Genomic DNA, 229,839 nt, shown 5'->3' with positions numbered 1-229,839 from the left:
CCGCACTACGACGATGTGGTGGCCGAAGTGGCGCAGTTTCTCGCCGAGCGCGTCGCCGTGCTGCGCGCGGCGGGGATCGACGAGGCCCGGATCTGCCTCGATCCGGGATTTGGCTTCGGCAAGACACCGGATCATAATTTGCGCCTGCTCGGGCAATTGCCGAAGCTGGCGCTGGACGGCCTGCCGGTGCTGGCGGGCATCTCGCGCAAATCCACGCTGGGCGCCATCCTGGGCGGCCGGCCACCGCAGCAGCGCATTGCCGCCAGCATTGCCGCGGCCGTATGTGCGGTGGAGCGCGGTGCGTTGATCGTGCGCGTGCATGATGTGCAGCAGACCGTCGACGCTGTAAAGACCTGGTGGGCCGTGCGCAACGAATCCGTTAGCGCCGGCTGAGCCGGGCGCTGGCGCCGGCCAGCGCCACCAAGACAGAACACAGAAGAGAAAGGGAAACAGCGAATGACACGCAAGTATTTCGGGACAGATGGCGTGCGGGGCAAGGTCGGCGATGCGCCGATCACGCCGGACTTCGTGATGCGGCTGGGCCATGCCGCGGGCAAGGTGCTGGCGCATGGCGCCAGGACCGGGCAGGGCAAGCCCACCGTGCTGATCGGCAAGGACACGCGCATTTCCGGCTACATGCTGGAAGCCGCGCTGGAAGCCGGTTTTACCTCGGCTGGCGTGCACGTGCTGCTGACCGGCCCGCTGCCGACCCCCGGCATCGCTTACCTGACGCGGGCGTTGCGGCTGTCGGCCGGCGTGGTGATTTCGGCCAGCCATAATCCGTACTACGACAACGGCATCAAGTTCTTCTCGGCCAGCGGCGACAAGCTGCCGGATGCGGTCGAGGCGGCGATCGAAGCGGCCCTCGACGAGCCCATGGTGTGCGCCCCGTCCGACGACCTGGGACGCGCCCGCCGCATCGACGATGCGGCCGGCCGCTATATCGAATTCTGCAAGAGCACCTTCCCGTACGAGCAGGACCTGCATGGCCTGAAGCTGGTGGTCGACTGCGCCCATGGCGCGGCCTATCACATTGCGCCGCCGGTGTTCCATGAACTGGGCGCCGACGTGGTCGCCATCGGCAACCAGCCAAATGGCCGCAATATCAACGCCGGCTACGGCGCCACCGCGCCGGAAAAGCTGATCGAGGCGGTCAAGGCCAACGGCGCGGACCTGGGCCTGGCCTTCGACGGCGACGCGGACCGGCTGCAGGTGGTGGACGCGGATGGCCGCCTCTACAACGGCGACGAACTGCTGTATCTGATCGTGCGCGACCGCCAGGCCGCAGGCCAGGCGGTGCCCGGTGCCGTCGGCACGCTGATGACCAATATGGCGGTGGAACTGGCGCTCAAGCGCGAGGGCGTCGACTTCGTGCGCGCCAAGGTGGGCGACCGCTATGTGCTTGAGGAGCTGAACAAGCGCAAATGGACCCTGGGCGGCGAGGGCTCGGGCCATCTGTTGTGCCTGGATCGCCACAGCACCGGCGACGGCATCGTCTCCGCATTGCAGGTGCTGGGCGCACTGCGCCGCAGTGGCAAGACGCTGGCGCAGCTGCTCGACGGCGTGAAGCTGTTCCCGCAGACGCTGATCAATGTGCGCGTGCAGAAGGGTTTCGACTGGCAGACCCATGCCGGCCTGCAGGCGGCACGCGCGGCGGTGGAACCCGAACTCGAAGGCCGCGGTCGGGTGCTGATCCGTGCCTCCGGCACCGAGCCCGTGGTGCGCGTGATGGTCGAGGCGGAGCAGGCCGAGATGGCAGAGCGCGCGGCCAGGAAGCTGGCGGACGCGCTGGGTGCGTGATAGCGCTCATGCCAGAAAGAAAACGCCGGGTTCACCCGGCGTTTTTTTATCTCATAACGCAATTAACCGCCGTCATATTTCCCACACCGCAGGGCGGGACTATCCCGTCATTACCTTGCTGCAGGCCAGTTTCAAGAAGATTTGAAGATGTCACGGAATTGTCATACAGGCAGCATACAGTTCGTCTTGTCAAAAATTTGTCATTCCCAACCATGTTCTCTGGAGGACATATGAAGCTGGTCAAGACTGCCGTGGCAGGCATCGTTTCGATGGTGGTAGCGGGTACTGCGTTCGCGGCGGAAATTACCGGTGCAGGCGCTTCCTTCCCGGCGCCCGTGTATTCCAAGTGGGCCGACGCATATAACAAGGCAACGGGCAACAAGGTCAACTATCAATCCATCGGCTCGTCGGGCGGCATCAAGCAGATTGGCGCCAAGACGGTCGATTTCGGCGCCTCGGACGCGCCGCTGAAGGACGAGGACCTGAACAAGCAGGGCCTGGTCCAGTTCCCGACGGTGATCGGCGGCGTGGTGCCGGTGATCAACCTGCAGGGCGTGAAGCCGGGCGAGCTGACCATCACCGGCGAAGTGCTGGCCAACATCTACCTGGGCAAGATCAAGAAGTGGGATGATCCCGCGATCAAGGCGCTGAACCCGCAAGCCAAGCTGCCGAACCAGGACATCTTGCCGGTGCGCCGCGCCGACGGTTCGGGCACCACGTTCATCTTCACCAACTACCTGTCCAAGGTCAGCCCGGACTGGAAGAGCTCGGTGGGCGAGGGCACCACGGTCAACTGGCCGGGCGGCGGCACCGGCGGCAAGGGCAACGAGGGCGTGGCCGCCTTCGTGCAGCGCCTGAACGGCGCCATCGGCTATGTCGAGTATGCCTACGCCAAGCAGAACAAGATGACCCACGTGAACATGAAGAACGCGTCGGGTGCGGTGGTCAAGCCGGGTGACGACGCCTTCAAGGCCGCCGCCGCCGGCGCGGACTGGAGCAAGAGCTACTACCAGATCCTGACCAACCAGCCGGGCAAGGACGCCTGGCCGATCGCCGGCGCCACCTTCATCCTGGTCCACAAGAACCAGGAAAAGCCGGCGCAGGGCGCGGAAGTGCTGAAGTTCTTCGACTGGGCCTACAAGAGCGGCGCCAGCATGGCCGCAGATCTGGACTACGTGCCGCTGCCGGAAAACGTGGTCAACCAGATCCGTTCGACCTGGAAGACCAGCGTCAAGGACGCTTCGGGCAAGGCGCTGTACTGATCTGACGGCATCGCCGGCCGCGCATGAGCGCGGCGGCGGTGGCCGGGCAGCCCGAAACCGGCCCGGCCACCGCGCTCCTGCCCAGGCGCGAGCGGCGATCCACCCTGAATTCCCGACATGGCGACTACCCCCTCCGAGTTCCGCAACGTCCAGCCCCCGAGCCGCATGGGCGACATCCTGTTCGGCGGCCTGACGCGCGGCGCCGCCATCGTGACGCTGCTGCTGCTGGGCGGCATCATCGTCTCGCTGGCGATCAGCGCCTGGCCCTCGATCGAGGCCTTCGGCGCGCGCTTCCTGTGGTCCGCGGAGTGGGATCCTCCCGCCGATGTCTACGGCGCGCTGGTGCCCATCTACGGCACCATCGTGACCTCGCTGATCGCGCTGATCATCGCGGTGCCGGTGAGCTTCGGCATCGCCCTGTTCCTGACCGAGCTGTCGCCGGCCTGGCTGCGCCGACCGCTCGGCACCGCCATCGAGCTGCTCGCCGCGGTGCCGTCGATCGTCTACGGCATGTGGGGCCTGCTCGTGTTCGCGCCGATCTTCGGCGAGTATTTCCAGAAGCCCCTGGCCGCCACGGTCGGCCAGCTGCCGGTGATCGGCAAGCTGTTCCAGGGCGCGCCGCTGGGCATTGGCCTGCTGTGCGCGGGCGTGATCCTGGCGATCATGATCATTCCGTACATCGCCTCGGTGATGCGCGATGTGTTCGAAGTCACCCCGGTGCTGCTCAAGGAATCCGCCTACGGCGTGGGTTGCACCACCTGGGAAGTGATGTGGAACGTGGTACTGCCCTATACCCGCGCCGGCGTGATCGGCGGCGTGATGCTGGGCCTGGGTCGCGCGCTGGGCGAGACCATGGCCGTCACCTTCGTGATCGGCAACACCAACCTGCTGGACAGCGCCTCGCTGTTCTCGCCGGGCAACAGCATCACCTCGGCGCTCGCCAACGAGTTCGCCGAAGCCGGCGCCGGCCTGCATACGGCCGCGCTGATGGAGCTGGGCCTGATCCTGTTCTTCATCACCTTCGTGGTACTGGCGCTGTCCAAGCTGTTGTTGCTGCGCCTGGCCAAGAATGAGGGCGCAAAGTGAGCCAAATGACCCAAGCGAGCCAGGCCATGTCTTCCGTCTCGATTCCCGCTGTCCGTCCCGATGCCGATGCCGTGCGCGCGCGCCTGCAGGGCCGCCGCCGCCGCGTCAACCTGTACGCGCTGACCGCCTCGCTGGTCGCCATGGGCTTCGGCCTGTTCTGGCTGGCGTGGATCCTGTGGACCACCGTCACGCTGGGCGTGGGCGGGCTGTCGCTGGACCTGTTCACGCAGATGACGCCGGCCCCCAACACCGCTGGCGGCGGCCTCGCCAACGCCATCTTCGGCAGCTTCGTGATGGTCGGCATGGCCACGCTGTTCGGCACGCCGCTGGGCATCCTGGCGGGCATCTACCTGGCCGAGTACGGCAAGAGCTCGCCGCTGGCCAGCCTGATCCGCTTTATCAACGACATCCTGCTGTCGGCGCCGTCGATCGTGATCGGCCTGTTCGTCTACGCGCTGGTGGTGACCCGCATGGGCCACTTCTCGGGCTGGGCCGGCATTTGCGCGCTGGCGCTGCTGCAGGTGCCGATCGTCGTGCGCACCACCGAAAACATGCTGAACCTGGTGCCCAACGCACTGCGCGAGGCCGCCTTCGCGCTGGGCACGCCCAAGTGGAAGATGGTGCTGTCGATCACGGTGAAGTCATCGTACGCCGGCATTGTGACGGGCGTATTGCTGGCCGTGGCCCGTATCGCCGGCGAAACCGCGCCGCTGCTGTTCACCGCGCTGTCCAACCAGTTCTGGACCACCGACCTGAACAAGCCGATGGCCAACCTGCCGGTGACGATCTTCCGCTTCGCCATGAGCCCGTTCACCGAGTGGCAGCAACTGGCCTGGGCGGGTGTGTTCCTGATTACGATCGGCGTGCTGGCCCTGAATATCCTGGCGCGCATCCTGTTCAAGAAATAAGCGGCGCGCCCGTAAGGCGGACCGCCCCAAGACTGCAAGCGAGAAAACGCAATGACCTCCACCGTCATCGACATTCCCGATTCGGTTCGCGCCAAGATCGACGTGCGCAACCTGAACTTCTACTACGGCCAGTTTCATGCCCTGAAGAACATCAACATGTCGATCCCCGACCGCAAGGTCACGGCCTTCATCGGCCCCTCGGGCTGCGGCAAGTCGACGCTGCTGCGCACCTTCAACAAGATGTACGCGCTCTATCCCGAGCAGCGCGCCGAGGGCGAGATCAACATGGACGGCGACAACCTGCTGACCGCCAAGCAGGACATCGCGCTCTTGCGCGCCAAGGTCGGCATGGTGTTCCAGAAGCCGACGCCGTTCCCGATGTCGATCTATGACAACATCGCCTTCGGCGTGCGCCTGTTCGAGAAGCTGTCGCGCTCCGAGATGGACGACCGCGTGGAATGGGCGCTGACCAAGGCGGCGCTGTGGAACGAGGCCAAGGACAAGCTGCACCAGTCGGGCTACGGCCTGTCCGGCGGCCAGCAGCAGCGTCTGTGCATCGCGCGCGGCATCGCCATCCGTCCCGAAGTGCTGCTGCTGGACGAGCCGTGCTCCGCGCTCGACCCGATTTCCACCGGCCGCATCGAAGAGCTGATCGCCGAGCTGAAGGACGAGTACACCGTGGTGATCGTCACGCACAACATGCAGCAGGCGGCGCGCTGCTCGGACTACACCGCCTACATGTACCTGGGCGAACTGATCGAGTTCGGCGAGACCGAGAAGATCTTCATCAAGCCGCACCGGAAGGAAACGGAAGACTACATTACCGGCCGCTTCGGCTGACGGGCAGGGCAGGGACTAGCATATCCATAAGCGGCCAGGAGAATCCCATGACTGACAAGCACCTGTCGACCCAGTTCGACGCAGACCTTAACGCCATCAACACCAAGCTGCTGCAGATGGGCGGCCTGGTGGAGTCCCAGATCGAGCTGGCCATGCGCGCGCTGACCGACTTCGACGCCGAGATCGCCGACCAGGTGATCGCCCGGGAGATCCAGCTCAATGCGCTGGAAGTCGAGATCGATGCCGATTGCGGCAACATCATCGCCCGGCGCCAGCCGACCGCGCGCGACCTGCGCCTGGTGATGGCCATCTCCAAGACCATCACCAACCTGGAGCGCGCCGGCGACGAAGCCGAGAAGATCGCCAAGCGCACCAAGCACATCATGGAAGACGCGTCGGCGCACAGCATCAACTACGCCGAGGTCAAGCTGTCGGGCGAGATGGCGATCTCGCTGCTGCGCCAGGCGCTCGACGCCTTTGCCCGGCTGGACACCGTCGCGGCGGCGCGCATCGTCAAGGACGACAAGGCCATCGACGAGGAATTCCGCGGCTTCGTGCGCAAGCTGATCACGTACATGATGGAAGACCCGCGCACGATCTCGGTCGCGCTGGATTTCCTGTTCATCGCCAAGGCCGTCGAGCGCATCGGCGATCACGCCAAGAACATTGCGGAATTTATCATTTACATTGTCAAGGGGACGGACGTCCGCCATGCCTCGCGCGAGGACATGGAGCGCGAAGCGCTGAGCTGAGGTCAGCCGCCCACGGAGAACCATACACATGCCAAGCAGTATTCTGGTTGTCGAAGACGAACCGGCGATCGCCGAACTGATCGCCGTGAACCTGCAGCACGCGGGGCATTATCCGATCCGGGCCTATAACGCCGAGCAGGCGCTGTCGCTGATGAGCGATGTGCTGCCCGACCTGGTGCTGCTCGACTGGATGCTTCCGGGCAAGTCGGGCGCGAACTTCGCCAAGGAGTTGCGCGCCAATGACCGTACCCGCCAGATTCCCATCATCATGCTGACCGCCCGCGGCGAGGAGCAGGACAAGGTGATGGGGCTGGAGGCCGGTGCCGACGACTATGTCACCAAGCCGTTCTCGCCCAAGGAACTGCTGGCGCGAATCAAGGCTGTGCTGCGCCGCCGCGCGCCGCAACTGACCGACGACGTGGTGGCGATCAACGGCCTGCGCCTCGACCCGGCCACGCACCGCGTGACCGGCCAGGACGAGAGCGGCCCGATTAAGCTGGACCTGGGCCCCACCGAGTTCCGCCTGCTGCACTTCCTGATGACGCACCCGGAGCGCGTGCACAGCCGTTCGCAATTGCTCGACCAGGTCTGGGGCGACCATGTCTTCGTCGAGGAACGCACCGTCGACGTCCATATCAAGCGCCTGCGTGCCGCACTGACGCCGGGCGGCTACAGCAACATGATCGAAACCGTGCGTGGCAGCGGCTACCGGCTGGCGCGCACCCCTGGCGCCTGAACCGCCGCACGGGTCTCAAGCCGCTGGCAGGGCGCGGCGAAATCGTGGCACACTCCGTCGCAACCCTGCAGGCAGCCGTTTTCGCGGCTGCCTGCGAGCCTGAACCCTGCGCATGAATGTCATCTGGGCCCGTTCCGCGGCCATCCTGATCAGCCTGCTGGTGCTGTCCGCCGGCGTTTACCTGGTGACCGGCCCGGTGCCGGCGCTGGCGCTGGCATGCGTGTCGCTGCTTGGCCTGCTGTTCTATTACCTGTACCAGATCAACCGGCTGTGGAAGGTGCTGGACGCGCCGGTCTACGGCGAGATCCCCAGCGCGCTCGGCCTGTGGGGCGAGGTGTATTACCGCCTGCACCGGCTGGTCAAGCGCTGGCGCACTCAGGTGCTGCAGGTGGAGCAGCAGCACACCCGCTTTATCCAGGCCATCCAGGCCTCGCCCAACGGCGTGCTGATGCTCGATGACGCCGACCAGATCGAGTGGTGCAACGACGTCGCCGAGCAGCATTTCGGCTTGAACGCGCGGCGCGACGTGCGCCAGCGCATTACCCACCTGATCCGCCGTCCGGAGTTTGTCCACTACCTGACACGGCAGCAGTTCGACGACCCGCTGGTGATGCGCGACATGGGCGAGCACAAGCACAGCGTGATCGCGGTGCAGATCCTGCCGTATGGCGACAACCGCAAGCTGGTCATCACGCAGGACATCACCAAGCTGGAAAACACCGAGGCGATGCGGCGCGACTTCGTCGCCAATGTCTCGCACGAACTGAAGACCCCGCTGACCGTCATGACCGGCTTTCTCGAGACCGTGCGCGACCTGCCGGTGTCCGAGGAAGACCGGCGCCGCTATATCGACATGATGCTGGCGCAGTCGGTGCGCATGCAGAGCATCGTCGAAGACCTGCTGGCGCTCGCCAAGCTGGAAAGCGACGCCCAGCCGCCGGGCCATGACGTGGTGCCGATCCGCGCCATGGTGGCGCACCTGATGCACGATGCCGAGGCGCTGTCGCAAGGGCGGCATCATGTCAGTGCCGAGATCGATCCCACCGTGGCCATGCGCGGCGCCGAGACCGAGCTGATGTCGGCACTGGGCAACCTGGTATCGAACGCGGTGCGCTACACGCCGGAGGGCGGGCGCATTACCATGCGGCTGGCCTGGGAAGACGGCCATGCGGTGTTTTCGGTGGCCGATACGGGCCTGGGCATCGCGGCCGAGCATATTCCCCGGCTGACCGAGCGCTTTTACCGCGTCGACCGCAGCCGCTCGCGCGACACCGGGGGTACCGGCCTGGGCCTGGCCATCGTCAAGCACGTGCTGTCGCGCCACCATGCGGAGCTGCGCGTCACCAGCGAAGAGGGCCGGGGCAGCGTATTCCGCGTGGTGTTTCCGCTGGAGCGCAGCGTGCGTACCGCCGCCGACAGCGCGGAACCCACGGTGCCGGGTGCCGGCCCGACGCTCACGCCGCAGTCGCCGGACAATTCCCGGCGCGCAGCCTGATCGCAAAGAAAAACCCGCCGCGGCGGGTTTTTCTTTGCCTGTGCGCCGCTCAGGGGGTGCCGCCGAACATCACCAGCAGATCGTTCTGGCTGATATGCGGATGCTTGGAACGCGTCTGGCTGCGCACGTAATTGCCGTCAGACTGCATGATCCACGCCGAGGCATTGTCGCGCAGGTGGACCTGCAGGCTCTCCTTGATGACGCGCGCCTTGAGCGCCTTGTCCAGGACCGGGAATGCGACTTCCACGCGGCGGAACAGGTTGCGGTCCATCCAGTCTGCGCTGGAAAGATAGAGCACCTCTGCGCCGGCCGCCTGGAAGTAATAGACGCGGTGGTGTTCGAGGAAACGCCCGATGATCGAGCGCACCGTGATGTTCTCGGACATGCCCGGCACGCCCGGCATCAGCGCGCACACGCCCCGCACGATCAGGTCGATCTTCACGCCGGCGCGCGAGGCCTTGTACAGCTCGTCGATGATCGACGGTTCCAGCAGCGCGTTCATCTTGGCGATGATGCGCGCCGGCTTGCCCGCGCGCGCGTTGCGGGCCTCGGCGCGGATATGGTCGACCAGGTTGCTCTGCATGGTGAACGGCGACTGCCACAGGTGGTTCAGCCGGATCGTGCCGGCCGTGCCGGTCAGCAGCTGGAACACATGGTGCACGTCTTCGCAGATCGCCTCGTCGGCGGTCAGCAGCCCGAAGTCGGTATAAAGCCTGGCCGTGCGCGGATGGTAATTGCCTGTGCCCAGGTGGGCATAGCGGCGCAGCTTGACCTGCTTGGCCTTCGGTCCGGCGGGCTCGCGCCGGACGATCAGCAGCATCTTGGCGTGGCACTTGTGCCCGACCACGCCGTAGATCACGTGCGCGCCGGCGGACTCGAGCCGCTCGGCCCAGTTGATATTGGTTTCCTCGTCGAAGCGCGCCAGCAGTTCCACCACCACCGTCACTTCCTTGCCGTTGCGCGCGGCGGTCATCAGCGCTTCCATCACCAGCGATTCATTGCCGGTGCGATAGACCGTCTGCTTGATCGCCACCACGTTGGGATCGGCGGCGGCCAGTTGCAGCAGATCCAGCACGGAGCTGAAGCTTTCGTACGGATGGTGCAGCAGCACGTCTTGCTGGCGCATTACGTCGAACATCGACGCACCGCCCGCAAAGGCCTTGACCGGCGCCGGCACGTAAGGCGGGAACTTGAGCGCCGGCCGGTCGACCATGTCGGGGATCTGCATCAGCCGCACCAGGTTCACCGGGCCGGATACGCGGTACAGGTCCTGTTCGGCCAGCCCCGATTCCAGCAGCAGCCGGCGCGCCAGCGGGGCAGGTGTATCGGACGAGATTTCCAGCCGCACCGTGTCGCCGAAATGGCGCGCGGGGAGTTCGCCCTGCAGCGCTTCGCGCAGGTCGGTGATGTCGTCTTCCGAGACGAACAGGTCCGAGTTGCGCGTGACGCGGAACTGGTAGCAGCCATGCACGGTGATGGCAGGGAACAGCTCGTGCACGAAGCCCTGCATGAACGACGACAGCATGACAAAGCCGTACGGATAGCCCGACAGCTTCTCCGGCATCTTCACCACGCGCGGCAGCGCGCGCGGCGCCTGCACGATGGCGAGATCGGCGTCGCGCCCGAAGGCATCCTTGCCGGACAGCTCCACCACGAAATTCAGGCTCTTGTTGAGCACGCGGGGAAAGGGGTGGGCCGGGTCCAGCGCGATCGGGGTCAGCACCGGCGCCAGCTCGCGCTGGAAGAACTCCCGCGCCCACTCACGCTGGGCGTCGGTCCAGGTGGTGGTCAGGTGGAAAAAGACCCCTTCTTTTTCAAGTAGTGGAAAAATGGTGTTCTGCAGCATGTCATACTGCGAGGCCACAAGCCGTTGCGTGCGCTCGGTGACAAGCTGGTAGGTCTGCTGGAAGGAAAGGCCATCCGGCGTCAGGCCCGAGGCATTGTCGCGCATCTGTTCCTTCAGGCCCGCCATGCGGATTTCAAAGAACTCGTCCAGGTTGCTGGACACGATGCAGATGAACTTGAGCCGTTCGAGCAGCGGGACTTTCGGGTCCGCGGCTTGCGCCAGCACGCGGGCATTGAATTCCAGGATGCCCAGTTCGCGATTGAGCAGCGTACTGGACGGAGTCGTCGACATGGTCATGACCTTCTTTTGGTAATGTGGCGACTTTTTCATAGAATCGTGTCACTTTCATGACAGTTTGATTTTGTCATGATGCGGACATGACCACGACATATTTTTCCCGGGCGCGAATCGCGGCAGGTCCAGGCGCCAGCGTGTCCCTGCCGTGCTTCGCAACGCCAATGCGAACTTGCCCTCCGAGCACACGATGAACAACACTCCACGCCTGCTGGCCGCCGTCGACATGGGCTCGAACAGCTTCCGCCTGATGATCGGGCGAGTGGACGAGACTCCAACGGCCAACGGCCCCGCCAGCCAGATCTTCCAGGTGGACGCGCTGCGCGAACCGGTGCGGCTGGCGGCCGGGCTGACGCCCGACAAATACCTGGACCAGCCCGCGCGGCGGCGCGGCATCGATGCGCTGCGGCGTTTCGGCGATCGCCTGCGCGAGTTCGCGCCGGGCCAGGTGCGCGCCGTTGCCACCAATACGCTGCGGGTGGCAAAGAACGCGTCCGAGTTCCTGATCGAGGCCGAAGGGGCCCTGGGCTTTCCGATCGAAGTGATCGCCGGGCGCGAGGAGGCGCGGCTGATCTATCTGGGCGCCTCGCACGATGCGCCGGCCTGCCAGGGCAACCGCCTGGTGGTCGATATCGGCGGCGGCTCGACCGAATTCATCATCGGCAACGGCTACCAGTCCAAGCTGATGGAAAGCCTGTATATCGGCTGCGTGTCGCACAGCCGCCAGTTCTTTCCCAGCGGCAATGTCGACGAATACGCGATGAAGCAGGCCGAGCTGGCCGCGCGCCGCGAAATCCAGGTGCTGGTGCGCCAGTACCGTGCCGCGGGCTGGGAACAGGCGGTGGGCTCTTCGGGCACCGCGCGCGCGCTGGCCGAGCTGATCGAGCTCAATGGCATGAACGACAGCAATGCCGAGCACGGCATCACGCGCGAGGGGCTGGAGCGCCTGAAGCGGGCGCTGATCAAGGCCGAGAACACCAACCGCGTCAAGCTGACCGGGCTCAAGCCGGATCGCATCCCGGTGCTGCCGGGCGGCTTGTCGATCATGCTGGGCGTGTTCGCCGAGCTCGATATCGAGCGCATGGACGTGACCGACGGCGCGCTGCGGCTGGGCGTGCTGTACGACCTGCTCGGACGCAGCCACCACGAGGACATGCGCACGGTCACGGTGGACCAGTTCATGCGCCGCTACGGCGTCGACCGCGCCCAGGCCAGCCGCGTGCGGCGCACCGCGCAGACGCTGCTGTCACAGTTCCCGGAACCGGCCAATGAACGGCGCGAGGACAACCTGGCGCTGCTGGGCTGGGCGGCCAGCCTGCATGAGATCGGCATGTCGATCTCGCACAGCGGCTACCACAAGCATTCTGCCTATATCGCCACGCATGCAGACATGCCGGGCTTTTCCAAGACCGACCAGGCGCGGCTGGCGACGCTGCTGCTGGGCCATGCGGGCAAGCTCGGCAAGTTGTCGGGCAGCGGCAAGTTCGTCGACTGGCGCATGCTGTTCAGCCTGCGCCTGGCCTTCGTGCTGTGCCGGCGCCGCTCGGACGTGGCGCTGCCGGACATCCGCGTCAAGCAGCTGGCCGAAGCGCTGGACGAAGGCTTTACCGTGCGGCTGCCGAAGGCGTGGATCGACGCCAATCCGCTGATCGAATACAGCCTGGCGCAGGAAGCCGACGAATGGCAGCGCATCGGCAAGCGCTACAAGGTGGTCTACGACTGAATGTGAAGCGGTCGACCGGCCGCCGATGGGGCGGCCGGGACCGGTGGGCCCGGTGGGCCCGGTGGCGGGGCGCCGCTCAGGCGGCGTTGTTCAGGCCGAGGAAGTGGCGGGCGTAGCGCGGGTTCATGTCGTTCACGCGCAGCAGCGTGAGGAAGTCCGCCACGTTGAAGTCCGGGTCCCACGCGGGCTGGCCGCAGATCTTCGCGCCCAGGCGCAGGTAGCCCTTGATCAGCGCGGGCGGCTCGACCTCGAGCTGCTGGTTCAGGTCTTCCACCGGCAGCGGCAGGCGCGGGAAGGCGTGATACTCGATCGGCGCCAGCGAGCGCTCGGTGAACAGACGGTGCAGGCTGGCCGCGTAATGCCCGCCGTCGCTCATCGGCACGCTCGCGCAGCCCAGCATCGACTCGATGCCCCAGCGCTGCAGGTACTCGCCCAGTCCGCCCCACAGGGCCATGATGACGCTGCCCGAGCGGTAGTCGCGGTGCACGCACGAGCGGCCCAGTTCCAGCATCTTGGGCCGCAGGTGCGACAGCCGCACCAGGTCGAATTCCGACTCGGCGTACAGGCAGCCCAGGCGCTTGGCCTGATGCGGCGGCAGCACGCGGTAGGTGCCGACCACGCGCAGCGTGGCCATGTCGCGCACGATCAGGTGGTCGCAGTAGGCATCGAACATGTCGATGTCCAGTTCGGGCGCCGAAGACGTCAGGCGCGCGCCCATTTCCTCGGCAAAGACCTTGTAGCGCAGGCGCTGGGCCTCGACTACTTCATCCTGGTGGCGCGCCCACGCCACGCTGAGAACAGGCGACTCATGTGCCGGTGTATCCGATGGGCGATGAAGACGCCTCCGCGCCGTCTGGCCGAGGCCATTGGGCAGAGAGTCGAAGAGCGGCTGGGTAGGCGTCGGCAGATCTCGCATCAGTATGTCCCTTTGGTGACGAAACTGTTGCGATGCAATGTAGTGAGGGCCGGTGACAGTGCCGTGACCCGGCGATGACGGTTGCGTGACGGCGATGACAGGCTCGGTCATGGAATCTCCGGTGACAGTTGCAAGTGGCGGGATAGGGCGCCAATGCACTTTAGGGACGGGAGATTCCGCCTGCCATGAGGCAATTCTGATTTTTTGCCGGAGTTGGTGCCGGCAGCGCGCAGCCTGTCCCTGAACAGGCTCAGAGGAATTCGGGATTGATGACCGCGCGCAGCACCGTCTGGGCCTCGCTCTCCCGGGTACGGCCGGTCAGCCACCAGACACCGGCCTTGCGCACGCTCCAGTCCATTTCGGTGCCCGCCAGCAGCAGGCTGGCAACGCGGCCGATCCAGGGCTGGTGGCCGACCACTACCACGTGCTCGGCGCGTTCCGGCCATTTGACCGCGGCCAGCACGGCGCTGACGTCGGCGCCCGGCGCCAGCGCATCAAGGATCTCCGGCTCGCCGCTGAGCGCTGCGGCGGTTTCACGCGCGCGCACCGCGGGACTGCACAGGACGCGGGTATCGGCGGGCAGATGGGCGCGCAGCCACCTGGCCGAGGCCTCGGCCTGCTTGCGGCCGCGGCGCGTCAGCGGGCGCTGCAGGTCTGCCGTACGGCTAAGACTGAGAGCGTCGGGCAGGTCTTCGGCTTCGGCATGGCGCCACAGGATCAGGTTCATGTCGGACGGGGCAATGAGCTTGCTTCGAGTATGGTGAAGCGGCCCGACCGGCGCAAGCGCGGCGCAAACAAAAGCGGGCTGCCGGTCAGGGCAGCCCGCAAGTGTCTCCGGGCGCGGTGTCAGCGGCGTGACAGCGCGTCGGCGCGAAACATGCGGCGGCGCCGATGGCAGTGCGTTGCCATCGGCGCCGTGGGGAAACTCAGGACTTGTGGCGGAAGTTGATGCGACCCTTGGTCAGGTCGTAGGGCGACATTTCCAGGGTCACGCGGTCACCGGCCAGGATGCGGATGCGGTGCTTCTGCATCTTGCCCGAAGCGTATGCCCAGATTTCAACGCCGTTTTCCAGCGTGACACGATAGCGGTTGTCAGGCAGGGCTTCCGACACCACGCCGCCAAATTCAATGAGTTCTTCCTTAGCCAATCTGTCTTCCTTTTCCGCAGCCCGCGAAGGCTGCATGGTTACGTTTCAAAAATCCTGTTCGGTTCGCCCGAAGCGGCGCGTACCGCGGCACATGACGTCCGTGCGGCCAACCGCACCTGCTGGGATGGTTCGGGGCAGGGTGCGTATGCCGCGGCGGCTGGCGTCCGCATGACCGGTTCAGTCGGCGGCGTCAGCGGTGTTGCCCTGCGGGCGCGGATGGCTTGGGCGAAAACCTGGTCGCTGACAGCCGGAGGGGCCATGTGCTTCGCGGAGCAGGCGGGCAGGTGTACCCGGTGGTTCGCCAGTTCGGTGTCGTCGCGGAAAGTCCGCGCCGGCGGCTGCTGTCGCTCGCAAGAGCGCGCTGGTGAGAACGCCCGGTTACAGGGATGCTCGGACACCCCGGGGGCTACTGCGACATTGTATCACGTACGCAGATGCAGCATGACTGTCCCATCGCCGGGATCCGCCCGGAGCGCATCGCGATAAAATGGCGATAAAGGCGCATATCGCATCGCGAACGGCTTGGTATTTGAGCCATATGAGCTAGAACTAACGCGTACGGCCGCGCCGGGCCGGATCTCGCGAGGAGACTGCCATGGAACTCCATCTGGAATCGCATCGCTACGTCCGTTGCCGTCCCGACTGGCGCGCCGCGGTGCTGGCGGGGCTGATTGCCGGCGCGGTCTACATGGTGCTGGAGCTGCTGACCGCACGTTTCCTGCTGTACCAGGGCGCCTGGGGCACCGTGAAGATGGTCGCCGCCATCCTGCTCGGCCGCGAGGCGCTGTCGGCCGATGCCTTTAACTGGACCATCGTGCTGGCCGCGGGGACGGTGCATTTCGCCTTGTCGATCATCCTGGCGGCGGCACTGGCGCTGATCCTGTCGTCGTTCCGGCTCGACACCAGCCTGGGCCTGGCCTCGGTCGTCGGCATCGTGTTCGGCGTGGTGGTGTACCTGGTCAACTTCTATGTGTTTGCGCGCTATATGAACTGGTTCGACGAAGCGCGCGGCTGGGAGTCTCTGTTCGCGCATGCGCTGTTCGGGCTGGTCGCCGCCGATGTGTACTGCAACCTCGAGCGGCGGCGCGCCGCGCCGGACGCCCCGCCCCCCGCCTGAACCGTGTAGCCCATCTGGCTGATATGACCAGTAACGCGCTCGCACTACGCTAGAGGAAGAACAACCATAGCGGCTGGCGCTTACCACGCCCGCGTACAGCCACCCCGGAGTGCCCATGCGGGTCGCAATCGTCAGTACCGAAACCACCGGGCTCACGCCAGCGGATGAGCCCGTCAGCATCGGCTTGCTGCTGGTCGAGGTGTCGCCGCGCGCCGGAGGCCTGTTGCGCGAAGTCGCGGAGTATTACGGCTCACAGGAGCCCACCGTGCCAATCAGCGCGGCGGCCACCGATACCCACGGCCTGACCGCCGACATGCTGCGCGGACGTCGCTTCGACCTCGGCGCCATCCGCGCCATCATCGACGATGCCGACGTGCTGGTGGCCCATGGGGCCGCGTTCAACGCCAGGATGCTGGAGAAGGTGTTGCCCGGCATCCGGGACAAGCGCTGGCGCTGCTCGGTGCGGCAGGTGCGCTGGTCCCAGTATTTCCACGCCGCCAACCACAAGCTCGATACCCTGTGCGAGCAACTGCATATCTTCCGTCCGCGGCCGCAAGTGGCTTTGGATGATTGCCTGGCGCTGTCCAAGCTGCTGTTCCGGCCCATCAGCGCCACCCAGCAGGCCACACCGATGGGCTTCCTGCTGGCCGAAGCCGATTTCGCGATGAGTGCCGCCCCGCCTGCCGGCAGCTCGCCGGCTCCGCCACCCGCAGCGCCGCCCCCGGAGGCCGCGACTTCATGGCTGCCGCAAGTCGAAGCCAGCCAGCATGGCCCCGGAAGGGGGTTGGTGATGGCGGCGGTGATACTGATGCTTTTTGCTGGCGCGGTGATCTGGCCGGACTTGTTCCCGTGGTGACAGGGTGTTGCATGCGCCGCATGCCGCACGGCATGGCTGCCTGGTGCAGACGCGACGGAAAACGCGGAGAACCCAAAGAAAAACGGCCTGGATCTTGCGATCCAGGCCGTTGTTTGGGTATTTCTGGTCGGAGCGATAGGATTCGAACCTACGACCCTCTGATCCCAAATCAGATGCGCTACCAGGCTGCGCTACGCTCCGAAGCCGGCCATTGTAGCCGCGTGGGCGCGTTACGGTCAATGCGCGTCGACGCAGGCGGCCACCGGGCCGGGCGGGCCCGCCGCGCTGCTCCCCCTTCTGGCGGGGGCGCTTTGTCTTGACTTGGGTTTGCGCGCTGCGATAATCCGCACACCGCTCCAGTCCGACCGGCGTGCTGTTGGAACGCCCGGTTTTGCGTATTTCCTTCCGGACTGACCTGATCACCAGAACAAGAACGGCGCTCCCGCCCTGGGCGAGCGGCTCGGTTTGCCCGCGTTTGCCGCATGGCTGCACGGGCGGCCTGACACAGGAAGTGCGGCATTCGATAACAACGATCCGGCACAGGATCGGCAAAGAAGCAGGCAAGAGCGGCGGCATGCGGAGCACCGCTCGTTGCCTTGGACGGGAATAAAGATGTTTCAGTCGCACGTGGTTGTGCTCATCGCGGGGCTCTTTGCCTTGCAGATGGCGGTGGTATGCGTGGTGTTGCGCCGGTCGTCGGGCATGGACCGCAGCGGCCTGACATCCTGGGCCCTGGGCAGCGTGCTGGCGGCGTTTGCCGCGGCGCTCGCGGCGGTGCAGGTATTACGGCCGATGTGGCTGGTGCCGGAGTCGACCGACCTGGCGCTGCTCGCCGCGCTTTCCGTGATGGCGGTAGGCGCGCGGCACTTTGCGCAACGGCCCGGCCGTGCCACAGGCTTGCTGGCGCTGAACCTCGCCGCCGCGGCGGCGGTGGCCTGGGGCGACCTGGCGCCGCGATTTCTGGCCAACGCCGTGGCGCTGCCCGAGCTGGCGCCGGTCCTGAGCGCTTGCCATATTGTGCTGCTGCTGGACCTGGCCCGCAGCGTGGTGCCATCGGTGCCGGCCACGCGTGGCACCGGGCGGCTGGCGGCGTGGTCGCTGGCGGTGATCGTGATTGCCGCCGCCGCCATCAATGCCTGGACCATGCTTGGGCCGCTGGCGGCGATGTCGCAGGGCGCCGCCTGGCCGCGGCCGCTGCCGTGGGATGGCGAGCTGGCGATATTCAATGTCTTTGCCCTGGTCGGGGTCTCGGTGAGCTTTGCGCTGATGGCGCACGACCGGCTGCGGCGCATGCTGGAGCGGCGCGCGCGGCATGACGACCTGACCGATGTACTGCTGCGCGGCGCCTTCTGGGAGGAGCTGGAGGGCGCTTGCCTGCAGGCCGAGCGGCAGCGCAAGCCGATGACGGTCGCGTTTGTCGACCTCGACCACTTCAAGGCCATCAACGATGTCTACGGCCATCTGGCGGGAGACAGCGTGTTGCGGCACTTTGCCGGCCTGCTGCGCAAGACGCTCGGCCAGGGGCACCTGGCAGGGCGGCTGGGCGGCGAAGAATTTGCCATCGTGATGCCGGATACCGCGCTGGAGACCGGACGGCTGGCCTGCCTGCGTCTGGCGACGGCGGTGCGCGCGACGCCGTGCCCGTCCGAACCCGATCCGATCGCCTATACCGTCAGCATCGGCGTGGCGGCGCGGCAGCCCGGCGAGGGCGCCGATGCGCTGATGCGCCGCGCTGATCGTGCCCTCTATGACGCCAAGCTGAAAGGGCGCAATTGCGTGTCGCTGCACCCCGCCGGCGGCGATGCCGCGGACATGGCCGACGTCGCAGGCGCCGGACGCTTCGTCACGCGCAGCCAGCCGCGCGTCGCGTCGTGACGTGCAGGGCTTGTCACCGCGGCCGGGCGCTGCGGTAGAATGCACGCCTTCGCGTCCTTAGCTCAGTTGGATAGAGCACTCGCCTTCTAAGCGAGCGGTCAGAGGTTCGAATCCTCTAGGACGCGCCAGCAGGCCGCATGGATTCGCACCGCCGAATCGCCCGGGCCGCTCCTGCCGCTGCGCCGGCATCTTCCGGCGCCATTTCGCGGTGTCCCCATGGCGGTCCAATGGCCACCCGGTCGCAGAGCCATGCGCCAGGCACTGATGCCCATGTAGCGATAAGCACACCTTTTGAGGTTGTGCCGGCTCCACCCCTCATCTAGACTGGATTTCATCCGTCCAAGCGGTCAGTACATAACCTGGCCTGCCGAATGCGCGACGGCGGGGTTGCCGGTCCTGGGTCTTGGTAGTGATCTGCAGGGAGACAAGCGATGATGCCTACGCCAATTTCGGAGCGCGTGCTGTCGCGCGGCCTACTCGATGTGCTGATCCGCGCGGGGCTGATCGCGGTGCTGGCGATCTTCTGCTTCCAGATATTCCGGCCCTTTCTCGATCTCATTGTCTGGTCGGTGATACTCGCCGTGACCATCTATCCCTTGCAGGTCCGCCTCAGGCGCAAGCTCGGCAACAAGGACGGACGCGCCGCCACGCTCATCGTCCTGGCCGCCATTGCCATCATCGCGCTGCCGGCATACCTGCTGGGCGCGGCCATGGTCGACTCCGTGGCCAATGCGATGGCCGTGATCCGAAAAGAGGGCTTGCATATTCCGCCGCCGGCCGAGTCAGTCGCCAGCTGGCCGCTGGTGGGCCAACGCCTGTACGACGTCTGGCTGCAGGCCGCCTCCGACCTGACCGGCGTCATCCAGGCCCATGCGCCCCAGGTGCGGGAAATCAGCCTGGCTGTGCTGGGCACCGCCGCGGGCATCGGCAAGGGGCTGCTGATCTTTGTCTTCGCGTTGATTATCGGCGGCATCTTCATGGCGTACGGCGAGGCCGGCAACCGCAGCGCCGTGCAGATTGCCGCGCGCGTGTTTGGCCCGGAACGCGGCCAGCGCATCGCCTCGCTGTGCACGGCGACCATTCGCGCGGTGGCCCAGGGCGTGGTCGGCATCGCCTTTATCCAGATGCTGCTGATCGGCGTTGCCTTTGTGATCAAGGGGGTCCCGGCCGCTGGCGTGCTGGCCATGGCGGTGCTGCTGCTGGGCATCGCGCAGCTGCCGGCCACGCTGATCACCGTGCCGGTGATCATCTATGTATTTGCCAGCGAAGGGGCCAGCGTGGCTACCATCGTCTTCTCCATCTATGTCTTCGTGGCCGGGCTGGCCGATAACGTGCTCAAGCCGCTGTTGCTCGGCCGCGGCGTCGACGTGCCGATGCCGGTGGTGTTGATCGGCGCGCTCGGTGGAATGGTGACCGGCGGCGTGATCGGCCTGTTCATCGGCCCGGTGGTGCTGGCGGTCGGCTATCAGCTGTTCTGGCAATGGGTCGAGGATCCGCCGTCGCAGACCGAGCCCGGCAACCAGCAGCAGACCTGAAGCCATCCGGGCCGCCCATGCCGCGCGGGAACCGTCCTCTGCGCGCATTGCTGGCCGCCGCCTGCTGCGTGGGGGGATGCGCGCGCCTGGGGCCGGATTTCCAGCCACAGCAGGAACCGTGGACGCAGCAGTGGCACACCCCGGCGCTCGGGCAGGCGACCGTGCAGCGGGCGCAGCCTGACCTCCGCGAGTGGTGGCAGGTCTTCGGCGACCCGGCGCTCGAACGGCTGATTGCCGAAGCCGATGCGCACAACGCCGGCCTGAAGATCGCCGGCCTGCGCGTGATGGAAGCGCGCGCCCAACTGGGCATTGCGCGCAGCGGACGCTTCCCGCAATTGCAGCAGGCGAGCGCCGATGTCCTGTACACGGAGCGCCGGCAGTCCGGTGGCCGCAACCCGCAGAACAGTCGCTTCTGGCAATACAGCGCCGGGTTCGACATCGGCTGGGAGCTGGATTTCTGGGGGCGCTTCAGCCGCGCCATAGAATCCGCCGATGCCGCCTACTTTGCGGCCAGCGCCAACCGCGACGATGTGCTGGTGCTGCTGCGCGCCCAGGTGGCGGAGACCTACTTTGCCTTGCGCACGGCCGAGGCGCGCCTGGGCATCGCCCGCGGCAACGCGGCGCTGCAGCGGCGCAGCCTGGAAATCACCGAGCGCCTGTTCAAGAGCGGCGAGACCGACGAGCTGGACCTGCAACAAGCGAAGACCCAGTACCTGGGCACCCTCAGCACCATCCCGGAATTTGAAAGCCAGATCACGCGCACCCGCAATGCCCTGGCGGTGCTGATCGGCCGTCCGCCCGGAGCCTTGCCGGATTTGCCGGAGCTGGCTGGCAAGGAAGGCGTGATTCCGCTGATCGATCGCGCCGTGCTGCAGGACGTGCCGGCCAGCCTGTTGCAGCGCCGTCCGGATATCCGCGCCGCCGAGCTGCAGATCGCCGCGCAGTCGGCGCTGATCGGCGTGGCAGAGGCCGATCTGTATCCGTCGGTGACGCTGCTGGGTAGCATCGTCTGGTCCGCCAGCACGCTGGCGGGCACGCCCAACAGCCTGGCGCTGGCCGGCGGGCCGGCCTTGCGCTGGAACGTATTCGACTATGGCCGCATCAAGAACACCGTGCGCGTGCAGGATGCCCGCCTGCAGCAACTGATCGTTGCCTACCAGGATGCCGTGCGGCAGGCGGCGCGTGAAGCCGACGATGCTGCGAGCGCGCTGATCAAGGCGCTGGAGCGCGAGGAGATCCTGCGCGACAGCGCGCTGGCCGCGCAGCGTTCGCTGACCCTGGCCAACGCGCTTTACCGCGAGGGCTACTCGGACTTCCAGCGCGTGCTGGATTCACAGCGCGCGCTGGCGGCCCAGCAGGACGCCTACGTGGTCAACCGCAGCAACGCGGTCAGCGACCTGATCGCCGTGTACAAGGCGCTCGGGGGTGGATGGTCCAGCGAGCAGCCGCTGCTCGACACCGCCACGCGCGAGCAGATGCGGCAACGTACTGACTGGGGCACCTTGCTGGACGAGCCAGGGCCCGCGCCGGTTTCCCCGTCAGCCCACCGTAACCCCTGAGCGAGTGCCGATGAACGACACCCCGCAGCCCTCCGCGGCACCGACAGTGACGCCGCCCCCCGCGCCGCCGCCGCCCACGGCCGATACGTCAAAGAAGGGCGTGCGCTGGGTGCTGCTGCTGATCGTGGTCAGCCTCGCCTGGTATCTGCTGGCCGACCGCCTGACGCCATACACGCAACAGGCGCGGATCCAGGCCTTCGTGGTGCCGGTGGCCGCGGAAGTGTCCGGCCGCGTGATCAAGGTGCATGTGCGCAACAACCAGGACGTTGCGGCGGGCACGGTGCTGTTCGAGGTGGATCCCCAGCAGTACCGCATCGCCGTGGACCGCGCCCGTGCCGAACTGGAGTCGACGCGCCGGCAGATCGGGGCCAGCACGGCAGGCATCGAGTCGGCGCAGGCATCGTTGCGCGCGGCCCGTGCCAACGAAGTCAAGGCGCGGCAGGATAGCGAGCGTCTCGAGCGGCTGTACAGCGAGGACCCCGGCACCATTTCGCTGCGGCGCCTGGAAGTGGCGCGGGCCAGTTTGGAGCAGGCCGTCAGCCAGGTCGCCGCCGCCAGGGCCGAGGTCCAGCGTGCGCGCGAGCAGGAGGGCGGCAGCGACGAAGACAACGCCAAGCTGCGCAGCGCCGCCTCGGCGCTGGAAAAAGCCGAACTGGACCTGGCCAACACGCAGGTGCGGGCGCGCGCCGCCGGGCTGGTCACCGACCTGCGCACCGATGTCGGCCAGTTTGCCGCGGCCGGCAACCCGGTCATGACGCTGATCCCCATCCACGACGTGTGGATCAACGCCGAAATGACCGAAAACAACCTCGGCCGCGTCGAGCCCGGCACGCCGGTTGCGATCGTGCTGGATGCCTTGCCGGGCAGGGTCTTCGAAGGCCGGGTGCGCAGCGTCGGCTACGGCGTCAACGTCGGGCCGGGCACGCCGCCGGGCAGCCTGCCGACGGTACAGAACAGTCGTGACTGGCTGCGCCCGGCGCAACGCTTCCCGGTCATTGTCGAGTTCGACCGCGGCGAGCTTGCGCCGCTGCGCGGCATTCGCGTGGGCGGGCAGGCCGAGGTCATGGCATTTCCCACCGAAGGCAACCCGCTCAATCCGCTTGGCCGGTTGTTCCTGTACCTGATGAGCTGGCTTTCCTATGTCTACTGACGGCCAGGCGCCGCCATGGCCCCCGCGCGACCCACGCAGCCGGCGTTGCCTGCGCCTGGCCAGCGGCACCGCGCTGTGCCTGGCGACCAGCTTCGGACTGGCGCTGCCGGTCCCCATGGTCGCGCCGGTGCTGGGCGTGTTCCTGCTGGCGACGCTCAACCGGCCGATGTCGCCCCGGACGGGACTGGGCCTGGCGCTGGTGGTGATGCTGACCACGGGCACCGGCCTGCTGCTGATCCCCCTGCTGCGCTATTACCCCGCCAGTGGTGTGCTGCTGGTCGGCCTGTGCCTGTTCCTGGCCTTTCGCTACGGCTTGCGCGGCGGCAACGGGCTGGTGTCGACGTTCCTGGTGGTCGGCCTGACCATGATTTCGGCGGCAGGCACCTTTGATTTCGGACTGGCGGTCACGGTGATCGAGGCGCTGGTCAAGGGCTTGCTCGTCGCCCTGGTGGCGCTGGGGATTGGCCACTGGCTGTTTCCCGAGCCCGTTGGCGCAGGTACCCCGTCCGCACCCGCGGAGCTGCCGGAAGACCAGGCCGCCCGGGTCGCGCTGCGCGCCGCGCTGGTGGTCATGCCGGCATTCCTGCTCGCGCTGAACGATCCGGCGGCGTACCTGCCGGTCATCATGAAGGCGGCCACTCTGGGCCGGCAAACCTGCACCACCTCGGCACGCGGCGCGGGGCGCGAACTGCTGGGCTCGACCCTGCTTGGCGGTGTGCTGGCGATCCTGTTCTGGGGCGCGCTCAGCCTGTTCGTGCATTTGTGGATGTACTTCCTTTGGATGCTGCTGTTCGGCCTGCTGGTGGGGCGCAAGCTGTATGGCCTGAGCCCGTCGCGGTACCCGCCAGGCTTCTGGGTCAATACCCTCGTGACGCTGATTATCCTGCTGGGCCAGTCGGTGCAGGACAGCGCCGCCGGGAAGGACGTCTATACCGCCTTTGCCGTGCGCATGGGCTTGTTTGTCGGCGTCACGCTGTATGCCTGGCTGATGGTCGCATGGCTCGATCAGCCCCGCGGCGCGCGGCAACTGTCTGGATGAGGGGGCGACCATGCTGCGCAACCTGGCGATCGGCCTTCCCGTGATGCTGGTCTGCCTGCTGTTGCAGGCGGTGTTTGTGGCCGTATGCCTGCGCTACTACGCTCGCTTCAAGCATGCGCGGCACGGTGGCATGTCGCTGGGCCAGGAGATCCTGCTGCTGTCGGTGGTGATGGTGCTGACGCTGATCGGCAATTTCGTCCAGATGGCGATCTGGGCCATCCTCTTCATGCTGCTGGGCGAGTTCGCCGATTTAGCGACCGCGCTGTATCACTCGGGCGTCAACTTTGCCACGCTGGGCTATGGCGATATCGTCATGTCGCCTGCGTGGCGCCTGCTGGGTCCGCTGGAGGCGGCCAACGGCATCCTGATGTTCGGCGTCTCCAGTTCCGTGATGACGGCGGCGGTGCTGGAGGTGATCAAGCACAACCTGGCCCGCCTGGGCGAAGACGTCGAGCCATAGCGCGGGAGTGCCGAGGGAAGGGTGGCGCCGGCAGGATTCGCGTTTTTGCCGCACAATACGGCCTGCGCGCCGCACAGGAGCACGCTGGATCGATCAGAGGCGAGGGCAAGACCTCGCCCGGCAGCGGGCGGCATATCGTCGAACCCCCTGCAAATCCTGTACATGCCCGCCCCACATGCCCCATCCGCCGCGGATTCCGACCGCGGTCCCCACGACGTTTCCCTGTCTTCCCGCGACCGCCAGTCGTCCGGCCGGCTGCCGCTGCTGGCGCTCGGCGTCGGCAGCTTCGGCATCGGCACCGGCGAGTTCGTCATCATGGGCCTGCTGCCCGATGCCGCCACCGACCTCGGCATCTCGATCCCGCAAGCCGGCCACCTGATCAGCGCCTATGCGCTCGGCGTGGTCGTCGGCGCGCCGTTGCTGGCGGTGCTCGGCGCGCGCTGGCCGCGGCGCAACCTGCTGATTGCACTGATGGCGGTGTTTGCCGCCGGCAATATCGCCAGCGCGCTGGCGCCGACATACCTGTCGATGATGGTGGCGCGCCTGCTCACGGGTTTTCCGCACGGTACCTACTTCGGCGTCGCGGCGCTGGTCGCGGCCAGCCTGGTTGCGCGCGAGCGGCGCGCGCAGGCGGTGGGATTGGTGATGCTGGGCCTGACCACTGCCACGCTGGTCGGCGTGCCGATCGCCGCCGCGGTGGGCACCTGGCTGGGCTGGCGCTCGGCCTTCGTCATCGTTGGCGCGCTCGGCGCGCTGACCGCGCTGCTGGTATGGCGCTGGGTGCCGTTCGTGCCGGCTGACCGGCATGCCAGTCCGCTGCGCGAGTTGTCAGCGCTCGGGCGCAAGCAGGTCTGGCTGACGCTGGGCATCGGCGCGATCGGGTTTGGCGGCATGTTCTCGGTGTTCAGCTATGTCAAGCCAACCATGCTGGAACTGGCGCATATGCCCGCGGCAGGCATCCCGGTGGTGCTGGCGCTGTTCGGCGTCGGCATGGTGGTGGGCAACCTGGCCGGGGCCAGGCTGGCCGACAAGGCGCTGATGCCGACGGTGGGCGGCGTTCTGGTCTGGACCGCGCTGGTGCTGGGCGCCTTTACCTTTACCGCGCCGCACGCGTGGCTGGCAGCCTTCAATGTGCTGCTGGTCGGCACCGCCGTGGCGCTGGGACCGGCGCTGCAGATCCGGCTGATGGACGTCGCCGGCGATGCCCAGACGCTGGCGGCGGCGCTCAACCACTCGGCCTTCAACCTGGCCAATGCGCTCGGCGCGTGGCTGGGTGGGCTGACCATTGCCGCCGGCTTTGGCTGGGAATCGACCGGCTGGGTCGGCCTGCTGCTGGCGCTTGGCGGGCTGGTGATCTATGCGTGGTCGATGCTGAGCATGGAGCGGCGCGTCCCCGCCGCGGCGTAGCACGCTGGCGTGCGCGCAGCGCCAGCGCCGGAATCCCGAAGCAAAAAGGGGTGCCATAACGGCACCCCCTTTTTTATCACGCGCGTTGCTGGCGCCGGATTTACTCCGCGTCGGCGACGCTTGCGCCGACCACGTTGAAGCCGCCGTCGACATAGGTGATTTCACCCGTCACGCCGCTGGCGAGGTCCGACAGCAGGAAGGCGGCGACGTTGCCGACTTCCTCGATGGTGACGTTGCGGCGCAGCGGCGCGGCTTCCTCGAAGTGGCCGAGCAGCTTGCCGAAGCCCTTGATGCCCGACGCGGCCAGGGTCTTGATCGGGCCAGCCGAGATGCCGTTGGCGCGGATGCCGCGCGGGCCGACCGAGGCGGCCAGGTAGCGCACGCTGGCTTCCAGCGACGCCTTGGCCAGGCCCATGGTGTTGTAGTTGGGGACGACGCGCTCGGCGCCCAGGTAAGTCAGCGTCAGCAGCGAGGCCTTGTCCGACAGCAGCGGCAGGGCGGCCTTGGCCAGCGCCGGGAAGCTGTACGCGGAAATGTCGTGGGCGATGCGGAAGCCTTCGCGCGACAGGCCGTCGAGGAAATCGCCGGCAATCGCTTCACGCGGCGCGAAGCCGATCGAATGCACCAGGCCGTCGAACTTTTCCCAGCGCTGGCCCAGCGCGGTGAAGGTGGCGGCGATCTGCTCGTCGCTGCCGACGTCGCATTCGAATACCAGGTCGCTGCCGAATTCCTTGGCAAAGTCGCTGATCCGGTCCTTGAACCGTTCGCCGACGTAGGTGAAGGCCAGTTCGGCGCCTTCGCGCTTGCACGCCGAGGCAATGCCATAGGCGATCGAGCGGTTCGAAAGCAAGCCGGTGATCAGGATCCGCTTACCTGCCAGAAATCCCATAAATTCTCCAAGGTGGTGTATCAGGCACGCTTCGTGCGTCCGCCGTGCGGCGGTGCGGGTGCCGGGCTGTCCTGCGGCCCTTTTATTGCGCCGCGCAGAGGGAATGTCCGGATGGCTGGGGCCACCCCGGACGCATGTAAAATTGTCTCATACTTGGCCCGGCCGCAGAACGCCGGGCCCCACAGGTGACAGTGGAGGAATCCAACAGGATGCCTATTCAAGCACGTTGGCCGCTTCAGGCGGCATGGCAGTGCTTCCGGCGGGATGCAGTACTGCGTGGTTGGGCGGCAATGAAGCTGGCGCTGACGCTGGTGGCGGGGGTCTCGCTCTTTTCTGATCCGGCATGGGCGGCGCATGGCTTTGCGCTGCATGGGGACCTCAAGTACCCGGCAAATTTCGCGCACTTCAACTACGTCAATCCCGACGCCCCGGTCGGCGGCACGCTGACGCTCGCCAATCCTGACCGGCGCACCAGTTTCGACAAGTTCAATCCGTTCACGCTGAAGGGCACCTCGGCCCCGGGCCTGAACGCGCTGATGTTCGAGTCGCTGCTGATCAGCAGCGCCGACGAAAGCGCCAGCGCCTACGGCCTGCTGGCCGAGGACGTCACGGTGGCGCCTGACGAGTTGTCGGTCACCTTCACGATCCGCCCGCAGGCGCGTTTTTCCAATGGCGACCCGGTGCTGGCCTCGGACGTCAAGTACTCCTACGACATGCTGATGAGCAAGGCGTCGAGCCCCGGCTATCGCAGCATGTGCACCGACGTGAAGGCGGTGGTCGTGACCGGCGAGCGCACCGTGCGCTTCGATTTCAAGCAGCGCAACCGCGAACTGCCGCTGATCGTCGGCTCGCTGCCGGTGTTCTCGCGCAAATGGACCGCCAAGGTTCCGTTCGAGAAACTGACCTTCGAGCCGCCGGTGACCAGCGGCCCTTACCTGATCGAGCGCTTCGACGCCGGCCGCGGCATCATCTTCCAGCGCGACCCGAAATACTGGGGCAAGGACCTCGCGGTGCGGCGCGGCACCTTCAATTTCGCGCGCGTGGTCTACCGCCTGTACAAGGACGAGACCGCGCGGCTCGAGGCCTTCAAGGCCGGCGAGTTCGACGCCATTGTCGAATACAAGGCCAAGAACTGGGCCAAGAGCTACCAGGGCACGCGCTTTCGCAACGGCGAGCTGCTCAAGACCGAGTTTCCGCATCGCAACGGCGCCGGCATGCAGGGCTATGTCATGAACCTGCGCAAGCCGGTGTTCCAGGACGTGCGCGTACGCCAGGCGCTGATCCTTGCGCTGGATTTCGAATGGCTCAACCGGCAGCTGTTCTACGGCGCCTACAAGCGCCTGGACAGCTGGTTCTCCAACAGCGAACTGTCGGCCAGCTCCACCTTCGACGGGCGTCCCGGTCCTGGTGAACTGCAACTACTCGAACCGCTGCGCGCGCAACTGCCGCCGGAAGTGTTCGGCCCCGACGTGGTCCAGCCCAGCACCGCACCGCCGCGCTCGCTGCGCGACAACCTGCGCCTGGCGCGGCGCCTGCTGGCCCAGGCCGGCTGGACCTATACCGACGGCGCGCTGCGCAACGCCAAGGGCGAGCCGCTGGTGTTCGAGTTTCTCGACGACGGCGGCGCCATGAGCCGGGTGATCACCACCTACGTGCGCAACCTCGAGAAGCTCGGCATCCAGGTGCACCAGCGCACCACGGATTTCGCGCTGTACCAGAAGCGGCTCGAAGACTTCGACTTCGACATGGTGTCGATCCGCTTCCCCGATTCGCAAAGCCCGGGCAATGAATTACGCGACCGCTTCTCCAGCGAGGCCGCGACCACGCCGGGCTCGGACAACCTGTTCGGGCTGAAGTCGCCGGCGGTCGACAAGCTGGTGGACAACGTGCTGCGCGCCGATACCCGGCAGGAACTGGTCACGGCCGGTCGGGCGCTGGACCGGGTGCTGATGCACGGCTATTACATCGTGCCGAACTGGTACAGCGCGTCGCACCGGGTCGCCTACCGCAAGACGCTGGCATATCCGGAGCGGCTTCCGTATTTCTACACGGCGGAAGGCTGGATCCTCAGCCACTGGTGGCGCACCGACATGCAGGCGCAAGCCCGCTGAGGCGCTCGGGCGCTGACCGGTTCAGCGCGGACAAAGAAAGAGACGGCCCCAATGCTCGCCTATCTGCTCAAACGCATCCTGCTGATGATTCCGACGCTGGTCGGGGTCATCACGCTGACCTTTGTCGTGATCCAGTTCGTGCCGGGCGGCCCGGTCGAACAGATGATGATGGAGCTGAAAGGGCGGGGCGGCGCCGGCGAAGCCAGCGGCGGCGGCGCCGAATACCGCGGGCGGCGCGGCGTCGATCCCGACAAGATCAAGGAGATCCAGGCCCTCTACGGCTTCGACAAGCCGCCGCTGGAGCGCTACTTCCTGATGCTCAAGCGCTTTGCCCAGTTCGACCTGGGACAGAGCTATTTCCAGCACCGCAGCGTGTGGGAGTTGGTCAAGTCCAAGCTGCCGGTATCGGTCAGCCTGGGCTTGTGGACCTTTTTCCTGACCTACCTGATATCGGTGCCGCTCGGCATCTCCAAGGCGATCCGCGCGGGCAGCCGCTTCGACGTGGTGACCAGCATCATCGTGCTGGTCGGCTATGCCATTCCCGGCTTCGTGCTGGGCGTGCTGCTGCTGGTGGTATTCGGCGGCGGCACCTTCGTGCAGTGGTTTCCGCTGCGCGGGCTGACGTCCGACAACTGGGAGCAGCTGTCGCTGATGGGCAAGGTGATGGACTACCTGTGGCATCTGGTGCTGCCGATCACGGCGTCGGTGGTGGGCAGTTTCGCGGTCGTGACCATGCTGACCAAGAACGCCTTCCTCGAGGAAATCCGCAAGCAGTACGTGCTGACCGCGCGCGCCAAGGGCCTGGGCGAGCGCCGCGTGCTATGGAAGCACGTGTTCCGCAATGCCCTGATCCCGCTGGTGACCGGCTTCCCGGCGGCGTTCATCGGCGCTTTCTTCACCGGCTCGCTGCTGATCGAGACGCTGTTCTCGCTCGACGGGCTGGGCCTGCTGTCGTATGAGGCGGTGCTGCGGCGCGACTACCCGGTGGTGCTCGGCACGCTCTACCTGTTTACGCTGATCGGGCTGGTCACGCGCCTGATCTCCGACGTCTGCTACGTGCTGGTGGATCCGCGCATCCATTTCGAGGGCCTGCACCGATGAAACCATTCTCGCACGCGGCGCCCAACGGCCTGCCGCATTCGCCTTCGCCGCGCCAGCGCGCCTGGCAGCGTTTTCGCCGCAACCGGCGCGGCTACTGGAGCCTGGTGATCTTCGTCTTCATCTTCGTGCTCAGCCTGGGCGCCGAACTGCTGTCGAGCAACCGGCCGCTGGTGGTGCACTACAAGGGCGAATGGTATTTCCCCATCGTCAAGGTCTATCCGGAAACCACCTTCGACGGCGATTTCCCCACGCCGGCCGACTACCTGGACCCGTATATCCGCGACCGCATCACGACCAACGGCAATTTCGCGGTGTTTCCGCTGAACCGGTATTCGTACGATTCGCTCAACTACTTCGCCAAGGAACCGAACCCGGCGCCGCCCTCGGCCGAGAACTGGCTTGGCACTGACGACCGCGGCCGCGACGTGCTGGCGCGGCTGCTGTACGGCTTCCGGGTGTCGGTGCTGTTCGCGCTGGCGCTGACCGTGATCGGGGTGCTGGTCGGCACGCTGACGGGGGCGCTGATGGGCTTCTTCGGGGGGCGCTTCGACCTGTTCTCGCAACGCGCCATCGAGATCTGGAGCTCAATGCCGGAGCTGTACCTGCTGATCATCTTCGCCTCCATCTTCGAGCCCAGCCTGGCGCTGCTGATCATCCTGCTGTCTTTGTTCGGCTGGATGGGTCTGTCCGACTACGTGCGCGCCGAGTTCTACCGCAACCGCTCGCTCGACTACGTCAAGGCCGCGCGCGCCCTGGGACTGTCCAACGTGCAGATCATGTGGCGCCATATCCTGCCCAACAGCCTGACACCGGTGATCACCTTCCTGCCATTCCGCATGAGCGCGGCCATCCTGGCGCTGACCAGCCTGGACTTCCTCGGCCTTGGCGTGCCGCCCACCACCCCCAGCCTGGGCGAACTGCTGGCCCAGGGCAAGGCCAACCTCGACGCGTGGTGGATCTCGCTGTCGACCTTCGCCGTGCTGGTGGTGACGCTGCTGCTGCTGACCTTCATGGGCGACGCGCTGCGCGATGCCTTCGATACCCGGCTGGGCCTGGCCGCGCTGCGCGGCCGCGTCGAGCCCAAGGTTCCCGCCGGCGCGCCCACCGGCGCGGCTCCGGAGGCCACGCCATGACCGCGGTGTCCCAGATCACCGTGCCGGAGGTGGAGCCGGCGCCGATGCCCACGCCCGGATCCATGCTGATGTGCGTGGACAAGCTGTCGGTCACTTTCGGCCATGGCGAGCATGCCACCCGCGCCGTGCGCGATGTCAGCTTCGACCTGCGCGCCGGCGAGCGCTATGCGCTGGTGGGCGAGTCGGGTTCGGGCAAGACCGTGACCGCGCTGGCCATGCTGCGGCTGGTGGAGGACGCCTACTACGATGGCGCGATCCGTTTCGAGGGCAAGAACCTGCTGGAGGTCTCCGACCGCGAGATGCGCGCGATCCGCGGCGCCGAGATCGCGATGATCTTCCAGGAGCCGATGACCGCGCTGAACCCGCTGTACACCATTGGCAATCAGATCGTCGAGACCCTGGCGCTGCACGAAGGCCTGGACCGCCGCGCCGCGCGCGAGCGCGCCATCGCGCTGCTGGAACGCACCGGCATCAGCGACGCCGCGCATCGCTTCGACAGCTTCCCGCACCAGCTTTCGGGCGGCCAGCGCCAGCGCGCCATGATCGCCATGGCGCTGGCGTGCCGGCCCAAGCTGCTGCTGGCCGATGAGCCGACCACGGCGCTGGATGTCACCATCCGCGCGCAGATCATGGATCTGCTGCGCGACCTGCAGGCCGAGTTCGGCATGGCGGTGATGCTCATCACGCATGACCTCAACCTGGTGCGCTCCTTTGCGCAGCGCGTGGGCGTGATGGAGAAGGGCGTGCTGGTCGAGACCGGCGACACCGCCAGCGTATTCGCATCGCCCCAGCACCCCTACACCCGCAAGCTGATCGACAGCCGCCCGCGACGCGAGGTGCTGCCGCTGGTGCCGCTGGCGCCGGTGCTGCTCGAGGCGAACAAGCTCGGCGTCAGCTATGCGCGCAAGCGCCGCGGCCTGGCCGGGTGGTTCGGCAAGGACCAGTTCGCGGCGGTCAAGGATGTCGATTTCCAGCTGCGCGAGGGCGAGACCCTGGGCATCGTCGGCGAATCGGGCTCGGGCAAGACCACGCTGGCGCATACCGTGCTGGCGCTGCAGCGCAAGAGCGCGGGCACCATCCATTTCCTGGGCCGCAGCTTCGATACCGCCACCCGCGACGACCGCCGCAAGCTGCGCGCGCGCATGCAGGTGGTGTTCCAGGACCCGTTCGGCTCGCTGGCGCCGCGCATGACCATCGAGCAGATCGTCGGCGAAGGGCTGGCACTGCACCAGCCCGGGCTGTCGCGCGAGGCCTTGCGCCAGCGCGTGATCGAGGCGCTGCGCGAGGTCGGCCTGGACCGTACCGCGCTGGGTCGCTACCCGCACGAGTTCTCGGGCGGGCAGCGCCAGCGCATTGCCATCGCCCGCGTGCTGATCCTCAAGCCGCAGGTGCTGGTGCTGGACGAGCCGACCTCGGCGCTGGACGTGTCGATCCAGCAGCAGGTGCTGGCGCTGCTGTCCCAGTTGCAGCACAAGTACAACCTCAGCTACCTGTTTATCAGCCACGACCTGGCGGTGATCCGCGCCATGGCGCACCGGGTCATCGTGATGAAGGCGGGCGAGGTGGTCGAGTCCGGCGACACCGAAGTGGTGCTGGGGGCGCCGCAGCATCCCTATACGCGCAAGCTGATGGCGGCCGCGCAGGTTGGCGCAGCGTAGCCGGCGGCGCGGTTTGTTGCGCTGCGGCGCCGCTGCCGCCCGGCGCCGGCTAGCATCGAACCTTCTGATTAATCCGATAAAGAAGATGCGAAAACCGGTCTATATCGTTGATTCGGAAGCCAAATTCGTCGAATTTGTAACGAACTTTGACATGTGGATGACAACCCTTTACCATCCCGCCAGAACTAGTTTTGGGGGTGGTCCGTTCGGCGCATTCGCATATGCCATGCACTGGCGCGGTGCGGCTGCCGGCACGACGGCCTGGCGTGAAGCTTGCGTAGGGTCATGCCCCATAGTTCACCCGAGGATCGCCCGACGTCATTGAAACGTTCGCGCGACCTCCGCTCAATACCCAGCTGCCCCGGACTTTGTGCCGGGGCTTGCTTTGGAACGATCAACAGGAGAACCAATGCAGCGATCGGTGCTTCATTCCCTGGCGCGCGCCGCCGTCGGATTTGCCCTTGCCTGCGGTGCGACTGTGTCGAATGGAGTGCTGGCGGATACGGTGTTCAAGGATGCCGACACCCGTATCGAGTCCGCGGCCCCGGCCATGGATTCGCATGCGGAAGGCAAGCGCGGCTTGCTGTCGTCGGTGGTGAATTCCACCAGCAACGTTGCCAGCAAGGCTGGCGATCTGGTCATGAACGCGCTGGGCCTGATCGGCGTGCGTTACCGCTTCGGCGGCAACACGCCCGAATCCGGCCTCGATTGCAGCGGCTTCGTCCGCTACGTGTTCCACGACACCTTCGGCTTCATGCTGCCGCGCCGCTCCGTCGAAATCAGCCGCGTCGGCACCACCGTGGCCACCAGCGACCTGCGTCCGGGCGACCTCGTGTTCTTCAACACCATGCGCCAGACCTTCTCGCACGTCGGCATCTATATCGGCGACAACAAGTTCGTGCATGCGCCGTCCACCGGCAGCAAGATCCGGGTCGACGACATGCGCGCGGCGTACTGGGTGACCCGCTACAACGGTGCCCGCCGCATCGACGAAGGCAACGAGCGCAGCACCGAGAGCCTCGGCGACATGGTCGAGACGCTCAAGCGCTACGATCCCAAGGCTGCCCGCGCGTCGATGTACGGCGGCTGAGGCTTCGCGACGCTTCCAGCAAAAAAGGACTGCCACGGCAGTCCTTTTTTGCTTGGGCGCTACTGCGCCGCGACCTTGCCGGCCGGCGCCAGCCGGGCCTGTTCCAGCCGCTGCCGCAATGTTGCCATGACAGCGGCGGTTGCCTGTTCGCCCGCCAGCACGGCGCGGTTGCGCGCATTGAAGTCGCTGCCCCCCATGTCGGGCAGCTCGGGCCGGATCACCACGTCGGCACGCGCCAGCGCCATCTTGTTGATCGACTGGCCCATGATCGCGGTGGTCTGCAGCAGCACGCCGCTCTGGCCGGCGTGCTGCTGCGCCGACGGGTCGGCCGAAATATTGACCGCGATGACGAAGTCCGCGCCCATGCTGCGCGCGGAATCCACCGGCACCGGCTCGACCAGGCCGCCGTCGACATAGTCGTGGCCCTGGATCGATACCGGCTGGAACACGCCGGGCACGCTGCTGGAAGCGCGCACGGCCTGGCCCGTGTTGCCGCGCCGGAACAGGATCTTCTCGCCGCTCTTGAGGTCGGTGGCGACGATGCCCAGCGGCAGCTTCATGGCTTCGATGGTGCGGTTCTGCACCAGCCGGTTGACGTAGTTCTGCAGGGCCTCGCCCTTGAGCCAGCCGCCGAAGCGCGTGCCGAACGGCAGGGCCCAGTCGGCGATGGCGGCCTCGTCCATGGTCAGGGCAAGCTTGTTCAGCTGGAAGCCATTGAGCCCGCTGGCGTACAGCGCCGCCACGACCGCGCCGGCGCTGGTGCCGGTCACCAGGTCGGCGTGGATGCCCTGGGCCTCGAGCGCCTTGATCACGCCGATATGGGCAAAGCCGCGCGCCGCGCCGCCGCCCAGCGCCAGGCCGATCTTGACGGGCCGCGGGGCGGGTGGCGTGGCTGCGACCGGTGGCGCGGGGCGCGGGCCAAAGGCGCAGCCCGCCAGCAGGGCGGCGGCGGAAATGCCGAGGAAATGACGTCGTTGCATGCAGCGGGGAATGGGTAACGAGATGAGGCCGGCGGCGGCGGCGAGGCGGTGCGGGTGCTGCTTCGGGCATGTTCGCATCGCACGGCCTGGCTGCCAGCCACAGCTCAGACCGGCGCAAGCATAAATGATTCCGCCCGGCGCCGGTGCGTGCCGCGGGTCAGGCGAGGGTTGCGAAGCCGGGCAATACGCGTTGGTATAATGCAGGGCCCGCACATACACCAGCCTGCGCGCCGCCGCGCGCGGGCTTTCTTGTTTTTCCCCTGATCATGACCCAACGCGTCCGCACCCGTTTTGCGCCGAGCCCGACCGGCTTCATCCATCTCGGCAACATCCGCTCCGCGCTCTATCCCTGGGCCTTCGCCCGCCGCATGCAAGGCGACTTCATCCTGCGCATCGAGGACACCGACGTCGAGCGTTCGTCGCAGGAAGCGGTCGACGTGATCCTCGAGAGCATGGCCTGGCTGGAGCTGGATATCGACGAAGGGCCGTTCTACCAGATGCAGCGCATGGACCGCTATCGCGAGGTGGTGGCCCAGATGGTCGAGGCCGGGCTGGCCTACCGTTGCTACATGAGCACGGCAGAGCTGGACGCGTTGCGTGAAGCGCAGCGCGAGCGCGGCGAGAAGCCGCGCTATAACGGCTTCTGGCGCCCGGAGCCGGGCAAGGTCCTGCCCGAACCGCCGGCCGGCGTGGACCCGGTGATTCGCTTCAAGAACCCGATCGGCGGCAGCGTGGTGTGGGACGACGCGGTCAAGGGCCGCATCGAGATTTCCAACGACGAGCTTGACGACCTTGTGATCGCGCGCCCCGACGGCACGCCCACCTACAACTTCTGCGTGGTGGTGGACGACCTGGACATGCGCATCACGCACGTGATCCGCGGCGACGACCATGTCAACAACACGCCGCGCCAGATCAACATCATCCGCGCGCTGGGCGGCACGCCGCCGGTCTATGCGCACCTGCCGACCGTGCTCAACGAGCAGGGCGAGAAGATGAGCAAGCGCCATGGCGCGATGAGCGTGACCGGGTACCGTGACGAGGGCTACCTGCCGGAGGCGGTGCTGAACTACCTGGCGCGGCTGGGCTGGGCCCACGGCGATGCCGAGATCTTCTCGCGCGAACAGTTCGTCGAGTGGTTCGACCTCGAGCACCTGGGCAAGTCGCCTGCCCAGTACAACCCGGAGAAGCTGGCCTGGCTCAACAACCACTACATCAAGGTGGGCGACAACCAGCGCCTGGCCACGCTGACGCAGCCGTTCATCGAGGCGCTGGGCGGCAAGGTGGAGGGCGCGGACCTGGTCGGCGTGATCGCGCTGGTGAAGGACCGTGCCAACACGCTGAAGGAAGTCGCGCAGGCAGCGTTGCTGTTCTATCGCGGCGAGCCGCAGGCCGATGCCGCGCTCAAGGCCGAACACCTGACACCGGAAATCCAGCCTGCGCTGGCCGCGCTGTCGGCCCGGCTGGGCGCGTTGCCGTCGTGGACGCGAGAGGAGATCAGCGCCACCTTCAAGGCCGTGCTGGCCGAGTTCGGACTGAAGATGCCCAAGCTGGCCATGCCGGTGCGCCTGCTGGTGGCGGGGCAGCTGCAGACGCCGAGCATCGACGCGGTACTGGAACTGTTCGGACGCGACACGGTGTTGCGCCGCCTGGCTGCCGCTGCCTGATCGAACAACCAAGCGAGCAACCAGCGAGCAACCGAGGCGCCACCGGGCGCCTCCCAAAAAGACGCAAAAAAGTCCGCGCCGGGGCTTGCGCTTCGGCGGGGACTTGCGCATAATCTCGTTCTCCCTGCAGCGCGGTCAACGACCAAGCGGGCCGGCGGATCCGGAAGGATCCTCGTCAGTTCTGTACGGATTATCAAAGTGCAGGCAGGCGAAAAAAGCTGAAACGGGAGCTTGCAAAGATTAATGATTCATATATAATCTTGGCTTCGCTTGAAACGGTAGTTAATTCAAGCGAAAATGCAGCAAGTGGCAGTAAATAGAAGTACCATGGGGCTATAGCTCAGCTGGGAGAGCGCTTGCATGGCATGCAAGAGGTCAGCGGTTCGATCCCGCTTAGCTCCACCAAGATTCAGGCGCCAGCCATGCAGTATCGGTTGGTGCCAGACGGAACGTGTTGAAAGACAAGTTTCTGTCCCCTTCGTCTAGAGGCCTAGGACATCACCCTTTCACGGTGAGTACAGGGGTTCGAATCCCCTAGGGGACGCCAAAACAGCCGGGCGTAATCAGACGTCCAGCATGTCGTCTCGAGCGATAGCTTGAGGTGGCAGCCGACTAAGGAGTGGTAGTTCAGTCGGTTAGAATACCGGCCTGTCACGCCGGGGGTCGCGGGTTCGAGTCCCGTCCACTCCGCCAAAACTAAACCCGCATGGTGTTTGCACCATGCGGGTTTTTCTTTTGGGTGAGGGATTATGTTGTGAATCGCGGTAAATGCAATAAAATATGTTGCATTCGTTGTCAAAATCGCTATATAATCCTGTCTTCGCTGCAAACGCTGCGCAAGCTGCGGCGGCAGAAGAATCCAGCAGTAACCGTCCAGAGTACCGGATACGGGGCTATAGCTCAGCTGGGAGAGCGCTTGCATGGCATGCAAGAGGTCAGCGGTTCGATCCCGCTTAGCTCCACCAGAATCTGGGAAGCGTCTGAAAAGAGGCTTCCCAAGCGCGAAAAAGACTGCTATGATGGCGGACTTTCCAGCGCAAGGCAGAAAACGCGTTGAACAACAAGTTTCTGTCCCCTTCGTCTAGAGGCCTAGGACATCACCCTTTCACGGTGAGTACAGGGGTTCGAATCCCCTAGGGGACGCCAAAACAGCCGGGCGTAATCAGACGTCCAGCATGTCGTCTCAAGCAATAGCTTGAGGCGGCAGCCGACTAAGGAGTGGTAGTTCAGTCGGTTAGAATACCGGCCTGTCACGCCGGGGGTCGCGGGTTCGAGTCCCGTCCACTCCGCCAATTTTGAAAAGCCCGCGCAAGCGGGCTTTTTCTTTTGTACGCATCGAAACTGCTGGCCGCCTGCTTGGGGCGACCTTGTGAGCGATTCAGTTTTCCGGATCCTTGCTGACCCGGCTGAAATACCGCACCAGCAGCACGCCCGCCAGGGCCAGGCTCAGGCTGTTGGCCAGCCAGAAGCCGCTCGCGCCGCGCGTGAAGGCGGGCAGGCCGTCGATCAGGCCAAAGCCCAGCACGTAGCCGCCACCCAGTCCAATGCCCCAGAGCGAGCCGGCGTAGATCACCGTCGGGATCAGCGCGATCTTGTATGCGCGCAGGATAAAGGCCGTCATCACCTGCACCGCGTCGAAGGCCTGGTAGAACGCCACGAACAGCACCAGCGGCAGCGCCGCAGCGACCACCGCGGGATCGCTGGCATAGGCGTCCAGCACCGGCTTGCGCAGCAGCCACAGCAGGGCGCCGGTCAGCACCGCGAGCAGCACCGCCATGCGGATGCCGCGCCAGGCGAGGCGGCTGGCGCCGGCCCGGTCACGCGCGCCGAGATGCTGCGCCACCAGCGTCGAGGTGGCGATCCCCAGCGACAGCGGCAGCATGTAGGCTACCGCCCCCAGGTTGGCGATGATCTGGTGGCCGGCGAGCGTGACCGTGCCCAGGCGCGTGATGAAGATAGACATCAGCGTGAACGACGTGATCTCGATCAGGTAGGTCAGCCCCATCGGCACGCCCAGCCGCAACAGTGCGCGCAGCGGCGCGGCGGCGGGCCAGCTCCAGGTATCGAAGATGCGCAGCGCATGATAGGCGCTGCCATACCGCAGGATCAGCACCCCCGCAATGCACCAGGTCCAGCTGATCAGCGTCGAGGCCAGGCCGCAACCGGGGCCGCCCATCTCGGGCACGCCCAGGCCGCCATGGATGAACCAGGCATTGAGCGGCACCTTCAGCGCCAGCCCGCCGACCTGCAGCACCGTCACCATGATCGGCCGGGACAGCGCGTTGTTCAGCGCCGAGTAGATGCGGAAGGCCAGGGCCGCCGGCAAGCCGAAGGCGCCGAAATGCAGGTAAGCGGTAGCCTTTTCCACCAGCTCGGGCGGGGCCTTGGCGAAGGCGAGCAAGGGGCCGGGAAAAGCCAGCAGCAGCACGCCGGGCACCGCCAGCGCCAGCCCAAGCCATGCCGCCTGCCGGACTTCCGCGCCGATGGCTTCGAGGCGGCCGGCGCCATAGAGCTGGCCGGCGATGGGCGACAGCGCCTGCAACACGCCCATCAGGCTGATATAGATGGTCACGTAGATCGATCCGCCCAGCCCTACGGCAGCGAGGTCGGTGGCGGACGCGCGTCCGGCCATCACGGTATCGATCACGCCGAAGGCGATCACGGCGAGTTGCCCGGCCAGCACGGGGGCGGCCAGGGCGGCAATGCGGCGAAGGTCTTGGAACAATGTCATTCAAGGCTCGGCAGGGGGCGGGCTGGCAGTCCAGCCCCGCAGCCGCCTGCGGCCGGAATGGTTCGGGGGCGCGTCAGGCGCTGCGGTGTATCGGGGGTGGCGACCTTGACGGCCACCTGCGGCTACCGGCGGACCTGGCCCGCCTCAAGGCTGGCGCGGCAGGCGGCGTCGCGGCAGGTCCGGACGCGGGTGGACTGCGCGTGCGGTATCGACCAGGCGATACATGCGGAAGCGCTCGTCGCGGTCGGCCGGGCGCCGGCCTTCCCAGATCAGCCGCCACTCGAAGTGCGAGATATTGCCCGGCTCGCCGTAGTCGACCGAATCGTGGCGCAGCAGCACGTCGCAGCCGTCGTTGGGCCCGCCGAAGCGGATATGGCCGAAGTACGCGAACGACGCCAGCTGCGCATCGCCCATGCGGATCGGCTGCACGCACTGGTAGGCCGCGGGCAGCGCCATCGACGCCGCCTGGGCCACGTCGCGATAGGTCTTGCCGTAGTTGATCGACGGCAGCCACAGCGTCATCGCCATCACCCACATCAGCGTGGTGCCGGCCGCGGAAATCACCACCGGGCGCCAGATCTGCTTTGGCGCGCGCGACAGGCGCCAGCGCACGATCAGAACCCAGGCGACCGTCGCCGCCAGCGCAAACATCACCGCGGCGACGGTGAATTCATGCTGGTAGCCCGGCAGCTGGCGAAACACATTGCGCGCGATGCGCGGCGGCCAGCCGGTAGTCTTGGCGATCCACATGAACCACACGGTGCCGCCGAAGATAGTGAAAAACAGCAGCGCGAACCAGTCGATGGCGTTGATCACGCCGCGCGCCAGCGTCGGCAGGGCAAAGGCGGCCAGCACAGCCATCGGCGGCAGCAGCAGGATGAACTGCACGTCGCCGGCACTGCGTTGCAGGAACAGCAGGATCAGCACCGGCAGCAGCAGCGCCAGCGGCGCCGCGACATGGGGCGCGCGGCGCATCCCGGTCCAGGCGATCCAGGCCCAGCCAGCGATCGGCCACACCGGCCACGTGTACAGGAACAGGTTGCGCATGTTGAAGCCGAACGTCGCCATATTGGGCGAGCCGTAGCTGCGGCGGTCATAGCGCGACCATTCGCGGATAAACGTGACGGCCTCGTTGCGGTCGGCCGCGCCGAAATACGCGGCCGCCAGCCATGCGGCCACGACCAGCAGGCCCAGCGGAATCGCGACGGCGGCAAGCCGCCGCCATGGCAGCGGCCTGCACACCAGCGCGCAGACTGCCGTGCCCAGCAGCAGCGCCAGCGCCAGCAGCGGCCCGCTGGCAAGGGTCAGGCCGCCCAGCGCGGCGCCATAGATCAGGCTGCCCTGGGTCGGCTTGTCGAGACTGCGCACCATGCCGTACAGCGCCAGCGCGATGAACGCGACCTGGCCAACCTGCGGCGTGGTCTCGTGCCCGCGCATGGCCAGGCCCACGCAGGCGAGGAAGATCAGCAGCGCGCCGTCGGCGAGCGTGCGGCCGTAGTCGCGCGCATTGGGCTGGCCGCCGAAAGCGTAGGCAAAGGGCTGGACCTCATCGCGCCGGCCCAGCAGGTAGGTGGTGTACCAGATGCAGGCGCAGGTCGCGAAGAAGAACAGCGCGGTTGCCAGCCGCGCCGCGTCGGTCGCGCCCAGCCAGCCGCCAAAGCCGCGGATCATCAGCGCGCCGATCCAGAACACCAGCGGGCCGTCCTCGCTGTACGGGCGGCCGACGATGTTCGGCATCAGCCAGTCGTGCGTGCTGCCGGTGGCCAGCTGCCACATCACGCCGAAGCCCGCGGCGTCCTCGTTCTTCCAAGGGTCGCGCCCGAACAGGCCGACCAGGCCGTAGATGATGCAGATGGCCAGCAGCAGCGCGCGCGGCAGGGCGCCGGTGGCGGCTGCGGTCAACTGGACGGGTGAGGTGTTGGCTTGACGCATCGATGCTCAGGTCGGGCCGTGGCGCCATGGCGCGAAGGCCACAGTATCGCGCATGCGGCGGCCGCGTGGCCGTGGCATGGCGTGGAAGCCTCACGGAATGTGGGGGTAAGCCCTGATGGCGGGCCGTGCCGGCCAACCGCTCCGGCACAAAAGCAAAGAGGCAGCCGATGCTGCCTCTGTGCTGGTTCGCGCGTGCCCGGAGCCTGTCCGCGGCATGCGCGATGCGGGGTCGCTGAACGCGATTACTTCGCAGCCTTGCCCAGCTTGTTGCCGAACTTCTGGCGGAACTTTTCCACGCGGCCGGCGGTGTCCATGATCTTCTGGGTGCCGGTGTAGAAGGGGTGCGATTCCGACGAGACTTCGATCTTGGCCAGCGGGTATTCCTTGCCGTCCTTCACGATCGTGTCCTTGGTCTGGATGGTCGAGCGGGTAATGAAGCTGAAGTCGCTGGACATGTCCTGGAACACGACTTCGCGGTAATTCGGGTGAATGCCTTCTTTCATGATGAGTCCTTTCTGGTTGGGTAGCCAGTCCGTTGCAATCCGCAGTTCTCCGCCAGGGGAGAAGGCATGGCGCGGCGACGAACGAACCACTTGCCGATTACGGGCAAACCGGGATTATGGCAGAAAAACAAATACTTGGGGAAGGGTGTACGGGGCATCGGACCAACAAAGTGTTGCGCAGAAAAAGCGCCTCATATTTCACATCGTGGCCGGATCCTGCCGATAGAACGCCGCCAGCGACTGGTAAACCACGGGCCAGTGCCGCGCCAGTCCGACCGGCTCGACAAAAAATGCCTCCGAGGTCACTGCAAAGAATTCGCTGGGCGCCTCGCTGCCGTAGGGGTCGATGATGCGCAGTGCCGCCGGCAGGCGCTCCGGGTGCTCCCAGTCGGCCTCGTCGCGCGCGTCCCAGGCTTCGGCAAAGCGATCGTACTCGGTCAGGAAGGCCTCGGCCCAGGCCTCGGCGTCGACGTCCGGATGCAGCACGCGCGAGAACGCCGGCACGCCGTCGGGCTCGCCGTCGAGCATGTCGAGCTTGTGGGCGAATTCGTGGATGACCACGTTGTAGGTATCCGCCGGCAATTCATGATCGGTGTCGAGGCCCGCGCCGGGGCTGTGCACGTCGGGCCAGGACAGGATCACCGGCCCATGCTCCCAGGCTTCGCCGCTGGCTTCCTCGACCACGCCATGGACCAGGCCGATCTCGTCCTGCACGGTTCGCCGGATGATGAACTCGCCCGGATAGAGCACGATGCCATGCCAGCCGCGATACCACGGCAGCCCCAGTTTCAGGATCGGCACGCAGGCCTGCACGGCGACGCTTACCACCATGTCGTCGGCGAGCGGCAAGTCATGCGCGGTGGAGTATTCCTTCTCGGCGATAAACAGCGTTGCCAGCTCGCGCAGCGCCGCCAGGTCCGCGCTGCCATAGCGCTGCACGAACGGCAGCGTGGCCACGGTGCGCGACCATAGCGCGTCGGGAATGGCGTAGTGCTCCAGCTTGCGGGCGCGCGAGCGCGAGCGCAGGAATGCGGTCAGTTTGCCAAGCATGACATCGTCGAAAAACAAAAAAGGCGTGCCGCGGCACGCCCTTGTGTCTGCGTTGCGGCACGGCCGCAGCGAGGCTTAGCCGCCTCGGCGCATCATATCGAAAAACTCGGCGTTGTTCTTGGTGGCCTTCATCTTGTCCATGATGAATTCCATCGCCTGCACTTCGTCCATGTCGGAGATGAACTTGCGCAGCACCCAGATCTTCTGCAGGATGTCCGGCTTGATCAGCAGTTCTTCGCGGCGCGTGCCGGACTTGTTCAGGTTGATCGAAGGGTAGACGCGCTTTTCGGCCAGGCGGCGTTCCAGGTGCACTTCCATGTTGCCGGTGCCCTTGAACTCTTCGTAGATCACGTCGTCCATGCGGCTGCCGGTCTCGATCAGCGCGGTGGCGATGATGGTCAGCGAGCCGCCTTCCTCCAGGTTGCGCGCGGCGCCGAAGAAGCGCTTGGGGCGCTGCAGCGCGTTGGCGTCGACACCGCCGGTCAGCACCTTGCCCGAGGCCGGCACCACCGTGTTGTAGGCGCGCGCCAGGCGGGTGATCGAGTCCAGCAGGATCACCACATCGCGCTTCAGCTCGACCAGGCGCTTGGCTTTCTCGATCACCATCTCGGCGACCTGGACGTGGCGGATGGCCGGTTCGTCGAAGGTGGAGGCGACCACCTCGCCGCGCACCGAGCGCTGCATCTCGGTCACTTCTTCCGGACGCTCGTCGATCAGCAGCACGAACAGGTCGGCTTCCGGATGATTGTTGGCGATCGCGTGCGCAATATGCTGCAGCATCACGGTCTTGCCGGACTTGGGCGACGCCACCAGCAGCGCGCGCTGGCCGCGGCCGATCGGCGCGATCATGTCGATGATGCGGCCGGTGATGTTCTCTTCGGCCTTGATGTCACGTTCGAGCGTGAGCGGCCGGTTCGGATGCAGCGGCGTCAGGTTCTCGAACATGATGCGGTTCTTGACCGCTTCGGGCGCCTGGCCGTTGACCTTGTCCACCTTCACCAGCGCGAAATAGCGTTCGCCGTCCTTGGGCGTGCGCACCTCGCCCTCGATCGAATCGCCGGTGTGCAGGTTGAAGCGGCGGATCTGCGACGGGCTGATGTAGATGTCGTCCGTGCTGGCCAGGTAGGAGGTCTCGGGCGAGCGCAGGAAACCGAAGCCGTCAGGCAGAACTTCCAGGGTGCCGTCTCCGTAGATGGTTTCGCCCATCTTGGCGCGCTTCTTCAGGATCGCAAACATCAGTTCTTGTTTGCGCATCCGCTGTGCGTTGTCGATCTCGAGCGTAGCCGCCATTTCGAGAAGCGCAGACACGTGAAGCGATTTGAGTTCTGTCAGGTGCATAGACGAGGGGTACAGATGGGCCCGGACGGGCGAGACCTAAAGGAAGGGGGAGAAATGAGCGAACGCTCGGGGAGTTGTTGGTGGCATCTTAGCACAATCCGACCGGCGCGCCAGGGTGTGGCGCACGCACGTCGGATCGTGACGAAACCGGGACCGTGGGTCGGGTCCCGGCGCGCAGCTTACAGGTTGCCGTCGAGGAAGGCAGTCAGTTGCGACTTCGACAGCGCGCCGACCTTCTGGGCCGCGACCGCGCCGTTCTTGAACAGGATCAGCGTCGGGATGCCGCGGATGCCGAACTTGGCCGGCACTTGCTGGTTTTCATCGACATTGATCTTGGCGATCTGCAGCTTGTCGCCGTAGTCCTTGGCGACTTCGTCCAGAATCGGCGCGATCATCTTGCAGGGGCCGCACCATTCCGCCCAGAAATCGAGCAGGACGGGCTTGTCGGACTGGAGGACGTCAGCGTCGAACGAGGCGTCGCTCACATACTTGATTTGTTCGCTCATGGCGGAAAACCTCTGGTTTCGCTCTGTTTATGTTGAAGGCTGGACGGCCGAACCGTTACCTTACACGAGATTGCGCGGACCCGTCGGGCCGCCTCTTTGCGCCTGAAGCAGGCGGTGGAGGCCGCTACCGCGCCCGGTGCTGACGATATGTTACCAGTTTGCCGATTTTCAAGACCGGCCGCCGGCACATCCGGCAAGCCCGGGCAAAACATGGGAGTTCGGGCCCGCAAACAATGCCGTCATTCTGGTGCAAAGGTTTAATTCATTGAAATGCTTATTTTCAATGGCGGCGAGAGTTTTACCCAATCGCCGAGGTCAGGAGGCGGGGGGTGTCATAGAATGCACTTATGCGCGCCGCGGTGCCGGACGCGTACCGCGTGCGCGTAGAATAGAAGCGGTTCGCACGGCGCCCGGTGGGCGACTCGCGGCGCACCATCCATGCACCCTGCGCCCCTGACTAGGTCATCGACATGAACACCGATCCCCGCAAGCCTTCGCAGCCCGAGCCCGGCCAGGCGCCGGACGTCGACCACCTGAGCGATGCGCTGGACCATCTCAGCAGCGCCGTGGAGACCAACAGCATTGCCAGCGGCGCCGCCCGCGGCCTGGTCTACAGCATCATCGAAACGCTCGGCACGCTGGTGGGCGATCCCGACCTGCCCGAACATGCGCGCTCCGGCTACGAAGGGCTGCTCGAAACCGCGCGCGAAATCCGCGCCCGCCTGGAAGGCGGTTCTGACTGAAGCGGCGGGGCTGTTCCCGTACCGCGGTGCCCCCGCCGCCGGACGCGCCGGCTGGCGGCGCCGCGCCATTGTTGCCTTGCTTCCTGATGCGTTTCCGATCGACGCCGTTCCGCAGCCTTGCGGCCAACGCCTCAATGACGGCCCATGACGTCGCTTAGTTTTCGCCCCGGCCCTGATTTTCTCGAGCAGGCGGCCACGGCTGCCTGGTATTTCCTCGACCGCTGCGGCGCGCCCGAGGCGGGCGCGCACGTGGTCGTGCCGACTGCCGCGCAGATTCCTGGCGGGCGCCAGGCGCTGGACGCCGCGGCCCGGGCGGCCGGGCGCCCGCGGCTGTTGCCGCGTGTGCTGACGCTGGGCCACTGGCTGCTCGACCTGCCGCCCGAAGGCGCCCCGGTGCGCAGCCCGGCTGCGCGCCTGCTCGCCGTGCAGCAGGCGGTGCGCGGCCAGGACTGGCTGCGCCGCGCCTTCGGCGCGCAGAACGAAACCGCGGCATGGGGCCTGTCGCAGACACTGCTGGCGATCTGCGACGAGCTCAGCGCGCGCTGGCTCGAAGACGCCGCCATCCGCGACGACGACGAGATCGACGGCGACGATCGCGCGGGACTGCTGCAAGGCGCGCTGGCGCGGACCTATTCGCATCTGTCGGAGCGTTTCCTCGGCGAAGAGGCGCGCATCGTGCTGGCGTTCTGGCAGGCGCTGTCCGGGCCCGACGATCCGCTGCCGGCCAGGCGCCGCGCGCTGCGCGAACTGTCGCAGCAATTGCGCGGTCCGGTGATCTGGATCGCGCCGACGCCGCCCACGCCGCTCGAAGCCGCGTTCCTGCGCGATGCCGCCGAACTGGTGCCGGTGCTTCGCGTCGGCTATGACTGGAGTGGTCAGGACGACGGCGATGCCGGTTGGTACCACGCGCTGCTGGCGCTGTGGCCGGAAGCCAGGATTGCCGGCGACGACGAATCGGCGGTCCAGGCGGCGCCGCCAGCGATGCCCGCGCTGCCGCCGCGGCGTCCGTCGGTCCGCGTGATTGGCTGTGCCCGCTTCGAGGATGAAGCTGCCGCCGCGGCGGCGCAGCTGGTGCAGTGGCTCAATGCGGGCCGCCGCCAGGTGGCGCTGGTCGCGCACGATCGCGTGGTGGCGCGCCGCGCGCGCGCGCTGCTGGCCCGCGCCGGCGCGCCGGTGCGCGACGAGACCGGCTGGAAGCTCTCCACGACGCGCGCCGCCGCGGCGCTGATGCGCTGGTTCGACCTGCTGCTGCGCGATGGCGATACCGCGGCGTTGCTCGACCTGCTCAAGAGCCCGTTCTGCCTGCCCGATGTCGCCGCGCGCGGCGCGGCCATCGCGCTGCTCGAGCACCAGGTGCGGCGCGAGGGCATTACCGGGGGCTGGGCCAGGCTGCGCCAGCTGTTCGCGCACGCGCCGGCAAGCACGCTGCAGGACGCCGGCGACGGCGAGGATGCCGACCAGGCGCCGCGCCGCGCGGCCCATGGCCTGATCACCGTGCTCGCCGACGAGGCCGCGCGCTGGCCGCGCGGTTTCGCCCAGCATCCGCTGGCGACGTGGCTGGAGCGGCTCGACGGCATGCTGGATGGCCTCGGCATGCGCGCCGCGCTGGCCGCCGACGACGCCGGCAGCCAGCTGCTCGATGCACTGGCGCGGCTGCAGGAGCTGCCGCGCGACGAGACCGGCGGCCACGCCACGCTGTCGCAGGGCGAGTTCCGCGCGATGCTGTCGGCGCTGCTGGAGTCGGTCGCCTACAAGGAGCCCTCGGCCAGCGGGCCCGCGCGCATCACCATCCTGCCGCTGAACGGCGCGCGCATGCGACGCTTCGAGGGCGTGGTGATTGTCGGCTGCGACGACGCCCAGTTGCCGTCCAGTGCCGCCGAGCTGATGTTCTTCTCCAACCAGATGCGGCGCGAGCTCGACCTGGAAGACCGCGAGGCACGCTTCGCGCAACAGGCGCGCGACCTGGCCGAGGTGCTGCTGAACAACGACGACGTGGTGCTGACCTGGCAGCGCTACGGCAGCCGCGGCGAGCCGCACCACGTGTCGGGCTGGATCGAGCGGCTGGCGGCGTGCTGCGCGCGCGCCGGGGTCAGCATCGAAGGCGCCGCCACGCCGCAGGCGCACGAGACCTTCGCCGATGTGCGCGGCATGCCGGCCCCGGCGGCCGAACCCGCACTGGTGCCCGTGCGCTGGAGCGCGCAGGCGTACAACATGCTGCGCCGCTGCCCCTACCAGTTCTTCGCCGGCCGCATGCTGGGGCTGGCCGGGCTGGAGACGGTCAGCGACGAGCTGGAGAAGCGCGATATCGGCGAGACCCTTCATCGCGTGCTGCTGACCTACCACAAGGAACTGCACGCGCGGCGCGAGCGCGGCGAGACGCTGTCCGACGACCAGCGCTTGGCGCGCCTGGGCGAGATCTCCGACGAGGTCTTCGGCGCGCTGATGGCCGAGGACGGCAACGCCATTGCCTACTACCGGCGCTGGCGCGAGGTGCTGCCGTCGTATGTCGCGTGGCAGTCCGCGCGCGAGGCCGAGGGCTGGTTCTGGCGTGGCGGCGAAATCGACGCCGGCATCGACCTGCCGATGCCGGACGGCCAGCCGCTGCGCCTGACCGGGCGCATCGACCGGCTCGACCAGGGTCCCGGCGGCGCGCATGCCGTGCTGGACTACAAGACCCAGAGCGCCACTCGCCTGAAGCGCAAGCTGGCCGAGGTCGAGGAAGACTGCCAGCTGCCGTTCTACGGCCTGCTGCGCGCCGATGCCGCGGCCGGCAGCTGGGTCTCGCTGGAAGGCGCGCGCGAGGGCGCGCCGGCGGCGCAGCGCGAGGTCGGGCTGCCCGACTTCGAGGCCGCGGTCACCTGGCTGGAACGCCAGATGCGCGACGACGTCATGCGGCTGCGCCAGGGCGCCAGGCTGCCGGCCTTCGGCGATGCCTCGGCCTGCGTGTATTGCACCGCCCGCGGCCTGTGCCGCAAGGGCTTCTGGGACTCCACCGCCGTGCCGGCGCTGACATCATGACGCCTCACGATCTGCACGACGTCCAGCCTTACCAGCGCGATGGCGCGCCGGTTTCCGAAGCGGAATTCACGCGCGCGGCCTGCGATCCGGCGCGTTCGGTGGTCGTTGAAGCCTGCGCCGGCAGCGGCAAGACCTGGCTGCTGGTGGCGCGCCTGGTGCGCCTGCTGCTGGCCGGCGCGGCACCGCACGAAATCCTGGCGATCACCTTTACGCGCAAGGCCGCCGAAGAAATGCGCGACCGCCTGCTCGAAGTGCTGGCGCAGTTGGCGCGCGACAGCGACGACGACGTGATCGCAGCGCTGGTGCAGCGCGGCCTCTGCGCTGATGCCGCGCGCGAGGCGCTGCCGCGCGCGCGGCGGCTGCATGCGCAGGTGCTGGCCGCGCCGGGGCGCATGGCGATCGACACCTTCCACGGCTGGTTCGGCACGCTGCTGCGCGGCGCGCCGCTGGCGTCTGGCATCGTGCCGGGCGCGGCGCTGCGCGAAGACGCGCTGCGCATGAAGCGCGAGGCCTGGGCGCCGGTGTGGCGCGCGCTGGCCACGCCGCCTTACGCCGAGCTGCGCGCCGCATGGGAAACGCTGGTCGATACCGTGGGCGATTTCCAGGCGCGCGCGCTGCTCGACGCGATGTTCCACGCCCGCAGCGAATGGTGGGCGATGCGCGAGGGCGGCGACCCGCTGCAGGCGCTGTCCGATTGCCTGGGCGAGGACGCGCAGGGCGACGTGCTGCTGCAGGCGCTGGCCGATGAAGGCTGGCGCGATGCGTGCGAAGCGCTGGCGGCGCGGCTGGGCGCGGCGGGCAGGAGCGAGCAGGCCCATGCCGGCCGCATCACCGAGGCGCTGATGGCGATCGCCGCCTGGCGCGAAGCCGGCGCCGTGCCGGGCAAGCCAGCTGAACGCGTGTTCGCGCAGTTGCGCGCCGCGTTCTTCACTACCACCGGCGGGCCGCGCTCGCTGCGGCGCACCGCGGCACTGGCCAGGGCCGCGGGCGGCGAGGGCATGGTCGATGCGCTGCTGGACGAGCATGCCGCGATCTGCGCGATGCTCGACGAGATCAGCGCGCGCTGCTGCGAAGCCGCGGTGCTGGCGATCAACCAGGCCCTGTTCCGCATCGGCGATGCGCTGCTGACGCGCTACCAGCAGCACAAGGACGAGCAGCGCGCGATGGATTTCGCCGACCTCGAATGGCAGGCCGCGCGGCTGATGTCGGACGAGGAAACCGCCACCTACCTGCAGGTGCGGCTCGACGCGCGCTACCGCCACCTGCTGCTCGACGAGTTCCAGGACACCAACCCGCTGCAATGGCGCATCCTGCAGGGCTGGCTGGCCGGCTATGCGGGGCTCGGCGAGCGCCCGACGGTGTTCCTGGTGGGCGATCCCAAGCAATCGATCTACCGCTTCCGCCGCGCCGACGCCAGGCTCTTTGGCGCCGCCGGCGAGATGCTGCGCGATGCCTTCGGCGCCACCGTGCTGCGCACCAACCGGACCCGGCGCAATCGCGCCGAGGTGCTGGACTGGGTCAACGCCGTGTTCGACAGCGCGCGCGCCGAGGGCCGCTATCCGCTGTACTCGACCCAGACCACGGCACTGGGCGGCTGCGGCGGGCCGGTGTGGTTGCTGCCGCTGGTGGAGCCCGATGAAGCCGATGACGCCGATGACGCCGATCACGCTGATCATGCCGATGAGAGCGTGGCGGCGGATGCCAATGGCGAACCGGCCAACGCCGACTCCGCGCATCGCGACACGCTGCTGCAGCCGCGCCGGCAGGCTGGCGATTCGCTGCGGCTCGAAGAAGGGCGGCGCGTGGCGGCGTGGCTGCGGCTGGTGCGCGATACCGTGCCGGTACACGAAGGCAGCACGCAGCGGCCCGCGCGCTGGAGCGACATGCACTTGCTGGTGCGCCGCAAGACCCATCTGGCCGACTACGAGCGCGCCCTGCGCGAGGCCGGCATCCCGTGCCTGAGCCCGCGCCGCGGCGGCCTGCTGGCCACGCTCGAGGCGCTGGACCTGTCGGCGTTGCTGGCGTTCCTGATGACGCCCGAGTCGGACCTGGACCTGGCGCACGTACTGAAAAGCCCGCTGGTGGGCGCCACTGACGATGACCTGCTGGCCCTCGCGCAAATGGAGGGCGAGGGCGGCTGGTGGGCGCGCATCGAGGCCGCCGGGCTGCCGGCGCAGGTTTCCGACGCGCTGCGCGAAGGCGTGCCGCGGCTGCGGCAGTGGCTGCGGGTCGCGCCGCACCAGCCGGTGCATGACCTGATCGACCAGATCTTCCACGGCGGCGAGGTGCGGCGCCGCTACGCCGAGGCCGCGCCGCCGGATATCCGCGAACAGGTGCTGGCCAACCTCGATGCCTTCCTCAAGCTGTCGCTGGACCTCGACGGCGGGCGTTATCCGAGCCTGCCCAAGTTTATCGACGAGCTGCAGGAAATCCGTCGCGGCGACGAAGGCGAGAGTCCCGACGAAGGCGGCATGGGCGATCACGCCGAAGACCTCGAGCCGGCCGGGGACGATCCGGCCTACGCCGGCCTCGATGCGGTCCATATCCTGACCGTGCATGCCGCCAAGGGACTGGAAGCGCCGTTCGTGGTGCTGCTCGATGCCAACCACAGCGAGCCGGCCGCGGACCGCGGCGGCATCCTGGTCGACTGGCCGCCGTCGTCGCCGGTGCCGCGCCATTTCTCCGCGTACGGCAAGCGCAGCGAGCGCGGGCTGGCGCGCGCGCCGCTGTTCGAAGCCGAGGCGGCGCTGGGCGAGCGCGAGAACTGGAACCTGCTGTACGTGGCCATGACGCGCGCGCAGCAGGGCCTGCTGGTCAGCGGCGTCAAGGGGCGTGCCAGCCGCGGCAGCGCCGGCGAAGGCAATGCCGAGATCGCCGGCAGCTGGTATGTGCGGCTGCAGGCCGCGGGCGTCGGCGAAATGGTGCCGGCCTATCCCGATGCCCGGGGCGATGCGGCCGATGCGCAAGCATTGCTTCCCGCGCGACTCAGCGAGCCGGTGCGCTTCACCGACTTCCGGCTGCGCTACCGCGACGCCATCGACGATGCGCGGCAGGCCGGCATTGCCGACGACGACGCGCAAGCTCCGGACGACTCCGACGGCATCGTCTTCAACGCCGCCGCGGCCCGCCATGGCGAACTGGTGCACGCGCTGCTGGAGCGGCTGACGCGCTATCCCGGGGCCTTTGCCGGCGTGCCTGCGATCGATACCGTATTGCGGTGGTTCCCCCTGACTGGCGCGCACACCACGGCGGCCCGTTCGGCCTGGCGGCAGCAAGTGGAAGAGGCGCTGGCGGCAGTGGCCACGATGCTGCGCGCGCCGGTGCTGGCGCCGCTATTGGCCGCGGGGGATGCGTGCAGCGCGCGCAACGAGGTCGAACTGTATGACGCGCGTGGCCGGCTGTTGCGTATCGACCGGCTGGTCGAATTCGACGAGCGCGTCGTCATCATCGACTACAAGCTGCGCTTGCTGCCGCAGGAGCACGCGGCCTATCGCGCGCAGCTGGGACGCTACGCGGCGGCGATCGCGCCGATGTTCCCGGGCAAGCGCGTCGAGGCGGGCGTGGCCACCGCAGAGGGCGAATGGATTCCCGCCGAGCGCCTGGCTCCGCCGGTTCCGCAACAGGGTTCGCTGTTCTGAAGGCTGGCGCGACGCGCCGGCAAGGGCAGCGGAATCGGCGCAAAATGGGGCGCATGGCGCGCGCGGTGGCGGCCTGGCTGTACTAAAGTGACAGGGACTGCGCTGCGGGCCGCTGGCGCGAGTGACAGACAGGCTGCAGGGAAGCGGAAGGGGTACAGCGGAAAGGGATACTGCGGAAGGGAAGTGTAAGGTGGACGAGCCTGACCCTCGGCACTGGCGGAAAACGGCTGTGGCTGCTTCGTTCCCGACCTGACCAGGTTGACCGCGCCACCATGCGAGGAGGCCCGTCCGAGCGGCATTGTACCCCAGAGCGCGGGCGCGCGCAGAATTTGCATCGAATGCCCTTGGCGGGCGCGGGTCATTGCCCGCGCCATGGCGCCGGGTTGATCTGGCGCAGGCAATGCGTGCCGCGCTGGCCCGACCATTCACCAACCCGCACACGTGGTGAGCCAATACATGAACGCAAACGACCAGATCATTCGCGGCGCGCTGGCGCCGCAGGAAATCTCCACCGAAGTCCTGCTCGAGAAATACGCCAAGGGCGAAGAGCGCAGCATTGCCGATGTCAGGCAGCGCGTGGCGCGCGCGCTGGCGCAGGCCGAGCCCGAGGACCAGCGCGAGGCCTGGAGCGCGCGCTTCCTGTGGGCCCAGGAAAACGGCTTCGTGCCGGCCGGGCGCATCAATTCGGCAGCGGGCACCGGCATCCAGGCGACGCTGATCAACTGCTTCGTGCAGCCGGTGGGCGATTCGGTGTCGGAGCCGCGCGATGGGCGCCCCAGCATCTACACCGCCGTGGCGCAAGCCGCCGAAACCATGCGCCGCGGCGGCGGCGTGGGCTATGACTTCTCGGCGATCCGCCCGGCCGGGGCGCTGGTGCGGGCCACGCATTCGCGCGCGTCGGGGCCGGTGTCGTTCATGAAGGTGTTCGACGCCTCGTGCGCCACGGTGGAATCAGCGGGCGCGCGCCGCGGTGCGCAGATGGGCGTACTGCGCTGCGACCATCCCGATATCGAGAGCTTCATCCACGCCAAGGACAAGGGCGAGCTCAGCAACTTCAACATCTCCATCGGCGTCACTGACGACTTCATGCAGGCGGTGCAGGCCGACGCCGAGGTCGAGCTGGTGCACGAGGCCGAGCCGGGCGCGGACATGATCGCCGCCGGCGCGTACCGCCGCGACGACGGGCAGTGGGTGTACCGGCGCGTGCCGGCGCGCAACCTGTGGGACCAGGTCATGCAGGCCACCTATGATCATGCGGAGCCGGGCATCCTGTTCCTGTCGCAGATCAACGCGGACAACAACCTCTATTACTGCGAGCGCATCGAGGCCACCAACCCGTGCGCCGAGCAGCCGCTGCCATCCTATGGCTGCTGCTGCCTGGGTTCGATCAACCTGACCCGCTTCGTGCGCCAGCCGTTCACGCCGCAGGCGGCGTTCGACTTCGACGCCTTCGCCGAGGTGGTGCGCGTGGCGACGCGCATGCTCGACAACGTGCTCGACGTGACCTTCTGGCCGTTGCCCGAACAGCAGGCCGAGGCCCACGCCAAGCGCCGCGTCGGGCTGGGCTTCCTGGGGCTGGGCAGCGCGCTGGTGATGCTGGGGCTGCGCTACGACACCGAGCCGGCGCGGCAGCTGGCGGCGCGGATCTCGGAACGCATGCGCGACGAGGCCTACCTGGCATCGACCGAACTGGCGACGCAGAAGGGCGCCTTCCCCTTGTTCGATGCCGAGGCCTACCTGCGCAGCGGCTTCGCCAGCCGGCTGCCGCAGACCGTGCGCGAGGCCATCGGCCGCCATGGGCTGCGCAACTCCCACCTGCTGTCGATCGCGCCCACCGGCACCATCACGCTGGCCTTTGCCGACAATGCGTCGAACGGCATCGAACCCGCCTTCTCGTGGACCTACAACCGCAGGAAGCGCATGCCGGACAACAGCTATCGCAGCTTCGAGGTGGCGGACCATGCCTGGCGGCTCTACCGTCACATGGGGGCCGACATGGCGCAGTTGCCGGAGGCGTTCGTCACCGCGCTGCAGATGTCGGCGCTGGACCATATGCGGATGCTCGAAGCGGTGCAGCCGTATATCGACACCAGCATCAGCAAGACTGTCAACGTGCCGGAGGACTATCCGTACGAAGCCTTCCGCAACCTGTACCTGGAAGCCTGGAAGGCCGGGCTGAAGGGGCTGGCGACCTACCGGCCGAACTCGGTCCTGGGGGCCGTGCTGTCGGTGGAGGCACCCGCCGCGCCGGCGGCGCCTGCGGCCGACGACAACCCGCTGGTGCGCCCGTTCGGCAGCCGGCCGGTGGGCGACCTGGAGGGAGTGACGTCCAAGGTCGAATACCTGACCTACGAGGGCCACAAGACCGTCTACCTGACCGTGAACTTCATGCGCGTCGCCGGCGTGGTCGAAGGCAAGCCGGTGGAGATCGAGCGCCCGGTGGAGTTCTTCATGCCGGCGGGGCAGCGCAGCGAGGGCCAGCAATGGATCACCTCGACCATGCGGCTGTTGTCGATGGTGGCGCGCTCGGGCGGTTCGGTGGCCAAGGCGCTGGCCGACATGCGCAATGTGGTGTGGGACAAGGGCACGGTGCGCTACGGCACGCTGGTGCGCCAGGACGGCACCGAGGTGCCGCGCTTCCATGACTCCGAGGTGGCGGCGCTGGGCTATGCGCTGCAGCGGATCCTGATCAAGCGCGGCTTCCTGGACGCCGACGGCGGCCAGGTGCCGGTGGCGGCGCTGGCCGCGCGGCTGGCGCAGCGCGACGGCGGCGGAGCGGCGCTGGTGGCCGGCGAGGAGCTTGCCGGCATCGCCAGCGCGCCACCCGGCGCGCCCGGCGTGGGCACCGGCAAGCCCTGCCCGGAGTGTGGCGCGCACGCCCTGCACAAGGTCGACGGCTGCGCCAAATGCGCCAATTGCGGTTACGTCGGCGAGTGCGGCTGAACCGTGCCGCGGGCGGCCGGCGGCCACCGGCGCGGGCCGCCGGCGCCGGGCCCGGATCAGGACGTCGGGGCCGGCAACGGGCCGGCCGGAGCGGGGCCGCCTTTTGCTACAATCGCCGCCATGAGTTATCAAGTTCTAGCGCGCAAATGGCGCCCCAGGGATTTCACCACGCTGGTCGGCCAGGAGCACGTGGTCCGCGCGCTCACGCACGCGCTGGAACAACAGCGGCTGCACCACGCCTACCTGTTCACCGGCACGCGCGGCGTCGGCAAGACCACGCTGTCGCGGATCCTGGCCAAGGCCCTGAACTGCACCGGCCCTGACGGCAGCGGCGGCATCACCGCCGAGCCGTGCGGGCAGTGCAAGGCCTGCCAGGAAATCGACAGCGGACGCTTCGTCGACTACATCGAGATGGATGCCGCGTCCAACCGCGGTGTCGACGAGATGGCGCAGCTGCTCGACAAGGCCGTCTACGCTCCCACCGCCGGGCGCTTCAAGGTCTACATGATCGACGAAGTGCACATGCTGACCAACCACGCCTTCAACGCCATGCTGAAGACGCTGGAAGAGCCGCCGGGGCACGTCAAGTTCATCCTCGCCACCACCGACCCGCAGAAGATCCCGGTCACGGTGCTGTCGCGCTGCCTGCAGTTCAACCTGAAGCAGATGCCGCCGGGACATATCGTCTCGCACCTGGACCATATCCTGGCGCAGGAAGGCATCGCCCACGACGGCAACGCGCTGCGGCTGCTGGCGCAGGCCGCGCATGGCTCGATGCGCGATGCACTGTCGCTGACCGACCAGGCCATCGCCTACAGCGCGGGGCAGGTGTCGGAGGAAGCCGTGCGCGGCATGCTGGGCGCGATCGACCAGGGTTACCTGGTGCAGTTGCTCGATGCGCTGGCCGCCGAGGACGGCGCCGCCATGCTGGCGATCGCCGATGCCATGGCCGATCGCAGCTTGTCGTTCGCCGGCGCGCTGCAGGACCTGGGTTCGCTGCTGCACAAGGTGGCGCTGGCGCAGGCCGTGCCGGCGTCGGTGCAGGACGAATGGCCCGAAGCCGACGAGGTGCGGCGCCTGGCCGGCGTGTTCGACGCGCAGGAAGTGCAGCTGTTCTACCAGATCGCCAACCTTGGCCGCAGCGAGCTGGCGCTGGCCCCTGATGAGTACGCCGGCTTCACCATGACGCTGCTGCGCATGCTGGCGTTCCGGCCGTCGTCCGAGCCGGCTGCCACGACGGGGCAGGGCGGCGGTGCGGCGCCCGCGCGTCCGCGCCATGCCGGCATGCCGACGGCGGCGCGACCGGCCGAGGCACGCCAGGCGGCGACTGCTGCCGCCGTGCCGGCTGCCCCCGCTGCCTCCATTACCGATTCCACTCGGGTGCCAGCCGCGGTGCCGCCCACGGCTGCGCCAGCCGCGCCCGTGGCCGAGCCTGCCGCCGCGCCGGCGCAGCCAGCCGCGGCCGAGCCCGCGCGCGCGGCAGGCGGCGCCATGTCACCCGCGGCCGCGGCGCTGGCCGCCGCGCGCCAGGCTTCGGCGGCCCGCGGCGGCGCCCGCAAGGCGCCGGCACCGGCCATGCCCGCCGCGCCGGCCGCGGCACAGCGGCCGCCGGCGCAACCGTTGCGGGCGCCCGCGGCCGTGGCCGCGAGCCGGCCCGCTGCCAATCCGGCCCCGGCGGCAAGGCCGGCGGCGCAGCGGCCGCCCCAGCCTCCGGCGCTGGCGGCAGCGCCCGCGGCAGCGAGGCCCCAGCCCGAATCCGTGCCGCCCTGGGAAGTCGCCGGGGGCAGCGACGTGCCGCCGTGGGAAGAACTGCCGCCCGACTTGCCGGTGATCGGCCCCTATGACACCGATCCGGGCTACAACGACTACGGCTTCAGCGAACCCGCACCGCGCGCCGCGGCACCGCGCCACGGTGCCGCGCGCCAGGCATCGGCCCCGGCGCGCGAGGCCGAGCCGGCCCGCGCTGCCGTGCCGACCGCGCCGGCGTCTGCGGAATCCGCCAGGCTCGTCGCACCGCGCCCGCCCGCCGCCGGCGAGGATGGCACGCCGCCGGTCTTCACCGGCGAGTGGCCGGTGCTGGCCGCTGGCCTGCCGCTGAAAGGCCTGGCGCAGCAGCTGGCCTACCAGAGCGAACTGACGCAGGTGGTCGGGCGAACCTTCCACCTGCGCATCCCGGTCGCGGCGCTGGGCGAGAACGGCGTCGCCGAGCGGTTGCAGCAGGCGCTGTGCGACCACTTCGGCGAGCCGGTGCGCGTGGTCTGCGAAGTCGGCGGGGTCACGGTCACCGCCGCCGCCGCCGACGCCGAGGCCCGTGCCGAACGCCAGCGCCAGGCCGAGGCCGCGATCGAGGCCGATCCCTTCGTGCAGGGGCTGCTGCGCGACTTCGGCGGCCAGATCGTGCCAGGCTCGATCCAGCCGCGCGCCGCCTGAGCGGCGCCTGGTGTTACCGAATTTCCGTCCCCGAACTCTTACCGAATCCAGGAGCATTCCATCATGATGAAAGGTCAACTCGCCGGGCTGATGAAGCAGGCCCAGCAGATGCAGGAAAACATGAAGAAGATGCAGGAGCAGCTGGCCCAGATCGAGGTCGAGGGCCAGTCCGGCGCCGGTCTCGTCAAGGTGGTCATGACCTGCAAGAACGACGTCAAGCGCGTCACCATCGATCCCAGCCTGCTGGCCGAGGGCGAGGACAAGGACCTGCTCGAGGACCTGGTCGCCGCGGCCTTCAACGACGCCGTGCGCAAGGCCGAGGCCACCACGCAGGAAAAGATGGGCTCGATGACCTCCGGCCTGCCGCTGCCGCCGGGCTTCAAGCTGCCGTTCTAAGGCCATTGTGAAAGCGTCGTCGCCGACTTCGCTGCAGGCGCTGGTCGAGGCGCTGCGGGTGCTGCCCGGCGTCGGGCCCAAGTCCGCCCAGCGCATGGCCTACCACCTGCTGCAGCACGACCGCGAGGGCGCGCGCAAGCTGGGCGACGCGCTGCGCGGCGCGGCGGACCATATCCGCCACTGCCAGCGCTGCAATACCTTCACCGAGCAGGAGATCTGCGAGACCTGCCTGGACGACCGACGCGACGCGTCGGTGCTGTGCGTGGTCGAAACGCCGGCCGACCAGGTCATGATCGAGCAGACGCTGACCTACCGCGGCAAGTATTTCGTGCTGATGGGCCGGCTTTCGCCGCTGGACGGCATCGGCCCGCGCGAGATCCACCTGGACCGGCTTTTGGCGCGCGCCACCGAGCCTGAGCTGGGCGGCCCGGTCGGCGAAGTCATCGTCGCCACCAATTTCACCAGCGAAGGCGAGGCCACCGCGCACTACATCGGCGAGATGCTCAAGGCGCGCGGGCTCAAGGTGTCGCGCCTGGCGCGCGGCGTGCCGGTGGGCGGCGAGCTGGAGTATGTCGACGCCGGCACCATCGCGCGCGCGGTGATGGACCGCCGCAACCTCTGAACGCCGTCGCGACGGCCGGCGTGGCTGCCCCGGCCACCGCCACCGGCGCGCTTCCATTTCCTGTCCGCCCCATGAACCTGGCCCGCTTCGATCTCGTCACGCTTGGCTTGTTCGTTGCCGTGGCCCGGCAGGGCAGCATCTCGGCCGGCGCGCGCCAGTCGCACCTGGCCGTGGCGGCGGCGAGCAAGCGCATTTCGGACCTGGAAACCGCGGTCGGCGCGCCGCTGTTCTTTCGCCATGCCGCCGGCGTGCAGCTGACCGAGGCCGGCCAGGCCTGCTTCCACCATGCGCTGACCATCCTGCAGGATGTCGAGCGCATGGCCGGCGTGATGTCGGACTATGCCTCGGGCGTGCGCGGGCAGGTGCGGGTGTGCGCCAACACCTCGGCGATCACGCAGTTCCTGCCGGATGACCTGGCCTCGTTCATGCAGCGCCACCCGACCATCCGCATCGAGCTGGAAGAGCAGAACTCGCGCGACATCGTTGCCGCGCTGGTCGAGAACCGTGCCGACGTCGGCATCTTTGCCGACCGCACGCCCGCCGCCGGCCTGATGACGGTCGAATACCGCCAGGACGAGCTGGTCATCATCACCCCGCCCAATCATCCGCTGGCCGCGCGCGGCCCGGTGCACTACGCCGACACGCTCGAATTCGACTTTGTCAGCCTGCCGCAGGAAACCTCGCTGGCGGCGCGCCTGCTGGAGGAGAGCAGCCGGCTGGACCGGCCGTTCCGGCTGCGCATCCAGGTGCGCAGCTTCGACGCCATGTGCCGCATGGTGATGGCCGGGCTGGGCGTAGGCGTGCTGCCGCGCATCGCGGCCGAGCCGCACGTCAAGTCGATGGGGCTGTCGCTGGTGACGCTGCAGGATGCCTGGGCGCGGCGCTCGCTGCTGATCGGGCTGCGCGATCCGGCCGGCCTGACGGTGTCGGCGCGGCTGCTGATCACCCATCTGTGCGGAGACCGGGCGCCGTTCTAGGGCGTCCATGCGGAAGCTCGACGCGGCCTTTCGCGTTCCGAGAAAGCCCGCTTCTCCGATTGCCGATTCCTGGCAGGCCCCGCGCTGGGGCAAACTCCGTCCGAACGCAATGTATGGCAAGCCAGTCAATGGCGCTGCCGCACTGCAACAAGACTGCCGCACCGCACGGAGACAACCATGGCGCAACAGATCCTTGAGGGCATTCGCGTCCTCGAACTCGGACAACTCATCGCCGGCCCCTTTGCCGCCAAGACCCTGGCCGACTTTGGCGCCCACATCATCAAGGTCGAGCCGCCCGGGCAGGGCGACCCGCTGCGCAAATGGCGCATGCTGCATGAGGGCACCTCGGTGTGGTGGGAGGCGCAGTCGCGCAACAAGGAATCGGTCTGCATCGACCTGCGCCAGCCGGAAGGCCAGGCGCTGGTGCGCAAGTTGGCCGCCGAGGCCGATGTGTTGATCGAGAATTTCCGCCCCGGCACCATGGAGAAGTGGGGCCTGGGCTGGGACGTGCTGCATGCCGACAACCCGCGCCTGATCATGCTGCGCGTGTCGGGCTACGGCCAGACCGGCCCGAAGAAGGACGAGCCCGGCTTTGCCGCCGTGGCCGAGGCCATGGCCGGCCTGCGCCACCTGACCGGCGAGCCCGGCCGCGCGCCGGTGCGCGCTGGCCTGTCGCTGGGCGACACCATCGCCGGCCTGCACGGCGCCATGGGCGTGCTGCTGGCGCTGTACCAGCGCGATGCGCGCGGCGGCGAAGGGCAGGTGATCGACGTGGCGCTGTACGAGTCGCTGTTCAACCTGAGCGAGAGCCTGCTGCCGGAATACTCGGCGTTCGGCGCGGTGCGCCAGCCCGCCGGCGGCGCGCTGCCCGGGATCGCGCCGTCCAACGCCTATCCCTGTGCCAGCGGCGAATACGTGCTGGTGGCGGCCAACGGCGACGCCATCTTCAAGCGCATGATGCTTGCCATCGGCCGCGCCGACCTGGCCGACGATCCCGCGCTGGAGCGCAACGACGGCCGCGTCGCGCGGGTCGACGAGATCGATGCCGCGATCGCCGACTGGACCCGCACGCAGACGGTGGAGTCGGCGCTGGCGGTGCTGCGCGACGCGCAGGTGCCGTCGGGCCGCATCTATACCGTCAAGGACATCGCCGAAGACCCGCACTACCGCGCCCGCGGCGTGATCGAGTCGGTGACCTCGGCCGGCGGCCTGACCGTGGAAGTGCCGGGCGTGGTGCCCAAGCTGTCGGCCAGCCCCGGCGCCATCCATGACCGCGCGCCGGCGCTGGGCGAGCATACCGATGCGGTGCTGAAGCAGGCCGGCTTCGACGACGCCGCCATCGCCGACCTGCGCGCGCGCAAGGTGATCGCATGAGCGCCGCCGCCAGCCCGCTGCGCGGCCCGGCCCGCGTCGAAATCAATGAAGTTGCGCCGCGCGACGGCCTGCAGATCGAACCGGTGGTGGTGCCGACCGATGCCAAGGTGGCCTTTGTCGATGCGCTGTCGGCCTGCGGCTTCGCGCGCATCGAGGCCACCTCGTTCACCTCGGCCCGCGCCATTCCCGCGCTGGCCGACGCCGAGGCGCTGATGCACCGCATGCGGCGCCAGCCGGGCGTGCGCTACACCGCGCTGGTGCCCAACCTGCGCGGGCTTGAGCGCGCGCTGTCGTGCCGGCCCGACGAGGTCAACCTGGTGATGTCGGCCAGCGAGACCCACAATCGCGCCAACCTGCGCATGACGCGCGCGCAGTCGCGGCAGCAGCTGCTGGCGATGATTGCCGAGGCACGCCCGGCCGGCGTACCGGTCAACGTGTCGCTGTCGACGGTATTCGGCTGCCCGTTCGAGGGCGAGGTCGATGCCGCCGAGGTGATGGCGCTGGCCAGCGCCTTCGCCGACGCCGGCGCGGCCGGCATCACGCTGTGCGACACCACCGGCATGGCCTATCCGAACCAGGTCGCGGCGCTGTGCGAAGCCTTCCAGGCCGCGCTGCCCGACACCGGCCTGACCATCCACCTGCACAACACCCGCGGCATGGGCCTGGCCAATGCCGTGGCCGCCTGGCAAACCGGCGTGACGCGCTTCGACGCGGCCGCCGGCGGTCTGGGCGGATGCCCCTACGCGCCCGGTGCCAGCGGCAACGTCAGCACCGAAGACCTGGTCCACATGTTCGACTGCATGGGCGTGCAGACCGGCGTCGACCTCGGCGCGCTGCTCGATGTGGTGGCCGGCATGCCGGAGCTGGTCGGCCGCGACCTGCGTAGCCAGCTGCTGAGCGCCGGTCCGCGCCTGCGCACGCACCAGGCGCCGGCCTGGCTGGCCGAACATTTTGCCGGGCAGGCGTAGCCCTGCGCGCGCATAACAACAACGTATCCACAAGACCAAACGGAGACCCTCATGAAGGAAGCCCCTCAGCACCAGCCCGCCATGCGCGCACGACGCAAGGCAATTGTCTCGACGCTTGCGGCGATCGGCGCGGCGTGGTTCGCGCCCGCTGCACTGGCACAGGACGGCAGCTATCCCACCCGGCCGGTCACGCTGGTGGTATCGGCCGCGGCCGGCGGCACCACCGACCTCGCCGCCCGGATGATTGCCGAGCCGCTGTCCAAGGCGCTCGGCCAGCCGGTGGTGGTCGACAACCGTCCCGGAGGCAACGGCGGCATCGCCGCGAGCCTGGTGGCGCGCGCCAAGCCCGATGGCTACACGCTGATGCTGCAATACTCGGGCTTCCACGTGATCACGCCGCTGCTGGTGAAGAACCTGTCGTGGGACCCGGTCAAGGACTTTGCCCCGGTGGCCAATATCCTGTCGGCGCCGCAGGTGCTGGTGGTGCGCCCGAGCCTGCCGGTGAAGTCGCTGAAGGAACTGGTGGCCTACGCCAAGGCCAACCCGGACAAGCTCAACTACGCCTCGTCGGGCAACGGCTCGCTGCAGCACGTGTCGACCGAGTTGCTGAACCAGATGGCCGGCACCAGGATCACCCACGTGCCGTACAAGGGCACCGGCCCGGCCATGACCGACCTGCTGGGCGGCTCGGTCGACCTGACCATCACCACGCCGCCGCCGCTGATGGGCCATATCGCCGCCGGCAAGCTGCGTCCGCTGGTGGTGACCAGCAAGACCCGCCTGCCCAGCCTGAAGGACGTGCCGTCGGCGCCCGAGGCCGGCTACCCCGACCTCGACGTGTCGTCGTGGTTTGCGATGTACGCGCCGGCGGGCACGCCCAAGCCGGTGGTCGACAAGCTGACCGGCGAGATCGACAAGATCATGCGCACCGAGGCCTTCCGCAAGAAGGCCGAGGAACTGGGCGCCGAGGCCAAGTACATGAATCCGCAGCAGCTGGCGCAATACCAGAAGGCCGAGCTGGCGCGCTGGGCCAAGGTGATCAAGTCCGCCGACATCCACGCCGAATGACGCCAGCGCTGCGGCAAGGTGATCGAAAGGTAAGGGCGCTAAGCTGGCTGGTTTGCTAGGTATAGATACCGATGCGGTGCACCGCGCCGCCCGGTAGCATGGCAATTTGCCGCACCGCGGCGCCCCCCTTCAAGCGCTCGTTGCCGCGGCGCCAGTCCACACGGGTAGGAGATCTCGCATGTATAACAAGAAATTCTGGAAGCAATTCCTGATTGCGCTGGCGCTGTTCCTGGCCGGCTGGTTCACGTTCGGGCAGGCTCAGGCGCAGGGCAAGCCCGAAAAGACCAAGGTCACCATCGCGGTGGGCGGCAAGAACCTGTTCTATTACCTGCCGCTGACCATCGCCGAGCGCCTCGGCTACTTCAAGGAAGAAGGGCTGGACGTCGAGATCGTCGACTTCGCCGGCGGCGCCAAGGCGCTGCAGGCGGTGGTTGGCGGCAGCGCCGACGTGGTCTCGGGCGCCTACGAGCACACCATCAACCTGCAGGCCAAGGGCCAGCGCTACCAGGAGTTCGTGCTGCAGGGCCGCGCCCCGCAGATCGTGCTGGTGGTATCGAACAAGACCATGCCCAACTTCAAGTCGATCGCCGACCTGAAGGGCAAGAAGATCGGCGTGACCGCGCCGGGCTCGTCGACCAACATGATGGCCAACTTCGTGCTGGCCAAGGCCGGCCTGAAGCCCTCGGACGTGTCGTTCATCGGCGTGGGCGCCAGCGCCGGCGCGGTGGCGGCGATGCGTTCGGGCCAGATCGACGCCATGGCCAACCTCGACCCGGTGGTGTCGATGCTGACGCAGAAGAACGAGGTGCGTATTGCCTCGGACACCCGCACGCTCAAGGACACCCAGGCGGTGTTCGGCGGCAACATGCCGTCGGGCTGCCTGTATGCGTCGCAGGCCTTCATCCAGCAGAACCCGAACACCACGCAGGCGCTCACCAACGCCATGGTGCGCGCGCTCAAGTGGCTGCAGAAGGCGGGCCCGTCCGACATCGTCAAGACCGTGCCGGAAAGCTACCTGCTGGGCGACCGCGCGCTGTATCTGGCCGCGTGGGAAAAGGTCAAGGAAGCGATCTCGCCGGACGGCACCATGCCGGCCGACGGCCCGCGCACCGCGCTCAACGCGCTGGGCCAGTTCGATGCCGAACTGAAGGGCAAGTCGATCAGGCTGGAAGAGACCTACACCAACGCCTTCGTGCAGAAGGCCAACGCCAAGTACAAGTAATTTTCCTGCCGTCGACGCCATCGGCCCGCTGCCCGCAGCGGGCCTTTGCTTTGCGGCAGCGACGGCCCCTCCATCATCACTCGCCCGCGCCGCGTCCCGCGCCGCCAGGGCGGGTCCGAGACGGTTCATCATGAGCATTCCCGCACTTTCACTCGACCAGGTCACCTGCACCTTCGTCTCGCGCGATGACCGCAGCCAGCGCTATACCGCGGTCAGGGACGTCACGCTGTCGATCCAGCCCGGCGAATTCGTATCGGTGGTGGGTCCCACCGGCTGCGGCAAGTCCACGCTGCTGAATGTCGGCGCCGGCCTGCTGGAGCCTTCCAGCGGCGAGGTGCGCGTGTTCGGCGAGCCGCTGCGCGGCATCAACCGGCGCGCCGGCTACATGTTCCAGACCGAGGCGCTGATGCCGTGGCGCAGCGCGCTCGACAACGTCGTTGCCGGCCTGGAATTCCGCGGCACCGCGCGCGCCGAGGCGGTGCGGCAGGGCGAGGAATGGCTGCGCCGCGTCGGCCTGGGCGGGTTTGGCGACCGCTACCCGCACCAGCTCTCGGGCGGCATGCGCAAGCGCGTGGCGCTGGCGCAGACGCTGGTGCTGGACCCGGACATCATCCTGATGGACGAGCCGTTCTCCGCGCTCGACATCCAGACCCGCCAGCTGATGGAGAACGAAGTGCTGGAGCTGTGGGCCGCCAAGCGCAAGGCCGTGCTCTTCATCACCCACGACCTGGACGAGGCCATTGCCATGAGCGACCGCGTGGTGGTGCTGTCGGCCGGCCCCGGCACGCACCCGATCGGCGAATTCGCGATCGACCTGCCGCGCCCGCGCGACGTCGCCGAGATCCGCAACCACCCGCGCTTTGTCGAGCTGCACGCCGCGATCTGGGACGTGCTGCGCGAGGAAGTGCTCAAGGGCTACGCCCAGCAGCGCAAGGTGGCCTGACCGGCCCTGCGTCCAACTCATAACAAGAACTGAATCCCGATGGCATTCCGTACTGATTCCAAGGGCATGCTGCGCGTGTGGCAGCTGCTCGTCCTGGTAGTGATCCTCGGCGTGTGGCACGCCGCCACGCGCTCGCAGCAGGTCGCGTTTTTCTTTGGCGAGCCGCTGATGGTGGCGCAACGCATCTGGAACTGGTTTATCGTCGAGCGCGATATCTACCTGCACCTGGGCGTGACGCTGATCGAGACCGTGCTGGCCTTCGGCATCGGTACGGTGGCGGGGCTGGGCGTGGGCCTGTGGCTGGCGCTGAGCCCGATGACCTCCGCCATCCTCGATCCTTACGTCAAGGCCATGAACTCGATGCCGCGCGTGATCCTGGCGCCGATCTTCGCGGTCTGGTTCGGCCTGGGCATCTGGTCGAAGGTGGCGCTGGCGGTGACGCTGGTGTTCTTCATCGTCTTCTTCAACGTCTACCAGGGCGTCAAGGAAGTGAGCCCGGTGGTGCTGGCCAATGCGCGCATGCTGGGCGCCAATCAGAAGCAGCTGCTGCGCCACGTCTACCTGCCGAGCGCGACCAGCTGGGTGTTCTCGTCGCTGCATACCTCGGTGGGCCTGGCCTTCGTCGGCGCGGTGGTGGGCGAATACCTGGGCTCGGCGCGCGGCGTGGGCTACCTGATCCTGCAGGCCGAGGGCACCTTCGACATCAATACCGTGTTCGCCGGCATCGTGGTGCTGACCGCGTTTGCGCTGGTGCTGGACTGGATGGTCGGCATCGGCGAGAAGCGGCTGATGAAGTGGCAGCCGAAGAGCGGGGAGACGGAGAAGCTCTGACTGTTGCTTCGGCGACGGTTTGCGCCCTCTCCCGCAAGCGGGAGAGGGCGTGCCCAAGCGGTTATGGACATGCCTCGATGCTGTCGTCGACAGCGCCGAATTGCACTGACACCGTCAATCCGCCTCCCGGCGTTTCGCCAAGCACTACCGTCGCGCCATGCAGCCGCGCGATCTCCCGCACGATCGACAAGCCCAGGCCGCTGCCTTCCACCGCCTGCCCGCTGGCGCCGCGATAGAAGCGCCGGAACACCGCCTCGCGTTCATCCGGCGCAATACCGGGGCCGTTGTCGATCACCTGCAACCGCGGCACGCCGCCATCCGCCGCCACGCGCACCGTCACCACCGCGCCACGGCCCGCATAGCGGATCGCGTTGTCGATCAGGTTGCCTGTCAGTTCCTGCAGCAGCTCAGCCTGGCCAGTGACTTCCACCGGGCCTTCGTGCTCATATCCCAGATCGACCCCACTGCCACGCGCCACCGGCGCCCAGTCCAGCGCCACGCCTTGCGCCAGCGTGTCGAGCCGCAGCGGCCTCAGCGCGGGCATGTAGCCCGCATCGGGCTCCAGCCGCGACAGCGACAACAACTGCTGCACGCCCCTGGAGGCGTGGCGCACGGTGCCGTGCAGCTGCCGCATATGCTCGCGCACGCGTTCGCCGTCGCGTTCGCGCAGCGCCAGTTCGGACTGCGCCTGGATGATCGCCAGCGGTGTCTTGAGCTGGTGCGCGGCATCGGCGAAGAAGCGCTTGCGCGCCAGCACCATGCCGTGGAGCCGCGCCATGTACTGGTTCAGCGCTTGCACCAGCGGCTTCATCTCGGCGGGCAGGTCTTTCTGCTCGATCGGGGCCAGCTGCGTGCCGCGCCGCGCTACCGTGTCGGACAGCCGGTGCAGCGGCCGCAGCCCGCGCCGCACGCCGAGCCAGACGATGCCAAGCGCCAGCGTCACCAGCATCAGCTCCTGCAGCAGCGAGCCGATCAGGATGTCGCGCGCCAGCAGCTGGCGCGGCTCGATGGTCTCGCCCACCAGCACCCACACCAGCCGCGTGCGCGCCGAGCCGACGTCGCGCACCGGCAGCGGCTGCGCCGCCATGCGCAAGGGCTGGTCGCGGAACCGGGTGTCGTAGAACACGGTGCGGTACAGCTGCAGGGGCGCGTCGGGCGGCATCGGCAGGTCGTCGTAGCCGGTGACGGTGGCGCCGTCTTCGGCGCGGATGCGGTAGAAGATGCGCGGGCCGGCCTGGCCGTCGAACAGCTCGAGCGCGAGGTTGGGCAGTTCGACCGCGAGCCGTCCCTCGTGCAGGCGGATGCCTTCGCGCATGGCGCGCAGCGACGCCTCCAGCGTGCGGTCGAAGGCGGTATGCGCGGCCGACATCGCGCGCTGGTAGGTCAGCCAGGCGTCGAAGGCAAGCAGGCCCATCAGCGGCAGCAGCAGCCACAGCGACAGCTGCAGCCGCAGGCTGGGAGCCTGGCGCGGCCGCTTCATGCCGCCGGCCGCGCTTCAAGCAGGTAGCCCAGGCCGCGCAGCGTGACGATGGCCACGCCGCTGCCGTCAAGCTTCTTGCGCAGCCTGTGCACGTAGATCTCGATCGCGTCCGGATTGACCGATTCGTCGATGCCGAAGATCTTCTCCGACAGTGCCCCCTTGTTGACGGCGCGGCCATCGCGCAGCAGCAGTACCTCGAGCACGGCGCGCTCGCGCCCGGTCAGCGGCAGCAACTGTCCATGCAGCAGGAAGGCGCGGCTGACGCTGTCGTAATGCAGCGGTCCGAAGGCGATCTGCGTGCTGTCATGGCCATGGGCCCGGCGGATCAGCGCGCGGGCCCGCGCTTCCAGCTCGGACAGGTCGAACGGCTTGGCGAGGTAGTCGTCGGCGCCCAGGTCCAGGCCGCGCACGCGGTCCTCGACCGAGCCGTGCGCGGTCAGGATCAGCACCGGCAGCGGATTGCGCCGCTGGCGCAGGCGGCGCAGCACCTCCAGCCCGTCCATGCCTGGCAGGCCGAGATCGAGGATCAGCAGGGCGTAGTCCTGCGTGCTCAGCAGCGTGTCCGCGCTGTGGCCGTCGTGCATGCAGTCCACCGTGAAGCCGGCCTGGTCCAGGGCCTGGCTCAGTGAACTGGCCAGCATCACATTGTCTTCGGCAAGCAGGATACGCATGGGGCAGGGCGGTCAGGCGGCAATGCCGGAACCCGGCCACAGCGATCGGGACGGCCGGAACGGCGAAGGCCAGACAGATACAGCGAACCGCGTCGGCTTTGAAGCTAGGGAAACCACTAACCCCCGCCGTGGCGCCCGGGCCGTGAAAAGCCTGCGATCCGAAAGCGAACTGAAAGTGCGCGTCACCTACCATCCGGCCGCTGACGAATACCACAACAAGCACAAGGAAGGAGATGGCAATGAAGCGTACGGCAATGGCATGCGCCGTGATGGGCCTGGCTGCCGCGGGATCGGCGTCCGCGCAATCGAACGTGACCCTGTACGGGCTGGTGGATGCGGGCATCGAATATGTCAGCCACGCGGGACCGGACGGCTCGGCGGTCAAGCTGACCTCGGGCGGCAAGAACACCTCGCGCTGGGGCATCCGCGGCAGCGAAGACCTGGGCGGCGGCCTGAAGGCGATCTTCAACCTGGAAAGCGGCATCGCCATCGACACCGGCCGGCTCGATACCGACAACACGCTGTTCGACCGGCGCGCCACCGTAGGCCTGTCCAGCCGCTACGGCCAGGTGGTGCTGGGCCGCACCTTCACCACCACCTACGACTTCATGCTGCCATTCGACCCGATGGGCTATGCGCCGGCCTATTCGTGGGCAACGTCGTCGACGGCCACGGGCGGGCGCAAGGACGGCCTGTTCTCGCGCGCCTCGAATGCGATCCGCTACGACGGCAGCTTCGGCGGCCTGAAGCTCGGCGCGACGGTGGCGCTGGGCGAAGTGGCGGGGGACTTCAAGAGCGCGTCCAAGTACGCGCTGGGCGCAGGCTACAACGCCGGCAAGTTCGCCGCGGCCGCCACCTGGGACCGGCAGAACGGCGCCGGCACCAGCACCACGCCTGCCGACAGCACCGACTACATCCAGGGTATCCATGCCGGCGCCAGCTATGACTTCGGCGACCTGAAGCTGTTTGCCGGCTACCGCAACTACAAGCGCGCCTTCACCACCGGCGCGGCCAGCCAACGCAGCGACATGTACTGGGGCGGCGCCAGCTACGCCTTCACGCCGGCGTTCACGCTGTACGGCGCGGTCTACAAGCAGAACATCAAGGGCGGCAACGATGCCGATCCCATCCTGTTCTCGCTGCGCGGGCAGTACGCGCTGTCCAAGCGCACGCTGGCCTATCTGTCAGTCGGCTATGCCAAGGCGCGCAATGGCCAGGACGTCAGCGTGTCGCGCGACCTGGTCGGCTTTGCCAACAACCAGACCGGCGTCATGGCCGGCCTGCAGCATCGCTTCTGACCAGCAGGATTTCCGGAAAACGGCCCGGCCGGGGGCTGGCTGTTTTGGGAACCGCCTGTTGGCCCGCGCAGGGGTGTGCGCATCGGGGGCAACAGGCGGCTTGAGGCGGGTTGCCTCGCACGGCGCAGGGTGTAGCCGCACTGCCTGCGCCGTACTTTTTTTGGGCCGGTCCCAGCGCGTCGGCCGACGCGCCGGGGCCCGGCCATCAAGGCACGATCACGATCTTGCCGGTGACCTTGCGCGCTTCCATGTCCTTGAGCGCCTGCGCGGCCTGTTCCAGCGGGTAGCGCGCCGAGATATGCGGGCGGATCTTGCCTTCCTTCATCCAGCCCAGCATCTGCGCCATGTTGGCCTGGTTGGCCTTCGGCTCGCGCCGCACGAAATCGCCCCAGAACACGCCCACCAGCGAGGCGCCCTTGAGCAGCGCCAGGTTCAGCGGCAGCCTGGGGATCTCGCCGTTGGCGAAGCCCACCACCAGGTAGCGGCCGCGCCAGCCGATCGAGCGGAACGCCGGTTCGGCATAGATGCCGCCGACCGGGTCGTAGATCACGTCCGGACCCTTGCTGTCGGTCAGCGCCTTGATGCGCTCGCGCAGGTCTTCGGTGCTGTAGTTGATGAAGGCGTCGGCGCCGTGCTGCTTGCACACTTCCAGCTTTTCGTCGGTCGACGCGGCCGCGATCACGCGCGCGCCGATGGCCTTGCCGATCTCGATCGCCGCCAGGCCCACGCCGCCGGCCGCGCCCAGCACCAGCATGGTCTGGCCCGCCTTCAGTTCGCCGCGGTCGATCACCGCGTGGTGCGAGGTGCCGTAGGTCAGCGTGAAGGCCGCCGCGGTCTCGAAGTCGATGCCGGGCGGCATCGGCACCACCGACGCCGCCGGCGCCCTGGCCTGGCTGGCGAAGGCGCCATTGCCCAGGTAGGCGATGACGTTGTCGCCGGGCTTGACGTGAGTGACGCCTTCGCCCACCGCGTTGACCACGCCGGCCAGTTCCGAACCCGGCGTGAACGGCAGTTCGGGCTTGGCCTGGTATTTGTTCTGGATGATCAGCACATCCGGGAAGTTGACCGCCGCCGCCTTGACGTCGATGACCACTTCGCCCTTGCCGGGCACCAGGTCGGGCAGGGTTTCCAGGGTCAGCGAATCGGGCGGACCCCAGGCTTTGCACAGTACGGCTTTCATCTTGTCTCCGGTGGTGTGGTTGGCATGCCGCGCCAGTCAAGCTTACGCGGGCCGGCGGGGCAAGTGTAGCGCACGAATAGCACGGTCGTTCTGTTTCATGCGGAAGCCGTTGAGGCGGTCATTTGCGGCCTGCATACTGTGCTGGCGCCGCCGCCGCGGCGGGCCGCATCGGGCGGCGCGCGGGCCGCTTGCGCGCCTGTGCTCAGGTACAATCGCGGCATGCATATCCTTCTCGCCAACGACGACGGTTATCTCGCGCCGGGACTGGCCGTTTTGCATGCTGCGCTCGCGCCGCTGGGCCGGATCACGGTCATCGCGCCGGAGCAGAACCATAGCGGCGCTTCCAATTCCCTGACCCTGCAGCGTCCGCTGTCGGTCTACGAGGCGCGCGAAGGCGTGCAAAAAGGTTTTCGCTTCGTCAATGGCACGCCCACGGACTGCGTGCATATCGCGCTGACCGGCCTGCTCGAGGACAAGCCCGACCTGGTGGTGTCCGGCATCAACCAGGGCCAGAACATGGGCGAGGACGTGCTGTACTCCGGCACCGTCGCCGCCGCCATCGAAGGTTACCTGCTAGGGATTCCCTCGGTGGCCTTCTCGCAGGTGGACAAGGGCTGGGAGCACCTCGATGCCGCCGCGCGCGTGGCGCGTACCGTGGTGGAGCGCATCATCGGCACGCCGCCGGCCGAGCCGTTCCTGCTCAACGTCAATATCCCGAACCTGCCGTTCGAACATATCCGGGGCTATCGCGCCACGCGCCTGGGCAAGCGCCATCCGTCGCAGCCGGTGATCACGCAGGTCAACCCGCGCGGCGATACCAATTACTGGATCGGCCCCGCGGGCGACGCGCGCGATGCCAGCGAGGGCACCGACTTCCACGCGACCGCGCAGGGCTATGTCTCGCTCACGCCGTTGCAGCTGGACCTGACCCACCGCGGGCAGCTCGACGCGCTCGACCAGTGGCTGAAGTAGGGCCGCCGGTCCCGAGCCGCAGAATCGCCGCGCCGCGCCCCCGATGAGTTCCACGCCCCCTCGCAACAAATTCCCGCTGCCGCTGGATGCGGTGGTCGAGCGCAAGCCCGCGCCTGCCCGTACCGCCGGCATGCCGGCGGTAGGCGCGCCGCGCCCGGCCGCGCCCGCGTCCAAGACTGCCACGCCGGCCAAGCCGCGCCTGCCGCGCACGGCGGCGCCCGCGCCCGTGCCGGTGCCTGCCAGCGCGGTCGAACAGCGCGCCTCGGCGGCCACCGCGGGCGGCGGCGGCATGGCCTCGGCGCGTGCCCGCGCGGCACTGGCGGCGCGGCTGCGCGCCGCCGGCATCCGCGACGAGCGCGTGCTGTCGGCCATCGCCACGGTGCCGCGCCACCTGTTCGTCGAGCCGGGGCTGGCGTCGCAGGCGTATGAAGACGCGGCGCTGCCGATCGGCCACCAGCAGACCATTTCCAAGCCGTCGGTGGTGGCGCGCATGATCGAGTTGTTGCGCGCGGGCCTCGGCGCCGATGCGCCGCTGGAGCGCGTGCTCGAGATCGGCACCGGCTGCGGCTACCAGGCCGCGGTGCTGGCCCAGGTGGCGCGCGATGTCTTCTCGATCGAGCGCATCCGGTCGCTGCACGAGCAGGCCAAGGCGAACCTGCGCCCCTTGCGCGTGCCCAATCTGCGCCTGCACTACGGCGACGGCATGCTGGGCCTGCCGCAGGCCGCGCCGTTCTCGGCCATCATCCTCGCCGCGGCCGGCATGGAGGTCCCCGAAGCGCTGCTGGAGCAGCTGGCCATCGGCGGGCGCCTGATCGCCCCGGTGGCGGTGGTGCCGCCGGCGGGCGTGCCCGGCCAGACCGTGACGCAGCAACTGCTGCTGATCGAGCGGCGCAACCGCCATCGCTTTCACCGAACCGCGCTTGAAGCCGTTTTCTTTGTGCCCTTAAAATCGGGCACCATCTGAGTCGAACTATGCACAACACCGTGAAATCGCAAAATTTCGCACGCGCCGGACAACTTCTTGCGGCGACGTCGCTGGCGGCGCTGCTGGCCGCCTGCGCCAATTCGCCGATGCCGGCGCCGGTCGTCGACCGTACCTCCACGTCCGGTACCACGGCGGCGACGCTGGAACCGGCGCCGCCCGGGCACTATCGGGTCAAGCGAGGCGATACCCTTTACCGTATCGCGCTGGAGAACGGCCAGTCGTATCGCGATGTGGCGGCGTGGAACAACCTGACCAACGTGAACCAGATCGAGGTTGGCCAGCTGCTGCGCATCGTGCCGCCGGGTGCCGACGTCAACACTGCGCCGGGCGTGGCGACCATGCCGGTGGCGCCGGGCACCGTGCAGGCCCAGCCGATCGACCAGGCGCGTCCGAACGGCACGCCCGTGTCGCCGCCGGCCACGCCTGCCGCCGCGGCTTCGGCGCCGGCCGCAACCCCCGCCGCGACCGCGCCGGCGTCGGCGCCGGCAGCCGACGGCTCGGTGAAGCTGGCATGGCCCGCGACCGGCCAGATGGTCGGTAAATTCGACGACAAGGGCAATAAAGGCATCGATATTGCGGGCAAGAAGGGCGATTCGGTGCTGGCCGCGGATGACGGTCGGGTGATTCACGTAGGCCCCTTGCGCGGCTACGGGAATCTTGTCATCATCAAACACAACGAGACATTTCTTACCGCTTACGGGCACAACGACAAGGTGCTCGTCGCCGAGCAATCCTCGGTCCGCAAAGGCCAGAAGATTGCAGAGATGGGCAACAGTGATACCGACCGGGTGAAGCTTCACTTCGAAGTTCGCAAGAACGGAAAACCGGTTGATCCGATGCGGTACCTGCCGCCACAGTGAGGGTTCATGCCACGCCAGAAAACTGTCTCCTCCGGAACCGTCAGCAGGGCTCGCCGTCCCAAGCAGCCGGAAGTGAAGGCTGGTGTGGCGCATCCCGACGAACACGCCGATGCCGAGGGCTTCGAGCCGGATCTTGCCGCCGAGATGCTTCCGGTGACCGACGAGCCCATCGCCACGTCCACTGCGGTGGGCCTGCGCGAGGCCGACCTGCTCGGCGACGACAATGAGCGCAACGAGCGCCATCTGCGCGACGACGACGAGGACGATTCGGAAGACGAGGAAGACGACGGCGCGGAAAACGGCACTGAAAGCGCGGCTGCCGAGCATGACGATTTCCGCACGGTGCTGCATACCGAGCTGGCCGCCGACACCGTCCAGCATTACCTGAACCGCATCAGCATCAAGCCGCTGCTGTCGGCGCCGGAAGAACTGCATTTCTCCACGCTGGCCAAGGACGGCGACTTTGCCGCGCGCCAGGTCATGATCGAGCGCAATCTGCGGCTGGTGGTCAGCATCGCCAAGGGCTATCTCAATCGCGGCGTGCCGCTGCTCGATCTGATCGAGGAAGGCAACCTCGGCCTGATGCACGCGATCGAGAAGTTCGATCCCTCGCGCGGCTTCCGCTTCTCGACCTATGCAACGTGGTGGATCCGCCAGAGCATCGAGCGCGCCATCATGAACCAGGCCCGCACCGTCCGCCTGCCGGTGCACGTGATCCGCGAACTCAACCAGGTGCTGCGCGCCAAGCGCCATCTGGAGAAGGGCGGCACCGACGGGCGCGACGCCAGCCTGGAAGACATCGCCCACCTGCTGGGCAAGACGCCGGACGAAGTGCAGGACGTCCTGGCCCTCAACGAACATACCACCTCGCTCGATACGCCGTTCGATCTCGATCCCGGCTCGAGCCTCCTGGATTTCCTCTCCGACGAGCACAACGCCGCCCCCGACCAGGAGGTGGCGCACCGCGAGCTGGAAGGGCTGATGAAGCTCTGGCTGGCGCGCCTGTCGGAAAAGCATCGCTATGTGGTGGAGCGCCGCTTCGGCCTCAACCATATCGAGCCCGCCACGCTGGAAGAGCTTGCCGAGGAGATGGGGCTGACGCGCGAGCGCGTACGCCAGATCCAGCAGGAGGCGCTGGTCAAGCTCAAGCGGCATTTCGCTTCGCAAGGTGTCAGGAAGGACGCCGTTCTATGACCCCTGTGCTGGTATTCGACATCGAGACCATTCCCGATGTCGCCGGCCTGCGCCGTTTGCATGACCATCCCGATGCGATGAGCGACGCCGAAGTCGCCGAGCATGCGTTCTCCGCCCGCCGGGAAAAGACCGGCAGCGATTTCCTGCCGCACTACCTGCAGCGCGTCGCCGCGATTTCCTGCGTGCTGCGGCGCACGCACCGCGACGGCTCGGCCGTGTTCCATGTCGGCTCGCTCGGCACGCCGCAGGACGGCGAAGCCACGCTGATCCAGAAATTCTATGAACTGATCGCGCGCTACAGCCCGCAGCTGGTGTCATGGAACGGCGGCGGATTCGACCTGCCGGTGCTGCATTACCGCGGCCTGGTCAACGGCGTCACCGCACCGCGCTACTGGGAGATGGGCGAGGGCCGCGACGAAGACAGCCGCGACTTCAAGTGGAACAACTACATCAGCCGCTACCACATGCGGCACCTGGATCTGATGGACCTGCTGGCGATGTACCAGCCGCGTGCCAGCGCGCCGTTGGATGACCTCGCCAAGCTATGCGGTTTCCCGGGCAAGATGGGGATGGATGGCAGCAAGGTGTGGCAGGCCTTCCAGGCCGGCCAGCTCGACGAGATCCGCGCCTATTGCGAAACCGATGTCGTCAACACCTACCTGATGTACTGCCGTTTCCAGCTGATGCGCGGCGGCATGTCGCCGCGAGAGTTCGACATGGAGATGGAGCTGGTCCAGGAATCGCTGGCGGAACTGCCCGGCGAACAGTGGATGGAATACCTGCAGGCGTTCCGCCTGCAGCGCCTCACGCCCGAAGCCGAAGACTTCGAGGACTGATGAGCGCGCCAGCGCCCGCCGGCTTGCGACGCGGCCTTACAGGTCCAGCGACAGCAGGATCGGCTGATGGTCCGAGTCGGCGGTATCCGCGTTGACTTCGCAGCGCCGGATACGCGCGGCCAGATTCTCCGTGACGAACATGAAGTCGCAGGCGAACGGCGGCTCGGGCCATTGCTCCTTGTCATGGATGGCGCAGGTCGGCGCGTGCGGCAGGCCCGGATGCGCGTGCAGCCAGGCGTCGCGCCATGGCGTGGTGGTGTCGTCAAACGGCTCGAGCATGCGGCGATAGGCGATGTCGTCGGGTTTGCTGTTGAAGTCGCCGCACAGGATGGCTTCGGCGGGGCGCGGTTCCGGCGTGAACGGGCCGGGCCATTTCTCGCTGCGGCCCGGACGGCTGGCGTGGTCGCACGCCTGGACATGCCAGTCGCGCAGCGCCTCGGCCTGGGCGGCGCGCTGGAGCGCCGAGTAGTACTCCAGGTGCGTGCAGATCACGCGCAGCCGCCGCGGGCCGGCCTCGACGGTCACTTCCAGCGCCACGCGGGGCATCGATGCCACGTGCGGATCCGCGGGCCACGGCAAGGCGTGCCGGAATACCTCGCGTACCGGCAGCCTTGTCGCAACCAGGTTGCCGAACTGCTTGTGCGCGCCATTGCGGTCGCGACGGTCGACGCCTGACGCGAACAGCACGTGATAGCCCGGCAGCAGTGCTGTCAGCTCGGCCACCTGGTCGATCCCCGGCTCGCCGCGCAGTTCCGTGAAGCCACGCGTGACTTCCTGCAGGCAGATGACGTCGGCATCTGCCATCGCGCGCAGCGTGTCCACCTGCCGCGCCAGGTCCACGCGCCCGTCCGCACCGCGGCCCCACTGGATATTCCAGGAAATCAGTTCCATACAAGGCCTCCGTCATCGATCGGACCGGTCTGGCATACAATCGCGCTTTCGTAAAACAATACGTCAGGTTTTCTCTGGTGTCCCAAGCCGTGTCCTCCCCACAAGAAACGCCCGCCGTCGCGCCCGCAGCCGCCGCACCGGGTGCCGCACCCGCCGCAAAAGAGGCCCGTGGCCGCGGCCATGCCAACGGCAATGCGCCCGGCGCCGACCCCGTGGTGTCGATCGACAGCCTCGACATGGAGGCGCGCGGCGTCGGCCGCCTGGTGAACGAGGACGGCACGCCCGGCAAGGTCATCTTCGTCGAAGGCGCGTTGCCCGGCGAGACCGTCAGCTACCGCAGCTACCGGCGCAAGCCCAGCTTCGAGCAGGCGCACCTGGGCGAGGTCCTGCAGGAATCGGTCATGCGCGTGAAGCCGGGATGCCAGCACTTCGGCGTCTGTGGCGGGTGCTCGATGCAGCATCTGGATTCGCGCGCACAGCTTGCCATCAAGCAGCGCGTGCTGGAAGACAACCTGTGGCACCTGTCCAAGGTGAAGCCCGACGTGGTGTTCCGGCCGATCGCCGGCCCGGACTGGGGCTACCGTTACCGTGCCCGCCTGACGGTGCGCCACGTGGTGAAGAAGGGCGGCGTGCTGGTGGGCTTCCATGAGCGCAAGAGCAGCTATGTCGCCGACATGACGCGTTGTGAAATCCTGCCGCCGCACGTTTCGGCCATGCTGGTGCCGCTGCGCGAACTGGTGGCGGGACTGTCGATCCGCGACCGCATGCCGCAGATCGAACTGGCCGTCGGGCATGAAGTGACGGCGCTGGTGCTGCGCATCCTCGAGCCGCTGACCGATGCCGACAAGGACCTGCTGCGCGCCTTTGCCGACCAGTACAAGGTGCAGTTCTGGCTGCAGCCCAAGGGGCCGGACACGGTCTACCCGTTCTATCCGACCGACGTCGAGCTGGCCTATACGCTGCCGGAATTCGGCATCCGCATGCCGTTCAAGCCGACTGACTTCACGCAGGTGAACCACCAGATCAACCGCGTGCTGATCGGCCGCGCGCTGCGCCTGCTCGATGCGCAGCCGGGCGACCGCCTGCTCGACCTGTTCTGCGGCATCGGCAATTTCACGCTGCCGCTGGCCACGCAGGGCAAGTCGGTGATGGGCATCGAAGGCAGCGAGGCGCTGACCACGCGTGCGCTGGCCAATGCCGAATACAACGGGCTGGCCGCCAAGACGGAATTCGCGTGCCGCAACCTGTTCGAAGTCACGGCAGACGACATCGCCGCGCTGGGCCGCTTCGACCGCTGGCTGGTCGATCCGCCGCGCGAAGGCGCGCTGGCGGTGAGCAAGGCGCTCGGCGAGCTGGCGCAGCAGGGCAGCGACGTGCTGCCGCGGCGCATCGTCTATGTGTCGTGCAGCCCCGCCACGCTGGCGCGCGATGCCGGTCTGCTGGTGCACGAGGCCGGCTACCGCCTGAGCGGCGCCGGCGTGGTCAACATGTTCCCGCACACCTCGCACGTCGAGTCGATCGCGGTGTTCGACCGCGACTGATCGCGGCGGAGTGCCCAAAAGAAAAGCCGGCCATTGGCCGGCTTTCGTCATGCTGCGGCGTCCGCCGTCATTCGCGGTTGCCGCCGAAGATGCCCAGCAGCGCCAGCAGGTTGGCGAAGACGTTGTACACGTCGAGGTAGATCGCCAGCGTGGCGGTGATGTAGTTGGTCTCGCCGCCGTTCACCACGCGCTGCACGTCGAACAGGATGTACGCCGAGAAAATACCGATCGCGATCACCGATACCGTGATCATCAGCGCCGGCAGCTGCAGCCAGATATTGGCCACGCTGGCCAGGATCAGCAGGATCACGCCGACGAACAGGAACTTGCCGAGGCCGGAGAAATCACGCTTGCTGACGGTGGCGATCGATGCCATCGCGCCGAACACGGCCGCGGTGCCGCCGAAGGCGTACATGATCAGCGCCGGGCCGTTCGAGAACGACAAGGTGACGCTGATCAGCCGCGACAGCATCAGGCCCATAAAGAAGGTAAAGGCCAGCAGCAGGACCACGCCCATGCTGCTGTTCTTGGTCTTCTCGATGGCGAAGAAGAAGCCGAACGCGATCGCCAGGAACAGGATCAGCGACAGGCCGGGGCTGCCCGCCATGAAGCTGAAGCCGGTGGCCACGCCGATCCACGCACCGAGCACGGTGGGGATCATCGAGAGGGCCAGCAGCCAGTATGTGTTGCGCAAGACCCGGTTGCGAACGACGACGTCAGTGACGGTCGACGCACTGTTGCCGAAACCGTAGGTGTTCAGCTTGTTATCCATGGTGACTCCTGTCTCAAAACGGTGAGGCGCCGGCGTTGCGAGACTTCAAATGCGAAGGCTCGTATGGAAGCCGGACGGAACCATCGTCAATGTGGCATCGGGCAGGCCGGATTGCAAGGGCGCGGTAGACCAATCGTCACCTGGCGCTGGCTCGCGTCCGTTCGACGCCGCTCACATTGGATGTTAGCGGCGGCGCTGCGTTCCGGGGATGACAAGGTTGTAATGTGCTGCTTTTGCAACTTGTGGACGGCGTGTGCATAAGGGGGTGGCGGGCACGCCGGAAGGTCCGCAAGACCCTCGAAACCGTCATAGTCTTCGTGCTAGAATTGCACGTTTAATCCATTTGTAACCCCTTCATTTTTCGGAGTTTTTCATGGCGATCGAACGCACCCTGTCGATTATCAAGCCGGATGCCGTGGCCAAGAACGTCATTGGCCAGATCTACGCCCGTTTCGAGGCCGCCGGCCTGAAGATCGTTGCTGCCAAGATGGTGCACCTGTCGCGCGGCGAAGCCGAGCAGTTCTACGCGGTTCACAAGGAGCGTCCGTTCTTCAAGGACCTGGTCGACTTCATGGTTTCCGGCCCGGTCATGATCCAGGCGCTGGAAGGCGAGAACGCCATTGCCAAGAACCGCGACCTGATGGGCGCCACCGACCCGAAGAAGGCCGAGAAGGGCACCATCCGCGCCGATTTCGCCGACAGCATCGACGCCAACGCCGTGCACGGCTCGGACGCTGCCGAAACCGCCGCCGTGGAAGTGGCCTTCTTCTTCCCGGGCATGAACGTCTACAGCCGCTGATCGGCTGCTGACTGATTACCAAGCCGAGTTTGCCGTCATGAACGATCTCGTCAACCTGCTCGACCTCGACGCGGACGCGCTCACCGCCTATTGCGGCGAGCTCGGCGAGAAGCCGTTCCGTGCGCGGCAACTGCAGCGCTGGATCCACCACTACGGGGCCAGCCGCTTCGACGCCATGTCGGATCTCGCCAAGTCGCTGCGCGAAAAGCTCGCGACCCGGGCCGAGATCCGCGCGCCTGCCGTCATCACCGACAACCTGTCGGCCGACGGCACGCGCAAGTGGCTGCTCGACGTGGGCGAGGGCAACGCAGTGGAGACGGTGTACATCCCCGAGGAAACGCGTGGCACGCTGTGCGTTTCCTCGCAGGCCGGATGCGCCGTCAACTGCCGGTTCTGTTCCACCGGCAAGCAGGGCTTTTCGCGCAACCTCAGCACCGGTGAGATCATCGGCCAGCTGTGGATGGCGGAGTTCGCCATGCGTGAGCAGCTGGGCCGCGGCCCCAAGGATGACCGCGTCATCTCCAACGTGGTGATGATGGGCATGGGCGAGCCGCTGCTGAACTACGACGCCGTCGTGCCGGCCATGCGCCTGATGCTTGACGACAACGCCTACGGCCTGTCGCGCCGCCGCGTGACGCTGTCCACCTCCGGCGTGGTGCCGATGATGGACCGGCTGTCGAAGGACCTGCCGGTGGCCCTCGCCGTGTCGCTGCATGCGTCCAACGACGCCCTGCGCGACGTGCTGGTGCCGCTGAACAAGAAATACCCGCTGGCCGAACTGATGGCGGCATGCCGTCGCTACCTGGAATTCGCGCCGCGCGATTTCATTACTTTCGAATACTGCATGCTGGATGGCGTCAACGACGGCGTCGAGCATGCGCGGGAACTGCTGAAGCTTGTCGCCGACGTGCCGTGCAAGTTCAACCTGATCCCGTTCAATCCCTTCCCCGAATCGGGCCTGAAGCGTTCCAACAACGAGCAGATCCGGCGCTTCGCGCAGGTACTGATGGACGCCGGCGTCGTCACCACCATCCGCAAGACCCGCGGCGACGATATCGATGCCGCCTGCGGCCAGCTGGCCGGGGAAGTGAAGGACCGCACCCGCCTGGCCGAACGCGGCAAGTTCGGCAAGATCACGCCGCTGGTGCCGGTCACTGCGAGCGGCCAGCCACGGGAGGCGCGCCCTGCATGATCCGTCTGATCGCTGCGGCCCTGCTGGGGCTGCTGATGTTGTCCGGGTGCCAGCTGCCGCATGCGCCGGCGCAGGATCTCCAGACCGCTTCCGACCAGACCGAGGCCAGGCGCCGGGCCGGCATCCGGCTGCAACTGGCCACCAATTATCTCGAGGCCGGCCAGACCGCGGTCGCGCTTGACGAGATCAAGCAGGCCATTGCCATCGATCCGTCGCTGGCCGATGCCTACCATGTGCGGGCGCTGATCTACATGAGCATGAACGAGCGGACGCTGGCCGAGGACAGCTTCCGTACCGCGGCATCGATGCGGGCCAATGACGGCGACCTGCTCAACAACTACGGCTGGTTCCTGTGCCAGCAAGGGCGTTACGGCGAGGCCGTGCCCATGCTGCAGCGCGCCGTGTCGGCCCCGTCCGCCGGCGGCCCGGTCAAGCCGCTGATCAGCCTGGGTGCGTGCGAGCTGCGCCAGGGCCATAGCGCCGAGGCGGAGAAGAACCTGAAGGCCGCGCTCGGCTACGACCGCAACAACCCGGTGGCGAACACCAACCTGGCGCTGGTGTTCTACCGGCGCGGCGATTACGTACAGGCGCGGCAGTACGTCCTGCGCGTCAACAACAGCCAATTTGTCACTGCGCAATCCCTCTGGCTGGGAGCGCGCATTGCCCACCGTCAGGGCGACGGCCGCACGCAGGATGCGCTGGGAGCGCAGCTGCGCAGCCGCTTCCCTGACTCGCGCGAGGTGGCCGCCTACGAACAAGGAGCATGGGATGAGTGAGCACGACCGCGCCGCAGGCCAGGCCGTACCGACGCAAGCAGTCGGCGGGGGCGCGCATGAGGGAGAACGTGAAGCCGCGGCGCGGGAGATCGGCGCGGCGCTGGCGCGCGAGCGCGAGGCGCAGCGGATGTCGGTCGAGGACGTCAGCGCACGGCTGAAGGTGGCGGCCAGCAAGCTGCGTGCGATCGAGGCGGCCAACCTGCAGGCGCTGCCCGACGTAACCTTCGCCAAGGGCGTGATGCGCGCCTATGCCCGCATGCTCCACGTCGATATCGACCCGCTGCTGGCGCGCTTCCAGCCGCGCCCGGTGGCGCAGGTGGCGGAAATCGCCCGCCAGCGCGAGGGTGGCATCAATGCGGCCTTCGACGACCGCAACCGCTTCCGCTCCGGCGGCAATGGCGGCCGCTGGATCTGGCTGGCGCTGGTCGCGGTTGGCGTGGCCGCCGGCATCTGGTTCGGGCTGGACCATATCCGCGCGTGGCTGGACGCGCGCAGCAGCGCCGCCGAGACGGTGGCGGCCGAGGCCCCGGCCGCGGATAACGCGGGCACTGAGGCCGGTATCGTGACCGCGGCGCTGCCGCCGGTCATGGCTGCCAGCGACTCGCCGGCACCGTCCGCCGAAACCATTCCCGCCAGCGCGGCGGCGGCGCCGGCAACGCCGGCAGCCACCACGGCTGCTGCTGCATCGGCTCCGGCGGCCCCGACGGCATCTGCCGCGGCAGCGCCGACGGCGCCCGCGGAGGGCGAGCTGCAGATCCGCTTTGCCGCCGATACCTGGTTTGAAATCCGCGACAATAGCGGCAAGGTCGTCATGGGTGGCACCGCCAAGGCCGGGCAGACCATGGCTGGCGGCGGTACGGGTCCGTACCGGGTGGTGATCGGCAACGTCAAGGGCGTCGAATCGTTCACGCGCGGCGGCACGCCGGTCGACCTGAAGGCCGCCAACCGCAACAACGTGGCGCGCCTGACGCTGCCCTGAGCTGGCGCGAGGTGCGGCAAGGTGCGTCTTTGCAAGGTGGTAACGCTATGAACCAACAGCTCTGTCTACCGGTCCTGCCGGGCCCGCTGCCGCGTCGCCAGACCCGCCAGGCGCGGGTCGCGTGGGGCGACAATGTGGTGACCATCGGTGGCGGCGCGCCGGTGCGGGTGCAGTCGATGACCAACACCGACACGGTCGATGCCATCGGCACCGCGATCCAGATCAAGGAACTGGCGCGCGCGGGTTCGGAGATCGTGCGCATCACGGTGAACACGCCCGAGGCCGCGGCGGCGGTGCCGTCGATTCGCGAGCAGCTCGACCGCATGGGTGTCGACGTGCCGCTGGTGGGGGACTTCCACTACAACGGCCACAAGCTGCTGCAGGACTATCCGGCCTGCGCCGAGGCGCTGTCCAAGTACCGCATCAACCCGGGCAACGTCGGCCAGGGCGCCAAGCGCGATACGCAGTTCGCGCAGATGATCGAGATGGCGTGCCGCTACAACAAGCCGGTGCGCATTGGCGTGAACTGGGGCAGCCTGGACCAGGACCTGCTGGCGCGGATCATGGACGAGAACGCCGGGCGCGCCGAGCCGTGGCCGGCGCAGAGCGTGATGATCGAGGCGCTGATCACGTCGGCCATCGATTCGGCCAGGAAGGCCGAGGAAATCGGCCTGCCGGGCAGCCAGATCATCCTGTCGTGCAAGGTCTCGCAGGTGCAGGAGCTGATTGCGGTGTACCGCGAGCTCGCGCGTCGCTGCGACTACGCGCTGCACCTGGGCCTGACCGAGGCCGGCATGGGCAGCAAGGGCATCGTGGCTTCCACGGCGGCGCTGTCGGTGCTGCTGCAGGAAGGCATCGGCGACACCATCCGCATCTCGCTGACGCCGGAGCCCGGCGCGCCGCGCGAGAAAGAGGTGTACGTCGGGCAGGAGATCCTGCAGACCATGGGCCTGCGCAATTTCACCCCGATGGTGATTGCCTGCCCGGGCTGCGGACGCACCACCAGCACGGTGTTCCAGGAACTGGCGGCCAGCATCCAGGCCTACCTGCGCGAGCAGATGCCGCAATGGAAGACCGCCTATCCGGGTGTCGAGGAAATGGACGTGGCCGTGATGGGCTGCATCGTCAACGGCCCCGGCGAAAGCAAGCACGCCAATATCGGCATTTCGCTGCCGGGCTCGGGCGAATCGCCGGCCGCGCCGGTGTTCGTCGACGGCGTCAAGGTGAAGACGCTGCGCGGCGAACGCATTGCAGAAGAATTCCAGGCGATCGTAGACGAATACGTTCGCACGCATTACGGCCCGGGCGCTGCACGGGACGGCAAAGAAGTGGCAGCCTGAGCCGGACCGGCCGGGGCCAGCAGCCTGACTAGAACAGAATGACGCAAACCGAGACCATGGCCGCCGCCGGCGCCGCCAAGACCGAACCCAAGGTACGCCCCGCCAAGGCCCTGCAGGGCGTGAAGGGCATGAACGACATGCTGCCGGCCGACGCGCCGCTGTGGGAGCATTTCGAGAATGCCGCGCGCGCGATGCTGCGCGCCTACGGCTACCAGCAGATTCGCACGCCCATCGTCGAGCATACCCAGCTGTTCGTGCGCGGCATTGGCGAGGTCACCGACATCGTCGAGAAGGAGATGTACTCCTTCACCGATTCGCTCAACGGCGAGCAGCTGACGCTGCGCCCCGAGGGCACCGCCGCGGCCGTGCGCGCCACCATCGAACACAACCTGCTGTACGACGGCCCCAAGCGCCTGTGGTACACCGGCCCGATGTTCCGCCACGAACGTCCGCAGCGCGGCCGCTACCGCCAGTTCCACCAGCTCGGTGCCGAGGCGCTGGGCTTCGCCGGTCCGGACGTGGACGCCGAGATCATCCTGATGTGCCAGCGCCTGTGGGATGACCTGGGGCTGACCGGCGTGCGCCTCGAGATCAATTCGCTGGGGCAGGCCGACGAGCGCGCGGCGCACCGCGAACAGCTGATCAAGTACCTGGAAGGCTTCCAGGACATCCTGGACGACGACAGCAAGCGCCGCCTGTACACCAACCCGCTGCGCGTGCTCGACACCAAGAACCCGGCGCTGCAGGACATGGCGGCCAACGCGCCCAAGCTGATCGACTTCCTGGGCGAAGAGTCGCTGGCGCACTTCGAGGGGGTGCAGCGCCTGCTGAAGGCGAACAACATCCCGTTCAAGATCAACCCGCGCCTGGTGCGCGGCCTCGATTACTACAACCTGACGGTGTTCGAGTGGATCACCGACAAGCTGGGCGCGCAGGGCACCATTGCCGGCGGCGGACGCTATGACCCGCTGATCGCGCAGATGGGCGGCAAGCCCGCGCCGGCTTGCGGCTGGGCCATGGGCATCGAGCGCATCATCGAACTGATCCGCGAAGAGGGCGTGGTGCCCGACGCCGTGGGGTGCGATGTCTACCTCGTGCACCAGGGCGAAGCCGCCGCGCAGCAGGCGATGGTCGCGGCCGAGCGGCTGCGCGACGCCGGCCTCGACGTGGTGCTGCATGCCAGCCCGGACGGCAAGGGCGGCAGCTTCAAGTCGCAGATGAAGCGCGCCGACGCAAGCGGCGCCGCCTATGCCGTTATCATTGGCGACGACGAAGTGGCCGCCGGCGTGGTTCAGGTCAAGGAACTTCGCCAGCGCGAGCAGGCCGAAGGCGGTGGGCAACAGGCCACCGTCCCGGCCGACGGCCTGGTCGATTACCTGATCGACGCCATGGTCGGCGCCAGCGAATAAACGCGCGCCGCTGCCTGACATCACGAGTATCCAACCAACGCAGGTGATTGCCTCGACATGGCTTACGATCTAGAAGAACAGGAACAGCTTGAAAATCTGAAGGCCTGGTGGCGCCAGTACGGCAATGCGCTGACCTGGGCGCTGATCGTCGCGCTGCTGGCGTTTGCCGGCTGGAATGGCTGGAAGTACTGGGAGCGCAAGCAGGCCGGCGAAGCCGCGGTGCTGTACGAGCAGGTGATGAAGGCCGCCGAGGCGCGCGATGCCGAGCGCATCAAGCGCGCCGCGACCGACCTGGAAGGCAAGTACGGCCGTACCGCCTACGGCCAGATGAGCGCACTGGTCGCCAGCCGCGTGCTGTACGATGCGGGCGACCTGAGCGCGGCCAAGAGCCAGCTGCAATGGGCCATCGACCACGGCGACGAAGCGTATTCCCACCTGGCGCGCGTGCGCCTGGCCGGCGTGCTGCTCGACGAGAAGGCCTATGACCAGGGCCTGGCGCTGCTCAAGGATGAGCCGCCGGCCGCGTTCGTGGCGCTGTACGCCGATCGCCGCGGCGACCTGCTTGCCGCGCAGGACAAGCGCGACGATGCCCGCACGGCCTATCGCAAGGCGCTCGACACGCTGGGCCAGGCCGAGGCCGGGATGCGCCAGATCATCCAGTTCAAGCTCGATGCGCTGGGCGCGGCCTGATCCGGCTGCCCGGCGACCCTTGCCATACCGTTGATCCCGCGGATCGAACAACAGGACCGTAAAGTTATGACGTCAGTGCTTTCCCGTGCCGTACATCGCCAGCCCGCCCGCACCCTTTCCCGTGCGCTGGTGGCGGCTGCCTGCCTGGCCACGCTGGGTGGCTGCGCGCTGTTCAGCAAGGAAAACAAGCACCCGCCCGCCGAACTCAAGCCGGTATCGGCCACGCTGGCCGTGCGCCAGGCCTGGAAGGCCGATGTCGGCAAGAGCGGCCCGTATTCGATGCAGCCGGCCGCGGCGGGCAACAATGTCTATGTGTCGTCCAACAACGGCAACGTGATGGCGCTCGAAGGCGCCAGCGGCCGGGTGCTGTGGAAGGCCAAGACCGACGTGGACCTGACCTCGGGGCCGGGCAGCGACGGCTCGGTGACCGCGGTCGCGGGCGAGAAGGGCGCGGTCTATGCCTTCGACGCCAGCGGCAAGCAGATCTGGAAGAAGCAGGTCAACGGCGAGGTCCTGTCGGCGCCGCTGGTCGGCAACGGCCTGGTGGTGGTGCGCACCACCGATACCCGGGTGTTCGGCCTGGATGCCGAGACCGGCGAGCGCCGCTGGATCTACCAGCGTTCGCAGACCCCGCTGAACCTGCGCGCGGCGATGGGCATGGTGTTCGCCGGCGACGGCATCGTGATGGGCTTCCCCGGCGGCAAGCTGGGCGTGCTGACGCCGGGCAATGGCGTGCTGCGCTGGGAAAGCGCGGTTTCCTATCCGAAGGGTGTCTCGGAAATCGAGCGCCTGAACGACGTCACCGGCCTGCCCATGGTCAGCGGCCGCCAGGTCTGCGCCACCACCTTCCAGGGCCGCGTCGCCTGCCTGGAGCTGGCCAGCGGCCAGCCGCAGTGGGGCAAGGATTTCTCGTCGCCGGCGGGTCCGGCGCAGGATGACAATGCGCTTTACGCCAGCGACGAGCAATCGGTGGTGCATGCCTTCGACCGCCAGAACGGCAGCGAGCGCTGGAAGAACGCCGAGCTGCGCAACCGCCGCCTGGGCGCGCCGCTGGCGCTGGGCCGCTCGGTGGTGATGGGCGACTTCGAAGGCTATGTCCACTTCCTGTCGCGTGAAGACGGCCAGGTGGTGGCACGCATGAAGACCGATGGCAGCGCCATCACCGCCGCGCCCGTGGTGGCGGGGCAGACCCTGGTGATCCAGACGCGCGACGGCGACGTCTACGGTTTCCAGCCTGGCTGACAGGACCCAATGCGCGCTGCCGTACACCTGTCGGTACGGCCGGCGCCGAATCCGGTAGCATGATCCTTGGCGCGGCATTGCAGCGGGTCGGTGACCCGCACCGCGCCCGACAGGACAAGCGGCAGCCCGCGCCCAGGTGGCGCGGGCTGCCGTTGGAACCCTTGACTCCGGAGTTACCGGGGGGCGGCAGTTGCCGGCCCCCGTTTCCGTTTATGGCATGAAACCAGTTATCGCACTTGTCGGCCGCCCCAATGTGGGCAAGTCGACGCTATTCAACCGCATGACCCGCTCGCGCGACGCGCTCGTCGCCGACCTGCCGGGCCTGACGCGCGACCGCCACTATGGCGAAGGGCGCATCGGCGAACGTCCGTTCATCGCCATCGATACCGGCGGCTTCGAACCCGTGGTCAAGGAAGGCATCGTCGCCGAGATGGCCAAGCAGACCAAGCAGGCGGTGGTCGAGGCCGACGTGGTGATCTTTATCGTCGACGGCCGCCTGGGCCTGGCGCCGCAGGACCGCGCCATCGCCGATTACCTGCGCAAGACCGGCCGGCGCATCATGCTGGCGGTCAACAAGGCCGAGGGCATGAAGTACACCTCGGTGGCGGCGGATTTCTACGAACTCGGCATGGGCGATCCGTACGCGATCTCCGCCGCCCATGGCGACGGCGTGCGCGAGCTGGTCGATGAAGCCATCGAGCTGGCGGTACAGGAGCGCCCCGAGCTGGCCGAGGAAGCCTCGGACGAGGGCAAGGGCGTCAAGATCGCCATCGTCGGGCGTCCCAATGTGGGCAAGTCCACGCTCGTCAATACGCTGATCGGTGAAGAGCGCGTGATCGCCTTCGACATGCCTGGCACCACCCGCGACGCCATCTATGTCGAGTTCGAGCGCGGCGGCAAGCCCTATACGCTGATCGACACCGCCGGCCTGCGCCGGCGTGGCAAGGTGTTCGAGGCGATCGAGAAATTCTCGGTGGTCAAGACGCTGCAGTCGATCGCGGACGCCAACGTGGTGATCCTGCTGCTCGACGCGCAACAGGATATTTCCGATCAGGATGCGCATATTGCCGGCTTTATCGTCGAGTCCGGCCGCGCGCTGGTGGTGGGCGTCAACAAATGGGACGGCCTGGACGGCCATACGCGCGACCGCATCAAGCACGACCTCGAGCGCAAGCTGCAATTCCTCAGCTTTGCCAACTTTCACTTTGTGTCGGCGCGCGAGCGCACCGGCATCGGCGCACTGATGCGATCGGTCGACGATGCGTATGCCGCGGCGATGGTCAAGCTGCCGACGCCGCAACTGACGCGCGTGCTGCAGGAAGCCGTGGAATTCCAGCAGCCCAAGCGCGTCGGCGCGTCGCGGCCCAAGCTGCGCTATGCGCACCAGGGCGGCTCCAATCCGCCCATCATCGTGATCCACGGCAATGCGCTGTCGGGCGTGGCCGAGACCTACCGGCGCTACCTGGAAAATCGTTTCCGTGCGGCATTCAAGCTCAAGGGCACGCCCCTGCGCATCGAATTTCGCACGAACAAAAATCCGTACGCGGACTCGAAGGATTGAGTCCGGAACCGGATCCGTGGCGGGGCCAGTTTTCGTTTGCGTTCGTTTGGAACTGCGGCTAAATTCACGGTAGCAGGGGGTTCCCTGCGCATTGACGCCAACTTGGTACCGTTTTGATCTTTTTTCTGGCGCGTTTTTGCGCCGCCTGACTTGAACCGGGGATTTCCATCCCCATCATTCACCACTAAACCTATAAATTTGGAGTGTGCCATGAGCAACAAAGGGCAACTGCTACAAGACCCGTTCCTGAACGCGCTGCGCAAAGAGCACGTGCCGGTTTCCATCTATCTCGTCAATGGCATCAAGCTGCAAGGCAATATCGAATCGTTCGACCAGTATGTCGTCCTGCTGCGCAACACCGTGACCCAGATGGTCTACAAGCATGCGATCTCCACCGTCGTGCCGGCACGCGCGGTCAATTTCCGCGTGGATGATTCCGCCGAGGCGTGATCTGACCGATCTGCCCCAGGGCATCGCCAGGGCGCCACGCGGCGCTGCCTCGATGCCCGGCACCGGCGTGCCAGCGCGCCCGGTGCCGAGCGGCCCGGCGGTTGCCGACGCATCCGCCGCCGCAATGTACCGCACCATGCAGCGGCCTGTCCCGGCAGGGGCCAGGACAGAGTCCGAGCGCTGCCATCCCTTCCCCTGAACCCGAATTTCCCTGCGCCTCCGCGCCCGCCCTTGGACCCCAGAGCCACCTCCAACACCGCCCCTTCGCGCGCCATCCTCGTCGGCGTCGATTTCGGCAAGCATGATTTCCAGGAAAGCCTCAGCGAACTCGCGCTGCTCACTTCGACCGCCGGTTCGCTGCCCGTGCATACGCTGACGGGCCGCCGCTCGCGGCCGGACCCGGCCTTGTTCATCGGCTCGGGCAAGGCCGAGGAGTTGAAGGAGGCCGCCGATGCGCTGGATGCCGACGTGGTGGTGTTCAACCACGCGCTGAGCCCGGCGCAGCAACGCAACCTGGAGCGCTTCCTGCACCGCCACGTGATCGACCGCACCGGCCTGATCCTGGACATCTTCGGGCAGCGTGCGCAGAGCCACGTCGGCAAGGTGCAGGTGGAGCTGGCGCAGGTCCAGTACCGCGCGTCGCGGCTGGTCCGCGCGTGGAGCCACCTGGAGCGGCAGAAGGGCGGTATCGGCATGCGCGGTGGTCCTGGCGAGCGCCAGCTCGAACTGGACCGCCGCATGCTGGACGAGCGCGCCAAGCGGCTCAAGTCGGACCTGTCGCGGCTGCAGCGCCAGCACAGCACGCAGCGGCGCGCGCGCGCAACGACACCCTCAGCATCTCGCTGGTGGGCTATACCAACGCCGGCAAGTCGACGCTGTTCAACGCGCTGACCAAGGCCGGCGCGTATGCGGCCAACCAGCTCTTCGCCACGCTCGACACCACCTCGCGCCGGCTGTTTCTGGATGGCCTGGGCAACGTGGTGCTGTCGGACACGGTCGGCTTTATCCGCGACCTGCCGACGCAACTGGTGGCGGCCTTCCGTGCCACGCTGGACGAGACCGTGCATGCGGACCTGCTGCTGCATGTGGTGGATGCATCGAGCCCGGTGCGCCACGAGCAGATCGAGCAGGTCAACCGGGTGCTGGCGGAAATCAATGCCCTCGACATCCCGCAGATCGTGGTGATGAACAAGATCGACGCGGCGCCGGAACTGATGAGCGAGGGCCCCCGCATCGAGCGCGATGCGGACGGCATCCCGACCCGCGTGTTCCTGAGCGCGCGCGAGGGGCTGGGCCTGGATGCGCTGCGCGAGGCCGTGGTCGAGGTGGCGCAATGGCTGGCCAGCCGTCCACCCGAGCCGCAGCCCTACGATCCGCGCCTGGGCGAGGTGGCGCAGTCCGATGGCGCCGGCGATGGCGGAGTCGCGGAGGATGGCGACGATGCCGATGCGGCGGACCCTCAGCGGTTGTAAGGCTGGTGGCTAGCCAGGGCTGGCCGCCATGTCGACGCCGTATCGACGCCGTCCCGGTGCCGGCCCGGCGCCGGTTCCGCCCAATTCCGGTGCGGTTGGCGCCGGGATTGCTCGAATTGGCCAAAAGTGGCGCCGATGACTGCTAGAATCCCCCTGTTACAAACTTCCCCGGACCCGTGCACTTCATGCCCCAGTTTCCCCGGAATGCTGATTCGAGCCTGACACCAGGCGGCCGCCTTGCGCTGCGCGCGGGCTGGCAGCGCCTGCGCGCCATCTTCTCGCTGAACGATCCGCGCTGGGGTCGGGATGGGCAGGACGATGACAAGAAGGACGGCCGCGACGACAACCGCCAGCAGAACCAGCGTCCGCAGCAGGATGGCGGCCCGCCGGATCTGGACGAACTGTGGCGCGACTTCAACCGCCGCCTGAACGGCCTGCTCGGCCGCAAGGACAACGGCGGCAACGGCAACCAGGGCTTCGGCGGGCCGCGTACGTCAGGCAAGGGCCCGGGTGTCGGCGCCGGCGTGATCGTGGCCGCGGTGGTCGGCATCTGGCTGGCCAGCGGCTTCTTCATGGTGCAGGAAGGGCAGACCGCGGTGATCCTGCAGTTCGGCAAGTTCAAGTACTCCGCCGGCCCCGGCATCAACTGGCGCATGCCCTGGCCGATCCAGTCGGCCGAGGTGGTCAACCTGTCGGCGGTGCGCTCGGTCGAGGTGGGCCGCTCCACCTCGATCAAGGACAGCAATCTGAAAGACTCGTCGATGCTGACGCAGGACGAGAACATCATCGACGTGCGCTTCACCGTGCAGTACGTGATCCAGGACGCCAGCGAATTCCTGTTCTTCAACAAGACCGACCGGGGTGGCGATGAAGAACTGGTGACACAGGCCGCAGAGACCTCGGTGCGCGAGATCGTCGGCCGCAACAAGATGGATGCGGTGCTGTACGAAAACCGCGAGCAGATCGCGCAGCAGCTGGCCAAGTCGATCCAGGCCATCCTGTCGGCATACAAGACCGGCATCCGCGTGCTGTCGGTGAACGTGCAGAGCGTGCAGCCGCCCGAGCAGGTGCAGGCCGCGTTCGACGACGTCAACAAGGCCAGCCAGGACCGCGAACGCGCCATCAGCGAAGGCCAGGCCTACGCCAACGACATCATCCCGCGCGCCAAGGGTACCGCGGCGCGCCTGAAGGAAGAGTCCGAAGCCTATCGCGCCCGTGTGGTGGCGCAGGCCGAGGGCGACGCGGCGCGCTTCCGCTCGGTCCAGGCGGAATACGCCAAGGCGCCGCAGGTGACGCGCGACCGTATCTATCTGGAGACCATGCAGCAGATCTACACCAATTCGACCAAGGTGCTGGTCGACGCGCGCCAGGGCAACAACCTGCTCTACCTGCCGCTGGACAAGCTGATGGCGCAGGCCGAGGGCCGCGCCGCGCCGACGCAGCCGGGGCAGCCCGGCGCGGCCGGCGGCACACCGGCGCCCGCGCCGGATGCCTCGACGGACAACCGGTCGCGCGAATCGCTGCGCAACCGCGACCGCGACTCGCGCTGAGGAGACCGTCATGAACCGACTGATTTCCTTTGCGATCGGCTTTTTCATCCTGCTCGCCGTGGTCTCGTCCATGCTGTTCGTGGTCGACCAGCGCCAGTACGCCGTGGTGTTCGCCTTCGGCCAGATCAAGGAGGTGGTGCGCGAGCCGGGCCTGCACTTCAAGCTGCCGCCGCCGTTCCAGAACGTGGTGTTCATGGACCGCCGCCTGCAGACCATCGACGTGGCCGCCAACGAGCGTTTCCTGACCGCCGAGAAGAAGAGCATGGTGGTGGACTGGTTCGTCAAATGGCGCATCACCGATCCGCGCAAGTTCTTCGTCGCCTTCGGCGGCAACCTGCGCGGCGCGCAGGACCGCATGACGCAGCGCATCGACTCGGTAGCGCGCGAAGAGTTCGGCAAGCGCACCGTGGCCGACGTGGTCGCGGGCGAGCGCGAGCAGGTGATGCAGGCCATCCGCAATGGCATGAGCGAGTACGCCAAGTCGGTCGGCGTCGAGATCCTCGACGTGCGCCTCAAGCGCGTCGACCTGTTGCCTGCGATCAGCGAATCGGTGTATCGCCGCATGGAGGCCGAGCGCAAGCGCGTGGCCAACGAGCTGCGCTCCACCGGCGCGGCCGAGGGCGAGAAGATCCGCGCCGACGCCGACCGCCAGCGCGAAGTGGTGCTGGCCGAAGCCTATCGCGATGCGCAGGTGATCAAGGGCGAGGGCGACGCCAAGGCCTCGCAGATCTATGGCGATGCGTTTGGCCGCGATCCGCAGTTTGCGCAGTTCTGGCGCAGCATGGAGGCCTACCGCAACACCTTCCGCGACAAGCGCGACGTGCTGGTACTGGAGCCCAATTCCGAGTTCTTCCGCTACATGCGTTCCAGCGGCGGTGCCGCGGGGGCGTCCGCGGGCAATGGCGGAGGCAAGCGCTAGCACCGTCGCTTGTCCGTGTGGCGAATTGACGAAACCCCGGCTTGCCGGGGTTTTGTCCGGCTGGAGCCGTCGCGGCGGAGTGATGGCGCGGGCGCGCGGCGCCCGCACCCTGGTTTTGCCGGGCCCGGCCCGGTCCCTGCAGGCGCTGCGCCCGCAGGCAACTGAATGACTGAGAAGAGATTCACCATGTCCAACCATTGGCTGCTGCCAGAAAACATTGCCGACGTGCTGCCGTCGGAAGCGCGCAAGATCGAAGAGCTGCGCCGCCGCATGCTGGACCTGTTCCGCACCTACGGCTACGAGCTGGTGATGCCGCCGATGCTGGAATACCTCGAGTCGCTGCTGACCGGTACCGGCCATGACCTCGACCTGCGCACGCTCAAGCTGGTCGACCAGCTGTCGGGCCGCACCATGGGGCTGCGCGCCGATATCACGCCGCAGGTGGCGCGCATCGATGCCCACCTGCTGAACCGGCCGGGCGTGACCCGGCTGTGCTATGCGGGCAACGTGTTGCACGCGCGCCCGGCGGGGTTCCACGCCACCCGGGAGCCGATCCAGATCGGCGCCGAGATCTACGGCCATGCCGGCCTCGAAGCCGACGTCGAGATCCAGGAACTGATGCTGGCCGCGCTGACCGCGGCGGGCCTGTCGGACATCCGTATCGACCTGTGCCATGCCGGCATCCTCGAGGCGCTGCTTGCCGGCCTGCCGTCGATCCGCAAGATCGAGGACGCGTTGTTCGCCGCGCTCGAAACCAAGGACGTGCCGGCCCTGCGCGAACTGACCGCGGGCATGCCGCAGACCGAGCGCGACGCGCTGCTGGCGCTGCCGACGCTCTACGGCGGCGTCGAGGTGATCGAGCGCGCCCGCGCCACGCTGCCGGCCAGCCCGGCCATCGGCCGGGCGCTGGACGAGCTGGCCGCGCTGGCGGTGCAGGTGCGCGGCGCCAGCGTCAATATCGACCTGTCGGACCTGCGCGGCTACCACTACCACAGCGGCGTGATGTTCGCGGCCTATGTGGCGGGCCTGCCCAATTACGTGGCGCGGGGCGGCCGCTACGACAAGGTGGGCGAGGCGTTTGGCCGGGCCCGCCCGGCAACGGGTTTTTCGCTGGACCTCCGTGAAGTGGCTGCACTGTCACCTGTCGAGGTGCGTGCGCTGGCCATTTTTGCCCCCTGGGATGCGGACCCGGCACTTCGCGCCGCGATTGCCGGGCTGCGCGCGGGCGGCGAAATCGTGATCCAGTCATTGCCCGGCCACACCCATGAGCTCGACGAATTCAATTGCGACCGGCAACTGGTGCGCAAGGACGCCGGCTGGGTCGTGGTGCCGCGCTGACGCATCGACGCCGCGGCGGTCCAAAAACCCGGAATCGCCCGGCAACAAGAGTAGAATACGTTTTTAACCTATTGACCAAAGCAATATGTCCGCATCCGCAGTAGGCCAGGGACGCAATGTCGTCGTGATCGGCACCCAGTGGGGTGACGAAGGCAAAGGAAAAATCGTCGATTGGCTTACCGACCATGCAAAGGGCGTGGTGCGGTTCCAGGGTGGCCACAACGCTGGCCACACGCTGATCATCGGCGGCAAGAAGACCATTCTCCGGCTGATCCCCTCGGGCATCATGCGCGCCGGCACGGTCTGCTACATCGGCAACGGTGTTGTGCTGTCGCCCGAAGCTTTGTTCCGTGAAATCGAAGAACTCGAAAGTGCCGGCCTGCAGGTGCAGAGCCGCCTGCGCATTTCCGAGGCGGCCACGCTGATCCTGCCGTACCACGTCGCCATCGACAAGGCGCGCGAAGCGCGCCGCGGCGCCGCCAAGATCGGCACCACCGGCCGCGGCATCGGCCCGGCCTATGAAGACAAGGTGGCACGCCGCGCGCTGCGCGTGCAGGACCTGTTCGATCCGCAGCAGTTCGCCGAACGCCTGCGCGAGAACCTGGACTTCCACAACTTCATGCTGACCCAGTACCTGGGCGCCGAAGCCGTCGATTTCCAGCAGACCCTGGATGAAGCGCTGTCCTACGCTGCGCGCCTGGCGCCGATGGTCGCCGACGTGTCGGCCGAGCTCTACGCGGTCAATGCCGCTGGCGGCAACCTGATGTTCGAAGGTGCGCAGGGCACGCTGCTCGACGTGGACCACGGCACCTATCCGTTCGTCACCTCGAGCAACTGCGTGGCCGGTGCCGCCGCAGCCGGCGCGGGCGTAGGCCCGGGCCGCCTGAACTACATCCTCGGCATCACCAAGGCCTATTGCACCCGCGTGGGCGCCGGCCCGTTCCCGAGCGAACTCTACGACAACGACAATCCGTCGCGCCAGGACCCGGTCGGCGTGCGACTGGCCAACGTCGGCAAGGAATTCGGCTCGGTCACCGGCCGTCCGCGCCGCACCGGCTGGCTCGATGCCGCCGCGCTCAAGCGCTCGGTGCAGATCAACGGCGTGTCGGGCCTGTGCATGACCAAGCTGGACGTGCTCGACGGCCTGGACAGCATCAAGCTGTGCGTCGGCTACACGCTGGACGGCAAGACCGTCGACATGCTGCCGCGCGGTTCGGATGCCGTGGCGCGCTGCGAGCCGGTCTACGAGGAATTCCCGGGCTGGAACGAGTCCACCTTCGGCGTGAAGACGTGGGAGGCGCTGCCGGAGCCGGCCCGCGTCTACCTGAAGCGCGTGGAAGAGGTGGTCGGCATTCCGATCGACATGATCTCGACCGGCCCGGACCGCGACGAGACCATTCTGCTGCGCCATCCGTACAAGGCCTGAGCGCCTGCACAGCACCCGCAGGGCCGCCGCGCCACGAGCGCCGCGGCCTGCCAGATAGTCCATCGGCCCGCGCAAGCGGGCCGAGCCATATCGGTCAACCGACCGGACGATACAACGAGTAGAACGATGAACCTGCCTACCAACGATGACGAGAACCTGTGGGTTTCCTGGGACGAATACCATCGCCTGATCGCACGCCTGTCGCTGAACGTGCATGAGTCGGGCTGGAAGTTCGACAAGATCCTGTGCCTCGCACGCGGCGGGCTGCGCGTGGGCGACCAGATGTCGCGCATCTTCGACGTGCCGCTGGCCATCCTGGCCACCAGCAGCTACCGCGAGGCCGCCGGCACGCAGCAGGGCGAGCTGGACATCGCGCAGTACATCACCATGACCCGCGGCGAGCTGAGCGGCAAGATCCTGCTTGTCGACGACCTGGTGGACTCGGGCATCACGCTGGAGCGCGTGGGCCGCCATCTCAAGGAGCGCTATCCGGCGGTGACCGAAGTGCGCTCGGCAGTGCTGTGGTACAAGGCATGCTCCAAGGTGGAGCCGGACTACCACGTCACCTTCCTGGAGTCGAACCCCTGGATCCACCAGCCGTTCGAAGAATACGACACGCTGCGCCCCCACAACCTCGCCGCATGGCTCAAGCGCGGCAAGCGCGCCAGCCTGCTGGACGACGGCACGCGCGACTGAGCGCCGCCGCCGGCCTCAGTAGCCCACCGTGAAGCGCTGGCGCGAATGCGCCGGCTTCTCGATTTCATCGAGCATCGCGATGGCGAAATCTTCCATCGAGATCCAGCTCTTGCCTGCCGCATCGCTGAGCAGGTTTTCCTCGCCAATGCGGAACTGGCCGGTCCGCTCGCCCGGCTCGAACAGCGCGGCGGGCGACAGGAAAGTCCAGTCGATCTGCTGCTCGTGACGCAGCGCGTTCAGGAAGTCCCGGCCGGCCAGTGCTTCGGCCTTGTAGGCGTCGGGAAAATTCGAGGTGTCGACCAGCTGCACGCCCGGCGCGACATACAGGCTGCCGGCACCGCCCACCACCAGCAGCCGCGGCACGCCGGCCTGGCGCACCGCCGTGGTTACCTGCTGCGCATTGAGCTGCGCGAAGCGCGCGGTACTGATGACGACATCATGGCCGGCGAGGGCGGCGCTCAGTGCCGCGGTGTCGGTCGCATCCACATCCTTGCTGGTCACGCCTGCGCGCGCGGGCAAACGGCTGGCCTGCCGCGCGATGGCGGTCACCTGGTGGCCGCGGCGCACGGCTTCGTCGGTCAGGCGCGTGCCAACGCGGCCGGTGGCTCCAATGATGGCGATCTTCATGGTCACTCCTTGGTTGAGTCAGTGGATATGAAACTGATGTGGTTACATATCGGGATAAAAAAATCAGCGCTTGCGGCGCTGGCTGCCCCGCTCGACATCGGCAAGCATGCTGGCGATGGTGATGCCGGCCAGGGTCTCGTCCATGGCCGCCTGCGCGCGGTCGGCGACCTTGCGCAGCGCACCGGTGATCTCGCGCCCGACCAGGCAGGCCGGATTGGGGGCACTCTGGTGCAACGCGATCAGCGCGGTGGTCTCGACCACGCGGAAGACTTCCAGCAGCGTGATCGAAGCGGCCGGGCGCGCCAGCGTGGCGCCGCCGGTGCTGCCCATGGTGGTCGCCACCAGTCCTGCTTCAGCCAGCTGGCCGACCAGGCGCCGGATCAGCGCCGGGTTGGTGCCGACGCTGCCGGCAATCAGCGACGACGGCAGCGGCTCGGCGGAACTGGCCAGCAGGGTGAGGATATGGACGGCTACGGCAAACCGGCTGCTTGTGCTCATGGTGTCGGGTGCGATGTGAAACCATGATAGTTACATATCGTCGGCGCCGTCAAGCGTTGGGGGAAAGCGGTTGCGGCGAAATGGTTTGCAGTGGCCGCCGGAATGCCGGAATCGCCACTGAAGCTGTTACACTCCCCGACATTGCCGTAACCTTGTGGTGCGGCTGCCGCGCGGGGTACGGTGCGCGGTTTCACGGACGGGGAAAAACCCGTACGCTCGCAGTTATGACATCGCGGCAGTGCCGCCAAGCAAGGAGTGCAAGTTGCCGGATCTGATGCGCGAAACAGGCGTCAAAAACAAAAAACCCGCAGGGCTCGAAAGCGCTGCGGGTTTTCCGGTGATCTGGTGCCCAGGAGAGGACTCGAACCTCCACAGTGTTGCCACCGCTAGGACCTGAACCTAGTGCGTCTACCAATTCCGCCACCTGGGCAGGTGTCGAAACAACCGAAGCGCTCATTATAGAGAGCGCGAGAATTTTGTCAAATAGTTTCCAGAAAAAATTGAATCAGAATAACTATCCGATCCCCAGCCGGGAAGAAATCCTGGGCGTGCTGAGAACGTCGGGATCCCCCCAGTCGGCAGGCGATATCGCCAAGGCGCTGGCGGTCACGCGCAAGGAGCACGATGGCTTCCAGAAGCGCCTGGCCGCCATGGAGCGCGACGGCCAGATCGAACTCAACCGCAAGGGCCGCTATGAGCTGGCGCACCAGCCCAACTTCGTCACCGGCCGGGTGCAGGGCCACCGCGACGGTTTCGGCTTCCTGATCCGCGACGACGGCGAAGACGATATCTTCCTGCCCGAGCGCGAGCTGCAAAAGGCCATGCACAACGACCGCGCGCAGGTGCGCGTGGTGGGCTATGACCGGCGCGGGCGCCCCGAGGGCCAGATCGTCGAGATCATCGAGCGCGCCAACCGCTTTGTCATCGGCCGGTTGCTCAGCGAGGGCGGCGTGCTGGTGGTGGCGCCGGAAGACAAGCGCATCAGCCAGGACATCCTGATCCCGCCCAAGGCGCAGGGCAAGGCCCGCGTGGGGCAGGTGGTCAGCGTCGAGCTGACCGAATTCCCCGACCGGTATGTGCAGCCCGTGGGCCGCGTGGTGGAGGTGCTCGGAGAAATCGACGATCCCGGCATGGAGATCGAGATCGCCGTGCGCAAGTATGGCGTGCCGCACCAGTTTTCGCCGGCCGCTGCCCAGGAAGCCGCGGGGCTGCCCGACGAGGTGCGCCAGGCCGACCTGGACCACCGCATCGACCTGCGTGACATCCCGCTGGTGACCATCGACGGCGAAGACGCGCGCGATTTCGACGACGCGGTCTACTGCGAGCCGGTCAGGATCGGCCGCGCCAAGGGCTGGCGCCTGATCGTGGCGATTGCCGATGTGTCGCACTACGTGCGTCCCGGCACGCCGCTCGATGCTGATGCGCTCGACCGCGCCACCTCGGTGTATTTCCCGCGGCGCGTGATTCCGATGCTGCCGGAGAAGCTGTCCAACGGGCTGTGCTCGCTCAATCCGCACGTGGACCGGCTGTGCATGGTGTGCGATGCCGTGATCACCGCCAAGGGCGAACTCAAGGGCTACCAGTTCTATCCGGCGGTGATGCACTCGACCGCGCGGCTGACCTACAACGAGGTCTGGTCGGTGCTGTCCAACACCAAGGGTCCCGAGGCCCACAAGCGCAGCGAGCTGGTGCCGCACCTGCAGAACCTGTACGAGCTGTTCCAGGTCCTGCTCAAGGCGCGGCGCGCGCGTGGCGCGATCGACTTCGACACCACCGAGACCTATATCGTGTGCAACGCGCAGGGCAAGATCGAGCAGATCCTGCCGCGCACGCGCAACGATGCGCACCGGCTGATCGAGGAATGCATGCTGACCGCCAACGTGTGCGCGGCCGATTTCCTCGAGCGCTTCAAGCACCCGGCGCTGTACCGCATCCACGCCGGCCCCAGCGACGAGAAGCTGAAGAACCTGCGCGATTTCCTGCGCACCGCCGGGCTGTCGCTGGGCGGCGGCGACAAGCCGCAGGCGTCGGACTACGCCGAGGTGATGGACAAGATCAAGTCCCGCCCCGACGCGCCGATGCTGCAGACCATGCTGCTGCGCTCGATGCAGCAGGCGGTGTACAGCCCCGACAATATCGGCCACTTCGGCCTGGCCTACGAGGCCTACGCGCACTTCACCAGCCCGATCCGCCGCTATCCCGACCTGCTGGTGCACCGCGCGATCAAGGCGGTGCTGGCGCACACCAAGTACCAGCCCGCATTTGCCCACGGCACCGAGCTGAACACCGCGATCTCGCCGAAGGCGCGCCGGCTGCAGGCGAAGGACGCCGAGCAGAAGGCCGAGCTGACCGCGGCGCGCGCCCGGCGCAACGAGGCCATCTGGGACGAGCTGGGCCTGCACTGCTCGGCCAATGAGCGCCGCGCCGACGAGGCCTCGCGCGATGTCGAGGCCTGGCTCAAGTGCTACTTCATGCGCGACAAGCTGGGCAGCGACTATGCCGGCACCGTCAGCGCCGTGACCTCGTTCGGCATCTTCGTACAGCTCGACGAGCTCTACGTCGAAGGCCTGGTCCACGTGACCGAGCTGGGCAGCGACTACTTCCAGTACGACGAGGCCCGCAACGAGCTGCGCGGCGAGCGCACCGGCATCCGCTACCGGCTGACCGACCGGGTGCGCGTGCAGGTGTCGCGTGTCGACCTCGATGCGCGCAAGATCGATTTCCGCCTGGTGCAGGAGCCTTCGGCGAAAACCCTGCGCGCGCGCGTGACGGGGGCCGAAACCCAGCCGCGCGTGCCGGCCGCCCATGCGGTGCCGGCGCGCAAGAAGGGCCGCCAGCTGGCGGCGCTGCTGGGTGGCTCGTCCAAGCCGGAGGAATCGTTCGACGAGACGCTGGACCGGGTGATCGAAGAGCAACCGGTGTTCGAGGCGGTGATCACGCCGCTCAAGCCGCACCTGAAGACCGGCGGCAAGCCGGGCAAGCGCGCCGCCAAGCCCAAGCCCGCGCACCTGGAAAAGCCGCGCAAGCCGGCTTCCAAGGCGCGAGCGGCCAAGCCGGCGGGCAAGACCGCCACCAAGCGCACGCCGCGCAAGCGCTAGCGGATCGGCGTCGAGTTGCCGTCAGGTTGCCGTCCCGGCCACGCGGGGACGGCGGCCGGGCGGGTACAATCGCGCCCATGGCTAAACAAAAACTCCTGATCGGCTTTCACGCCGTGACCGCGCGCCTGCGGCAAGATCCCAAGGGCGTGTCCGACATCTACATCGAATCCGCCCGCCGCGACCGGCGCATGCAGGACTTCGTGCGCCTGGCCGAAAGCCTGGGCGTGCGCCTGCATCCGGTCGATGCCGAGCGCCTGCGCGGCATGGCCGGCACCGACCGCCACCAGGGCGTGGTGGCGCGTGCCGAGGACGTGGCGCTGGCCCTGAACCTCGACGAACTGCTGGACGGCATCGAAGGCACGCCGCTGCTGCTGGTGCTGGATGGCGTTACCGATCCCCACAACCTGGGCGCCTGCCTGCGCGTGGCCGACGGTGCCGGCGCGCACGCCGTGATCGCGCCCAAGGACCGCAGCGTCGGCCTGAACGCCACCGTGGCCAAGGTCGCCAGCGGCGCGGCAGAAACCGTTCCCTATATCACCGTGACCAACCTGGCGCGCACCCTGCGCGAACTGCAGGAGCGCGGCATCTGGGTGATCGGTACCGCCGACGGCACCGAGAAGTCGCTGTACGACATCGATTTCAAGGGACCGACCGCGATCGTGATGGGCGCGGAAGGCGAGGGCATGCGCCGCCTGACGCGCGAGACCTGCGACGAGCTGGTTGGCATTCCGATGGCGGGCGGCGTGGAAAGCCTGAACGTGTCGGTGGCCAGCGGCGTGTGCCTGTACGAGGCCGTGCGCCAGCGGCGCCTGCCGCGCTGAGACCATGGCCGACGAGTCGCGTCTGCCGGCACTCCCGGGGCTCGAAGAAGCGCGCCGGCTGATCGGCGGCGCCAGCAATATCTTCGTGCTGACCGGCGCCGGTATTTCCGCCGAATCCGGCGTGCCGACCTTCCGCGACGCCATGACCGGACTGTGGGAGCAGTTCGATCCGGAGGAGCTGGCCAGCGAGGCCGCCTACCGCCGCCAGCCCGCGCTGGTGTGGCAGTGGTACCAGCACCGGCGCGAACTGGTGGCGGCGGTCAACCCGAACCCGGCGCATCACGCGCTGGTGGCGCTGGCCGCGCAGAAGCCGGTCACGCTGGTGACGCAGAACGTCGACGGCCTGCACCAGCGCGCGGGCAGCGCCGGCGTGATCGAGTTGCACGGCAACCTGTTCGCCAACAAGTGGCTGGATGGCTGCGGCCGCTGCAGCGAGGCCACCGCGCTGCCCGGCATGCCGCCGCGCTGCAATCTGTGCGGCGCGCTGATGCGCCCGGGGGTGGTGTGGTTCGGCGAAGACCTGCCGCGTGTCGCGCGCTACCGCGCCGAGCATGTGGCGCAGACCTGCGACCTGTGCCTGGTGGTCGGCACCTCGGGGCTGGTGTACCCGGCGGCGGGGCTGCCGGGCGTGGCGCGCGACCATGGCGCGCCGGTGATCGTGGTCAACCCGCAGCCGTCGGCGCTGGACCAGACCGCGGACATCGTGCTGTCGGCCGCGGCCGGCGCGTGCCTGCCCCAGCTGTGGCCGCAGCCGGCGCCATCGGCCGGCTGAGCCGGGTCAAGGCGTCAATTTCCACTGTCATTCCCGCCTTCGCGGGAACGACGGCGGCTTCGTTGTCCGGCGAGCCTTATTTTGCAATCTCGCCGATCAGCTTCTCCAGCTTGACCGCATCCGCGGCGAACAGGCGGATGCCTTCGGCCAGCTTTTCTGTCGCCATGGCGTCTTCGTTGAGCTGCCAGCGGAACGACGGCTCGTCGGCGGTGATGCGGGCGATGTTGGCCGCCTGGGCCTGGTCCACCGACAGCTTGTGCACCACCGGACCCTGGCCGCCGGCGAGCTGCTCGAGCAGTTCGGGGCTGATGGTCAGCAGGTCGCAGCCGGCCAGCGACAGGATCTGCGCGGTGCTGCGGAAGCTCGCGCCCATGACCTCGGTGGGATAACCGAATTTCTTGTAGTAGTCGTAGATCTGGCGCACCGAGCGCACGCCCGGATCGTTGTCGCCGCCGTTGGCGGCCGCGTCCCATTGCTCGCCCGCCTGCTTCTTGTACCAGTCGAAGATGCGGCCGACGAACGGCGAGATCAGCTGCGCACCAGCCTCGGCGCAGGCCACCGCCTGTACCAGCGAGAACAGCAGCGTCATGTTGCAGCGGATGCCGTCGCGCTGCAGGATTTCGGCGGCGCGAATGCCCTCCCAGGTGGAGGCGATCTTGATCAGCACACGCTCGCGCGCGATGCCGCGCTGCTCGTACAGCTGGATCAGGTGGCGCGCCTTGTTCACCGTGGCGGTGGTGTCGAAGGACAGGCGCGCATCGACCTCGGTCGACACGCGGCCCGGCACGATCGCCAGGATTTCGCAGCCGAAGGCGATCAGCACTTCGTCCATCACCGCGTCGACGCCGCCATTGCCGTGGTGGTCCTGCACCGCGCGCTCCAGCAGGTGGCGGTATTCGGGTTTCTGTACCGCTTTCAGGATCAGCGACGGATTGGTGGTCGCGTCCTGGGGGGTGTATTGCTTCATCAGCTGGAAGTCGCCGGTATCGGCCACCACCGTGGTGAACTGCCTGAGTTGTTCGAGCTGGTTCATGGTCGCTAGGTCGTCTGCTTGAGCGTCTGCAAAAAGCGTTCGCGGGCTGTGAGGGGCGCGTGCTGCACCGGTGCGGTCCATTGTACCTGCGCGGTCGCCGGGGCCCGCGCGGGCGGCCCCCGCAATCCGCTACACTACGCCTTTTCCCCCAACGCAATCTGGCTGTTGTCATGACTCAGGATGAACTCAAGGCGCTGGTCGCGCAAGCCGCCGCCGACTACGTGAAGCAGGAAGTGCCCGAAGGGGCCGTGCTCGGCGTGGGCACCGGCTCCACCGCCAACCTTTTCATTGACGCCGTGGCGGCGTTCAAGGACCGCTTCGCGGGTGCGGTGTCGAGCTCCGAGGCTTCCACGCGGCGCCTGCAGCAGCACGGATTCAAGGTGCTGGACCTGAACGAGGTCGACGAGATCCCGGTGTATGTCGACGGCGCCGACGAGATCGACGCCAGCGGCGCTATGGTCAAGGGCGGCGGCGGCGCGCTCACGCGCGAGAAGATCGTCGCCTCGGTGGCCAGGCGCTTTGTCTGCATCGCCGACGGCAGCAAGCTGGTCCAGACCATGGGCGCCTTTCCGCTGCCGGTCGAGGTGGTGCCGATGGCACGCGCCGCGGTGGCGCGCAAGCTGCAGGCGCTGGGCGGCCAGCCGCGCCTGCGCATGACCAAGGAAGGCGGCATCTACAAGACCGACAACGGCAATGTGATCCTCGACGTGGCAGGCCTGAAGATCGACGATCCGCGCGGCCTGGAGCAGACCATCAACCAGGTGCCGGGCGTGGTCACGGTGGGCCTGTTCGCGCTGCGCGGCGCCGACGTGCTGCTGCTGGGCACCGGCGACGGCGTGCAACGCACGGACTACTGAGTCCTGGCTTTCGGCGCCCGGGTGCGCCACCAAGCAAAATGGGGTGCCTCAGGCACCCCATTTTTGTTGCCCGGCAGTCCGGATCAGGACTGCGGCGGCACGTAGCCCTGCGCCTGGTCGGCACCCTCGCCGAAGAAATACTTCTCGGTCTGCTTGAGCAGGTACTGGCGCGCGCGCGCATCGGCCATGTTCAGGCGGTTTTCGTTGATCAGCATGGTCTGGTGCTTGAGCCAGCCGGCCCAGGCTTCCTTGGACACGCTCTGCCAGATCTTCTTGCCCAGTTCGCCGGGCAGCGGCGGGAAGTCGAGACCTTCGGCTTCCTTGTTCAGCTTGATGCAATGGACCGTGCGGGCCATGGGGACTCCTTGGAATGTTCGTGAGAGCTTCGGCGCTGGCGCTATTGTAGCCAAGCAGGGCGGCCGGCCGCGGCGCGCCGGCGATTGTCCCTACGGCGTCACAGCTTTTTCATCAGCACCATCGACTTGCGCTGCCAGTTGTAGAGCTTGCGCTTGTCCTCGGGCAGGTCGTCGACCGTGGCGTGGACGAAACCGCGCTTGAGGAACCAGTGCTCGGTCCGCGTGGTGAGCACGAACAGCCGCTCCAGCCCCAACGCACGGGCGCGGCGCTCGATGCGCTTGAGCAGGCGCTCGCCGTCCCCGGTGCCCTGGGCTTCCGGCGATACCGTCAGGCACGCCATCTCACCCATGTTCTCGCGCGGATAGTCGTACAGCGCGGCACAGCCGAACAGCACGCCGTCGTGCTCGATCACCGAGAAGTTGCCGATATCGCGCTCGATCAGGTGGCGCCCGCGCGGCACCAGCGTGCCGTCCTGCTCCAGCGGCGCGATCAGCTGCACGATGCCGCCGACGTCGTCCAGCGTGGCCTCGCGCAGGCTCTCCAGGTCGGTGTCGGACAGCATGGTGCCGACGCCGTCGTGCAGGAACAGCTCCAGCAGCACCGCGCCGTCGAGCGAGTAGGGAATCAGGTGCGCGCGCGGCACGCCGCCCTTGAGCGCCTTGACCAGGTGCTGCAGGTAGTTGGCCACGTCGGGGGGCAGGTGGTTGTTCTGCAGCCGCTCCACCGCGGTGCGCAGGGACATTTCCTGCATCATCTTGCCGACCGGGTCGGGCACGCCCGGCACCTCGGTGATGAAGATCAGCTTGTCGGCCTTGAGCGCCGTGGCGGTGGCGCTGGCCACGTCTTCCATCGACAGGTTGAAGGCCTGGCCGGTGGGCGAGAAGCCCAGCGGCGACAGCAGCACCACCTTGCCGTGCGACAGCGACATGCGCACGGATTCGGCGTCGATCTTGCGCACAAGGCCGGTGTGCTGGTAGTCGGTGCCGTTGACGATGCCGACCGGGCGCGCGGTGACGAAGTTCCCGGAGATCACCGACAGCTGGGCGCCGGCCATCGGCGTGTTGGGCAGGCCCTGGCTGAACGCGGCCTCGATGTCCAGGCGCAGTTCGCCGGCGGCTTCCTTGGCGCATTCGAGCGCGGCGTTGTCGGTGACGCGCACGCCGTCGACGAATTGCGACTCGACATGGCGCAGCGCCAGCTGCTCTTCCACCTGCGGGCGCGAGCCGTGCACCAGCACGATCTGCATGCCCATGGCGTGCAGCAGCGCGACGTCATTGACCAGCGCGTTCAGCACGCCCGACTTGACCAGTTCGCCGGCGAAGGCGATCACGAAGGTCTTGCCGCGGAAGGCATGGATATACGGCGCGACCATGCGCAGCCAGTCGACGAACTGCTGGTGGTCCGGGCCGCTGCGATCCAGATCGGCGGTGACGGGCACGGGAGAGGTCGGCGCGGGGGCAGGCAGTTCGGCCGTGGCGCGGGACTCCGCCTGCGCCTCGGCGGCGGAGGAGGCCGGGGCGGCAGAAGAAGCGGGAGCGGAGGCAGGCGCCGTCTGCGGCGCGTCGGTTCTGGCGTTCATCCCGCGGATTATAATCCCGGCCAATGTCAGAACAACGCCCCGTCAAGCCCAAACCACCGGCCGCGCCGCGCCAGCGCGCGGGTGCCGGTCAGCCCGTTTCCCCAGCCCAGTCCCGCCCGGCGCCCGGTCCGGCCCGGCAGCCGCAGGCGGGCCCGGCCCGGCCCGCCGGTGCGCGGCCGGCCACCGAGGGCGGCCAGCGCCCGCCGCGTGAAGCCCGCCCGCCGCGGCCGCCGCGTGCGCCGCGCCCGGTCAACCCGCTGCCGCCGATCACCTTCCCCGAATCGCTGCCGGTATCGGCCCGCCGCGATGAGATTGCCGCGGCGCTGCTGGCCAACCAGGTGGTGATCGTTTCCGGCGAGACCGGTTCCGGCAAGACCACGCAGCTGCCCAAGATCTGCCTGTCGATCGGGCGCGGCCCCGGCCGCGAGGGCGGGGGGCTGATCGGCCACACCCAGCCGCGCCGCATCGCCGCCACCTCGACCGCCAAGCGCATCGCGCAGGAGCTCGGCACGCCGCTGGGCGAGCACGTGGGCTACCAGGTGCGCTTCAACGACACCATGTCGTCGGGGGCGTCGGTCAAGCTGATGACCGACGGCATCCTGCTTGCCGAAACGCAGAACGACCCGTTGCTGCGCGCCTACGACACGCTGATCATCGACGAGGCGCACGAACGCAGCCTCAACATCGACTTCCTGATCGGCTACCTGCGCCAAATCCTGCCCAGGCGGCCGGACCTGAAGGTCGTCATCACCTCGGCCACCATTGACGCGCAGCGCTTTGCCCGGCATTTCGCCACGGGCGACAAGCCGGCGCCGGTGATCGAGGTCAGCGGCCGGCTGTATCCGGTGGAGGTGCGCTACCGCCCGATCGCCGACGACGCGCCCGCCGCCGGCGCGCCGCGCAGCCCGCAGGCGCGCGAGCGCGACCTGTACGACGGCATCGTCGATGCCGTCGACGAGCTGTGCCGCGCCGGCCCCGGCGACGTGCTGGTATTCCTGCCCGGCGAGCGCGAGATCCGCGAGGCCGCCGAGGCGCTGCGCAAGCACCACCCGCCGCATACCGAGATCCTGCCGCTGTTCGCGCGGCTGTCGGTGCAGGAGCAGGAGCGGGTGTTCAAGCCGTCGAATGCGCGGCGCATCGTGCTGGCGACCAACGTCGCCGAAACCTCGCTGACGGTGCCGGGCATCCGCTACGTGGTCGATACCGGCCTGGCCCGTGTCAAGCGCTACTCGTATCGCAACAAGGTCGAGCAGCTGCAGGTCGAGGCGATCTCGCAGGCCGCCGCCAACCAGCGCGCCGGCCGCTGCGGCCGGGTGGCCAACGGCATCTGCATCCGGCTGTACGAGGAATCCGATTTCGCCGGGCGGCCGCGCTTTACCGACCCCGAAATCCTGCGCTCGTCGCTGGCCGCGGTGATCCTGCGCATGAAGGCGCTGCGGCTGACCGATATCGAGTCGTTCCCGTTTATCGAGCCGCCCCTGGGCCGCGCGGTGGCCGATGGCTACCAGCTGCTGCAGGAACTGGGCGCGGTCGACGACGCCAACCAGCTGACCGGCACCGGCCGCCAGCTGGCCAAGCTGCCGCTCGACCCGCGCGTGGCGCGCATGATCCTGGCCGCACGCGAACACCACTGCCTGCGCGAGGTGCTGATCATTGCCAGCGCGCTGTCGGTGCAGGACCCGCGCGACCGCCCGCAGGAAGCGCAGGAGGCCGCCGACCAGGCCCATCGCAAGTTCATGGACGAGAAGTCCGAGTTCCTGGGCTGGGTCCGGCTGTGGAAGTGGTTCGAGGACGCGGTCGCGCACAAGAAGTCCAACCGCCAGCTGCAGGACCAGTGCCGCGCGCATTTCCTGTCGCACCTGCGGTTGCGCGAGTGGCGCGACGTGCATTCCCAGCTGCTGACCACCGTGACCGAGCAGGGCTGGCGCCTGAACGACAGCGAGCCGACCTACGAGCAGGTGCACAAGGCGCTGCTCACGGGTTTGCTCGGCAACGTCGGCTGCCGCATCGAGGATGGCGACGGCAAGGGCCGCGAATACCTGGGCGCGCGCGGCATCAAGTTCCACCTGTGGCCGGGCACGCTGATCGCGCGCAAGGTCGGGCGCTGGGTGGTCGCCGCCGAGCTGGTCGAAACCAGCCGGCTGTTCGCGCGCACGCTGGCGCGCATCGAGCCCGAATGGCTGGAGCAGGTGGGCCGCCACCTGCTCAAGGTCAGCTGGAGCGATCCGCACTGGGAAAAGAAGGCCGGCCAGGTGCTGGCGCTGGAGCGCGCCACGCTGTACGGGCTGGTGGTCTACCAGCACCGCCGCGTGCACTATGGCCCGATGAACCCGCGCGAGGCGCGCGAGCTGTTTATCCGCCGCGCGCTGGTTGAGGGCGAGTTCGACACGCGCCTGCCGTTCTACGCGCACAACCAGCGCCTGGTGCGCGAGATCGAGAACCTGGAACACAAGTCGCGGCGCCAGGACGTGCTGGTCGACGATGAGCTGATCTACGCCTTCTACGACCGCGCGATCCCGGCCGACATCTGCCAGCAGGCCACTTTCGAGCAGTGGTACCAGGCCGAAAGCGCCAACGACCGCAAGCTGCTGTACCTGAACCGCGACGAGCTGATGCGGCACGAAGCGGCCGGCATCACCACCGACCTGTTTCCCAAGACCATGACGGTGGCCGGCGTGGACATGGGCCTGACCTACCACTTCGAGCCCGGCAGCCACCGCGACGGCGTGACCCTGACCGTGCCGCTGTACGCGCTCAACCAGGTGCGTCCCGAGCGCGCCGACTGGCTGGTGCCCGGCATGATCAAGGAGAAGGTGCACCTGCTGCTCAAGTCGCTGCCGCAGAAGCTGCGCCGCCACTGCGTGCCGCTGCCGGACTATGCCGCGGGCTTTGTCGCGCGCCAGCCGTTCGGCGAAGGCGAGCTGCTGGACGTGCTGATCGCCGATATCCGCGAGCAGACCGGCACCATGGTCCGGCGCGCGGACTTCAAGCTGGAAACGCTGCCCGCGCACCACGCCATGAACTTCAAGGTGATCGACGAGCACGGGCGCCAGCTCGACATGGGCCGCAACCTGGCCCAGCTGCGCGCCGAACTGGGCGGGCAGGCGCAGCAGTCGTTCCAGCGCGTGGCCGCGCAGGCCGCGGCCGACGCCGCAGCCCAGGCCCCTGGGCAGGCCCCGGAGACGCCGGCGCTGGCCGCGGCCGAACCCGGCAAGTACGAAGGCCTGACCGGCTGGAGCTTCGGCGAGCTGCCGGAGCTGCTCGAGATCCGCAAGGGCAGCCAGACGCTGTTCGGCTATCCGGCCCTGGTCGACCGCGGCACGCACTGCGACGTCGAAGTCTTCGACGACCCGCAGGAAGCGGCCCGCATCCACCACCTGGGGCTGCGGCGGCTGTTCGCGCTGCAGCTGCGCGAGCAGGTCAAGTTCATCGAGAAGAACATTCCCGGCCTGCAGCAGATGGCGATGCAGTACATGACCCTGGGCACGCAGGAAATGCTGCGCGAGCAGATCGTGATGCTGGCGCTTGAGCGCGCCTGCATGCAGGCACCGCTGCCGCGCAACGACGCTGAATTCAACGCCCGCAAGGACGAAGGCCGTACCCGGCTGTCGCTGCTGGCGCAAGAGATCGCGCGGCTGGTGGGCGCCATCCTGGCCGAATACGCCGGGCTGCCGCGCAAGCTGCTGCAGGCCAAGCCGTTCCCCGGGGCCTACGCGGACATGGAGGCGCAGCTCGGCCGGCTGATGGGCAAGCGCTTTATCGACGACACCCCGTACACGCAGCTAGTCCATTTCCCGCGCTACCTGAAGGGCATCGCCATGCGCGTGGACAAGCTCAAGGGCGATCCGGCCCGCGACAGCCAGCGCATGCAGGAGATGGCGCCGCTGGTGCAGCAGTGGCAGCGGGCCGAGAAGCAGCTGCGCACCCAGGGCCGCGGCGGCGAGGACGCGCGGCTGGAGGAATTCCGCTGGATGCTGGAAGAACTGCGCATCGCGCTGTTCGCCCAGGAGTTGCGCACGCCGGTGCCGATGTCGGTCAAGCGGCTGCAAAAGGTATGGGAATCGATGCAGCGCTGAGGGCGGCGCGCCGGTACGGCAGGGAATGGTCGTGCCGGCGCAACAATCTGCCAAATTCTTGTCTTCGGTCAGCCGCGACGTCAGCGGAATTAGCCGCCCAAACGTTAGAATCGCCGATTCAGTTCTTCTTGTAGCGGGTCTTATGTTCGCATTGCGGCGATGGTTGGGTGGTGGGATCACGGTAGGCGCGCTGGCGCTGGGCCTGATGGCGGCACCGGCTTCGGCGGAAGTGGTGGTGATCCTCAATTCGGGTGATGCCACCGTCACGCTGATCGACAAGGACACCCAGAAGGTGCTCGACACCTTCCCGATCGGCAAAGAGCCTCACCACCTGATCGCCACGCCGGACGACAAATCGCTGATCGTCGCCAATGCGGTCGGCAACGACCTCGTCTTCCTGGATCCGGTCACCGGCAAGGTCCAGCAGCGCGTGCCCAATATCGACGACCCTTACCAGATCGGCTTCTCGCCGGACCAGAAGTGGTTTGTCGCCACCGGCAACCGGCTCGACCGCGTCGACGTGTACCGCTGGGATGGCAAGGCGCTCAAGCTGGCCAAGCAGTATCCGCTGGCCAAGACCCCCAGCCATATCGCGTTTACCGCCGACAGCCGCATTGCCTTCATCACGCTGCAGGACTCCAACGAAATCGCTGCCATCGACCTGGTCACGCAGAACGTGATGTGGCGCATGGAAACCGGTTCCGCGCCGGCGGGGATCTGGGTCACGCCGGACCAGAAATACCTGCTGGTCGGCATGACCGGTGCCGACTACGTCGCCGTGATCGACTGGCGCACCCGCACCGTGGTCAAGCAGATCCAGACTGGCAAGGGCGCGCACAACTTCCGCGCCGTCGGCGACCGGCGCCACCTGTTCCTCAGCAACCGCGTCACCGGCAGCATCAGCATCATCGACCAGCAGACGCTGAGCAAGGTCGGCGACATCACCGGCCTGCCGCCGGGCCCGGATGACATGGAGCTGACCGCCGACGGCAAGACCCTGTGGGTGACCTTCCGCTGGGCGCGCTCGGTCGGGCTGGTCGACGTGGCCAGCCGCAAGCTGGTCAAGACCGTGCGGGTCGGGCGCTCGCCGCACGGCATCTATTTCCGCACGCGCGCGCCGCTGTACTGACGCGCACGCAGGGCAGGGCAGGGACCATGGCACCGATCCAGGCATTGCGCCCCGCGGCGCTGGTCAAGGGGCTGGTCAAGGGGCTGGCCGCGCTGGCGCTGGCCTGCGGCATGCCGCTGGCGCAGCACGCCGCCGCCGCGCAGGACGCCAGGGCGTGCCCGGCCGGTACGCTCTACCTGACCTTCGACACCGGCAGCATGAGCCAGGCGCAGCTGATCGCCGACACCCTGCGGCGCCACCATATCCGCGCCACGTTCTTCCTGGCCAACGAGCCGACGGTGCGCAACGACAGTTCGCTCGACCCGTCATGGGCCCCGTACTGGAAGTCGCTGGTGGCCGACGGCCACGTCTTCGGCACGCATACCTTCGATCATGTCTACCTGCGCAGCGTGCGCGCCGGCAAGGTCACCATGCGGCCGCAGTTCGGCCCGCACGCGGGCAAGGACGTGGCCATGGACCAGGCCGGCTTCTGCAAGGAATTGCGGCGCAGCGCCGAGGCCCTGCGCGGCATGACCGGTGCCGGCATGGTGCCGCTGTGGCGCGCCCCGGGCGGCCGCACCGCGCCGCAGACGCTGCAATGGGCCGAGCAATGCGGCTTCCGCCATGTCGGCTGGGCGCCCGCGGGCTTCCTGGGCGATGAGCTGTCGTCGGAACGCTATCCGAATGCCGTGCTGCTGCAGCGTGCGCTGGCCGGCCTGCGCGACGGCGATATCGCCATGGCGCACCTGGGCATCTGGTCGCGCCAGGATCCCTGGGCGCCGGCGGTGCTCGAGCCGCTGCTCACCGGCCTGGAACGCAAGGGCTTCTGCTTCGCCACGCTGCGCGAACACCCGGCCTATCGCGACTGGATCGCGCGGCCCATCGGAACACAGGAGGGCGCACGCTGATGTGGGAGACGCTGAACGGCTGGATCGGCCAGATCGAAGGCACGCTGTTCCAGGACGTGGTGCTGCCCGTGGTCTATGACCTGGGCTTTGGCCGCTACGCCGAGGAAGCCTTCACCGGCACCGAATGGCTGCTGGTGGGGCTGGTGCAGATTGCGGTGATGGCGCTGATCCTTGGGCCGCTGGAGAAGTGGCGCCCGGTCGAAGCCGTGGCCGACCGGGCCGCCATCCGCACCGACATCCTGTACACCGTGATCCATCGCCTGGGCCTGTTCCGGCTGGCGATGTTCTTCCTGCTGGCGCCGCTGACCGACGCGCTGGAAGGACACCTGCGGCTGATGGGCTGGCACCGCATCAACGTGGAAGACTGGTGGCCGGGCGTGACGTCGGTGCCGCTGGTCAGTTTCTTCGTCTACCTGCTGCTGTTCGACTTGCTGGATTACTGGTATCACCGGCTGTCGCACTCGTTCCGCTGGTGGTGGCACCTGCATGCGGTGCACCACAGCCAGCGCCAGATGACCCTGTGGAGCGACAACCGCAATCACCTGCTGGACGACATGCTGCGCGACCTCGTGTTTGCGCTGGTGGCGCTGGGCGTGGGCGTGGAGCCGTCGCAGTATGTGATGCTGGTGGCGCTGTCGCAGCTGCTGCAGAGCCTGCAGCATGCCAACGTCCGGATGCATTTCGGCACGATCGGCGAACGGCTGCTGATCTCGCCGCGCTTTCACCGTACCCACCACGCCGTCGGCATCGGCCACGAAGCCGACGGCGCGCCGTCAAAGCTCGGCGGCTGCAACTACGGCGTGATCTTTCCCTGGTGGGACATGCTGTTCGGCACCGCGGTCTTTACCGAGACCTATCATCCCACCGGCATCCGCGACCAGCTGCCGCCGCCGGTGGGCAAGGGCCACGATTACGGCGCGGGCTTCCTGGCCCACCAGTGGTACGGCATCAAGCGGCTCCTGCGGCTGCGTTGAACGCCGCAAGCGCTGCGCACAGCGGCGCTGGCGGCGCATTCGAGGCCATCCTCCAGCGGCGGCGGACGCCGCCGCGCCATGGCGGCAAGTGTCGTATGCTAGTGTTCCGGGTTGCCGCCGGCCCGTCACCCCGCTGACCAGGCCGGCTCCCCGCGATTTCCTGTCTTGCCTTCGACTGCATGAACGATATCTTCCGCTCGTTTGGCCGCGCGCTGGTCAGCCAGCTGCATCCCCGCATGCTGATGCTGACCGTGCTGCCTTTCGTCCTGGCCACGCTGCTGTGGGGCGGCCTGCTCTGGTGGGGCTGGGATCCCATCATGGGCGCCACGCGCAGCTTCCTCGAAACCTCGGTCCTGACCAGCTGGATCTACAGCGCGCTCGACTGGTTCGGGCTGCAATCGTTGCGCTCGGTCGTGGCGCCGCTGTTCGTCGCCGCGCTGGCGATCCCGCTGGTGATCGCCTCGATGCTGATGTTCATCGGCGTGTTCTCCGTGCCGGCGGTGGTGCGCCACCTGGAGCGCAGCTACCCGGACCTGGCCAAGTCCCATGGCGGCAGCGTGCTGGGCAGCGTGTTCCATTCGCTCGGCAGTACCGCGGTGTTCCTGGCGCTGGTGCTGGTAACGCTGCCGCTGTGGCTGATCCCGCCGTTCTTTGCGCTGATTCCGCCGGTGCTGTGGGGCTGGCTGACCTACCGCGTCATGACGTATGACGCGCTGGCCGACCACGCCAGCGCCGAAGAGCGCAAGGCCCTGGTGCGGCGCCATCGCACGCCGCTGCTGGTCATCGGGGTGGCCGTGGGGCTGCTGGGCTCGGCGCCGACGCTGCTGTGGGTGTCGTCGGCGGCGGTGATCTTCCTGTTTCCGTTCGTGCTCGCCGGCACGCTCTGGCTCTATGTGCTGATCTTTATTTTCTCGGCGCTGTGGTTCGGCCATTTCTGCCTGCGCGCGCTGGCGCAGCTGCGGGCCGAACGCGCCGCCGTGCCGGCCCGGCCGCCTGCCGCCCCGCCGTCGGGCGGCGACGTGATTGACCTGGCGCCGCACGACGTGCGCCGCATCGAAAATTCCTGAAGCGAGGGCAATATGGGTTTCGGCCTGATCGTCATTGGCGACGAGATTCTGTCCGGGCGGCGTGAAGACAAGCACCTGCGCCGCACCATCGAACTGCTGGGCGCACGCGGCCTGGCGCTGGACTGGGCCGAGTACGTCGGCGACGACCGCGCGCGCATCACCGCCACGCTGCGCCGCACGCTGGCCGGTCCTGACGTGGTGTTCTGTACCGGCGGCATCGGCGCCACGCCGGACGACCACACGCGCCAGTGCGCGGCGGCGGCGCTGGGCGTGCCGCTGGTGCTGCATCCCGAGGCGCGCGAGCTGATCGCGCTGCGTATTGCCGAGACTGCCGGCGGCGACCCGGTCAAGGGCGACCTGACCCTGCCGGAGAACCAGCACCGCTTCAAGATGGGCGAGTTTCCCGAAGGCGCGCGCATCATCCCCAACAGCTATAACCGCATCCCCGGCTTCTCGGTCGGCCACCATCATTTCATGCCCGGCTTCCCGGTGATGGCGTGGCCGATGATGGAGTGGGTGCTGGACCACGACTATGCGCACCTGTTCCACCAGGCGTCGCAGCAGGAGCGGGCCTTCTACGTGTTCGAGGCGCCGGAGTCGACGCTGACCCCGCTGATGGAGAAGGTCGAGGCGGCGCATCCTGGCATCCGCGTGTTCAGCCTGCCGTCGGTCGGCGACGTGCAGCGCGGCGACCGCTTCGCACGCCGCCATATCGACCTGGGCGTCAAGGGCCCGGCGGAACTGGTGGGCCCGGCCTATGCCATGCTGCTGGCGGGCGTGCAGTCGATGGGCTTCGAGACCGTGGAACAGCCGGCGCGCCAGGCGGCACAGGCGTAGGCGTTGCCGCCGGGCAAAAGAGAAGGGGCAGCCTTGGCTGCCCCTTTGCATTCAGCTACCGGCGGAATCAGGCGCCATGCCAGGGCAGGCCGCGCACGCACCAGCCCTCGACGGTCTTGCGGTGGTGATGATCGTCGCGGTTGCCTTCAAAGCCCTCGAGCACGTCCATGGCGAAGCGGTAGCCGGCCTCGGTGGCCACCCGCGCCGCGTGCTTGGAGCGCGCCGCGCTGCGGCACAGGAACAGCACCGGCACGTCGGACGGCACGCGCGCGCGCAGTTCCTCGATAAAGCGCGCGTTCTGCGCGCCGCCCGGGTAGGACATCCATTCGACATGGGCGAACTGGGCATCCGGCACGTCGACGCCGCCAACCCAGTCCAGTTCGGCCTGCGTGCGCACGTCCACCAGCACGGCGGCAGGGTCGTTCTGCAGCAGGGCGTAGGCTTCCTGCGGCGTCAGCGCGCCGAAGTACGGCAACTGGTTTTGTTCCTGGCGCTGGTGGGCGGCCTGGAGGAGATCGTCTCGGGTGGTCATCGGCGTGACAAATTGAATGGGTGGAATTCGTGGCGCGGGGGCCGCAACCCGTTATTCTATAGCGCCGCGGTTGCGGGGCGGTGGATGCGCGAGCCTGGCAGGTCAGGCAGGCGCCGTCAAAGGGCGGAATCGGACCGATTTTGGTGCGAGCGCACTAATGCGGTGCGGCCTCTTGATGTTTGCACCATGATGGTGTTTCCTGAGACAGGCCAGAAGGCTGGCTGGTGTCGCGGAGGCGCCACATGGCAGTTCGGCGACGGGCAACGCGTTTTCGTTGCCGGCCGGCATGGTGCGCGATTCGCCGGAGTTGCACAATTTTCGGGCCCGTCGTCGCAAGGGGCGTTTGATTGGCACGCTTTCTGCTAACATCCGTCGTCCTTTCGCGGCGAGGCCAGTCAGGCGCGGCAACGATGCAGCGGCGCCGCTGGCGACAGTCCCAAGAATTGGCTTTCACAGACATTTGCCGAATACCCAGGAGATTGGCATGGCCCACAGCGTTGCAGACGTGATGAAGCTGGTGAAGGAAAACGACGTCAAGTTCGTCGATTTCCGCTTCACCGATACCAAAGGCAAGGAGCAACACGTGTCCGTGCCCGTGTCGCACTTCGATGAAGACAAGTTCGAGAGCGGCCACGCTTTCGACGGCTCGTCGATCGCCGGCTGGAAGGGTATCGAAGCTTCCGACATGCTGCTGATGCCGGATTCGAACACGGCCCACATCGACCCGTTCTATGAAGAGCCGACGCTGGTGCTGTCGTGCGACGTGATCGAGCCGTCGGACGGCAAGGGCTATGACCGCGACCCGCGTTCGATCGCCAAGCGCGCCGAAGCCTACCTGAAGAGCACCGGCCTGGGCGACACCGCCTTCTTCGGTCCGGAGCCCGAGTTCTTCATCTTCGACGGCGTGACCTGGAACGTCGACATGCAAGGCTGCTTCGTGAAGATCCATTCCGAAGAAGCCCCGTGGTCGTCGGGCAAGGAATTCGAGCACGGCAACGCCGGCCACCGTCCGGGCAAGAAGGGCGGCTATTTCCCGGTTGCCCCGATCGACACCTTCCAGGACATGCGTTCGGAAATGTGCCTGATCCTGGAATCGCTGGGCATCCCCGTTGAAGTCCACCACCACGAAGTGGCTGGCCAGGGCCAGAACGAAATCGGCACCAAGTTCAGCACGCTGGTGCAGCGCGCCGACTGGACCCAGCTGCAGAAGTACGTGATCCAGAACGTCGCGCACACCTACGGCAAGACCGCCACCTTCATGCCGAAGCCGGTCGTCGGCGACAACGGCTCGGGCATGCACGTGCACCAGTCGGTGTGGAAGGACGGCCAGAACCTGTTCGCGGGCAACGGCTACGCCGGCCTGTCGGAATTCGCGCTGTACTACATCGGCGGCATCATCAAGCACGCCCGTGCGCTGAACGCCATCACCAACCCGGGCACGAACTCGTACAAGCGCCTGGTGCCGGGCTTCGAGGCTCCGGTCAAGCTGGCCTACTCGGCCCGCAACCGTTCGGCTTCGATCCGCATCCCGTATGTGGCCAACCCGAAGGGCCGCCGCATCGAGACCCGCTTCCCGGATCCGCTGATGAACCCGTACCTGGGCTTCTCGGCACTGCTGATGGCCGGCCTGGACGGCGTGATGAACAAGATCCACCCGGGCGAAGCCGCCGACAAGAACCTGTACGACCTGCCGCCGGAAGAAGACGCAAAGATCCCGACCGTGTGCTCGAGCCTGGACCAGGCACTCGAGTACCTGGACAACGACCGCGAGTTCCTGACCCGTGGCGGCGTGTTCTCGAACTCGATGATCGATGCCTACATCGAACTGAAGATGGAAGAAGTCACGCGTTTCCGCATGACCACGCACCCGGTCGAGTTCGAGATGTACTACTCGCTGTAAGCAGCCCGCGCCCGGCCATGACGCAGGTTGTGACCGGGCAACAGTTGCACCACAAGGGGGCGGCTTCGGCTGTCCCTTTTTGCTTTGCTCGCTAGAATGGGGAATCCGATCCTGTCTCGATCCCTCCCTGTTCTAACCTGACGCCATGCCCATGGATGCTTCTTCCCGCACGGCCTGCCGGACACCCGCCATGCCCCGTTTCGTGCACCAAAGCCAACGCCGATTCCCCGTTCTGGTGAGCGCTGCGGCGCTGGCACTGACACTGGGCGCGTGGGCGGGGCCGTCCCTGGCGCAGTCTTCGGATGTCTATGTCTGCACCGGGCCCAATGGCGTGCCGGAATACCGCAACGGCAACGCCGGCAAGGGCTGCAAGAAGCTGAACCTGCCTGAAGTCGTGACGGTGCCGGGCGGGCGCGTCGCCGCTCCGTCCAGGAGTGCCGGCAGCAGCGCCGCCACCACCGGCAGCACCAGTTTCCCGCGCGTGGACAGCGCCACGCAGAGAAGCCGCGACAGCGAGCGCCGGACCGTGCTGACGCAGGAACTGCAGGCCGAGGAGGCCAAGCTTCAGGCGCTGCGTGCCGAATACAACAACGGCCAGCCGGAGCGCCAGGGCAACGAGCGCAATTACCAGAAATACCTCGACCGCACCGCGGCGCTGCGCGACGACATCGCCCGCAGCGAGGCCAACGCGGCATCATTGCGGCGCGAGCTCGGCAACCTGAAGGACTAGTCTTATGCGTCGCCTGATTCGCGGAGTGTCACGCAAGGCCGGCAGTGCCGATGGGGCGCGGGCCGAGCCGTCCGCGGCGGAGCCGGCGCCGCCCGAAGCCGGCGCGCGCGTGCTGAGCATCGGCGCGGCGGCGTTCCATGCCGGCCTCGACGTGGTCGCCAATCCGGTGCTGCTGGTACGCCAGCCGGGGCTGCGCGTGGTGTACGCGAATCCGGCCGCCGAGGCCACCTTCGGCGTGTCGCGCAAGGGCATGGTCGAACTGACGCTGCCCGACCTGTTCGGCAAATCCGATGAGCTGCACAACATGCTCGACACGGTGGTGACGCGGCAGTTCGACGTGCGCCGGCAGGACCTGATCCTGCATCCGCCGCTGCAGGATCCCATCCACGTGCACGTGGTGATCGCCGCGCTCGAGGCGGTCAGCGACACCGTGGTGGTCGAGATCCTGCCCAACGAGCAGAAGGTGCGCAGCGACCGCGAAGAGCGCATCCTCGACCTGACCTCGGCCAACAAGGAGCTGATCCGCAACCTTGCCCACGAGATCAAGAACCCGCTGGGCGGCATCCGCGGCGCGGCGCAGCTGCTGGAGTTCGAGCTGCCCGAGCGCTCGCTGCGCGAGTACACGCAGGTCATCATCAAGGAGTCGGACCGGCTGCAGACGCTGGTCGACCGGCTGCTGGAGCCGCACCGGCATCCGCATATCGTATCGAGCCTGAATATCCACGAGGTGCTCGAGCGCGTGCGCTCGGTGGTGCTGGCCGAGTTTCCCAACGGGCTGGAGATCGTGCGCGACTACGACGCCAGCCTGCCCGAGCTGCGTGGCGACATGGAGCAGCTGATCCAGGCGGTGCTCAACATCGTCCACAACGCGGCGCAGGCGCTGGCCGACCGCATCGCACGCGGCGATGCGCAGATCGTGCTGCGCACGCGCATCGCGCGGCAGGTCACGATCGCCAAGCGCCTGTTCAAGCTGGCATTGGACTTGCATGTGATCGACAACGGCCCGGGCATCCCCGAAGACATCCGCGAACGCATCTTCTATCCGCTGGTATCGGGCAGGGATGGCGGCAGCGGACTGGGTCTCACACTCGCTCAAACCTTCGTGCAGCAGCACGAGGGCTTGATCGAATGCGAGAGCAGGCCGGGCTGTACCGACTTCCGTATCCTGCTGCCGCTGCACTAGCCTTTGCCGGCGTCCGCAAGCGCGTGCACCGACGTGGCCAGGGCATGCGGAAGACCAACTGACACCGAGCAGACAAGCGACGCACATGAAGCCGATCTGGATAGTCGACGACGATCAATCAATCCGCTGGGTCCTGGAAAAGGCCCTCGCCCGTGAAAGCCTGCTCTCGCGCAGCTTCACCAATGTGCGGGACGCGCTGGCCGCGCTCGAGGAAGACCAGCCGCAGGTGCTGATATCGGATATCCGCATGCCCGGCGGTTCCGGCCTGGACCTGCTGCAGGCCATCAAGGCGCGGCATCCGGGCCTGCCGGTCATCGTGATGACGGCGTACTCCGACCTGGACAGCGCGGTGGCGGCGTTCCAGGGTGGCGCCTTTGAATACCTGGCCAAGCCGTTCGATGTCGACAAGGCGGTCGAGCTGATTCGCCGCGCGCTCGAAGAAAGCCTGCGCGAAGAAGAAATGGACGACCGCCTGGTCGACGCGCCCGAGATCCTCGGCCAGGCGCCGGCGATGCAGGACGTGTTCCGCGCCATCGGCCGGCTGTCGCAATCCAACGTGACGGTGATGATCACCGGCGAGTCGGGCACCGGCAAGGAACTGGTCGCGCGCGCGCTGCACAAGCACAGCCCGCGCGCCAACGGCCCGTTCATCGCGCTCAATACCGCGGCCATTCCCAAGGACCTGCTCGAGTCCGAACTGTTCGGCCACGAGCGCGGCGCCTTCACCGGCGCGCAGACCATGCGCCGCGGCCGCTTCGAGCAGGCCGAGGGCGGCACGCTGTTCCTCGACGAAATCGGCGACATGCCGTTCGACTTGCAAACGCGGCTGTTGCGCGTGCTGTCCGATGGCAACTTCTATCGCGTCGGCGGGCACAACCCGTTGCGCGCCAATGTGCGGGTCATCGCCGCCACGCACCAGAACCTGGAGCTTCGCGTCAAGGAAGGCCTGTTCCGCGAGGACTTGTTCCACCGCCTGAACGTGATCCGGCTGCGCCTGCCGCCGCTGCGCGAGCGCCCGGAGGACATCACGCTGCTGGCGCGCCATTTCCTGCAGAAGAGCGCCAAGGAGCTTGGCGTCGAACCCAAGCGCATGTCGGACGAGGCGCTGGCCTACGTCAGCACGCTGCCTTTCCCCGGCAACGTGCGCCAGCTGGAAAACCTGTGCAACTGGCTCACGGTGATGGCGCCGGCGCAGACCATCGAGGTCAAGGACCTGCCGCGCGAAATGCTGGAGGCTGGCACCAGCGAGCCGGTCAATGCGCCGCGGCCGGAGCGAGCGCCCGACCTGCGCGCGGCCGAGTATGACGGCGCCCAGGATCTGGCCGACTATGGCGGGTTTGCGGTGCCGGTGGCCGAGGCCGACACGGCCACGGCGGTGCGGGCCGCACCGGCCGCATCCGTGGTCCAGGTTCCGGCACCGGCACCGGCGGCCGCCGGATGGGAAAGCCTGCTTGCCGGCGAGGCGCGCGCCATGCTGGAGGCCGGCCAGCCCGAAGTGATGGACCTGCTGACGCGCCGGTTCGAAAAGGCGGTGCTGGAGGCCGCGCTGGGCGTCACCCGCGGGCGCCGCGTCGAAGCCGCGACCCGGCTCGGGATCGGACGCAATACCATCACGCGCAAGCTGCAGGAGCTCGGCTTCGACTGAGCCGGCACTGGTTGCGCGCAAGAAAAAAACCGGCCGGGGATACCTCGGCCGGTTTTTTCTTTCGGGCGGGCTCAGCCGCGCGCTGCAATCAGCCGTTGCGCCATCTCCGCAAAACCCTCGCCGCCAGCGGCAGCCGTGATGTAAGCCGGCGGCACGGGCAACTGCGGCAGGATCTCCCGCACATTGGCCACGCCGACAGACAGCGGGAAATGCGCAAACATGCTGGCATCGTTGGCCGAATCCCCGATAAACAGCCACTGGTCGCGCCGCGCATCCAGGTCCTCGCCCAGCAGCTCGGCCACGCACAGCTTGCTCATCGACAGCTTGTCATGCTGGCCGAACCAGCCGTTGACATGAATCGAACTGACGGTGGCGGTCATGCCGGCCTCGCGCATCAGTGCGGCAATACGCGCGACGGCCTCCTCGGGCAGCGGCACCACGTCTTCGGCATGGTCGATGGCCAGGTCGGCGGCATGCCAGGCCTGGTCCGAGGCCAGCGCGCAGCCGGGCACCTCGTGCAGAATGCGCTCGCCCAGTGCGTGGATGCGCTCGAGGTTGCGCGCGCGCGTGGCGGCGTCGTCGAGGAAGCGGGTCTGCAGCCGGCCGTGGTGCAGGTGCGAGTAGAACGCGCCGTTTTCGCCGATGATGGCATCGACCGGCCACAGCCGCGTCAGGATCTCGGCCCAGGCGATGCAGCGTCCGGTCACCGGGATCACATGCAGGCCGGCCCTGCGCAGGCCATCCAGAGCCAGGTAGGTCGAGGCCGGCAACCGCCCGTCGGTGGTCAGGGTGCCGTCGATGTCGGTCAGCACGCCGCGCACGGGACGCAGCGCCGTATTAGAGAGCTTGTTCAGGGATTGCATGGCGGGCCATTGTAACCGTGGATCTGCGGCCAAGTTCGTTTATTGCACTGCAAAAAGCAGTGCGCCGGCCATACTGGTGAATCTGCTGATTTGCTTGCGCAGGTGCGACCGGCGTAACATGCCGCTGTCACAAAAAAATCACATGCTGTCGGATTTCGACTGACTGCAACAGACAGGCCAAGGAGGGCTCTCGATGTCCGTATCCCGTACCGTGCTCAAACTCGCCGCGCTGGCTGCCCTGACCGGGGCCGGCAGCGCGCACGCCGCCGTTGAAATCCAATGGTGGCACGCCATGCAGGGCGCGCTGAACGACAAGGTGAACGAAATCGCCAACAAGTTCAACGCCAGCCAGTCCGAATACAAGGTGGTGCCGGTCAACAAGGGCAATTACGACGAGACCCTGGCGGCGGGCATCGCCGCCTTCCGTGCCGGCGGCGCGCCGGCGATCCTGCAGGTATTCGAGGTCGGCACCGCCACCATGATGAGCGCCAAGGGCGCGATCAAGCCGGTGTCGACCGTGATGAAGGACGCCGGCGAGAAGTTCGACCAGAAGGCCTACATCCCGGCGGTGGCCGGCTACTACACCTCGTCCAAGGGCGAGATGCTGTCGTTCCCGTTCAACAGCTCGACCACGGTGTTCTACTACAACAAGGACGCCTTCAAGAAGGCGGGCCTGGATCCGGAAAAGCCGCCCAAGACCTGGCCGGAGGTGATGCAGTACTCGGCCAAGCTGAAGGCCTCGGGCACCAACTGCGCCTATACCACCGACTGGCAGGGCTGGGTCCACCTGGAAAGCTTCTCGGCCTGGCACAACACGCTGTACGCCACCAAGAACAACGGCTTCGGCGGCACCGATACGCGCCTGGTCTTCAACAGCCCGCTGCACGTCAAGCACATCGCCAACCTGCAGGACATGGTGAAGAAGGGCTACTTCAGCTATGGCGGGCGCAAGGCCGAATCCCAGGCCAAGTTCTACAACGGCGAGTGCGCCATGTTCACCGGCTCGTCGGCGACGCTGGCCAATGTCCGCAAGAACGCCAAGTTCGCGTTCGCGGTGGCGCAACTGCCGTATTACCCGGACGTGCAGGGTGCCCCGCAGAACACCATCATCGGCGGCGCCTCGCTGTGGGTGATGGGCGGCAAGAAGCCGGAAGAGTACAAGGGCGTGGCCAGGTTCTTCAGTTTCCTGTCGCGCCCGGAGATCCAGTCTGACTGGCACCAGGCCACCGGCTACCTGCCGGTGACGATGGCCGCTTACGAGATGACCAGGAAGTCGGGCTTCTACGACAAGAACCCGGGTGCCGACGTCTCGGTGCAGCAGATGGTGGTGAAGACCACCGACAAGTCGCGCGGCGTGCGCCTGGGCAACATGGTGCAGATCCGCACCGTGGTGGACGAGGAACTGGAAGCCGTCTGGGCCGGCAAGAAGGAGCCCAAGGCAGCGCTGGACTCGGCCGTGGCCCGTGGCAACGATCTGCTGGAGCGCTTCCAGAAGACCGCGCGCGAATAAGCGCGGGCTGACAGCAAGCTGATGGGAAAGGGCGGGCGGCGGCGAAACCTCCGCCCGCTTGCATTGTGGCCGGCCGCATCGGGCCAGCCGCAACGCCGTACCTAGAACGATGCCGCGACCCGCGGCGTCCGCCGGAATCCGTTTATGGAAAAACGCGTCGTTTTCCGCTCGCCGTGGCTGCCGTATCTGCTAGTTTTGCCGCAGATCGCGATCACGCTGATCTTTTTCTTCCTGCCCGCGGGGCAGGCGTTGTACCAGTCGATGCTGCAGCAGGATGCCTTCGGCATCAACCTGGATTTTGTCGGCCTCGATAACTTCCGCATGCTGTGGAATGACCCGCTGTATGTGGAGTCGTTCCAGACCACGGCGGTCTTTGCCATCGGCGTCACCGTGGTGGGCCTGACCACCGCGCTGGCGCTGGCGTATTTTGCGGATCGCGTGATCCGTGGCGCGGTGGGCTACAAGACCCTGCTGATCTGGCCGTATGCGGTGGCGCCGGCGGTGGCGGGGGTGCTGTGGATGTTCATGTTCAACCCGACGCTGGGCGTGGTCTCGTACGCGCTGCGCAAGATGGGCGTGGAATGGAACTTCCTGCTCAACGGCAACCAGGCGCTGCTGCTGGTGGTGCTGGCCGCGGCCTGGAAGCAGATCAGCTACAACTTCCTGTTTTTCCTGGCCGGGCTGCAGAGCATCCCGCGCTCGCTGATCGAGGCCGCCGCCATCGACGGCGCCGGTCCATGGCGGCGTTTCTGGTCGATCATCTTCCCGCTGCTGTCGCCTACCACTTTCTTCCTGATGGTGATCAACGTCGTCTACGCGTTCTTCGACACCTTCGCCATCATCGACGCGGTCACGCACGGCGGCCCCTTCAATTCGACCAACACGCTGGTCTACAAGGTCTTCCATGACGGCTTCCGCGGCATGGATATCGGTGGCTCGGCCGCGCAATCGGTGGTGCTGATGGTGATCGTGATCGCGCTGACCGTGGTGCAGTTCCGCTACGTCGAACGCAAGGTCCAGTACTGACGGAGGCAGCCATGGTAGAACGACGTCCCTTCCTTGATTTCCTGACCCACGCGGTGCTGATCCTCGGCATCGTCATCGTGGTGTTTCCCGTGTACCTGACCTTCGTCGCGTCGACGCTGACCGCCGAAGAAGTGCTGGACGCGCCGATGACGCTGATCCCCGGCAGCCACCTGATCGAGAACTATCGCACCGTGCTGTTCCAGGGCGTGGGCGAGGCCGCATCGCCGGTCTCGACCATGATGAAGAACAGCCTGATCATGGCGCTCGGCATCGCGCTGGGCAAGATCGCGATCTCGATCATCTCGGCCTTTGCCATCGTCTATTTCAAGTTCCCGCTGCGCAAGACTTTCTTCTGGCTGATCTTCATCACGCTGATGCTCCCGGTCGAGGTGCGGATCCTGCCGACCTACAAGGTGGTGTCGGATCTCGGGCTGCTCGACAGCTATTTCGGGCTGACCATTCCGATCATTGCGTCGGCAACGGCGACCTTCCTGTTCCGGCAGTTCTTCCTGACCATTCCCGATGAGCTGGCCGAGGCCGCGCGCATCGACGGCGCCGGGCCGCTGCGCTTTTTCTGGGACGTGGTGCTGCCGCTGTCGCGCACCAGCATCGCCGCGCTGTTCGTGATCCAGTTTATCTACGGCTGGAACCAGTACCTGTGGCCGCTGCTGATCACCACGCAGAAGTCGATGACGCCGGTGGTGGTGGGCGTGACCCAGATGATCTCGCGCTCGGGCGATGCCGCCACCGACTGGAACCTGGTGATGGCCACGGTGATGCTGGCGATGATCCCGCCGGCGGTGGTGGTGGTGCTGATGCAGAAGTGGTTCGTCAAGGGCCTGGTCGAAACCGAAAAATAAGCGGAACAACAAGGCGTGGCGCGCCACCCGCGCGCACGCAGGACAACAGCAATGGCAAAACTGTCGCTTCGCAACGTTCAGAAAACCTACGCCGGCGGTACCCAGGTGGTGCACGGCATCGACATGGAGATCGCTGACGGCGAATTCATCGTCATCGTCGGCCCGTCGGGCTGCGGCAAGTCGACGCTGCTGCGCATGGTGGCGGGACTGGAGACCATCACCGGCGGCGAGATTCATATCGGCGACAAGGTCGTCAACCAGCTGGAACCGGCCGAGCGCGACATCGCCATGGTGTTCCAGAACTACGCGCTCTATCCGCACATGAGCGTGTACGACAACATGGCCTACGGCCTCAAGATCCGCGGCATGGGCAAGGCCGAGATCGCGCAGCGCGTGAACCACGCGGCCGGCATTCTCGAGCTCGCGCCGCTGCTCGAGCGCAAGCCGCGCCAGCTCTCCGGCGGGCAGCGCCAGCGCGTTGCCATGGGTCGTGCCATCGTGCGCGAGCCGGCGGTGTTCCTGTTCGACGAGCCGCTGTCCAACCTCGACGCCAAGTTGCGTGTGCAGATGCGGCTCGAGCTCAAGGAACTGCACCGGCGCCTGGGCACCACCAGCCTCTACGTGACGCATGACCAGGTCGAGGCCATGACGCTGGCCGACCGCATGATGGTGCTCAATGCCGGGCGGGTCGAGCAGATCGGTACACCGCTGGAAGTCTATGCGCGTCCGGCCAGCACGTTCGTGGCCGGCTTTATCGGCTCGCCGCCGATGAACCTGATCCCGGTGGCGCGCAACGGCGGCGGCGCGAGCGAAGCGGGCGGCGCGCAGATGCGCGTGGTGGCGAAGGAGGGCGAGGCCGCCAGCGCCACGCTGGGTCACCTGCCGATGGGGCTGCACCTGCCCGAACGCGCGCTGCTGGGGCTGCGGCCCGAGCATATCGAGCCATGCGCCGCGCACGAGGCGATCGCCGAAGTCGATGTGCGCGTGGTCGAGGCGCTGGGCGCGGATTCTTTCGCCTACGGCTCGCTCGGCGGTCAGGCCGTGGTAGTGCGGCTGGACAGCCATGCGCGGGTGCGCGCCGGCGACCGCCTGCCGGTGACGTCATCGGCCGAGCACCTGCATTTCTTCTCGCCGGATACCGGCAAGCGCATCGAGGCCTGACATGAGCACGGCACCTGACAGCGCCTGGGGCTACCCCAGCCATATCGCGCACCGCGGCGCCGGCAAGCTGGCGCCGGAGAACACGCTGGCCGCGTTCCGCCACGGCGCCGGCTTTGGCTACCGCATGTTCGAGTTCGACGTGAAGCTGTCAGCTGACGGCAAGCCGGTGCTGATGCACGACGCCACCCTGGACCGCACCACCAGCGGCCAGGGCAGGGTGGATGCCCTGACGCTGGGCGAGCTGGCGCTGCTCGACGCCGGCAGCTGGCACAGCCCGGCCTTTGCCGGCGAGCCGGTGCCGACGCTGGCGGCGATCGCGCGCTACACCCGGGCCAACGGCTTCCACGTCAATATCGAGATCAAGCCCGTGCCCGGCACCGAGGCGCGCACCGGCGCCGCGGTGGCCCTCGACGCCCAGTCCCTGTGGGCCGGCGCCGGGGTGCCGCCGCTGCTGTCCTCGTTTTCAGAAGAGGCGCTGGCCGCCGCCGCGCGCGTCGCCCCTGGCCTGCCGCGCGCGCTGCTGCTCGACAAGCTGCCCGCGGACTGGCTGGAAAGGGTGCGCCAGCTCGGTTGCGTCGCGCTCGATGCCAACCATTGCGAGCTGGATGCCGGCGTGATTGCCAGCGCACATGCGGCTGGCCTGCGCGTGCTGGCCTACACCGTCAACGATCCGGCGCGGGCGGCGCAGTTGCTGGCCTGGGGCCTGGACGGGGTGATTACGGACGCGGTCGACCAGATTGCTCCGTGATGCCGATTGTTGTGCGAATGTTGCGGATTCGCCGAATGCGCCGGGAATTGTCGCGCCGGTGTGTTTCGTATCGCGAAAAGTCCACATTGATCAAGCGCAATCCGTGCTATCCTTACCGCCGTGAAGACTTAAGGTCCTTCCCCGCACAACTTGCCCTTTCGGGTCTGGTGAGGCGGCCATTACACGCGGCACCCTGGTGGTGCCGTTTGCGTAAGCGCCAGCGCTGGGCTCCCAAGAGTTGTTTGCGATCCGCTAACCGGTCAAGCCGTGTCGCGGAAGGTTGAATAACCCGCTGAACTCCGGCAGACCCGGAGAAAAGTGAGCGTCCCATGATGCAGCAGTACCAGAGCAATTCGTACCTCTTCGGCGGCAACGCCCCCTATGTCGAAGAACTGTACGAAGCCTACCTCCAGAACCCCGCCTCGGTTCCCGATAATTGGCGCGCGTACTTCGACGCCATGCAGAACGTTCCCGCCGTCGACGGCTCGAACGGCCGGGATATCCCCCACGCTCCCATCGTTGCCTCGTTCGCCGAGCGCGCCAAGCAAGGTCCCATCCGCACCATCGTTGCATCGGCCGATTCCGACATGGGCCGCAAGCGCGTCGCTGCCACGCAGCTGATCGCCGCCTACCGCAACATCGGTTCGCACTGGGCCGACCTGGACCCGCTCAAGCGCCAGGAGCGTCCGCCCCTGCCGGATCTGGACCCCGCCTTCTACGGTTTTTCCGAAGCCGATCTCGATATCGTCTTCAACGCCAGCAATACCTACTTCGGCAAGGAGTCGATGAGCCTGCGCGAGCTGCTCAACAACCTGCGCGAAACGTACTGCGGCACCATCGGCTTCGAATTCATGTACGTGAGCGACCAGGCGCAGAAGCGCTGGTGGCAGGAGCGCCTGGAAACCACGCGTTCCAAGCCGGTGTTCACGCTGGAAAAGAAGAAGCACATCCTTGACCGCCTGACCGCGGCCGAAGGCCTCGAGCGCTTCCTGCACACCAAGTATGTCGGCCAGAAGCGCTTCTCGCTGGAAGGCGGCGAGAGCTTTATCGCAGCCATGGACGAGCTGATCCAGCACGCCGGCAGCAAGGGCGTGCAGGAAATCGTCATCGGCATGGCCCACCGCGGCCGCCTGAACGTGCTGGTCAACACCCTGGGCAAGATGCCCGCCGACCTGTTCGCCGAGTTCGAAGGCAAGCACGTCGACGACCTGCCGGCCGGTGACGTCAAGTACCACAAGGGCTTCTCGAGCGACGTCTCGACCGAGGGCGGCCCGATCCACCTGTCGCTGGCATTCAACCCGTCGCACCTGGAAATCGTCAACCCGGTGGTCGAGGGCTCGGCCAAGGCCCGCCAGGAACGCCGCGGCGCCGTCGGCAACATGGAAGTGCTGCCGGTGCAAGTGCACGGCGATGCCGCCTTTGCCGGCCAGGGCGTGGTCATGGAGACGCTGAACCTCGCGCAGACCCGCGGCTACGGCACGGGCGGCACGATGCACATCGTCATCAACAACCAGATCGGCTTCACCACCTCCGACCCGCGCGACGCCCGTTCGACGCTGTACTGCACGGACGTGGTCAAGATGATCGAGGCCCCGGTGCTGCACGTGAACGGCGACGATCCCGAAGCCGTGGTGTACGCCATGCAGCTGGCGGTGGACTTCCGCATGGAGTTCAAGAAGGATGTCGTGGTCGACATCATCTGCTTCCGCAAGCTGGGTCACAACGAGCAGGACACGCCCGCGGTCACGCAGCCGCTGATGTACAAGAAGATCGCCCAGCACCCCGGCACGCGCAAGCTGTACGCCGACAAGCTGGCCGCGCAGAACCTGGTCCCGGCCGATTTCGGCGACGAGAAGGTCAAGGAATACCGCGCCGCGATGGACGCCGGCAAGCACACCGCCGATCCCGTCCTGTCGAACTTCAAGAACAAGTTCGCCGTGGACTGGATGCCGTTCCTGAACCGCAAGTGGACCGACGCCGCCGACACCGCCGTGCCGGTGACCGAGCTCAAGCGCCTGGCCGAACGCATCACCGCCATCCCGGAACACCTGAAGCTGCACCCGCTGGTCGAGAAGGTGGTCAAGGACCGCGCCAACATGGGCCGCGGCGACCAGCCGCTGGACTGGGGCATGGGTGAGCACCTGGCCTTCGCCTCGCTGGTGGCATCGGGCTATCCGGTGCGCATCACCGGCCAGGACGCCGGCCGCGGCACCTTCACCCACCGCCACGCCGTGCTGCACGACCAGAACCGCGAGCGCTGGGATGCCGGCAGCTATGTGCCGCTGCAGAACGTCTCGGAAAACCAGGCACCGTTCACGGTGATCGACTCGGTGCTGTCCGAAGAAGCCGTGCTCGGCTTCGAATACGGCTACTCGACCGCCGAACCGAATGCGCTGGTGATCTGGGAAGCCCAGTTCGGCGACTTCGTCAACGGCGCCCAGGTGGTGATCGACCAGTTCATCTCGTCGGGCGAAGTGAAGTGGGGCCGTGCCTCGGGCCTGACGCTGATGCTGCCGCACGGCTACGAAGGCCAGGGCCCGGAACACAGCTCGGCCCGTATCGAGCGCTTCCTGCAGCTGTGCGCGGACCACAATATGCAGGTCTGCCAGCCGACCACGCCGGCCCAGATCTTCCACCTGCTGCGCCGCCAGATGATCCGCCTGTTCCGCAAGCCGCTGGTGATCATGACGCCGAAGTCGCTGCTGCGTAACAAGGATGCGGTGTCGCCGCTGTCCGACCTGGCCAAGGGCCACTTCGAGACCGTCATCGGCGACCACGAAGAACTGAACGCCGGCAAGGTCAAGCGCGTCATCATGTGCTCGGGCAAGGTCTACTACGACCTGGTCAACACGCGCAAGGAACGCGAAGCCAACGACACCGCCATCATCCGCCTGGAACAGCTGTACCCGTTCCCGCACAAGGCGCTGGCCGCGGAACTGAAGAAGTACCCGAACGCCAACGAAATCCTGTGGTGCCAGGACGAGCCGCAGAACCAGGGCGCCTGGTTCTTCGTCCAGCACTACATCATGGAAAACATGACGGACGGCCAGAAGCTCGGTTATGCCGGTCGCCCCGCTTCGGCTTCGCCGGCGGTGGGCTACTACGCAAAGCACAACGAGCAACAGAAGGCGCTGCTGGACGCGGCCTTCGCCAAGCTCAAGGGCTTTGTTCTGACCAAGTAATCAGTCGGCAGCCACGGCGGCGCGCGCAGGCGCGCCGTGGCATCGCCTGCATCAAGACAACACGCATAACACGAGGAATTCACCACCATGGCTATCGTTGACGTCAAGGTTCCGCAACTCTCCGAATCGGTCGCCGAAGCGACCATGCTCAACTGGAAGAAGAAGCCCGGCGAAGCCGTTGCCCAGGACGAGATCCTGATCGAAATCGAGACCGATAAGGTCGTGCTGGAAGTGCCGGCCCCGTCGGCCGGTGTGCTGTCGCAGATCGTCAAGAACGACGGCGACACCGTCGTGGCCGATGAAGTCATCGCCAAGATCGACACCGAAGCCACCGCTGGCGCCGCCGCCCCCGCCGCCGCTGCTCCGGCTCCGGCCGCAGCTGCACCGGCCCCGGCCGCTGCTGCCGCGCCGGCCGCCGCCGGCGCCGTGGCGATGCCGTCGGCCGCCAAGCTGATGGCCGAAGCCGGCCTGTCGGCTGGCCAGGTTGCCGGTACCGGCAAGGACGGCCGCATCACCAAGGGCGACGTGCTGGGCGCGGCCGCCGCGCCGGCCCCCGCCGCCAAGGCCGCTCCGGCCCCGGCCGCCAAGCCGGCCCTGCAGCAGGTTTCGGCCCCGGTCGACTTCGCCGCCCTGGGCGACCGCCCGGAAGAGCGCGTGCCGATGAGCCGCCTGCGTGCCCGTATCGCCGAGCGCCTGCTGCAGTCGCAAGCCACCAACGCCATCCTCACCACCTTCAATGAAGTGAACATGAAGCCGGTGATGGACCTGCGCAACAAGTACAAGGACCGCTTCGAGAAGGAACACGGCGTGAAGCTGGGCTTCATGTCGTTCTTCGTCAAGGCCGCGGTGCATGCGCTGAAGAAGTTCCCGCTGATCAACGCCTCGATCGACGGCAACGACATCGTCTACCACGGCTACTTCGACATCGGTATCGCTGTCGGTTCGCCGCGCGGCCTGGTGGTGCCGATCCTGCGCAACGCCGACCAGATGAGCCTGGCCGACATCGAGAAGAAGATCGCCGAGTTCGGCGTCAAGGCCCGTGACGGCAAGCTGTCGCTGGAAGAGCTGAGCGGCGGTACCTTCTCGATCTCCAACGGCGGCGTGTTCGGCTCGATGCTGTCGACCCCGATCATCAACCCGCCGCAATCGGCCATCCTGGGCGTGCACGCCACCAAGGACCGCCCGGTGGTGGAAGACGGCCAGATCGTGATCCGTCCGATGAACTACCTGGCCATGTCCTACGACCACCGCATCATCGACGGCCGCGAAGCCGTGCTGGGCCTGGTCGCCATGAAGGACGCACTGGAAGATCCGGCGCGCCTGCTGCTGGACCTGTAACAGCCGGTCCCTCCGCGCACGCACAGGCGTGCGCGGGGAGCGCGCTCCCGTGATCACGGTGCGCCGGCACAAGTTGCAGCCGGCGCCCAACAAGGAATTTCCATGAGCAAACAATTCGACGTGCTGGTGATCGGCGCCGGCCCCGGCGGCTACATCGCCGCCATCCGTGCCGGCCAGCTGGGCCTGAACGTGGCCTGCTGCGAAGGCAATCCGTATGACGATCCCAAGGGCGAGGCCCGCCTGGGCGGCACCTGCCTGAACGTGGGCTGCATTCCCTCCAAGGCGCTGCTGGCTTCCTCGGAAGAGTTCGAGAACGCCCAGCACCACCTGGGCGACCACGGCATCACCGTGGGCGACGTCAAGGTCGACGTGGCCAAGATGCTCAAGCGCAAGGACGATATCGTCGGCAAGATGACCAAGGGCATCGAGTTCCTGTTCCGCAAGAACAAGGTGACGCTGCTCAAGGGCTACGGCAAGTTTGTCGGCAAGACCGCCGAGGGCTTCCAGGTCGAGATCGCCGGTGAAGTGGTAACCGCCAAGCAGGTCATCATCGCCACCGGCTCCAAGGCCCGCCATCTGCCCGGCATCAAGGTCGACAACGACCTGGTCAGCGATAACGAGGGCGCGCTCAAGTTCCCCGCAGTGCCGAAGAAGCTGGGCGTGATCGGCGCCGGCGTGATCGGCCTGGAGCTGGGCTCGGTGTGGCGCCGCCTGGGTGCCGACGTGACCGTGCTGGAAGCGCTGCCCGCCTTCCTGGGTGCCGCCGACGAAGGCGTGGCCAAGGAAGCGCAGAAGCAGCTGACCAAGCAGGGCCTCAAGTTTAGCCTCGGCGTGAAGGTCGACGAAGTGACGACCGCCAAGAACGGCGTGACCGTCAAGTACACCGACAAGGATGGCAAGGCCCAGACCCTGGAAGTCGATCGCCTGATCGTGTCGGTCGGCCGCGTGCCGAATACCGACAACCTGGGCCTGGACGCCGTCGGCCTGGCGGTCGACCAGCGCGGCTTTATCGAGGTCGACGACCATTGCGCCACTAAAGTGCCGGGCCTGTGGGCCATCGGCGACGTGGTGCGCGGCCCGATGCTGGCGCACAAGGCCGAGGACGAGGGCGTGGCCGTGGCCGAGCGCATCGCCGGCCAGAAGCCGCATATCGACTACAACTGCATTCCGTGGGTGATCTACACCTTCCCGGAAATCGCATGGGTCGGCAAGACCGAAGCCCAGCTCAAGGCCGAAGGCCGCGAGTACAAGGCCGGCCAGTTCCCGTTCATGGCCAACGGCCGTGCGCTGGGCATGGGCCACGCCGACGGCTTCGTCAAGATGCTGGCGGACGCCAAGACCGACGAGATCCTCGGCGTGCACATCGTTGCCGCCAACGCCTCGGACCTGATCGCCGAAGCCGTGGTGGCGATGGAATTCAAGGCCGCCAGCGAGGATATCGGCCGCGTTTGCCATCCGCACCCGTCGATGTCGGAAGTCATGCGCGAAGCCGCGCTGGCCGTCGACAAGCGCCAACTCAACATGTAAGGCGCGTGTCCGCCGTTGCCTGAGTACCGGCGCGCCGTCCTGCGGCGCGCCGTTTTCACTTGCGGCGCGTGCCGCGCGAGCCCCCGAGCATGAACGTCACCGAGTACTACGAGAAGGAACTGAAGGAGCGCGGCTACCAGTCCGACGAGGCCCAGCTGCGCGCCGTGGCCCGGCTGCAGCAGTGCTACGACGAGTGGGTCGCCTACAAGGGGCGCCGCAACAACGCGCTGAAAAAGCTGCTGGTGCGCCCGGATGTGCCGCAGGGCGTCTATATGTGGGGCGGGGTGGGGCGCGGCAAGTCGTTCCTGATGGACAGCTTCTATACCTGCGTGCCGGTGGTGCGCAAGACGCGGCTGCATTTCCATGAATTCATGCGCGAGGTGCACCGCCAGCTGGAAGAACTGCGCGGCCGTCCCGATCCCCTCGACGAACTGGCGAAGCGCATCGCGCGCCGTTTCCGCCTGATCTGCTTCGATGAATTCCACGTCAGCGACGTCGCCGACGCCATGATCCTGCACCGCCTGCTGCAGCAACTGTTCGACAACGGCGTGCAGTTCGTGATGACCTCCAACTACCGGCCCGACCTGCTGTACACCGATGGCTTGCACCGTGACCGCGTGCTGCCGGCCATCGCGCTGATCCAGCAGAAGATGGACGTGCTCAATGTCGATGCCGGAATCGACTACCGCAAGCGCGCGCTGGAACAGGTGCAGGCCTACCACACTCCGCTGGACGCCAAGGCCAACTCGGCGCTGCGGGATGCCTTCACTTCCATTGCCGGCGTCGCCGACGAGTCGCCGCTGCTGCATATCGAGCACCGCGAGCTGCGCGCGCTGCGCAAGGCCAACGGGGTGGTCTGGTTCGACTTTGCCACGCTGTGCGGCGGCCCGCGCTCGCAGAACGACTACCTGGAACTGGCCTCGCAGTTCCATACGGTGATCCTGTCGGACGTGCCGCGCATGACGCCGCGCATGTCGTCGGAGGCACGCCGCTTCACCTGGCTGATCGACGTCTTCTACGACCACAAGGTCAAGCTGCTGATGTCGGCGGAAGTCCCCGCCGACGAGCTTTACACCGAAGGCCAGATGGCCAACGAATTCCATCGCACCGTGTCCCGCATCATCGAGATGCAGTCGCGCGAGTACCTGGAATCCGAGCGCCGCACCATGGATACCACGCTCACCTGAGCGGATTTCAGGCCCGGTGCGACGATAACGGGCCGCCTTGATTTAAATCAAGTTCGAACTGGGGGGCTGCCTATACCCTCGACTGGGTAGAAAAAGGTACCCATGTCGCCGCCCCCAGCCACCAGTCCCTCCGCCAGCTTGCTGGCGCCATTCCCGCCGCCCATCGGGCGCGATGGCGCCGACACCGCCGCGCCAGGCGCCGGCGCGGCGCTGGCCTGCTTCCACTGCGGCCTCCCGGTCACCGATCCCCAACCGCTCGCAGCCGATCTGGACGGCAGCCGCCGCGTGTTCTGCTGCGGCGGCTGCCAGGCGCTGGCGCAGACGCTCCATGCGGCCGGTTTCGCCCACCTGTACGGCGACGAAGCCCGTTTTGCCCGACCCATCGACGACGACGCCCGGCGCGAAGCCGAGCCGGTCTGGGCCGCCTACGATGCCCCGGAACTGCGCGCGCAGTTTGTTCGCCCGCTCGACGGCGGGCGCGCCGAGATCACGCTGGCCCCCGAGAACATCCGCTGCGCCGCCTGCGCCTGGCTGATCGAACAGCACCTGTCGCGCCAGCCGGGCGTGGAGTCCGCGGTGGCCAACGTCGCCACGCGGCGCGTGGTGGTGCGCTGGCGCGATGGCGCCCAGACCGTATCGGGGCTGCTGGCCGCGCTGGCCGGCATCGGCTACATGGCCTGGCCTTTCGAGGTCTCGCGCACTGACCAGCAAGACCGCCGCGCGCGCCGCGGCCTGCTGATGCGCATGGCGGTGGCCATGCTGGGCATGATGCAGGTGATGATGTACGCGTGGCCGATCTACACCCACGAGGCCACCATCGATCCCGGCCAGCTGCAGCTGATGCGCTGGGCCAGCTTCGCGCTGACCTTGCCGGTGGTGTGCTATGCCGCCTCGCCGATCTTCGCCGGGGCCTGGCGCAGCCTGCGCCAGCGCCATATGGGCATGGACGTGCCAGTGGCGATCGGCGTCGCCGCGGGCTTTGCCGCCAGCGCGCTGGCCACCGTGCGCGGCGTGGGCGAGGTTTATTTCGATTCGGTGACGATGTTCGTCGCTTTCCTGCTGCTGGCGCGCTACCTGGAACTGCGCGTGCGCCAGGCCTCGCGCAGCGGTGCCGAAATGCTGGCGCGCCAGTTGCCCGCCACGTGCGAGCGGCTGGCCACGGCCGGCGCGGCGGGCGAGCGTATCCCGGTCGCGCGACTGCGTGCCGGCGACCTGATCCGGGTCAAGGCGGGTGAGATCGTGCCGGCGGACGGCGCAGTGACTTCCGGCGCCAGCGCGCTCGATGAATCCATGCTGACCGGCGAAAGCCGGCCGGTGCGGCGCTGCGCCGGCGACACCGTGCTGGCCGGCAGCTTCAATACGGCCAGTCCGCTGGAGCTGCGCGTGACCCGCGTCGGCGCCGGCACGCGCCTGGCCGAGATCGTCGCGGTGCTGGACCGCGCGCTGGCCGAGAAGCCGCGCCTGGCCACGCTGGCCGACCGGGTGGCGGGGTGGTTCGTGGCGACGCTGCTGGTGCTGGCGGCGCTGACTGGCCTGGTCTGGGGCCTGTGGATCGATCCGTCGCGGGCCTTGCTGGTGACGATCGCGGTGCTGGTGGTCAGCTGTCCGTGCGCCTTGTCGCTGGCCACGCCGGCGGCATTGGCGGCGGCCGGCGCGGCGCTGTCGCGGCGTGGCGTGCTGCTGGCGCGCGGCCATGCACTGGAAACGCTCGCCCGCGTCACCGACGTGGTGCTCGACAAGACCGGCACGCTGACCGAGGGCCGCTTTGCCGTGGCGGCGGTCGAGCCGCTGGGCGAAGCCGATGCCGCCCGCTGCCTGGCCCTGGCCGCGGCGATGGAGCGCGGCGGCGAGCACCCGATTGCGCGCGCGCTGGTAGCCGCGGCGCCTGAATCCGCCGGCCAGCCGCTGCAGGTCAGCGACATGCGCAACGTCCCGGGCCACGGCCTCGAGGCTGTGGTCGCGGGCCGCCGCTTGCGCTTGGGCCGTGCCGATTTTGTCCGCGCCCTGGGCGGTGAAGGCCGACCCGGGCCGGACGCGCCGGACAACCCGATGCATCCAGGCGCCACGGTGGTCTGGCTCGGGGCCGAGACCGGACCGCTGGCGCGCTTCGTGCTGGCCGACGTCGAGCGCCCGGAAACGCCTGCGCTGCTGGCTCGGCTGCGTGAACTGGGCGTGCGCTGCCACCTGGTGTCGGGCGACAACCTGGCGGCGGTGCACTGGTGGGCCGCGCACTTCGGCATCGAGCGCATGGCCGGCGAGGTCACGCCCGAAGGCAAGCGCGACTACGTGGCACGGCTGCAGCAGCAGGGGGCCGTGGTGCTGGCTGTCGGCGACGGCATCAACGACGCGCCGGTGCTGGCGCAGGCCCAGGTCTCGATTGCCATCGGCAGCGGCGCGCCGCTGGCCCAGGCCGGCGCGGACGCGGTGCTGACGCACGGCGGCGTGGCCGAGATCGCGACGGCGCTGGCGGTGTCGCGGCAGACGCGCCGTGTGGTGCGCCAGAACCTGGGCTGGGCATTCTTTTACAACGTGGTCGCCATCCCGCTGGCGGCGACGGGGCTGGTGACGGCCTGGATGGCGGGCATCGGCATGTCGCTGTCGTCGCTGCTGGTGGTCGCCAATGCCTGGCGCCTGCTGCGCGCCGGCAAGCCGCGGCGCACGCCGCTGCATAACGGAGCCTGACGATGGAAACGCTTTACCTGCTGGTGCCGATGAGCCTGGTGCTCGTGGTGGTCATCGCGGGCGCGCTGTGGTGGGCGCTTCATGCCGGGCAATACGACGACCTGGACCGGCCTGCCGAATCGATCCTGCTGGACAACGACAAGCCATGATCCGGCGGTCGGGGCCTCGGACCGGCGTCGCGCGCACAGGTTCAGGACGCGCCCGGAGCGGCTTGATAAAGATCAACGCACCCATGGCATGGTTTTTCTAAAGTCACACTGTCAGTAGGTTTTTTATTTTCTCTAAGCATTGGGGGTCTGAATGGATGTCACTGCCGCGTCTTCACGCGTCGACACCTTCAATTACGGCGTCGTAAGACAGTTCGCTGTCATGACGGTAGTCTGGGGGATCGTCGGCATGGCCGTCGGCGTGCTGCTGGCAGCACAGTTGATCTGGCCCGAACTCAACTTCAATACGCCGTGGCTGTCGTTCGGCCGGCTGCGTCCGCTGCATACCAATGCGGTGATCTTTGCCTTCGGCGGCAGCGCGCTGTTTGCCACTTCCTACTACGTAGTCCAGCGCACCTGCCAGGCGCGGCTGTTCTGCGGCCCGCTGGCCGCGTTCACGTTCTGGGGCTGGCAACTGGTCATCGTCGCGGCCGCGATCACACTGCCGCTGGGCATCACCAGCTCCAAGGAATACGCCGAACTCGAATGGCCCATCGACCTGCTGATCACCGCGGTCTGGGTGGCGTACGCCATCGTCTTCTTCGGCACCATCGTCAAGCGCAAGACCCGGCATATCTACGTCGCCAACTGGTTCTTCGGCGCCTATATCCTGACCATTGCCATCCTGCATATCGTCAACAACATCGAGATGCCGGTGTCGCTGTGGAAGTCCTACTCGGCCTACGCCGGCGTGCAGGACGCGATGATCCAGTGGTGGTATGGCCATAACGCGGTCGGCTTCTTCCTGACCACCAGCTTCCTGGGGATGATGTACTACTTCATTCCGAAGCAGGCCGAGCGCCCGATCTTTTCCTACCGCCTGTCCATCGTCCACTTCTGGGCGCTGAACTTCACCTACATGTGGGCCGGCCCGCACCACCTGCAGTACACCGCGCTGCCGGACTGGGCCCAGTCTCTCGGCATGGTGTTCTCGCTGATCCTGCTGGCGCCTTCCTGGGGCGGCATGATCAACGGCATCATGACGCTGTCGGGCGCCTGGCACAAGCTGCGCACCGACCCGATCCTGAAGTTCCTGGTGGTGGCGCTGTCGTTCTACGGCATGTCGACCTTCGAAGGCTCGATGATGTCGATCAAGACCGTCAACGCGCTGTCGCACTACACGGACTGGACCATCGGCCACGTACACTCCGGCGCGCTGGGCTGGGTCGCGATGATCTCCATCGGTTCGCTGTACTACCTGATCCCCCGCCTGTTCGGCGAGAAGCAGATGTACAGCGTGCGCCTGATCGAATGGCACTTCTGGATCGCGACTATCGGCGTGGTGCTGTATATCGCCTCGATGTGGATCGCCGGCGTGATGGAAGGCCTGATGTGGCGCGCCACGCAGCCGGACGGCACGCTGACCTACGCCTTCGTCGAAGCGGTCAAGGCCAAGTATCCCTTCTATCTGATTCGCCTGCTGGGTGGCATGTGCTTCCTGTCCGGCATGCTGCTGATGGCCTACAACATCGCCAAGACCATTGCCGGCAAGCCCGCCGTGGATGCGCCGATTCCGGCCAGCATCGCCGCCTCTGCCCACTGATCAATCCAGGATAGAAAGATGTCCGACAAACAACGCTTCTTTTCCCACGAAACGCTGGAGAAGAACATCGGCTGGCTGATCATCTGCACGATCCTCGTGGTCAGCATCGCAGGTCTGGTCCAGATCGTGCCGCTGTTCTTCCAGCACTCCACCACCGAGCCGGATCCTGGCATCACGCCGTATTCGCCGCTGCGGCTGATGGGGCGCGATATCTATATCCGCGAAGGCTGCGTCGGCTGCCACTCGCAGCAGGTGCGCACGCTGCAGGCCGAGACCGAGCGCTACGGCCATTACTCCACCGCTGGCGAATCGGTCTACGACCATCCGTTCCTGTGGGGCTCCAAGCGCACCGGTCCCGATCTGGCGCGCGTGGGCGGACGCTACTCCGACGACTGGCAGCGCATCCACCTGCGCAACCCGCGCGACGTGGTGCCGGAATCCGTGATGCCGTCTTACCCCTGGCTGGAGAAGGCAGAACTGCCCACCAGCGATATCCAGGCGCGCATGCGCGCGCTGGTCAGGCTGGGGGTGCCGTACACCGAGGCCGAGATTGCCAAGGCCCCGGAAGCGCTGAAAGGCAAGACCGAAGAAGACGCGCTGGTTGCCTACCTGCAGGGCCTCGGCACCAACCGCCGCAATGTCCGCGTCGATGCCGCCGCGGCGGCACCGAAGGAGTAAGCCATGGCCATGATCACCGCCATTGCAACCGTCGTGTCGATGGTTGTCTTCCTCGGCATCTGCTGGTGGGCCTGGTCCGCCGGCCGCCAGGCTGCCAACCGCGAATCCGCCATGCTGCCGTTCGCGCTGCCTGACGAAACTACGACAACATCGAGCCGGAACACCTAGCCATGAGCGATTTCATTTCCGAATTCTGGAGTTATTACATTGCCGCCATCGCGCTCATCGGCATCGTCTGGTGCGTATGGCTGCTGTTCTCGCAACGCAAGATCACCAAGGCACCCGGTGGCACCGAGGATACCGGCCATGTCTGGGACGGCGACCTGCGCGAGCTGAACAATCCGCTGCCGCGCTGGTGGATGTGGATGTTCCTGCTGGCCTGTATTTTCGGGCTGGCTTATCTCGTGCTGTATCCCGGCCTGGGCTCGTACGCCGGCGTGCTGAAATTCTCCACGCAGGGCGAACTGGCCGCGCACCGCGCGGCGCAGGAGCGCATGCAGAACGAGATCTATGCCAAGTACCTGAAGATGGACGTCAAGCAGGTGGCCGCGGACCCGCAGGCGCGCGAGATCGGCCAGCGGCTGTTCCTGAACTACTGTGCGCAGTGCCATGGCTCGGATGCGCGCGGCAGCCGCGGCTTCCCCAACCTGACCGATAATGACTGGTTGTACGGCGGCGACCCCGAGACCATCAGCCAGACCATCACCAAGGGCCGCAATGGCGTGATGCCGCCGTTTGGCGCATCCATCGATGCCAAGCAGGCGGGCGACGTGGCCCAGTATGTGCGTTCGCTGTCCGGGCTGTCGTCGGACCCGATCCGTGCATCGCGCGGTGAAGGCGCGTTCAAGACGACCTGCGTGGCATGCCATGGCGCCGGCGGCAAGGGCAACCAGGCACTCGGTGCGCCGAACCTCTCGGACAACGTCTGGCTCTACGGCAGCTCGGAAGCCAGCATCGTCGAAGCGATCCTGAAGGGCCACAACAACCATATGCCGGCACACGAGGAAATCCTGACGCCCGAACGCATCCGCATGCTGACGGCCTATGTGTGGGGGTTGTCCAATACGGGAGGCGGAGCCGGGCAATGATCGACGACTCATGTGAGCGAGCGCTGGCGGCTCGCGGGAGAACTCGCCCATGAACGCGCCCGGGACCGATGAAGTGGCCCGGGCGGCCGACCTGCAACGGTCGGCCGCTGCGCCAGGCGAGACTTCGGAAGAGACGCTTTACGAGGTCCGCCGGAAAATCTATCCCCGCTCGGTGAAGGGCGCGTTCTCCAGCTGGCGGGTCTGGCTTGTGATCCTGACCCAGCTGGTCTACTACGGCACGCCCTGGCTCCAATGGAACGGACGCCAGGCCGTGCTGTTTGACCTTGGCGAGCGCAAGTTCTACATCTTCGGACTCGTGCTGTGGCCGCAGGACGTGATCTACCTGGCCGTGCTGCTGGTCATTTCCGCACTCGCGCTGTTCCTGTTCACGGCGATCGCGGGGCGGCTGTTCTGTGGCTACGCGTGCCCGCAAACGGTCTATACCGAGATCTTCATGTGGATCGAGCGGCGGGTCGAAGGCGACCGCATCGCCCGCATCCGCCTCGACGGGGATCCATGGAGCCTGCGCAAGTTCCGCATCAAGGCCACCAAGCATTTCCTGTGGGTGCTGATCGCACTGTGGACCGGCTTCACGTTCATCGGCTACTTTGCGCCGATCCGTGAACTGGGCGGCGAGGTGCTGGCGCTGTCGCTGGGGCCCTGGCAAGCGTTCTGGATGCTGTTCTATGCGTTCGCCACGTGGGGCAATGCAGGCTTCATGCGCGAGCAGGTGTGCAAGTACATGTGCCCCTACGCGCGCTTCCAGAGCGTGATGGTGGACCGCGATACTTATGTCGTGACCTATGACGTCGGTCGTGGCGAGCCGCGCGGCAGCCGCTCGCGCAAGACCGACCATCACCAGGCCGGCTTGGGCGATTGCGTCAACTGCAGCATCTGCGTGCAGGTATGCCCGACCGGCATCGACATCCGCGATGGCCTGCAGTACGAGTGCATTGGCTGCGGCGCCTGCATCGACGCCTGCAACCAGGTCATGGACAAGATGGACTATCCGCGCGGGCTGATCCGGTACACCTCGGAGAACGCGATGCGCAAGGGCCTGTCCGCGGCGGCGTCGCGCAAGCGCCTGCTGCGTCCGCGCATCATCATCTACTCGGTGATCTGGGCGGCGCTGCTGGCGGGCTTCATGGCATCGATCATGCTCCGCACGCCGCTGAAGGTCGACATCATCCGCGACCGCGGCGCGCTGGGTCGGGAAGTGGAAGGACGCTGGATCGAGAACGTCTATCGACTGCAGCTGATCAACACCACCGAAGCGCCGATGCAGATCCGCGTGCGCGCCGACAGCGATGAACTGAAGGGCCTGACGGTTGAATACGACAAGCAGGCCGAATCGCTGGCGCCGACCTCCAACCGGCTGCTGCCGATCCGCATCCGAGTGCCGATCGAGGCCGCCACGCAGGGCACGCACAAGATCAACGTAACGGTAACGAGCGAAGGCACGGAGCAGGGGCATGCCGAAATCCGGCAATCCACCAGTTTTATCGTGCCGCGCGATTTGTGAAGCTAGGTGATTCGTACGTAGTCGCCAAGATGAAGGGGGCAAGATGAGTCAGCAAGGCAATCCGTGGTGGAAGGAGCCGTGGCCGTGGCTGCTGATGAGCGGTCCGCTGCTGGCCATGGTGGCGTGCGGCGTGACGATCTGGCTGGCGTCGACGCATCCGGACATGCCGGTGCAGGGCGCGACCAGGCATGGCCTGGTGGTGGAGAAGGCGGAAGCTGTGCCGCCCAGGGCCGCGGCAGCGAGGCAGCCATGAGGTTGCGCTGGCTGATGTGGGTGCTGTGGCCCGGTTTCCTGATGGCGGGCCTGGCGACGGCGACGGTGTTTTCCGTCGTCGATCCGGGCGACCTGAAATTCTTCGGCCATCCGATCGAGTCGTCGCGCGAGTCGGTCTATACCGTCGGCTTTCTGCTGGCGTGGGTGTTCTGTGCGTTGTCCAGCGGGCTGACGCTGTACACCATGCCGACGCGGCTGGCCGATACGGACGAACTGGAATAGGGAAGGACCACCGCGCTGCCGGCGCCGCAGGCGGCGCGGCAACGCCGCGGTGGATCAGCAGCTTCGGCTGTAGAGTTGCTTGATGCCGTCGATGTCGATCAGCTTGACATGCCGCTGGCGGATCTGGATCAACCCGGCTTCGGCAAAGCGCGAGAACAGCCGGCTGACCGTCTCGAGCTTCAGCCCGAGGTAGCTGCCGATTTCTTCGCGGCTCATGCGCATCACGAACTCGGAGGCCGAATAGCCGCGCGCCGAGAGCCGCTCCGACAGATTGATCAGGAAGGCGGCAAGGCGTTCCTCGGCGCGCATCGAGCCGAGCGTGACCAGCATCAGTTGGTCGTGCGTGATTTCCTTGCCCATCAGCCGCAGGAACTGCTGCTGCAGCGACGGCAGGTCGGCCGACAGCGACTGCAAGTCATTCATGCGGACCACGCATACCTCGGTATCTTCCAGCGCGGTTGCATCGGACGCATGCTGCATCTCGCCCAGGCCGTCGAGGCCGACGATTTCACCGGGCAGGTGGAAACCGGTAATCTGCGAGCGTCCGTCTTCGGTGGTGACATGCGTCTTGAGCGTACCGAAGCGGATGGCGTAGACCGCAGTAAGCGGGTCGCCCATGCGGTAGAGGGTTTCCCCCTTGTGCACGCGGATGCGTTCCTGCACCAGCGTGTCGATCTTGGCAAGGTCTTGCTGCGACATGCCAACCGGAAGGCACAGCTGTCCCATCGCACAGGTGGAGCAGCGGGGTGACATCTCGGTAACGGGGATGGAGGTGAGCAATTGGAACCTGCTAGAAATGGCAGCGGGGCACGATACGAACATTTTACCGTGCGATGTGATGCGGCAGGGAGACAGATTTGACATTTGGCGTATTGATCAGTGTTTTCCTGCTCGCCCTGCTGGGCGGGGTGCACTGCGCCGCCATGTGTGGCGGAGTTGCGCTGGCTGTCGAGCAGCGGGGCGCCACGGCGGCGCCAGTGCGCCTGGTGCGCAGCCGGGGCGCCTGGCTTGGCGAGTTGTTGGTCATGCACATTGGCCGGATTTCCACCTATATGCTGCTGGGTGCAGCGCTGGGTGCTGCCGGCGCCACAGCATGGAAGCAGGACTACCTGCCGGTGCAGCGCTGGCTGTTCGGCGCCGGCAGCCTGATGCTGCTGTGGTCCGGCTGGCGCTTGCTGCGCGGCAGTACCTTTACCGTGCACTGGCTGGAACGGCTGGCGGCGCGCGCCGGCGCAGCGGTGGCTGGCGGGATTGGCGGGATTGGCGGGATAAGCGGCCTCGCCGGCGCGATGCCTGCCTTCGTGCGGGCGCGCGGCGGGCTGGCGCGGCGTTACGGCGTGGGCCTGGCCTGGGGACTGGTACCGTGCGGCATGGTCTACGGCGCGCTGACGCTGGCGCTGCTGGCGGGCAATGCCGGCTCCGGGGCGCTGGTCATGGGCGTGTTCGGGCTTGGCACGCTGCCGAACCTGCTGGTGCTGTCGGGGCTGTCGGGCTATCTCCGGCTGTGGTCGAGACGGCCGGCCGTGCGCCTGGGCGCGGGCCTTGCCGTGATGGCGTTCGGCGGGCTTGGCATTGCGCGAGCGGTGCTGCTGCCACATTCGCTCGCGGAACAGGGCTTTTGCCTGGTGTTTTGATGTCGCGCGGGCCCTGCTGGGGCGCCGGCGCCCCACGCAAGCAGGATGATGGTTGCAGGCGGACGTGGGAATACCATACAATCGCCAGCATTGTGGTATCGCGCGGAGTCAGACAGGCTGCGGTAAGCAGCGGCGTACAGCGCCTGGCGGCCTTGATTTCCGAAGGCGCGCGCGGAACGCGGGAAGCGGAAGGCTTTTGCTGATCGCCAGCCCCCGCGGTCCATCCGGTTCAAAAGATCTGGTTCAAAAGTCCGGTTGGCGCTGCGGCGTGGTAAATGCCGGCCTTGCTCCCGATACCCGTATTTTCTTGCGTCCGAGGCGTTCAGTTCGCCGACCGCGATGTCCGCCTGGGCGGACGAGCGACGCAAGAGGTTCGCTGGCCGGTCCATTGCGGCATGCGGACGATCTCCTGCCGGAAGCCCGGCAACTCGATGCAAAGAAAGGGAAGTGCACGGCTTGGGTACAGCAGGTATCCGGCTCGCTGCGCAATGAGATGGCGGTGGCTTTGGCACCGCTGTATCCAAAATCTCCGGTGCCCCGGATCCGTCCGGGAGCAGGTGCAAAGACAGGCTGCACACCATCAACATGAATACCCAAGAGGCGAAGATCGTCCTCGAGACGGCGCTGATCTGCGCGCAGGAACCGTTGCGCGTCAACGATCTGCGCCGCCTGTTCGACGATGACGTCGGCGCAGACACCATCCGAGTGCTGCTGGACGAACTGCGCCAGGACTGGCGCCCGCGCGGCGTGGAACTGGTGGCGCTGGCCAGTGGCTGGCGGTTCCAGAGCCGGCCCGAGATGCGGGAATACCTCGACCGCCTGAATCCGGAAAAGCCGCCAAAATACTCGCGGGCGGTGATGGAAACCCTGGCGATCATTGCCTACCGCCAGCCCGTGACCCGTGGCGATATCGAGGAAATCCGCGGCGTGACGGTCAGCACGGAAGTGATCAAGAAGCTCGAGGACCGCAGCTGGATTGAGGTGATCGGCCATCGCGACGTGCCGGGCCGCCCGGCGCTGTATGCCACCACCAAGGCGTTCCTGGACGACCTCGGGCTGCTCACGCTGGACGAGCTGCCCCCGCTGGAAGACGCCCAGGCGCAGGCGCAGGCCGCCTTGCTGGAGCAGCAGGCAATCAATTTCGAAGACCTGGCGGCGAGCAAGCCGGCCAGTGCCGACGAGGAAGCCTTTGCCGAGCCGGCCACCCCGGCCGACACACTGGCGAGCGGCGAGGTGGCATCCGGGCGTGACGGCGAAACCCCCGTGCCCGAAGATGGCGCCAATGGCTTTGATGCGCAGCCGCTGCCGGCGGCTGCCGAGGCGGGTCCGGACGATGCCACCGAACCTGCCGCCCCCCCTCCGGACGGGGCGCGGGACCCACTGCCATCCGATGGCACCCCGCCGCACCCGAGCGAGCACGACGAGCGCGTGCCGAACTGAACAACATGCAACATCGATAGTGAATATCTTGTCTGATTCCGTTGAGCAAGACGCCCGCCATGCGGGCGCATCCGCCGACACCGGCGCCGCAGAACCCGGATCGGGCAGCGACGCCGCGCCCCGCCGCAAGGGGCTGCGCCGCGGTCTGAGGAACCTGGTGGCATCGCGCCGCCAGGCCGCGCAGGACCGCACGGAGGGCGCCGAAGGCGCCGGCCAGGGCGATGCCGGGGACGCCGGCGCCGCCGCAAGCGCGGGCGCCGCGGGTCTCGGGCGTGGCGGCCAGCGCGGCCGCGGCAAGCGCAAGACGGGCCAGACTGAAGGCGGACAGAGTGGCCAGGGTGGCCAGGGCGGCAGCAAGGCAGACAAGATCGACCGCGCGGCTCGTGCCGAAGGCGCCGACAAGCCGGAGCAGCCGGCGCGCAAGCGCAAGCAGGGCCAGCGCGGCGGGAAGGCGGCGACGTCCGGCGACAACCAGGGCACAGGCGCTCGCCAGCAGGGCCGACGCAAGGATGGCGGCAAGCCGCAGGCCGCGCGCAAGGGCCAGGGCGGTGCCGACAAGGCCGCCGCCAGCAGCGAAGACCTGTTCCGCTTCGTCATCTCCGAGCAGTACGACAGTGAAGACACCGTCATCCCGCGCACCAAGGCCAAGCCCGTGCGCGAACTGTCCGCCGAAGACGACGCCCCCAAGCTGCACAAGGTGCTGGCCGAGGGCGGCCTCGGCTCGCGCCGCGAGATGGAAGAACTGATCCTGCAGGGCCGCGTCTCGGTCAACGGGCTGCCGGCGCATATCGGCCAGCGCATCCTGCCGGCCGACCAGGTCCGCGTGAACGGCAAGCTGATCCACCGCAAGGTGTCGACCAAGCCGCCGCGCGTGCTGCTGTATCACAAGCCCGCCGGCGAGATCGTCAGCCAGTCCGATCCGGAAGGCCGTCCGACCGTGTTCGACAACCTGCCGCGCATCAAGACCGGGAAATGGGTCGCGGTGGGCCGCCTGGACTTCAACACCGAAGGCCTGCTGATCTTCACCACCTCGGGCGACATTGCCAACCGCTTCATGCATCCGCGCTACGGCGTCGAGCGCGAATACGCGGTGCGCACGCTGGGCGAACTGGCCGAGGCCGACCGCCAGCGCCTGCTGCACGGCATCAAGCTGGATGACGGCGAGGCCAACTTCCTGCGTATCGCGGATGGTGGCGGCGAAGGCGTCAACCATTGGTACCACGTCGCGCTGACCGAAGGCCGCAATCGCGAAGTGCGCCGCATGTTCGAGGCGGTTGGCCTGACTGTGTCGCGCCTGATCCGCACCCGCTACGGCCAGTTCCTGCTGCCGCGCGGTCTCAAGCGCGGCCGCTGGCAGGAAGTGGAGCCGAATGACGTCAAGGCGCTGATGACCAGCGTCGGCCTGAAGGTGCCGGGCAAGGGCGAGCAGGCGCCGAAGGGCGCCACCAAGGTGGGCGGGCGCAAGCAGCGCACCGAAGCGGCGATTGCGGGCATGCCGATGCATACCGGCATGGACGGCCTGCCACGCTTCGAACAGGGCGGTGCCCGCGGCGGCGGCGGCCGCAGCAGCCAGCCGGATCCGATGAAGACGTCGATGGGCTATATCAGCCACGGCCCGACGCTGCTGACCTCGCACGCCGCCAACCTCGGCGGTGGCCGCGGCACCGGTGCGCGCCAGGGACGTGGCGGCGGCGCCGGCATGGGCGGCATGGGCGCAGCGAGAGGCCAGGCCGGCCAGGGGCAGGGCAAGGCCCGCCGCGGTGGCGGCGAGGCCAATGGCAACGTGATGCCGAAGGCGGCCAAGTCGGGCGGCAACCGTGCGCCGCGTGGCGGCGGCAATCGCGGTGGCAACCGCGGCGGCAATCGTTAAGCGCTGTATGCGGCGCATGGCGGGCAGAACGCCCGCCCGCGCCGCGTGCGGCCCGTGGTAATGTCTGGCTTTTGCCTTTTCGACATAATCCGCGTATAATTCAAGTCTATTCAAAAAGCCATCCTCGTCCGAGGATGGGCGAATGATGGGCATTGCGCCCATTTTTTTTTGGTTCGCCCGTTTTTCGGTGCTTCCGCCCCTGGCGGAGGGGTGGCGGACAGGCAGCGCTGCAGCAGGGTCGTCCCGGACGGCACCGGCGGGTTTGCCTGCCACGGTGTTGATGGCCATTACTCGGGATAACAGTGCATCTGGCAGATTTGATCGAAACCACCCTAAGCGGCATGGGATATGAGCTGGTCGAGCTCGAGCGTGCCCCGGCCGGATTGCTGCGTGTCTATATCGATCAGCCTGAAACCGGCATTGCCATCGAGGATTGCGAAAAGGTGAGCCGCCAGCTCACCCACGTGTTTACGGTCGAGAACGTCGACTATGAACGCCTCGAGGTCTCGTCGCCGGGACTGGACCGGCCGCTGAAGAAGCTGGCCGACTTCGTCCGCTTTGCCGGCGCGGAGGCGCGCGTGACGCTGCGCCTGCCCGTCAATGGACAGAAGAACTTCACAGGCATCCTGCGCGAGCCCACCGGCGCCGCGGGCGAAGAGAAGATCGGCCTGGAGTTCGAGGGCAAGGATGGCCCGGCGCTGCTGGAATTTGCCGTATCCGATGTCGACAAGGCACGCCTGGTGCCGGTGATCGACTTCAAAGGAAATCAAAGAAAAGGGAACAAGCAATGAGCCGCGAAGTTCTGTTGCTCGTCGATGCGCTTGCGCGTGAGAAGAACGTCGACAAGGATGTGGTATTCGGTGCCCTGGAGGCGGCGCTCGCCTCGGCCACCAAGAAGCGTTTCGAGGAAGACGTGGATATCCGTGTCGCGATCGATCGCGAGTCGGGCGAGCATGAAACCTTCCGCCGCTGGCTGGTCGTTCCCGACGAACTGGGCCTGCAGGAGCCGGACAAGCAGATCCTGCTGTTCGAGGCCCGCGAGGAAAACCCCAGCATCGAGCTGGGCGACTATATCGAGCAGCAGATCGAGTCGGTCGAGTTCGGCCGCATCGGCGCGCAGGCCGCCAAGCAGGTGATCCTGCAGCGCATCCGCGACGCCGAGCGCGAGCAGATCCTGAACGACTACCTCGATCGTGGCGAAAAGATCATGACCGGCACGGTCAAGCGCGCCGACAAGAAGGGCCTGATCGTCGAGTCCGGCCGCGTCGAGGCGCTGCTGGCCCGGGACCAGATCATTCCCAAGGAAAACCTGCGCACCGGCGACCGTGTGCGTGCCTACATCCTGAATGTCGACCGCGCCGCGCGCGGCCCGCAGATCGAGCTGTCGCGTACCGCGCCCGATTTCCTGATCAAGCTCTTCGAGAACGAAGTGCCGGAAATGGAACAGGGCCTGCTGGAGATCAAGGCGGCTGCCCGCGACCCGGGCGTGCGCGCCAAGATCGCGGTGGTGGCGCATGACAAGCGCATCGACCCGATCGGCACCTGCGTGGGCGTGCGCGGCACGCGCGTCACCGCGGTGCGCAACGAGATCGGCGGCGAGGCGGTGGACATCGTGCTGTGGTCGGAAGACCCGGCGCAGTTTGTCATCGGCGCGCTGGCGCCGGCGCAGGTGCAGTCGATCGTGGTCGATGAAGAGAAGCACAGCATGGACGTGGTGGTCGACGAGGAAAACCTCGCCGTCGCCATCGGCCGCAGTGGTCAGAACGTGCGCCTGGCGTCCGAGCTGACCGGCTGGCAGATCAACATCATGACGCAGGAAGAGTCGGCGCAGAAGCAGGCCGAGGAAAGCGATGTCGTGCGCAAGCTGTTCATGTCCAAGCTGGACGTGGACGAGGAAGTCGCCGATATCCTGATCGAGGAAGGCTTCTCCACGCTGGAAGAAGTGGCTTATGTCCCCATCAGTGAAATGATGGAGATCGAGGCCTTTGACGAAGACACCGTCAACGAGCTGCGCAATCGCGCGCGTGATGCGCTCCTGACGATGGAACTGGCCCGGGAAGAAAAGGTGGAAGAGGTGTCGCAGGACCTGCGCTCGCTCGACGGCCTCAACCCGGAATTGATCGGCAAGCTGGCCGAAGGCGATATCCATACGCGTGACGACCTGGCCGAACTGGCCGTGGACGAGCTGGTCGAGATGACCGGTGTCAGCGAGGAAGAAGCCAAGTCGCTGATCATGAAAGCACGGGAACATTGGTTCAACTGAGGGACACGGCCGGGCCGGCCCACGCCAGCCCGGACGCGCTTTCCGCAACAATTTGTCCCGACGTAGAAACCAAGCATTGAAAGGGTTTGAATGGCAAGCACAACAGTTGCCCAACTGGCCGCAGAACTGAGTCGCAGCGCAGCTGCCCTGCTGGAACAATTGCAGGCGGCTGGGGTGGGCAAAGCGACGCCAGAAGACATCATCACGGAATCGGATAAGACCAGGCTGCTGGACTATCTGAAGCGCTCGCACGGCCAGGCCGACGACAGCGCCCGCAAGAAGATCACACTGACCAAGCGCGAAACCTCCGAGATCCGCCAGTCGGACGCCACCGGCAAGACCCGCACGGTCCAGGTGGAAGTGCGCAAGAAGCGCGTGCTGATCAAGCGCGACGACGCTGCGCCGGAACATCAGGCCGATGGCGCCGAGGCCCAGGCCCACGTTGTCGATGCTGCCGAGGAGGCGCGCCGCGAAGAGGAAGAACGCCGCCAGGCCGAGCAGCTGGCGCGCCAGGAAGCCGAAGCCAAGGCCGCCCGCGAGGCCGCCGAGCGCGAGGAAGCCGAGCGCCGCGCCCGCCAGGAGGCGCTCGAGGCCGAGCAGCGCCGCCAGGCCGAACTCGCTGCCCGCAAGGCCGAGGAAGAGGCCGCCGCATCGCGCGCCGTGACCGAAGCCAACGAGGACACCTCGCGCAAGAAGGCCGAGGACGAGAAGGCTCGCGTTGCCGCCGAACGCGCCGAGGCGCAGAAGGCCGCCGACGAAGCCAAGGCCGCCGCCGACAAGGCCCGCGCCGAGCAGGAAATCGCCGCGCGCAAGCGCCGCGAGGCGGCCGAAGCCGAAGCCCGTGCGATCCAGCAGATGCTGAATGCGCCGGCACGCGTGCTGAAGGCGCCGTCCGAGCGCAAGGCCGAGGAAAAGAAGGCCGAGCAGACCGGTACGCTGCACAAGCCGGTCAAGCCGGCCGGCACCGAAGCCAAGCCGGGCGAGAAGAAGCCGGTGACCGCGACCGCCACCACCACCACCGACAAGAAGGGCAAGGTCGTCAAGGCCGGCACCTCGTCGACGTGGCAGGACGAAGGCAGCCGCAAGAAGGGCAGCGGCCTGAAGACGCGCGGCGATTCGTCGGGCGGCGTGGGCGGCTGGCGCGGTGGCCCGCGCGGCCGTGGCGGCCGTCAGCAGCAGCATGACGACAGCCGCAGCAACTTCCAGGCACCGACCGAACCGGTGGTGCGCGAAGTGCACGTGCCGGAAACCATCTCGGTGGCCGACCTGGCCCACAAGATGGCGGTGAAGGCATCCGAGGTCATCAAGCAGATGATGAAGCTCGGCCAGATGGTGACGATCAACCAGGTGCTGGACCAGGAAACCGCCATGATCGTGGTGGAAGAAATGGGCCACAAGGCGTACGCCGCCAAGCTGGACGATCCGGAAGCGCTGCTGGTGGTCGACGGCGAAGAGCACGAAGACGCCGAACTGCTGCCGCGTCCGCCGGTGGTGACCGTGATGGGTCACGTCGACCACGGCAAGACCTCGCTGCTGGACTACATCCGCCGCACCAAGGTTGCCGCGGGCGAAGCCGGCGGCATTACGCAGCATATCGGCGCCTACCATGTGGAAACCGATCGCGGCGTGATCACCTTCCTGGACACCCCGGGTCACGAGGCCTTTACGGCCATGCGTGCCCGCGGCGCCAAGGCCACCGACATCGTGATCCTGGTGGTCGCGGCCGACGACGGCGTGATGCCGCAGACCAAGGAAGCGATTGCGCACGCCAAGGCTGCCGGCGTGCCGATCGTGGTGGCGATCAACAAGGTCGACAAGCCCGAAGCCAACCCGGACCGCGTCAAGCAGGAACTGGTGGCCGAGCAGGTGGTGCCGGAAGAGTACGGCGGCGATTCGCCGTTCGTGCCGGTGTCCGCCAAGACCGGCGCCGGCATCGAAGACCTGCTGGAACAGGTGTCGCTGCAGGCCGAAGTGCTGGAACTGAAGGCACCGGTGGACGCCCCGGCCAAGGGCCTGGTGGTGGAAGCCCAGCTCGACAAGGGCAAGGGCCCGATCGCAACCATCCTGGTCAGCAGCGGCACGCTCAAGCGTGGCGATGTGGTACTGGCTGGCAGCGCCTACGGCCGCGTGCGCGCCATGCTGGACGAGAACGGCAAGGCCACCAAGGAAGCCGGCCCGTCGATCCCGGTGGAAATCCAGGGCCTGTCCGAAGTGCCGGCCGCCGGCGAGGAAGTGCTGGTGCTGCCGGACGAGCGCAAGGCGCGCGAAATCGCGCTGTTCCGCCAGGGCAAGTTCCGCGACGTGAAGCTGGCCAAGCAACAGGCCGCCAAGCTGGAGAACATGCTCGAGCAGATGACGGAAGGCGAAGTGCAGACGCTGCCGCTGATCGTCAAGGCCGACGTGCAGGGTTCGCAGGAAGCGCTGGTGCAGTCGCTGCAGAAGCTGTCGACCGCCGAGGTGCGCGTGCAGATCGTGCACGGCGGCGTGGGTGGCATCTCCGAATCCGACGTCAACCTGGCGACGGCCTCGAAGGCGGTCATCATCGGCTTCAACGTGCGTGCCGATGCGGGTGCGCGCAAGCTGGCCGAGCACAACGGCATCGATATTCGCTACTACAACATCATTTACGATGCGGTAGACGAGATCAAGGCGGCGATGTCGGGCATGCTGGCTCCGGAGAAGCGCGAAACCACCACCGGTACGGTCGAGGTGCGCCAGGTGTTCCGCGTGCCGAAGGTCGGCGCGGTGGCCGGCTGTATGGTCACCGACGGCGTGGTCAAGCGCAATTCGCTGGTGCGCGTGCTGCGCAACAACGTGGTCATCCACGACGGCGAGCTGGATTCGCTCAAGCGCTTCAAGGACGACGTCAAGGAAGTCAAGCAGGGCTTCGAGTGCGGTCTGTCGATCAAGAACTTCAACGATGTTCAGGAAGGCGACCAGCTCGAGGTGTACGAAATCACAGAGGTGGCGCGCACGCTGTAAGGCGTCGCAAGCAACGGCAGGCTTCGGCCTGCCGTTGTCATCTCGACCAGACTGTATTGCATGGCCAAGAAAGGCAATATCTCCTCCCGCAATCTCCGCATTTCCGACCAGATCCAGAAGGACCTGGCCGAGATGATCCAGCGCGAACTGCGCGACCCGCGCCTCGGCCTGGTCACGCTGCAGTCCGTCACGCTGACGCCCGATTACGCGCACGCCAAGGTGTACTTCACCGTGCTGGGCGCCGACGCGGCCGAGACCGAAGCCATCCTGAACGAGAAGGCCGGCTACCTGCATTCGCTGCTGTTCAAGCGCCTGCACATCCATACCGTGCCGACGCTGCATTTCCATCACGATACCTCGGTCGAACACGCGATCGAGATGTCCAGGCTGATCAACGAAGCGAACGCCACGCGTTCGAAAGACGAAGACTGATGCCGCCGCCCATGCCGGCCGGCATGGGCGTTCCCGGCGCGGTCGACGCGCGTTGCGCAGCGCCTTTTCGCGCCCCTCCCGTTTTTTCCCGATGACCGATTCCAACGCCAACCGTCCGCCGCGCCTGCCGCGCCGCGAGGTCCATGGTGTGCTGCTGCTCGACAAGCCGCTGGGGCTGTCGTCCAACGACGCGCTGGTGCGGGCCAAGCGCCTGTTGCGCGCGGCCAAGGCCGGCCATACCGGCACGCTGGATCCGCTGGCCACCGGACTACTGCCGCTGTGCTTCGGCGAAGCCACCAAGTTTTCGCAGGACCTGCTGGAAGCGGACAAGACCTATGACGCCGAAGTGCGGCTGGGCGCGCGCTCCAGCACCGGCGATGCCGAAGGTGAACTGCTCGACGTGCGCGCGGTTACCTGTGACCGCGCGGCGGTGGAGCAGGCGCTGGAAGGATTTATCGGCGAGATCGAGCAGGTGCCGCCGATGCACTCGGCGTTGAAGAAGGACGGCCGTCCGCTGTACGAATACGCACGCGCCGGCCAGACCGTGGAGCGTGCGGCGCGCCGTGTCACGATCCGTTCGATTGCATTGCTGGAGTGCGCCTTGCCGGGGGCCCCGTCGTTCACGATGCGGGTGACGTGCAGCAAGGGCACCTATATCCGCACGCTGGCCGAGGACATCGGCGAAGCACTGGGTTGCGGCGCCCACCTGACCGGGCTGCGCCGCATTGCCGTGGGCGACCTGACGCTCGACGGCGCGGTGACGCTGGCACAGATCGAAGCACAGGACGATGCGCAGCGCCCGGCCATGCTGGCGCCGGTCGACGCCCTGCTGCAGAAATGCGTGCCGGTGCAGCTGGATGCGGCGGCGGCGGGGCGCTTCCTGCAAGGGCAGCGCATTGCCCAGCGCGATCTGCCGGTCGGCACCGCGCTGGCCGAGAACAGCCTGGCGCGGGTCTATGCCGGCGAGCCTTCGCGCTTGCTCGGCGTGGCACGCATGCGCGAGGGCGCGTTGCGGCCGGAGCGGCTGGTCAAGCTGTGAGCCGGCGGGCGGCGACGTAGCCGCCGCCCACCGAAACGACAGCCCTTACTCCAATGTGACCTTGGCGGTCTTGATCACGTCGGCCCACATCTTGCGATCCTGGACAAGGAAGCCGGCAAAGTGCTCGGGCGTATCGCCCACCGGCTCGGAGCCGAACTCGGCCATCTTCTTTTTGACTTCCGGATTCGCCAGCGCCTTGACCAGGGCCTGGTTGTAGCGGGCCACGATCGCCTTCGGCAGGTCCTTCGGCCCGAAGATGCCTTGCCAGGTCGGCATGTTGAAGTCCTTCAGGCCGCTCTCGGCCAGCGTCGGCACCTCCGGCAGCAACGGCGAACGCTTGCTGCCCGTGACTGCCAGCGCCTTGACCTTGCCGCTTTTGGCGAGCGCCGCCGCGGTGGTGATGTTATCGACCGTCATGGCGATATGGCCGCCCATCAGGTCGGTGATCACCGGCGTTGCCCCCTTGTAGGGCGCATGGACCATGTCGATGCCGAGGCGGTGCAGCATGGTCTCGGCGATCAGGTGGTTCGAGGTGCCGACGCCCGCGGTGCCATAGGTGACTTGCGGCGTCTTTTTGACGTACGCGGTGAAGTCGGCCATGGTCTTGACCGGCAGGGCCGGGTTGACGATAACGACATTGGGCTGCGTCGCCAGCATGGCGATGGGGGTGAAATCATCCGCCTTGTATGGGGTGCCCTTGGGATTGAGCACGTGTGTCACCGCCATTGCACCCGCGGCGCCCATGCCGATGGTGTAGCCGTCGGCCGGTGCCTTGGCCAGCTTGTCCGCGGCGATATTGCCGCCCGCGCCGGGCACGTTTTCCACCACCACCGGCACGCCCAGGCTTTCCGACAGCGGCGCCTGCACCAGCCGCGCCAGCAGGTCGGCCGAGCCGCCGGGCGCAAAGCCCACCAGCAGGCGCACCGGCTTGACCGGCTTCCATTCCTGCGCCTGCGCGGCCGGGACCACCGCCGCGCCCAGGCCGAGCCACATCATGCCGCTTGCTAGCGGCTTTCTCCACTTTCCTACCTTTTCCATGCCTTCCAACTCCAGCAGTGTCATGGGCAATCTGTCAGCGGGCTTGCCCTTACCCAAAATGTGTTTCTGGCGTGGGCGGCCTCAAGCCGCCGCGCCAGCCAGTACCTGTCCCAGCAGCCGTGCCACCATGCGGTTCGACAGCAGCACCGGGGCGCCCGCATGGCGCGCCACCATGGCCCGCATGGCTTCGGTGTAGCCCATGCAGTGCATCACCACCAGGTCGCAGCCGCGCAGCGCCGCGCCCGCCTGCGCAAAGCGGCCGGTATCGCTCTCGGCGGTATCGGTATAGGGGGACGCATGCGTGACGCGCAGTTCGCAGGGCACCGGCCGGATCAGGTGAAAGCCGCTCATTTGCGCCGCCAGCGGCAGCACGATGCCGAGCCGCTTGCAGCCCTGCGCCAGCGCCACGGTCAGGTGGTCGACCACCTGCTGCGGTTCCAGCACCAGCGTCTGCATCGGTGGCAGCGCGGTGCCGGTGCACAGCGGCACCAGCGCGTCGAAGCGGCCGTCGTCCAGCGACGCCATCAGCCGGGCCAGCATGGCCTCGGCCACCGGCTTGCCCATCACCGCCTGCGTGCCATCGCGCAGCCGGCTGGCGAACCGGTATTCGCCGGCAGCGGGTGCCAGCGCGGCGATCTCTGCCGGACTCAGCGCATCCAGGATGCCGAATTCTTCGACATCGGCCGGCAGGCCCAGGTCGGCCATCATCTGCGGCACCACGTCGGTCCGCGGCGACTGTCCGATGGTGACGAAGGCCACGCGCGGCGGGCGCGGAGCAGCCGTTGTCATGCTTCGGCCCCGACGGTCTGCAGATGTGCGAGCGAGCCGTAGCGCCGCTGCAGCTCGGCCCATTCCTCGGCATCGTAGAAGGCGCACTGGCCCTGGCCGAACTGCTTGGCGACCTCGATGCAGAAGCGCGTCGCCACATCGATATCGAAGGCGTTGGTGACCCCGGTGGCGCATCCTGGCACGGTGGTTTGCGCGGTCAGCGCCACGCCTACGACCGGGGCCGCGGTGACGATGGCCGGCTGCATGATCGAATTGACATGCCACAGGCCGTTCTCATACGGCGTGATGTCCTGCGTGGTCAGCGGCAACACGGTCGGCAGTTCGCCGCTGACCCAGCCCATCAGGTCCAGCATCCGCTCCGGCAGGCGCAGCAGCCAGCCTTCCTTGGCCACCGGTGTCAGCGCCACGCCGCGGCGGTTGACGAAGCGGTTGCCGCGTGTGGTGTCGACCGACAGGATCGCCGCCATGCCGGGATGCACTTCATGCGCCATCATCTTGCGCATCGCAAAGGGCGATTTCATCATCGGCACCGGCTGGTGCGGCCGCGTCGCGGCGTGCGGGCAGATGTGGGTATGGATGCGCACCGGGCCGGCCAGCACATCGCCGGTGGCGGCCATGTCGGCCAGCTTCAGCGCGGTGGCCACGGCCACGATGGCGCCGTCGGCATCGGACACCAGGCCGGTCACGGCCGGGCGCGCACCCACGCCGCCCAGTCGGCCGACCACGCCCAGCGCGGGCGCGTCGGGATGGCGGCCGGGCAGGGTGCAGGCGAGGAAGTCGGTGTAAAGGCCGTTCTCTTCCACGCGTGTCACCGTGACGTCGCGGATGCCGCGTGCGCGCAGCAGCGCGGCAACGGTCTCGCCGTCGACGTTGGCTGCGGAAAGCAGCTCGATCGATTCAATCACCTGCTTGATGGACATCTTGCTTGAAGTTCCTTGATTGCTTGACGGATGGCGAGGGTCAGAGGGCGCCAGGGGCCGGCACGGACAAGGCGCCGGGCGCGATGTCCAGGATCTGCGGGCCCAGGAACCAGCGTGCGGAGTGCATGCCGCCCATCTCCATGCGATCGCCCGAGACGCGCACCCAGTTGCCTTCGGGCAAGCCCAGCACCGGCGTGTTCGGCGCCAGCACCGTGAACTCGGCGAGCCGCTGGTCGCGCGTTTCGCCGCGGAAGCCCGGCACCACCAGGTTGAAGTAGTGCGGGTTGATCTGGAACGGCACCAGCCCGAGCGCGTCGAGGCCGCCGGGATCGGCGACCGGCATGTCGTTGGTGGTGCGGATAGTGGGGCAGGCGACATTGGTGCCGGCGCTCCAGCCGATATAGCGCGCCGCGCCCGCGGCCACCTGGCGTGCAATCACCGGCAGCAGCCCGCGTTCGCGCAGGCATTGCAGCAGCCGGAAGGTGTTGCCGCCGCCGATGACGACCAGTTCAGCCGCTGCCACCGCGCGCAGGCAGTCGGTATCGGAGAGCCGGTGCGGCGAGTGCGCTGCGATGCCGGCCGGAGCCAGCGCGTCGCGCACCAGCGCTTCATAGGTGTCCCAGTCGCGCGTGACGCCGGCGAAAGGCAGGAAGCAGGCACGGGTGCGCCCGCCGGCCAGTTCGCGAATCGCGTCGTGGGCGTGGACGAGGTAGCCCGCGTCGCTGGAGGAGTTGCTGAGTAACAGGAGTTCCATGGGTTTGAGCAGCCGGGATGACTATTTGGCGGCGGTGTCGCCGGAAGGGAGCCAGAGCGGATCGCCCAGGCGCTGCCCGACCGGCGCCACCGCCTGCACCAGCGCTTCGCGCAGCGCGCGTGCCTGGGCCTGGCTGACCTGCATCGCGGTGAAGGACAGGCACAGTCCGCGCACGTCGCCCGAGAGCGGGTCCGCCAGCGTGGTGGCAACAGCGCCGATGCCAGGCATGCCTTCGTTGACGGCGATGGCGCTGCGCTCGGCGCGAGCCATGGCGACGCGCTCGCGCAGCTCGGCAACGGTGGCGGGACATCCGGCGGGCGCGTCGGGCAGCTTGCGGGCGCCGCTGGCGCCGTAGCGCGCGTTGAAGTCGGGGTCAGGCAGGCGCGACAGCAGCACGCGGCCCATCGCGGTGGTAAAGGCAGGGCGGCGGGCGCCGGGCGGCGACAGCACCTGCACCGGGTTGCTGCCGTTCAGGCGCTGCAGCACCACGGTGTCGGTGCCGTCGAGCATCGACAGGTAGGCCGTGAAGCCGGTGGAGTCCGACAACGCGGCAAGGATCTCGCGGCACTGGTCGTCAAAGGGGTGCGCCTGCGTGGCCGCCTGCGCCGCGCGGATCACCAGGGCGCCGGGGCGATAGCGTCGCGTGGTGGGCTGCAGCTCCAGCAGCCGGTAGCGCACCATCTGGGCGAGCAGGCGCGACGCCGAGCTCTTGGCCAGGCCCAGCTCATCCAGCACATCGTTGAACGTGATCTCGTGGCGGGCGTGCCCGAACAGGTCCAGCACGCTCTCCACGCCTTCAAGAATGCTCACTTCGCCTCTCCACCTACGTTCATTGCTTTGTTCCGTTTTTCGGAACCGAAGTTCCATAATTCGGTTTTGGCAAATCATAGGTCGATGGGCGCCGGAGCACAAGGGGAAATTTCCCTTGCCGGATACGGGCAAAAAAAATGGCCCCGAACCGGGGCCATTCCATGCATCGCTGAACCGGGCGCTCAATGCGCCGCCATTGCGTCCGCCGAGCCGCCACCGCCGCCCTTTGCCGGCCGCGTCAGCCAGACAAAGCCGATCAGCACGAAGAACAGCACGCCAGAGATCCAGAAGATATCGTTGGCGCCGAGCATGGCGGCCTGCTGGGTGATATTGCGCTCGATCACGCCGACCGCTTGCGCCTGGCTCATGCCCATCTGCATCAGGTGGTTGAGCTGGTCGTGGTAGACCGGGTTGTACGGGTTGACCTGCTCGACCAGTTGCGCGTGGTGCAGCGCCGAGCGGTTTTCCCAGACGGTGGTCGAGACCGACGCGCCGATGCCGCCGAAGGTGATCCGCACGAAATTCGACAGGCCCGATGCGGCAGGGATCTTCTCCGGCGGCTGCCCCGACAGGATGATCGAAGTCAGCGGGATGAAGAACATCGCCATGGCCGCGCCCTGGATCAGCGTGGGCACCATCAGCGTCCGGGTATCGACCTGCGTGGTAAAGCCCGAACGCATCAGGCTGACGATGCCGAAGGTGATGAAGGCGGCGGTTGCCACCCAGCGCGCATCCATCTTCGGCAGGTTGCGGCCGATCACCGGCGACAGCAGGATCGCAAAGATGCCGACCGGCGCCATCACGATGCCCGCGTCGGTCGCGGTATAGCCGACGATGGTCTGCAGCCACAGCGGCAGGATCACCAGGTTGCCGAAGAACAGCCCGTAGGCCACCGAGATCGCCACCACGCCGGAACTGAAGTTGCGGCCCTTGAACAGGCTGATATCGACAATAGGATGCTTCTCATAGGTTTCCCATGCCAGGAAGAACAGGAAGCCGACGATCGCGACCAGCGTCAGCACCACGATCTCGGTCGAGTGGAACCAGTCCAGTTCCTTGCCCTTGTCCAGCATCAGCTGCATCGAGCCCACCCAGATCACCAGCAACGCCAGGCCGATGCGGTCGATCGGCAGCATCTTGGTGGGCGTCTCGCGGTCCTTGTAGATGGCCCAGGTGGCGTAGGCGGTGACGATGCCCACCGGCACGTTGATGTAGAAGATCCACGGCCAGGTCATGTTGTCGGAGATCCAGCCGCCCAGCAGCGGGCCCATGATCGGTGCGACCAGCGTGGTCATGCCCCATAGCGCCAGCGCCATGGTGCTCTTCGCGGGCGGATAGCTCGACAGCAGCAGTGACTGCGACAGCGGGATCATGGGCCCGGCCACGGCCCCCTGCAGCACGCGCGCGGCCAGCAGCGTTTCCAGGTTGGGCGCGACGCCGCACAGCCACGATGCCAGCACGAACAGCAGGATCGAGGTGATGAACAGCCGCACCGCGCCGAAGCGCGTGGTCAGCCAGCCGGTCAGCGGCACCGAGATGGCGTTGGCCACCGCGAACGAGGTGATGACCCAGGTGCCCTGGTTGGGGGCCACGCCCAGGTCGCCGGAGATCGCCGGGATCGACACGTTGGCGATCGACGAGTCCAGCACGTTCATGAAGGTGGCCAGCGACAGCGCGATGGTGCCGAGCACCAGCTTGCCGCCGGTCAGCGGCTGCGGCTGCCGCGGCATCGCCCGCGGCGTTGCCGGGCCGGCGCCCGGCTGCGCGCCGGGCGCGGCCGGTGCGGCGGAAGGGGAGGTGGCCATGATCAGGTATTGGCGGGCTTGGCGTTGGCGGCGCTGGCCGAGGCCAGTCCGGCACCGCGGCCGCCGTTGTTGGCGGCAATGATGCGCGCGATCAGCTGGTCGGCATCCTTGGCCACCTTGTCATAGACGTCCGTCTGCATCGGCTTGGCCGGCGCGGCGGCCGCCATGGCGGCGCCTTCCTCGCGGCGCACGTCGACCTTGACCGTCATCGACAGGCCCACGCGCAGCGGATGGTCCTTCAGTTGCTGCGGGTCCAGCGCGATGCGCACCGGCAGGCGCTGCACCACCTTGATCCAGTTGCCGGTGGCGTTCTGCGCCGGCAGCAGCGAAAACGCCGAGCCGGTGCCGGCCGAGAAGCCGGCAACCTTGCCGTGGTATTCGACCCGGGAGCCGTAGACGTCGGCTTCCAGCGTCACGGGCTGGCCGATGCGCATATGCGTGATCTGCACTTCCTTGAAGTTGGCGTCGACCCAGACCTGGTCCAGCGGCACCACCGCCATCAGCGGCGCGCCGGCGGCCACGCGCTGGCCCACCTGCACCGAGCGCTTGGCGACGTAGCCGGTCACCGGCGCGGGCAGGGACGAGCGCGCGAACGACAGGTAGGCCGAGCGCAGGTTGGCGGCGGCGCGCTGCACGTTGGGGTGGTGCTCGACCGTGGTCTGGTCGGTCAGCACCTTGTTCGATGCCAGCTGTTCGCGCGCCGCCAGCAGCGCCGACTCGGCGCCCTTGAGCGCGGCTTGCGCGTGCGAGATTTCTTCATTGGACACCGCGCCCGAGCCGGCGATGGCCTGGCGCCGGCGCAGGTCGTCGCGCGCCTTGGCCACGTCGGCTTCGCGCAGCGCCACGTTGGCGGCGAGCGAGCCGTTGTTGACGTACAGCGTGCGCACTTCGCGCACGGCCTGGGCCAGCTGGGCCTCGGCCTGTTCGAGCGCCACCTGCGTGTCGGCGCGGTCGAGCTGGATCAGCGGCTGGCCGGCAGTGACCAGTTGCGTGTCGTCGGCTGCGATCGACACCACCGTGCCGGCCACCAGCGGCGTGACCTGGACCACATTGCCGGCGACGTAGGCATCGTCGGTGCTTTCGAAATGGCGGGCATAGAGGCCCCAGTACACGCCGTAGCCGATGCCGGCAACGACGATCGCCGCGGTCAGCGACAGCAGCATGCGCTTGCGCTTGCCGTTGGGAGGGGTGGCCGTGGCTTGCTGGGGGGTGTTGGTGCCGGCCGCTTGCTGGTTGTTGCTCATGATGTCTTCTGGATACTCTCGTCTGCGATCACCGGGTGCGCGGATCAGCCGCGGGCGCCCGCCTTGGTGTTGTCCGGTTGCTGCGCCTGGCCGTGGGCGACGCTCTCGTGGCCTTCGGCAGGCTCCTGGTAGCCGCCGCCGAGCGCCTTCATCAGGCCCATCTGCAGATCCAGCCGGCGCGCCTGCAGGTCGGTCGCCAGGCGGCGCTGCTGCAGCACGTTGCTTTCGGCGTTGAGCACGGTCAGCTGCGTGCCCAGGCCGGCCTTGTAGCGCGTGGTGGCTAGCGCGTAGGCATGCTCGGCCAGGTCCAGCGCCTCGCGCTGGGTCTGGATCTGCTTGTCGACGCTGCGGATGCTGGTCATGGTGTCGGCGGTCTCGCGCAGGGCATCGACCAGCGCCTGGTTGTAGTTGGCCACGGCAATGTCGTAGCCGGCGTACTTGCCCTTCAGGTTGGCGCGCAGCCTGCCGCCTTCGAAGATCGGCAGACGCAGGGTCGGGCCGATGCCGAAAGTGCGGCTGATGCCCATCAGCAGCCTGGACGGGTCCAGCGCGGCGAGGCCGGCGAACGCGCTCAGGCTGACGTCGGGCAGGAACTCCTTCCTGGCGACGTTGATGTCCTTCGACGCAGCCTCGACACGCCAGCGCGCCGCGACCAGGTCCGGGCGGCGGCCCAGCAGGCCGATGGTCAGGTTGTCGGGCAGCGTCGGCGTGGCCTGCGCCAGCAGCACCGGGCGCTCGATCTGCAGGCCGCGGTCCGGGCCCTTGCCCAGCAGCGCCGCCAGCTGGTTGCGGGCCAGCGCGATTTCCTCGTCCACGCGCTGCAGGTCGGTCTGCGACGCCGCCACGGTGCCGCGCGCCTGCGTGGTTTCCACCTGGGTGTCCAGGCCGGCCGCCAGGCGCTGGCGCGACAGCTCGGTCAGGTCGCGGCGCTGGGCAATGGCGCGCTCGGCCACGTCGCGCTGGGCATAGAGCGCCGCCAGGCGCGCGTAGTTGCGCGCGATCGACGTCGCCAGGATCAGGCGCGAGGCCTGGCTTTCGGCTTCGGCGGCACGATCGTCGGACAGCGCGGCCTCGAGCGCGTCGCGGTTCTTGCCCCAGAAGTCGAAGTCATAGGACAGGCCCACCTGCAGGCGCGACTGGTTCTGCCACGAGCCCGCCAGCGGCGTGCCTTCGAACAGGTCGGTTTCGGACAAGCGCTGCCGGATCAGGCTGCCTTCGAACTCCACATGCGGATAGAGCGCGCTGCGCGTGGCCTCGGCCATGGCGCGCGACGCTTCCACGCGGGCGAAGGCCGCCTGCAGGCTGGGATTGTCCTTGACCGCTTCGTCGACCAGCGCGCTTAGCTGCGGGTCCTTGAACTGGTCGACCCAGTCCTGCGAGGGCCACTGGCCGTGTTCGCCGGGCAGGGTTTGCGAAGTTGCCATCGCGGCCGGATCGGCCATGGTCTGGGTGCTGTGCGAATCGCCAAGCGCCGCACAGCCGGCCAGCGCCGCGGCCGCGATCGCGGTCAGCGCCAGCGTGCCGGCACGGCGCGCCAGCTTGCGGGAGCTGGCAGGCTGGGTAAATCGGAAGGAAAGAACTGGTTTCATGGTGTTGCTCCGTGGCGGAGCCATACGTTTCTACAGGCTGCTGACGGGGTCCGGCCGGGCTGGCCGAAGCGGACGATCTGGCGTGCCGGAAGTCCGGCGCGCAGCCTGCTATCCGCTGTTGTCGATGACCCGCCGCAGCATGCTGCGCAGCAACTGGATCTCGTCCTCGGAAAAACCTCGAAAGTGGTGCGCCAGCACCTTGCAGAAGATTGCCGGTAGTTGCTGCACCAGTTCCTGACCCTGCGGCGTCACCGACAGGTCGACCACGCGGCGGTCGGCGTCGCGGCGGCGGCGCTCGATCAGGCCGCGTTTTTCCATGCGGCTGAGCAGCCGCGTGACCGAGCCCATGTCGGTGTTCAGTTCGCGGCCCAGGTCGGTGACGGTCGAGGCACGGCCGGTGGCCAGCATCATCAGGCAGCTGGCCTGGGCCTGGGTGATGTCGAGGCTGCCGACCTCCTGCTCGACGCCGTGGGCCAGCATGTTCTTGGCCCGCTGCATCAGGTAGCCGACGCTGTCGCACATCTGGTACTTGGCGGGATCGAACGCAGTAGCCGGGGCGGCGGGCAGAGCGGAAGAGGGGTCTTGTGACATCTTTGCCTTTGCAATCTTTGCTGAGGCAAATATATGTTCACGTTTAACGATCCGCAAGAAAGGAAATTCGTCATTGCGAAATCCGCAAATATTTCCCTATGTCAGGGGCGGTTCCGGTCAACGCTTCTTGCGCCGCAACATGCTAGAATGTTGGGTTACCTCAGATTCTCCGGCCCTCCTTGCGAGGGCCCCGTTCTTAGCGAGACGCAGCAATGACCCGCGCCATCCGAAATATCGCCATCATCGCCCACGTCGATCATGGCAAGACCACCCTGGTCGACCAGCTCCTGCGCCAGGCAGGCACCTTCCGCGACAACCAGCAAGTCGCCGAGCGGGTGATGGACTCGAACGACCTGGAAAAGGAACGCGGGATCACGATTCTCGCGAAGAACTGTGCCGTCGAGTACAACGGCACCCATATCAATATCGTCGACACCCCGGGCCACGCCGACTTCGGCGGGGAAGTGGAGCGCGTGCTGTCGATGGTCGACGGCGTGCTGCTGCTGGTCGACGCGGTCGAGGGTCCGATGCCGCAGACCCGCTTCGTCACGCGCAAGGCGCTGGCGCTGGGCCTGAAGCCGATCGTGGTGATCAACAAGATCGACCGCCCGGGCGCGCGCCCGGACTGGGTCATCAACCAGACCTTCGACCTGTTCGACAAGCTGGGCGCGACCGACGAGCAGCTCGACTTCCCGGTGATCTACGCTTCGGGCCTGAACGGCTACGCCGGCCTGACCGAAGACGTGCGCGATGGCGACATGAAGCCGCTGTTCGAGACCGTGCTGGACAAGGTGCCGGTGCGTGACGACGACCGCGACGGCCCGCTGCAGCTGCAGATCATCTCGCTGGACTACTCCAGCTACGTCGGCAAGATCGGCGTGGGCCGCATCTCGCGTGGCCGCGCCCGCCCGCTGCAGGACGTGGTGGTCAAGTTCGGCCCGGAAGGCAACCCGATCAAGGGCCGCATCAACCAGGTGCTGAAGTTCCAGGGCCTGGAGCGCGAAATCGTGCAGGAAGCCGAAGCCGGCGACATCGTGCTGATCAACGGCATCGAAGAACTGGGCATCGGCTGCACCGTGTGCGCGCCGGAAGCCCAGGACGCGCTGCCGATGCTGAAGGTGGACGAGCCGACGCTGACCATGAACTTCTGCGTCAACACCTCGCCGCTGGCTGGCCGTGAAGGCAAGTTCGTCACCAGCCGCCAGCTGCGCGAGCGCCTGGACCGCGAGCTGAAGTCGAACGTGGCGCTGCGCGTGGCCGATACCGGCGACGACACCATCTTCGAAGTGTCGGGCCGCGGCGAACTGCACCTGACCATCCTGCTGGAAAACATGCGTCGCGAAGGCTACGAGCTGGCCGTGTCGCGTCCGCGCGTGGTGTTCAAGGAAATCGACGGCGTCAAGTGCGAGCCGTATGAGCTGCTGACCGTGGACGTCGAAGACAGCCACCAGGGCGGCATCATGGAAGAGCTGGGCCGCCGCAAGGGCGAGCTGCTCGACATGGCGTCGGACGGCAAGGGCCGCACCCGCCTGGAATACCGCATCCCGGCCCGCGGCCTGATCGGCTTCCAGGGCGAATTCCTGACGCTGACGCGCGGCACCGGCCTGATCAGCCATATCTTCGACGACTACGCGCCAGTGCGCGAAGGCGGCCTGGGCGAGCGCCACAATGGCGTGCTGATCTCGCAGGACGACGGCGATGCGGTGGCCTACGCGCTGTGGAAGCTGCAGGACCGCGGCCGCATGTTCGTCAAGCCGGGCGATGCGCTGTATGAAGGCATGATCATCGGCATCCACAGCCGCGACAACGACCTGGTCGTGAACCCGATCAAGGGCAAGCAGCTGACCAACGTGCGCGCCTCGGGTACCGACGAAGCGGTGCGCCTGGTGCCGCCGATCCAGATGTCGCTGGAATACGCGGTGGAATTCATCGCCGACGACGAGCTGGTCGAGCTCACCCCCAAGAGCATCCGCCTGCGCAAGCGCCACCTGAAGGAGCACGAGCGCAAGCGTGCCGCACGCGAAGGCGCATAAGCGCCGAGCCGCTGCAGCTGCCCACGAAAAACCGCGCCTGCCCGGCGCGGTTTTTTATTGCATGCCCGGCAGCGTCGCCGGCGCGGCGGCGCGCGGGCTGCGCCATTCCGGCGGCTTCCACAGGTAGCGCGGGTCGCGGTCGCGCCAGGCATCGGCAAACATGTCGCGCCATTCGTGGAAGGTCAGCGTCAGCGGATCATGGCTGCGCACCTGGCGTGTAATGCCGTAGACCGGTGCCTCGCGTTCGGCGACGAAGGTGCCGAACAGGCGGTCCCAGACCGTCAGCACACCGGCATAGTTGCGGTCGATGTATTGCGGGTTCTTGGCATGGTGGACGCGGTGGACCGAAGGCGTGTTCAGCAGCCGCTCGGCCAGCGGCCAGCGCTTGCCGAGCCGCGTATGGACGAAGAACTGGAAGGCCAGGTTCAGACCCACCGCAAGAATCACCCAGTCCGGCGTGAAGCCGATATATGCCAGCGGAATCCAGAACAGCCACATGCCGGACAGCGGGTACGTCAGGCTTTGCCGGAACGCGGTCGAGAAATTCATGCCCTCCGACGAATGATGCGTCACGTGCGAGGCCCACAGCCAGCGCACGCGATGGCTGGCGCGATGGAACCAGTAGTAGAGGAAGTCCTGCAGCAACAGCAGCAGCGCGAACGACCACGCCGTCTGTGGCATCGCCTGCAGGCCGTGCTGGTAGCACCACGCATAGACCGTTCGGATCATCAGCCACAGAAAGAACGCGTCCGAGGCCTGGTGCATCAGCGCCAGCGCGGCGTTGGAGAGCGTGTCGCGCAGGCTGTAGACGGCCGGGTCGCGGCGCGCCCAGTACCACGCTTCGGCGCCGATGGTCAGCACGAAGACCGGCGCGAAGGCCAGCAGCACGAGTCCGGGGTCGAGCGATGCGGTGTTCATCCCGGCAGTGTGCCCGTTCGCCGGGAAATTGCCACGAGGGCTTCCTCCAAACGGCGCCGGGCGCGCAGCATGCGCCACTTGATGGAATGATGTACTGCGGCGCAATTCTGTCGCGCGTGGAAAGGCCACCGATTCGGGTAAAGGATGCGGCGCCGGCGCCGTAGTTGGACAGGGCAGCGGCGCGGCGCGCCGCCTTCATTCCAGTTTCCTTATTCCCCGGAGCCTCATCCATGTTCAGGAACACGACTATCGGCGCCAGATTGTGGTTTCTTACTATCGTCACCAATTTGTTGTTGCTGATTGTCGGCGCAGTCGGCTGGCTTGGCATGTCGCGCAGCAACGAGGCGACGCACCAGATCTATGAGCAGCAGCTGTCGGCCGCGGTCAACCTGGCCGAAGCACGTTCAAACCAGTTGCTGGTGCGCGTGCTGCTGGACCAGGCCACCTTCGCCGCCGACCCCGCGGACGCCAAGGCTCGCGCCGCGACCGCGGAAGGCTTTGCGCGCGATTCGGAGAAGGCCTGGAAGGCCTATCTCGCGCTGCCGCGTTCGGCTGATGAAGCCAGGGTGGTCGAAGACGTCACCGCCAAGCGCGATGCATTGTTCAGGCAGGGCGTGGCGCCCATGATCGCCGCACTGCATGCCGGCGATCGCGACGCCGTGATGAAGGCGGTGCTGGAAACCATTCCGCAGCTCGATATCGCCTTCACCGCCGTCAACACCGAGCTCAACAAGCTGCAGGTGGCCAGCGCGAAGCAGGTCTATGAGGCCTCGCAGCAGCGCTACCGCAATCTGTTCACGTTGTCCGTGTGCGTGCTGGCAGCGGGGCTGCTGTTCAGCACGGTGGTGGCATGGCGCCTGCGCCGTTCCATCGTGCAGCCGCTGGATACGGCGATCGGGCGCTTCGAAAAGATTGCCGGCGGTGACCTGCGCATTGCCGCGTCCGGCAGCGAAGTGCTGGCCGACGAAGCCGCGCGCAGCGAAACCGCGCGCATGCTCGGCATGCTCGGGCGGATGCAGGCCAGCCTGGTCGCCATGGTAGGCGATGTGCGCGGCGGTGCCGACTCGATCGCCGCGGCCAGCAAGCAGATTGCCAGCGGCAACGCCGACCTGTCGCAACGCACCGAGCAGCAGGCGGCGTCGCTGGAGGAGACCGCGTCCAGCATGGAGGAACTGACCAGCACCGTGCGCCAGAATGCCGACAGTGCCCGCGAAGCGCGCGCGCTCGCCAGCGACGCTGCCACCCTGGCCGGGCGCGGCAGCGATGCCGTGCTGCGCGTGGTCAATACCATGCAGTCGATCGACGCCAGCTCGGGCAAGATCGTCGACATCATCGACGTCATCGAGAAGATCGCGTTCCAGACCAATATCCTGGCGCTGAATGCCGCGGTGGAAGCCGCGCGCGCCGGCGAGCATGGCCGCGGCTTTGCCGTGGTGGCGGGCGACGTGCGCGATCTGGCGCAGCGCTGCGCCAGCGCGTCCAAGGAAATCCGCGCACTGATCGGCGCCTCGGTGGCCAATGTGCGCGAAGGCTCGGGGCTGGTCGACGAGGCGGGGCGCGCGATGCAGGACATCGTCGATGCGGTGCAACGCGTCAGCGCCATCATCGGCGATATCAGCTCGGCATCGGACGAGCAGTCCAATGGCATCGAGCAGGTCAACGTAGCCGTGTCGCAGATGGACAGCATGACGCAGCAGAACGCGGCGCTGGTGGAGCAGGCCGCGGCAGCGGCGGCATCGCTGGAAGAGCAGGCGCAGCGGCTGACCTCCCTGGTCGCGACGTTCCGGCTGGCCTGACAAAGCAGGGCGCATGCGTCGGCATGCGCCGCAAGCGGCTCACTGCGTGCGCTGCCCAAGGCGACTGGCGTAAAATTGCCAGTTGCATTGGAGGAGTACGACATGACTGAATTCGTCACGACCGAGGTCCGCGGTGGCATCGGGTACCTGACGCTGAATCGCCCGCAGGCGCTCAACGCCCTGTCGCTCGAGATGATCCGCGCCATCACGCAGGCGCTGCAGGACTGGGCCGCCGCGCCCGAGGTGGCCGCCGTGGTGGTCGCCGGTGCCGGCGGCAAGGCGTTCTGCGCAGGCGGCGATATCCGCTATTTCCACCAGGCCGCGCACGCGGGCGATCCGCTGCTCGACCAGTTTTTCGTTGAGGAATACGCGCTCAATTTCCTGATCCACCGCTACGCCAAGCCCTATATCGCATTGATGGACGGCGTGGTGATGGGCGGCGGCATGGGCATCTCGCAGGGCGCGCGCCTGCGGCTGGTCACCGATCGCACCAGGATGGCCATGCCCGAAACCAATATCGGCCTGTTCCCGGATGTGGGCGGCGGCTGGTTCCTGGCGCGTACCCCCGGACGCATCGGCGAATACCTGGGCCTGACCGGTACCGTGATCCACGCCGCCGACGCCCTGTACGCCGGCCTGGCCGACGCTTACCTGCCAGGCAACCGCCTGGCCGAACTGGTCGATTCGCTGCGCGTGCAGCAGTTTGCCAGCGGCGATGCGGTGCTGGCGCATATCGAGACCTTCACCGCGCCGCACCGCGCGGACTGCGTGCCGGCCCAGAGTACGCTGGTGGCGCTGTCGGCGCAGATCGACCAGCTGTTCGCCGGCAACACCGCGCAGGACATCCTTGCCGCCGTCAGCGACGCGCCCGGCGACTGGGCCGCGCAGACCGCCGCCATGCTGCGCAGCCGTTCGCCGCTGATGCTGTGCGTGACGCTGGAGCAGATTCGCCGCGCGCGCGGCATGTCCCTGGAAGACGAGCTGCGCATGGAGCTGGACATGATGTACTACGTGTTCCGCAAGGGCGACGGCGTCGAAGGCATCCGTGCGCTGGCCGTGGACAAGGACCACAAGCCGCGCTGGCAATACGCGCGGCTCGACGAGGTCAGCCGCGACAAGGCGCTGTCGTTCTTCGACAGCCCGTGGCGCCCGCAGGAACACCCGCTGGCGTCACTGGGCAAGCTCGCCTGATCCCGTTGCACGGAACGCGCCGGCGCCAACTCGGGTAGAGTGACGGGCAGGGTCCGGTGACCTCGCACGGCCATGCCGCGCGCGGGCGCCGCCTGTGCCATTCCGTCCACACCGTCAAAGGAGCCGCAATGAGTGATCCTCGTGATGTCGTTGTACTGGTGGGAAGCCTGCGCAAGGAGTCATACAACCGCAAGCTGGCCAAGGCGCTGATCGCGCTGGCGCCGGCGCAGCTCAGGCTCGAAATCGTCGAGATCGGCAACCTGGAGTTGTACAACCAGGATCTCGACGACAAGCCGACCCAGGCCTGGACCGCGTTCCGCGACCGCATCCGCCGCGCCGATGCCGTGCTGTTCGTCACCCCGGAATACAACCGTTCGGTGCCGGCGCCGCTGAAGAACGCCATCGACGTGGGTTCGCGCCCGTATGGCAGCAGTGTCTGGGACGGCAAGCCTGGCGCCATCATCAGCGCATCGCCGGGCGCCATCGGCGGCTTTGGTGCCAACCATCACCTGCGCCAGTCGCTGGTGTTCCTGAATATCCCTATCCTGCAGCAGCCCGAGGCGTATATCAGCGGTGTCGACAAGCTGTTGGACGAGCAGGGCGGGATTGCCAACGAGTCGACCAGGGGCTTCCTTGGTAAATTCCTGACCACGTTTGCGGCCTGGATCGAGCGCACCGCGCCACGTTGAGCGGTACGCAGCAGACCTTGACGCGGTAGCCTATACTCACGTCTTCGCGCGGGGCCGCCACGCGTCACGCGCGTGGCCCCCGGGGTGTCGTGATCTGCATATGTCGCGGCGCCGCCTGCCTGGCCTGGCGACGCTGCCGCGTCCGGACCGCCTCCAATCGCTGTATTTCCATGAACGTAAACCCCCGCCGCATTTCGGTTGCGCCGATGATGGACTGGACCGACCGTCATTGCCGCATGTTCCATCGCCAGCTCAGCCGCCACACCTGGCTGTATACCGAGATGGTGACCACTGGCGCGCTGCTGCATGGCGACGTGCCGCGTCACCTCGACTTCGATGCGGCAGAGCACCCGGTCGCGCTGCAGCTGGGCGGCAGCGAGCCTGCCGATCTGGCCATGGCGGCGAAGCTGGGGCAGCAGTGGGGCTATGCGGAAATCAACCTGAACTGCGGCTGCCCGTCCGAGCGTGTGCAGCGCGGCGCCTTCGGGGCCTGCCTGATGGCGGAGCCCGAACTGGTGGCGGACTGCGTGAAGGCGATGCGCGATGCGGTGGAGATTCCCGTTACGGTCAAGCATCGCATCGGCATCGACAAGATCGAGCACTACGATTTCGTTCGCGATTTTGTCGGCAAGGTGGCGCAGGCGGGTTGCGGCACGTTTATCGTCCACGCGCGCAATGCCATCCTGAAGGGCCTGAGCCCGAAGGAGAACCGCGAGATTCCGCCGCTGCGCTACGAGGTGGCGTATCAGCTCAAGCGCGAATTTCCGGAGCTTGAAATTCTGATCAACGGCGGCATCCTCAGCCATGACGAAATCGCGCGCCACCTTGAGCACGTCGATGGCGTCATGATCGGACGCGAGGCCTATCACCAGCCGTACATCCTGGCGGAAATGGACGCGCGCTTCTATGGCGATGCCAGTGCGCCGGTGCCGTCGCGCCTCGCGGTCGAACTGGCCATGCAGCGTTATATCGGCGACTTCGTTGAGCAAGGCGGGTATATGGGAGCGGCGACGCGGCACATGCTCGGCTTGCATCGCGGTATCGCCGGCGGACGTGGCTGGCGCCGCGTGCTGTCCGATGCAAAGCGCATGCATGCGGCGCGCACGCGTGCCGACGTGGATGCGCTGTTCGAAGAGGCGCGCATGCATCTGCGCCCGCACACTCAAGAGCCCCTGGCCGCGTAAGCGCACGGCTTCATGCTGTGCCGAGGCTGCGCTCTAACTTCGAATCGTGAATATATGCATGGCGGCGCGCGGGTTCCGCGCGCCGCACATGAGATGCCGGATCGCCCGGAAACCGGCGCCCGGAAAGGGATTCCCCTAATTCGCTGAGGCAGGGCACTTTCTTACACTGTGCCTGCCCTCGAATACAGGGCTTTCTTCAACTGATTATTGGCCCGCTCCGGCGGGCTTTTTTTTCGGCGCACGCTGCTGCGGCATCGCGCTCTTCGTTTACCCGAATGGTGCGTTCCCCGCATGGCAGTTACAGTGCAACGGCCTTCAGGGCATTTGAGATCGCTAAATTTAAGAGTCCGCGCTGCGGACTCTTTTTTTGCGTGCTCGCCCGGCACCACCGGAATGCACGGGTTTGACCAGCTTTTCGTTCAAGCGTTCCATGGATCACGGCGAAATGGATCCCGCTGGACCCGCATCGCGACGGTTATCGCGTATGGCTGATGCCGATGTCCAGCGTGCCGTAAGTCGTGATGCTCGATTCCCTGCCGTCGGCACCGCCCCCCACCGCGCATCCGCCGAGCAAGGCCGCCAGTGCCGCCACGGCAAGAATCCTCGTCCTCCATCTACACTTGTCCTGCATGGCTTGCTCCCTGCGTTCGATCACGTCGATTGGTCTTGCGCACAGCCAGTAGGTTCCGTTGCCGGTTCTGCGGCGTGGAAGCACCGGTTGTCAGGCGGGGAGCAAAAAGAGGCAGGCGGCCCATGGGGCGGGCCGCCTGACGGGAAGGTCGAGGGGGGGCAATGTCCCTCGGACTCGAGTATCGCTTCGCGCACGTGCAGGATGAACCCTGCAGAGGTAGGGGCTGCGCACAGCATATTTGGCCGGGGCGCGGCAGGAAGCCATCCGGGACCCGTGATACGATTTCCGGCTCGCCCCAGGCAAGTTCAGGCACGGTATGCGGATCGTGCTGGCAGGGGAGGCAGCATGGATAAAGACAACGTGGAAAACGAAGCGCCGTTCGGCGTGGTGTATGAAGACTTCAGGGTGATCTGGGTAGCCGAGCAGCTCCAGGACGGCAAATGGACGGCGCGCTACTGCTGGCACCCCGGCACCTCGGAAGCCGCTGGCAAGGCTTTGCAAGAGGCGGTGCTCAATGGCAAGTCGCGCCGGCTGCTGGGCCAGTTCGATACCGAGGCGGAAACCATCGCCGCGATCAAGCAGGCAGTGCTGCTGGAGGCCAAGTGGAGCCCGCCCCGGTCCTGAGCGATGGCCCAAAATTTTTTGTGCGGGATACTAGCCATCTCGAAAATCTGTTTGTATAATCTTGGTTTTCGTCGATCAGCGCTTCGCTGATGACCTCTACGGTGGCTGTAGCTCAGTTGGTAGAGTCCAGGATTGTGATTCCTGTCGTCGTGGGTTCGAGTCCCATCAGCCACCCCAAGAATTTCAACGGTTTGCAGGTTAGGCGTCCCCAACTTGTGGCCAGTTTTGGAAGAGGATCTTCCCCCGAAAGCCCACCCTAGCGGTGGGCTTTTTGCTGTCAGTGTGTCTGCGAAACGGTGGTTGTACGCCGGCATAGTCTGTAGATCGCTTTCCTACTTCCTTTCCCTTGCCCAAGTTGGTGCCGACGGGATCGCCCAGCTGGACTATGCGCGACTCCATGCGCGTCACCGTGTCCTTGACCTCAAGAGGGTCTCCCGGTGTCTCCATGGCGGTGACCAGCGAAACGGTCAGGGTTATGGGCGAAGCAGTCAATCACTTAACCCGCGATGCTGTGGAATTCTCTGCTGGTTGAGCGGTATGGCAATGACCAAGGCGAATGCGTTTTCCCTGCTCGAGTATGGGGTGTTCGACGTATTTGTAGAAGAATTGAGCGAGGCCGAGTACCGCTGCTAGCGTCAGTAAGTATTGGGCGATTTGCGCATAATTCTGGCCAACAGTTGTCGCATAGATTGATCCTGAGTAAACCAGAATAAACGGATGCGTCAGGTAAATGCTATAGGATATCTCGCCGAGGCAAGAAAGGGGGCGCGGTATCGAAAGTAGCCTGTATCGTTCCGCTACGATGAAGCCAGCCACGAGGGCGGCGCATGGCAGACCCCTGAAAATAATACTCATGCGGGGCTCGTACAGGAAGAACGCGGCTGTGAAAAGAGCTATCGATGCCAACAAGGCGAGCCATGCGCAGGAACGGCTCAGGGTCTCCGGAAGGATGCCATAGAGCCTTGCCAGGATCATGCCGAACACGAATTCAAGGATGATGGGATTGGTGGCCAGCAGGATATACGTACTCGAGATTCCTTGGTAGAGATGCTCGGGATTGATCGAAACGCCTCCGGAAAATGCGAATGGCAGAATAATCAGTGTCAGGGTGAAGTAGGCGATCTGAAGGGATAGCCTTCGGCCCAGGCACAAGAGAATGGAAAAAGAAAGATAGAAATAGATTTCGTAGTTGAGGGACCAGCCAATCAGCAGGGTGGGGTATCCGTAAAAGGGTGCGTGATTGGGTTCAATCGGAATGAAGAAGAGCGAACGGAGGAGCGGTTCTAATTCGATGCTGCGAAGGTCCCTGAGCATCGCGAAATAGAGCGTGGCGACCCAATAAGGCGGCGCTACCCTGACTAATCGCCTGAGCAGGAATTGTATGGGTGCATCGTGAGGTCCGGGCTTGTATAAGGCGGTCCACGCGATCACAAAGCCGCTGATCACAAAGAACAGGTCGACGCCAATATATCCCTTGCGCAACAGGTCAGACGCGCTGAATGGCAATGCTGTGGCAAGTGGGTCGAAGTGGTCCTGCATGTGGTACGCGACAACCCACATGGCCGCAATCCCCCGGAGCATCTGTAGCGACTGGAATTTCATTATGCGAGGCTCTCAGTTGGCCTGGTACGGCAAACTGTGTCTCAGATCCTGCCGGGCACGCTATCCATCGAAGGAATGAGATGGGGGCTGGTGCGGCAGAAGCGCCGTGGGTTCGAGTAGATCGAGATGGCGCCTGACGCGCGCGCGGGTTAAAATCCGCACCCGGCTCCCGCAAGGCCTGCACGAATGCTGTGAGGTTTCAGCGCAGTGCGGAACAATGCGAAGCCGAAAGCGTTGATTTCATGGGGGGCAATGGCGATAGACGCCGGGATGGCAAGTTCCCGTCGTCGTGGACTCGAGTCCTATCCAGCCAACCCAAGCATTCTCCAGAACGGTGCCTCCCAAGGGCGCCGTTTTGCATTCCCCGGGGGTGGTATGTTTGTTCGAGCGGCACTGATTGGCACAGCGATGGCAACTATGGTGGCAGGTTGTGCCACTGGCACTTCCGAGAAGGACATCCGCGCCCGTCCGCCGATGCGCCTGTTTACGCCGGTCAAGATGGCCGATGTTGTGAAATGCCTGCGCAACAATCTCGGCGATGACGCTACGCTGGTCCAGCTGCCGGCGAAAAACCAAACCGAAATCCGCATTGGGCAGGCCGCGGCAGGCGGCGAATATCAGTATGCCTACTTGATCTCTCTGACGGCGCAGCCCGACGGTACGGCGCTGGAATTGCGCAAGACCAATACCTGGTTTCCCCAACTGACCCCGTCGGAACTGGAGGCCGAAGCCAAGGCGTGCGCGCGTAGCTGACCAGCAGCGAACTGGCGGCCGCGGGATGGTGCCTGGCGAATATCAGGCGGCCAGCTTCTCGGTGGTTTCGAGTTCCAGCATGCGGCAGATCGCCGCCATGCTGCCGACCATGGTGCGGCGCTGCGTGCCCTGATAGACGCGTACGCCCTTGCTCTGGCGGAACGGCACGGGCTTGACCGGACGGCGGGCGGCGACGTGGTGGATTTGCGGCATGGTGGCACCTCTTTTTAGGCAAAGCGGGGTCAACACCCGGCAAGCCGGGCGGCGTCTGCAAAGCAATGGAAGCGGGTGGGCCCGCGCGGGTGAATGCCCGCGATGGTGCCCGGCTAGAAGCCGGAAGAGCGGATCAGCCCGACGGCGATGCCTTCCAGCGAAAACTCTTCACCGGGTTCGACGATGATGTTGGTGAAGTCCGGGTTCTCGGCAATCAGTTCGATATGGCCACCGCGCCGCTGCAGGCGCTTGACCGTGACGTCGTCGCCCAGTCTTGCCACCACGATCTTGCCGTTCGCGGCCTCGCTGGCGCGGCGCACGGCGAGCAGGTCGCCATCGAGAATGCCGGCGTCGCGCATGCTCAGGCCGCGCACGCGCAGCAGGTAGTCCGGACGTTCATCGAAGACCGAGGCATCGACCTGGTACTGGCGGTCGATATGTTCGGCTGCGAGGATGGGGCTACCGGCCGCCACGCGGCCAACCAGAGGCAGCGTCAATTGCAGGACGCCGGCCATCGGTAACGAGAACTGGTCAGGCAGTTCCGAATCGCTGCGCGACACCTTCAGGCGGATGCCGCGCGACGCGCCGGGCGTCAGTTCGATCACGCCCTTGCGGGCCAGCGCCCGCAGATGTTCTTCCGCGGCATTGGGCGAGGAGAAGCCGAACTCCGCTGCGATTTCGGCACGGGTAGGGGGGAAGCCGGTACGGCGGATCGTGTTGCGGATCAGATCGAAAATCTGCTGCTGCCGGGGTGTCAGGGTCGCCATGGGATCGCCGTTCCGTGCAGGGCCGCTGGCATGGATGACGGAGACGCTGGTCCGTGATCCAGTATCCGGCGGGCCGGGCACTGTATGTTTAAACAGTATGCTGTGATTTTATACAGTATCGGCGCGAGCGCAAGCAGAATTTTGAGCTGTGTCGCATGGACGTCGGCCATGGCGGCCGATCCCGGCCGAGGCAAGGCATGCGCGCCCCGCTACAATCGCGGTTCCTCTTCCCAGAATGAACCCTTGCGCGCTCCCATGACCCCATTGCCTCGCATCGTCGTATTGGCTACCGGCGGCACGATCGCCGGCGCCGCTGGCAGCGCCGCCAGCAGCGCCCGCTACCAGGCGGCGACCGTGCCGGTGTCCTCGTTGCTTGCCGCGGTACCCCCCTTGCAGTCGGTGGCACGCATCGAGGCCGAGCAAGTGGCACAGGTGGACAGCAAGGACATGACCTTCGCGCTCTGGCAGGCGCTGGCGGCGCGGGTGCAGCACTGGTCGGCGCAGCCCGATGTCGCGGGCATCGTGATCACGCACGGCACGGATACGCTGGAAGAAACAGCGATGGCGCTGCATCTGACCCAACCGTGCCCGGTGCCTGTGGTGCTGACCGCGGCGATGCGTCCGTCGACGTCGCTGTCCGCGGACGGGCCGCTGAACCTGCTGGATGCGGTGCGCGTCGCCGGACATCCGGACGCGCGCGGCAAGGGCGTGCTGGTGGTGTTGAACCAGCAGATCCACGCGGCCCGCGACGTAGCCAAGGCGCATACGTCGGCGGTCGATGCCTTTGTCTCGCCGTGCGGGCCGCTGGGGTTCGTGCAGGATGACTACGTGCGCTTTGCCCGGGCGCCCCGGGCGGCAGCGCCCATCGGGCCGATGCCGGCGGCCTGGCCGATGGTGGAGATCGTGGCCAGCTACGCCCAGCCGGGCCGGATCGCGGTCGATGCGCTGGTCCAGGCTGGCGTCGCCGGGCTGGTCGTGGCCGCTGCCGGCAATGGCTCGGTCCACGAGGTGCTTGCCACGGCGCTTGCCGACGCCGCGGCGGCCGGGGTGGCCGTGGTGCGCAGCTCGCGTACCGGGGCCGGCCACGTGGCGATTCCGCCGCAACCCAGTCCCGCCGACGGTGTCTTCATATCGGCGACGGACCTCAATCCCTACAAGGCGCGCGTGCTGCTGGCGCTGGCCCTGGCGGCGGACCCCGGGCTGGCGCGCCAACCACAGAGGCTGCAGGTCCTGTTCGCCATCGCCTGATTTGCCCGTGAAATCAGCGGCTTGCACTGTGGCCGAAGGGCGGGCTATAATTTAAGGCTATTCAACCTTGCCACACCGGACTCGTGACGCCCGGGTGGCTAATCCCAAAAGGAGCGTCAATGCGTCATTACGAAATCGTCTTCATCGTCCACCCGGACCAGAGCGAACAAGTGCCGGCCATGATCGAGCGCTACAAGCAGCTCGTGACCTCGCAGAACGGCAACGTTCACCGCGTGGAAGACTGGGGCCGTCGCCAGATGGCTTACATGATCCAGAAGCTGGCCAAGGCTCACTACGTTTGCCTGAACATCGAATGCGGCAAGGAAACGCTGGCTGAACTGGAACACGCGTTCAAGTTCAACGACGCCGTCCTGCGCCACCTGATCGTGCAGACCAAGAAGGCCGAGACCGCACCTTCGCCGATGATGAAGGAAGTGCAGCGCGAAGAAGCCCGCAAGGCCGCGCAAACGACCACCGAAGGCCAGGCCGCCTGAGTGCGGACTGCGGTGCGCGCCGTGGCTGACAGCGTCGGCCAGGGCACGGGTGGAAACCGCAAGGATTGCAACCAGCAAGAGGCCCCGCGTTGAACCAGCTCCGGCTTGCCGCCACCCTGGCGGAACGCGATGCCCTGCGCTATACCCCGGCCGGGGTCCCCGTCGTGAACTGCATCCTGCAGTACAGCGGCGAGGCCGTCGAGGCGCAGACGCCGCGGCAGGTCGAATTTGCAATCGCTGCGATGGGAATCGGCCAGGTTGGCCAGCGTCTGGAGCGGCTACCGCTCGGCACGCTGCTCGACTGCGAAGGATTCCTGGCCCGCAAGCACCGCAATAGCAAGGCTCTCGTCTTTCACATCACTGGATGTAAAGCATTCGAAAAGGATTGAATCATGGCATTCGTCAAACGTGACAACAAGAACAAGAAGCGCTTCCAGCAACAGAACCCGCTGTTCAAGCGCAAGCGCTTCTGCCGCTTCACCGTGGCTGGCGTCGAACAGATCGACTACAAGGATCTGGACACCCTGAAGGACTTCATCGGCGACAACGGCAAGATCACGCCGGCCCGCCTGACCGGTACCAAGGCCCACTATCAGCGTCAGCTGGATACGGCGATCAAGCGTGCGCGTTTCCTCGCGCTGCTGCCGTACACCGACCTGCACAAGAACTGATAGGCCCTAGGTCCGTAACGGAGAAAACACGATGCAAGTCATTCTGCTGGAAAAAGTCATCAACCTGGGCAACCTGGGTGACATCGTCAAGGTGAAGGACGGTTACGCGCGTAACTTCCTGATCCCGTCGAAGAAGGCGCGCCGCGCCACGCAAACCGCGATCGCCGAATTCGAAGTGAAGCGCGCCGAGCTGGAAAAGGCCGCCGCCGAGAAGCTGGCCGCCGCGCAAGCCGAAGGCGAGAAGCTGAACGGCCTGAACGTCCAGATCACCCAGAAGTCGGGTGTGGACGGCCGCCTGTTCGGTTCGGTGACCAACGCCGACATCGCCGAAGCCCTGGCTGGCCAAGGCTACAAGCTGGAAAAGTCGCAGGTTCGCCTGCCGAACGGTCCGCTGAAGATGGTTGGCGACCACCCGGTCAGCGTTGCGCTGCACACCGACGTGGTGGTCGACGTGACCGTGTCGGTGGTGGGCGAGAGCGTCTAAGGACGCGCCGCCAGCAGGCCGGCGCCTCGCGCCGGCCGAAGCCCGCAGGCATTGTAAAAGGCAGGAGCCCTGGCTCCTGCCTTTTTTGTTGCCCGGCTGCCCGGTTGCGGGGCTGCGCTGGACGGCGCCGTCGCCAAATGTCCGGCGAAGTGTGTCCGCTCGCCGTTATAATCCCTCCCCATGAACGCGCCCGTCGCCGACCCCCAACTCGATAACCTCAAGGTCCCGCCGCACTCCATCGAAGCCGAGCAATCGGTGCTCGGTGGCCTGCTGCTGGACAATGCCGCCTGGGACCGCATCGCGGACTTTCTCTCCGAGGCAGATTTCTACCGTTTCGACCACCGGATGATCTTCCAGAGCATCGCCCGGTTGATCTCGGCCACCAAGCCGGCCGACGTGATCACGGTCTACGAGATGCTGCAGGTGGCGGGCAAGGCCGAAGAGGTTGGCGGACTGGCGTACCTGAATTCGCTGGCGCAGAACACCCCCAGCGCGGCCAACATCCGCCGCTACGCGGAAATCGTGCGCGAGCGCTCGGTGCTGCGCAAGCTGGTCACGGTGGCGGACGATATCGCCTCGGCGGCATTCGCCCCCAAGGGGCGCGAGGTGCGCGAGCTGCTCGACGAGGCCGAATCCAAGGTCTTTGCGATTGCCGAAGAGGGCTCGCGCGGGCAGAAGGGCTTCCAGGAAATCCAGCCGCTGCTGACCCAGGTGGTGGAGCGCATCGACGAGCTGTATCACCGCGATACCACCACCGATGTCACCGGCGTGCCGACCGGTTTTATCGACCTGGACAAGATGACCAGCGGCATGCAGCCGGGCGACCTGATTATCGTCGCCGGACGGCCGTCGATGGGCAAGACGGCGTTCTCGCTGAACATCGGCGAGCACGTGGCGGTGGAGCAGGGCCTGCCGGTCGCGGTGTTCTCGATGGAAATGGCAGGCACGCAGCTGGCCATGCGTATGCTGGGCTCGGTCGGCCGCCTCGACCAGCACCGCTTGCGTACCGGGCGCCTGCTCGACGAAGACTGGCCGCGGCTGACGCATGCGATCCAGCGCATGAACGATACCCAGCTGTATATCGACGAGACGCCGGCGCTGAACCCGATGGAGCTGCGCGCCCGTTCGCGGCGCCTGGCGCGCCAGTGCGGGCAGCTGGGCCTGATCATCATCGACTACCTGCAGCTGATGTCAGGCTCGGGCGGCGGCGAGAACCGCGCCACGGAAATTTCAGAAATTTCCCGTTCCCTCAAGGGCCTGGCGAAGGAACTGAATTGCCCGGTAATCGCGTTGTCGCAGCTGAACCGAAGCCTGGAACAGCGTCCCAACAAGCGCCCGGTGATGTCCGACCTGCGCGAATCCGGCGCTATCGAACAGGATGCGGACGTGATCCTGTTCATCTACCGCGACGAAGTCTATAACGCCGACTCGCAGGACAAGGGCACTGCCGAAATCATCATCGGCAAGCAGCGTAACGGCCCGATCGGCACGGTGCGCCTGACCTTCCTCGGCCAGTTTACGAAGTTCGACAACTTCAGCGGCGGCCCGGCCTTCTTCGACAACGACAACTGACGAAGTCAAGCGGGTCAGCCTTCGTCGGTGGCTGCCCGTCTCGTTTGTGCCAAATTGGCGGGCAATGTCCCGGCAACCCTGTAAAATATTGCGCTTTGATGACAGCCGCTATCCGCGGCCGTCATGCTTCGCGTCCGCTTAATCCCGCAACACCATCGCAGCGACACCACGCTGCCACAAGGAACATTCCATGTTCGGCCGATTCATGCCCACGGAGGGCAAGTTCTTCGAATATTTCAACCAGCACGCCGACTGCGCGGTGACCGCCGCCCATGAACTGCAGGCCCTGGTCAACGACCTGCCCAACGCCGAGGCCCATGCCCGGCGCGTCCAGGCCACCGAAAAGAAGGCCGACCGGATCACGCACGACACCATCGACCTGCTGCACAAGACCTTCATCACGCCGCTGGACCGCGACGAGATCCACAAGCTCATCACGACCATGGACGACATCCTGGACCTGATGGAAGACGTGGCCGAGACCATCTCGCTGTACGACGTGACCAACCTGACCGACGAGGCGCTGCGCCTGGCCGCGATCTGCGTGCAGTGCTGCGACCAGGTCAAGATCGCCGTGGGCCTGCTCGAGGACATGGGCAATGCCAGCACCATCCTCAAGACCGCGCAGCAGATCGACCAGCTGGAATCCGAGGCCGACCGCGTGATGCGCTCGGCGATGTCCAAGCTGTTCCGCGACGAGACCGACGTCAAGCGCCTGATCAAGCTGAAGGCCATCTACGAGCAGCTCGAGACGATCACCGACAAGTGCGAGGACGTCGCCAACATCATCGAAGGCATCGTCCTGGAAAACGCCTGAGGCGGCAATCGGCATGCAGACCATACAAATGAGCCTGTGGGTGATCGCCTTGCTGGTGGCGCTGGCATTGCTGTTCGATTTCATGAACGGCTTCCACGACGCGGCCAACTCGATCGCGACGGTAGTGTCCACGGGCGTGCTCAAGCCGCACCATGCGGTGGCGATGGCGGCGATGTGCAACGTCGTCGCGATCTTCGTGTTCCACCTGAAGGTGGCCGCCACGGTCGGCACCGGGACCATCCAGGGCGGGGTCGTCGACCACTATGTCATCTTCGGCGCGCTGGTCGGGGCGATCGCGTGGAACGTCATCACCTGGTACTACGGGATTCCTTCGTCGTCGTCGCACGCGCTGATCGGCGGGCTGGTGGGCGCGGCGGTGGCCAAGGCCGGCACCGGCGCGCTGGTGGCCAGCGGGCTGCTGAAGACGGTGGCGTTCATCCTGGTGTCGCCTTTCCTCGGCTTCCTGCTGGGATCGCTGATGATGGTGATCGTCGGCTGGACCTTCTTCCGCACGCCGCCATCGCGCGTCGACCGCTGGTTCCGGCGGCTGCAGCTGGTATCGGCCTCGCTGTACAGCCTGGGGCATGGCGGCAATGATGCGCAGAAGACCATCGGCATCATCTGGATGCTGCTGATCGCCAGCGGCCATGTGCTGGCCGGCGATCCGCCGCCGACGTGGGTGATCGTCAGCTGCTACGTGGCCATTGGCATGGGCACGCTGTTCGGCGGCTGGCGCATCGTGCGCACCATGGGCCAGAAGATCACCAAGCTCAAGCCCGTGGGCGGGTTCTGCGCCGAGACCGGCGGTGCGCTGACGCTGTTCTTCGCCTCGGCACTGGGTGTGCCGGTGTCGACCACCCATACGATCACCGGCGCCATCGTCGGGGTCGGCTCGTCGCAGAAGATGTCGGCGGTGCGCTGGGGCGTGGCCGGCAATATCGTCTGGGCCTGGGTGCTGACGATTCCGGCATCGGCCTTCATGGCGGCGATCGCATGGTGGATCGGGCGCCATATCCTGTAACGCGGGATCGGGTGATCATGCAAAAAGCCAGGCAAAGTGCCTGGCTTTTTTGTTTGCCCGCGCCTCCGGAGGTCAGCGGTTGGCGAACGCGGCGATGGGGTCGTCGTCGTCGGGCAGCGGGGCGGGTTCCGGCACCGCGGGCGCCGGGGGTGGCGAGGGGACCGGTGTCGCCGGCGCCGGCGGCAGGTTGACCGCGCCGTCCACCACCCGCCGCGCGCCGTTGTAGCGCGAGGCCCAGTAGGGCTTGCTCATGTCTTCCAGCCGTACGGTGCCGCCGGACGACGGCGCGTGGACAAAGCGGTTCTGGCCGACGTAGATGCCGACATGCGAGTTGGCGCGTCCGGTGGTGTTGAAGAACACCAGGTCGCCCGAAGCGACTTCGCTGCGGGACAGCGAACTGCCGCGCGTGCCCATGGCTTCGGTGGTGCGCGGCAGGTTGACGTTGGCCGCGCGCGCGACCACATAGCGCACCAGGCCGCTGCAGTCGAAGCCGGCATCCGGCGTGTTGCCGCCGTAGCGGTATGGGGTGCCGACCAGCGACATCGCCTGGATCGAGATTTCCTCCAGGCCGGCGCTGGGATCGGTCATGGGCTTGCCGGGCGTGCGCGGCAAGCTGCCATGGCGAGAGGGTGGGGAGCTTGCACACGCCGCCAGCAGCAGCGCGGCGGCGCACAGCAGCGGCAGGCCGGCCCGGGTAATCGGGCGCGGCAGTGCAGAAGGACTGTGAGAACTACGGGTACGGCGCAATGGCATCGCTGGATTCCGGTCGCCGGCCTGCCGGCGCACCGGAATCCTTGGCGCTACCAGCGTAGCTGGGCGTTGCGCGTACCGGTGCTGACCTTGATGGACTTGGGCTGGCCCTTGTAACTGGCCTCGATATTGTAGCTGCCTTCGGGCGCACGTATCAGGCAGCGGGGGCCGGCGGCGCGGAAGGTTGCCACCTCTTGCTCGTCGCGGACCAGCCTGACCGCGACATCGGACAGGAACTCGCCCGCGGTACCCTGTGTGAACAGGATGCCGATATTGAAATCCTTTTCGCGCGCGGTCAGCGCCTGGCGCTCGTCTTCGGCGACACCGCCGCAGACATAGCTGACCGGGCCCATGGTTCGGATTACCAGATCGTCAGCCGCGGCGCGCGCGGCAGGCGCGCTGGTCAGGACCATGGCGGCGCCGATCAGCGCGGCCAGGCGGAGATGCTGTGGATTCATCGACGCCTCCAGTGGGATGCGGGACAACAAGCGGACGTGCGGACATCATAGCCGCATTGCGCTTGCCGCTCACGACAAGCGGGCCCGGGCCCCTTCCGCATGGAAGGGTGCCCGGGCCCGCTGTCCGCGTCAGAGCACGTCGCCGGCGTGGTCGGCCAGGCGCGAGCGCTCGCCGCGCGCCAGCGTGATATGGCCGCTGTGGCTCCAGCCCTTGAAGCGGTCGACCACGTAGGTCAGGCCCGACGAGCCTTCGGTCAGGTAGGGTGTATCGATCTGCGCGATATTCCCCAGGCAGATGATCTTGGTGCCCGGGCCGGCGCGCGTCACCAGCGTCTTCATCTGCTTGGGCGTGAGGTTTTGCGCCTCGTCGATGATGACGAACTTGTTGACGAAGGTGCGGCCGCGCATGAAGTTCATGCTCTTGACCTTGATGCGCGAGCGGATCAGCTCCTGGGTCGCGGCGCGGCCCCAGTCGCCGGCGCTGTCGTCGCTCTTCTGCAGGACTTCGAGGTTGTCGTCGAACGCGCCCATCCACGGTTGCATCTTCTCTTCCTCGGTGCCCGGCAGGAAGCCGATGTCCTCGCCCACCGGCACGGTCGCGCGGGTGACGATGATCTCGTTGTAGAGCTTCTGGTCCAGCACCTGCTCCAACCCGGCGGCGAGCGCCAGCAGCGTCTTGCCGGTGCCGGCCTGGCCCAGCAGCGTGACGAAGTCGATGTCCGGGTTCATCAGCAGGTTCAGGGCGAAGTTTTGCTCGCGGTTGCGCGCGGTCACGCTCCACACGTTGTTCTTGTGATGCGTGTAGTCCTTCAGGGTCTGCAGCAGCGCGGTCTTGCCGTTGATCTCCTTGACCTGCGCATAGAGCGGCAGGCTGCCATCGACCGGTTCCAGGTAGACGAACTGGTTGACCAGGAACGACGGCACCAGCGGTCCGGTGAGCCGGTAGAACATGGCGCCGGACTTGGGATCCTGCCAGCTTTCGACGCCCTTGCCATGCTTGGCCCAGAAGTCGCCGGGCAGCTGCATCACGCCTGCGTAGAGCAGGTCCTTGTCTTCCAGGACCTGGTCATTGAAGTAATCCTCGGCCGGCAGGCCCAGCGCGCGCGCCTTGATGCGCATGTTGATGTCTTTCGACACCAGCACGACCTGGCGCTCGGGGTATTGCTGCTGCAGCGCGCTGACCACGCCCAGGATCTGGTTGTCGGCCTTGCCCTGCGGCAGGCCTTCGGGCAGCTTGATGTCGTTCAGGCGCGTCTGGAAAAACAGCTTGCCCTGCGCGTCGCGATTGCCCAGACGTGCCAGCGGCAGGCCTTCGTCGAGCACGCCGTCGGTGCCGCCCACCAGCGAATCGAGCGTGCGGCTGACCATGCGCGCGTTGCGCGCGACTTCGCTCATGCCCTTCTTGTGGTTGTCCAGTTCTTCGAGCGTCATCATCGGCAGATAGATGTCGTGCTCCTCGAAGCGGAACAGCGAGGCCGGGTCGTGCATCAGCACGTTGGTGTCGAGCACGAACAGCTTGCTCGGGCCTTCGGCCTTGCGCGCGCGGCGCGTGGTGCCGGTCGACGGCTTGACCAGGCTCACCGGCGCGGCGGTAACGGCCGGCGTCGATACCGCCGGCGTCTCGGTGCTGCGGGCGCGGGTGCCGCCGGCGGCGCGGGCCTTGACTTCAGGCGCCTGTGTGTCGCCGGTTTCCAGCAATGCCACACGCTCGAGCGCCGGCACAGGTTTCTTGCCCTGTGTGGCGGCTTTGGCCTTAGGCACCGCGGAAACCGGAGCAAACTCGCTCGGGTCCAGCAATTGGGCAGGCTTGGCGGGCATGGTAGGCAGCGGCATGCTTGGCTTTCCTTTCAGGGGGACAAGAAGGGGGCGGGAATGTCCGGTCCGTGGTGCCGCGAGACGCCGGCTGACGCCGGCGTGTTCGGGACGGCGCGACGGACCCGGGCCGGGGCATGCATGCGCGAGGCACCCGGCGCGGACGGGCATGAGCCCGGACACGGCTGCAAACAAAAAAGCCGCCATGCCTGCGGAACAGGGTTGGCGGCTCTTTGGCGGACTGCCGACATGGCAGGTCCGCTACCGGCCTGTGGCGGGAAGCGCCTGGGCCGGGGAGTCGAAACAGCGTGGCATCCGGAATCTGAACTCATTACGGGCCAATGTATCCGAAGGCTTTGGGTTTGGCAATTGGGTTTCCCAACGTTTGCCACGGTGCGTCCGGATCGAATCCGTTACGGGCAATGCCGGCGCTGCGGCGAGGCTTCAGAGGCCGCGCACGATCTCCAGGACTTCGTCCACGTGGTTGGGCACCTTGATGCCGCGCAGCTCGTGTCGCAGGATGCCCTTGCCGTCGATGACAAAGGTGCTGCGCTCGATGCCGCGGTGCTCCTTGCCATACAGCTTTTTCATCTTGATGACATCGAACAATGTGCACACATTTTCGTCGGCATCGGAGATCAGTTCGAACGGCAGTTCGAGCTTGGCCTTGAAGTTCTCGTGCGAGCGCAGGCTGTCGCGCGAGATGCCGAATACCTGCACGCCGGCCTTCTCGAAATCCTCGTACTGGTCGCGGAAGTTCATCGCCTCCGTGGTGCAGCCCGGCGTGTTGTCCTTCGGATAGAAATACAGCACCACCGTCTTGCCGCGGTAGTCGGCCAGGCGGAAGGTGGCGTCGCCGGTCATGGGCGCGCTGAAGTCGGGGATGGCCTTGTTGAGACTGACGGTCATGCTTGTGGCTCCTTGGGGGAGGGGCAGGAGATCGGTGAGATCGTTGGAATCGGGACAGGGGCTGCCGCCTCAGCGCGAACAGATTGGGGCGCCTGCCGCGGACTTCAAGCGTGGCGCTGGCTCAACTTTTCCTGCGGGCGCGTCAGGCGGCCTCGGGTTCCAGCAGCAGCACCGCCGCCACCTTGCGGCCCTCGGCCATCAGGATGTTGTAGGTGCGGCACGCCGCCTGCATGTCCATGGCGTCGACGCCGACATGGCGGCGCGCCAGCGATGCGGTCAGGCGCGGGTGCGGAAAGCGCAACCGCGAGCCGGTACCGAGCAGCACCACTTCGGGTCCGAGTTCGGCCAGTTGCTCGAAGTGGGCGGATTCGAGGTCTTCGAAGCGGTCGACCGGCCAGGGCCGGACTTCGCCCTCCGGCATGACCAGCACCGAGTTGGTGTGGCGCACGAGGTTGATTTCGATATACCCGGGCCCGTAGGCCGTGACGGTGTTGAGCGACTGGGGCTGGTCGGCGTGGAGTTTCACTTGGGGATCTCGGCGGTGGCCGGCGCAGCCTGGCCGGCGGGTCCGCGGAGCGGAGAGCCGACGGGCCGGGCGGGCCATGGAAGGTTGACAGCGGGCAGGCGGCTGCGGTGCGCGCGGACGGCGCACGCTGCAATGCAAGAATCCCTGCCGAAGTCTGTCATAATCCGATAAATTATAGCTTTTGCCTCCCTGTCTGCCACGTTTGCGTTGCATCGCAGCGGACGGCGCCTCCGCATTCTTTCAGATTCTGTCAGATCGCCCCGATTCCCAGTCCGGTGCCGCCGACGCGGCACGCCACGCTTGCCCGACATCGCCGTGAAACCCATCCAGAAATCCAACAAACTCAATAATGTTTGCTACGACATCCGCGGGCCGGTGCTGGAGAAGGCCAAGCAGATGGAGGAAGAAGGGCACAAGATCATCAAGCTGAATATCGGCAACCTGGCCGTGTTCGGCTTCGATGCGCCGGAAGAAATCCAGCAGGACATGATGCGAAACCTGCCGAATTCGGCAGGTTATTCTGATTCGAAGGGCATTTTCGCCGCGCGCAAGGCGATCATGCACTATACCCAGCAAAAAAATATCGAAGGCGTCGGCCTGGACGATATCTATGTGGGCAACGGCGCCTCCGAACTGATCGTGATGGCGGTCAATGCGCTGCTCAATACCGGCGACGAAGTGCTGGTGCCGGCGCCGGACTACCCGCTGTGGACCGCCGCGGTCAGCCTGTCGGGCGGCACGCCGGTGCACTATATTTGCGACGAGGCCAACGAATGGATGCCCGATCCGGCCGATATCCGCGCGCGCATCACGCCGCATACCAAGGCCATCGTCATCATCAACCCGAACAACCCCACCGGGGCGCTGTATTCCGATGAACTGCTGCTCGAGATCGTCGCGATCGCGCGCGAGCATGGCCTGATCATCTTCGCCGACGAGATCTACGACAAGGTCCTGTACGACGGCAACACCCATACCTCGATCGCGTCGCTGTCTACCGACGTGCTGACGGTGACCTTCAACGGCTTGTCGAAGAACTACCGCTCGTGCGGCTACCGCGCCGGCTGGATGGTGGTGTCCGGCGACAAGCGCCCGGCCATCGACTACATCGAAGGCCTGAACATGCTGTCGTCGATGCGCCTGTGCGCCAACGTGCCGGGCCAGTGGGCGATCCAGACCGCGCTGGGCGGCTACCAGAGCATCAACGACCTGGTCGCCGAAGGCGGGCGCCTGCGCCGCCAGCGCGACCTGGCCTACGAACTGATCACCGCGATCCCGGGCGTGACCTGCGTCAAGCCCAAGGCGGCGCTGTACCTGTTCCCGAAGCTGGACCTGTCGATGTACCCGGTGCAGGACGACCAGGAGTTCATCTATGAACTGCTGCAGGAGTCCAAGGTGCTGCTGGTGCAGGGCTCCGGCTTCAACTGGGCCCGGCCTGACCATTTCCGCATCGTGTTCCTGCCGCACGAGGAAGACCTGCGCGAGGCCATCGGCCGCATCGCGCGCTTCCTCGAGGCTTACCGAAAACGCCACGGCAAGGCAGCGGCCTGATCCGGCCGCCGTGCCGCAACCCATCCTTAGCAACTCAGAAGATTGTCCATGAACCCCATCAAAGTTGGCCTGCTCGGCATCGGTACCGTCGGTAGCGGCACGTTCAACGTGCTCAAGCGCAATCAGGAAGAAATTCGTCGCCGCGCCGGCCGCGGCATCGAGATTGCCGTGGTGGCCGATCTCAACACCGAACGCGCGCGCGAACTGACCAACGGGGAAGTGGAGATCGTCAGCGACGCACACCAGGTGGTGACGCGTCCGGACATCGACATCGTCGTCGAACTGATCGGCGGCTACGGCATCGCGCGCGAACTGGTGCTCAAGGCGATCGAGAACGGCAAGCACGTGGTTACCGCCAACAAGGCGCTGCTGGCCGTGCATGGCAACGAGATTTTCGAAGCCGCGCGCAAGAAGGGCGTGATCGTTGCCTTCGAGGCCGCGGTCGCCGGTGGCATCCCCATCATCAAGGCGCTGCGCGAAGGCCTGACCGCCAACCGCATCCAGTGGATCGCCGGCATCATCAACGGCACCACCAACTTCATCCTGTCCGAGATGCGCGACAAGGGCCTCGATTTCGACGTGGTCCTGAAGGAAGCGCAGCAGCTGGGCTACGCCGAGGCCGACCCGACCTTCGACATCGAGGGTGTCGACGCCGCGCACAAGGTCACGCTGATGAGCGCGATCGCGTTCGGCATGCCGGTGCAGTTCGACAAGGCACACGTTGAAGGCATCACGAAGCTGTCGGCCACCGACATCAAGTACGCCGAGGAACTGGGCTACCGCATCAAGCTGCTGGGCATCACGCGCCGCCGCGACGACGGCGTGGAGCTGCGCGTGCATCCGACGCTGGTGCCGGCCACCCGCCTGATCGCCAATGTGGAAGGCGCGATGAATGCGGTGCTGGTGCAGGGCGACGCTGTCGGTGCCACGCTGTACTACGGCAAGGGCGCCGGCGCCGAGCCGACCGCCTCGGCGGTGATCGCCGACCTGGTCGACGTGACCCGCCTGCACACCGCCGACCCCGAGCACCGCGTGCCGCACCTGGCATTCCAGCCCGACGAGCTGTCGAGCGTGCCGGTGCTGCCGATCGAAGAAATCAACAGCTCGTACTACCTGCGCATGCGCGTGTCCGACGAGACTGGCGTGCTGGCCGAGATCACGCGCATCCTGGCCGAAGGCGGCATCTCGATCGACGCCATGCTGCAGAAGGAATCGCGCGAAGGCGAGCCGCAGACCGACATCATCATCCTGACCCACATCACGCGCGAGAAGCACGTCAACGCCGCCATCGCGAAGATCGAGGCACTGCCCACGGTGCTGTCCGCGGTGACGCGCCTGCGCATGGAAGAACTGAACTAAGGGCCGGACCGGACCATTGTCATGAAATACCAGTCGACCCGCGGCCACGAGATGCCGCAATCGTTTTCCGAGATCTTGCTGGGCGGCCTGGCGCCGGACGGCGGCCTGTACCTGCCCGCGCAGTATCCGCAGGTCACCGCCGACGAGCTGGAAGCGTGGCGCAAGCTGCCGTATGCCGACCTGGCCTACGAGATCCTGCGCAAGTTCTGCGACGACATTCCGGCCGAGGACCTGCGCGCGCTGACGCGCAAGACCTATACGCCGGAGGTGTACTGCAACGCGCGCGAGGGCGACAACACCGCCGACATCACGCCGCTGCGCACGCTGGGCGAGGAGGGTGGCACGAAGTTGCAGCTGCTGAGCCTGTCCAATGGCCCGACGCTGGCGTTCAAGGACATGGCGATGCAGCTGCTCGGCAACCTGTTCGAGTACGCGCTCGCCCGTGCCGGCCAGGAGCTGAACATCCTCGGCGCCACCTCCGGCGACACCGGCAGCGCTGCCGAATACGCGATGCGCGGCAAGCGCGGCATCCGCGTGTTCATGCTGAGCCCGCACCGCAAGATGAGCGCGTTCCAGACCGCGCAGATGTTCAGCCTGCAGGACCCGAACATCTTCAACATCGCCATCGACGGCGTGTTTGACGACGCCCAGGACATCGTCAAGGCGGTCTCGAACGACCACGCCTTCAAGGCGCGCCAGAAGATCGGCACGGTCAACTCGATCAACTGGGCACGCGTGGTGGCCCAGGTGGTGTACTACTTCAAGGGCTGGCTGCTGGCAACCGACGGTCCCGGCCAGAAGGTCTCGTTCTGCGTGCCGTCGGGCAACTTCGGCAACGTCTGCGCCGGCCATATCGCGCGCATGATGGGCCTGCCGATCGACAAGCTGGTGGTGGCCACCAACGAGAACGACGTGCTCGACGAGTTCTTCCGCACCGGTGCCTACCGCGTGCGCAAGTCGGCCGAGACTTACCACACCTCCAGCCCCAGCATGGACATCTCCAAGGCCTCGAACTTCGAGCGCTTCGTGTTCGACCTGCTGGGCCAGGACGCCGGCAAGCTGGCGGCACTGTTCCGCGACGTGGAGGAAAAGGGCGGCTTCGACCTGTCGGGCACGCCGGAATTCGACCGCATCCGCCAGTTCGGCTTTGTCTCGGGCCGCAGTACGCACCAGGACCGGCTGGCGACCATCCGCGACCTGTCGTCGCGCTATGGCATCACCATCGATACCCATACCGCCGACGGCATCAAGGTGGCGCGCGAGCACCTCCGCGCCGGCGTGCCTATGGTGGTGCTGGAAACCGCGCTGCCCGCCAAGTTCGCCGACACCATCCGCGAGGCGCTGGGCCACGAGCCGGAGCGCCCGGCGAAGTTCGAGGGCATCGAAAGCCTGCCGCAGCGCTTCGAGGTCATGCCGGCCGACGCCGCGCAGGTCAAGGCCTATATCGCCCGCCACACCGGCCTGTAAGCGCGCGCAGGCGCGGACATGGCTGCGGCGCCGCCGCGTGCCGGGTCCGGGCCAACTCGCTACAATCAGGCTGCGGGCCCGATCTCCGGCCCCCGGATTGCCAGCCCCGCGCGCGGGCGCGGGCAATGCGCGGGCCGTTTTTCGTGGGCCAACCCTTTCCCACATCGCACCATGACCCAAGCCGCAGCACCCTCCCGTCCCCCGATGCTGACCCTGGCCCAGGCGCTCGACGCGCTGCTTGGCGCCGCCCGTCCGCTGGCGCAGGCGGAATCCATCGACACGCTGGCCGCCAACGGCCGCGTGCTGGCCGCGCCGGTGACGAGCACGCTGCGCGTGCCGCCGGCCGACAATACCTCGATGGATGGCTACGCTTTGCGCGCCGCCGATGTGCCGGCTGCCGGCACCCGGCTGCGCGTGTCGCAACGGATTCCCGCGGGCCATGTCGGCACGGCGCTGGAGCCCGGTACCGCGGCGCGCATCTTCACCGGCGGGCTGATCCCGCCCGGCGCCGATGCCGTGGTGATGCAGGAGCAATGCACGGCCGAGGGCGAGGATGTGATCGTCAATCATGTGCCGCAGTCCGGCGAATGGGTGCGGCGCGCGGGCGAGGACATCGAAGCCGGCAGCGTGATCCTTCCCGCCGGCACGCGGCTGACGCCACAGGCGCTCGGGCTGGCCGCGTCGGTCGGCCAGGCGAAGCTCGACGTGGTACGCCGCGTGCGCGTCGCGGTGTTCTTCACCGGCGACGAGCTTGCCATGCCGGGCGAGCCCCTCAAGCCGGGCGCCATCTACAACTCCAACCGCTTCACGCTGCGCGGCCTGCTGGAAAACCTCGGCTGCGAGGTCAGCGACTTCGGCATCGTTCCCGATACGCTGGCCGCCACGCGCGAGACGCTGCGCCGTGCGGCGCAGGGGCATGACGTGATCATTACCTCGGGCGGCGTCTCGGTCGGCGAGGAAGACCATATCAAGCCCGCCGTCGAAGCCGAAGGCCGCCTCGACATGTGGCAGATCGCGATCAAGCCCGGCAAGCCGCTGGCGTTCGGGCAGGTCGGCAACGGCAGCGAGCCGGCGTTTTTCCTGGGGCTTCCGGGTAACCCGGTGTCCAGCTTCGTGACGTTCCTGCTGTTCGTGCGCCCGTTTATCCTGCGCTTGCAGGGCGTGGCCGACGTGGCGCCGCGGCGCTTGCCGCTGCGCGCCGATTTCGAGCTGAAGAAGGGCGACCGCCGCAACGAGTTCCTGCGCGCGCGGCTCAACGCCGAGGGCGGGCTCGACCTGTTCCCCAACCAGAGCTCGGGCGTGCTGACCTCGACGGTCTGGGGCGACGGCCTGATCGACAATCCGCCCAACCAGGCGATCGCGCGCGGCGATACCGTGCAGTTCATTCCGTTTGACGGCCTGCTCGCGTAGTCGGCCGGCATGACCTGATGCAGAAGGCAGCGATGATTATCGAACTCCGATTCTTTGCCAGCGTGCGCGAACAATTGGGCGTGTCCGCCGAGCGCGCCGAGGTGCCGCCGGAGGTGCGCACCGTCGGCGCGCTGCGCCAGTGGCTGCGCCAGCGCGGCGGCGCCTGGGCCGAGACCCTGGCCGAGGGCCGCGCGCTGCGCATGGCGGTCGACCACGCCGTGGCGCGCGCCGATACCGCGCTGGCGGATGGCTGCGAAGTCGCGTTTTTTCCCCCCGTGACCGGAGGCTGACATGAGCGTCAGGGTGCAGCGTGAGGATTTCGATCTCGGCGCGGAAGTCGCGGCGCTGCGCGCCGGCAATCCGCAGGTCGGCGCCGTGGCCAGCTTTATCGGCACCGTGCGCGACGTCAGCGAGGGCAGTGCCGTCAGCGCGATGGAGCTGGAGCACTACCCGGGCATGACCGAGAAGGCGCTGGCGCAGATCGAGGCGGCGGCGTGCGCACGCTGGGAGCTGCTGGGCGTCACCATCATCCATCGCGTCGGCCCGCTGCTGCCGCTGGACCAGATCGTGCTGGTCGCGGTCGCGTCGAAGCATCGGGGCAATGCGTTCGCGGCTTGCGAATTCATCATGGACTACCTCAAGTCCGAAGCGCCGTTCTGGAAGAAGGAAGAAACGCCGGAGGGCGCGCGCTGGGTCGATGCCCGGGTAACCGATGAAGACGCGCTGAAGCGCTGGGGCATCCAGTCGATCAACGCCAGCGGCGAGGACCAGCGCTGATGGGGCCGTTGGGGTTTGTCGCCGTCGGCGTAGGCGCCGCGGCGGGGGCCTGGCTGCGCTGGGGCTTCTCGGTGCTGTGGAATGCCATCAACCCGGCGATGCCGTACGGCACGCTCGCGGCCAACCTGCTGGGCGGCTACCTGATCGGGCTGGCGGTCGGCTTCTTCGATACCCATGCCGGGCTGCCGCCGGAATGGCGCCTGCTGGCCATCACCGGCTTCCTCGGCGGCCTGACCACGTTCTCGACCTTTTCGAGCGAAGTCGTGGCGAACCTGATCGCCGGTGACTACGGCTGGGCGGCGATGCACTTGCTGCTGCATCTCGGCGGATCATTGCTGCTGACCGCACTGGGTCTCTGGACCTACCGCATGCTGGCCTGATCGGCGTTCCGGACCAGCGCGAGCAGTGCGGCATTGAAAGCCTGTGCCTGCTCCATATGCGGGCTGTGGCCGGACCCGGCCACCACGCTGAACCCCGCCGCGGGCTGCAGGTCGTGCGTGGCGATACCCACCGACGGCGCATACAGGCGGCTGGCCTCGCCGTACAGGTGGAACAGCGGCAGGCGCGCCCCGCGCAGCGTGTCGCGGAAATCCTGCCGCGCCATGTCTTCCCACAAGCTGGCCAGCGCCGCGGCATCGCACTGCTGCGCCATGTGCGCGATGCGCTGCGTCGCTGCCGCGTCCGGGCACGTCCCCGCCGCCCACAAGCCCGATGCCACCGATGGCGCCAGCCGGGGCCAGTCGGCGCGCACGCGGCCTGCCATCTGCCGGGCGTGCGCCATGTCGTAGTGGCCGTGCAGCCCATGTGGCCAGCCCGGGCCGGTGGCCATCCGGGGCGTCATGTCGATGCTGCCGATCGCCGCGAGCGGCAGTTGCGGCTGGTCGCGCAGCAAGGCCCAGGCCACCAGCGCGCCCATCGACCAGCCAGCCACCACCACGTCAGCCAGTCCCAGGTGCCCGATCAACGCGGCCACGTCGCGCGCGAGCGCCGCCACGGTCGCGCCGGCGCGATGCCGCGACAGGCCGTGGCCGGCGTGATCCGGGGCGATCACGCGGAAGCCGGCCAGCGCCAGCGCGCGTTGTCCGTCAAAAGCGGCGCCGTTGACCGACCAGCCATGCAGCAGCAGCAGGGGCCGTCCCTGGCCGGCTTCGCGCCAGCCGGGCAGGGCGTCGCACGCCGGATGGACCTCAAACGGCGGCGCGGCGGGACTGGCGGGTAGCGGATCGGAAGCGTCCAACGGCGTGTCTCGGGTGGCGGGATGGGCAAGAGCGGCTCGGAATGCCGCCTGGGGGTGAGGGTGCTCCCTATTGACATCCCTGCTCCGCAATTTATACGATGAAACATGAATCAGATATCAGGTTTTGCCTGAATGTCGGTTCCGGGCGACGGCAGGTGTGAGGAGGCAGCTGTCGGCGCCGGCAATACAGGCAGCGGTCGGCATTTCCAAGACAAGGCGCGCAGCGCCACCGGAGACAAGATGTCCACCACCCAGACTGGCGACACCGGCATAGCCGACGTCGACGCCACCGGTCCCGCCGGCGGCATGGGCCCGCCCAAGACCGCGCGCGGGCAGAAGACACGCGAAGCGCTGCTGCGTGCCGCCGAGAAGGTGTTCGGCGAGAAGGGCTACTACGCCGCGTCGATCTCCGAGATCACGCAGGAAGCCAAGGTGGCGATGGGCACCTTCTACCTGTACTTCAAGGACAAGGAAGACATCTTCCGCGCGCTGGTCGGCCACATGCTGGAGCTTGTGCGCGCGCACCTGCGCAAGCACGTTGCCGCCGCGGAAACCCAGATGGAGGCCGAGCGCCTGGGCCTGAAGGCATTTCTCTCCTTCGTTTCCCGCCACAAGAACCTGTACCGGATCGTGCTGGATTCTTACTCGGTCGACGAGACCATCTACAGCAGCTATTTCCAGGTCTTCGCCGAGCTCTACAGCCGGCGCCTGACCCGCGCCGAAGAGCAGGGCGAGATCGTTCCCGGCGATGCCGAGGTGCGCGCCTGGTGCCTGATCGGCATCAGCAATTTTCTCGGCATGCGCTATGCGCGCTGGAAGCGTCCACCGTCGATGGAGAAGGTGGTCGACACTGCTTTCGACCTGATCGCGCACGGCCTGCAGCCGCGCCAGACGCGATAGGCCCGATTGCGCAGTACCGGCCCGCATGCGCCGCCAGCCGGCATGCCCAGCAGTTGCAGCAGGTTTCATCCCTACAAACACAAACGAGACCGAACCCAGGAGACCGCAATGCACCGCAACCCCCACGCCCTACGCGCCCTGGTCATGGCCGCCGCGCTGCTCGGCGCCGGCGCCGCGCTGGCCAAGGACATCCGCATCGCGCACGTCTATGACAAGACCGGCGCGCTCGAGGCCTATGCCAAGCAGACCCAGACCGGCCTGATGATGGGCCTGGAATACGCCACCAACGGCACCATGACCGTCAACGGCAACAAGCTGGTGGTGATTGAGAAAGACACCCAGGGCAAGCCGGACGTGGCCAAGGCGCAGCTGGCCGCGGCCTACAGCGACGACCGCGCCGACATCGCGGTGGGCCCGACCTCATCGGGCACGGCGCTGGCGATGCTGCCGGTGGCCGAGGAATACAAGAAGGTGCTGCTGGTCGAGCCCGCGGTGGCCGACTCCATCACCGGCGACAAGTGGAACCGCTATATCTTCCGCACCGGCCGCAATTCGTCGCAGGACGCGATTTCCAATGCCGTGGCGCTGGACAAGCCGGGGGTGCAGATCGCCACGCTGGCGCAGGACTATGCCTTCGGCCGCGACGGCGTCAAGGCCTTCAAGGGCGCGCTCAAGCACGCGAAGATCGTGCATGAGGAATACTTGCCGACCAATACCACCGACTTTACCGCGGGCGCGCAGCGGCTGTTCGATTCGCTCAAGGACAAGCCCGGCCGCAAGGTGATCTTCATCATCTGGGCCGGCGCCGGCAACCCGTTCAAGATCGCCGACCTGGATCCCAAGCGCTACGGCATCGAAATCGCCACCGGCGGCAACATCCTGCCCGCGATGGCCAGCTACAAGAACTTCCCGGGCATGGAAGGGGCCACGTACTACTACTTCGGCATTCCCAAGAACAAGGCCAACGAGTGGCTGGTGTCCAACCACTACAGCAAGTTCAAGGCACCGCCCGACTTCTTCACCGCCGGCGGCATGAGCGCGGGCATCGCGCTGGTGGAAGCGCTGAAGAAGACGCAGGGCGACACCGGCACCGACAAGCTGATCGCGGCGATGGAAGGGATGTCGTTCGACACGCCCAAGGGCAGGATGACCTTCCGCAAGGAAGACCACCAGGCGATGCAGTCGATGTACCACTTCAAGATCAAGGTCGATCCGGCCTTCGCCTGGGGCGTGCCGGAGCTCGTGCGCGAGATCAAGCCCGAGGAAATGAACGTGCCCGTGCGCAACCACCGCTGATGGACACGCCAGCCACTTTCGCGCGGGCCGCGCCGGCGCCGTCACAGCCGGCGGGCCAGCCCGCGGGCACGGCGGCCTCGGCGGCGCGGCCGCTGCTGGAAACGCGCGGCCTCACCATCCGCTTTGGCGGCCACGTCGCCGTCAATGCGGTGTCGTGCGCGTTCCGGCCCGGCGAGCTGACCTGCATCGTCGGCCCCAACGGCGCCGGCAAGACTACGTATTTCAACCTGATTTCGGGGCAGCTGACGCCTGGCGCCGGGCAGATCCTGCTCGATGGCGAGGACGTGACGCGCCTGCCGGTGTCGCAGAAGACCCGGCGCGGGATCGGCCGCGCCTTCCAGCTGACCAGCCTGTTCCCGCAGCTGTCGGTGCTGGAGAACGTGCGGCTGGCGGTGCAGGCGCGGCAGCAGCGCGGTATCGACCTGTTCTCGATGTGGTCGCGCCACCGCGACCTGCAGGCGCAGGCCATGGCCATCCTCGATCGCGTGGCGCTGGCCGGCAAGCGCCACCTGGCAGTGGCGTCGCTGCCGCACGGCGACCAGCGCAAGCTGGAGGTCGGCATCCTGCTCGCACTGCAGCCGCGCGTGTTCATGTTCGACGAGCCCACCGCGGGCATGAGCGTCGACGAAGTGCCGGTGATCCTGGACCTGATCCGCGAGATCCGGCAGGACCGCAGCAAGACCGTGCTGCTGGTCGAGCACAAGATGGACGTGGTGCGCTCGCTGGCCGACCGCATCATCGTGCTGCACAACGGCACGCTGGTGGCCGACGGCGACCCGGCCGAGGTGATCGCGTCGCCGGTGGTGCAGCAGGCTTACCTGGGCCTGCCGGAAGAGGAGGGCAGCCATGGCTGAGGCAAACGCGGCGGAGCCGATCCTGCGGCTGCAGGGCGTGCAGACGCATATCGGCCCGTACCACATCCTGCACGGCGTGAGCTTCGCCGTGCCGCGCGGCGGCGTGACCATGCTGCTGGGGCGCAACGGCGCCGGCAAGACCACCACGCTGCGCACCATCATGGGCCTGTGGCAGGCCAGCGCCGGCACCGTCAGCTTCGACGGCGCCGACATCACGCGCCACAGCACGCCGGCAATCGCGCAGGCCGGCATTGCCTACGTGCCTGAGAACATGAGCGTGTTCTCCGACCTGACCGTGGCCGAGAACATGCGCCTGGCCGCCCGCACCGGCGCCATCGACGAACGCCGGCTGGACTGGGTGTTCCGCATGTTCCCGGCGCTGAAGACGTTCTGGCACCAGCGCGCCGGCGTGCTGTCGGGCGGGCAGAAGCAGATGCTGTCGGTGGCGCGCGCCATCATCGAGCCGCGCCAGCTGCTGATTGTCGACGAGCCGACCAAGGGCCTGGCGCCGGCGATCATCCAGAACATGATCCATGTGTTCCGCGAACTGAAGCAGACCGAGGTGTCGATCCTGCTGGTGGAGCAGAACTTCCATATGGCGAAGTCGGTGGGGGATACGGTGGCGGTGATGGACGATGGCCGTACGGTGCATACCGGGACGATGGCGGCGCTGGCGGAGGACGAGGCATTGCAGCAGCAGCTGCTGGGGTTGTCGCTGGCGGCGCACCAGTAGGCCTTTGCAGTTGCGCAGGTTGGCGCCCAAGGCAGCACACAATCAGCACGAACAGACACATGACGACTTCATCCACCACCTTGCCGGCCGCAACCCCGGCCGCACCGCCCGGCGTCCGTCTCGACTGGACCCCGCTGGCGCTCGCGCCCTTGCTGATGCTGCTGGCCTTTCCGCTGGTCGGCAGCCCGTCGACCTGGCTGACGCTGACCATTGCCGGCCTGGCGATGGGGATGATCATCTTCGTGGTGTCGTCCGGACTGACGCTGGTGTTCGGCCTGATGGACGTGCTCAACTTCGGCCATGGCGCCTTTATCGCGCTGGGCGCCTATGTCGCGGCGTCGGTGCTGCTGCCGCTGGCTGGCTGGGTCGAGGCCGACAGCCTGGCGCTGAATCTGTCGGTCTTTGCCCTGGCGATCGCCGCGGCGATGGTGGCGGCCGGCGCGGTCGGGCTCTTCTTCGAACGCGTGGTGGTGCGTCCGGTCTACGGCCAGCACCTCAAGCAGATCCTGATCACGATGGGCGGCATGATTATCGCCGAGCAGCTGATCAAGGCGATTTGGGGCCCGGAAACCATTGCGCTGCAGGTGCCCACCACGTTCCGCGGCGCGGTGCTGCTGGGCGACGCGGCAATCGAAAAATACCGGCTGATCGCGATGGCGCTGGGGCTGGTGATCTTCATTGCCATGTTGCTGCTGCTCAACCGTACCCGCATCGGCCTGCTGATCCGCGCCGGGGTGGAGAACCGCGAGATGGTCGAGGCGCTGGGCTACCGGGTGCGCCGCCTGTTTGTCGGCGTGTTCGTCGCCGGGGCGGCGCTGGCAGGGCTGGGCGGGGTGCTGTGGGGGCTGTACCAGCAGAACATCACGGCGGCGATCGGCGCGCAGGTCAATGTGCTGATCTTCATCGTGATCATCATCGGCGGACTGGGCTCAACCACCGGCTGCTTTGTCGGGGCACTGCTGGTAGGGCTGATGGCGAACTACACCGGTTTCCTGTTCCCAAAGGTTGCGCTGTTCTCCAACATCCTGCTGATGATGCTGATCCTGCTGTGGCGCCCGCAAGGGCTGTTTCCGGTGGCGCGGCGCTGAGGGCAACGACCATGATCCGACTTCTTTCCGGCGACCTGCCGCGCAGCCGCGTGCTGACGGCGCTGCTGCTGCTGATCCTGGTGGCGCTGGCGTGCGCGCCGTTTGCGTTCCCCGGTGCGCGCGCGCTGAACATGGCGGCCAAGATCTGCATCTTCGTGGTGCTGGTGGCGAGCTACGACCTGCTGCTGGGCTATACCGGCATCGTCTCGTTCGCCCACACCATGTTCTTCGGCATCGGCGGCTATGGCGTGGCCATTGCCATGTCGCGCATGGAACCGGGCTGGGGCGCGTTGCTGGCCGGCACGGCCGGCGCGCTGGCGGTGTCGGCGCTGCTGGCCTTGCTGATCGGGCTGTTCTCGCTGCGGGTGCGGGCGATCTTCTTCGCCATGATCACGCTGGCGGTGGCCACTGCTTTCGCCACGCTGGTCTCGCAGCTGTCGGAGTGGACCGGCGGCGAGGACGGGCTGACCTTCAAGGTGCCCGAGGTGCTGCGTCCCGGCTTCATGCTGAGCGACGCCGAATGGCTGGGCGTGCCGCTGAGCGGCAAGCTGCTCAGCTACTACCTTGTGTTCGCCGGCGCGCTGGTGCTGTTCCTGGCGCTGCTGCGCATCGTCAACTCGCCGTTCGGCCGGGTGCTGCAGGCGATCCGCGAGAACGACTTCCGCGCCGAGGCGATCGGCTACCGTACCGTGGTGTACCGCACGGTGTCGACCGTGCTGTCGGCCATGTTCGCCACGCTGGCGGGCGTGCTGATGGCAGTCTGGTTGCGCTACAACGGGCCCGACACCTCGCTGTCGTTCGAGATCATGGTCGACATCCTGCTGATCGTGGTGATCGGCGGCATGGGCACGCTTTACGGCGCGGTGATCGGCACCGTGCTGTTCCTGGTGGCGCAGACCTACCTGCAGGACGTGATGAAGCTGGCCAGCGACGGCACCGCGGCGCTGCCGCTGCTGTCCGCACTGCTGCATCCGGACCGCTGGCTGCTTTGGCTGGGCCTGCTGTTCGTGCTGAGCGTCTATTATTTCCCGCAAGGCGTGGTGGGGCGGCTGCGCGGCAGCGGGCCGGTCCAGGACATCGCCAGCTGAGCGGAGGCTAGCCCATGTACGTGATCGACTGGCTGCACCGGAACGCGCAGCATTTCCCCGACAAGGTGGCGCTGGTGGACGTGGAGAGCGGCCGCCACGTGACCTATCGCCATGTCGACGAGCGCGCCAGCCGCTTTGCCGAATACCTGCGCGACCATCTGCGGCTGGCACCGGGAACGCGCGTGGCGGTGCTGGCGCACAACAGCTCGGACTATCTCGAGATGCTGTATGGCTGCGCCAAGGCGGGCATGGTGATGGTCTGCCTGAACTGGCGCCTGCCTGTGGCCGAACTGCTGCCGATCCTGCAGGACTGCACGCCGCAAGTGCTGGTGGCGGGCGACGGTTTCCTGGGCGTGGCGGCGGAACTGGCGCGCGCCCTGCCGTTGCGCGCGGTGCTGCACCTGGCGGATGACGAAGCCGCCGACGTGCCCGCCGGCTGGACCGAATATGAAGCCGTGCTCGACGCCGCATCCGGGCGCATCATCGAGATGCCGTGCCGCGACGAGAACGAAATCTGGCACTTGCTGTACACCTCCGGTACCACGGGCAAGCCCAAGGGCGTGATCCAGACCTACGGCATGGTCTTCTTCAATGCCGTCAACGCGATGCTGGCCAACCAGATCACGCGCGACGACGTGTTCCTCAATGTGCTGCCGTTCTTCCATACCGGGGGGCTGAACCTGTACGCCAACCCGGTGCTGCACGCCGGCGGCACCGTGCACATCCTGCGGCAGTTCGAGCCGCAGGCGGTCCTGAGCCGGCTCGACCGCGGCAGCGGCGCGGGCATCACGATGTTCTTCGCGGTGCCGGCGGTGTACCTGTTCCTGAGCCAGCATCCGCGCTTCGCGCACACGGACCTGTCCGGCGTGCGCAATATGGCGGCGGGCGGTTCGCCGGTGCCCCGGCCATTGCTGGAGGCTTACCTGGCCAAGGGCGTGACCATCCGCTTCGGCTTCGGCATGACCGAAACCGGCCCCACGGTCTTCGTTTGCGACGAGGACACCGCGCGCCGCAAGCTCGGCAGCATCGGCAAGCCGGTGGGATCGATGCTGACCCGCATCGTCGATCCGCTCGGCGCCGACGTGGGCCCCGGCGAGCGCGGCGAGTTGCTGATCAAGGGGCCGGGCGTGACGCCGGGCTACTGGAACCTGCCCGAGGCCACCGCTCAGGCGCTGCGCGACGGCTGGCTGCATTCGGGCGACATCGCTTATTTCGACGCAGACGGTGACTACTACATCGTCGACCGCGCCAAGGACATGTTTATCTCGGGCGGAGAGAACGTGTATCCGGCCGAGGTCGAGAACGTGCTGTTCCAGCTGCCGGAGGTGGCCGAGGCCGCGGTGATCGGCATGCCGGACGCGCGCTGGGGCGAGGTCGGCATGGCGCTGGTGGTGTTGCGCCCGGGGAGCGTGCTGGATGCCGATGCCGTGGTCGCCCATTGCAGGGCGCACCTTGCCGGCTACAAGGTGCCGCGCCACGTGCGCTTTGTCGATGCATTGCCGCGCACGCCATCCGGCAAGGTCGAAAAGCACAAGCTGCGTGCCGGCCTGGCCGGCAACAGTGGCTGAGGCGCGCACCAGTCCCCTCGTTTGATGTTGTCCCCGATGTTCGCGGTCGCAGTGCAGTCTTTCATTGACGTACATCTCGACGGCCCCGGCACGGGGCGGCATAAGGAGGATCCCATGCAGTTCACGCAGCACTCGCCGCGGCTCCGCGGCCTCAGGCTCACGGCGTTGGCGGCGGCGGCATCGATGCTGGCCGCATGCGGATCGGGCGACGACAACAACGGCAACGGCGGCAATCCCAATACCAAGCCGGCCTATATCGGCGCAGTCACCATCAACAGCTACGACGGCGCCTCCGACGACCTGCTGACCGCGGGGCTCGGCAAGGACGGGCTGGCCAGCAGCACGGCGCCACTGCCGCTCAATCCGGCCGCGCCTACCGCGGCCGAGCTGCGGCGCTATGCCATCTATACCAACTATCGCGCCATCGTCGACACCAGCGCTGGCGGGGGCTACGGCTCCCTGTACGGCCCCAACGTCGATGCGCAGGGCAATGTCACCGGTTCGGAGGGCAAGGTGGCGGGCGTGGAATACGTGGCGTACTCCGACGACGGTTCGGGCCAGCAGAACGTGACCATGCTGGTGCAGATTCCGGCCTCGTTCAACACTGCCCGGCCGTGCCTGATCACCGCGACCTCGTCGGGCTCGCGCGGCGTGTATGGCGCCATCGGAACCGGTGAATGGGGCCTGAAGCGCGGCTGCGCGGTGGCCTATACCGACAAGGGCACCGGCGCGGCGCCGCATGACCTCGATACCGACACCGTGCCGCTGATCGACGGCACCCGCACCACGCGCGCCGCCGCCGGCAAAAATGCGCACTTCGCCGCGCCCGCCGGCGCCACCGCGCTGGCGGAATTCACTGCCGCCAATCCGCACCGGCTGGCGTTCAAGCACGCGCATTCGCAGCGCAACCCGGAGAAAGACTGGGGCAAGTTCACGCTGCAGGCGGTGGAGTTTGCGCTGTGGGCCATCAATGACCGCTTCGGCGCCGTGTCGGCCAACGGCACGCGCCAGCGCACGCTGGGCCAGGACAAGGTGCTGGTGATTGCATCGAGCGTGTCCAATGGCGGCGGCGCCGCCGTGGCAGCCGCGGAGCAGGATGCCGGCGGCCTGATCGACGGCGTGGCGGTGGCCGAGCCCAACCTGAACATGCCGCCCAACACCGGCATCGTGGTGCGGCGGGGCGCGTCACAGGTGGCGGCTTCGGGCCTGACGCTGTACGACTACACCACCACGGCCAACCTGCTGCAGCACTGCGCCGGCCGCGCCACCGCGCTGACGCAGGCGCCGTTCTACGCCAACCCCACCATGGCGCCGTTCTTCGCCGCGCGCTGCCAGACGCTGGCCGAGAAAGGGCTGGTCACCGGCGCGAACACGGACCAGCAGAGCGCCAGCGCGCTGCAGGCACTGCGTGCCGCGGGCTGGGAGGCGGAATCGGACGACCTGCACCCGTCGCTGGCCGCGTTCGACGTGGCGGCCGCGATCTCCGTCACCTACGCCAACGCCTATGCGCGGGCCAGCGTGACCGACCGGCTGTGCGGCTACAGCTTTGCCGCCACGCTGACGGACCTGAAGCCGGCGGCGATCGCGCCGGCCGCGCTGGCGTCGATGTATGCGACCGGCAATGGCATTCCGCCGCAGGCGCCGGTCCAGCTGATCAACGACCGCGATCCGCAGCATGGGCCGTACCTGAACCTGCCGTCCGTGTCCGCTTCGACCCAGCGCGCCGACCTGAACTACGACGGCGCCAGCTGTCTGCGCAACCTGCTGACCGGATCCGATGCGGCGGCGCTTGCGCTGCAGGCCGGCCAGGCGCTGACGCTGCGCAATGGCAACCTGCGCGGCAAGCCGGCGTTGATCGTGCATGGGCGCAGCGACGCGCTGCTGCCGGTCAACCATACCTCGCGCCCCTACCTGGGCCTGAACCGCCAGCGGGAAGGCGTGACCAGCAAGCTGTCCTACGTGGAGGTCGAGAACGCCCAGCATTTCGATGCCTTCATCGGCGTGGTGCCCGGCTACAGCAACCGCTACGTGCCGCTGCACGTCTACCTGAACCGGGCCCTCGACGCGGTCTACGACAACCTGACCACGGGCAAGGCGCTGCCGCCGTCGCAGGTGGTGCGGACCACGCCACGTGGCGGCACCCTCAACACGCCGGCGCCGGCGCTGCTGTCGTCCAACGTGCCGCCGTTCGCGGCCGTGCCGGCACCGGGCAATGCCATCACCGTCAATGCCAATACCGTACAGGTGCCAGACTGATGCACGACAACCCGCCGCGCGTGCTGTCGCAGCGCGATTTCGACCGCTTCGCCGCGCTGTCGCGCGACGATAACCCGATCCACTGCGATCCGGCCTTCGCCCGTGGCACGCATTTCGGTGCCACGGTGGCGCACGGCATGTTCCTGTTCTCGCTGCTGTGCGCGCATAGCATGCGGCAACTGCCGGGGCCGGCCTTGCCGGTGGCGCAGTCGCTGATGTTCCCCGCGCCTGCGTTCGTTGGCGATGCAGTGCAGGTGGCGCTGTCGGCCCAGCCGGCGCCGGCTGGTCTGGCCGCCTATGCCACCACGGTGAGCAGCGCGGCCGGGCCCGGGCACGCGCCGCGGGTGACGGCGGCCGGCGAATCACGCTGGCTGGTGGACGCGAGTCCCGCCGCACTGGCCAGCCAGCCAGCCGGAGCGGACCCCGCCGCGCAACACGGTGACGCGGCCTTGTACGGCCTGCGTCCGGGCCAGCAGGCGGCCGCGGCGCGGGCCTTCACCCCGGCTGACCTGGACGAGTACGTGGCGCTCACCGGCGATGCCAACCCGTTCCACGCCGATGCCGGCTTCGCCCGCGCGCGGGGCTTCGCTGGCCCGGTGGTGCCGTTGCCGCTGCTGGCAGGCATGTTCTCGGACCTGCTCGGCACCCGGCTGCCCGGGCGCGGTACGGGCTGGATGAAGCAGTCGTTGCGGCTGTGCGCGCCGGCCCGGCTGGATGAGCCGCTGACCGCCCGCGTGCGCATCGTACGGCTGCGCGCCGACAAGGACCTGGTCAACCTGGCCAGCGTGGTCACAGGCGCGGACGGCCGGGTGGTGGTGCAGGGCGAGTCGCTGGTGCTGGTGCGCAACCTGGCCGACAAGGGCGCCGACCGCGCCGCCTAGCCGGCGCGTATCTCGGACATCACATGCCGCCTGCGCAGCGCGTCCGGGCGGTGTCACGCCGGACGGGCGCGATATCGCGCCGAAAGCGGCCTTGAAATGTCACGGCCAAGCCTTATCTTTCGGTATGACATCGAGTGTCCGGCAGGGCATACGGGCGCGCCGGCAAGCAGGCCGGCGGCAACGCCCCCGCATCGGGACACGACCTATCCGAGAGAGGAATCCTATGCGTCTTGACAAGCTGACCACCCGGTTCCAGGAAGCGCTGGCTGAAGCGCAAAGCCTGGCCCTGGCCAACGACAACCAATACATCGACCCGCAGCACGTGCTGCGCGCACTGCTGTCGCAGGACGACGGTGCTGCCAAGGCGCTGCTCGCACGCGCCGGCGTCAACGTGCAGGGCCTGCAGACGGCGCTGGACGCCGCCATCAAGCGCCTGCCGCAGGTGCAGGGCACCAACGAGGTCCAGATCGGCCGCGACCTGGTCAACCTGCTCAACGCCACCGAGAAAGAAGCGCTCAAGCGCGGCGACCAGTTCATCGCCAGCGAGCTGTTCCTGCTGGCCGTGTCCGACGACAAGGGTGACGCCGGGCGCATCGCGCGCGAGAACGGCCTGAACCGCAAGTCGCTCGAATCGGCCATCCAGGCCGTGCGCGGCGGCGAATCCGTCAACAGCGCCGAGGCCGAGGGCCAGCGCGAGGCGCTGAAGAAGTACACCATCGACCTGACCGAGCGCGCCCGCATCGGCAAGCTCGACCCCGTGATCGGCCGCGACGACGAGATCCGCCGCGCGATCCAGATCCTGCAGCGCCGCACCAAGAACAACCCGGTGCTGATCGGCGAGCCGGGCGTGGGCAAGACCGCGATCGTCGAAGGGCTGGCGCAGCGCATCGTCAATGGCGAAGTGCCCGAGAGCCTGAAGAACAAGCGCGTGCTGGTGCTCGACATGGCGGGGCTGCTGGCCGGCGCCAAGTACCGCGGCGAGTTCGAGGAACGCCTGAAGGCCGTGCTGAACGACGTCGCCAAGGACGAAGGCCAGACCATCGTCTTCATCGACGAGATCCATACCATGGTGGGCGCCGGCAAGGCCGAGGGCGCGATCGACGCGGGCAACATGCTCAAGCCGGCGCTGGCGCGCGGCGAGCTGCACTGCATCGGCGCGACCACGCTGGACGAGTACCGCAAGTACATCGAGAAGGATGCCGCGCTGGAGCGCCGCTTCCAGAAGGTGCTGGTCGACGAGCCCACCGTGGAAGCCACCATCGCCATCCTGCGCGGCCTGCAGGAGAAGTATGAGCTGCACCACGGCGTGGAAATCACCGACCCGGCCATCGTCGCCGCGGCGGAGCTGTCGCATCGCTATATCACCGACCGCTTCCTGCCCGACAAGGCCATCGACCTGATCGACGAGGCCGCCGCGCGCATCAAGATGGAAATCGACTCCAAGCCGGAGGCGATGGACAAGCTCGAGCGCCGCACCATCCAGCTCAAGATCGAGCGCGAAGCGGTCAAGAAGGAGACCGACGAGGCTTCGCTCAAGCGCCTTGACCTGATCGAGCAGGAGATCGCGCGCCTGGAGAAGGAATACGCCGACCTCGACGAGATCTGGAAGGCCGAGAAGGGCGCCGCGCAGGGCACGGCCGCGCTGAAGGAAGAGATCGAGAAGGTCAAGCTGGAGATCGCGAAACTGCAGCGCGAAGGCAAGCTCGACAAGGTGGCCGAGCTGCAGTACGGCAAGCTGCCGGGACTGGAAGGCAAGCTCAAGGCCGCGACCGATGCCGAAGCCAGCGAGCAGAAGCAGCCCAACAAGCTGCTGCGCACGCAGGTGGGCGCCGAGGAAATCGCCGAAGTGGTGAGCCGGGCGACCGGCATCCCGGTGTCGAAGATGATGCAGGGCGAGCGCGAGAAGTTGCTGAAGATGGAGGAGCGCCTGCATGCTCGCGTGGTCGGCCAGGACGAGGCCGTGCGGCTGGTGTCCGATGCGATCCGCCGTTCGCGCGCCGGGCTGGCGGACGAGAACAAGCCCTATGGCTCGTTCCTGTTCCTGGGCCCGACCGGCGTCGGCAAGACCGAGCTGTGCAAGGCGCTGGCCGAGTTCATGTTCGATTCGGAAGAGCACCTGATCCGCATCGACATGAGCGAATTCATGGAGAAGCACAGCGTCAGCCGCCTGATCGGCGCGCCGCCGGGATACGTGGGCTACGAGGAAGGCGGCTACCTGACCGAGGCCGTGCGCCGCAAGCCGTACAGCGTGGTGCTGCTCGACGAAGTCGAGAAGGCCCACCCGGACGTCTTCAACGTGCTGCTGCAGGTGCTCGACGACGGCCGCCTGACCGATGGCCAGGGACGCACCGTGGACTTCAAGAACACGGTGATCGTGATGACGTCGAACCTCGGTTCGCAGATCATCCAGTCGATGGCTGGCGAGCCGCAGGAAGCGATCAAGGGCGCGGTCTGGCAGGAAGTGCGCACGCATTTCCGGCCCGAGTTCCTCAACCGGATCGATGAAGTGGTGGTGTTCCACGCGCTCGACCAGAAGAACATCGAGTCCATCGCGCGCATCCAGCTGCAGCGCCTGCAGGCCCGCCTGGCCCGCATGGACATGACGCTGGAGGTCAGCGACCATGCGCTGGAGAAGATCGCCAGCGCCGGCTACGACCCGGTGTTCGGGGCACGTCCGCTGAAGCGCGCGATCCAGCAGCAGATCGAGAACCCGGTGGCGCGGGCCATCCTCGAAGGCAAGTTCGCGGCCAAGGATGTGGTGCCAGTGGATTATGCCGACGGCGAGTTCACGTTCGGGCGGAAGCTGGACTGAGGCTGCTCACAGCGCTCACAAAGCCGTTTGCTTCCCTTCCGTAGCCGGGAGGGGAGCCATCGAGGCGGCCGATCGCACTCAAGCCCCTGCGCAATAGCGCGGGGGCTTTTTCTTTATTGGGGTGTAAGCCTCATGACCTGGTGAGATCAAGTCCTTCTGGTCGAATTGGCTTTCCGGTACTGGCTCGGGGGCATGGTTTCAATCTTGTCCCAGCAACTACGGAAGGCCTGAACGCTGCTGAATCCGGACTTCGACGAGATTGCTTCCACGGACAGGCTTGAAGCCGTCAGCAGCTTCCTTGCGCGTGCCATGCGCAGCGCAAGCTGGTACTGCTTTGGGGTCAGCCCCGTTTCTTCGAGAAACATCCGGGAAAGATGCCGGACGCTGATCGCAAAGCCTTGGGCAAAGCGGGGGTCGGAGACGGAAGCCTCCAGGTTTCGCGAGATGGCATCCTGGACGGCATGGATCAATTGGTTGCCATGCGAGCGAGACTGATACTGCGGATCGAGTCGCGGGTCATCGCTGAAACGCCGGAACGGCACGACATTCTCGTGCGCTACACGAATGGCGGCCTCATCGCCAAATATCTCCGCTACCAGCCTCAGCGCCATGTCGATACCGGATGCGACTCCCGCGGAGGTCCAGACATTGTCATCGCAGACGAAGACCCGGTTGTCGACCACCGACGCATGCGGCAGGCGCGCGCGCAGCCGACGGACGAAGGCATGATGCGTGGTGCACAGCCGGCCGTCGAGCAGTCCCGCGTCACCCAGCAGAAAGGCGCCGGTGCAGACCGCGGCAATCGTCGTATCAGGGGTCTTACTTCCCGTGAACATGCGGCGCAGCCACGCAGCGGCATCACGCCAGGGCTGCGATGCCATCAATGAAGTCTGCAGCTTGCTTCCGATCACCACCACTAGGTCCTGGCCATTGACGCGCGCAGGCAATGCCTCGATTCGGCCCAGCGCCACTCCCTGAAAGGCCTGCACATTCGCATGGGGGCCGATGCAGCGAACGGAAAGCTGACCGATACCCAGCTCCGAGACGGTAGAGAGGACCTGCAGCGGGCCGGCCAGGTCCAGCATATGAACGCCAGGCAGTACGAGTAGGTAGGCGGATCTCATGTGGCGTCGATTCCGATTGACGGGGCGCTGACAGGATTCTCGCTTCTTCGAGCGGTCGGAACGGGAATTCTATAGCTGACTGGATATGGCCAGATATTTGCTAACGCTGGCCAGTCATTTGCTGGCTGGCCGCAAGGCACCGGCTTAGGCTTGCAGTCATCAAAAAGACGTAAAGACTCACTGTGAAACACCAGGTTCATCTCAAATGGCTTTCCGCTCTCGCCGATGTGGAGGCTCATCGCATCGTCGATCTTGTTGAAGGAACGACTTTGGAAGGTGCCACGCTGGGCTATGCAGAGCGCATGTCGATCGACGAAGCAGAAGCCTTCATCGCCGAGTTGAGCTATCGAATTGCAAAAGGCCAAACCCTGGCTTTGGTCGGGATTGACGGCAGCAACCTGGTGTTCTTCTGCATGATGACTCGCAACCCTATGCCGAACTGCCGCCATCGCGCTGAACTTTCCAAAGGAGTCGTTCATCCGGACTACCGTGGCCAGAACATCATTCCGCACGCTTTCCGGGAAATCGTTCTGAAAGCGGAATCGCTTGGGATCGATCAGCTGGTTCTCGATGTACGCGCAGGAAGCCGGGCACATCTACTGTGGCAGCGATTTGGATTCAAGTCATATGGTGTACTCGATGACTATGCACGTGTAGGCGATGAGGTTTATCGCGGACACTTTCTTGTGCAACCCGTCTGTTCGTTGCGAAAGCATGTCTTCCAAGATAGTTCATCAATGGAGTCGTCTTAACATGATTAAGAGAGAGAATTTTAAGGAAGAGCTTCGTCACGTCCTGAACAGCAATCTGACTCTTGGTCACCCCATCTTCGCGGAAATCTTTGATCCGCTGAAGCCAAACCTGCCCCTGCTAAAGGCCACGGCGCTTCAGGGATATCAGTTGACCAAGAACTTCCTGCATTACGTTGAGCATCTCTTCTTCTATTGCCCGATCCCAAAATTCAAGCGTGCGCTCTTGATCAATATGTATGAGGAGGAAACAGGGCGCCTCTCCAGAAGCGACAATCATGTTGCCCTCATGCAGGACTTCTTGCGCGCGATTGGTATCGGCGATGTCGAGCGTGATGCCGAGCGTCCCTTGCCCGCTACCAGTGCGCTGATCAACTACCGGCTCGACGCAGTGCACGATCCTGCGAAGTACCACATCGGTGCAGCGGCGGTCATGATTGCGAGCGAGGGACAGAATCTCGAAACGAAAGCGGGGGAGGCCCGTCATGAACTATTCGGCAAAGTGTATGGCCTCACGGATCACGACCTGCGGTTCTTCTCTGTCCATCAAGCTGAGGATGTCGGGCATGTCGAGCAGGGTCTGAACCTAGTCTCCGAGTTATGCACGACAGCCAGGATGCAGGAAGAGGCGCTGTTTGCCGTTGACCATACGTGTAAGCTGTTCTACGGCATGTATGAAAACATTTACTCGGCGAATTGCCAGAAGGCGCCGGGCATGACGGCTCGCGGGAGTGGACGCTAATATGGACGGACACAAGAGTTCCCGCACCATCATTTCGTTGCTGATCGCCATTGGCTTCGCCGTGATGTTTGCCTCCACTGCGATAAAGGGAATCTACCAGGTCTACTTTGTCCAGTTGGCGGAGCACTACGGGCGAGGACGTGCGCAGTTCGCTTGGTCGGGTGGATTGTTCATGCTGGCTACCGGGTTCATGTCCCCTCTGGTGGGGGCGCTGAGCGATCGTGTCGGGCCATTGCGTACGTCCGCCATTGGCGCGTTCGGGGCGGGTGCCGCCTTGCTGAGTGTGGCGGTCTGGCATCAGTCGATTGTGTTTTTTAGCCTGGCCTTCGGTGTCGTGGGCGCGTTCGGCCTCGCGGCAATGACTTTCGTGCCCATGGGTATTCTCGTGGATCGTCTCTTTGAAGAGAAAAAGAAGGGTCTGGCGTACGCGGTGGTGACCAATGGCACCGCGATTGGCTTCATCGTACTCTCTCCCATGTGGATATGGTTGCAGCCGCAGGCAAGCTGGATAACCGTATTTGCTGCAGTCGGCGTCGTGCTTGCGTTACCTATAGCCATTACGTTGTGGTTGGCTTCGCGATGGGAACCCTCTTCTGCCGCCGCGGTCAGCGCTGAGGTTCCCACAAAGCATGCGAGCGCTTGGTCGGTGGTGCGGCACGACGCAGTTTTTTACGTCCTTGCCGCCGGATTCTTCGGCTGTGGCGCGACGATGGCGTTCATTGATGTTCATCTACTGCCGCACTGGCAGGATCAGGGAGTGCCAAGGTTTGAGATGGCCTTTGCCATGAGCGCCCTGGGCGTGCTTGAACTGCTGAGCGGGATCGCCTCAGGAATGCTTGCCATGCGATTCAACAAGCACCGGTTGCTTGCGCTCTTCTATGCGATGCGGTCGCTGGCGATGCTCCTTCTCCTTGCGCCCTGGCTGGGCATCGTGCCGTTTGCAATACTCTTCGGCGCGAGCTATCTCGGAACGGTTGTCCTGACATCCATGTTCTGCTTCGAGCGGTATGGCAGCCAGATCAAAGGTAAAGTGTTTGGCCTGCTTTTTCTTGTTCACCAGCTCGGTGCGTTTCTGACTGTGCAGCTCGGAGCTTGGTCCTTTGAATCAAATCGCAGCTACTTGCACGCCATTATGGCGCTCACCTTGCTTACGCTAATCTCTGCCACATGCTCGTGGTTCGGCCTACGTGGTAGCGATCGATTTCCCCGCAGTTCTGACCGGCCAATACGACAGGCCAGACCGAATCTCGATGTCAAGGGCTGACCAAGCCAGACGATCATGAATAGTTCCATGACACAGGCGGTAAGAGTCGCTCAGTTTCAGGATCTCTCCGAATCCTTCTGCGAGCCGATTGCGTTGACGTCCGCATATGTGTTCGAATCGGCAGCAGACGCGGCAACGCGATTCAGCGGCGCATCTTACGGCAACGTGTATTCCCGTTTCACCAATCCGACCGTCCGTGCATTTGAGCGACGTCTCGCGGCATTGGAAGGGGCTGAAGACGCAGTGGCGTTCTCATCAGGGATGGCGGCGATCGCCGCCATCGCTCATGCGAGACTCCGGTCCGGAGTGAATGTAGTTTGTTCACGAGATGTGTTTGGCACAACGCTGGCGGCCTTTCGGTGCTACTTCGCAAAATTCGGCGTCGAGGTTCGCGCCGTCGATTTGACGGATCTGCCGCAATGGTATGGCGCGATCGACGACAGAACCAGTCTTGCGTTCCTGGAGACGCCGTCCAATCCACTGCAGCAGGTTGCGGACATCCGGGTGGTTGCAGGCCTTGTTCACGCGCACGGCGGCTTGCTGGCTGTTGACAATACGATGCTCACGCCGATTTTGCAGCAGCCTCTACTCTTTGGCGCTGATCTGGTCGTTCATTCCGCCGGAAAGTACATCGACGGGCAAGGTCGTTGTGTTGCGGGTGTTGTGGCCGGCTCCCATGTTCTGATGGAGGAAATGCGGGCTGTGACTAGGACACTTGGGCCAACGCTGAGCGCCATGAATGCATGGCTATTGTTGAAAGGTCTTGAGACGCTCGAGCTTCGTGTTGGGGCGATTGCACGGAGCACGCGGAAGCTTGCAAACTGGTTGAAAAACCGGCGCGATGTCGGGGCTGTGTACTACAGTGGCTTCCAGTTCCATCACCAGCGCAGCCTGGCCGAGCCTCAACAGTGCGGCGCAGGTGGTGTCCTGAGTTTTGAGGTCGGCGACTCGCGCCAGAGCGCCTGGGCTTTTATCGACGCGCTTCGCTTGATCTCGATCGCGACCAATATTGGCGACACGCGCTCTATGGTGACTCATCCCGCAACAACAACGCATGGAAGGCTGACACCAGAGGAACGAAGCCGAGCGGGAATCCGTGAGAGTCTGGTACGCCTGTCGGTGGGGCTCGAGAGCGTTGATGACTTGCAGGCGGATATCGAGCAAGCGCTATGTGTCCTCGAGTCTTCTCCAACCTCGTTTGGTCAAGCTTAGAAACCGAGCGCGCGCACCTTCCTCCTCAGCCATGAGTGTCCAGATCATAGTTCTCGCCCTTCTGCTTGCCGGCGTTAGCATGATCCCGTTGATGCTTGACGCCTTGACCAGGGAGACCCGCATATGGACGCGACTGTCATGGGCTTGCATGGCGATTCTCGTCAGCGTGCTGCTTGCCATCGGTCCGAACCCGACCGCGCGTGCGCGTGTGGATGGCGTCATATTCGGCTCAAGTTGCGGTGGCACCTATTAGCAGTGGCGTAGCGGCCAAGCGGGCTCCAGTCTGGCGTGTCCCTGTCATGTTCCACCGCGTGTAAGGCAGTAGGCTCCGTGCAATTTTTTCACGCCAAGAGCCCATGTCGATCGTTGCAAGCGGCGAGGATCCGCCCCATTGGCCGAGTGGCACACTTCTCGCGTTGCAAAAGGGTTGAGTTTCCGCACAAGGCGCTGCGCCCACGCAGCCCCATCCCCCAGGAGCCCTTTATGAACGACAAGCCTTTCCTCACAGACGTCAAGACCCTGCGCGAGCGTGCCCGCCAGCATATCGACGAAGGGGCGGTCACCGCGGGCTATGCGGCCGACCGCGACACCGTGCTGAAGTTGCTGAACGACGCGCTGGCTACCGAACTGGTCTGCGTGTTGCGCTACCGGCGCCACTACTTCATGGCCAAAGGGCCGAACTCGAAGAGCGTGGCCGATGAATTCCTGGCGCATTCGAATGAAGAGCAGGGCCATGCCGACCAGATTGCCGAGCGCATCGTGCAACTGGGCGGCGAGCCTGACTTTGCCCCGGACGGCCTGACCAGCCGCTCGCACGCGGAGTATGTGGCCGGCACCTCGCTGACCGACATGATCAAGGAAGACCTGGTGGCCGAGCGTATTGCCATCGACAGCTACCGGGAGATCATCCAGTTTTTGGGCGAGCGCGACCCGACGTCGCGCCGGCTGATGGAATCGATCCTGGCTGTGGAAGAAGAGCATGCCGACGAGATGGCCGACCTGCTGAGCCGGCAAGGCGGCTGACGGGATTGCCGCGCACTTGATATGGGTCAAGCCGCCGCGGCGGCGGGCCCGATAAGATCTGCCCTGTCATGGAGATGCGGGGGCGCTCTTCATGACTTGTCTACCCGTTTCCAGAATGGAAACTTCGCCCGCACCGGTTTGCCGGTGCGGGCGTTTTCTTTTGGGCGTGTCGCTTGCGCCACTTTGGCGCAGGGCCGTGCGCGCCACTGGGCACCCTGTCTCGGGTATGCCCATATTTCCGCCGGATCTTATGCAGAAAACGGCGAAGGATCGGCGAAAGCCTTCGTTCCGTTCGGATTGCCCGGTCGGTAGTCTTGCTCCTGACACAAGCCGGCCCGCCAGGGCGGCCATGCAAACAGGCGCAAGGCGCCATTCACGACACTGACGGGAGCAACACAAGATGATCCGCAAACTGGCCATCGGCCTGGCTGTCCTGGGGGCACTGAGCGCGGCGCAGACCGCGAGCGCTGCGAACCTGCTGAACGTTTCCTACGATCCGACGCGCGAGCTGTATGTCGATGTCAACGCTGCCTTCGCCAAGGCCTGGAAGGCCCAGGGTGGCGATACCGTGAGCGTGCGCCAGTCGCATGGCGGCTCGGGCAAGCAGGCACGCTCGGTCATCGACGGGCTCGACGCCGACGTGGTCACGCTGGCGCTGGGCTACGACATCGACGCCATCGCCGAGAAGGGCCTGATCAAGCCGGACTGGCAGAAGCGCCTGCCGCACAACGCTTCGCCGTACACCTCGACCATCGTGTTCCTGGTGCGCAAGGGCAATCCCAAGGGCATCAAGGACTGGGGCGACCTGGTCAAGCCCGGCGTGCAGGTGATAACGCCCAACCCCAAGACCTCGGGCGGCGCACGCTGGAACTACCTGGCGGCGTGGGGCTATGCATTGCGTCAGCCGGGCGGCAACGATGCCAAGGCGCGCGAGTTCGTCGGCGAACTGCTCAAGCACGTGCCGGTGCTGGATTCGGGCGCGCGCGGCGCCACCACCACCTTTGTCGAGCGCGGGCTGGGCGATGTGCTGATCGCGTGGGAGAACGAAGCCATCCTGGCGATCAAGGAGCTGGGGCCGGACAAGTTCGACATCGTCGCGCCGTCGGTCTCGATCCTGGCGGAGCCGCCGGTGGCGGTGGTCGACAAGGTGGTCGACAAGAAGGGCACGCGCAAGGCGGCCGAGGCCTACCTGCAGTTCCTGTACACCGACGAGGGGCAGGAGATCGCGGCGAAGAACTACTACCGCCCGATCTCGCAGAAGGTCGCGGCCAAGTACGCCGCCAATTTCCCGAAGGTGAAGCTGTTCACCATCGACGAGGTGTTTGGCGGCTGGCAGAAGGCGCAGAAGACCCACTTCGCCGACGGCGGTTCGTTCGACCAGATCTACCAGCCCGGCAAGAACTAAAACCCGGAACCGGCGCCGCGGTCGCATGGGGCGGCCGCGGCGCTGGCCGGTCCAACAGAACAAGGAAGCCCGATGTCCATCCTGACGCTCTCCGGCAGCCCGTCGGCCCAGTCCCGCTCCGGCCTCGTGCTGGCGCACCTGCGCACGGCGCTCGAGGCTGCCGGCGAACGCACCCGCCACCTCGACCTGCGCGATCTTCCCGCCGGGCCGCTGCTGGCCGCGCGCACGGACGACCCGGCCATCGATGGCGCCACGCGTGCCGTGGCGGAGGCACAGGTGGTGGTACTGGCCACGCCGGTGTACAAGGCCGCCTACAGCGGCCTGCTCAAGGCCTTCCTGGACCTGCTGCCGCAGACCGGCCTGCGCGACAAGATCGTGCTGCCGATCGCCACCGGCGGCAGCCTGGCGCATGCGCTGGCGATCGACTACGCGCTGCGGCCGGTGCTGGCCGCGCTCGGCTCGCGCCAGATCCTTCCCGGCATCTTTGCGGTGGACCAGCAGATCGAGCCGGTCGAGGCCGCCGGCGCGCGCCACGCGCGCTTCGATGCCGCGCTGAGCGCGCGGCTGGATGAAGGCGTGCTGCGCGTGCGCGACGCGCTGGCGCACGCGCGTATCGAGGTGCCGCTCGACGTGGTGCCCGGCGCCTATGCCCGACGCGCCGCCGCGATCGCGGCGGCCGAGCGATGTTCCGCCTGAACTGATGGATTGACTGTAGCGGCGCCGGCCAGCCCGGCGCGACGGCAGCGACGCCATGCCACCCGCCACGCGGGGCCGGCAGGGCGGCGTGCTGCCGCAACCATCCCGGACATCGAACGCGGCCCGCAGCATATCGGCGCGGGCCAAGGAGGACTTCACATGACAACGACCAAACTGCTGCGCACGGCAAGCCAGCGCCGCCGACTCATTACCGCCGCGCTGGTGCTTGCCACTGGCCTGGCCTACGCGCTGCTGCCCGGCCGCGCCGAGGCACAGTCGAACCAGATCGATCCCAAGGTGCTGCGCATCGGCTACCAGAAGTACGGCACGCTGACGCTGCTGAAGGCACGCGGCACGCTGGAGAAGCGCCTCGCGCCGCAAGGCATCAGCGTCCGGTGGACCGAGTTTCCGGCGGGGCCGCAACTGCTTGAAGGGCTCAATGTCGGCGCCATCGACTTCGGCACCGTGGGCGAGGCGCCGCCGATCTTTGCTCAGGCCGCCGGTGCGCAACTGGTCTATGTCGGCAACGAGCCGCCGGCACCGGTGGCCGAGGCCATCGTCGTGCCCAGGGGCTCGGCGCTGCGCTCGGTGGCCGACCTGCGCGGCAAGCGCGTGGCGCTGAACAAGGGCTCCAACGTGCATTACCTGCTGGTGCGCCAGCTGGAGCAGGCCGGCGTCCCTTACAGCGAGATCCAGCCGGTCTACCTGCCGCCGGCCGATGCGCGAGCCGCCTTCGAGCGCGGCGCGGTCGATGCGTGGGTGATCTGGGATCCGTTCCTCGCGGCCGCCGAGAAGCAGCTGGGCGCGCGCGTGCTGGCCGATGGCCGCGGTGCCGACGGCAGGAACGTGGTCAGCAACCACCAGTTCTACCTGGCGTCGCGCCCCTATGCCCAGGCCCGGCCAGAGATCGTCAGCCTGATCCTGGATGAATTGGCGACGCTGGGCACCTGGGCGCAACAGTACCCGAAGGAGGCCACCACGGTGCTGACCGGTGAAACCGGGCTGCCGGCCGATGTGCTCGCGCTTGCGGTTTCGCGCTTCTCGTACGGCGCGCGCCCCGTCAGTGCCGAGGTGCTGGCCGAGCAGCAGCGCATTGCCGATGCCTTTTATTCGCTGAAGCTGATTCCCAAACCGGTCAAGGTGGCAGAAGCGCGCTGGGCCGCGCCGCAGCAGCAGGCCAGGCGATAACGCCGGCGAAGCAGAACAGGAGCACGACATGCAAGTTTTCTGGTTTATCCCCACCCATGGCGACAGCCGCTACCTGGGTACTTCCGAAGGCGCGCGCGCGGTCGGTTTCGACTACCTCAGGCAGGTCGCCGTGGCCGCCGACACGCTCGGCTATGAAGGCGTGCTGATCCCGACCGGACGCTCGTGCGAAGACCCGTGGGTGGTCGCCTCGGCGCTGGCCGCGGTCACGCAGCGCCTGAAATTCCTCGTCGCCGTACGCCCGGGCCTGATGGCCCCGACCCTGGCCGCGCGCATGGCCGCGACCTTCGACCGTATCTCGAACGGCCGCCTGCTGATCAACCTCGTGACCGGTGGCGATCGCGCCGAGCTGGAGGGCGACGGCCTGTTCCTCGACCACGCCGCGCGTTACGAGGCCTCGGCCGAATTCCTGCGGATCTGGCGCCAGGTGCTGGCGGCCAGCCACGACGGCGACAAGGTCGATTACGACGGCAAGCACCTGAGCGTGAAGGGCGCGACCGTGCTCTACCCGCCGCTGCAGCGGCCGCATCCGCCGGTGTACTTTGGCGGTTCGTCGGCGCCGGCGCATGCGCTGGCCGGCGAGCAGGTCGATACCTACCTGACCTGGGGCGAGCCGCCGGCGGCGGTGGCGCAGAAGCTGGATGACGTGCGCCGCCACGCGGCGCGCCATGGCCGCACGGTGAAGTTCGGCATCCGGCTGCATGTGATCGTGCGCGAGACCGATGCCGCCGCCTGGGCAGCGGCCGAGGACCTGATCAGCCGGCTCGACGACGACACCGTGGCACGCGCGCAGGCTGTGTTCGCCAACATGGATTCCGAAGGCCAGCGCCGCATGGCCGCGCTGCATGCGGGCGGCACGCGCCGCACGCGCGAAGCGCTGGAGATCAGCCCCAACCTGTGGGCTGGCGTCGGCCTGGTGCGGGGCGGCGCCGGCACCGCGCTGGTGGGCGACCCGGCCACCGTGGCCGAGCGCCTGCGCGAATACGCCGCGCTTGGCATCGACACCTTCGTGCTGTCCGGCTATCCGCACCTCGAAGAAGCCTACCGCTTTGCCGAACTGGTATTCCCGCTGCTGCCGCGCGCAGTGCGCGCGAAGTTCGACAACCTGCCGGGCAAGGTGCTGTCCGGGCCGTTCGGTGAAGTCATGGCGACGGGCATCGTGCCCCGCGCCGCGCAAAGCTGAGAGGAGGCGCAACCATGACGGCTCCGCTATTGCCCCCGCCGCGCCAGGCGCCGCAGGCATTGTGGCGCGCCGCGGCGCCGTGGATCGTGCCGGTGCTGCTGATCGTCGCGTGGCAACTGGCGTCGCAGAACGGCTGGCTGTCCAGCCGCGTGCTGCCGGCCCCGCTGGCCGTGGTGCAGGCCGCATGGGAGCTGGCGCGCTCGGGCGAACTGTGGCGGCACGTCGGTGTCAGCACCTGGCGCGCGCTGCTGGGGTTTGCCATCGGCGGCGGGCTGGGCCTGCTGCTGGGGCTGCTGACGGGCACCTTCCGCACCGCCGCCACGCTGCTCGACAGCACGCTGCAGATGGTGCGCAACATCCCGGCGCTGGCGCTGATCCCGCTGGTGATCCTGTGGTTCGGCATCGACGAGAGCGCCAAGCTGTTCCTGGTTTCGCTGGGTGTGTTTTTCCCGGTGTACCTGAACACCTACCACGGCATCCGCTCGGTCGATGCGGGGCTGGTGGAGATGGCGCGCAGCTACGGCTTGTCAGGCTGGCAGCTGTATCGCGAGGTGATCCTGCCCGGCGCGCTGCCGGGAATCCTGGTGGGCGTGCGTTTCGCGCTGGGGCTGATGTGGGTGGTGCTGATCGTGGCGGAAACCATCTCCGCGCAGTCGGGCATCGGCTACATGACCATGAATGCGCGCGAGTTCCTGCAAACCGACGTGGTGCTGGTCGGCATCCTGCTCTATGCGCTGCTGGGCAAGCTGGCCGACTGGCTGTCGCGCGGGCTGGAGCGTTACTGGCTGCGCTGGCACCCCGGCTACGCCGCGGCCTGAGCGGCACCGGCAACCAATCAAGGCAAGGAGAGCGAGATGCAGATGTATCCGGTGGAACAGGCGGCCCTGGCCGAACTCGAAGCAGGCCTGGCGCGGCGGGAGGCGGCCGCAGCGGCCGTGGTGCCCGAGGTGCCCGGCAAGGCTGCGGCGGGCGGCGTCGCGCTGCGGGTCAGCCAGGTGGTCAAGCGCTACGACGGCCGCACCGTGCTGCACGACGTGGCGCTGGACGTCGCGCCGGGCGAGTTCCTGGCCATCGTCGGGCGCAGCGGTTGCGGCAAGAGCACCTTGCTGCGGCTGGTGGCCGGGCTGGAAGCGGCCGACGGTGGCAGCATTGCCATCGATGGCGAGGCGGCCGCCGCGGGGCGCGCGCGGACGGCCGACGTGCGCGTGATGTTCCAGGATGCGCGGCTGCTGCCCTGGAAGCGCGTGCTGGACAACGTGGCGCTGGGCCTGCCGCGCGCACGCCGAGCCGAAGCCGCCCGGGTGCTGGCGCAGGTAGGCCTGGCCGACCGCGCGCAGGCCTGGCCGGCACGGTTGTCCGGCGGCCAGCGCCAGCGCGTGGCGCTGGCCCGCGCGCTGGTGCACCACCCGCAGCTGTTGCTGCTCGACGAGCCGCTGGGCGCGCTGGATGCGCTGACGCGCATCGAAATGCAGGCGCTGATCGAATCGCTGTGGCGCCGGCTGGGTTTTACCGCGCTGCTGGTCACGCACGATGTTGCCGAAGCGGTGGCGCTGGCCGACCGCATCGTGCTGATCGAGGATGGCCGCATCGCCATGGACACGCGCGTGGCGCTGGCGCGGCCGCGCGAACGCGGCGCGGCGGGCTTTGCGCAACTGGAGGCCGAGGTGCTGCAGCGGGTGATGCGGCCGTCGCCGCCAGCGCCCGGGCAAGCTGGCGCGCAGGCTGGCGCGCCCGCAGCGTCCGCGCCGCTGCATGTGAGCTGGGCTGCCTGACAAGCCGGCGCTGCGGCCACGCTTGCGCCCCAGTGCCGGCCGGCGCATATCGACAGTCTTTAATCTTCATACGCCCGCGCCCGCCAGGCTCCTATCATGAGCAGGCAGGCGCCGCGAGCCATCGCGCTTGCCCACCACCAACCAGACCGCCGGCCCGGCGGCCCGGCCAACCCAAGGATCACCATGCCAGGCGTGCATGAACCGACGGGCGCAGCGTCTGCGCTCCAACGCTATCTCGAATCGCTGCCGCGCCAGCCGCTGGCGGACCGGCAACTGTGGCGCGATGCGCGCGGGCAGGTGCAGGGCCAATTCTTTAACTGCTCGCTGACCAGTGCGTTCGAGCCGCTGGTCACGCTGGCGGACCGGCAGGTGGTGGCGCATGAAGGCGCCATCCATACCTACGCCGAGGATGGCGTCGGCCTGGCGGCATGGAAGCTGTTCGCGATGGCCGCGGACGACCATACGCTGGTATCGCTTGACCGGCTCTCGCGCCTGCTGCATGCCATCAACTACTTTGCGGCGGACGGCGGGCACAAGCTGGTGCTGAACGTGCACAACCGGCTGCTGGCCGCCGTGGCCGACGACCACGGCGCGGCTTTCCGGCGCGCGCTGCAGTCGCTGGGGTTGCCGCTGGAGCGCTTTGTGATCCAGGTGCCGGCCAGCGCCAATGACGATCTGGGGCTGTTGCTGCATGTGGTGGGCAATTACCGGCGCAATGGCTTCGCGGTGAGCCTGCAGGCCTCGGATCCGGCCGAGGCGGGCGCGCTGATGGCGCATGCGCTGCCGGACTGGCTCAAGCTGGACATGCGCCGCACCTGGACCGACCGCCAGCTGTCCGGGCTGCGCGCCAGCGCGGCCAGCGCGGGCGTCACTCTGATCGGGCGCCGGCTGCAGGACACCGAGAGCATCGAGCGCCTGCAGGCCGCTGGCATCGGCCTGGGGCAGGGTGCCTTTGCCGGCGGGCTGGTCAGCGCGGCCGCGCTGCGCGCGGCGGATGGGCGTGGCGGCGCGGCACCTGATGTCGCGACGCCGCATGCACTGAGCGAGGAGCCGGTATGACGCATTCGGACAAGACCTTGCCGCGCCGCGCCGCGCGGCTGGAGATTCCGCGCCACCTGCAGGTGCTGACGGTGCCGGGATTGCATGGCAGCGGCCCCGGGCACTGGCAGAGCCGCTGGGAGCAGCAGTTCCCGGACTGGCAGCGGGTGGAGCAGCATGACTGGTCGCGGCCGAGCCTGCCGCTGTGGGCCGAGCGCGTTTCCGAAGGCGTGATGCGGGCCCGGCGCGTGGCCGCGCGCGGCGCCGTGCTGGTGGCGCACAGCTTCGGCTGCCTGGCCACGCTGCGCCAGGCGGCGCTGGACCCGGTCGGCATCGCCGGGGCATTGCTGGTGGCGCCGGCCGATCCGGACAAGTTCGGCGTGGCGGCCTTGCTGCCCGCGTACCGCCTGCCGTTCCCTACCATACTTGCGGCCAGCCGCAACGACCCGTGGATGCCGCAGCGCACCGCATTCTCGTGGGGCACGCTGTGGGGCAGCGAACTGGTCGACGTGGGCCATCTGGGCCATATCAATGCCGATTCGGGCCTCGGCGAGTGGCCGGAAGGTCTCGCGCTGCTCGATACGCTGGTACAGCGGATCACACAGGCCGGCGACACCGGCACACAAAGTGCCTCAGCCACCCCATGGGAGGCCGGCGTCGAAGTCGCCTCGACGGTCCCTTATATCTAAACCGTCTAAGAAAATTCATAAAGATTCGTTCTTTTTATAAAGGCGGGTCTGCAGAATCTGTCTCGTAGGCCGGCGCAATAGGCGCCGGCATCATAAAGGACAGCGGGCGACGCTGGGCCATCGGGCCTGGCAGCGCACCGCTCACAGACGAGACGACATGCCTCCATCCATCTCCCTGGCGGACACGCCGCCGCCGGCGGCGCCCCGCGCGTCCGATTCGGCGCGCGCGCCGCGCAACCCGTCCAGGCAGCGCTTCACGGTGCTGCCGGGCTTCGGCCTGTCGCTCGGGTTCACGCTGTTCTACCTGACGCTGATCGTGCTGGTGCCGCTGTCGGCCACGTTCCTGAAGACGTTCACGATGACGTGGGACGCGTTCTGGACCTCGATCACGGCGCCGCGCGTGCTGGCATCGCTGCAGCTGAGCTTCGGCGCGTCGCTGATCGCGGCTATCGTCAATACGGTGTTCGGGCTGATCGTGGCGTGGGTGCTGGTGCGCTACCGCTTTGTCGGCAAGCGCCTGATCGATGCGCTGGTCGACCTGCCGTTCGCGCTGCCGACCGCGGTGGCCGGCATCGCGCTGACCGCGCTGTTCGCGGGCAACGGCTGGATCGGTCGCTACCTGGAGCCGCTCGGCATCAAGGTCGCGTTCACGCCGCTGGGCGTGGTGGTGGCGCTGACCTTTATCGGCCTGCCGTTCGTGGTGCGCACGGTGCAGCCGGTGCTCGAAGACGTCGAGCAGGAGCTGGAAGAAGCCGCGGCCAGCCTGGGCGCCAACCGGCTGCAAACCTTCCGCCGCGTGATCCTGCCGGCCATCCTGCCGGCGCTGCTGACGGGGTTTGCGCTGTCCTTCGCGCGCGCCACCGGCGAATACGGCTCGGTGGTATTCATCTCGGGCAACATGCCGATGGTGTCCGAGATCGCGCCGCTGATGATCTATTCCAAGCTGGAGCAATACGATTACGCCGGTGCCACCGCGGTGGCGGTGGTGATGCTGGTGATCTCGTTCGCGCTGCTGCTGCTGATCAACCTGCTGCAGGCCTGGACGCGCCGCCACCAGTCCGGTGCGCGCGCCGCGCTGGCTGCTGAAGCGCCCGCTACGGGCAAGGAGTTCTGAGATGGCCGGATCTGTTTCGGCACGCCTGGGCGGGCAGGGCGGCGCCAGCGGCCATCACCGCTTCGATGCCACCGGCGAGGCGCCATGGGTGCGCTACACGCTGATCGCGGTGGCGGTGCTGTTCCTGACGCTGTTCCTGTTCGTGCCGCTGGCGTCGGTGTTCTATGAAGCCTTGCGCAAGGGCGTGCAGACGTACTGGGAAGCGCTGGTCGAGCCCGACGCGCTGGCCGCGATCCAGCTCACGCTGACGGTGGCGGCGATCGCCGTGCCGCTGAACGTAGTGTTCGGCGTGGCGGCGGCGTGGGCCATCGCCAAGTTCGACTTCCGCGGCAAGAACCTGCTGATCACGCTGATCGACCTGCCGTTCTCGGTGTCGCCGGTGATCTCGGGCCTGGTCTATGTGCTGCTGTTCGGCGCGCAGGGCTGGCTGGGTCCGTGGCTGCAGGCGCACGACATCAAGATCATGTTCGCGGTGCCGGGCATCGTGCTGGCCACCATCTTCGTCACCTTCCCCTTCGTGGCGCGCGAGCTGATCCCGCTGATGCAGGCGCAGGGCAGCGAAGAGGAAGAGGCCGCGATCGTGCTGGGCGCGTCGGGCTGGCAGACCTTCCGCCATATCACGCTGCCCAATATCCGCTGGGGCCTGCTGTACGGCGTGATCCTGTGCAATGCGCGGGCGATGGGCGAGTTCGGCGCGGTGTCGGTGGTGTCGGGCCATATCCGCGGGCTGACCAACACCATGCCGCTGCACGTGGAGATCCTCTACAACGAGTACAACTTCGCGGCCGCGTTCGCGGTGGCGTCGCTGCTGACGCTGCTGGCGCTGGTGACGCTCGGCATCAAGACGCTGGTGGAATGGCGCGCCCGCAAGGAAACCGAAGAGGCTGCACCGGAGCGGCCGCTGGCAAGCCTGCCGGCTTCAATGCAAGGACAAGCATCATGAGCATCCAGGTCAAGAACGTAGAGAAGCGCTTTGGCGATTTCGTCGCGCTGGACAATGTCTCGCTCGATTTCGACGAAGGCGAGCTGACCGCGCTGCTGGGCCCGTCCGGTTGCGGCAAGACCACGCTGCTGCGCATCATCGCCGGCCTGGAGCGCGCCGACGCGGGCCAGATCGTGCTGTCCGGGCGCGATGCCTCCGACCAGCATGTGCGCCAGCGCCAGGTGGGCTTCGTATTCCAGCACTACGCGCTGTTCAAGCACATGAGCGTGTTCGAGAACGTGGCCTTCGGCCTGCGCGTGAAGCCGCGCGCCGAGCGCCCGAGCGAAGCGCAGATCCGCGAGAAGGTGCATGCGCTGCTCGACCTGGTCCAGCTCGACTGGCTCGCCGACCGCTACCCGGCGCAGCTGTCGGGCGGCCAGCGCCAGCGCATCGCCCTGGCGCGCGCGCTGGCGGTGGAGCCGCGCGTGCTGCTGCTCGACGAACCCTTCGGCGCGCTCGACGCCAAGGTGCGCAAGGAACTGCGCCGCTGGCTGCGGCGCCTGCACGATGAGCTGCACGTGACCAGCGTGTTCGTCACGCACGACCAGGAAGAGGCGCTGGAAGTGGCCGACCAGGTGGTGCTGATGAACCGTGGCCGCGTCGAGCAGTTCGGCTCGCCCGAGGCGGTCTACAACCATCCGGCCACGCCGTTCGTATTCGGCTTCCTCGGCAACGTGAACCTGTTCCATGGCCGGCTGGAAGTGGGCGAGAGCGGCGGCCTGCTGCATACCGGCGAGGCGGTGCTGCCGGTGGTCGGCAGCGGCCACGAGACCGCCGGCGATGCCGTCGCGTACGTCCGTCCGCACGACCTGGACCTGGAGCGCTATGCGCCCGGCGCCGACGGCATCGCCGTCACGCTGCGCCGCGCGCTGACGCTGGGTCCGGTGGCGCAGCTCGAACTCGAGCGGGAAGACAACCAGGACGTGATCGAGGTGGCGCTGCCGCTCGAGCGCTTCCGCCACGCGGGATTCCGCGAAGGCGAGCTGCTTGCCGTGCGCCCGCGCCAGCTGCGCGTCTTTACGCAGGCCAACGGCACCGCCCCCACCCAGGAACAAGAGGCCGCACGATGAACTTCCAGCAACTCCGTTCGATCCGCGAGGCGGTACGCCGCCAGTTCAACCTGACCGAGGTCGCCAACGCGCTCTATACCTCGCAGCCCGGCGTGTCGCGCCAGATCCGCGAGCTGGAGGAGGAGCTGGGCGTGGAGATCTTCGAGCGCTACGGCAAGCGCCTGACCGGGCTCACCGAGCCCGGCCGCGAGATCGTGCGCATCGTCGAGCGCCTGCTGCTCGAGGCCGAGAACCTGCGCCAGGCTGGCGACGAATACGCCGGCCGCCACACCGGCCGGCTTACCGTCGCCACCACCCACACGCAGGCGCGCTATGCCTTGCCACGCGTGGTGCAGGCCTTCCGCCGCGAATACCCGCATGTGACGCTGGCGCTGCAGGAAGCATCGCCCACGCATATCGTCGAGCTGCTGCTGACCGGGCAGGCCGATATCGGCATTGCGACCGAGGCGCTGGCGACCGAGGCCGGCCTGACCTCGTTCGAGGCCTACAGCTGGCAGCACGTGCTGGTGGTGTCGCCGGACCATCCGCTCACGCGCCTGCCCGAGCCCACGCTCGAGGACGTCGCGGGTTTCCAGCTGATCACCTACGACGCCGGCTTCACCGGCCGCCGCAAGATCGACAGCGCCTTTGCCGAGGCGGGCCTGCAGCCCGAGATCGTGCTGACGGCGCTGGACGCGGATGTGATCAAGACCTATGCCGAACTGGACCTTGGCGTCGGCATCATCGCTTCGATGGCCTATGACGAGCGCAAGGACTCCGGCCTGGTGCGGATCTCGGCCGACCACCTGTTCGCGCCCAACACCACCAGCGTGGCGGTGCGCCGCGGCGCATACCTGCGCGGCTATGCGCACGCCTTCATCAACATGTTCGCGCCGCACCTGTCGCGCGATACCGTAAGCAGCGCGCTGTCCGAGCAGGACCGCCAGGCGCTGGCCGCCTGAGCGGCGCGCGGCGCCGGCGGCACCTTGCGGGGCGGCGGACACGCCGTCCGCACCCGCACGGTGCCGTTCGCACCCCGTGCCCGCCGTTCGTCGCAAGAGACTTTCCCCCACCTCCGCCGCGGGGTACATTCCCAGCACGTGCCCGCGCTGGCATCCCGGCCGGCAGCGCACGTGTACCGCAGCGCAGCAAAGTTTGCGCGCGGCCGCCGGTCGGCAAGGACCGGGCAAGGGAGAGAGAGACGATCATGCGCGACGACGAACCGCTGCTGCGCCGGCAGTGGCGCGGCTATGCCCGCAACCACCAGCATCCCCGCAACCTGCTGCTGCATATCGTTGCCGTGCCGATGTTCATGGCCGGCACCGTGCTGGGCGTCTATGGCCTGCTGCGACTGAACCTGCCGGCGATCGCGCTGGGGCTGGTTTGCATGGGCATGTCGATGGCCCTGCAGGGGCGCGGCCACCGGCTGGAAGCCCACGCGCCCGAGCCGTTTGCCGGGCCGGCCGATATCGCCGGGCGTATCCTGGCCGAGCAGTGGATCACCTTTCCGCGCTATGTCCTGTCCGGGCAGTGGTGGCGCGCGCTGGCCGGCCGCAGCGCGGCGCCTGCGCCTGCACCCGCGCGTTCGGGCGACGCGACCGGGCAGGGTGGCTGACGCACCCCGAGCCTCCGTCCCGTCACTTGCCGTATTGCGCATGGCGAAAGCCGCGCTAACATGAACGCCATGGACCGCTGCTTCTCACACGCCTGCACCGCCATCCCGTCCCGCCTGAATATCCTCGGGCGCGACCTGCTGTTCGTGCTGTGCATGAACTCGGTGATTGCCATCAGCCTGAACTACGGCTTCCAGACCGGCGGCACGCTGTGGCACAACTTTGTCTACAGCCAGCTGATCGGCCTGTCGATCTGGGTGCTGATCGACATTCCGCGCGTGGTGATCTGGTGGAACGACCGGCCGCGCCGCTGGCCGTTCCTGCTGCTGGCCGCCGCCGCGGTGCCGGCCGGCGTGGTGTTCGGCAGCTGGGCCACGCGCGTGGCGCTGGACCTGCCGCCCAAGTCGGCCGACGAGGCCGGCGGCATGCTGCGCATGTGCCTGGTGGTGGGCATGCTGGCGGCCGCGTCGATGATCTACTTCTACTGGTCGCGCGAAAAGCTGGCGTCGCTGGAGCGGCAGGCGGCGCTGGACGCGCTGCAGCGCGAGGAAGCCGAAAAGCAGCTGGTGCGCGCGCAGCTGATGGCGCTGCAGGCGCAGATCGAGCCGCATTTCCTGTTCAACTCTCTGGCCAACCTCGACGGCCTGATTGCCACCGATCCGCCGGCGGCGCGGCAGCTGCTGCAGCGGCTGATCGGCTTCCTGCGCATGTCGCTGGCGCATACCCGCGCGGAGCAATGCACGCTGCGGCAAGAGTTCGAGCTGCTGCGCAGCTACCTCGAGATCCAGGCCATGCGCTTCGGCCAGCGGCTCTCCTACGACATCGACCTGCCGCGCGAACTGGCGAAGGTGGAGATCCCGCCGATGCTGATCCAGCCGCTGGTGGAAAACGCGGTCACGCACGGCATCGAGCCCTGCATGATCGGCGGCCATATCCGGCTGTCAGCGCGCGCCGCCGGCGACAACGCGGTGCAGGTGGTGATCGCCGATACCGGGGTGGGTTTCGGCCATGGCTCGGGCAAGGGCTCGGGGCTGGGCATCACCCATGTGCGCGAGCGGCTGGCGCGCATCTTCGGCGCGGCCGCGACCATGCAGATGGAAGAGAACACGCCGCGCGGCGTGGTGGTGCGCCTGACGCTGCCGCTGGAACGCCCCGCCGAGGCGCCCACCGTGACCCAGACCGTGACCGCCGTGCCGGAAGGCATGCCGGTATCCGCCCCGGCCATGCCGCGGCTCTGACGCGCACCCGCTGTCGTTTCACCTGAAAAGAACAAGCGCTGCAGGTTTCGCCCGTGCCGGCGCGCCCGCAGTGCCACGAAGCTGCCAACGCCAACGCCCCACGCCCCCATGACGCCGACCCTGCTGATTGCCGACGACGAAGCCCTGCTCGCCCGCGTGCTGGAATCCGAACTGGCGGCCCTGTGGCCCGAGGCGCGGGTCGTGTCCGTGGTGCACGACGGCGTGGCCGCGCTGGCGGCGGCGCGCGAGCACCAGCCGCGCGTGGCGTTCCTGGATATCCGCATGCCGGGCATGAGCGGCATGGACGTGGCGCGCGAACTGATCGAATTCGATGCGCCGCCGCTGGTCGTGTTCGTCACCGCCTACGACCAGTTTGCGCTGGAGGCCTTCGAGCGCGCCGCGGTCGACTACGTGCTCAAGCCGGTGCAGCGTGAACGGCTGGAGGCGACCGTGCAGCGCCTGAAGGCCCGGCTGTCAGATTCGACGGAAGCGGAAGACGACGATGACGAGGCTGCGGTGGCCGACACCGACCGGCTCGGGCAACTGCTGGCCCGCCTTGAATCGCTCGAGCATGCCGCGCCGGGCGCGGCCGGCGCGCCGCAGCGCCAGTACCTGCGCTTTATCAAGGCGCTGGTGGGGCAGGAGGTGCGCATCATTCCCGTCGATGAAGTGATCTACCTGGAGGCCACCGACAAGTACGTCAACGTAGTGTCGGGCGCCGGCGAGGCACTGATCCGCACCAGCCTGCGCGAATTGACGCAGCAGCTCGATCCGGAGCGCTTCTGGCAGGTGCATCGCGGCACCGTGGTCAACATCAGCTGCGTGGCCAGCGCGGTCAACCAGTCGCTGGGGCGGCTGTCGCTGCGGCTGCGCGACCGCCCGGAGCTGCTGCCGGTGGCGCGCCAGTACGCGCACCTGTTCAAGCAGATGTAAGGGCCCGGGCGGGGCGGCGTGGCCGCCGCCCGCCAGCAGCGGGCAGGGGTTTTCCTCTATGATGCGGGCTTCGGCCCGTATTTTTTTGCCCGCCGCCCCGCCCACCGCATCGTCCCTCCGACCGCCAGCGCCATGCCCACCGCCGCCCTCGAACCCACGCCCAATTCCCTTCGTCACGACGCCCAGGTGATCGGGCTGGTGGGACTGGCGCATGGGGTTTCGCACTTCTATCACCTGTTGCTGGCGCCGCTGTTCCCGTGGATCAAGGCCGAGTTCGGGCTCAGCTATGCCGAGCTGGGCCTGCTGATGACGGTGTTCTTCGCGGTCTCGGCGGTGGTGCAGACTGCGTCGGGCTTCGTGGTGGACCGCTTCGGCGCGCGGCCGGTGCTGTTCGGCGGGCTGGCTTGCCTGGGCACGGCCGCCTTGCTGCTGTCGGCCAGCGGCGGCTATGCCGGGCTGCTGTTCGGCGCGGCGGTGGCAGGGCTGGGCAATGGCGTGTTCCACCCGGCCGACTTCACGCTGCTGAACAAGCATGTCTCGCAGCCGCGGCTGGGGCACGCGTTCTCGGTGCATGGCATTTCCGGCAACCTGGGCTGGGCGGCGGCGCCGCTGTTCCTGGTGGCGATCGCCAACCTGGCCAACTGGCGCATGGCGCTGGCGGCGGCCTCGGCGGTGGCGTTTATCGTGCTGGCCGTGCTGGTGGCGCTGCGCCATGTGCTGGACCCGCGCGAAGTGCAGGGCGCCGTGGGCCGTCCCGCGGCACG

The 229,839-nt window shown here is 66.9% G+C and carries 199 protein-coding genes, 10 tRNA genes, 1 other RNA gene and 1 pseudogene (2 of these 211 only partly in view); 163 read left to right on the top strand and 48 right to left on the bottom strand.

Annotated elements, in window-relative coordinates:
• From folP to phoR, 9 genes are all read left to right on the top strand, one after another.
• Positions 1-393, top strand: partial view of a dihydropteroate synthase gene (folP, locus tag RALTA_RS09580; RefSeq protein WP_232348020.1) — the final stretch only. Its footprint begins 399 nt before the window's first position; 393 of the gene's 792 nt are visible here — the last part of the coding sequence; the start codon falls outside the window, past its left edge; the stop codon is at positions 391-393.
• A 63-nt stretch (positions 394-456) separates the two neighbouring features.
• Complete coding sequence (gene glmM, locus RALTA_RS09575; RefSeq protein ID WP_012353227.1) at positions 457-1,800, top strand: phosphoglucosamine mutase; 1,344 nt, start codon at positions 457-459, stop codon at positions 1,798-1,800.
• A gap of 230 nt (positions 1,801-2,030) precedes the next feature.
• Positions 2,031-3,062, top strand: a complete 1,032-nt coding sequence (pstS, locus tag RALTA_RS09570; RefSeq protein ID WP_012353226.1) for a phosphate ABC transporter substrate-binding protein PstS — start codon at positions 2,031-2,033, stop codon at positions 3,060-3,062.
• A gap of 117 nt (positions 3,063-3,179) precedes the next feature.
• The gene (gene pstC, locus RALTA_RS09565) at positions 3,180-4,148 is read left to right on the top strand and encodes a phosphate ABC transporter permease PstC (protein ID WP_012353225.1); all 969 of its coding nucleotides are present in this window, start codon (positions 3,180-3,182) and stop codon (positions 4,146-4,148) included.
• A 5-nt stretch (positions 4,149-4,153) separates the two neighbouring features.
• Positions 4,154-5,056 carry a phosphate ABC transporter permease PstA gene (gene pstA, locus RALTA_RS09560; protein WP_041232158.1) on the top strand — a complete coding sequence of 301 codons (903 nt, stop codon included), beginning with the start codon at positions 4,154-4,156 and terminating at the stop codon, positions 5,054-5,056.
• 51 nt (positions 5,057-5,107) lie between these two features.
• Positions 5,108-5,896, top strand: coding sequence for a phosphate ABC transporter ATP-binding protein PstB (gene pstB, locus RALTA_RS09555; RefSeq protein ID WP_012353223.1), 789 nt, complete (start codon positions 5,108-5,110; stop codon positions 5,894-5,896).
• 47 nt (positions 5,897-5,943) lie between these two features.
• A complete protein-coding gene (gene phoU, locus RALTA_RS09550) occupies positions 5,944-6,648 on the top strand; it encodes a phosphate signaling complex protein PhoU (RefSeq protein WP_012353222.1) in 705 nt (234 codons plus the stop codon).
• A 28-nt stretch (positions 6,649-6,676) separates the two neighbouring features.
• Positions 6,677-7,384, top strand: a complete 708-nt coding sequence (gene phoB / locus RALTA_RS09545) for a phosphate regulon transcriptional regulator PhoB (protein WP_012353221.1) — start codon at positions 6,677-6,679, stop codon at positions 7,382-7,384.
• Between the two features lie 112 nt (positions 7,385-7,496).
• Complete coding sequence (gene phoR / locus RALTA_RS09540) at positions 7,497-8,879, top strand: phosphate regulon sensor histidine kinase PhoR (RefSeq protein ID WP_012353220.1); 1,383 nt, start codon at positions 7,497-7,499, stop codon at positions 8,877-8,879.
• Between the two features lie 49 nt (positions 8,880-8,928).
• On the opposite strand, the gene ppk1 is transcribed toward phoR, so the two are convergent.
• The gene (ppk1, locus tag RALTA_RS09535; protein ID WP_012353219.1) at positions 8,929-11,055 is read right to left on the bottom strand and encodes a polyphosphate kinase 1; all 2,127 of its coding nucleotides are present in this window, start codon (positions 11,053-11,055) and stop codon (positions 8,929-8,931) included.
• A gap of 154 nt (positions 11,056-11,209) precedes the next feature.
• Here ppk1 and ppx point away from each other — a divergent pair, with 154 nt between their 5' ends.
• The gene (gene ppx / locus RALTA_RS09530) at positions 11,210-12,742 is read left to right on the top strand and encodes an exopolyphosphatase (RefSeq protein ID WP_012353218.1); all 1,533 of its coding nucleotides are present in this window, start codon (positions 11,210-11,212) and stop codon (positions 12,740-12,742) included.
• Positions 12,743-12,818: 76 nt separating this feature from the next.
• Here the strand turns inward: ppx and RALTA_RS09525 are convergent, their stop codons facing one another.
• From RALTA_RS09525 to infA, 3 genes are all read right to left on the bottom strand, one after another.
• Positions 12,819-13,658: a GNAT family N-acetyltransferase gene (locus tag RALTA_RS09525; RefSeq protein ID WP_041232157.1), complete on the bottom strand. Its 840-nt coding sequence runs from the start codon at positions 13,656-13,658 to the stop codon at positions 12,819-12,821.
• A gap of 250 nt (positions 13,659-13,908) precedes the next feature.
• Positions 13,909-14,385 (bottom strand): SixA phosphatase family protein, encoded by a 477-nt coding sequence (locus RALTA_RS09520; RefSeq protein WP_012353216.1) that lies wholly within the window; start codon positions 14,383-14,385, stop codon positions 13,909-13,911.
• Positions 14,386-14,584: 199 nt separating this feature from the next.
• Positions 14,585-14,806 carry a translation initiation factor IF-1 gene (gene infA / locus RALTA_RS09515; RefSeq protein WP_008641674.1) on the bottom strand — a complete coding sequence of 74 codons (222 nt, stop codon included), beginning with the start codon at positions 14,804-14,806 and terminating at the stop codon, positions 14,585-14,587.
• A gap of 595 nt (positions 14,807-15,401) precedes the next feature.
• Here infA and RALTA_RS09510 point away from each other — a divergent pair.
• Together RALTA_RS09510 and RALTA_RS09505 are read left to right on the top strand one after the other, a co-directional pair.
• Positions 15,402-15,923 (top strand): hypothetical protein, encoded by a 522-nt coding sequence (locus tag RALTA_RS09510; RefSeq protein ID WP_012353215.1) that lies wholly within the window; start codon positions 15,402-15,404, stop codon positions 15,921-15,923.
• Positions 15,924-16,038: 115 nt separating this feature from the next.
• Positions 16,039-16,779 (top strand): DNA polymerase III subunit epsilon, encoded by a 741-nt coding sequence (locus tag RALTA_RS09505; protein ID WP_041232156.1) that lies wholly within the window; start codon positions 16,039-16,041, stop codon positions 16,777-16,779.
• A gap of 124 nt (positions 16,780-16,903) precedes the next feature.
• Here the strand turns inward: RALTA_RS09505 and RALTA_RS09500 are convergent.
• A tRNA-Pro gene (locus tag RALTA_RS09500) sits at positions 16,904-16,980 on the bottom strand.
• Between the two features lie 411 nt (positions 16,981-17,391).
• Between RALTA_RS09500 and RALTA_RS09495 the strand changes: the two genes are divergently transcribed.
• The 8 genes from RALTA_RS09495 (at position 17,392) to RALTA_RS09460 (ending at position 25,804) form a co-directional block, all read left to right on the top strand.
• A complete protein-coding gene (locus RALTA_RS09495; RefSeq protein WP_012353213.1) occupies positions 17,392-18,654 on the top strand; it encodes a GGDEF domain-containing protein in 1,263 nt (420 codons plus the stop codon).
• A gap of 51 nt (positions 18,655-18,705) precedes the next feature.
• Positions 18,706-18,782: transfer RNA gene (locus RALTA_RS09490), tRNA-Arg, on the top strand.
• Between the two features lie 303 nt (positions 18,783-19,085).
• Entirely contained in the window at positions 19,086-20,189 is a 1,104-nt protein-coding gene (locus RALTA_RS09485; protein WP_012353212.1) for an AI-2E family transporter, read from the top strand.
• 17 nt (positions 20,190-20,206) lie between these two features.
• A complete protein-coding gene (locus tag RALTA_RS09480; RefSeq protein WP_012353211.1) occupies positions 20,207-21,748 on the top strand; it encodes an efflux transporter outer membrane subunit in 1,542 nt (513 codons plus the stop codon).
• Positions 21,749-21,758: 10 nt separating this feature from the next.
• Positions 21,759-22,898 (top strand): HlyD family secretion protein, encoded by a 1,140-nt coding sequence (locus RALTA_RS09475; protein WP_012353210.1) that lies wholly within the window; start codon positions 21,759-21,761, stop codon positions 22,896-22,898.
• Positions 22,888-23,937 carry a DUF2955 domain-containing protein gene (locus RALTA_RS09470; RefSeq protein WP_012353209.1) on the top strand — a complete coding sequence of 350 codons (1,050 nt, stop codon included), beginning with the start codon at positions 22,888-22,890 and terminating at the stop codon, positions 23,935-23,937. The genes RALTA_RS09475 and RALTA_RS09470 overlap by 11 nt, the downstream gene beginning before the upstream one ends.
• Positions 23,938-23,947: 10 nt before the next feature.
• Positions 23,948-24,397 carry an ion channel gene (locus RALTA_RS09465; protein WP_012353208.1) on the top strand — a complete coding sequence of 150 codons (450 nt, stop codon included), beginning with the start codon at positions 23,948-23,950 and terminating at the stop codon, positions 24,395-24,397.
• A gap of 162 nt (positions 24,398-24,559) precedes the next feature.
• Positions 24,560-25,804, top strand: coding sequence for an MFS transporter (locus RALTA_RS09460; protein ID WP_012353207.1), 1,245 nt, complete (start codon positions 24,560-24,562; stop codon positions 25,802-25,804).
• 100 nt (positions 25,805-25,904) lie between these two features.
• Here the strand turns inward: RALTA_RS09460 and fabI are convergent, their stop codons facing one another.
• Positions 25,905-26,693 carry an enoyl-ACP reductase FabI gene (gene fabI, locus RALTA_RS09455; protein ID WP_012353206.1) on the bottom strand — a complete coding sequence of 263 codons (789 nt, stop codon included), beginning with the start codon at positions 26,691-26,693 and terminating at the stop codon, positions 25,905-25,907.
• 209 nt (positions 26,694-26,902) lie between these two features.
• Between fabI and RALTA_RS09450 the strand changes: the two genes are divergently transcribed.
• The 5 genes from RALTA_RS09450 to RALTA_RS09430 all read left to right on the top strand — a co-directional run bounded on the left by RALTA_RS09450 (position 26,903) and on the right by RALTA_RS09430 (position 33,786).
• The gene (locus tag RALTA_RS09450) at positions 26,903-28,804 is read left to right on the top strand and encodes an extracellular solute-binding protein (protein ID WP_012353205.1); all 1,902 of its coding nucleotides are present in this window, start codon (positions 26,903-26,905) and stop codon (positions 28,802-28,804) included.
• Positions 28,805-28,855: 51 nt separating this feature from the next.
• Positions 28,856-29,905 (top strand): microcin C ABC transporter permease YejB, encoded by a 1,050-nt coding sequence (locus tag RALTA_RS09445; RefSeq protein WP_012353204.1) that lies wholly within the window; start codon positions 28,856-28,858, stop codon positions 29,903-29,905.
• Positions 29,902-31,038 (top strand): ABC transporter permease, encoded by a 1,137-nt coding sequence (locus RALTA_RS09440; RefSeq protein WP_012353203.1) that lies wholly within the window; start codon positions 29,902-29,904, stop codon positions 31,036-31,038. The genes RALTA_RS09445 and RALTA_RS09440 overlap by 4 nt, the downstream gene beginning before the upstream one ends.
• Positions 31,039-31,082: 44 nt before the next feature.
• Entirely contained in the window at positions 31,083-32,696 is a 1,614-nt protein-coding gene (locus RALTA_RS09435) for an ABC transporter ATP-binding protein (RefSeq protein WP_240991113.1), read from the top strand.
• 409 nt (positions 32,697-33,105) lie between these two features.
• Complete coding sequence (locus RALTA_RS09430; RefSeq protein ID WP_012353200.1) at positions 33,106-33,786, top strand: C40 family peptidase; 681 nt, start codon at positions 33,106-33,108, stop codon at positions 33,784-33,786.
• Between the two features lie 59 nt (positions 33,787-33,845).
• Here the strand turns inward: RALTA_RS09430 and RALTA_RS09425 are convergent, their stop codons facing one another.
• Complete coding sequence (locus RALTA_RS09425) at positions 33,846-34,766, bottom strand: patatin-like phospholipase family protein (RefSeq protein WP_012353199.1); 921 nt, start codon at positions 34,764-34,766, stop codon at positions 33,846-33,848.
• A gap of 266 nt (positions 34,767-35,032) precedes the next feature.
• On the opposite strand from RALTA_RS09425, the gene gltX reads away from it, so the two are divergent.
• The 7 genes from gltX to RALTA_RS09390 all read left to right on the top strand — a co-directional run bounded on the left by gltX (position 35,033) and on the right by RALTA_RS09390 (position 37,725).
• Entirely contained in the window at positions 35,033-36,433 is a 1,401-nt protein-coding gene (gltX, locus tag RALTA_RS09420) for a glutamate--tRNA ligase (RefSeq protein WP_012353198.1), read from the top strand.
• A gap of 329 nt (positions 36,434-36,762) precedes the next feature.
• Positions 36,763-36,838: transfer RNA gene (locus tag RALTA_RS09415), tRNA-Ala, on the top strand.
• A gap of 66 nt (positions 36,839-36,904) precedes the next feature.
• A tRNA-Glu gene (locus tag RALTA_RS09410) sits at positions 36,905-36,980 on the top strand.
• Between the two features lie 69 nt (positions 36,981-37,049).
• Positions 37,050-37,126: transfer RNA gene (locus RALTA_RS09405), tRNA-Asp, on the top strand.
• A 196-nt stretch (positions 37,127-37,322) separates the two neighbouring features.
• Positions 37,323-37,398 (top strand) — tRNA-Ala (locus tag RALTA_RS09400).
• A 105-nt stretch (positions 37,399-37,503) separates the two neighbouring features.
• Positions 37,504-37,579 (top strand) — tRNA-Glu (locus RALTA_RS09395).
• A 69-nt stretch (positions 37,580-37,648) separates the two neighbouring features.
• A tRNA-Asp gene (locus RALTA_RS09390) sits at positions 37,649-37,725 on the top strand.
• An 86-nt stretch (positions 37,726-37,811) separates the two neighbouring features.
• Here RALTA_RS09390 and RALTA_RS09385 read toward each other — a convergent pair.
• The 6 genes from RALTA_RS09385 to trxA form a co-directional block, all read right to left on the bottom strand.
• Complete coding sequence (locus tag RALTA_RS09385) at positions 37,812-39,164, bottom strand: MATE family efflux transporter (RefSeq protein WP_012353197.1); 1,353 nt, start codon at positions 39,162-39,164, stop codon at positions 37,812-37,814.
• Positions 39,165-39,308: 144 nt separating this feature from the next.
• Entirely contained in the window at positions 39,309-41,096 is a 1,788-nt protein-coding gene (locus RALTA_RS09380) for an ArnT family glycosyltransferase (protein WP_012353196.1), read from the bottom strand.
• 242 nt (positions 41,097-41,338) lie between these two features.
• Complete coding sequence (locus tag RALTA_RS09375) at positions 41,339-41,599, bottom strand: type B 50S ribosomal protein L31 (RefSeq protein ID WP_012353195.1); 261 nt, start codon at positions 41,597-41,599, stop codon at positions 41,339-41,341.
• Positions 41,600-41,797: 198 nt separating this feature from the next.
• Entirely contained in the window at positions 41,798-42,649 is an 852-nt protein-coding gene (locus RALTA_RS09370; RefSeq protein WP_012353194.1) for a M90 family metallopeptidase, read from the bottom strand.
• Positions 42,650-42,724: 75 nt separating this feature from the next.
• Positions 42,725-43,987: a transcription termination factor Rho gene (rho, locus tag RALTA_RS09365; protein WP_012353193.1), complete on the bottom strand. Its 1,263-nt coding sequence runs from the start codon at positions 43,985-43,987 to the stop codon at positions 42,725-42,727.
• 179 nt (positions 43,988-44,166) lie between these two features.
• Positions 44,167-44,493: a thioredoxin TrxA gene (trxA, locus tag RALTA_RS09360; protein WP_010814265.1), complete on the bottom strand. Its 327-nt coding sequence runs from the start codon at positions 44,491-44,493 to the stop codon at positions 44,167-44,169.
• Positions 44,494-44,963: 470 nt separating this feature from the next.
• Between trxA and RALTA_RS09355 the strand changes: the two genes are divergently transcribed.
• The 3 genes from RALTA_RS09355 (at position 44,964) to RALTA_RS09345 (ending at position 51,892) form a co-directional block, all read left to right on the top strand.
• Entirely contained in the window at positions 44,964-45,236 is a 273-nt protein-coding gene (locus tag RALTA_RS09355) for a hypothetical protein (protein WP_012353192.1), read from the top strand.
• A 144-nt stretch (positions 45,237-45,380) separates the two neighbouring features.
• Positions 45,381-48,254 (top strand): PD-(D/E)XK nuclease family protein, encoded by a 2,874-nt coding sequence (locus RALTA_RS09350; protein WP_012353191.1) that lies wholly within the window; start codon positions 45,381-45,383, stop codon positions 48,252-48,254.
• The gene (locus RALTA_RS09345; RefSeq protein WP_012353190.1) at positions 48,251-51,892 is read left to right on the top strand and encodes a UvrD-helicase domain-containing protein; all 3,642 of its coding nucleotides are present in this window, start codon (positions 48,251-48,253) and stop codon (positions 51,890-51,892) included. The genes RALTA_RS09350 and RALTA_RS09345 overlap by 4 nt, the downstream gene beginning before the upstream one ends.
• Positions 51,893-52,082: 190 nt before the next feature.
• Here RALTA_RS09345 and ffs read toward each other — a convergent pair.
• Positions 52,083-52,181: signal recognition particle sRNA small type (ffs, locus tag RALTA_RS28830), an RNA gene on the bottom strand.
• A 167-nt stretch (positions 52,182-52,348) separates the two neighbouring features.
• Here ffs and RALTA_RS09340 point away from each other — a divergent pair.
• From RALTA_RS09340 to RALTA_RS09290, 11 genes are all read left to right on the top strand, one after another.
• Positions 52,349-54,835 carry an adenosylcobalamin-dependent ribonucleoside-diphosphate reductase gene (locus RALTA_RS09340; protein WP_012353189.1) on the top strand — a complete coding sequence of 829 codons (2,487 nt, stop codon included), beginning with the start codon at positions 52,349-52,351 and terminating at the stop codon, positions 54,833-54,835.
• Between the two features lie 120 nt (positions 54,836-54,955).
• On the top strand, positions 54,956-57,265 hold the full coding sequence (locus RALTA_RS09335; protein WP_012353188.1) for a DNA polymerase III subunit gamma/tau: 2,310 nt from the start codon (positions 54,956-54,958) through the stop codon (positions 57,263-57,265).
• 63 nt (positions 57,266-57,328) lie between these two features.
• Positions 57,329-57,661 (top strand): YbaB/EbfC family nucleoid-associated protein, encoded by a 333-nt coding sequence (locus RALTA_RS09330; protein ID WP_012353187.1) that lies wholly within the window; start codon positions 57,329-57,331, stop codon positions 57,659-57,661.
• Positions 57,662-57,668: 7 nt separating this feature from the next.
• Positions 57,669-58,283 carry a recombination mediator RecR gene (gene recR, locus RALTA_RS09325; RefSeq protein WP_010814257.1) on the top strand — a complete coding sequence of 205 codons (615 nt, stop codon included), beginning with the start codon at positions 57,669-57,671 and terminating at the stop codon, positions 58,281-58,283.
• A 71-nt stretch (positions 58,284-58,354) separates the two neighbouring features.
• Complete coding sequence (locus tag RALTA_RS09320; protein ID WP_012353186.1) at positions 58,355-59,260, top strand: LysR substrate-binding domain-containing protein; 906 nt, start codon at positions 58,355-58,357, stop codon at positions 59,258-59,260.
• Positions 59,261-59,437: 177 nt separating this feature from the next.
• Positions 59,438-60,634, top strand: a complete 1,197-nt coding sequence (locus tag RALTA_RS09315) for a CaiB/BaiF CoA transferase family protein (protein WP_012353185.1) — start codon at positions 59,438-59,440, stop codon at positions 60,632-60,634.
• Positions 60,631-61,602 (top strand): hydroxymethylglutaryl-CoA lyase, encoded by a 972-nt coding sequence (locus RALTA_RS09310; protein WP_012353184.1) that lies wholly within the window; start codon positions 60,631-60,633, stop codon positions 61,600-61,602. The genes RALTA_RS09315 and RALTA_RS09310 overlap by 4 nt, the downstream gene beginning before the upstream one ends.
• Positions 61,603-61,653: 51 nt before the next feature.
• A complete protein-coding gene (locus RALTA_RS09305; protein WP_012353183.1) occupies positions 61,654-62,670 on the top strand; it encodes a Bug family tripartite tricarboxylate transporter substrate binding protein in 1,017 nt (338 codons plus the stop codon).
• A 178-nt stretch (positions 62,671-62,848) separates the two neighbouring features.
• Positions 62,849-63,892: an ABC transporter substrate-binding protein gene (locus RALTA_RS09300; RefSeq protein ID WP_012353182.1), complete on the top strand. Its 1,044-nt coding sequence runs from the start codon at positions 62,849-62,851 to the stop codon at positions 63,890-63,892.
• 130 nt (positions 63,893-64,022) lie between these two features.
• The gene (locus RALTA_RS09295; RefSeq protein WP_012353181.1) at positions 64,023-64,835 is read left to right on the top strand and encodes an ABC transporter ATP-binding protein; all 813 of its coding nucleotides are present in this window, start codon (positions 64,023-64,025) and stop codon (positions 64,833-64,835) included.
• A 39-nt stretch (positions 64,836-64,874) separates the two neighbouring features.
• A complete protein-coding gene (locus tag RALTA_RS09290; protein ID WP_012353180.1) occupies positions 64,875-65,666 on the top strand; it encodes an ABC transporter permease in 792 nt (263 codons plus the stop codon).
• Between the two features lie 61 nt (positions 65,667-65,727).
• On the opposite strand, the gene RALTA_RS09285 is transcribed toward RALTA_RS09290, so the two are convergent.
• A complete protein-coding gene (locus RALTA_RS09285) occupies positions 65,728-67,146 on the bottom strand; it encodes a sensor histidine kinase (RefSeq protein ID WP_012353179.1) in 1,419 nt (472 codons plus the stop codon).
• Positions 67,143-67,817: a response regulator gene (locus RALTA_RS09280; RefSeq protein ID WP_012353178.1), complete on the bottom strand. Its 675-nt coding sequence runs from the start codon at positions 67,815-67,817 to the stop codon at positions 67,143-67,145. Before RALTA_RS09280 ends, RALTA_RS09285 begins: the two co-directional genes overlap by 4 nt.
• Positions 67,818-68,056: 239 nt before the next feature.
• On the opposite strand from RALTA_RS09280, the gene RALTA_RS09275 reads away from it, so the two are divergent.
• On the top strand, positions 68,057-69,115 hold the full coding sequence (locus RALTA_RS09275) for a porin (RefSeq protein WP_041232155.1): 1,059 nt from the start codon (positions 68,057-68,059) through the stop codon (positions 69,113-69,115).
• 205 nt (positions 69,116-69,320) lie between these two features.
• On the opposite strand, the gene RALTA_RS09270 is transcribed toward RALTA_RS09275, so the two are convergent.
• On the bottom strand, positions 69,321-70,295 hold the full coding sequence (locus tag RALTA_RS09270; protein WP_012353176.1) for an NADPH:quinone oxidoreductase family protein: 975 nt from the start codon (positions 70,293-70,295) through the stop codon (positions 69,321-69,323).
• A 219-nt stretch (positions 70,296-70,514) separates the two neighbouring features.
• On the opposite strand from RALTA_RS09270, the gene surE reads away from it, so the two are divergent.
• The 5 genes from surE to RALTA_RS09245 are packed head-to-tail and all read left to right on the top strand — an operon-like array spanning position 70,515 to position 75,142.
• Positions 70,515-71,267, top strand: a complete 753-nt coding sequence (surE, locus tag RALTA_RS09265; RefSeq protein ID WP_012353175.1) for a 5'/3'-nucleotidase SurE — start codon at positions 70,515-70,517, stop codon at positions 71,265-71,267.
• 43 nt (positions 71,268-71,310) lie between these two features.
• Positions 71,311-72,231 (top strand): protein-L-isoaspartate(D-aspartate) O-methyltransferase, encoded by a 921-nt coding sequence (locus RALTA_RS09260; RefSeq protein WP_012353174.1) that lies wholly within the window; start codon positions 71,311-71,313, stop codon positions 72,229-72,231.
• A gap of 8 nt (positions 72,232-72,239) precedes the next feature.
• Positions 72,240-73,112, top strand: a complete 873-nt coding sequence (locus tag RALTA_RS09255) for a peptidoglycan DD-metalloendopeptidase family protein (RefSeq protein ID WP_012353173.1) — start codon at positions 72,240-72,242, stop codon at positions 73,110-73,112.
• A gap of 6 nt (positions 73,113-73,118) precedes the next feature.
• Positions 73,119-74,306 carry an RNA polymerase sigma factor RpoS gene (gene rpoS, locus RALTA_RS09250; protein ID WP_012353172.1) on the top strand — a complete coding sequence of 396 codons (1,188 nt, stop codon included), beginning with the start codon at positions 73,119-73,121 and terminating at the stop codon, positions 74,304-74,306.
• Entirely contained in the window at positions 74,303-75,142 is an 840-nt protein-coding gene (locus RALTA_RS09245) for a 3'-5' exonuclease (protein WP_012353171.1), read from the top strand. Before rpoS ends, RALTA_RS09245 begins: the two co-directional genes overlap by 4 nt.
• Positions 75,143-75,178: 36 nt before the next feature.
• On the opposite strand, the gene RALTA_RS09240 is transcribed toward RALTA_RS09245, so the two are convergent.
• Positions 75,179-76,033 carry an endonuclease/exonuclease/phosphatase family protein gene (locus RALTA_RS09240; RefSeq protein WP_012353170.1) on the bottom strand — a complete coding sequence of 285 codons (855 nt, stop codon included), beginning with the start codon at positions 76,031-76,033 and terminating at the stop codon, positions 75,179-75,181.
• A gap of 236 nt (positions 76,034-76,269) precedes the next feature.
• On the opposite strand from RALTA_RS09240, the gene rlmD reads away from it, so the two are divergent.
• Positions 76,270-77,574, top strand: coding sequence for a 23S rRNA (uracil(1939)-C(5))-methyltransferase RlmD (rlmD, locus tag RALTA_RS09235; protein WP_242405264.1), 1,305 nt, complete (start codon positions 76,270-76,272; stop codon positions 77,572-77,574).
• A gap of 67 nt (positions 77,575-77,641) precedes the next feature.
• Here the strand turns inward: rlmD and RALTA_RS09230 are convergent, their stop codons facing one another.
• Entirely contained in the window at positions 77,642-78,346 is a 705-nt protein-coding gene (locus tag RALTA_RS09230) for a Bax inhibitor-1/YccA family protein (RefSeq protein ID WP_012353168.1), read from the bottom strand.
• Between the two features lie 373 nt (positions 78,347-78,719).
• On the opposite strand from RALTA_RS09230, the gene ndk reads away from it, so the two are divergent.
• The 16 genes and pseudogenes from ndk to RALTA_RS09150 all read left to right on the top strand — a co-directional run bounded on the left by ndk (position 78,720) and on the right by RALTA_RS09150 (position 96,185).
• On the top strand, positions 78,720-79,145 hold the full coding sequence (gene ndk / locus RALTA_RS09225; RefSeq protein WP_012353167.1) for a nucleoside-diphosphate kinase: 426 nt from the start codon (positions 78,720-78,722) through the stop codon (positions 79,143-79,145).
• Between the two features lie 37 nt (positions 79,146-79,182).
• Positions 79,183-80,337, top strand: a complete 1,155-nt coding sequence (gene rlmN / locus RALTA_RS09220; protein WP_012353166.1) for a 23S rRNA (adenine(2503)-C(2))-methyltransferase RlmN — start codon at positions 79,183-79,185, stop codon at positions 80,335-80,337.
• Positions 80,334-81,113, top strand: a complete 780-nt coding sequence (pilW, locus tag RALTA_RS09215; RefSeq protein ID WP_012353165.1) for a type IV pilus biogenesis/stability protein PilW — start codon at positions 80,334-80,336, stop codon at positions 81,111-81,113. Before rlmN ends, pilW begins: the two co-directional genes overlap by 4 nt.
• The gene (locus RALTA_RS09210) at positions 81,106-82,092 is read left to right on the top strand and encodes a RodZ domain-containing protein (protein WP_012353164.1); all 987 of its coding nucleotides are present in this window, start codon (positions 81,106-81,108) and stop codon (positions 82,090-82,092) included. Before pilW ends, RALTA_RS09210 begins: the two co-directional genes overlap by 8 nt.
• Before the next feature lie 47 nt (positions 82,093-82,139).
• Positions 82,140-83,432 carry a flavodoxin-dependent (E)-4-hydroxy-3-methylbut-2-enyl-diphosphate synthase gene (gene ispG, locus RALTA_RS09205; RefSeq protein WP_012353163.1) on the top strand — a complete coding sequence of 431 codons (1,293 nt, stop codon included), beginning with the start codon at positions 82,140-82,142 and terminating at the stop codon, positions 83,430-83,432.
• A gap of 38 nt (positions 83,433-83,470) precedes the next feature.
• The gene (hisS, locus tag RALTA_RS09200) at positions 83,471-84,841 is read left to right on the top strand and encodes a histidine--tRNA ligase (protein ID WP_012353162.1); all 1,371 of its coding nucleotides are present in this window, start codon (positions 83,471-83,473) and stop codon (positions 84,839-84,841) included.
• A gap of 57 nt (positions 84,842-84,898) precedes the next feature.
• Positions 84,899-85,531: a YfgM family protein gene (locus RALTA_RS09195; RefSeq protein WP_012353161.1), complete on the top strand. Its 633-nt coding sequence runs from the start codon at positions 84,899-84,901 to the stop codon at positions 85,529-85,531.
• 66 nt (positions 85,532-85,597) lie between these two features.
• Positions 85,598-86,773 carry an outer membrane protein assembly factor BamB gene (gene bamB, locus RALTA_RS09190; protein ID WP_012353160.1) on the top strand — a complete coding sequence of 392 codons (1,176 nt, stop codon included), beginning with the start codon at positions 85,598-85,600 and terminating at the stop codon, positions 86,771-86,773.
• A 217-nt stretch (positions 86,774-86,990) separates the two neighbouring features.
• Positions 86,991-88,334, top strand: coding sequence for a ribosome biogenesis GTPase Der (gene der, locus RALTA_RS09185; RefSeq protein ID WP_012353159.1), 1,344 nt, complete (start codon positions 86,991-86,993; stop codon positions 88,332-88,334).
• A gap of 210 nt (positions 88,335-88,544) precedes the next feature.
• A complete protein-coding gene (gene hfq / locus RALTA_RS09180) occupies positions 88,545-88,784 on the top strand; it encodes an RNA chaperone Hfq (protein ID WP_012353158.1) in 240 nt (79 codons plus the stop codon).
• Positions 88,785-89,015: 231 nt separating this feature from the next.
• Positions 89,016-90,256, top strand: a pseudogene (gene hflX, locus RALTA_RS09175) (GTPase HflX).
• Between the two features lie 185 nt (positions 90,257-90,441).
• Positions 90,442-91,806 carry an FtsH protease activity modulator HflK gene (hflK, locus tag RALTA_RS09170; RefSeq protein WP_012353157.1) on the top strand — a complete coding sequence of 455 codons (1,365 nt, stop codon included), beginning with the start codon at positions 90,442-90,444 and terminating at the stop codon, positions 91,804-91,806.
• A 10-nt stretch (positions 91,807-91,816) separates the two neighbouring features.
• Complete coding sequence (gene hflC / locus RALTA_RS09165; RefSeq protein ID WP_012353156.1) at positions 91,817-92,725, top strand: protease modulator HflC; 909 nt, start codon at positions 91,817-91,819, stop codon at positions 92,723-92,725.
• A 186-nt stretch (positions 92,726-92,911) separates the two neighbouring features.
• Complete coding sequence (locus RALTA_RS09160) at positions 92,912-94,063, top strand: ATP phosphoribosyltransferase regulatory subunit (RefSeq protein ID WP_012353155.1); 1,152 nt, start codon at positions 92,912-92,914, stop codon at positions 94,061-94,063.
• Positions 94,064-94,148: 85 nt separating this feature from the next.
• Positions 94,149-95,489 (top strand): adenylosuccinate synthase, encoded by a 1,341-nt coding sequence (locus RALTA_RS09155; RefSeq protein WP_012353154.1) that lies wholly within the window; start codon positions 94,149-94,151, stop codon positions 95,487-95,489.
• Between the two features lie 126 nt (positions 95,490-95,615).
• Entirely contained in the window at positions 95,616-96,185 is a 570-nt protein-coding gene (locus RALTA_RS09150) for a phosphoribosyltransferase (RefSeq protein WP_012353153.1), read from the top strand.
• Between the two features lie 15 nt (positions 96,186-96,200).
• Here RALTA_RS09150 and RALTA_RS09145 read toward each other — a convergent pair whose 3' ends face one another.
• The 3 genes from RALTA_RS09145 to RALTA_RS09135 form a co-directional block, all read right to left on the bottom strand.
• A complete protein-coding gene (locus tag RALTA_RS09145) occupies positions 96,201-96,812 on the bottom strand; it encodes an NAD(P)-dependent oxidoreductase (RefSeq protein WP_012353152.1) in 612 nt (203 codons plus the stop codon).
• Between the two features lie 63 nt (positions 96,813-96,875).
• A complete protein-coding gene (locus RALTA_RS09140; RefSeq protein WP_012353151.1) occupies positions 96,876-97,310 on the bottom strand; it encodes an Rrf2 family transcriptional regulator in 435 nt (144 codons plus the stop codon).
• A gap of 343 nt (positions 97,311-97,653) precedes the next feature.
• Positions 97,654-97,740, bottom strand: a tRNA-Leu gene (locus tag RALTA_RS09135).
• A 70-nt stretch (positions 97,741-97,810) separates the two neighbouring features.
• Here RALTA_RS09135 and rnr point away from each other — a divergent pair.
• The 3 genes from rnr to RALTA_RS09120 all read left to right on the top strand — a co-directional run bounded on the left by rnr (position 97,811) and on the right by RALTA_RS09120 (position 102,001).
• The gene (gene rnr / locus RALTA_RS09130; RefSeq protein ID WP_025584378.1) at positions 97,811-100,408 is read left to right on the top strand and encodes a ribonuclease R; all 2,598 of its coding nucleotides are present in this window, start codon (positions 97,811-97,813) and stop codon (positions 100,406-100,408) included.
• 77 nt (positions 100,409-100,485) lie between these two features.
• Complete coding sequence (rlmB, locus tag RALTA_RS09125) at positions 100,486-101,229, top strand: 23S rRNA (guanosine(2251)-2'-O)-methyltransferase RlmB (RefSeq protein WP_012353149.1); 744 nt, start codon at positions 100,486-100,488, stop codon at positions 101,227-101,229.
• A 4-nt stretch (positions 101,230-101,233) separates the two neighbouring features.
• Positions 101,234-102,001: an SIR2 family NAD-dependent protein deacylase gene (locus RALTA_RS09120; protein ID WP_012353148.1), complete on the top strand. Its 768-nt coding sequence runs from the start codon at positions 101,234-101,236 to the stop codon at positions 101,999-102,001.
• Between the two features lie 76 nt (positions 102,002-102,077).
• Here RALTA_RS09120 and tal read toward each other — a convergent pair whose 3' ends face one another.
• Positions 102,078-103,034, bottom strand: a complete 957-nt coding sequence (gene tal, locus RALTA_RS09115) for a transaldolase (protein ID WP_012353147.1) — start codon at positions 103,032-103,034, stop codon at positions 102,078-102,080.
• A gap of 170 nt (positions 103,035-103,204) precedes the next feature.
• Between tal and rpiA the strand changes: the two genes are divergently transcribed.
• On the top strand, positions 103,205-103,891 hold the full coding sequence (rpiA, locus tag RALTA_RS09110) for a ribose-5-phosphate isomerase RpiA (protein ID WP_012353146.1): 687 nt from the start codon (positions 103,205-103,207) through the stop codon (positions 103,889-103,891).
• Between the two features lie 83 nt (positions 103,892-103,974).
• Here rpiA and RALTA_RS09105 read toward each other — a convergent pair whose 3' ends face one another.
• Together RALTA_RS09105 and argA are read right to left on the bottom strand one after the other, a co-directional pair.
• The gene (locus RALTA_RS09105) at positions 103,975-104,247 is read right to left on the bottom strand and encodes an oxidative damage protection protein (RefSeq protein ID WP_012353145.1); all 273 of its coding nucleotides are present in this window, start codon (positions 104,245-104,247) and stop codon (positions 103,975-103,977) included.
• A 98-nt stretch (positions 104,248-104,345) separates the two neighbouring features.
• The gene (gene argA / locus RALTA_RS09100) at positions 104,346-105,827 is read right to left on the bottom strand and encodes an amino-acid N-acetyltransferase (protein WP_012353144.1); all 1,482 of its coding nucleotides are present in this window, start codon (positions 105,825-105,827) and stop codon (positions 104,346-104,348) included.
• A gap of 23 nt (positions 105,828-105,850) precedes the next feature.
• On the opposite strand from argA, the gene hrpA reads away from it, so the two are divergent.
• The 6 genes from hrpA (at position 105,851) to RALTA_RS09070 (ending at position 114,797) form a co-directional block, all read left to right on the top strand.
• Positions 105,851-109,903 (top strand): ATP-dependent RNA helicase HrpA, encoded by a 4,053-nt coding sequence (gene hrpA / locus RALTA_RS09095; protein WP_012353143.1) that lies wholly within the window; start codon positions 105,851-105,853, stop codon positions 109,901-109,903.
• A gap of 142 nt (positions 109,904-110,045) precedes the next feature.
• Entirely contained in the window at positions 110,046-111,032 is a 987-nt protein-coding gene (locus RALTA_RS09090) for a YVTN family beta-propeller repeat protein (RefSeq protein WP_012353142.1), read from the top strand.
• A 26-nt stretch (positions 111,033-111,058) separates the two neighbouring features.
• Positions 111,059-111,919, top strand: coding sequence for a polysaccharide deacetylase family protein (locus RALTA_RS09085; RefSeq protein WP_012353141.1), 861 nt, complete (start codon positions 111,059-111,061; stop codon positions 111,917-111,919).
• Entirely contained in the window at positions 111,919-112,893 is a 975-nt protein-coding gene (locus tag RALTA_RS09080; protein WP_012353140.1) for a sterol desaturase family protein, read from the top strand. The genes RALTA_RS09085 and RALTA_RS09080 overlap by 1 nt, the downstream gene beginning before the upstream one ends.
• A 179-nt stretch (positions 112,894-113,072) precedes the next feature.
• Positions 113,073-113,960 (top strand): EI24 domain-containing protein, encoded by an 888-nt coding sequence (locus RALTA_RS09075; RefSeq protein WP_012353139.1) that lies wholly within the window; start codon positions 113,073-113,075, stop codon positions 113,958-113,960.
• 12 nt (positions 113,961-113,972) lie between these two features.
• Positions 113,973-114,797, top strand: coding sequence for a competence/damage-inducible protein A (locus RALTA_RS09070; protein WP_012353138.1), 825 nt, complete (start codon positions 113,973-113,975; stop codon positions 114,795-114,797).
• A 67-nt stretch (positions 114,798-114,864) separates the two neighbouring features.
• Here RALTA_RS09070 and RALTA_RS09065 read toward each other — a convergent pair whose 3' ends face one another.
• Positions 114,865-115,329, bottom strand: coding sequence for a rhodanese-like domain-containing protein (locus RALTA_RS09065; RefSeq protein WP_012353137.1), 465 nt, complete (start codon positions 115,327-115,329; stop codon positions 114,865-114,867).
• A 484-nt stretch (positions 115,330-115,813) separates the two neighbouring features.
• Here RALTA_RS09065 and RALTA_RS09060 point away from each other — a divergent pair, with 484 nt between their 5' ends.
• From RALTA_RS09060 to ntrC, 4 genes are all read left to right on the top strand, one after another.
• On the top strand, positions 115,814-117,229 hold the full coding sequence (locus tag RALTA_RS09060; RefSeq protein WP_012353136.1) for a 3-hydroxylaminophenol mutase: 1,416 nt from the start codon (positions 115,814-115,816) through the stop codon (positions 117,227-117,229).
• A gap of 151 nt (positions 117,230-117,380) precedes the next feature.
• Positions 117,381-117,959: a hypothetical protein gene (locus RALTA_RS09055; protein ID WP_041232153.1), complete on the top strand. Its 579-nt coding sequence runs from the start codon at positions 117,381-117,383 to the stop codon at positions 117,957-117,959.
• A gap of 4 nt (positions 117,960-117,963) precedes the next feature.
• Positions 117,964-119,142 (top strand): nitrogen regulation protein NR(II), encoded by a 1,179-nt coding sequence (gene glnL / locus RALTA_RS09050; protein ID WP_012353134.1) that lies wholly within the window; start codon positions 117,964-117,966, stop codon positions 119,140-119,142.
• A gap of 85 nt (positions 119,143-119,227) precedes the next feature.
• Positions 119,228-120,787: a nitrogen regulation protein NR(I) gene (gene ntrC, locus RALTA_RS09045; RefSeq protein ID WP_041232152.1), complete on the top strand. Its 1,560-nt coding sequence runs from the start codon at positions 119,228-119,230 to the stop codon at positions 120,785-120,787.
• A 71-nt stretch (positions 120,788-120,858) separates the two neighbouring features.
• On the opposite strand, the gene RALTA_RS09040 is transcribed toward ntrC, so the two are convergent.
• Entirely contained in the window at positions 120,859-121,650 is a 792-nt protein-coding gene (locus RALTA_RS09040) for an HAD-IIB family hydrolase (protein ID WP_012353132.1), read from the bottom strand.
• Between the two features lie 193 nt (positions 121,651-121,843).
• On the opposite strand from RALTA_RS09040, the gene ugpB reads away from it, so the two are divergent.
• The 18 genes from ugpB (at position 121,844) to RALTA_RS08950 (ending at position 142,403) form a co-directional block, all read left to right on the top strand.
• A complete protein-coding gene (gene ugpB / locus RALTA_RS09035; protein WP_012353131.1) occupies positions 121,844-123,160 on the top strand; it encodes a sn-glycerol-3-phosphate ABC transporter substrate-binding protein UgpB in 1,317 nt (438 codons plus the stop codon).
• 144 nt (positions 123,161-123,304) lie between these two features.
• Positions 123,305-124,186 carry a sn-glycerol-3-phosphate ABC transporter permease UgpA gene (gene ugpA / locus RALTA_RS09030; protein WP_012353130.1) on the top strand — a complete coding sequence of 294 codons (882 nt, stop codon included), beginning with the start codon at positions 123,305-123,307 and terminating at the stop codon, positions 124,184-124,186.
• An 11-nt stretch (positions 124,187-124,197) separates the two neighbouring features.
• A complete protein-coding gene (ugpE, locus tag RALTA_RS09025; RefSeq protein ID WP_012353129.1) occupies positions 124,198-125,046 on the top strand; it encodes a sn-glycerol-3-phosphate ABC transporter permease UgpE in 849 nt (282 codons plus the stop codon).
• Positions 125,047-125,097: 51 nt separating this feature from the next.
• Positions 125,098-126,207: a sn-glycerol-3-phosphate import ATP-binding protein UgpC gene (locus RALTA_RS09020; RefSeq protein WP_012353128.1), complete on the top strand. Its 1,110-nt coding sequence runs from the start codon at positions 125,098-125,100 to the stop codon at positions 126,205-126,207.
• Position 126,208: 1 nt separating this feature from the next.
• Positions 126,209-126,955 carry a glycerophosphodiester phosphodiesterase gene (ugpQ, locus tag RALTA_RS09015; protein ID WP_012353127.1) on the top strand — a complete coding sequence of 249 codons (747 nt, stop codon included), beginning with the start codon at positions 126,209-126,211 and terminating at the stop codon, positions 126,953-126,955.
• Positions 126,956-127,284: 329 nt separating this feature from the next.
• On the top strand, positions 127,285-130,137 hold the full coding sequence (locus tag RALTA_RS09010; RefSeq protein ID WP_012353126.1) for a 2-oxoglutarate dehydrogenase E1 component: 2,853 nt from the start codon (positions 127,285-127,287) through the stop codon (positions 130,135-130,137).
• 87 nt (positions 130,138-130,224) lie between these two features.
• Positions 130,225-131,475 carry a 2-oxoglutarate dehydrogenase complex dihydrolipoyllysine-residue succinyltransferase gene (odhB, locus tag RALTA_RS09005; protein ID WP_012353125.1) on the top strand — a complete coding sequence of 417 codons (1,251 nt, stop codon included), beginning with the start codon at positions 130,225-130,227 and terminating at the stop codon, positions 131,473-131,475.
• Between the two features lie 102 nt (positions 131,476-131,577).
• Complete coding sequence (gene lpdA, locus RALTA_RS09000) at positions 131,578-133,002, top strand: dihydrolipoyl dehydrogenase (RefSeq protein ID WP_012353124.1); 1,425 nt, start codon at positions 131,578-131,580, stop codon at positions 133,000-133,002.
• An 89-nt stretch (positions 133,003-133,091) separates the two neighbouring features.
• Entirely contained in the window at positions 133,092-134,189 is a 1,098-nt protein-coding gene (zapE, locus tag RALTA_RS08995) for a cell division protein ZapE (RefSeq protein WP_025584403.1), read from the top strand.
• A 102-nt stretch (positions 134,190-134,291) separates the two neighbouring features.
• On the top strand, positions 134,292-136,871 hold the full coding sequence (locus tag RALTA_RS08990) for a heavy metal translocating P-type ATPase (protein ID WP_012353122.1): 2,580 nt from the start codon (positions 134,292-134,294) through the stop codon (positions 136,869-136,871).
• Positions 136,872-136,873: 2 nt separating this feature from the next.
• Positions 136,874-137,020: a cbb3-type cytochrome oxidase assembly protein CcoS gene (gene ccoS / locus RALTA_RS08985; RefSeq protein WP_010809469.1), complete on the top strand. Its 147-nt coding sequence runs from the start codon at positions 136,874-136,876 to the stop codon at positions 137,018-137,020.
• A gap of 151 nt (positions 137,021-137,171) precedes the next feature.
• A complete protein-coding gene (ccoN, locus tag RALTA_RS08980; RefSeq protein ID WP_012353121.1) occupies positions 137,172-138,620 on the top strand; it encodes a cytochrome-c oxidase, cbb3-type subunit I in 1,449 nt (482 codons plus the stop codon).
• Positions 138,621-138,638: 18 nt separating this feature from the next.
• Positions 138,639-139,298: a cytochrome-c oxidase, cbb3-type subunit II gene (ccoO, locus tag RALTA_RS08975; protein ID WP_012353120.1), complete on the top strand. Its 660-nt coding sequence runs from the start codon at positions 138,639-138,641 to the stop codon at positions 139,296-139,298.
• Positions 139,299-139,301: 3 nt separating this feature from the next.
• The gene (locus RALTA_RS08970; RefSeq protein ID WP_010809472.1) at positions 139,302-139,466 is read left to right on the top strand and encodes a cbb3-type cytochrome oxidase subunit 3; all 165 of its coding nucleotides are present in this window, start codon (positions 139,302-139,304) and stop codon (positions 139,464-139,466) included.
• A gap of 2 nt (positions 139,467-139,468) precedes the next feature.
• The gene (ccoP, locus tag RALTA_RS08965) at positions 139,469-140,386 is read left to right on the top strand and encodes a cytochrome-c oxidase, cbb3-type subunit III (protein WP_012353119.1); all 918 of its coding nucleotides are present in this window, start codon (positions 139,469-139,471) and stop codon (positions 140,384-140,386) included.
• A 49-nt stretch (positions 140,387-140,435) separates the two neighbouring features.
• On the top strand, positions 140,436-141,908 hold the full coding sequence (gene ccoG, locus RALTA_RS08960) for a cytochrome c oxidase accessory protein CcoG (protein ID WP_012353118.1): 1,473 nt from the start codon (positions 140,436-140,438) through the stop codon (positions 141,906-141,908).
• A 43-nt stretch (positions 141,909-141,951) separates the two neighbouring features.
• Entirely contained in the window at positions 141,952-142,161 is a 210-nt protein-coding gene (locus tag RALTA_RS08955; protein WP_012353117.1) for a membrane protein, read from the top strand.
• The gene (locus tag RALTA_RS08950; protein ID WP_012353116.1) at positions 142,158-142,403 is read left to right on the top strand and encodes a hypothetical protein; all 246 of its coding nucleotides are present in this window, start codon (positions 142,158-142,160) and stop codon (positions 142,401-142,403) included. The genes RALTA_RS08955 and RALTA_RS08950 overlap by 4 nt, the downstream gene beginning before the upstream one ends.
• Before the next feature lie 54 nt (positions 142,404-142,457).
• Here RALTA_RS08950 and fnr read toward each other — a convergent pair whose 3' ends face one another.
• Positions 142,458-143,183, bottom strand: coding sequence for a fumarate/nitrate reduction transcriptional regulator Fnr (fnr, locus tag RALTA_RS08945; protein WP_025584410.1), 726 nt, complete (start codon positions 143,181-143,183; stop codon positions 142,458-142,460).
• 77 nt (positions 143,184-143,260) lie between these two features.
• On the opposite strand from fnr, the gene RALTA_RS08940 reads away from it, so the two are divergent.
• The 8 genes from RALTA_RS08940 to truB all read left to right on the top strand — a co-directional run bounded on the left by RALTA_RS08940 (position 143,261) and on the right by truB (position 154,063).
• Positions 143,261-144,037: a sulfite exporter TauE/SafE family protein gene (locus RALTA_RS08940; RefSeq protein ID WP_012353114.1), complete on the top strand. Its 777-nt coding sequence runs from the start codon at positions 143,261-143,263 to the stop codon at positions 144,035-144,037.
• A 585-nt stretch (positions 144,038-144,622) separates the two neighbouring features.
• On the top strand, positions 144,623-145,477 hold the full coding sequence (gene scpB, locus RALTA_RS08935; protein WP_012353112.1) for an SMC-Scp complex subunit ScpB: 855 nt from the start codon (positions 144,623-144,625) through the stop codon (positions 145,475-145,477).
• Positions 145,478-145,505: 28 nt separating this feature from the next.
• Positions 145,506-147,347 carry a 23S rRNA pseudouridine(2605) synthase RluB gene (gene rluB, locus RALTA_RS08930; protein ID WP_012353111.1) on the top strand — a complete coding sequence of 614 codons (1,842 nt, stop codon included), beginning with the start codon at positions 145,506-145,508 and terminating at the stop codon, positions 147,345-147,347.
• 302 nt (positions 147,348-147,649) lie between these two features.
• The gene (gene rimP / locus RALTA_RS08925; RefSeq protein ID WP_012353110.1) at positions 147,650-148,138 is read left to right on the top strand and encodes a ribosome maturation factor RimP; all 489 of its coding nucleotides are present in this window, start codon (positions 147,650-147,652) and stop codon (positions 148,136-148,138) included.
• On the top strand, positions 148,135-149,610 hold the full coding sequence (nusA, locus tag RALTA_RS08920) for a transcription termination factor NusA (RefSeq protein ID WP_012353109.1): 1,476 nt from the start codon (positions 148,135-148,137) through the stop codon (positions 149,608-149,610). The genes rimP and nusA overlap by 4 nt, the downstream gene beginning before the upstream one ends.
• A gap of 90 nt (positions 149,611-149,700) precedes the next feature.
• Positions 149,701-152,592 (top strand): translation initiation factor IF-2, encoded by a 2,892-nt coding sequence (infB, locus tag RALTA_RS08915; protein ID WP_012353108.1) that lies wholly within the window; start codon positions 149,701-149,703, stop codon positions 152,590-152,592.
• Between the two features lie 60 nt (positions 152,593-152,652).
• Entirely contained in the window at positions 152,653-153,024 is a 372-nt protein-coding gene (gene rbfA / locus RALTA_RS08910) for a 30S ribosome-binding factor RbfA (protein WP_012353107.1), read from the top strand.
• A 91-nt stretch (positions 153,025-153,115) separates the two neighbouring features.
• Entirely contained in the window at positions 153,116-154,063 is a 948-nt protein-coding gene (gene truB, locus RALTA_RS08905; RefSeq protein WP_012353106.1) for a tRNA pseudouridine(55) synthase TruB, read from the top strand.
• 45 nt (positions 154,064-154,108) lie between these two features.
• Here the strand turns inward: truB and RALTA_RS08900 are convergent, their stop codons facing one another.
• The 9 genes from RALTA_RS08900 to RALTA_RS08860 form a co-directional block, all read right to left on the bottom strand.
• Entirely contained in the window at positions 154,109-155,101 is a 993-nt protein-coding gene (locus RALTA_RS08900) for a Bug family tripartite tricarboxylate transporter substrate binding protein (protein ID WP_012353105.1), read from the bottom strand.
• A gap of 81 nt (positions 155,102-155,182) precedes the next feature.
• Positions 155,183-155,890: an AroM family protein gene (locus RALTA_RS08895; protein ID WP_012353104.1), complete on the bottom strand. Its 708-nt coding sequence runs from the start codon at positions 155,888-155,890 to the stop codon at positions 155,183-155,185.
• Positions 155,887-156,810 carry a DUF1177 domain-containing protein gene (locus RALTA_RS08890; RefSeq protein WP_012353103.1) on the bottom strand — a complete coding sequence of 308 codons (924 nt, stop codon included), beginning with the start codon at positions 156,808-156,810 and terminating at the stop codon, positions 155,887-155,889. Before RALTA_RS08890 ends, RALTA_RS08895 begins: the two co-directional genes overlap by 4 nt.
• Positions 156,811-156,850: 40 nt before the next feature.
• Positions 156,851-157,564, bottom strand: coding sequence for a dipeptidase PepE (pepE, locus tag RALTA_RS08885; RefSeq protein ID WP_012353102.1), 714 nt, complete (start codon positions 157,562-157,564; stop codon positions 156,851-156,853).
• Positions 157,565-157,585: 21 nt separating this feature from the next.
• Positions 157,586-158,374: an IclR family transcriptional regulator gene (locus RALTA_RS08880; protein WP_012353101.1), complete on the bottom strand. Its 789-nt coding sequence runs from the start codon at positions 158,372-158,374 to the stop codon at positions 157,586-157,588.
• A gap of 182 nt (positions 158,375-158,556) precedes the next feature.
• Positions 158,557-160,179, bottom strand: a complete 1,623-nt coding sequence (locus tag RALTA_RS08875; RefSeq protein ID WP_012353100.1) for a DHA2 family efflux MFS transporter permease subunit — start codon at positions 160,177-160,179, stop codon at positions 158,557-158,559.
• Between the two features lie 2 nt (positions 160,180-160,181).
• The gene (locus tag RALTA_RS08870) at positions 160,182-161,423 is read right to left on the bottom strand and encodes an HlyD family secretion protein (protein WP_012353099.1); all 1,242 of its coding nucleotides are present in this window, start codon (positions 161,421-161,423) and stop codon (positions 160,182-160,184) included.
• Between the two features lie 44 nt (positions 161,424-161,467).
• Entirely contained in the window at positions 161,468-163,012 is a 1,545-nt protein-coding gene (locus tag RALTA_RS08865) for an AdeC/AdeK/OprM family multidrug efflux complex outer membrane factor (RefSeq protein WP_041232151.1), read from the bottom strand.
• 108 nt (positions 163,013-163,120) lie between these two features.
• Entirely contained in the window at positions 163,121-163,603 is a 483-nt protein-coding gene (locus RALTA_RS08860; protein WP_012353097.1) for a MarR family winged helix-turn-helix transcriptional regulator, read from the bottom strand.
• Between the two features lie 212 nt (positions 163,604-163,815).
• Between RALTA_RS08860 and typA the strand changes: the two genes are divergently transcribed.
• Positions 163,816-165,636 (top strand): translational GTPase TypA, encoded by a 1,821-nt coding sequence (typA, locus tag RALTA_RS08855; protein WP_012353096.1) that lies wholly within the window; start codon positions 163,816-163,818, stop codon positions 165,634-165,636.
• 54 nt (positions 165,637-165,690) lie between these two features.
• Here typA and RALTA_RS08850 read toward each other — a convergent pair whose 3' ends face one another.
• Complete coding sequence (locus RALTA_RS08850) at positions 165,691-166,554, bottom strand: sterol desaturase family protein (protein WP_012353095.1); 864 nt, start codon at positions 166,552-166,554, stop codon at positions 165,691-165,693.
• 230 nt (positions 166,555-166,784) lie between these two features.
• Between RALTA_RS08850 and RALTA_RS08845 the strand changes: the two genes are divergently transcribed.
• The 6 genes from RALTA_RS08845 (at position 166,785) to RALTA_RS08815 (ending at position 172,846) form a co-directional block, all read left to right on the top strand.
• Positions 166,785-168,350, top strand: coding sequence for a methyl-accepting chemotaxis protein (locus RALTA_RS08845; protein WP_012353094.1), 1,566 nt, complete (start codon positions 166,785-166,787; stop codon positions 168,348-168,350).
• Positions 168,351-168,452: 102 nt separating this feature from the next.
• Complete coding sequence (locus RALTA_RS08840; RefSeq protein ID WP_012353093.1) at positions 168,453-169,541, top strand: enoyl-CoA hydratase/isomerase family protein; 1,089 nt, start codon at positions 168,453-168,455, stop codon at positions 169,539-169,541.
• A gap of 128 nt (positions 169,542-169,669) precedes the next feature.
• On the top strand, positions 169,670-170,230 hold the full coding sequence (locus tag RALTA_RS08835) for an NADPH-dependent FMN reductase (protein ID WP_012353092.1): 561 nt from the start codon (positions 169,670-169,672) through the stop codon (positions 170,228-170,230).
• A 170-nt stretch (positions 170,231-170,400) separates the two neighbouring features.
• Positions 170,401-171,414, top strand: a complete 1,014-nt coding sequence (gene dusA / locus RALTA_RS08830) for a tRNA dihydrouridine(20/20a) synthase DusA (protein WP_012353091.1) — start codon at positions 170,401-170,403, stop codon at positions 171,412-171,414.
• A 976-nt stretch (positions 171,415-172,390) separates the two neighbouring features.
• On the top strand, positions 172,391-172,669 hold the full coding sequence (locus RALTA_RS08820) for a hypothetical protein (RefSeq protein WP_012353089.1): 279 nt from the start codon (positions 172,391-172,393) through the stop codon (positions 172,667-172,669).
• Positions 172,670-172,770: 101 nt separating this feature from the next.
• Positions 172,771-172,846 (top strand) — tRNA-His (locus RALTA_RS08815).
• Positions 172,847-173,161: 315 nt separating this feature from the next.
• Here RALTA_RS08815 and RALTA_RS08810 read toward each other — a convergent pair.
• Positions 173,162-174,271: an acyltransferase family protein gene (locus RALTA_RS08810; RefSeq protein ID WP_012353087.1), complete on the bottom strand. Its 1,110-nt coding sequence runs from the start codon at positions 174,269-174,271 to the stop codon at positions 173,162-173,164.
• A 408-nt stretch (positions 174,272-174,679) separates the two neighbouring features.
• On the opposite strand from RALTA_RS08810, the gene RALTA_RS08805 reads away from it, so the two are divergent.
• Entirely contained in the window at positions 174,680-175,024 is a 345-nt protein-coding gene (locus tag RALTA_RS08805) for a hypothetical protein (protein ID WP_232347990.1), read from the top strand.
• Positions 175,025-175,066: 42 nt separating this feature from the next.
• Here the strand turns inward: RALTA_RS08805 and RALTA_RS30625 are convergent, their stop codons facing one another.
• On the bottom strand, positions 175,067-175,237 hold the full coding sequence (locus RALTA_RS30625; protein ID WP_012353085.1) for a hypothetical protein: 171 nt from the start codon (positions 175,235-175,237) through the stop codon (positions 175,067-175,069).
• Between the two features lie 113 nt (positions 175,238-175,350).
• Positions 175,351-176,004 carry a transcriptional repressor LexA gene (gene lexA, locus RALTA_RS08800; protein WP_012353084.1) on the bottom strand — a complete coding sequence of 218 codons (654 nt, stop codon included), beginning with the start codon at positions 176,002-176,004 and terminating at the stop codon, positions 175,351-175,353.
• Between the two features lie 255 nt (positions 176,005-176,259).
• Here lexA and RALTA_RS08795 point away from each other — a divergent pair, with 255 nt between their 5' ends.
• The 8 genes from RALTA_RS08795 (at position 176,260) to RALTA_RS08760 (ending at position 182,311) form a co-directional block, all read left to right on the top strand.
• Positions 176,260-177,252: an asparaginase gene (locus RALTA_RS08795; RefSeq protein ID WP_041232149.1), complete on the top strand. Its 993-nt coding sequence runs from the start codon at positions 176,260-176,262 to the stop codon at positions 177,250-177,252.
• Between the two features lie 119 nt (positions 177,253-177,371).
• A complete protein-coding gene (gene rpsF / locus RALTA_RS08790) occupies positions 177,372-177,746 on the top strand; it encodes a 30S ribosomal protein S6 (protein WP_010809513.1) in 375 nt (124 codons plus the stop codon).
• Between the two features lie 89 nt (positions 177,747-177,835).
• On the top strand, positions 177,836-178,135 hold the full coding sequence (gene priB / locus RALTA_RS08785; protein ID WP_012353082.1) for a primosomal replication protein N: 300 nt from the start codon (positions 177,836-177,838) through the stop codon (positions 178,133-178,135).
• 3 nt (positions 178,136-178,138) lie between these two features.
• Positions 178,139-178,417, top strand: a complete 279-nt coding sequence (gene rpsR / locus RALTA_RS08780) for a 30S ribosomal protein S18 (protein WP_006575387.1) — start codon at positions 178,139-178,141, stop codon at positions 178,415-178,417.
• 31 nt (positions 178,418-178,448) lie between these two features.
• The gene (gene rplI / locus RALTA_RS08775) at positions 178,449-178,901 is read left to right on the top strand and encodes a 50S ribosomal protein L9 (RefSeq protein ID WP_012353081.1); all 453 of its coding nucleotides are present in this window, start codon (positions 178,449-178,451) and stop codon (positions 178,899-178,901) included.
• Positions 178,902-179,081: 180 nt separating this feature from the next.
• Positions 179,082-180,473, top strand: coding sequence for a replicative DNA helicase (locus tag RALTA_RS08770; protein ID WP_012353080.1), 1,392 nt, complete (start codon positions 179,082-179,084; stop codon positions 180,471-180,473).
• A 190-nt stretch (positions 180,474-180,663) separates the two neighbouring features.
• Complete coding sequence (locus tag RALTA_RS08765) at positions 180,664-181,290, top strand: DUF47 domain-containing protein (protein ID WP_010809517.1); 627 nt, start codon at positions 180,664-180,666, stop codon at positions 181,288-181,290.
• Between the two features lie 13 nt (positions 181,291-181,303).
• A complete protein-coding gene (locus RALTA_RS08760) occupies positions 181,304-182,311 on the top strand; it encodes an inorganic phosphate transporter (protein ID WP_012353079.1) in 1,008 nt (335 codons plus the stop codon).
• 72 nt (positions 182,312-182,383) lie between these two features.
• Here the strand turns inward: RALTA_RS08760 and RALTA_RS08755 are convergent, their stop codons facing one another.
• The 5 genes from RALTA_RS08755 to RALTA_RS08735 all read right to left on the bottom strand — a co-directional run bounded on the left by RALTA_RS08755 (position 182,384) and on the right by RALTA_RS08735 (position 186,766).
• Positions 182,384-183,064, bottom strand: a complete 681-nt coding sequence (locus tag RALTA_RS08755) for a C40 family peptidase (protein WP_012353078.1) — start codon at positions 183,062-183,064, stop codon at positions 182,384-182,386.
• 47 nt (positions 183,065-183,111) lie between these two features.
• Positions 183,112-183,519, bottom strand: coding sequence for a hypothetical protein (locus RALTA_RS08750; protein ID WP_012353077.1), 408 nt, complete (start codon positions 183,517-183,519; stop codon positions 183,112-183,114).
• Between the two features lie 129 nt (positions 183,520-183,648).
• Entirely contained in the window at positions 183,649-185,352 is a 1,704-nt protein-coding gene (locus RALTA_RS08745) for a PhoH family protein (protein WP_012353076.1), read from the bottom strand.
• 423 nt (positions 185,353-185,775) lie between these two features.
• Positions 185,776-186,240 (bottom strand): peroxiredoxin, encoded by a 465-nt coding sequence (locus RALTA_RS08740; protein WP_012353075.1) that lies wholly within the window; start codon positions 186,238-186,240, stop codon positions 185,776-185,778.
• A gap of 142 nt (positions 186,241-186,382) precedes the next feature.
• A complete protein-coding gene (locus RALTA_RS08735) occupies positions 186,383-186,766 on the bottom strand; it encodes an Mth938-like domain-containing protein (protein ID WP_012353074.1) in 384 nt (127 codons plus the stop codon).
• 315 nt (positions 186,767-187,081) lie between these two features.
• Between RALTA_RS08735 and RALTA_RS08730 the strand changes: the two genes are divergently transcribed.
• The 7 genes from RALTA_RS08730 (at position 187,082) to crcB (ending at position 193,710) form a co-directional block, all read left to right on the top strand.
• Positions 187,082-188,317 (top strand): pyridoxal phosphate-dependent aminotransferase, encoded by a 1,236-nt coding sequence (locus RALTA_RS08730; RefSeq protein WP_012353073.1) that lies wholly within the window; start codon positions 187,082-187,084, stop codon positions 188,315-188,317.
• 48 nt (positions 188,318-188,365) lie between these two features.
• Complete coding sequence (locus RALTA_RS08725; protein WP_012353072.1) at positions 188,366-189,676, top strand: homoserine dehydrogenase; 1,311 nt, start codon at positions 188,366-188,368, stop codon at positions 189,674-189,676.
• A gap of 21 nt (positions 189,677-189,697) precedes the next feature.
• Positions 189,698-191,143 carry a threonine synthase gene (gene thrC, locus RALTA_RS08720; RefSeq protein ID WP_012353071.1) on the top strand — a complete coding sequence of 482 codons (1,446 nt, stop codon included), beginning with the start codon at positions 189,698-189,700 and terminating at the stop codon, positions 191,141-191,143.
• A 171-nt stretch (positions 191,144-191,314) separates the two neighbouring features.
• Positions 191,315-192,553 carry a molybdopterin molybdotransferase MoeA gene (locus tag RALTA_RS08715; protein ID WP_041232148.1) on the top strand — a complete coding sequence of 413 codons (1,239 nt, stop codon included), beginning with the start codon at positions 191,315-191,317 and terminating at the stop codon, positions 192,551-192,553.
• Positions 192,554-192,585: 32 nt separating this feature from the next.
• Positions 192,586-192,843 (top strand): molybdopterin converting factor subunit 1, encoded by a 258-nt coding sequence (gene moaD, locus RALTA_RS08710; protein WP_012353069.1) that lies wholly within the window; start codon positions 192,586-192,588, stop codon positions 192,841-192,843.
• A gap of 1 nt (position 192,844) precedes the next feature.
• A complete protein-coding gene (gene moaE / locus RALTA_RS08705) occupies positions 192,845-193,330 on the top strand; it encodes a molybdopterin synthase catalytic subunit MoaE (RefSeq protein WP_012353068.1) in 486 nt (161 codons plus the stop codon).
• Positions 193,330-193,710, top strand: coding sequence for a fluoride efflux transporter CrcB (gene crcB, locus RALTA_RS08700; protein WP_012353067.1), 381 nt, complete (start codon positions 193,330-193,332; stop codon positions 193,708-193,710). Before moaE ends, crcB begins: the two co-directional genes overlap by 1 nt.
• Here the strand turns inward: crcB and RALTA_RS08695 are convergent.
• Positions 193,692-194,567 carry an alpha/beta fold hydrolase gene (locus tag RALTA_RS08695; RefSeq protein WP_012353066.1) on the bottom strand — a complete coding sequence of 292 codons (876 nt, stop codon included), beginning with the start codon at positions 194,565-194,567 and terminating at the stop codon, positions 193,692-193,694. The two genes, crcB and RALTA_RS08695, sit on opposite strands and share 19 nt — an antisense overlap.
• Positions 194,568-194,807: 240 nt before the next feature.
• On the opposite strand from RALTA_RS08695, the gene RALTA_RS08690 reads away from it, so the two are divergent.
• The 10 genes from RALTA_RS08690 to clpB all read left to right on the top strand — a co-directional run bounded on the left by RALTA_RS08690 (position 194,808) and on the right by clpB (position 208,043).
• Positions 194,808-195,467: a TetR/AcrR family transcriptional regulator gene (locus RALTA_RS08690; RefSeq protein WP_012353065.1), complete on the top strand. Its 660-nt coding sequence runs from the start codon at positions 194,808-194,810 to the stop codon at positions 195,465-195,467.
• Between the two features lie 108 nt (positions 195,468-195,575).
• Positions 195,576-196,763, top strand: coding sequence for a substrate-binding domain-containing protein (locus RALTA_RS08685; RefSeq protein WP_012353064.1), 1,188 nt, complete (start codon positions 195,576-195,578; stop codon positions 196,761-196,763).
• 92 nt (positions 196,764-196,855) lie between these two features.
• Positions 196,856-197,617 (top strand): ABC transporter ATP-binding protein, encoded by a 762-nt coding sequence (locus RALTA_RS08680; protein WP_041232346.1) that lies wholly within the window; start codon positions 196,856-196,858, stop codon positions 197,615-197,617.
• Positions 197,610-198,350, top strand: coding sequence for a branched-chain amino acid ABC transporter ATP-binding protein (locus tag RALTA_RS08675; RefSeq protein WP_012353062.1), 741 nt, complete (start codon positions 197,610-197,612; stop codon positions 198,348-198,350). Before RALTA_RS08680 ends, RALTA_RS08675 begins: the two co-directional genes overlap by 8 nt.
• A 59-nt stretch (positions 198,351-198,409) precedes the next feature.
• Positions 198,410-199,438, top strand: a complete 1,029-nt coding sequence (locus RALTA_RS08670; protein WP_012353061.1) for a branched-chain amino acid ABC transporter permease — start codon at positions 198,410-198,412, stop codon at positions 199,436-199,438.
• A gap of 11 nt (positions 199,439-199,449) precedes the next feature.
• The gene (locus RALTA_RS08665; RefSeq protein ID WP_012353060.1) at positions 199,450-200,526 is read left to right on the top strand and encodes a branched-chain amino acid ABC transporter permease; all 1,077 of its coding nucleotides are present in this window, start codon (positions 199,450-199,452) and stop codon (positions 200,524-200,526) included.
• A 14-nt stretch (positions 200,527-200,540) separates the two neighbouring features.
• On the top strand, positions 200,541-202,094 hold the full coding sequence (locus tag RALTA_RS08660; protein WP_012353059.1) for an acyl-CoA synthetase: 1,554 nt from the start codon (positions 200,541-200,543) through the stop codon (positions 202,092-202,094).
• A 114-nt stretch (positions 202,095-202,208) separates the two neighbouring features.
• The gene (locus tag RALTA_RS08655) at positions 202,209-204,350 is read left to right on the top strand and encodes a D-(-)-3-hydroxybutyrate oligomer hydrolase (RefSeq protein ID WP_012353058.1); all 2,142 of its coding nucleotides are present in this window, start codon (positions 202,209-202,211) and stop codon (positions 204,348-204,350) included.
• Positions 204,350-205,231, top strand: coding sequence for a MaoC/PaaZ C-terminal domain-containing protein (locus tag RALTA_RS08650; RefSeq protein WP_012353057.1), 882 nt, complete (start codon positions 204,350-204,352; stop codon positions 205,229-205,231). Before RALTA_RS08655 ends, RALTA_RS08650 begins: the two co-directional genes overlap by 1 nt.
• Positions 205,232-205,454: 223 nt before the next feature.
• The gene (gene clpB / locus RALTA_RS08645; protein ID WP_012353056.1) at positions 205,455-208,043 is read left to right on the top strand and encodes an ATP-dependent chaperone ClpB; all 2,589 of its coding nucleotides are present in this window, start codon (positions 205,455-205,457) and stop codon (positions 208,041-208,043) included.
• A 146-nt stretch (positions 208,044-208,189) separates the two neighbouring features.
• On the opposite strand, the gene RALTA_RS08640 is transcribed toward clpB, so the two are convergent.
• On the bottom strand, positions 208,190-209,167 hold the full coding sequence (locus tag RALTA_RS08640; RefSeq protein WP_012353055.1) for a GlxA family transcriptional regulator: 978 nt from the start codon (positions 209,165-209,167) through the stop codon (positions 208,190-208,192).
• Positions 209,168-209,349: 182 nt separating this feature from the next.
• Between RALTA_RS08640 and RALTA_RS29045 the strand changes: the two genes are divergently transcribed.
• The 21 genes from RALTA_RS29045 to RALTA_RS08535 all read left to right on the top strand — a co-directional run.
• Positions 209,350-209,919, top strand: coding sequence for a GNAT family N-acetyltransferase (locus RALTA_RS29045; protein ID WP_012353054.1), 570 nt, complete (start codon positions 209,350-209,352; stop codon positions 209,917-209,919).
• Between the two features lies 1 nt (position 209,920).
• Positions 209,921-210,658 (top strand): TenA family transcriptional regulator, encoded by a 738-nt coding sequence (locus RALTA_RS08635; protein WP_012353053.1) that lies wholly within the window; start codon positions 209,921-209,923, stop codon positions 210,656-210,658.
• Between the two features lies 1 nt (position 210,659).
• Positions 210,660-211,922, top strand: coding sequence for an MFS transporter (locus tag RALTA_RS08630; protein WP_012353052.1), 1,263 nt, complete (start codon positions 210,660-210,662; stop codon positions 211,920-211,922).
• A 15-nt stretch (positions 211,923-211,937) separates the two neighbouring features.
• Positions 211,938-213,134 (top strand): PLP-dependent transferase, encoded by a 1,197-nt coding sequence (locus RALTA_RS08625; RefSeq protein ID WP_012353051.1) that lies wholly within the window; start codon positions 211,938-211,940, stop codon positions 213,132-213,134.
• A 483-nt stretch (positions 213,135-213,617) separates the two neighbouring features.
• Positions 213,618-214,157, top strand: a complete 540-nt coding sequence (locus RALTA_RS08615; protein WP_012353049.1) for a ferritin-like domain-containing protein — start codon at positions 213,618-213,620, stop codon at positions 214,155-214,157.
• A 400-nt stretch (positions 214,158-214,557) separates the two neighbouring features.
• A complete protein-coding gene (locus RALTA_RS08610; protein WP_012353048.1) occupies positions 214,558-215,562 on the top strand; it encodes a sulfate ABC transporter substrate-binding protein in 1,005 nt (334 codons plus the stop codon).
• 72 nt (positions 215,563-215,634) lie between these two features.
• A complete protein-coding gene (gene ssuE, locus RALTA_RS08605) occupies positions 215,635-216,258 on the top strand; it encodes an NADPH-dependent FMN reductase (protein WP_012353047.1) in 624 nt (207 codons plus the stop codon).
• A gap of 159 nt (positions 216,259-216,417) precedes the next feature.
• Positions 216,418-217,446: a sulfonate ABC transporter substrate-binding protein gene (locus RALTA_RS08600; protein ID WP_012353046.1), complete on the top strand. Its 1,029-nt coding sequence runs from the start codon at positions 216,418-216,420 to the stop codon at positions 217,444-217,446.
• 28 nt (positions 217,447-217,474) lie between these two features.
• Positions 217,475-218,647, top strand: a complete 1,173-nt coding sequence (gene ssuD, locus RALTA_RS08595; protein ID WP_012353045.1) for an FMNH2-dependent alkanesulfonate monooxygenase — start codon at positions 217,475-217,477, stop codon at positions 218,645-218,647.
• A 14-nt stretch (positions 218,648-218,661) separates the two neighbouring features.
• A complete protein-coding gene (gene ssuC / locus RALTA_RS08590; protein WP_012353044.1) occupies positions 218,662-219,465 on the top strand; it encodes an aliphatic sulfonate ABC transporter permease SsuC in 804 nt (267 codons plus the stop codon).
• 36 nt (positions 219,466-219,501) lie between these two features.
• A complete protein-coding gene (locus RALTA_RS08585; RefSeq protein ID WP_012353043.1) occupies positions 219,502-220,419 on the top strand; it encodes an ATP-binding cassette domain-containing protein in 918 nt (305 codons plus the stop codon).
• Positions 220,420-220,602: 183 nt separating this feature from the next.
• Positions 220,603-221,478 carry an EAL domain-containing protein gene (locus RALTA_RS08580; RefSeq protein ID WP_012353042.1) on the top strand — a complete coding sequence of 292 codons (876 nt, stop codon included), beginning with the start codon at positions 220,603-220,605 and terminating at the stop codon, positions 221,476-221,478.
• Positions 221,475-222,146 carry an RBBP9/YdeN family alpha/beta hydrolase gene (locus RALTA_RS08575; RefSeq protein WP_012353041.1) on the top strand — a complete coding sequence of 224 codons (672 nt, stop codon included), beginning with the start codon at positions 221,475-221,477 and terminating at the stop codon, positions 222,144-222,146. The genes RALTA_RS08580 and RALTA_RS08575 overlap by 4 nt, the downstream gene beginning before the upstream one ends.
• A gap of 157 nt (positions 222,147-222,303) precedes the next feature.
• Complete coding sequence (gene cysT, locus RALTA_RS08570) at positions 222,304-223,260, top strand: sulfate ABC transporter permease subunit CysT (RefSeq protein ID WP_012353040.1); 957 nt, start codon at positions 222,304-222,306, stop codon at positions 223,258-223,260.
• A 1-nt stretch (position 223,261) separates the two neighbouring features.
• Positions 223,262-224,203: a sulfate ABC transporter permease subunit CysW gene (gene cysW, locus RALTA_RS08565; protein ID WP_012353039.1), complete on the top strand. Its 942-nt coding sequence runs from the start codon at positions 223,262-223,264 to the stop codon at positions 224,201-224,203.
• Entirely contained in the window at positions 224,200-225,312 is a 1,113-nt protein-coding gene (locus RALTA_RS08560; RefSeq protein ID WP_012353038.1) for a sulfate/molybdate ABC transporter ATP-binding protein, read from the top strand. Before cysW ends, RALTA_RS08560 begins: the two co-directional genes overlap by 4 nt.
• On the top strand, positions 225,309-226,253 hold the full coding sequence (locus RALTA_RS08555; RefSeq protein WP_012353037.1) for a CysB family HTH-type transcriptional regulator: 945 nt from the start codon (positions 225,309-225,311) through the stop codon (positions 226,251-226,253). The genes RALTA_RS08560 and RALTA_RS08555 overlap by 4 nt, the downstream gene beginning before the upstream one ends.
• A 245-nt stretch (positions 226,254-226,498) precedes the next feature.
• Entirely contained in the window at positions 226,499-226,906 is a 408-nt protein-coding gene (locus RALTA_RS08550) for a DUF962 domain-containing protein (protein ID WP_012353036.1), read from the top strand.
• A 60-nt stretch (positions 226,907-226,966) separates the two neighbouring features.
• Positions 226,967-228,142 carry a sensor histidine kinase gene (locus tag RALTA_RS08545; protein WP_012353035.1) on the top strand — a complete coding sequence of 392 codons (1,176 nt, stop codon included), beginning with the start codon at positions 226,967-226,969 and terminating at the stop codon, positions 228,140-228,142.
• 108 nt (positions 228,143-228,250) lie between these two features.
• A complete protein-coding gene (locus RALTA_RS08540; RefSeq protein WP_012353034.1) occupies positions 228,251-229,075 on the top strand; it encodes a LytR/AlgR family response regulator transcription factor in 825 nt (274 codons plus the stop codon).
• Positions 229,076-229,207: 132 nt separating this feature from the next.
• Positions 229,208-229,839 carry the 5' portion of an MFS transporter gene (locus tag RALTA_RS08535; RefSeq protein ID WP_012353033.1) on the top strand. The gene runs 631 nt beyond the window's last position, so the window shows 632 of its 1,263 coding nt (coding positions 1-632); its start codon is at positions 229,208-229,210; its stop codon lies off the right edge, out of view.

The sequence above is a fragment of the Cupriavidus taiwanensis LMG 19424 genome (assembly GCF_000069785.1).
GTDB classification, from domain to species: domain Bacteria; phylum Pseudomonadota; class Gammaproteobacteria; order Burkholderiales; family Burkholderiaceae; genus Cupriavidus; species Cupriavidus taiwanensis.
The sequence above is the reverse complement of the archived record's forward strand: the minus strand, read 5'-3'. Positions and strand labels throughout refer to the sequence as shown.

Coding starts and splice junctions, on each gene's coding strand:
- der (WP_012353159.1), top strand. CDS start 86,991: ATGAAACCAGTTATCGCACTTGTCGGCCGCCCCAATGTGGGCAAGTCG.
- RALTA_RS08625 (WP_012353051.1), top strand. CDS start 211,938: ATGAATAGTTCCATGACACAGGCGGTAAGAGTCGCTCAGTTTCAGGAT.
- pilW (WP_012353165.1), top strand. CDS start 80,334: ATGATCCGTCTGATCGCTGCGGCCCTGCTGGGGCTGCTGATGTTGTCC.
- RALTA_RS09120 (WP_012353148.1), top strand. CDS start 101,234: ATGGCCGACGAGTCGCGTCTGCCGGCACTCCCGGGGCTCGAAGAAGCG.
- hflC (WP_012353156.1), top strand. CDS start 91,817: ATGAACCGACTGATTTCCTTTGCGATCGGCTTTTTCATCCTGCTCGCC.
- phoU (WP_012353222.1), top strand. CDS start 5,944: ATGACTGACAAGCACCTGTCGACCCAGTTCGACGCAGACCTTAACGCC.
- RALTA_RS08665 (WP_012353060.1), top strand. CDS start 199,450: ATGATCCGACTTCTTTCCGGCGACCTGCCGCGCAGCCGCGTGCTGACG.
- RALTA_RS09090 (WP_012353142.1), top strand. CDS start 110,046: ATGTTCGCATTGCGGCGATGGTTGGGTGGTGGGATCACGGTAGGCGCG.
- rpsF (WP_010809513.1), top strand. CDS start 177,372: ATGCGTCATTACGAAATCGTCTTCATCGTCCACCCGGACCAGAGCGAA.
- RALTA_RS08540 (WP_012353034.1), top strand. CDS start 228,251: ATGACGCCGACCCTGCTGATTGCCGACGACGAAGCCCTGCTCGCCCGC.
- RALTA_RS09425 (WP_012353199.1), bottom strand. CDS start 34,766: ATGCAACGACGTCATTTCCTCGGCATTTCCGCCGCCGCCCTGCTGGCG.
- RALTA_RS09290 (WP_012353180.1), top strand. CDS start 64,875: ATGGCATTCCGTACTGATTCCAAGGGCATGCTGCGCGTGTGGCAGCTG.
- RALTA_RS08640 (WP_012353055.1), bottom strand. CDS start 209,167: ATGAGATCCGCCTACCTACTCGTACTGCCTGGCGTTCATATGCTGGAC.
- ugpQ (WP_012353127.1), top strand. CDS start 126,209: ATGAGCACGGCACCTGACAGCGCCTGGGGCTACCCCAGCCATATCGCG.
- bamB (WP_012353160.1), top strand. CDS start 85,598: ATGACGTCAGTGCTTTCCCGTGCCGTACATCGCCAGCCCGCCCGCACC.
- rlmD (WP_242405264.1), top strand. CDS start 76,270: ATGGAGGCGCGCGGCGTCGGCCGCCTGGTGAACGAGGACGGCACGCCC.
- RALTA_RS08865 (WP_041232151.1), bottom strand. CDS start 163,012: ATGAAACCAGTTCTTTCCTTCCGATTTACCCAGCCTGCCAGCTCCCGC.
- ccoP (WP_012353119.1), top strand. CDS start 139,469: ATGAGCGATTTCATTTCCGAATTCTGGAGTTATTACATTGCCGCCATC.
- RALTA_RS09270 (WP_012353176.1), bottom strand. CDS start 70,295: ATGAAAGCCGTACTGTGCAAAGCCTGGGGTCCGCCCGATTCGCTGACC.
- ssuD (WP_012353045.1), top strand. CDS start 217,475: ATGCAAGTTTTCTGGTTTATCCCCACCCATGGCGACAGCCGCTACCTG.
- RALTA_RS09315 (WP_012353185.1), top strand. CDS start 59,438: ATGGCGCAACAGATCCTTGAGGGCATTCGCGTCCTCGAACTCGGACAA.
- RALTA_RS09070 (WP_012353138.1), top strand. CDS start 113,973: ATGGGTTTCGGCCTGATCGTCATTGGCGACGAGATTCTGTCCGGGCGG.
- RALTA_RS08875 (WP_012353100.1), bottom strand. CDS start 160,179: ATGGCCACCTCCCCTTCCGCCGCACCGGCCGCGCCCGGCGCGCAGCCG.
- RALTA_RS09245 (WP_012353171.1), top strand. CDS start 74,303: ATGACCCCTGTGCTGGTATTCGACATCGAGACCATTCCCGATGTCGCC.
- RALTA_RS08615 (WP_012353049.1), top strand. CDS start 213,618: ATGAACGACAAGCCTTTCCTCACAGACGTCAAGACCCTGCGCGAGCGT.
- RALTA_RS08740 (WP_012353075.1), bottom strand. CDS start 186,240: ATGACCGTCAGTCTCAACAAGGCCATCCCCGACTTCAGCGCGCCCATG.
- RALTA_RS08685 (WP_012353064.1), top strand. CDS start 195,576: ATGCACCGCAACCCCCACGCCCTACGCGCCCTGGTCATGGCCGCCGCG.
- RALTA_RS09060 (WP_012353136.1), top strand. CDS start 115,814: ATGGCCCACAGCGTTGCAGACGTGATGAAGCTGGTGAAGGAAAACGAC.
- RALTA_RS09480 (WP_012353211.1), top strand. CDS start 20,207: ATGCCGCGCGGGAACCGTCCTCTGCGCGCATTGCTGGCCGCCGCCTGC.
- RALTA_RS08950 (WP_012353116.1), top strand. CDS start 142,158: ATGAGGTTGCGCTGGCTGATGTGGGTGCTGTGGCCCGGTTTCCTGATG.
- RALTA_RS09255 (WP_012353173.1), top strand. CDS start 72,240: ATGCACAACACCGTGAAATCGCAAAATTTCGCACGCGCCGGACAACTT.
- RALTA_RS08750 (WP_012353077.1), bottom strand. CDS start 183,519: ATGAATCCACAGCATCTCCGCCTGGCCGCGCTGATCGGCGCCGCCATG.
- ppx (WP_012353218.1), top strand. CDS start 11,210: ATGAACAACACTCCACGCCTGCTGGCCGCCGTCGACATGGGCTCGAAC.
- pstB (WP_012353223.1), top strand. CDS start 5,108: ATGACCTCCACCGTCATCGACATTCCCGATTCGGTTCGCGCCAAGATC.
- zapE (WP_025584403.1), top strand. CDS start 133,092: ATGAACGTCACCGAGTACTACGAGAAGGAACTGAAGGAGCGCGGCTAC.
- glnL (WP_012353134.1), top strand. CDS start 117,964: ATGCGTCGCCTGATTCGCGGAGTGTCACGCAAGGCCGGCAGTGCCGAT.
- RALTA_RS08770 (WP_012353080.1), top strand. CDS start 179,082: ATGAACGCGCCCGTCGCCGACCCCCAACTCGATAACCTCAAGGTCCCG.
- RALTA_RS08585 (WP_012353043.1), top strand. CDS start 219,502: ATGCAGATGTATCCGGTGGAACAGGCGGCCCTGGCCGAACTCGAAGCA.
- ccoG (WP_012353118.1), top strand. CDS start 140,436: ATGAACGCGCCCGGGACCGATGAAGTGGCCCGGGCGGCCGACCTGCAA.
- RALTA_RS09310 (WP_012353184.1), top strand. CDS start 60,631: ATGAGCGCCGCCGCCAGCCCGCTGCGCGGCCCGGCCCGCGTCGAAATC.
- pepE (WP_012353102.1), bottom strand. CDS start 157,564: ATGGAACTCCTGTTACTCAGCAACTCCTCCAGCGACGCGGGCTACCTC.
- RALTA_RS30625 (WP_012353085.1), bottom strand. CDS start 175,237: ATGCCGCAAATCCACCACGTCGCCGCCCGCCGTCCGGTCAAGCCCGTG.
- RALTA_RS09450 (WP_012353205.1), top strand. CDS start 26,903: ATGCCTATTCAAGCACGTTGGCCGCTTCAGGCGGCATGGCAGTGCTTC.
- surE (WP_012353175.1), top strand. CDS start 70,515: ATGCATATCCTTCTCGCCAACGACGACGGTTATCTCGCGCCGGGACTG.
- RALTA_RS09510 (WP_012353215.1), top strand. CDS start 15,402: ATGGAACTCCATCTGGAATCGCATCGCTACGTCCGTTGCCGTCCCGAC.
- RALTA_RS08990 (WP_012353122.1), top strand. CDS start 134,292: ATGTCGCCGCCCCCAGCCACCAGTCCCTCCGCCAGCTTGCTGGCGCCA.
- rbfA (WP_012353107.1), top strand. CDS start 152,653: ATGGCCAAGAAAGGCAATATCTCCTCCCGCAATCTCCGCATTTCCGAC.
- nusA (WP_012353109.1), top strand. CDS start 148,135: ATGAGCCGCGAAGTTCTGTTGCTCGTCGATGCGCTTGCGCGTGAGAAG.
- hisS (WP_012353162.1), top strand. CDS start 83,471: ATGACGCAAACCGAGACCATGGCCGCCGCCGGCGCCGCCAAGACCGAA.
- RALTA_RS09445 (WP_012353204.1), top strand. CDS start 28,856: ATGCTCGCCTATCTGCTCAAACGCATCCTGCTGATGATTCCGACGCTG.
- RALTA_RS09495 (WP_012353213.1), top strand. CDS start 17,392: ATGTTTCAGTCGCACGTGGTTGTGCTCATCGCGGGGCTCTTTGCCTTG.
- RALTA_RS09145 (WP_012353152.1), bottom strand. CDS start 96,812: ATGAAGATCGCCATCATTGGAGCCACCGGCCGCGTTGGCACGCGCCTG.
- RALTA_RS09470 (WP_012353209.1), top strand. CDS start 22,888: ATGTCTACTGACGGCCAGGCGCCGCCATGGCCCCCGCGCGACCCACGC.
- RALTA_RS09295 (WP_012353181.1), top strand. CDS start 64,023: ATGAGCATTCCCGCACTTTCACTCGACCAGGTCACCTGCACCTTCGTC.
- ccoO (WP_012353120.1), top strand. CDS start 138,639: ATGTCCGACAAACAACGCTTCTTTTCCCACGAAACGCTGGAGAAGAAC.
- hflK (WP_012353157.1), top strand. CDS start 90,442: ATGCCCCAGTTTCCCCGGAATGCTGATTCGAGCCTGACACCAGGCGGC.
- RALTA_RS08765 (WP_010809517.1), top strand. CDS start 180,664: ATGTTCGGCCGATTCATGCCCACGGAGGGCAAGTTCTTCGAATATTTC.
- RALTA_RS08660 (WP_012353059.1), top strand. CDS start 200,541: ATGTACGTGATCGACTGGCTGCACCGGAACGCGCAGCATTTCCCCGAC.
- RALTA_RS09525 (WP_041232157.1), bottom strand. CDS start 13,658: ATGCGAGATCTGCCGACGCCTACCCAGCCGCTCTTCGACTCTCTGCCC.
- pstS (WP_012353226.1), top strand. CDS start 2,031: ATGAAGCTGGTCAAGACTGCCGTGGCAGGCATCGTTTCGATGGTGGTA.
- RALTA_RS09285 (WP_012353179.1), bottom strand. CDS start 67,146: ATGAAGCGGCCGCGCCAGGCTCCCAGCCTGCGGCTGCAGCTGTCGCTG.
- RALTA_RS09150 (WP_012353153.1), top strand. CDS start 95,616: ATGAACCTGCCTACCAACGATGACGAGAACCTGTGGGTTTCCTGGGAC.
- RALTA_RS09240 (WP_012353170.1), bottom strand. CDS start 76,033: ATGGAACTGATTTCCTGGAATATCCAGTGGGGCCGCGGTGCGGACGGG.
- phoR (WP_012353220.1), top strand. CDS start 7,497: ATGAATGTCATCTGGGCCCGTTCCGCGGCCATCCTGATCAGCCTGCTG.
- rpoS (WP_012353172.1), top strand. CDS start 73,119: ATGCCACGCCAGAAAACTGTCTCCTCCGGAACCGTCAGCAGGGCTCGC.
- RALTA_RS08635 (WP_012353053.1), top strand. CDS start 209,921: ATGATTAAGAGAGAGAATTTTAAGGAAGAGCTTCGTCACGTCCTGAAC.
- ugpA (WP_012353130.1), top strand. CDS start 123,305: ATGGAAAAACGCGTCGTTTTCCGCTCGCCGTGGCTGCCGTATCTGCTA.
- RALTA_RS08795 (WP_041232149.1), top strand. CDS start 176,260: ATGACCCCATTGCCTCGCATCGTCGTATTGGCTACCGGCGGCACGATC.
- RALTA_RS08655 (WP_012353058.1), top strand. CDS start 202,209: ATGCAGTTCACGCAGCACTCGCCGCGGCTCCGCGGCCTCAGGCTCACG.
- RALTA_RS09505 (WP_041232156.1), top strand. CDS start 16,039: ATGCGGGTCGCAATCGTCAGTACCGAAACCACCGGGCTCACGCCAGCG.
- RALTA_RS08560 (WP_012353038.1), top strand. CDS start 224,200: ATGAGCATCCAGGTCAAGAACGTAGAGAAGCGCTTTGGCGATTTCGTC.
- rplI (WP_012353081.1), top strand. CDS start 178,449: ATGCAAGTCATTCTGCTGGAAAAAGTCATCAACCTGGGCAACCTGGGT.
- RALTA_RS09040 (WP_012353132.1), bottom strand. CDS start 121,650: ATGCAATCCCTGAACAAGCTCTCTAATACGGCGCTGCGTCCCGTGCGC.
- RALTA_RS09320 (WP_012353186.1), top strand. CDS start 58,355: ATGAACCTGGCCCGCTTCGATCTCGTCACGCTTGGCTTGTTCGTTGCC.
- ccoS (WP_010809469.1), top strand. CDS start 136,874: ATGGAAACGCTTTACCTGCTGGTGCCGATGAGCCTGGTGCTCGTGGTG.
- RALTA_RS08860 (WP_012353097.1), bottom strand. CDS start 163,603: ATGTCACAAGACCCCTCTTCCGCTCTGCCCGCCGCCCCGGCTACTGCG.
- RALTA_RS09305 (WP_012353183.1), top strand. CDS start 61,654: ATGAAGGAAGCCCCTCAGCACCAGCCCGCCATGCGCGCACGACGCAAG.
- RALTA_RS08835 (WP_012353092.1), top strand. CDS start 169,670: ATGAGTGATCCTCGTGATGTCGTTGTACTGGTGGGAAGCCTGCGCAAG.
- RALTA_RS08555 (WP_012353037.1), top strand. CDS start 225,309: ATGAACTTCCAGCAACTCCGTTCGATCCGCGAGGCGGTACGCCGCCAG.
- RALTA_RS09300 (WP_012353182.1), top strand. CDS start 62,849: ATGTATAACAAGAAATTCTGGAAGCAATTCCTGATTGCGCTGGCGCTG.
- RALTA_RS08675 (WP_012353062.1), top strand. CDS start 197,610: ATGGCTGAGGCAAACGCGGCGGAGCCGATCCTGCGGCTGCAGGGCGTG.
- rlmN (WP_012353166.1), top strand. CDS start 79,183: ATGAACGATCTCGTCAACCTGCTCGACCTCGACGCGGACGCGCTCACC.
- ppk1 (WP_012353219.1), bottom strand. CDS start 11,055: ATGAAAAAGTCGCCACATTACCAAAAGAAGGTCATGACCATGTCGACG.
- odhB (WP_012353125.1), top strand. CDS start 130,225: ATGGCTATCGTTGACGTCAAGGTTCCGCAACTCTCCGAATCGGTCGCC.
- RALTA_RS09355 (WP_012353192.1), top strand. CDS start 44,964: ATGAACACCGATCCCCGCAAGCCTTCGCAGCCCGAGCCCGGCCAGGCG.
- hrpA (WP_012353143.1), top strand. CDS start 105,851: ATGTCAGAACAACGCCCCGTCAAGCCCAAACCACCGGCCGCGCCGCGC.
- RALTA_RS09085 (WP_012353141.1), top strand. CDS start 111,059: ATGGCACCGATCCAGGCATTGCGCCCCGCGGCGCTGGTCAAGGGGCTG.
- RALTA_RS08760 (WP_012353079.1), top strand. CDS start 181,304: ATGCAGACCATACAAATGAGCCTGTGGGTGATCGCCTTGCTGGTGGCG.
- scpB (WP_012353112.1), top strand. CDS start 144,623: ATGAATACCCAAGAGGCGAAGATCGTCCTCGAGACGGCGCTGATCTGC.
- RALTA_RS09520 (WP_012353216.1), bottom strand. CDS start 14,385: ATGAACCTGATCCTGTGGCGCCATGCCGAAGCCGAAGACCTGCCCGAC.
- RALTA_RS08840 (WP_012353093.1), top strand. CDS start 168,453: ATGACTGAATTCGTCACGACCGAGGTCCGCGGTGGCATCGGGTACCTG.
- RALTA_RS08630 (WP_012353052.1), top strand. CDS start 210,660: ATGGACGGACACAAGAGTTCCCGCACCATCATTTCGTTGCTGATCGCC.
- phoB (WP_012353221.1), top strand. CDS start 6,677: ATGCCAAGCAGTATTCTGGTTGTCGAAGACGAACCGGCGATCGCCGAA.
- RALTA_RS09105 (WP_012353145.1), bottom strand. CDS start 104,247: ATGGCCCGCACGGTCCATTGCATCAAGCTGAACAAGGAAGCCGAAGGT.
- RALTA_RS09080 (WP_012353140.1), top strand. CDS start 111,919: ATGTGGGAGACGCTGAACGGCTGGATCGGCCAGATCGAAGGCACGCTG.
- rho (WP_012353193.1), bottom strand. CDS start 43,987: ATGCACCTGACAGAACTCAAATCGCTTCACGTGTCTGCGCTTCTCGAA.
- RALTA_RS08970 (WP_010809472.1), top strand. CDS start 139,302: ATGGCCATGATCACCGCCATTGCAACCGTCGTGTCGATGGTTGTCTTC.
- thrC (WP_012353071.1), top strand. CDS start 189,698: ATGAAATACCAGTCGACCCGCGGCCACGAGATGCCGCAATCGTTTTCC.
- RALTA_RS08725 (WP_012353072.1), top strand. CDS start 188,366: ATGAACCCCATCAAAGTTGGCCTGCTCGGCATCGGTACCGTCGGTAGC.
- RALTA_RS09275 (WP_041232155.1), top strand. CDS start 68,057: ATGAAGCGTACGGCAATGGCATGCGCCGTGATGGGCCTGGCTGCCGCG.
- RALTA_RS09075 (WP_012353139.1), top strand. CDS start 113,073: ATGAACGATATCTTCCGCTCGTTTGGCCGCGCGCTGGTCAGCCAGCTG.
- RALTA_RS09160 (WP_012353155.1), top strand. CDS start 92,912: ATGTCCAACCATTGGCTGCTGCCAGAAAACATTGCCGACGTGCTGCCG.
- pstA (WP_041232158.1), top strand. CDS start 4,154: ATGACCCAAGCGAGCCAGGCCATGTCTTCCGTCTCGATTCCCGCTGTC.
- infB (WP_012353108.1), top strand. CDS start 149,701: ATGGCAAGCACAACAGTTGCCCAACTGGCCGCAGAACTGAGTCGCAGC.
- RALTA_RS08715 (WP_041232148.1), top strand. CDS start 191,315: ATGACCCAAGCCGCAGCACCCTCCCGTCCCCCGATGCTGACCCTGGCC.
- moaE (WP_012353068.1), top strand. CDS start 192,845: ATGAGCGTCAGGGTGCAGCGTGAGGATTTCGATCTCGGCGCGGAAGTC.
- RALTA_RS09485 (WP_012353212.1), top strand. CDS start 19,086: ATGATGCCTACGCCAATTTCGGAGCGCGTGCTGTCGCGCGGCCTACTC.
- ugpE (WP_012353129.1), top strand. CDS start 124,198: ATGGTAGAACGACGTCCCTTCCTTGATTTCCTGACCCACGCGGTGCTG.
- RALTA_RS09460 (WP_012353207.1), top strand. CDS start 24,560: ATGCCCGCCCCACATGCCCCATCCGCCGCGGATTCCGACCGCGGTCCC.
- RALTA_RS08955 (WP_012353117.1), top strand. CDS start 141,952: ATGAGTCAGCAAGGCAATCCGTGGTGGAAGGAGCCGTGGCCGTGGCTG.
- RALTA_RS08550 (WP_012353036.1), top strand. CDS start 226,499: ATGCGCGACGACGAACCGCTGCTGCGCCGGCAGTGGCGCGGCTATGCC.
- RALTA_RS09055 (WP_041232153.1), top strand. CDS start 117,381: ATGGATGCTTCTTCCCGCACGGCCTGCCGGACACCCGCCATGCCCCGT.
- glmM (WP_012353227.1), top strand. CDS start 457: ATGACACGCAAGTATTTCGGGACAGATGGCGTGCGGGGCAAGGTCGGC.
- RALTA_RS09010 (WP_012353126.1), top strand. CDS start 127,285: ATGATGCAGCAGTACCAGAGCAATTCGTACCTCTTCGGCGGCAACGCC.
- RALTA_RS09465 (WP_012353208.1), top strand. CDS start 23,948: ATGCTGCGCAACCTGGCGATCGGCCTTCCCGTGATGCTGGTCTGCCTG.
- fabI (WP_012353206.1), bottom strand. CDS start 26,693: ATGGGATTTCTGGCAGGTAAGCGGATCCTGATCACCGGCTTGCTTTCG.
- truB (WP_012353106.1), top strand. CDS start 153,116: ATGACCGATTCCAACGCCAACCGTCCGCCGCGCCTGCCGCGCCGCGAG.
- cysT (WP_012353040.1), top strand. CDS start 222,304: ATGCCTCCATCCATCTCCCTGGCGGACACGCCGCCGCCGGCGGCGCCC.
- RALTA_RS08690 (WP_012353065.1), top strand. CDS start 194,808: ATGTCCACCACCCAGACTGGCGACACCGGCATAGCCGACGTCGACGCC.
- RALTA_RS08745 (WP_012353076.1), bottom strand. CDS start 185,352: ATGCCGCTGCCTACCATGCCCGCCAAGCCTGCCCAATTGCTGGACCCG.
- RALTA_RS09020 (WP_012353128.1), top strand. CDS start 125,098: ATGGCAAAACTGTCGCTTCGCAACGTTCAGAAAACCTACGCCGGCGGT.
- RALTA_RS08580 (WP_012353042.1), top strand. CDS start 220,603: ATGCCAGGCGTGCATGAACCGACGGGCGCAGCGTCTGCGCTCCAACGC.
- lexA (WP_012353084.1), bottom strand. CDS start 176,004: ATGGCGACCCTGACACCCCGGCAGCAGCAGATTTTCGATCTGATCCGC.
- argA (WP_012353144.1), bottom strand. CDS start 105,827: ATGAACGCCAGAACCGACGCGCCGCAGACGGCGCCTGCCTCCGCTCCC.
- RALTA_RS08810 (WP_012353087.1), bottom strand. CDS start 174,271: ATGAAATTCCAGTCGCTACAGATGCTCCGGGGGATTGCGGCCATGTGG.
- RALTA_RS09430 (WP_012353200.1), top strand. CDS start 33,106: ATGCAGCGATCGGTGCTTCATTCCCTGGCGCGCGCCGCCGTCGGATTT.
- ispG (WP_012353163.1), top strand. CDS start 82,140: ATGAACCAACAGCTCTGTCTACCGGTCCTGCCGGGCCCGCTGCCGCGT.
- typA (WP_012353096.1), top strand. CDS start 163,816: ATGACCCGCGCCATCCGAAATATCGCCATCATCGCCCACGTCGATCAT.
- RALTA_RS08600 (WP_012353046.1), top strand. CDS start 216,418: ATGACAACGACCAAACTGCTGCGCACGGCAAGCCAGCGCCGCCGACTC.
- ssuE (WP_012353047.1), top strand. CDS start 215,635: ATGTCCATCCTGACGCTCTCCGGCAGCCCGTCGGCCCAGTCCCGCTCC.
- RALTA_RS08755 (WP_012353078.1), bottom strand. CDS start 183,064: ATGCCATTGCGCCGTACCCGTAGTTCTCACAGTCCTTCTGCACTGCCG.
- rpiA (WP_012353146.1), top strand. CDS start 103,205: ATGACTCAGGATGAACTCAAGGCGCTGGTCGCGCAAGCCGCCGCCGAC.
- ssuC (WP_012353044.1), top strand. CDS start 218,662: ATGACGGCTCCGCTATTGCCCCCGCCGCGCCAGGCGCCGCAGGCATTG.
- RALTA_RS08845 (WP_012353094.1), top strand. CDS start 166,785: ATGTTCAGGAACACGACTATCGGCGCCAGATTGTGGTTTCTTACTATC.
- pstC (WP_012353225.1), top strand. CDS start 3,180: ATGGCGACTACCCCCTCCGAGTTCCGCAACGTCCAGCCCCCGAGCCGC.
- RALTA_RS09065 (WP_012353137.1), bottom strand. CDS start 115,329: ATGACCACCCGAGACGATCTCCTCCAGGCCGCCCACCAGCGCCAGGAA.
- RALTA_RS08895 (WP_012353104.1), bottom strand. CDS start 155,890: ATGACAACGGCTGCTCCGCGCCCGCCGCGCGTGGCCTTCGTCACCATC.
- RALTA_RS09370 (WP_012353194.1), bottom strand. CDS start 42,649: ATGCTTGGCAAACTGACCGCATTCCTGCGCTCGCGCTCGCGCGCCCGC.
- RALTA_RS09475 (WP_012353210.1), top strand. CDS start 21,759: ATGAACGACACCCCGCAGCCCTCCGCGGCACCGACAGTGACGCCGCCC.
- RALTA_RS09195 (WP_012353161.1), top strand. CDS start 84,899: ATGGCTTACGATCTAGAAGAACAGGAACAGCTTGAAAATCTGAAGGCC.
- RALTA_RS09155 (WP_012353154.1), top strand. CDS start 94,149: ATGTCCGCATCCGCAGTAGGCCAGGGACGCAATGTCGTCGTGATCGGC.
- RALTA_RS08900 (WP_012353105.1), bottom strand. CDS start 155,101: ATGGAAAAGGTAGGAAAGTGGAGAAAGCCGCTAGCAAGCGGCATGATG.
- RALTA_RS09350 (WP_012353191.1), top strand. CDS start 45,381: ATGACGTCGCTTAGTTTTCGCCCCGGCCCTGATTTTCTCGAGCAGGCG.
- RALTA_RS08870 (WP_012353099.1), bottom strand. CDS start 161,423: ATGAGCAACAACCAGCAAGCGGCCGGCACCAACACCCCCCAGCAAGCC.
- RALTA_RS09335 (WP_012353188.1), top strand. CDS start 54,956: ATGAGTTATCAAGTTCTAGCGCGCAAATGGCGCCCCAGGGATTTCACC.
- RALTA_RS09375 (WP_012353195.1), bottom strand. CDS start 41,599: ATGAAAGAAGGCATTCACCCGAATTACCGCGAAGTCGTGTTCCAGGAC.
- RALTA_RS09280 (WP_012353178.1), bottom strand. CDS start 67,817: ATGCGTATCCTGCTTGCCGAAGACAATGTGATGCTGGCCAGTTCACTG.
- hfq (WP_012353158.1), top strand. CDS start 88,545: ATGAGCAACAAAGGGCAACTGCTACAAGACCCGTTCCTGAACGCGCTG.
- RALTA_RS08610 (WP_012353048.1), top strand. CDS start 214,558: ATGATCCGCAAACTGGCCATCGGCCTGGCTGTCCTGGGGGCACTGAGC.
- RALTA_RS08850 (WP_012353095.1), bottom strand. CDS start 166,554: ATGAACACCGCATCGCTCGACCCCGGACTCGTGCTGCTGGCCTTCGCG.
- tal (WP_012353147.1), bottom strand. CDS start 103,034: ATGAACCAGCTCGAACAACTCAGGCAGTTCACCACGGTGGTGGCCGAT.
- trxA (WP_010814265.1), bottom strand. CDS start 44,493: ATGAGCGAACAAATCAAGTATGTGAGCGACGCCTCGTTCGACGCTGAC.
- RALTA_RS09210 (WP_012353164.1), top strand. CDS start 81,106: ATGAGTGAGCACGACCGCGCCGCAGGCCAGGCCGTACCGACGCAAGCA.
- RALTA_RS08820 (WP_012353089.1), top strand. CDS start 172,391: ATGGATAAAGACAACGTGGAAAACGAAGCGCCGTTCGGCGTGGTGTAT.
- RALTA_RS08545 (WP_012353035.1), top strand. CDS start 226,967: ATGAACGCCATGGACCGCTGCTTCTCACACGCCTGCACCGCCATCCCG.
- RALTA_RS09435 (WP_240991113.1), top strand. CDS start 31,083: ATGCCCACGCCCGGATCCATGCTGATGTGCGTGGACAAGCTGTCGGTC.
- RALTA_RS08670 (WP_012353061.1), top strand. CDS start 198,410: ATGACGACTTCATCCACCACCTTGCCGGCCGCAACCCCGGCCGCACCG.
- RALTA_RS08650 (WP_012353057.1), top strand. CDS start 204,350: ATGCACGACAACCCGCCGCGCGTGCTGTCGCAGCGCGATTTCGACCGC.
- rlmB (WP_012353149.1), top strand. CDS start 100,486: ATGGCTAAACAAAAACTCCTGATCGGCTTTCACGCCGTGACCGCGCGC.
- moaD (WP_012353069.1), top strand. CDS start 192,586: ATGATTATCGAACTCCGATTCTTTGCCAGCGTGCGCGAACAATTGGGC.
- RALTA_RS09385 (WP_012353197.1), bottom strand. CDS start 39,164: ATGACATTGTTCCAAGACCTTCGCCGCATTGCCGCCCTGGCCGCCCCC.
- RALTA_RS08805 (WP_232347990.1), top strand. CDS start 174,680: ATGGCAACTATGGTGGCAGGTTGTGCCACTGGCACTTCCGAGAAGGAC.
- RALTA_RS08890 (WP_012353103.1), bottom strand. CDS start 156,810: ATGTCCATCAAGCAGGTGATTGAATCGATCGAGCTGCTTTCCGCAGCC.
- RALTA_RS08575 (WP_012353041.1), top strand. CDS start 221,475: ATGACGCATTCGGACAAGACCTTGCCGCGCCGCGCCGCGCGGCTGGAG.
- RALTA_RS09340 (WP_012353189.1), top strand. CDS start 52,349: ATGAACGCAAACGACCAGATCATTCGCGGCGCGCTGGCGCCGCAGGAA.
- RALTA_RS09260 (WP_012353174.1), top strand. CDS start 71,311: ATGAGTTCCACGCCCCCTCGCAACAAATTCCCGCTGCCGCTGGATGCG.
- rpsR (WP_006575387.1), top strand. CDS start 178,139: ATGGCATTCGTCAAACGTGACAACAAGAACAAGAAGCGCTTCCAGCAA.
- RALTA_RS09140 (WP_012353151.1), bottom strand. CDS start 97,310: ATGAGCACAAGCAGCCGGTTTGCCGTAGCCGTCCATATCCTCACCCTG.
- gltX (WP_012353198.1), top strand. CDS start 35,033: ATGACCCAACGCGTCCGCACCCGTTTTGCGCCGAGCCCGACCGGCTTC.
- RALTA_RS09330 (WP_012353187.1), top strand. CDS start 57,329: ATGATGAAAGGTCAACTCGCCGGGCTGATGAAGCAGGCCCAGCAGATG.
- RALTA_RS09440 (WP_012353203.1), top strand. CDS start 29,902: ATGAAACCATTCTCGCACGCGGCGCCCAACGGCCTGCCGCATTCGCCT.
- RALTA_RS09230 (WP_012353168.1), bottom strand. CDS start 78,346: ATGGATAACAAGCTGAACACCTACGGTTTCGGCAACAGTGCGTCGACC.
- ccoN (WP_012353121.1), top strand. CDS start 137,172: ATGGATGTCACTGCCGCGTCTTCACGCGTCGACACCTTCAATTACGGC.
- crcB (WP_012353067.1), top strand. CDS start 193,330: ATGGGGCCGTTGGGGTTTGTCGCCGTCGGCGTAGGCGCCGCGGCGGGG.
- ndk (WP_012353167.1), top strand. CDS start 78,720: ATGGCGATCGAACGCACCCTGTCGATTATCAAGCCGGATGCCGTGGCC.
- cysW (WP_012353039.1), top strand. CDS start 223,262: ATGGCCGGATCTGTTTCGGCACGCCTGGGCGGGCAGGGCGGCGCCAGC.
- RALTA_RS09380 (WP_012353196.1), bottom strand. CDS start 41,096: ATGCGTCAAGCCAACACCTCACCCGTCCAGTTGACCGCAGCCGCCACC.
- ntrC (WP_041232152.1), top strand. CDS start 119,228: ATGAAGCCGATCTGGATAGTCGACGACGATCAATCAATCCGCTGGGTC.
- RALTA_RS09345 (WP_012353190.1), top strand. CDS start 48,251: ATGACGCCTCACGATCTGCACGACGTCCAGCCTTACCAGCGCGATGGC.
- ugpB (WP_012353131.1), top strand. CDS start 121,844: ATGTCCGTATCCCGTACCGTGCTCAAACTCGCCGCGCTGGCTGCCCTG.
- clpB (WP_012353056.1), top strand. CDS start 205,455: ATGCGTCTTGACAAGCTGACCACCCGGTTCCAGGAAGCGCTGGCTGAA.
- dusA (WP_012353091.1), top strand. CDS start 170,401: ATGAACGTAAACCCCCGCCGCATTTCGGTTGCGCCGATGATGGACTGG.
- lpdA (WP_012353124.1), top strand. CDS start 131,578: ATGAGCAAACAATTCGACGTGCTGGTGATCGGCGCCGGCCCCGGCGGC.